We start from the raw sequence: 230,686 nt of genomic DNA on the forward strand, positions 1-230,686 counted from the left end.
TCTTAAAGTCTATGCCGGTATGGAGCCCGACCTATTACTTGCTGTGAAACAACTCGGTTATGATGGGCTCGTCCTTGAAGTTCTTGGTCAAGGGAATGTACCACCAAGCATCGTGGATGCCATCGCTGAATTGATTACCGTCATGCCGATCGTCATCGTCAGCCGTTGCTTCAACGGAATCGTTCAAGATGTATATGGATATACGGGTGGCGGACAACAATTAAAAGAACTCGGCGTCATTTTCTCGAATGGACTGAATTCACAAAAAGCGCGGCTTAAACTGATGGTCGAACTTGAAATCGATGCCTCACAACTAGAACTCGAAGAATCATTCCGCGTTGAATAAATGAAAAAACCTCTTGATCCGGAAATTTATCTTCCAAATCAAGAGGTTTTGTTTAGGCTTGTACCGATGCACCACGTAAGCGTTCAACGAGATGGTTGGCAATGCTTGCACCGTGAAAACGTCCGTTTTCAATGAATATTTTATTGGCGTCATATCCTGCTGCGACGACACCTGCGATATAGATGCCCGGGACATTCGATTCCATCGTCTCTTCGTCATGACTTGGAATGCCTGTTTTACGATCAATCGTAATACCTGTGTCAGCGAACAATCCGACATCGGGTGTGTAACCTGTCATCGCAAAAACAAAATCAGCACGGACAGTCTGTTTATCTCCATCTATTTGATAAATCACCTCTTGCTCCGTAATTTCTTCGATTGACGCTCCAAAAATCATCTTGACCTTTTCCGAACGAACGAGAGATTCAAAGTTCGGCAACACCCAAGGTTTGATGGATGGACTATACTCCGGTCCACGGTAAAGGACAGTCACACGCGCTCCCGCTTTTTCAAGTTCAATCGCTGCATCGACGCTCGAGTTTTTCCCACCGATCACGACGACATCTTGATCAAAATACGGATGTCCTTCCGTAAAGTAGTGCGAGACATGAGGTAATTCCTCTCCAGGAACATCCATCCGGTTCGGTAAACCATAATAACCTGTCGCAAGCACGACGGAGCGAGCTTCTCGGCTTCTTTTTTCCCCGGAACGCTCCGAGTGGATGATAAAATGATCTGCTTGACGTTCAATCCGCTCGACGGTCTCAAACGGACGAATCGTCAACTGTTTTCGTTTGACGACTTCTCGATAATAGACGAGAGCGTCGAGACGTCGCGGTTTTAATTCTTTATTGATGAACGGTACACCACCAATTTCTAACTTCTCACTACTTGAAAAGAACGTTTGATGCGTCGGATAACGATAGATCGCTTCGACGATATTTCCCTTTTCGAGCACTTCGACGTCTAGTCCCCGATCTTGCATTTCGATCGCTGCCGATAACCCACACGGTCCTGCACCGATTACGATACAATCTAACATTCGAATATCTCCTCTTCCGGTTGCTTTTTTTATATCTTAGCAAATCTCTACCATAGACGAAAGAAATTGCAATGCAAAACGCCCGCTCTTCGCAAAGAAGAAGCGGACGTTCATTATCATATTAGACCCAACCACGGAAACGAGATGCTTCCGCCATCTTCCGGACACCGACCATATAGGCGGCAAGTCGCATGTCGACATTTCGCGTCTGCGCTGTCTGATAGACTTGGTTGAACGAGTTCACGAGTACTTTTTCAAGTTTCTCGTGTACTTCCTCTTCCGTCCAGTAATACCCTTGGTTGTTCTGTACCCATTCGAAGTAAGAGACCGTTACGCCACCACTCGAAGCAAGAACATCCGGAACGATCAGGATGTCACGTTCAGCGAGAATTTTCGTCGCCTCGTTCGTCGTCGGACCGTTAGCCGCTTCAACGACGATCGCTGCTTTGATATCGTGCGCATTGTCTTCTGTGATTTGATTCTCGATTGCTGCCGGAACAAGAATATCACATTCAAGTTCAAGCAATTCTTTATTCGAGATCGTATTTTTGAACAATGTCGTCACGGTACCGAACGAGTCACGACGGTCGAGTAGGTATGGAATATCGAGACCGTTTGGATCATGGAGTGCTCCGTACGCATCACTGATCGCGATGACTTTTGCACCTAAATCATACATGAATTTCGATAAGAAACTTCCGGCGTTGCCGAATCCTTGAACGACGACACGTGCGCCTTCGAGCGAGATACTCTTTTTAGCAGCCGCTTCCCGAATCATGATTGCGACACCTTTCGCCGTCGCTGTCTCACGACCGTGTGAGCCACCGAGGACGAGCGGTTTCCCTGTAATGAAACCAGGTGAGTTGAATTCATCGATTCGACTGTATTCGTCCATCATCCATGCCATGATTTGCGAGTTCGTGAAGACGTCAGGTGCTGGAATATCCTTCGTCGGTCCAACGATTTGACTGATAGCACGGACATATCCACGGCTGAGACGTTCGATTTCACGGAAGCTCATCTCACGTGGATCACAGATGATTCCGCCTTTACCGCCGCCGTATGGTAAGTCAACGATACCTGCCTTCAGACTCATCCAGACGGATAATGCTTTGACTTCGACTTCCGTCACGTTCGGGTGGAAACGAATTCCACCTTTCGTTGGTCCAACGGCATCGTTATGTTGCGCACGATATCCTGTGAAGATTTTCGTCGAACCATCATCCATCCGTACCGGAATCCGGACTGTCAACATCCGGAGTGGTTCTTTAAGTAATTCGTACATCTCGTCTGGATAACCAAGTTTCCCTAGTGCCTCCTTGACGATTTCTTGTGTCGCTTCCAGTACGTTCTTGCGGTGATTCGCATGTTGTTGGTCAGTGATCATTCCAACGTTCCTCCCCATAAGTGGCATCCCCTATGCCGTTTCCTTGTTCGGATAAAGTATACTCTTTTCTCGAACGTAATGAAAGGGGTTACGCCTATATTTGTAAGCGCTTTCTCACTTCTTTTCCTAGGATATCATTGATTTGGTTGTTTTGTTTGACGATGTCGTTCGATCGCCAGTTCCATGAAATATTCGACCAATTCCGGATATTCGATTCCCACTGCTCGTGCACCGTCCGGGAATAAACTGGTCGAAGTCATACCAGGAAGTGTATTCGTCTCCAAGATGACTGGATTTCCGGATTCCGGTACTAGGAAATCAGATCGCGAGTATCCTGCACAGCCAAGGACTTGGTGCGCTTTAACAGCCCATTCTTGAAGTTTTTCTGTCGTTGTCTCATCCAACTCAGCAGGACAAATATGCTCCGAACCTCCGATGGCATACTTTGATTCATAGTCATAAAAGGCGTTCTTCGGAATGATCTCGATGACCGGCAGTGCTTTTTCTGCACCTTTATGACCGACGACAGGGACTGTCACTTCACGCCCTTTTATGAACTGTTCGACAAGCACTGCATCGTCCGCTTCAAAGGCTTTAGCGATTCCTTCACGTAACATCGTCTCATCTTGAGCAATCGTCAATCCGTTTGATGAGCCTTCTTGTGCTGGTTTGACGACACAAGGAAATTGACCATTCCACTCTGCGATTTTTGCTTCGATATCATCTCCACGCTCTAACAGCACATCACGGGCGATCGTAATGCCTGCTTTATCAAAGTGAACTTTCGAACGTGCCTTATCCATCGCTAGCGCTGACGCTAACACACCTGAACCTGTATATGGAATGTCTGCCAGTTCAAGCAATGCTTGTACGCGTCCATCTTCACCAATTTTCCCGTGAAGAGCGATGACAGCCACATCTACATCCAGCTGGAAGAGTTCATGCGCTTGATCAGGGTGGAAATCAACAGCCGTGACCTCATGCCCTTTACTGTTTAATGCTTCCATGATCGACTTTCCACTGTTTAATGAAACCTCCCGTTCTCCTGAAGTCCCACCGTATAATACTGCCACTTTCATCCTACTTCACTCCTTCTTCTTACGTTCAATGATTATCATACCATCCTTCTGACGATGAAAAAATACAAAATGGTGCCACTTCCAGCAGAAGACAAAAAGGTGCGGCATCCCCCTATGAGGGAATGGCGCACCTGATGTTTTACATATTAAACTGTTCGGCTATCGTTGCGACAGCATGTTCCGCCTGAATCGTTTTCCCATACTCCGCCATGACGAGTGGACTTTTCGGGCTCGGTTCACCGTATTCAGATAAAATCGTCGTCACCGTTCGCTCGAGCGCCTCATTCATTCGTTCTTGGAAATAGAGATAATAGCTTCCCTCGAAGAAGTAGAGGCTACCCCCTGTCTCTGTACGAGGCATATGTCGCAATAATCCATGACTCGCTTGAATGACGTCTTCTAGCGATTGTAGAGCATATAAGACGTGATGGACGATATCAACTGTCATACGGATTTCGACTTGATCGAACTCCTCGTTCATCTCTTCTGGCAAATCGCCTTCACGACGTACATCAACGAGCATCCCGTCATTCGGAAAGAATGTGACGAAAAATTCGAGTGTTCCTGCTGCTTGAAAACCAAAATTCGATTCGGCTTCTTCTAATAGATTACGCAATAAAGCTTGTCCCTTCCCGACAGCCAACGTTTCTGGTCGAACGTCGTGAAGCGATAACTCCTGCTTTGTGATGAAGACACGAAGGTGTCCTTGTTTCATTTGTTCAAACCTCATATAGACTCCTCCAGTCAAAACCGGAAACCTGATGTCTCCGTTCGCTATGAATCATACTATACACCAGTTGTCGGAGTGAGTCGACTTAACCAACTTTTCCAAGATTGATCGTCTGCACCAAGTAAATGTGGACCATACCGTTCCGGGAGCTGATCGACCGCATAACCTCCAAGACCAATCTCAAGATCCGGAAAATCAGCCATCAAACGTGCCAACGCTTCATCGAGCAACGGTAAATGATCCGATAACGTGCAGGAAAGAATAACGGCTTTCGGTTGCAGCTGGTGTGTGACCGTCACTAAGTCCTGAACCGGTATACCGGAACCGAGGAAAATGACATCAAATCCAGATTGTCGTAAATAAAGTGTAAAGAAAAGTAGTCCGAGTTCGTGTTCTTCTTCCGGCGCACAGACACAGACGATTCGTGGTAAGAACGGATTGATCGGCATCTGTAACGACAATGTCGAAAGGCGAGCTCTCAGAAATGCCGTCGCAAAATGCTCGTGGGCAATCGTTATCTCACCCGACTCCCACTTCACTCCGATCTCATGCAAAAGTGGACCGACGATGTCCTGAATGACTTTATCGAAGCTAAACATCGAGAATGCTTTATTCATGATGTCATGCGCATGTCGTTCTTCAAAGTTCGTCAATGCCTGAAATAACTGATCTCGCAGTTCGACTCCGTAATCGTGCGGTACTTCAGCCCGATTAACAGGCATCTCATACAACTGGATTGCTTTAGAGACAGATAACCCCTCTTTTTGTTTATCGACGATCCAGCGTAATTTCGCGACGTCGTTATCACTATAGATGCGATGTCCGGATTCACTTCGATCCGGATCAAGCACCTGATATCTCCGCTCCCAAGCACGAATGGTCGTCGGGTTGAGTCCCACTAACGCAGCGACTGCTTTGATATTATATTTCCCACGATCCATGCATCGTGCCTCCTTCCCCTTCCTTTCTAGTATACGCTGAAAGGAAAAAAATCTCCGTTCACAATGTGCCCTTACATCATGAAACCGATGGAGACGAAGGCGATGATGATCGTGATCATGAGCACCGTCAACGTGATTGCTAACGGATTTTTTCGAAATGGTTGTTTTAATCGCTCGTTTCGAACGTGTTCGATACGCGAAGAACGCGGTGGAAGTGACTGCCCCTCTTCGTTCTGATGCAACCGTCTCTGATCTTGTTTACTCAATGTTCATCACCTTTTCTTAAAAAATATAAGGATATTGTCTAGTTTACACCGAATCTGGTGATGAAAAAAAGACTTGTTCTAAACGCAATTTCCAATCTACCGGTTGATGCGTCCTTCTCTGCACTGGACTTTCCCACTCAATCGTTCCACATATATCACAACAACGTGGTTGTACGATTGCCTGCTCATCAAAATGATGCAACAACATCGAACGGCGACATTCGTTCCGGTGAACGTAGTCCATCATCTGTTTGATCTCTTGTCGTTTCAATTGTTTACGTTCTATTTGCCACTGGATGATGCGTTCCTTCGACCACCCATTCTCGAGTTGTGATTTAAGTAAGCGGTATGCCGGATCTTCCGGATTAAAACGAAAACGACTTTCCATCTTGGCATAGGATTCGCCTTGATTCATTCCTTGTTGCAATTGATCGATCCACAAGACGGGCGCATATTGCGTGTCGATCAAGTACGTTTGTAGTTGTTCATCTTGAGTAGCGTAGAGTAAGATCGCAGTCGCCTCTTTACCGTCACGTCCGGCACGTCCGACTTCCTGCATGTAAGCTTCGATCGTCGCAGGCATCGTATAGTGAATGACCGTACGGACGTTACCTTTATCGACACCCATTCCGAACGCACTCGTACACACGAGACAATCAATCTCATCATGAAGAAACTGTTGTTGAACAAGCTGGCGATCTTCTATCGTCAACCCAGCATGATAATAGGTCGCGCCGTCAATGATTTCAGCAATTCGTTCCGCTTCTTTACGGGTTGTCGTATAGATGACGCATGGGCGAACGATGCGTTCCATCCACCGATTGACTGCCGCATCCTTTTCTTCTCGATCAACGCGATCGACAACATATTGGATTTCTGGTCGGTTGACAGAACGACGGATGATTTGTGGCTCATGCATACGCAGTTGTGTTTGAATATCTTGCTCAACAGCACGCGTCGCTGTTGCCGTTAAGGCAAGACATGGTGGAAGGCCAAGTTCTTGTCGAATGTGACCAAGTCTTGCATACTCCGGTCGAAATTCGTGTCCCCATTGGGAGATACAATGCGCCTCATCGACGACGAAGAGCGCGATATTGATCTGTTTTAGCCGAGCCCGAATCTGTGGCAGCGCGAGTTGTTCCGGTGATAAGTAAAGATATCGTAGATGTTCGAGTACAGATAAGATCTGCTCCTTCTCTTCTCGTGTCTCGACAGAAGTTAATTTAGCGACAGATCGCTCCCCTCTGCGCTTGATTTGCATGACCTGGTCTTCAATCAACGAGAGTAACGGAGACAAAATCAACGTCAGTCCTTCATTTTGTACATAAGACGGAAATTGATAACAGACAGACTTTCCTCCACCAGTCGGCAAAATTGCTAGTGTATCTGTTCCGTTTAGGATGGAATCGATGATTTGGCGTTGTCCAGGTCGAAATGCTTCGTAGCCAAAATGACGATGCAATAACGCTTCCATTAAATCCCCTCCCATTTGCTACGTGCTAATACCAATCGAATCTGAAAATAAGATATCTCGGATTGCATCTCACTCTTGATTCGCTTTAGCGCGTAAGTTCCGAGTCGCTGTGCAATCTGTCGAACCTCTTCTTGCTGAGATAACGTAACAAAATGATCCAGCGGAAACGAAGGAGCATACATTGCAATCTCAACGAGATGATCTTCCATCGTACTATTTTTTAATCGTCTTCGGATCGCAACCGCTTCAACGGTTAATCCCTGTTGTAATAATTCCCATGTCGTTTGCGCAGACTGGGTCATTTTTGACGTGTGTAGATCAACACCTATTTGCTTTAGAAATGGTGTTTTTTCTAAGTCATCGATGCACTTTCGCCAAGCGATCGTAAATTCGTATTGAACACTCTCCACATCCGTTTTCATCATTTGAGCTAATTGCGGATAAGACCATCCTGCCTGCACGCCAGACAAGCGGTAACTGATTAATGTCGCTTCTCGCTCTGGTAAGCGCTCAAGGAGAAATATCAACTCTTGGTGCATATGATGTAACCATTCTGCTCGATTCGAGATGGTCGGAAGAACACTTTTTACCCATTCACGGATGATGGTTTCCTGTTGCACAGGAATAAACGGCTGTTTCGCTTTCAAACAAACCATCGTTTGAACCAAAAGGCTGAGTCGTTTCCACATCATCTCAGCATAACCACGAAGTTCACCACCTAGTTGATCAATGATCGCACGATCCGTTTGCTCTACTAGTCGCGCGCCTTCGTACGTCAGTCGCAGTGTCTCTTGCCGCTCAATCCAATTCTTCTGCGCAAGTTCAGCCAAGATTGTTTCGAATCGCTGTTTACTGACTAATACAGTACCGAATACCGACTCTAAATCATAAAAATGAGCATCTTGCAGAGAAGTCGCTGATTTCTTTCCTTGAAAAACATGATAAAGACTGCGGTCAGATCGTTCATTTCGAAGGCGCTGGATCGATTCCAGAAAAATACGCTCGAGTAAAGAAACTTCCATATGTCACGCTCCCTCCTGTTGTATGTCGTTTCCAAATCAAAGATGCTCTGCTATTCCTGTTTCATCGTTACGTTTTAGAGAGACCGTTTGCGGGCATGTGATGATATATACATTTTCTGCTGTCACTTGTGCTTCGTCATTGAAATGCAACGATGAGTCCGATACAATGACATATAGATGAGAACAGCGTGTTTCAATAATGTTTTCGTATAGAGAGGAGACCGTTCAATGGCTAAATTTACGATTGTCGACAAAGATACTTGCATCGCTTGTGGTGCTTGTGGAGCAGCGGCACCAGATATCTATGATTATGATGATGAGGGTTTGGCGTATGTCATTCTTGATGATAACAATGGTACTGCCGAAATTCCAGAAGCATTATTCGACGATATGATTGATGCATTCGAAGGTTGCCCGACGGATTCAATCAAAGTAGCAGATGAATCGTTCGAAGGCGATGCGTTAAAATTCGAATAAGCGAATTAAAAAAGATGTTTCCTCGCGAAGCATCTTTTTTTATTGGACTTTTTCTCATTCAATCTATCGATCATCTAAAAAAACCGGATGTCACCAATTGGCAACATCCGGTCTATGATTAGTAAAAATTTAGCGTTTACCTTTGATATACGGTACACCGACAGCTTTTGGTGCATCCGCACGACCAACGACACCAGCAAGTGCTAAGATCGTCAATAAATACGGCGCAATCAACAGATACACTTGTGGAATTTGATCGAGTAACGGCAATTGCTGACCGATGATCGAAATCGCTTGAGCGAACCCGAAGAAGAGGGCTGCCCCCATGGCACCGAGTGGGTTCCATTTTCCGAAGATCATCGCCGCAATCGCGAGGAAGCCTTGACCGAGAATCGTCGTCACACTGAAGTTCAATGAAATCGACGTCGCGTAGACAGCACCAGCAAGACCGCCGAAACCACCAGAGATCATAACGCCGATGAAACGCATCTTCGTGACGTTGATTCCCATCGTGTCCGCTGCCATCGGGTGTTCCCCGACAGAACGTAAACGAAGACCAAATGGTGTCTTGAAGATGATGTACCATGCGACGAACGCGAGAACGATCGCGATATACGATGTGTAGTAGACGTTCGCGAAGAACATCTTCAAGACTGGAATATCAGACAAGAATGGTACATTTTCTTTCGAAATCCGGTTTGGAATCGAATCTGTCTGTCCTTTACTGTAAAGTGCACGGACAAGGAAGATCGCAAGACCAACCGCAAGCAAGTTGATCGCTACTCCAAGAACCGTTTGGTCTGCTCGGAATAAGATTGCTGGAATCGCAAGGAACAGTGAGAAGACCGCTCCGACGACGATCGCGATGAGCATCGCAAGCCAAGGACTCGCAGCACCTAAGCCCATTTTCGATAAAGTCAATGCCGTGACGACACCTGTGAAGGCACCCATGACCATTAATCCTTCTAACGCGATGTTGACGACGCCAGAACGCTCACTGAAAATGCCGCCAAGTGCTGCAATGATCAACGGAGCCGAATAGGCGAGTGCGATTGGCACGATGATATAAAGTACTTCAAGAAAGCCCATTATTGACCGGCTCCTTTCGCTTTTTTAGATTCTTTCTTAACCGTAAACTTCTCGATGACGAGACGAATCGCGTATCCAGAAGCAACGAAGATGATGATGAATGCGATGATGATTTTGATCAGTTCCGGTGGAATACCAATCTGTTGCATAGACAGACCACCGATGTTAAGTCCCGCAAACAGTAACGCCGCGAGAACGACACCGATCGGGTTATTCGCACCTAACAAGGCAACCGCAATTCCGTCGAATCCTACCCCAGTGAAGGATGCATTCAATGTCATGTTTTGGAACGTCCCAAGACCTTCCATCGCTCCAGCGAGACCTGCAAAGACACCAGAGATAACGAACGATAGGATGATGTTCCGGTTAACGCCCATACCTGCATACTCTGCAGCATTCTTGTTGAATCCAACTGCTCGGAGTTCATAACCAAGCGTTGTTTTCCACAAAATGAACCAGAAGACGAGGGCAGCAACGACTGCGATGAAAATCCCGTTATGCAAACGTGAAAAATCCGTGATCTCTTGTAAGAACGGTGACGCAAGGGATGCTGATTCCTTGACTGACTCCGTTCGCTCGTTCGTAATACCGATGACGTGACGTAAAATATCATTCGTCACATACAACGCGATATAGTTCATCATGATTGACGTGATGACTTCATGCACGTGGAACTTCGCTTTTAAGATACCAGGAATCGATGCCCAAAGTGCACCTGCTAAACCTGCTCCAATTAGAGCAAGCGGTAAATGAATCGCCATCGGTAGATCAAACTCAATCCCGATCCAAACTGCGACCATCCACCCGACGAGAACCTGACCTTCAACCCCGATGTTAAAGAGCCCCGTTCGGAAAGCAAACGCGACAGCAAGACCAGCAAAGATCAACGGAGCTGCTGCTCGCAATGTTTCACCGATGCTGTATGGTTCGCCAAAAATACCATAGAATAACTGATCAAAACCGGCAATCGGATCATACCCGCCGATGACCATGACGATCGCCCCGACGACCATTCCAAGGATGATGGAAAGAATCGGAATGAGGATGCCGTAAAAACGCTCTAACTTCATGAATGACCTACCTCCTCTTTCTTACCGCCGGCCATCAAGAAGCCAAGCTCGATCTCATTCGTTTCTTTTGGATCCAAGAAGGCAACTGTTTTTCCTTCATAAAGAACGGCAATCCGATCTGATACTTGAAGTATTTCTTCGAGTTCGAATGAAATCAACAAGACAGCGCGACCTTTTTCGCGTTCAAGAACCAACTGTTCATGAATGAACTCGATTGCTCCGACATCAAGACCACGTGTCGGTTGTGCTGCAATCAATAGGTCTGGTGAACGATCCACTTCACGCGCAATAATCGCTTTTTGCTGGTTACCACCTGACAAGGCACGAGCAAACGTCTCTGGACTTGGAGTTCGGACGTCGAACTTCTCGATGAGCGTTTTTGCTTTTTCCATGACTTGTTTATAGTTCATGATGCCTGCTTTTGAATACGGTTGTTTGTAATACGTTTGTAAGACCATGTTATGTCCGATTGAATAATCGAGGACAAGTCCATGTTTATGACGGTCTTGCGGAATGTGACCGACACCTGATTCCGTCACTTTACGTGGCTTCAAGTTTTTGATCGATTTATTGTTGAGGAAGATTTCCCCACTATCCGCTTTACGAAGACCAGTGATGGCTTCAATCAATTCCGTCTGCCCGTTTCCGTCGATTCCGGCAATTCCGACGATCTCTCCAGCACGAATGTCGAGATTTAATCCATCGACGGCTTTGATGCCACGACTGTCCTTGACGACTAAGTCCTTGATGTCGAGAACGAGTTCTTGTGGAGTTGCCTTGGAATACTCCGCATTAAAGTTGACTTCACGACCTACCATCATTTCAGCAAGACGCGACTGTGTCATCGTCTCGTCGATATCGACCGTTCCGATATACTTACCACGGCGAATCGTCGTACAGCGATCAGCTACTTCCATGATTTCTTTCAGTTTATGCGTGATGAGGATGATCGACTTTCCTTCTGCGATCAAACGATTCATGATCTGAATCAATTCCTTGATCTCTTGTGGTGTCAAGACAGCAGATGGTTCATCGAAGATCAAGATGTCTGCACCACGGTACAACGTCTTTAAAATTTCAACACGCTGTTGCATTCCGACTGAGATATCCTCGATTTTTGCATCAGGATCAACAGCAAGACCATACTGTTCAGAAATCTGGCGTACCTTCTCACGTGCAGTTGCACGGTCGATCTTAATTCCGGCACGTGGCTCTGCACCTAAAATGATGTTTTCAGTAACAGTGAAATTTTGAACGAGCATGAAGTGTTGGTGCACCATACCGATTCCAAGATCGTTCGCGACGTTCGGACTCGTAATATTGACTTTTTCACCACGTACACGAATTTCTCCAGCCTCAGGCTGATACAAACCAAATAAGACGTTCATCAGCGTCGATTTTCCGGCACCGTTTTCACCAAGTAAAGCGTGAATCTCACCTTTCCGAAGCTGGAGCGTGATGTTATCATTTGCGACGAAACTGCCAAACTCTTTTCTGATGTTTAGCATCTCAATGACGTATTCCAAGAAAATCCACTCCCATGTTTAGTTTAAAAGGGGGAGCCGCAATGCTAGCGACCCCCGCTTTCATTATTATTTCAGTGACGCTTCGTATTCTTTGTACTCGTCGTCTGTCGCTGGGACTTTGATGTCACCATCGATGATTTGTTTTTTGTACTCTTCAACTTTGTCGAGCGCTTCTTTCGAAACGTTGTCTTTTGAAGGTGCGATATCAACACCGCCGTCTTTCAGACCGAACTCAACGACTTTACCTGCTGGGAAGTTGCCGTCTTTCGTATCTTTCGCGACTTGTTCAACTGCTGTATCAACGCGTTTGACCATCGATGTCAATGTGACGTTCTCTGGCATACCTTCTTCGACTTGGTCACGGTCTACACCGATAACCCAAACATCTTCACCGTTTTTCTTACGGTTTTTCGCTTCTGTGAATACCCCTTGTCCTGTACCACCAGCTGCATGATAGATGACGTCGACTTTTTTACCGTACATACCTGAAGCGATCGCTTGTCCTTTTTCAGCAGCGTTGAAGTCTTCTGCATATTGAACTTCGATGTCAGCGTCTGGGTTGACTGCTTTAACACCTGCTTTGAATCCACTTTCGAACTTCTTGATCAAGTCAGAGTTAACGCCGCCGACGAATCCGACTTTATCTGATTTCGTCGTCAAACCAGCAACGACACCAACGAGGAACGATCCTTCGTTTTCTTTGAAGACGATTGACGCGACGTTTGGCTTGTCAACGACCATATCGACGAGTGCGAAGTTACTCTTTTTGAACTGATCCGCTACTTTACCGATATCTTCTCCCATCAAGAATCCGATACCGAGGATCAAGTCGTATTTAGCACGAGCTAATTGCTGAAGGTTTGGTTGGTAATCCGATTGTTTTGCAGATTGAAGATATTTGTAGCCAGTACCTTCTTTTAGGTCGTTGTCTTTTCCAAACTTCTGGATACCTTCCCAAGCAGATTGGTTGAATGATTTATCATCCACGCCGCCTGTATCTGTAACCATACCTACTTTAAAGTCTTCTGATTTGCTGCCGCTACCTGAATCTTTTGAATCGTCGTTGCCACCACATGCTGCAAGGACCGAACTCATTGCTAAACCTGTTGCTGCTAATGCGAGAAGTGACTTCTTTTTCATCTGGAAAATCCCCTTTCGAATATGGTCATACAAAGTTCAAGACTACGTCTAGCACCCGAGGCTGGCGATGAGGAGCGTTACGTAGGTTATGACGGAAAGCGCTTTCAGTATTCATCCTAAAACAATGGCTCACACACGTTTACGGATGACGTGGAAATCAAACTTATCTGCTCGGAAATAGTTCGCTGAAAAAAGAACGGAACGGTCGAGCTCATCATAATGCGTTTGACGCAAAGCGAGCAGAGGTTGGTCCGTATGTAATTGTTCAGCGATTTTCGGATCAATACGTGGCTCGATGTGCGTCACGGCATGCGTGACACGTCGTCCAAGTTCTTTTTCTAAAGCATCAAATAATGATGTCGAAGAGGTGAACTGCTCTTCATTTTTAATATAATGGCTTGGAATCTTATCGATACAATAGACGACAGGAACATCCCCTGCGAGTCGGATTCGTTCGATTCGATAAACCAATTCATCCGGACCAAGTTGAAAACGCTCTCGGTCGCGCTCAGTCGGTTGGACCATCTCGGATGATAACACTTCTGATGTCGGAACCATACCTGCGCGCGCAATCATTTCTGTTACGCTGTACAATTCTTCGATTCCAGAAGTAAACGGTGGTCTTGCATTGATAAACGTACCGACACCGTGTTTACGGATGACGATGTTCTCATCTTCAAGAATTCGTAAAGCCTCTCGAAGAGTAGCTCGACTGACGCCAAGTTGCTTTGAAAGTTCAAACTCTGAAGGGAGCTTCTCGCCTTCCTTGTAAACGCCGTCATCGATGTCAGACTTGATCTTTTCAATCACACGTAAATAAAGCAAACGATGATCTAATTTAATCGACATGACGCATCTCCATCCTCTATCTAGTTGTAACCAGTGCTCAGACTTCTGACGTATGAGAACTCCAGCCAAGATAAGTATATGACGCCCAACACAATCCTGCAATCATTTTGTAACAGGTTAGAAGTCTGACTTCTGGCGCTTTTGTAACCCTTTTCATAACGCAATCAATAATGGAAGAAAATAGGGCATTCTACCTAAGAATGCCCCTTCTTTTTTCAACGCTTATTGCTCAGGTACTGCGATTTTTCCAGAAACGACATCTGTTTTTGCTTTCTCAAGCGCAGTCAACGTCTTCTTCGAAATCTTTTCAGATGGTACGATATCAACGCCATCTTCTTTCAGACCATAACGAATCGTTTTGCCGCCCTCGAGTTTACCGTCCTTCGCTGCGTTTGCTGTATCTTCGACTGCACGGTCGACACGTTTGATGACAGAAGTTAATGTAACATCTTCCGGCATACCCTCTTCTTTTTGGTCTCGGTCGACACCGATGACTGAGACGTTTTCACCGTTTTTCTTACGGTTCTTCGCCTCTGTGAAGACACCGTTTCCTGTACCACCTGCTGCTGGGAAGATGATATCTGCGCCTTTACCATACATTCCAGCTGCGATCGCTTGACCTTTTTCTGGAGCTGCGAAGTCTTCCGCATATTGGACATCGATTTTAATCTTCGGATTGACGGATTTGGCACCTGCTTCGAAACCGGCACGGAAACGCTCGATGACGTCCATCTTCATCCCACCAACGAAACCGATGTGATCTTTTTTCGTCTCCATTGCAGCAACGATCCCTGCAAGATACGCTCCTTCATTTTCCTTGAATGTGATCGACGTGACGTTTTTTCCTTCAACGACGTTATCGATGATTGCGAATTGTGTGTCTTTGAATTGATCAGCAACTGTTTTGATATCCTCATTGAACGTGTTCCCGATTCCGAAAACTAAATCTTCTCCCCCACGAGCAAGACGTGATAGATTCGGCTGATAATCTTGTTGCGATTTAGATTGTAGATAAGAGAACCCTTCATTCTTTTGAAGTTTGTTGTCTTTACCGTATGCTTGCAGACCTTCCCAAGCGGATTGGTTGAACGATTTATCATCGATCCCACCCTTATCGGCTACCATCGCTACAGAGAATTGATCTTTTTGATCGGCTTTCTCACCTGAACCACCACAAGCAGCAAGACCAACCGTCGCTACTGACATCATCGATACGATTACCTGTTTCTTCTTCATTTCATCCATCTCCTCTGCAATTATGAGAGCGCTTTCATTATCTATTTGTGAAAAAGCCGCTCCCAGCCCTCGTGTTGAAGGTCGGTCACTCATATGACTGAGTATGCCAAAAACACTACTGAAAATCAACAGACGTCTGACAACTATTTTCATGAAAACGATTTTATTTTTGATGCATTTATGAGTTTTTCCAGTCATTTCTATTTATACAAAATCATCATGTCTTTTTTTCATGTGTCTTTTCTTTTTTTCGAGACACCGGTTCTTATCTATACATTTTTTTAGAAAAGAAAAGAAGCCTTGGAATATTCCACGACTTCCTTTCTACTCGATTAACGTCCCATGACGCGACGTGGTTTAGATCCTTCAGATGGACCAATCAGACCGTTTTCCTCTAACGCATCAATAAGACGGGCAGCTCGGTTGTAACCGATGCGGTACTTTCTTTGAATCATCGACGTAGATGCCGTCTCTTGTGTCAGAATGAACTGGACGACCTCATCGTAAAGTGGATCGTCAACCTCTGTTTCGCCCTCTGGCACATCTTTTGGAATCATCGCTTCAACATACTGTGCCTTTTGCTGACTGATGACATGATTAACGACCTTCTCGACTTCTTCGTCCGATAAAAAGGCTCCTTGTACACGGACCGGTTTGTTCATGCCGTTACCAAGTAACAACATATCTCCTCGTCCGAGCAATTTATCAGCACCTCCCGTATCAAGAATCGTCCGCGAGTCGGTTGCGCTCGATACACTGAATGCGATCCGCGACGGGATATTCGCCTTGATGACACCAGTGATGATATCAACACTCGGACGCTGAGTCGCGATGACCATATGAATTCCTGCTGCTCGTGCCATTTGTGCAAGTCGCATGATCGCATCTTCGACTTCGTTTGACGCGACCATCATCAAGTCGGCTAACTCATCGACGATGACGACGATGTACGGTAATCGTTGATGCACTTTTTCCTCAGCATTCATCTTATCGATCAATGCATTATAGCCTTCGATGTTACGCGCTCCGTTTTGACTGAAGATCTCATAACGACGTTCCATTTCTGAGACGACCTGTTTTAACGCCTGCGCTGCTTTTTTCGGATCGGTGACGACCGGCGCTAAGAGATGCGGAATCCCGTTGTAGACGTTCAATTCGACCATTTTCGGGTCAATCATCATCAAACGGACTTCATCTGGTCGTGCCCGCATCAATATCGAGACGATCATCCCATTGATACAGACCGATTTACCGGAACCGGTCGAGCCGGCAACTAAGACGTGTGGCATCTTATTCAACTTCGCTGTCACCGTCTCACCAGAAATGCTTCGTCCGAGTGCAACGAGCAAACGATCGCTGTCGGATTGGACGCTCTCCGCTCCTAGTACTTCTCGAAGTGATACCATGGCGACTTCACGGTTCGGCACCTCGATTCCAACAGCCGCTTTACCCGGAATCGGTGCTTCGATCCGGATATCTTTTGCGGCTAATGCTAGCGCTAAGTCATCGGCGAGTCCCGTGATTCGACTAAGCTTGATTCCTTGTTTTGGTTCAATCTCGTACTTCGTGACACTAGGTCCGAGGTGAATCTTTAAGACTTTTGCTCCGATCCCGAATGACTTTAAGGTCGCAATCAATTTCGTCGCATTGTCCTTCAATCGTTTGTTCTCACCGGACAAGTCTTTCGATGTTGGTTCTGCTAACAAATCAAGCGACGGCAATTGATAACCGTCGGGTGTCTCTGTCATCGTCAACGGTCCTTGTGTCTCCGCTGCTTGCGGTTCAACGTGATCCGTGAAACCAATGATCGGAACGTCTTGAATGTTGACGGAAGGATCTTCTGCTTCTTGTTCCGTTTCGATCGGTTCCTCGACAGTTGCTGGTCGCAACGTCTTCGGTTTTTTCTCACGAACCGGTTTCGATTTCAACTCTTTTTCGACACGAGGACGTGGTGTTCGTTCACGATTGCGAAACTCTTCTGCGCGTTCCCGAAGCCCAAGCCACAGCTCACCATAAAACGATGGGCGTAGGATATGAACGGCCGTTCCGATGAAGAACAGACCAATCAAGAAGGCACCCGCGCTCGAAATATAATAAGCTGCGTTTTGATAGAGCCATCCATTGAGAATGCCACGCGGTGCTCCGAGCAATAGATCAATCCAGACGACTGAACCCATCAGTAACATCGACCATGCCCATTTCTGAGCACGTGACGCATTCGAGAGTAGTAAAAGTAGCACAGCACCGATTCCACCATATAATAAGGAGCCGAACTGACCAATTAACCGTTCTCCTCCATCAGCTAGCATCAGTCCGACTTTACCGAACTCCCCAAATGCGAGAACGAAGGCAAGTAGTGAGACGATTGCGATGATGGTCGCATATGTACGATACGCAATCGGCTGACGCTGTTTCTTCGCTGCCGGTCGTTTCCGTGGCGGCGTTTTTTTTCGTACGGGTTTTCGTTTTGTCGTCGCCATACGTCATCCCTCCTGATAAAAAAACGGCTCAGTGGACCAGGTATTGGTCAATCTGAGCCGCTCGTTTGTTAAATCTCCATGATGATCGGAAGAATCATCGGGCGGCGTTTCGTCTGTTCATAGAGATAAGCACTCAGTTTATCTCGAATCAACGACTTCATCTCCGTCCAATCCAATTCTCCGTTTAATTTACCTTGTAGTTGTTTCGCAACGATTCGGTTCGCTTCATTGATCATATCCTCTGATTCACGCATGTAGACGAATCCGCGAGAGATGATTTCCGGTCCCGAGACAATCGTTTTGTTTTTCCGGCTAATCGTAATGACACAAAGGACGACACCGTCTTGCGATAACAAACGACGATCACGAAGGACGATGTTTCCGACATCACCCACACCGATTCCGTCGATCAAGACGTTTCCGGCGTTCACTTTGCGCGACATCCGTGCTTTGCGCTTCTCGAACTCAACGACATCCCCATTCTCGATGATGAAGATGTTGTTCGCATTGACGCCAACCGTCTGTGCGAGACGACTATGTGCCTTTTGCATCCGGAATTCTCCGTGAATCGGTAGGAAGAATTTCGGTTTGATCAAGTTGAGCATCAGCTTCAGATCTTCCGCATGACCGTGACCGGACACGTGTACTTTCCGTTGGTTGTAAATGACATTCGCACCAGCACGGAATAAGAGATCGATCGTTTTCGAAACCGACTTTTCGTTACCTGGAATCGGCGAAGCCGCAACGACGACCGTATCGTTCAAGCGAATATTGACTTGCTTATGTGCGTTACGCGCCATTCGTGTCAAGGCTGCCATCGGCTCACCTTGCGATCCTGTCGTCAAGATGACGACTTGGTTATCGTCGAGGCGGTTGATGTCAGATAGATCAATCAATGTTTTCTGTTTGAAGCGTAAGTAATTCAAACGCTGTGCCACTTCGACGTTATTGACCATGCTACGACCGACGACCGCTACTTTTCGATTGTTCGCTTCTGCTGCCGCAAACACTTGTTGTAGACGATGAATGTTCGAAGCGAATGAAGCGACGATGACACGACCTGGTGCCTCATAGATGACGTCGTTCAGTTCAGAACCGACGATCGATTCTGATCCAGACATCCCTGGCCGCTCTGCATTTGTTGAGTCAGACAGTAAGCAAAGCACTCCCCGTTGACCAATTGCTGCAATCTTCCCGAAATCCGCCTGTTTTCCATCAACTGGTGTGTAATCGAACTTGAAATCCCCTGTATGGACGATTGCACCTTGAGATGTTTGAATACATACCCCGACTGCATCCGGAATCGAGTGGTTGACCCGGAAGAACGTAATAAAATGACCTGCAACGGTTAATTTCGTCTTGGCATCAATTGGACGAAGATCTGCCTTTTTCAATAAACCGGCTTCTTTTAATTTGTGTTCAATCAAACCGAGCGTCAAACGTGTTCCGTAAACCGGTACTTTTAAGTCACGCAAGACGTAACTGAGTGCTCCGATATGATCCTCGTGACCATGGGTAATGAAAATCCCTTGAATCCGCTCTTTGTTTTCTTTTAAATAACTGATGTCTGGAATGACTTTATCGATTCCAAGCATCTCGTCTCCTGGGAACATTAATCCGGCATCGATGACGAAGATGTCCTCGTCGAGTTCGACGACGTACATGTTCTTCCCGATCTCACCGGCGCCACCAAGAGCAAAGACGCTTACTTTTTCCGTCTTCTTCTTTGACACAACATGACCTCCTATAATTCATATTCACTTTTCGTGAGCCGTCCACTTATCACTATCACTATTCTAGCCGAATTTTCACAATCTGCCAACAATCGGACTAGGAAATCTAAAAAAAAACGTCATTCCTGCCACATTACTCCAGGAATGACGTTGATCACGTATTCAACAAATCTTCGACCTCTTCCGTTCGTTTCGCTTTTTCCGAACGGCTTGGACGTTCACCAGCCTTCAGTTCGTCGAGCGAATACCCGAACGTCATCTCGAAATGAGGATAGTCGACGAATCGTTTCCAATCGCCTCCCCATTCGAAACCGAGCGCTTTTCCGATATCCGCGACTTCACGCCAATCACTTTTCCCTGACCGATTCCCATCATACTCAAGATCATATGAAATCTCTCCATTCACGAGCTGAACGAAATCGACAGCGAGTCCATAATTATGCATCGATTCACCACCACGTGCATTCGTGACGACTTCACCTGCCTTAGAACGTCCTTGTTCATAAAGCGCGTTCTGTTGCTGAATCGAGCGGTATCCTTGCGTAATCTTGATATCGATATTGTAGCACGAATGCGCCACACGGATCAGATCCTTTGCCCCTGCTTCGACAGCAGGGTGGAGACGCTTCAGGTTCGTCTCGCTTGCATTAATCAAACGATTTTCTCCCGCTACGTCCCGTGGACAACTATCAATCCCGAGCTCCGGTTGATCCATTAAAATCGTCGGCATCCGATTCATGGATGCCGCAAGAAACAATCCAATCGCAAACATCGTCAATAAAAATACGATCCAACCGAAGATTGTTCCCCGTTTCATCAGCGGCGAAGCTTCTTCCGAAGTTTTTGTAGAATCGGTAACCCAGTCTCTAGCAACAGATAGAGCGGACGATTGAGTACATAATCGAACTCACCGATTTTTTCAATCATCCGGCTGCCCCAACCAGATTTAAAGGCGTAGAGTCCTGCGTAATGATCATCCGGGTCTGTCGAACCACTGACTCCACCGAAGTCATAAGAGAGCGCGCCATGTTCTTTCGCATATTGCATCATCGTCCATTGCATCAAGTGGTTCGGCATGAACTCCCGATATTCGTTCGATGAAGCGCCATATAAGTAATACGAGCGACGACCAGCAAGCGTCAAAAGACCACCAGACAGGATGACACCGTTTGGATGTTTAGCAGCAATCGTCATCAGTTCTGTCTTCGACTTCTCTGCTTTTTCGATTTGTGCTGTCGTCTGCTCCAAGCGATTGTTTAAGCTTTTTAGCTTCTTCTCGGCCGTCTCTTTCTCGAGCTGACGATGAATTTTCGAGAGTTCCTTGTCAGCTTGAAGTAATAAGGCTTCTGTATTCTCAAGCGCACGAACGACATCGAGTTTCGTCAAAAACAAGACCGCATCCCCTTTTGGGTGAAGATGATCGTACAGATTTTCGAAATAATCCAGACCACGGATCGAAAAACCATCCCGTTCGCCCGTCTCGACCATCAGCTTTGCGAATGTCTTTAGCCCTTCGCGATCCGCTTGTTCGCATACGATCCCTTTACGTTCAGCAAGGCGGACGTTGTAGCGGAACTTCGAATGGAAACCGTCGAAGATCTCTTTTTCTGTCCCTACAAGACTCGTCTCCATCGTAAAGCGTGGTTGCGCATAGTCAAAACCGCCACCGAAGCCGTTATGTTTGAATCCGAGTCCTTGCATCTCCTGCAACAGACCAGGATATTCTTCCCGCTCGACGTTTGGATCAAATTTAATCGCAATTGCCTTCTGTTGTTTTGCGACACGAATCGCTTCGTCACGAAGGGCGCGAAGTGCGTCCGTATCCGTATAATCGACGACGAAACCGCGCGGTGCATAACAAAGCGTGAACGGTAGCTTCGGTACTTTCTTGAACAAAAGAAGACCAACTCCGGCAATCTCACCGGAAGCCGTTCCGACCGCGATCCGTTCATGTGTCCATCCTGTCGCGCTTTTGACTTCTCCCCATGCTGGAAGCTGGAGTAAGTCGCCTTTGGGATGTGTTTTTACGAATGTTTCAAATTGATCTATGGTTACAACGATTGGTTGATAAGTCACTTCTGTTCCTCCATTTGCCGTATCATCTCTTTGACGATGATTTCCTCATCGAGCGGGAATTTCTCATCCCCAATGATTTGATATTTTTCATGGCCCTTACCGGCTAAGATGACGATATTGTCTGGTCGTGCGAGTCGCGCTGCGTAACGCACGGCCTCTTCCCGATCACCGATTTCAACGAACTGATCGTGAGTCATCCCTTTGGCGATGCCGGATGTAATCGACTCATATGCTTCATATCGTGGATCATCCGTCGTGATGACGACGGTTCCTGCGTACGTCGAAGCGAGTTCGCCCATTTTTGGTCGTTTCGTCACATCGCGATTTCCACCTGTCCCGATCAGGAAGACGATCTTTTCCTTCGGTACGTCAACGAGTGCTTTCAGACACTGTTCGATGCCGTCAGGCGTGTGCGCATAGTCGACATACACGTTATATCCTTCAATCGGCAAGCGTTGCATCCGACCTTTTGCCGGACGGATTGCTGAAATCGCGCCTGCGATCGTCGCTAGATCATATCCGCAAGACAAGAGGATCCCTGTCGCAAGCAACAGATTGTAGACGTTGAAGCGACCGATGAAATTCGCCGTGACATCGACTTGTTCTTCCTTGTACAGCATCGTAAACGTCGTTTGTTGAAGCGACTGTTCAATCGCTGTTGCTCGTAGGTCAGCTGCGTTGTCGATGCCGTATGTCATGACACGAGCACCTGTCATCATCTCATACAGCTCACTCGTCGGATCATCCGCATTCAAGACCGCAACTTTCTCTGTCGACAGCCGTTGACCGAGTTGTGCGAACAACAATCCTTTGGCACGCGCATAGTTTTCAAATGTTTTGTGGAAATCAAGGTGATCATGCGTCAGATTCGTAAATCCCGCAACGTCGTAATCGACACCCGTTACCCGACCAAGCTCTAATCCATGTGAAGAAACTTCCATGATGACATCTTGGACATCTTCTTCATGCATCTGATGCAGAAATGCTTGTAACTCGGAGCTTTGTGGTGTCGTATTGCGACTTGGCACGACGCGGTCACCAATCTTGACTTCAACCGTACCGATGATGCCCGTCTTCCGACCAAGGTGCGCTAATATATCACGGACGATCGTCGTCGTCGTCGTTTTCCCATTCGTTCCCGTAATACCAATCATCCGCATCTTTTCAGAAGGATAATCATAGAATTTGCCAGCCAACTCGGCAATGGCACGTGATGTACTACGAACAAGAATGACAGGAATCGACACGTCGACCGGTTGTTCCGCGACGATTGCGACCGCTCCTTGTGCTTCCGCCTGTTTAGCATAGTCGTGTCCATCAACAGTATATCCTTTGATGGCGACGAACAATGTTCCCGGTTTAACATCCCGTGAATCGGTCGTAATGGACGTAACGTCCACTTCTACCATTCGTTCGATTTTTTGCGTCTGTATGACTTGAATCAATTCAGCTAAATTCAACGGTATTCCTTCTTTCTCGACATCGTCATTTCATATGTTTCATCTATTCCGTTCTGCTATCATGCTTCCTCTTCTTCGTCTGCCGGAAGAATATAGGCCTTTGCCGGTTCCTCCGAAAAGATGTGCTCAATCAGCCCCTCGATATCCGTTGGACGAATCCGTTCGACATCCGCTAACACTTCTTCAAGTGATGGGTGACGATGCAGATGCAACTCATTTCGGGCGTTTCGATTCATGTGACTCGATGTGCCTTCGTTCCCTAGAATCAGAGAACCTTTCAGCTGTTCAATCCCATCTTCGAGTTCCTTCGTCGATAATCCATCCTTTTTCAAGCGATCGATTTCAGCAGCAAGGACCTGTTCGACCTCTTCGACTGATTCCGGAGACGTGCCGACATAGATCGTGAACGTTCCATGATCGTCAAACGTCGTGTAATAGGAAAAGACTGAATAGGCAAGACCGCGTTCCTCTCGGATGGATTGGAACAAGCGACTCGACATCGTCGCACCGAATGCATTATTGAGTAAGGCGAGGGCAGGCAAACGTGGGTCAGCAGAAGGAATCGCACGGAAATTATAACAAATATGAGCCTGCTCCGTATCCTTTTCCTTACGAATCACACCATTTTGTAACCTTGGCTCTGTCGTCTCGCGTGTCTTCGATCGTGATTCGAGAATCGACATCCGCTCTTGAATCTGCGCAATCAACTCGTCTGAGACGTTTCCGGCAACGGAAATGACGATTTGATCCGGAGCATACGCTTCTTCGAGATATCGTCCGATCATCGCACGATCAATCCGAAGCACACTCTCTTCCGTTCCAAGAATCGGTCGAGCCATGACATCTTCTCCGTAAGCCGCAACAGCTAATAACTCATGGACGAGATCATCCGGTGTGTCATCGTACATCTTGATCTCTTCAATGACGACCTTTTTCTCTTTTTCCAGTTCATCCGCGTCAAACGTCGATTCAAGGAACATGTCCGCCAATACGTGAAAGGCTTCTCCTGCATGTTCATCTAGTGTCTTGACGTAATAACACGTTTGATCCTTACTCGTGAACGCATTAATATTTCCACCAAGTCGGTCAAAGTAAACCGCAATCTCTTTTGCCGTATGGCGTTTTGTTCCTTTAAACATCATATGCTCGATGAGATGACTGATCCCATGCTCCTCGATCTGTTCCGTCCGGCTTCCTGCTTGAATGAAGATTCCGGTCGCGACGCTGCGTGCTTCCGGCATTCGTTCAACGATCAGTCGAACTCCGTTTTCTAATTGTATCCGTTCGATCATAGTAATTCCTCCAAATATAGGAAACAAGGTGGCTCTCGTTGCATTCTCTGCACCGTCGAGCCACCTTGGATTCATTAGTTACGACGTGGTGGACGTTGTCCGTCACGTGGTGGGCGTGAACCCTGATCCCGGCGTGGCGGGCGGTTCTCACGCTCTGTCTTTTTCTTTTCTTCATACGCTGCACGATCTTCTTCGCTTAAGCCTTCGACGAGCAGGACTTTGTGCGAAGCGTTGACGCGTCCCTTGTCATCGATTTCTGTGACACGGACTTTTAGCTTATCTCCAAGTTTGACGACATCTTCCGTTTGACCGACACGGTTAAGTGCGAGTTCCGAAATGTGGACGAGTGCGTCTTTTCCTTTGAACAATTCGACGAATGCACCGAATTTCTCAACACGACGAACTGTTCCATCGAACTCTTCTCCGACGACGACTTCACGGACGATATCTTCGACCAATTGACGGGCACGATCGATGCCAGCTTGATCCGTCGATGCGATGAAGACGGTTCCGTCTTGATCGATGTCGATCTTGACGCCTGTCTCATCGATGATACCGTTGATGACTTTACCACCAGGTCCGATGACATCACGAATTTTATCTGGATTGATTTTGAGTGTGACGATTTTTGGTGCGTATTGTGACAATTCGACACGTGGTTCAGCGATGACCGTTTGCATATGCTCAAGAATGTGCAAACGACCAAGACGTGCTTGTTCGAGTGCTTCTTCGAGGATTTGACGCGTGATCCCGCCAATTTTCATATCCATTTGCAGAGCTGTGACACCTTCGTGAGTTCCAGCGACTTTGAAGTCCATATCTCCGAGATGATCTTCCATCCCTTGGATATCTGTCAAGATCGAGTAATTGTCGCCTTCCATGATCAAGCCCATCGCAATACCAGCGACAGGTGCTTTGAGTGGAACACCCGCATCCATCATGGCAAGGATCGAACCACAGATTGAAGCCTGTGATGAAGAACCGTTCGACTCAAGGACTTCCGACACGAGACGAATCGTGTACGGGAAATCGACTTCATTCGGAAGAACTGGTAAGAGTGCGCGTTCTCCAAGTGCCCCGTGACCAATTTCACGACGACCTGGTGCACGCATCGGACGTGCTTCTCCGACTGAGAATGGCGGGAAGTTATAGTGGTGCATGAAGCGTTTCTCTTCCTTCAGACCAAGGCCATCGATGATTTGAGCGTCACCCGCAACACCGAGTGTCGCAACAGACAAGACTTGCGTCTGACCGCGAGTGAACAAACCTGAACCGTGTGCACGTGGTAAGAGACCGACTTCTGAATCGAGTGGACGGATCTCAGCAAGACCACGACCATCTGGACGAACTTTGTCTTCCGTGATGAGACGACGGACTTCGTCTTTGACGAACTTGTTGAGAACGCCTGATACTTCTGCCAGTTGCTCTGCTGTGACTGACTCGTCAGCTGCATACAACTCGATGTATTTTGCGATGACTTCGTTGATGGCAACGTCACGTGCTTGTTTTTCTTCGACTTGAACTGCTTGTGTGACTTCTGCCAATGCTTCTGCTTTCAGGCGATTGACGATTGTCTCATCGAAGCTTGATACCGTATAGTCGAACTTCTCTTTACCGACTTGTGCGACGATCTCCTCTTGGAAAGCGATCATTTCCTTGATGACATCGTGTCCAAGCAAGATCGCTTCAAGCATTGCTTGTTCCGATACTTCCTTCGCACCTGCTTCGACCATGTTGACGGCATGTTTTGTTCCGGCAACTTGAAGGTCGATATCGCTAACTTCCATTTGCGCTGAAGTCGGGTTCACGACGAACTCTCCGTCGACGCGACCGATCGTCACGCCTGCGATTGGACCATCGAATGGAATATCCGAGATCGAAAGGGCAATCGAAGCCCCGATCATCGCAGCGACTTCTGATGAATTATCAGCATCTGACGAAAGGACCGTCGTCGCCACTTGTACGTCGTGACGGAAACCGTCCGGGAATAATGGACGGATCGGACGGTCGATCAGACGCGAAGTCAAGATCGCACTCTCTCCAGGGCGTCCTTCACGTTTGAGGAATCCACCTGGGATTTTCCCTGCCGCATATAATTTTTCTTCATAGTTCACTGTTAATGGGAAGAAATCTAAGTCCTTCGGTTGTTTTGATGCAACGACCGTAGCAAGAACGGCTGTATCGCCGTAGCGAATCAATGCTGCTCCGTTCGCTTGTTTTGCTAATTGACCGATTTCAATCGTTAATGGACGTCCACCGAGTTCGGTCGAAAACGTCTGTTTTGTTTGTGACATGCACAAATCTCCTCTCACTGCTATCCGTTTTTTCATTCAAATCTAATTATGTAGGTTCTTGCGCAAAAAGTCCATGAATCGGCAAAAAAAAGAAACAGGAGACGATGCTCCTGCTTCCCTACCTCGTTCTCGTCGGGATTAGCGACGAAGACCAAGACGCTCGATCAACGAACGGTAACGTGCAACATCCTTGTTACGAAGGTATGTGAGCAAGTTACGGCGACGACCGACCATTTTCAAGAGACCACGACGTGAGTGGTGATCCTTTTTGTGTGTACGTAAGTGATCGTTCAAAGTTGTGATCTGTTCAGTTAAAACAGCAACTTGTACTTCCGGCGAACCAGTATCGCCTTGTTTCGTAGCATATGCTTCGATGATTTCGTTTTTACGTTCTTTTGTGAGTGCCATTGTCACTCCACCTCCATCTTATGAATGACCGTATTCCCGAGCATCGGATGGTGAGACCAGATGCCAAGCGAATCGGCTGTACGTGATCGTACTGACCTATCATAACGAACCCTGTCCGTACTGTCAAACGCTTAATCGTTCATTTGCCTCTTCACGGTCCCGCGCCAGTTGTTCTTTCAATTGATCGATACCATTGAAGGCTTTTTCATCGCGTAAGTAAGCGATCCATTCAAGCGTCAATTCTTGACCATAAAGATCCTCATCAAAGTCAAGAAGATGTGTCTCAATACTGACGTCTCCCGTCTCATAAAACGTCGGGCGTCTTCCGACGTTCGTCATCGCTTTGAATCGACGACCGTCCGCTAAGCGAACGAATGTCGCATATACACCGAGTTTCGGAATGACGTAAGAAAATTCCGGACGCATGTTAGCTGTCGGGAAGCCAATTTGTCGACCGCGTGCGTCACCGTGAATGATTGTACCTTTGATTTGGTAGGGTTCTCCAAGCAAACGTGCAGCCGGTTCGACTTCTCCTGCAGCAAGTAAACGACGAATCCGGGTTGAGCTGATTTTTTCTGCTTCTTCTTGGAACTCTGCTACAACGGTGTGTGTGAACGTGCCCCGACTATGAAAATCAAGCGTCGTCATTTTGCCAGCTCCGAAGCGACCGTAGGAATAATCAAATCCAGCGACGACATGCTCTGCACCGGACGCAATCAGATATTCATCGACGAAAGCTTGCGGTGACAATTCCGAGAAAGGAATCGTGAACTCAATTACATAAACACGATCGACACCAAGGCGTTCGATTTTCTCTAATTTACGTTCAAGCGGCGTGATGTAGCGGACCGGTTCATCCCCTTTACCAAGTACTTGTTTCGGATGTGGATCAAAGGTCATGACAGCCAAAGGCAGGCGACGAGCCTCCGCTTCTTTCCGTGCTGCTGCGATGACTTGCTGATGTCCGAGATGTACACCGTCAAAAAAGCCAAGTGCGATGACAGCAGGGGCTTTTTGAGGCTGTTCCGGATATGTCAAATGTATGATGTCCATGATGCTCTCTCCGATCTTAATCGATTTGTAGCATGACCTCGACGCGTGCTACCTGTTCTTCTGGAAGACGTCGATATAGCGCTAAAGGTACGTCCTCTTCATTATAGACAGTAAACAGCTCGAATTCGACTGGAATGCTTGTCAGCTTTGCTCCGTTCAAGACACGTTGCGCTGTTGCTGCATCAACCGTCAATCGTGGCCATTTTTGGATGACGTGTTCGATCGGTAGGACGTGCTGCATCCGTTCTTCGACCGTCTCATACGATTCGAGTGTTTCGAGTGTGACGGTATCCGTCTCAGCAATCGCACCAGATCCTGTCCGGCGTAAGTCGCTCATGTGTGCCGCATAACCAAGTCGTTCTCCGATCTCGACTGCTAGCGTCCGGATATACGTCCCTTTCCCGCACGCGATATCGAGGCGGAATCGGCAGAGACCATCTTCGAACACAAGGTCCGATGTCCGTTCTAATCGATCGATGCGAACGATCCGGGTCGGTCGCTCGACTTCAATCCCTTTTCGTGCATATTCGTATAACTTCTTCCCGTTCACTTTGACTGCTGAATAATACGGTGGTGTCTGCTCGATCTCCCCTGTCAATGCGCTCAGGATATCAGCGATCGCCTCTTCAGTAATACTTCCGGGTTCGACCAGCGTTTCACGAACCGTCTCTCCGTGTGCATCTTCTGTCGTCGTTGCGAAGCCGATCGTCACTTCCGCCGCGTAACGTTTTCCTTCATCCGTGATGAAGCGGGCAAGCTTCGTCGCTCGACCGAGACAAATCGGTAAGACACCTGTTACTTCCGGGTCAAGCGTTCCTGTGTGTCCAACCTTTTTCGTCTGAAACAAACGACGTAGACGAAAGACACAATCATGACTCGTCATGCCGGCTGGTTTATCTAGTGGTAATACTCCGATGGGTTCCACGTGATGTCCTCCTTGAAAAAAGGCAACCACACGCGTGGTTGCCTTAGGTGTTAATCTTTGTTCAAATTCCGAAGCAACTCATCAATGCGTGATCCGTATTCGACAGAAGAATCGACCTCGAACAATAGTTCAGGTGTTTTCCGTAGACGAATCCGCGATCCGATTTCCTTACGCATGAAGCCTTTCGATTTTTCAAGACCGACGCGCGCATCCTCACGTGCTTTTTCGTCACCGAGGACCGAGTAGAAGATCGTCGCTTGTTGCAAGTCTCCTGTCACTTCGACACCTGTGACGGTAATCGGCTTGACGCGTGGATCCTTGACATCTTTGATGAGCAGTTGCGTAATTTCCTTACGCACCTGTTCGGCGACACGATTCGAGCGTAAACTCATGTTTGTTCCCTCCAGTTCGGAAGAATGGATTCCGTTCTGTTACTTCCGTTTGACTTCTTCCATGATGAACGCTTCGATGACATCATCAACTTTTATGTCATCATAACGTTCGATCTTAATTCCACACTCGTAACCAGCAGCGACTTCTTTGACATCATCTTTAAAGCGGCGAAGTGTATCGAGTTTTCCTTCGTAGATGACGATACTATCACGAACGACACGGACACCTGCATCACGCGTCAACTTACCTTCTGTGACATATCCACCTGCAATCGTACCGACTTTCGATACTTTGATGACATCGCGGACTTCAGCTTGACCGATGATTTTCTCGACGAACTCAGGATCAAGGAGACCTTTCATCGCTTGCTCGATTTCTTCAATCGCATTGTAGATGATCCGGTGAAGACGAATTTCGACTTTCTCCTGATCTGCCATTGATTTCGCGTTACCATCCGGACGAACGTTGAATCCGATGATGATCGCATTTGCTGCTGAGGCGAGGATGACATCACCTTCCGTGATTGCACCAACACCTGAGTGTACGATGTTAATTTTAACACCTTCGACATCAATTTTCTTCAATGAACCGGCTAAGGCTTCAACTGAACCTTGGACATCACCTTTGATGATGATGTTGAGGTCCTTGACTTCGCCTTCTTTAATGCGGTCAAAGAGATCTTCTAAGCTAACTTTCGCTGAATCGCGACGTTGTGCTTCGATTTCACGTTGGTAACGTGCTTCACCGATTTGGCGTGCTTTTTTCTCATCTTCGAATGCGAAGAATTGATCGCCCGCTTTCGGGACATCGTTTAAACCTGTGATTTCGATTGGCGTCGATGGACCGACTTCTTTGACACGACGACCGATATCGTTGACCATTGCCCGGATACGACCGAACGTGTGACCGACGACGATCGGGTCACCGACACGAAGTGTTCCGTGTTGGACGAGAAGGGTAGCGACAGGACCGCGTCCTTTATCGAGTTTCGCCTCGATGACTGTTCCGCGACCGTTCATGTCTGGTGTTGATTTGTATTCTTGAACTTCTGAAACGAGAAGGATCATCTCGAGCAATTCGTCGATACCGTCTCCTTTAAGAGCTGAAACGGGTACGAAGATCGTATCGCCACCCCAGTCTTCTGCAACGAGTTCGAACTCTGTCAATTCTTGTTTGACACGGTCAGGGTTTGCGCCTTCTTTATCCATCTTGTTGACCGCGACGATGATTGGAACGCCAGCTGCTTTCGCGTGGCTGATCGCTTCTTCCGTCTGCGGCATGACACCGTCATCTGCTGCAACGACGATGATCGCGATATCCGTGACATCTGCTCCACGTGCACGCATCGTTGTGAACGCCGCGTGACCTGGTGTATCGAGGAACGTGATCTTCTTGCCGTCGATCTCAACTTGGTAAGCACCGATGTGCTGCGTGATCCCGCCGGCTTCGCCTGCAGTGACCTTCGTGTTGCGGATCGAGTCGAGCAATGTCGTTTTACCGTGGTCGACGTGTCCCATGATCGTAACGACCGGTGGACGCTCAGACAATTCGTACTGGTCAAGGTTCAATTCGTATTGATCAAAGTCCGTCTCATCGACTTGGACTGTCTTTTCGACTTCAAAACCAAACTCTGTCGCGAGCAGTTCGACTGTTTCGTCATCAAGATCTTGGTTGATCGTCGCCATGACACCGAGACCCATCAATTTCATGATCAATTCATTCGGTTTTTTCGCCATTTTTTCAGCGAGTTCTCCGACTGTCAAGTTATCAGAGTATTGAACGACGTTTGCCATCGCCTCTTCTTGAGCCCGGCGAGCTGCTTTCCGTTGACTCGACTTCGAGTTCGGATCCGCTACTTCGAGTTTACGCGGTTCTGCTTTCTTTTGGTTCGGACGACGTTTGCCGCCACGGTTGTTACGGTTGCCGAATTCTGGGCGTCCGCCTTTGCTGTTACGTGATTGGTTACCTGCTGGTTTGTTTGTACTTCCTGGTCGGTTCGGTTTATTATCTGATTTCACTTGTTTTGGAGCCTCCGTCTTTTGAGCCCGATATTTCTCGGGATTAAATACTTGATCGAGTTGCTGTACTGTCTGTTCATCTAATACTGCCATATGATTCTTGACTGGTTTCTCCAGCTTTTCGAGCTGGGTGATGACCTGCTTACTTGTTACGTTTTGTTCCTTGGCGAATTCGTATACACGTTTACCCAAAGGATCCACCTCCAATTAGTCGTTCGAGAGGAGTTCAGTTAGCTTTTTCGCAAATCCGGCTTCATTGACTGACACGACAACACGCGCATCCTTTCCTAATGCTTGACCGAGAATCGTCCGGTCGGCGACTTCTAGGTAAGGAACCTGATAACTCGTACATTTATCTGTGACTTTCTTACGCGTGGCAGCCCCCGCATCTGCTGCTAAAAGAACAAGCTTCGCTTGTCCTCCTCGTACTTCTTTCAGTACGAGTTCTTCTCCCGTCGTCACTTTTCTAGCTCGATTCGCGAGACCGAGAAGGGATTCCCATTTACTCATTTGTACCTCCCGCGATTTCAAGCAATTCATCGTATAAGGCATCTGTCGTCTTGACCTTCAAATGATGATCAAGCGTCCGTTTTTTCTTCGCCGTCGCAATGACTGCCGCATCTTTCGATAAATAGGCACCTCGCCCATTCATCTTACCATTTAAATCGATGACGACCTCTTGTTCAGGTGTCCGGACGACACGAATTAATTCTTTTTTCGGTTTCATTTCTTGTGTGATGACACACTTACGTAATGGTACCTTTTTTTGCACAAATTATTCCTCGCCTTCGACTTGGACCGCTTCTACTGCCGGCTCTTCCGTCGCGAAGACATCTTCGAGATCCATTGCTTCCGCTTCAGACTCGCTCTTGATGTCGATTTTCCATCCTGTCAATTTCGCTGCGAGACGCGCGTTTTGACCACGTTTCCCGATTGCAAGCGACAATTGGAAATCCGGAACGACGACGATTGTCGCTTTCGCTGGTTCGTTGACATAGACCGCAACGACTTGAGCTGGGCTGAGTGCGTTCGCGACATATTCTTTCGGATCATCCGAGTAACGGACGATATCGATTTTTTCCCCGTTCAAATCATTGACGATGCGTTGAACACGCGCCCCTTTTTGTCCGACACATGCACCGACTGGATCGATGTCGTCCGCTGCGACTGCGATTTTCGAACGGTCGCCCGCTTCACGCGCCACAGACTTGACTTCGACTTCGCCACTTGAAATCTCTGGTACTTCGATTTCAAAGAGACGTTTTAAGAGACCTGGATGTGTCCGTGATACGAGAATCGATGCCCCTGATCCCTTGACCATCGGATCAACCTTCGTGACGTACACCTTGATGCGATCACGAATCCCGAAACGCTCGTTCGGCATTTGCTCGTGTGTCGTCAAGACAGCTTCGATACCTTCTAGGTTGACGTACAAGTTGCGTGCATCTTGACGCTCGACGATACCTGTCATGATCTCGTCTTCACGATCCGCGAAGTGATTGTAGATGCGTTCGCGTTCTGCTTCACGCATTTTTTGTGTGACGATCTGTTTCGCCGTTTGTGCTGCAACACGACCGAAGTCGCCTGGCGTCACTTCGACTTTATGGAAATCGCCGAGTTCATATGTCGGATCGATCTCGTGCGCTTCTTCAAGCGAAAGTTGCTCTTCTGGTTGTGTCAATCGTTCGACGACTTCCTTAAGCGCGAAGACACGGATGTCTCCTGTCTGCTGGTCGAATTCGACTTTTACAGCCTCCGATTCTTTTCCGAAGTTGCGTCGGTACGCTGAAATCAATGCCTGTTCGAGCGCATCGATGATGATGTTCTTGTCAATTTCCTTCTCTTTCGCGATTTGATTGATCGCCTCGAGTAACTGTGGTCCCATCGTTCTCTTCCTTTCCGTCAGAACATTACCGCAAGTCGCGCAAGTGAAATCTTGTCGACCGGTATCTCAATTTTCAATTTTCTTGTTTTGACACGCACTTCGATTTCAAGCATCTCAGGTGTGTACGCGAGCAACGTTCCTTCGAATTCAACCGCATTCTTTACTGGATCGTGCGTTTTGATGTACACATGTTTCCCAATCGCCTTTTCGAAGTCCTCGTCTTTCTTCAGTGGACGTTCCGCTCCTGGACTAGCGACGTCGAGGTAATACGGCTCGTCGATCGGATCATTGTCATTCAATGCTTCCGATAACTGTTCATTGATTTTGACGCAGTCTTCAAGATCTACGCCACCCTCTTTGTCGATGGAGACACGTAGGAACCAATCCGCCCCTTCTTTGACGAATTCAACGTCGACTAGCTCCATCCCCTCTCGTTCGACGATTGGTTTTGCGAGCGCTTCGACCTTTTCCGTTACGTTCGTCATCTTCATCCTCCTTCAAAAAACAAACAAGAAAGGAGCAGGTCCCCCTACTCCTTCCAAGTCGTAGTATAAAAAACATTTCCTCACTCAATATAGCATAGGAAAGCGCTCAAAGCAAGTGTTCCTAAGGGCTTACAAGTCGAACAAGGAGAGCTGATTCTCGTCCGGTAACCCTTCGAGACAGCCTAGGTTATCGAGCGTCTCAATGATCGATTTCGATAACTTAGCGCGTTTTTGGAGGTCTTCCTTCGAGAGGAATTCGCCGCCTTTACGTGCTTCGACGATCTGCTTCGCTGCATTCGTCCCGAGACCTGTCACGGCATTAAACGGTGGTAACAACGTATCTCCGTCAATGAGGAATTCCGTTGCACTTGAGCGGTAGAGATCGACCTTTTGGAACGTAAAGCCACGTTCGATCATCTCAAGCGCGATTTCAAGAACCGTATACAGCCCTTTATCCTTCGCCGTCGCTTCAAATCCTTTATCCTTGATGTCTTGCAAGACTTTGCGAACGGCAGCAGAGCCTTTATTCATCGCACCGATATCAAAGTCACCCGCACGAACCGTAAAGTACGAAGCGTAGTAATACATCGGATGATGGACTTTATAGTAGGCGATCCGGACGGCCATCAAGACGTAGGCGGCAGCGTGGGCTTTTGGGAACATGTACTTGATTTTTTTACAAGAATCGATATACCAAAGCGGTACGTCATTCTCGATCATCGCCTCTTCCATGTCAATCGAGAGTCCTTTCCCTTTTCGGACCGACTCCATGATTTTAAAGGCAAGCGACGGTTCAAGACCGGCGTAGATCAAGTAGACCATGATGTCATCTCGACAACCGATGACGTCTTTTAGTTCACATGTTCCGTTGTAAATCAATTCGCTGGCGTTTCCGAGCCAGACATCCGTTCCGTGCGAGAGTCCTGAAATCTGGACGAGCTCCGAGAACGTCGTCGGTTTCGTCTCTTCTAACATTTGGCGAACGAACTTCGTCCCAAACTCCGGAATACCAAGCGTTCCCGTTTTCGAATCAATCTGCTCCGGCGTTACGCCGATCGATTCCGTCGAACTGAAGATTTTCATGACTTCCGGGTCATCGACCGGAATTGTCTTCGGATCACGTCCTGATAAATCCTGTAGCATCCGGATCATCGTCGGGTCATCGTGACCGAGGATATCGAGTTTGAGTAAGTTATCGTGAATCGAGTGGAAGTCAAAGTGTGTCGTCTTCCATTCAGAACCCATATCGTCTGCCGGATACTGAATCGGACTGATATCGTAAATATCCATATAGTCTGGTACGACGATGATCCCACCCGGGTGTTGCCCAGTCGTCCGTTTGACACCGGTGACACCACTGACGAGACGATCGACTTCCGCATTCCGATACGTCAGCTCATTCTCCGACTGATACCCTTTGACGTAGCCATACGCCGTCTTCTCGGCGATTGTTCCGATTGTTCCGGCACGGTAGACGTAATCGTCACCGAACAGGACTTTCGTATAGGCATGTGCTTGCGGCTGATATTCTCCACTGAAGTTCAAATCGATATCCGGTACTTTATCCCCTTTAAATCCAAGGAACGTCTCGAACGGAATATCATGACCATCCTTAAACAATGGGATATCACATTTCGAACAAGACTTATCCGGTAAATCGAATCCCGAACCAACGGAACCGTCATCGAAGAACTCCGATTCCTTACAATTCGGACAGACATAATGCGGTGGTAATGGATTAACTTCCGTGATCTCGGTCATCGTCGCAACGAGACTTGATCCGACCGATCCCCGTGAACCAACTAAATAGCCGTCGTCGAGCGACTTTTTAACGAGTTTATGGGAAATCAGATAGATGACGGCGAATCCGTGACCGATGATCGACTTCAACTCTTTTTCGAGTCGGGCTTCGACGATCTCTGGTAACGTGTCACCGTAAATCCGGTGCGCCATATCGTACGACAAGTTTCGGACTTCTTCATCTGCCCCTTCGATCTTCGGTGTATAGAGGTCTTTTGGAATGATGTCGATGTTCTCGAACTGTTCCGCGACGGCTTGACTGTTCGTGATGACGAGACGTTCCGACACATCCGGTCCGAGGAACTTGAAGTCGTCCATCATTTCCTTCGTTGTCCGGAAGTGCGCCGGCGGCAATTGTTTTCGCATGTTCAGCATGTTCGCTCCACCTTGCGTCCGGATCAAAATCTCCCGGTACGTGGCATCATGTTGATCGAGGTAATGCACATTCCCTGTCGCGACTGGTAAAATATCATGTTCTTCCGCAACGCGGATGATCTTTTTAATCAGTTCGCGCAGTTCGAGTTCATTCTGAACGATTTCCCGTTCGATCAAATGTCCATACATCGCGGGTGGCTGAATCTCGATGAAATCATAGAACTGCATCACTTTCGCTAAATCTTCGTCCGACTTGTTCAAGGCGGCATCAAACACTTCGCCATTATCGCAAGCTGATCCAATGATCAATCCATCCCGGTGCGCGACGAGTTGCGAGCGCGGTGTGCGGACGACACGGTGCACGTGTTTCGTGTGAGCAATCGAAATCAATTGGTACAGATTCTTCAAGCCTGTCCGGTTCTTCGCATAGACCGTCGCGTGGTATGGTCGTGCCCGCGAGATATCTTTCCCCATCTCCCGGTTGAGCGAGGCGTGTGTCTTCATGTCGAACATCTCATCTGCCATTTGAAGCAATTTGACCATCAAATAGCCTGTCGCTTCCGCGTCATAGATGGCGCGGTGATGCTGTGTCAATTCGATGTCAAATCGTTTCGCGAGTGTGTTCAATCGGTGGTTTTTTAGCGTCGGCATCAAGACACGGGCTAGCTCAAGCGTATCAATGACCGGCAAGACCGATTCATCGTGTCCACCGGATCGTAGCGTCGCATTCAAGAATCCGATATCAAACGAAGCATTATGGGCAACGAGAATCGAGTCGCCGACCCAGTCCATGAATTCCTTGACGACTTGTTCCGGATCTGGTTTTCCCCGGACCATATCATCGGTGATCCCTGTCAAATCAATCGTTGTCGCCGACAACAGATGCTTCGGATCCGCGAATGCTTCGAACTTATCGATGATATCACCGTCGTGGATTTTGACGGCTGCAAGTTCGATGATCTTGTTGTACATCGCGGATAAACCAGTCGTCTCGACGTCAAAGACGACGAATGTCGCGTCATCTAAGTTACGTTCCACCGGATGATAGGCGACTTGCACCCCATCATCGACGACGTTCGCTTCGATTCCGTACAATACTTTGATATCGTTTTTCTTTCCGGCATAGTAGGCATCCGGGAAACTTTGTGCACCCGCGTGATCCGTGATCGCAACAGCAGGATGACCCCATTTCGCCGCGCGTTCAACGTATTTCGTCACGTTCATGACGGCGTCCATTTGACTCATTTGCGAGTGCGCATGTAACTCGACACGCTTCTCGCCTGCCCAAGGGTCAGCAGGGGCTTCCATCTTCACCTCTGACAGTTGGGCAATCATCATACAAAGATCGCGCAGGAACGTATCGAACTCAACGCGACCTGCCGCCTGAATCCACATGCCTTTTTTGATGGCTGAGAGGATCTTGACGTCTGTTTCGTCACGCGCGAACATCTTGACGACGAGGGAGTCCGTATAATCCGTCATCTTAAACGTAAAGATCGTCTTTCCACTTCGTAGTTCACGACTCTCTGCCGAGAAGACGAGACCACGGATCGCAATCCGTCGTTCCTCATCTTGGATCGTCTTAATCGGGACAATCTCATCTTGAATTGGTTTCCCGATCCGGATCTCAACCGGTCCTTCATCGTCATCCCGCGATTGTTCCCGCTTGAATTGCAACTCGAGCATCCGTTTTGCTTCTTCCATGTCTTCCTGTTTCACCTGATTGCGCAACGCTTCTTGTTTCGATTCGTTGATTTGAACAATCGGTTCACAGTTGAATTTCGGAAATCCGTAAGCACTGTAAAGTAACTGCAACTCTCCACATAAGCTACTTTTTAAGAATCCTGCTTCCGGTTCACTCCGGACCGGAATGAATAATTTCTGTTCTTTGAACTCCGGTAAGACCCGTCCAAGTTGTGTCCGCATCGCCGATGAGACATCTGCGAGATCCTGCACGACGTATGGCCAGTAATCATGATACAGGCGTTCGTCTGGTCGACCATCCGCGTATAGGATGACCTTGACTTCGGCGAATTGCTGATACCGACTTATCAAGCGACTCGTAAAGAGTTGATAGACGTTTTGTGGCAAAACCTGTGGCAAGCGGATCTCAAATGTCCAGGTTGCTTTTGCTTTATTGACGCGAAGCTTCTCAAGAACTGCTTCGTTAAAGTATTCTTCAATGATACCGTTCGGTAATTCCAAGTCACTCAGCAACAGTGACATGCGTTGTTGTGTATCCACTCGCAATTGTGCTGTCTGATCGCTTCACACCGTGACAGCAACTCCTCCTCCTCTTGCGGATTGCCCAAGGGGCGAATGGGTGTGAGACAAGAAAACAGTCACTTTATGAAAAGTGACCGTCTCCATTCTTTATTCTAAACCTTCATAGAGTGAACGAACAGCCTCAACGACTTGTTCTTGTCCAATTTCTTCTGCATCGCCACCACGACGGGCTTTTAATTCGACGATTCCTTCTGCCGCTTTTTTGCCGACGTTCAAGCGAACCGGTAGACCGATCAAATCCGCATCGGCGAATTTGACGCCTGCTCGTTCTTTCCGGTCGTCAAGTAGGACGCTAAAACCTGCAGCTGTCAACTCACGGTATAGTGTTTCTCCGAGTTCAAGCTGTTCCGCATTTTTACCATTGACGACGATCAAATGGACATCGTATGGTGCGATCGCTTTTGGCCAATGATCCCACGCTCATCATAATGCTGTTCGACGACTGCCGACAATGTCCGCGAGACACCGATGCCGTAACATCCCATGATGAGTGGTTGTGCTTTACCGCCTTCATCGAGGAAGGTCGCTCCCATTCCTTCAGAGTAACGTGTTCCGAGTTTGAAGACTTGACCGACTTCGATGCCACGTGCGAATTTAACGTTTCCGTTGCCGTCTGGTGACGCGTCACCTTCTTCAACGAAGCGCAAGTCTGTATATTCTGCTTCGAAATCACGACTTGGGTCGACATGGATATAATGCGTTTCCGCTTTGTTTGCACCACAGACAGCGTTCGTCAAGGCACGAATCGCGTAATCGGCGACGATCTTCATGTCTGCCCCGATTGGTCCGAGTGTTCCAGGCGTTGAGTGAAGCGCTGCTTCAATCTCTTCGTCGCTCGCCATCGTGATGTCGAGTGCTCCCAGATAGTTTTTCAACTTGATATCGTTGACTTCGTGATCGCCCCGGACGAGTGCCATGACAAGCCCTTGCTCCGTCTTGAAGATGACGGTCTTGATTGATTCGTTTGCTGGTAAATTCAGATGTGCGCTGACCGCTTCGATCGTCTTCGCATCTGCCGTATGCACTTCTTCAAGTGCTTCTGGTGCTTTGTCTTGCTTCGGATAGGCATCGATGGACTCTGCCATCTCTAAGTTCGCTGCATAATCCGATTGGTCCGAGTAGACGATCGTATCTTCACCGATTGCTGCTAACGCATGGAACTCATGTGTTCCACTACCACCAATCGCACCTGAGTCAGCGACGACTGGACGGAACTCAAGACCAACACGTGAGAAAATCCGCGAATACGTATCAAACATGTTTTGATACTCTTCGTCTAAGCTCTCTTGTGAAGAATGGAACGAATAAGCGTCCTTCATGATGAACTCACGACCACGTAATAAACCGAAACGTGGGCGACGTTCGTCACGGTACTTCATTTGAATCTGGAAGAGATTGACCGGTAACTTTTTGTACGAGTTCAATTCATCACGAACGATTGAAGTGATCAATTCCTCGTGCGTCGCTCCGAGCGCGAACCGGCGATCATGACGATCCGTCAAGCGCATTAATTCAGGTCCATAGATATCCCAGCGTCCTGTTTCTTCCCATAGTTCAGCTGGTTGAATCGCTGGCATCAGTAATTCTTGCGCACCCGCCGCTTCTAATTCCTCGCGAATGATCGTCTCGATGTTTGCGAGTACTCGTTTTGCGAGTGGTAGATACGAATAGATCCCAGCGGCATTTTGACGCATGAATCCTGCACGAAGCAAGAGTTGGTGACTGATGGCTTCTGCATCAGATGGTACTTCACGCAACGTTGGCATGAATAGTTTTGATTGTTTCATAATGAGTCACGAACTCCTTTGACTGAGTGATTAATTAAAAGAATTTTTGAATGTCGTTCCAAGTGACGACGAGCATGAGTAGCATCAAAAGCGCAAAACCGACGAAGTGAACCAATCCTTCTTTTTGAGGATCAACTGGTTTACCGCGTAAGGCTTCAAGGAAGAGGAACAACAATCGTCCTCCGTCAAGTGCTGGAAGTGGCAATAAGTTGAAGACTGCTAAGTTGACGGACAACAATGCTGTCCATGTCAATAGCATCGAGAACCCACTATCTGCGACCTGATCGGTCATTTTGACGATCCCGACTGGTCCTGATAATTGATCGACGCCAACGACACCCGTTACGAGATCTCCAACAGCTCCGACGATAAGCGTCGACATCCGCCATGTTTCTGAAACGCCCGTTTGTAGTGCTGTTCCGAATGATTTTTCTGTCTCATTCGTGACACCGATGATGCCAACCTTCTGTTCCCCTTGCTGTTGCACTTTTGGCGTGATCTCAGTTGTCGTCTCTTTTCCATCACGCTCATATTTTACTTCTGTCGCTTTCCCAGCACGATCTTGGAATCCAGCACGTAAATCCGTCCATTTTGCTGTATCCTGTCCGTTGACCGAGATAATCCGGTCACCTTCAACAAGTCCTGCTTGATCGGCAGGTGAACCTTTTTGTACTGTTCCGATGACGCTTTCCCCTGTCGGAGAACCATTATATAAGGCAAGACCGAATAAAATGACGAACGCAAGGACAAAGTTCATGAACGGTCCTGCAGCAATCGCAAGGACGCGTTTCCATACGGATTTCGAACCAAATGTGCGGTCATATGGCGCAATTTGTGTCCGTGTCTGACCTTCGACAAGAAATGCTGTCGGTGAGACAGGATAGCGAACCGATGTCTCGTCTTGTAATCCAACGAGTTCGAGTTGACGCAACAAGTCAATCCGCTCGACAGTAACGACTTGATCGACTTGTGGCTGATCCGCATCGAAATAAATCGTCTCGATGACGCCGTCCTTTAACTGTAATCCAACGGTTTGACCTGATTTGATCTCTACGAGTTCAGGTTCTTCACCCGCCATCTTGACGTAACCGCCAATCGGCAACAGGCGTACCGTATACAACGTCTCATTCTTAAACACTGAAAAGATCTTCGGTCCAAATCCAATCGCGAATTCCCGACAGAGAATACCTGCCCGCTTCGCCATTACGAGATGACCCCATTCATGGACGGCGACGAGTACACCGAACATCAGCACGATTGAAATAAAGGTCGTCATTACTTATCCCATCCTTAGTTAGCGAATGTAAGAGACGATACGAACTCACGCGCCCATCGATCAGCTTCAAGGATTTGATCCAAGGAAGGTTCGTCGATAAGCTCATGAGCTTGAAGCGCCGCCTCGACGCTCGCTTCGATTTCTAAAAAGCGAATGTCCCCTTTTAAGAAACGGTCCACCGCTTGTTCGTTCGCAGCATTGAGTACTGATGGCATCGATCCACCGGCTTGACCCGCTTCAAAAGCAAGTCGTAACAACGGATAACGATCAAATGATGCATCAGCAAAGTGTAAGCGTCCGATTTCCTTTAAGTTTAACCGTTCTCCCCCTTGGATTTCAAGGCGGGACGGATATGTAAGAGCGTACTGAATCGGTTCTCGCATGTCGGGCATACCAAGCTGAGCCATGACAGCTCCATCATTGAATTCGACCATCGAGTGGATGATGGATTCACGGTGAATGACGACATCGATATCCGCATAGTCGACATCAAATAACCAGTGCGCTTCAATGACTTCGAACCCTTTGTTCATCATCGTCGCCGAATCAATCGTGATTTTTGCTCCCATCGACCAGTTCGGATGCGCGAGTGCTTGTTCGACCGTCACGTCTGCCAGTTCTTCACGTGATTGATCACGGAAGCTTCCGCCTGACGCTGTCAAGATGATTTGACGCACATCTTCTCGCCGCTCCCCGTTCAAGCATTGGAAAATGGCCGCATGCTCACTATCGACTGGTAAAATCGTCACGTTTTTTTCGCGCGCGAGCTTCATGACAAGGTGCCCTGCCGTGACGAGTGTTTCTTTGTTCGCAAGACCAATCGTCTTACCCGCCTCGATCGCGGCAAGCGTTGGACGTAAGCCAACAGCTCCTACGACCGCTGTAATGACCGTATCGACTTCAGGATGCGTCACGACATCAAGCAACCCTTCTTCACCGATGACGATCGTCGGCTGATAGGTCAACTGTTGCTCGAGTTCTTGACGTGTTGCCTCATCTTGGACTCCGACAAGCATCGGTTGCAAACGATTCAACCACGGTACGGCGACCGTCGTGTTGCGACCAAATGCAAAACTCGTCAATTCAAAAAGATCTGGATTAGCCGCAATGACATCAAGCGTTTGCGTACCAATCGATCCCGTTCCACCGATGATACTGATTTTCTTCATAATGAAGCGCCTCCTCAAGCAAAGATATCGAGTACGACGAGGACCGTAAAGACGATCATCATGCTGTCGAACCGATCTAGAATACCACCATGACCCGGTAGCAACGTTCCAGAATCCTTCACACCATAATGGCGTTTGTAAGCGGACTGGACCAAGTCACCAAGTTGCCCAACGACGGCAACGATGATGGCAAGGACAATGACTTTCCCAAAACCGACTGTCGGTTCGATACTTTCGAACACGACACCGAGTAAGATGGCAAGTAATACGCCACCGACTGCCCCTTCAACGTCTTGTTCGGGCTGATTGACGGCCACAGTTTATTCTTACCAAATCGCTTCCCGACGAAGTACGCCCCTGAATCCGTAAACCAGATCAAGAGAATGATCAAGAGCGACCACGTTAATCCATGTTCGAGTAAGCGGATGTAGGCGAACGATGCAAAACCGACACCGACATAAACCGCAGTCAGCAGTAAAAAGGCGACATCATCGAACGTAAAGACATTTTTCGAAAACACGTTCCAAAAGAGACCGATCAATAAAATGATCATTGCCCAAGCGATTGGTGAAAGTCCGATTGGGAGTGTCCGATCGACTGCCTCTTCATAGATACCGACGAATGGTAATAATGTGCCGATCCCGAATAAAATCCGTGGAATGCGCGAGCCGCTCCATTGTCGCATCCGGACGAGCTCGGTATAACCGAGAATCGTTAGTACTGCCATAAACGCTAAAAAGGGAAGTCCACCGATGTACAAAAGCGCCAAAAAGATGGCGCCTGCCCATATCCCTGTGATAATCCGAGTTTTCATAAGCTAGTTCCTCATTTAATCAGACGCCGCCAAATCGGCGTGTCCGTTGATTGTAATCTTCAATTGCTGCCAAGAAAGCATCCCGACGAAACTCTGGCCACAAGACATCTGTAAAATAAAACTCTGCGTACGCCGCTTGCCAAAGTAAGAAGTTCGATAACCGTTGTTCGCCACTCGTTCGAATCACGAAATCGACATCGGTTACGGATCCTGTCATTAGCTCGCGCTCGATCGTCTCCGGTGTAATCGCATCCGGTGACAATGTTCCTGCCTGAACCTGTGCGCCCAGTTTTTGCATGACTTGTACGAGCTCATCGCGTCCTCCATAATTCAGAGCGAAAATCAGACGAAGTCCTGTATTGTGTTGCGTATCCAGTTTCGCTTGTTCCACTGCCTCACGTGTGAAATGAGGGAGGCGTGACACTTCTCCTGCTACCTCGACTTTGACATTTTGCGCGTCTAACTCTTTTAAATCCGACTCTAAAAATTGTGCCGGTAGCTTCATGAGAAAACTCACTTCTTCTTCCGGACGCGTCCAATTCTCCGTCGAGAAGGCGTATAATGTCAGACTCTTAACGCCGAGTTCATTTGCAACCCGAACGACCTCACGAATCGATTTCATGCCTTCGCGATGTCCCATGATACGCGGAAGTCCGCGTTTTTGTGCCCATCTACCGTTTCCATCCATGATGATAGCGACGTGCTCAGGCACCCGGTCATAGGTTTCGGTTTCTTTCGTCTGATTCAACCATTGAAACATCCGCACTTCCTCCTCTCTCAATTATGAAGAAAGGGACTCTTCGTGTGACAAAGAGTCCCCCCCATGACGATCCGTCGCGTCATACTTCCATGATTTCTTGTTCTTTTTCCGTTGCTGTCTGATCAAGTTGTTTAACGAACTTGTCTGTCAACGTCTGAACATCTTCTGTGTATCCACGCAAATCATCTTCTGTCAATGCACCATCTTTTTCTTGTTTCTTTAACTGCTCGTTCGTATCACGACGAATGTTACGGAGGGCAACCTTACCTTCTTCCGTATACTTCTTGACGAGTTTGACGAGTTCCTTCCGGCGCTCTTCCGTTAGTGGTGGAATCGCAAGACGGATGACCGTACCATCAGATGATGGCGCAAGACCAAGATCAGCACGTTGAATCGCTTTTTCAATCTCGCTGACCATTGATTTATCCCATGGAGTGATCAAGATCAGACGTGCTTCTGGTGTGTTGACGTTCGCTACTTGATTGAGCGGTGTCGGTGCACCGTAGTATTCGACTTGAACGGGATCTAAAATCGCAACGTTCGCACGACCGGCGCGGAGTGTCGCAAGTTCTTTCTTAAGTGAAAGATGTGCTTTTTCCATCCGTTCTTCGGCTTGTTTTAAGATTTCTTTTGACATATTATTTCCCCCTTACGATTGTCCCGATTTCGTCACCGATGACGACACGTTTGATGTTACCTTCTTCCATCAACGAGAAGACGATGAGCGGGATGTCATTGTCCATACAAAGTGAAGTTGCTGTAGAATCCATGACTTGAAGTCCATCCTTTAAGACATCCAAGTAAGAGAGCGTTTCGAATTTCTTCGCTTCTGGATCAACATTCGGGTCAGCTGAGTAGACACCATCGACGTTGTTTTTCGCCATCAAGATGACCTCTGCTTCAATTTCAGCTGCACGAAGAGCAGCTGTCGTATCTGTTGAGAAGTACGGGTTCCCTGTACCTGCTGCAAAGATGACGACACGTCCTTTTTCGAGGTGACGCATCGCACGGCGACGAATGTACGGTTCTGCTACTTGGCGCATCTCGATTGATGTTTGAACACGTGTTTCAACACCTACATCTTCTAAGCTGTCTTGAAGCGCAAGCGAGTTCATGACTGTCGCTAACATCCCCATATAATCGGCGTTGGCCCGGTCCATCCCAAGTTCTGCACCTGTTTTGCCACGCCAAATGTTTCCAGCTCCGACGACGACCGCTACTTCAACGTTCAATTCAACTAATTCGCGAATCTGTTCCGAGATAGATTTGACGATGACAGGATTGATCCCAAACCCTTGATCTCCTGCGAGCGCTTCTCCGCTCAATTTTAACACAATCCGGTTATATTTCGGTTGCATGACTATGTCCCCCTTGCTAAATTCCGTAAAAAAGGAACACGAACCACTTCCACACGAAAGTGGATTGAAGCATACGTGTTCCTTCTCTTGTCATCAGGATGATCCCGATTCTTATTTTTTAAGTTGGTTCATAACTTCTTCAGCGAAGTTCTCTTCGCGTTTTTCCATACCTTCTCCAACTTCGAAGCGTACGAATGACACGACTTTACCGCCTTTAGATTCTACATATTTACCAACTTTGAAGTCTGGATCCTTGACGAACGTTTGATCGACGAGGCAGATTTCCTCGAAGAACTTGTTCATACGACCAACGATCATTTTTTCAACGATGTTAGCTGGTTTTCCTTCGTTCAATGCTTGCTCAGTGAGGACTTTTTCTTCACGTGCTTTTTCTTCTTCTGTGACAGAAGTACGGTCAACGTAAAGTGGACGTGCTGCTGCAATGTGCATTGCAACGTCTTTTGCAACTGTTTCGTCTGTCGTACCTTCGATGACGACGACTGAACCGATGCGTCCACCCATGTGGAGGTAAGAACCGAAGACTGCATCATCTGCTTTTGTGAAGAGCGCTACGCGACGGAGTGAGATTTTCTCTCCGATTGTTGAAGCTTCTTCTGAGATGTATGTGTCGATTGTTTTACCTGCTTCGTATTCAGAAGCAAGAGCAGCTTCTGCTGTCTCAGAACCGTTACGGAGAACAGCGTCTGCGATGTTTTGAACGAGTGTTTGGAAACGTTCGTTTTTCGCAACGAAGTCTGTTTCTGAGTTGATTTCGACGAGTGCCGCTTTGTTGCCGTCAACTGCAACTGCAGTCAACCCTTCAGCTGCAATACGATCGCCTTTTGCTGCTGCTTTAGCGATCCCTTTTTCACGCAAGAAATCTACTGCTGCGTTCATGTCACCGTCAGTTTCAACGAGTGCTTTTTTGCAGTCGAGCATCCCTGCACCTGTTTTTTCACGAAGTTCTTTAACCATTGCTGCTGTAATAGCCATTCGATATTCCTCCTTATAACATCCTTAGTTTCAAAAAAAAGGTGATAAAAGGTCGATTCCCTTTATCACCTGGCATCACGAATTACTCAGCGTCTGCTACTACTTCTTCAGTAGTTTCAGGTGCTACGTTATCTTCGCCTTGTTTAACTTCGAGGATTGCGTCAGCCATTTTACCAGTGAGCAATTTGACTGCACGGATCGCATCGTCGTTCGCTGGGATGACGTAGTCGATTTCGTCTGGATCACAGTTAGTATCAACAATCGCAACGATTGGGATGTTGAGTTTGTGTGCTTCTGCAATCGCGATACGCTCTTTGCGTGGGTCAACGATGAAGAGTGCATCCGGAACGCCTGGCATATCTTTGATACCGCCGAGGAATTTCTCAAGACGAGTCATTTCTTTTTTAAGAATGATGACTTCTTTTTTAGGAAGAACTTCGAATGTACCGTTCTCTTCCATTTTTTCGAGTTGTTTCAAACGGTTGATACGTTTTTTGATTGTAGAGAAGTTCGTGAGAGTTCCACCCAACCAACGTTCGTTGATGAAGTATTGACCTGCACGGATCGCTTCTTCTTTCACAGTGTCTTGAGCTTGTTTTTTCGTACCAACGAAAAGAACGTTTCCGCCTTCAGACGCTACTTCACGGATGAAGTTGTATGCTTCGTCTACTTTTTTGACCGTTTTTTGAAGGTCGATGATGTAGATTCCGTTCCGTTCTGTGAAGATGTATTTTGCCATTTTTGGGTTCCAACGGCGTGTTTGGTGACCGAAGTGTACACCAGCTTCTAACAATTGTTTCATCGAAATTACTGCCATGATGAATTCCTCCTTTTGGGTTTTGGATGTCCTCCGCGATGATCGTCTGTCCAGCTAACCTATTAAAGGCACCGCAGCTGGCGATACATGCGTGCGTAATTAACACCGTAGACTAATATAGCATAAAGATTACCGAGGGGCAACCTTCGTTTGATGAGAAAGTTTAGCAATCAAAGCAACCTCGCCCGTCCCCCGATTCAAAGACCGTGCAAGCGTCTCAAGATCCGCTCCTTCTCGTAGCGCCTGCTTGACATCTGTTAACGGTGGTTCTTGTGAAATGGATTGTTCAATTTCGACGGTTTCCGATTTCTCGTAAGTAGCCGCCTCCACCATTTGTGGAGACGCATCCGGTACTTGATCAACCTGTTCGTTCGCTACATTTACGGATGTCTCCGTCATGGCGTTGACGTTCTCCATGAAATGAAGCAACACTTGTTCCGTCTCATTCTTTTCACGTTCCAACCGTGTAATTCGGTTTTTGAGCGCTGCCTGCTGGCGAAACAACACCAGCAGCGCATAACAGACTAAAGCAGCTAATAAAATATAAACGACAGTCATAATTCTTCCTTTCACATGGCGACACGATCTGCTAAGTAGGCACTTCCGAGCGCATTCTTCAACTTACGAAGCGCTTTTGAATGGATTTGTGAAATACGGGAAGTCGAGAGCCCGAGGACTTCACCAATTTCCGTAAGCGTCAATTCTTCATAATAGAACAACGAGACGACAAGTTGTTCTTTTTCGGATAGTCCTTCGACTTCCTCTGCCAGTTTAGCGATCAACTCCCGCATTAATAACATATCTTCCGGTGTAGCAGTATCTGGATCTAAATAGGAGACGGTCATCGCCTTCCCCTCATCCTGTAGCGTGACTGCTTCATCGATCGATAATACATTCGCAAAATAGCTTTCTGCTAAAGCACCCTTGACCTCGTCCGGTGTCATGTCGACGATGGAAGAGACTTCGTCTAATGTCGGCGTCCGTTGCAAAGATTGTTCAAGGATCTCGACGGCTGCCTCGACCCGTTTTGCTTTTTCCCGTAAGGAACGTGGTAACCAATCGATTTTACGAAGCCCATCTAAAATAGCTCCTCGAATCCGAAAGGCGGCATACGTGTCGAATTTATTATTATGATTTTGATCGAATTTTTGAAGCGCATCGTACAATCCCATCATCCCTAAACTTTTCAACTCGTCTCGATCGACACTTTTAGGCAACGTCGCACTTAAACGCTGAACGTGGTATTGAACAAGTGGTTCATAATTGTGAAGTAACAGGTCTGCCACCGCAATATCGCGTGTGGTCAGCCATCGATCCCAAAGTTGTTGTAATTCCTCACGCATGACCATTCCTCCTCTAGATTTCCAGCGTCCCGACATTCACCGTCCGGATGACGAGACGCCCTGATTGTGAGTGGAACTCGATCGTTCGTCCATTCGTGCCGCCAACATCTTCGGCAACGAGTGGAATTTTGACTTGTTGAAGCATTGCTTTGACCGCAGCGATGTTTCGCTCACCAATCCGCATTGATTCATGTTCATACTTAAATTGAAACATCTGAGCCCCTCCCGCAATCTTCGCACGTAATCGGATGGCTCCACTTGCTCGTAATTCGCGGGCTACCTCTAGAATTGCCGTATCCGCGAACTTTCCGACTTCAAGCTCCCGATTCCGACTGATCGCTGAATCAGGCAACATGACATGCGCCATACTCGATAACCCTCGTTCCTGGTCATAGATGACAACGCCTACGCACGATCCAAGACCCGCTGTCCGTAAAATGACGGGGCGTTTACTGATGGCGTACTCCGCAATCCCAATCCGTACGATTTCATCCATTCAAGTCCACACCCAATCGTTCGAAGACCGTCTGAAAGGCGTTCGCTTCAGGCAACAAAAGTAAATGTCCGGTCAAATCGTTTCCTGCACTAGACAAGTGCGTGTCGATATAGACAGCCATATTGCCTGGAGTCGTAGATTCAAGTAAGGCTACTTCAAGTAACGCACCAACCATATCAAACGCTGATGCAGGAACACTGACATGTAACGATAAATCAAGCCAATCGGAGATAGCCCGAGCATATGCTCCTATTAAAATATTCCCAATTTCTTCCCAAGCAGAAACCCCCATTTCGTGGGAATCGGAAAAAAGTGGAATTCCGTCTGCATCAATTGGCTCACGAGCTTCTCTGCATCACGAAGTGGCATCAAAAAAAGTAACGTCGCTTGAATATCGCCAGAAAAACGTAACAATGCACCAGCGGTATACGTTTCCGCTCCTCCACTTCGCTCGATGATCGTCGTGAAATCCTCAAGTTCAGCGGAAGGTACCTCGATCTCAATCGGTTGTCCAAGTAAGGTCGAAAGTGCTGTCGCTGCGTGACCAGCTCCAATGTTGCCGACTTCCCGTAAAATGTCCCGTTCGTTTGGATTAAGCATGAACGATGTCCTCAAATAAGCGATTCGGTTCAATCAACGAAAATAATTGCTGATCGCCTTTTGCGACTGCAGTCAAATACGAGGCATCCTCCTGCTTTTGTTCACTGAGCGGTTCAATCCGAACATCCGTTGATTCGACGACTTCGTTTGCCCGGTCGACGATGAATCCAGCGTCCCCATGCTCCAAAGTGGCGATGATGATACGTGTTTCTTCCGTTTCTTCCATTAATTCGAATCCAAGACGGGCACGCAGGTCAATCACGGGGGTGACGACACCTCGCAAATTGATGACTCCTTTGACATAAGATGCAGCGTTCGGAATCCGTGTGATCGGGATGAGCCGTTCGATTGAACGAACAGACTGTACATCAATACCGTATGCATTATCTTCTAATTGAAAAACAACCCATTTTTGTTCCATCTTCGTTCCCCTCACTTCCGTAATAGTGCATTGCTGTCAATGATCAATGCGACCTGTCCGTCTCCAAGAATCGTCGCGCCAGAAATGGCACGGATGCCTTCTAGATAACTACCGAGTGGCTTCATGACGATCTCCTGTTGACCGATCAATTCGGATACGATCAACCCTGCTAATTTTTCGCCACTCCGGACGACGACGACCGAATAGGCTTCTGCCTCATGTTGTGGCAATCCGTAAACTTCATTCAGCGAAATAAGTGGAACCAATTGTCCACGGAAATCAAATACTTTTTCCCGGTGCGCTTGCAGGATCGCCGATTTACGTAAAGATGTCGTCTCGATGATGGCAGTCAGTGGAATTGCATACGTTTCTTGTCCGAGCTCAACGAGCATGGCCGAGATGATCGAGAGCGTCAATGGTAAACTGATACGGAAAATCGTTCCTTCTCCGCGGCGTGTCTCAACGAACACTTCTCCACCCAATGATTCGATCTTCGATTTGACGACGTCGAGACCAACACCACGACCAGACAAGTCCGTGACTTCTTCTGCTGTCGAGAAACCAGGTGCGAATAACAGCATCGAAGCCTCTTCGATCGTTAATTGCATCGCTTCTTCTTCTGTGATCAATCCTTTTTCAATCGCAATCCGTGTGACACGTTCGTGATTGATACCTGCTCCATCATCTTCAATCTCGATGAAGACTCGGTTTCCTGAATGGTAGGCACGAAGCGAAAGATTTCCTTCGACCGGCTTATTCGCTAAAATCCGTTCCGCTTTGTTTTCAATTCCATGATCGATCGCATTACGGATCAAGTGGACAAGTGGATCACCAATCTCATCGATGACTGTGCGATCAAGTTCCGTCTCAGCACCCGTAATGTGTAGTTTGATATGTTTTCCGACATCCTTCGAAACGGAACGCACCATTCGTGGGAAGCGGTTGAATACTTGTTCGATCGGCATCATTCGTAACGTTAAAACGAGTGATTGCAATTCGTTCGTGCCCCGTTTGATCCGTTCGACCGTATCTGTCAATTCCGGTGAGCTGACTTCTGCTGCAATACGCTCCAAACGTCCGCGGTCGATGATGAACTCTTCGAACAGATTCATCAAACGATCAATCCGCTCGAGATTGACACGAATCGTTTTCGAAGCGACAGGCACAGATAGATCTGTCTGTTCTGGTGAATCCGGTGAAGCTATTGGTGCAGGTACTGATGTCGCAACCGGCACTTCCTGTGGAAGGGTGGATGTCGCCACCTCTGCTTCTGGTGTTGCTTCGAACACGTCCATCGTTACTGTTGCGACTTCAGAAACCGAGGCAACCGCCTCTTGAATGACCGATTGCTCTTGTTGTGTCACGAATAAAACAGAGAATGACGTCTCAAAATGTTCTTGCTCCAGTTCATCAGATGTCGGATTCGACAAAATGACATCTCCGAGCTGTTGTAAACGATCAAAGACCATGTAGACACGTGCCGCTTTTAAGATGACGTCTGCTGAAAGTTCGACTTGGACGATATAGGCTTGATAACCGGACGCAATCGATTGTTTGACGACCGCTTCCGAATAGACATCACATTCGAATGTTGATTGTGCAGTTGATGGCGTAACCGAAATGATCTCTTCTTGTTCGGGACGAATGAACTGCTGTAATCGTCTCACTGTTTCCGTAACGTCAAGTTTCCCTTTTCCACCGCGACTGATGTCTTCTACCATCGTTTCCAGTTGCTCAGCAGCAACGAATAGGACATCGATCAACTCAGCTGTAGCGGGTTGTTTCTTTGATCTGACTAAATCAAGGGCGCTCTCCATCTCATGCGTCAAATCAGCGATCGCATCATATCCCATCGTTCCTGCCATCCCTTTTAGCGTATGGGCAGAACGGAAAATTTGATCGATGACCGCTTCATCGTCTAATCGTTCTTCAAAAACCAATAAGCTTGTGTTAATAGCTTGTAAATGCTCCATCGACTCATCGAGGAACAACCCCACATATTCATTTAAGTCCATGACTGATACCCTCCTTTAATCTTAACGGACATGATCTTTTCGTTTTTTCAGACGATGTAACAATCGATCTAAAAACTTCCGTTCTTTGACTTGTACACCTGTTAGAGACGTCGTGATATGATCGAGTCGCCAACTGACGTCACTCGTTCGATCCATCAAGTAAAATGGCATCTGTGCCTTGACTGCTTTGACGACTGTTGGATCTTCCGGCAAAAAACCGGTAAAGCGCAGTGGCTTTTGTAAAAATTGTTGGCTGACGAGCGCTAGTCGATCAAACGTTTCAAGTGCTTCTCCACCATTCGTCGCCCGATTGACGACTACGGAAATCGGAAGATCCGTCGCATGATGGTGTGCCAGTTTGACGAACGCATAACCGTCCATGATTGAAGTCGGCTCTGGCGTGACGATCAACCAGGCTTCGTCTGCACTACTGATAAAATCGAACGTCTGATGATTGGCGCCGGCTCCTAAATCGAGCAACACAAAATCATACTCATAGAAAAATTGGAATTCCCGCAGTAGGAACACGACATCCTCCTTCGTCAGATTCGTCAGTTCCGCAAATCCACTCCCGCCATGAATGAAATGAAGGGATGGCGACTGTTCAACGATTGCGTGCTGGAGTGATTCTCGTCGTTTGACGCATTCCATCAAGGATGACTTCGATGATTTACCGAATAGAATACCAATGTTCGCCATCCCGATATCAAGATCAATCAAGAGTACTCGTTTTTCTTGTAACGATAATGCCACGCCAAGATTCACCGCGACATTCGTTTTTCCGACGCCACCTTTTCCACTCACGATGGCAATCGTCTTCGTTTCCTTGACGGTCACTTTTGATCGTAAGACACGTGCTTGATCTTCTCGCATCATCTCATCCCTCTCTCGACGATCATTCGGGATAACTCATCCGCCGTAGCGAACGTGATGTCTTCTGGCACTTCTTGACCCGTTGTCACGCAATAGATTGGTAACTCCGTCTCTGTCATAAGTCCAAACATCGACCACAGTTCACTTGTTTCATCTGCTTTCGAAAATACGATCCCTGATAAGGGAATCTTGCTGAAACGATCGTGGATCTGTAATAAATCTCGATATTTCGATGTCAAACTAAGAACTAAGAATACATCCGTATCCTCAAAGTCATGACGACTTCGTAATTGCTCTACATATGCTTCGTCAAGGAAATTCCGTCCCGCTGTATCGACAAGTACGATATCGCATGAAGCTAGCGCCTGCTTCGCTCGTTCGAAATCTTCCAGGTCGTATGCAACATGAATCGGAATACCTAATATGTCGGCATATGTCTTCAGTTGTTCAATCGCTGAGATCCGGTATGTATCGGTTGTGATGAGACCGACTCGTTGATTTTTGATGAGCGTATGGTGTGCAGCGAGTTTAGCGATGGTCGTCGTCTTACCGACACCAGTTGGTCCCGTCAGCATGACATAACGTGCAGTCGACGGCGTCACGCGCAATGCCGACTTCACTTCTTCCGTCAAGAGATCGGTTAATTCCGTTTGCTGCGTTTGATAGTACGCAGTCAGTAATCGCTCATGCAATCGGTCAGACACCTGTTGTAACGCTGGTTCTGCCAACAGCGGCGCATAATGTCGCAATTCTTTTGGCAATGGTCGTTCGCCTATCGTAACGATCGTTGGACGCATGGGGATCGGTTGGATGGTTTCCACAATGTCCTTCCGACTCGTTGTTTGCTTCGAGACGATCGGTTCGTTCGACACATGTTCATCCACCGATGCAACCAGTTCCACTTTTTTCTTCGCAAATAAGCCAAAGAATCCGCCCACTTTGATATGGCGAGTATTTAATATGATGGCATCGTTACCGAGTTCGCGTTTGATGCGTTCCATGGCTTCGCTAACGGAATCCGCCGTGACTTTTTTGACTATCATCGCTTAAATCACCCCAATACTCTTAACTTCAATCGTCGGCATTAATTCGTTATAAGACAAAATCGGAACATCTGGAAAATACCGTTCTGTCAATTGACGGACGAACATCCGGATACTTGGAGACGTCAGGATGATCGGATGCGCCCCGTACCGTTCGAATTCCGCTGCCCTCTCTTGCAATGTCTCGATGAAACGTGTCGCTTTTTCGGGATCAAGCGCTAAATAATTTCCGAACTCCGTCTTTTGGATGGCCGACTGGATATCCAGTTCCATCTCACTCGAGACCGTCACGACATGCAAGACATCTCCTTGCATGACCTGTTCCGTAATTTGCCGCGATAAGGATTGACGGACATATTCAGCAAGCAGTTCGCTGTCTTTCGTCACAGCTGCATAGTCCGCGAGCGTTTCGAAAATCAATGGTAGATTTCGAATCGAGACTTTTTCTTTTAATAATTGAACGAATACTTTTTGAAGTTCCCCGATTGATAACAGTTGTGGTGTTACTTCCTCGACCAAAATCGGATGCGATTCCTTCAAATGATCAACCAACTGTTTCGTCTCTTCTCGTCCGAGTAATTCAGCGGCATGTTTCTTCAAGAGCTCCGTTAAATGTGTCGCAACAACGGATGGTGGATCAACGACCGTATAGCCTGACATCTCTGCTCGACTACGTGTCTGTTCATCAATCCAGAGTGCCGGCATACCGAATGCCGGTTCGACCGTCTCGATGCCTCGAATTTCCGGATCATCGACACCCGGGCTCATCGCTAAATAATGATCCAGTAGTAGCTCACCACTTGCCATCTCACTTCCGCGAATCTTGATTCGATACTGGTTCGGTGATAACTGCAGGTGATCACGAATCCGAACGGTCGGTAGAACGAATCCAAGTTCGAGTGCTAGCTGCCGACGAATCATGACGACACGATCGAGTAGATCGCCACCTTGCGCTTCATCAGCGAGTGGAATCAAACCGTAACCGAATTCAAATTCAATCGTATCGACATTCAATAAGGAAATGACCGATTCACTCGAACGCAAGTTTTCGCTCGGCGCTTCCTCAACGGCGACCTCTTCTTGCATCGTCTTCGTCGTCTGTTTCATTCGCCAAGCGAAGAAGCCGAACAACGCTGCAATCGGCATCGTGACGTAATCAGGAATCGCTGTGAATAGTCCGAGTAAGAAGATTGCTCCAGCCGCGATTCCGACAAGTAATGGTGTGCGTGTCAATTGACCGATGACATCTTCACCAAGATTTCCGTCGGATGTCGAGCGCGTGACGATGATTCCGGTCGCAACCGAAATCAACAGTGCTGGAATCTGACTGACGAGACCGTCCCCAACTGTTAACAACGTATACAATTTGACTGACTCCGCCATCGGTAAGCCTTGCTGAACGACACCGATGATCATTCCGAAGATCAAGTTAATGATGACGATGATGATACCAGCAATCGCATCTCCTTTAACGAACTTCGAGGCCCCGTCCATCGCCCCATAAAAGTCTGCTTCCGATTGGATTTTTTGACGACGAGTCCGGGCTTGTAATTCGTCAATCATACCGGAGTTCAGGTCGGCGTCGATTGCCATCTGTTTTCCGGGCATCGCATCAAGCGTAAAACGTGCCGACACTTCCGAGACTCGTTCTGACCCCTTCGTAATGACGAGGAACTGGATCAAGACGAGAATCAAGAAGACGACGAAACCGACGAGCGCCTTACCGCCGACGACAAAATTTCCAAAAGCCTCGATAACTTCGCCACCATTTCCGTTTGATAGGATCGCCCGTGTCGTCGAGACGTTAAGTGCCAGACGAAACAAAGTGACGATCAATAACAACGTCGGAAAGACAGAAAACTCAAGTGCCTCTTTGGCATTCATCGCAACGAGTAATACCATCAAAGCAATTAAGATATTGATGATGATTAAAAAATCGAGCATGATAGCAGGCAGTGGGATGACGAGCATGAAGACGATCATGATGACGCCTAGCAGAACCGTTAAATCTCGTGTTGATATACTCATGATGCTTCATCCTTTCATTTTGCTTGTTTCAGTTGATAGACAAAGGCGAGTGTTTCAGCGAGCGCCTGATAGAACGTTTCATCCACTGCCATACCAATCTCTGTTTGAGCGAACAACGCCCGCGCCAGCGGACGATTTTCAACAATCGGGACATCAGCTGCTGTCGCCTTCTCCCGAATCCGGAACGCGACAGCATCTACGCCTTTTGCAACGACAATCGGTGCCATATGTTTTCCGTCATCGTATTGGATCGCTACCGCATAATGGGTCGGGTTCGTGATGACGACATCGGCATTCGGTATTTCTTGCATCATCCGCCGCATCGCCATCTCCCGTTGTTGTTGTTTAATCTTTCCTTTGATTTGAGGGTCACCTTCCGTGTTCTTATGCTCATCCTTTAAATCCTGTTTACTCATTCGAATCGACTTTTCGAAATCAAATTTTTGATAAGCGAAGTCTAGAATGGCTAACGCGATCAAGGCGATACTGACCGACAAACCGAGTAAAAATGTTAAATGACCAATGATAGCTAACGCATCGCCGATTGGTTCCGAGGTCAACCTCGAAATCTCGACTTTGTTGTTCCAAAGAACCGTGCCACTCGTGACACCGATGACTAACAGTTTAAAAACGGATTTCAAAAACTCGACGAGTGCTTTAACGCTAACGATCCGTTTGACGCCTTGAAGCGGATTGATCCGGTCCAGCTTCGGCTGAATCGCCTCACCACTTAAGAGCACACCAATCTGAACGAAATTGCCAAGGATTCCGATGACGACCGCTGTTAAAAAGAACGGTGCGACTAAAATCCCCATTTGAATCAGCATCTCGACTAAAATCTGTTCAATTCGTCCCTCTTCAACAGCTTGCAGAACTTGACTTGCACTGAGACCATCTTGTAGGACGAGTACGAATCGCCGTCCTAGAAATGGACCGAAAAAATAGAGAACAAGAAACATCGCGAATAACATAAAACTACTCGTTAAATCTGCTGATTTTGCGACCTGTCCCTTTTTACGCGAGTCATCCCGCTTTCGAGGTGTCGCTTTTTCCGTCTTCTCACCAGCGAAGTACTGAAGATCAAGGCGTAATCGATATGAATGCATGTCCTTAACCTCCTAGTAATCGAATGGCGTCTGCAAGTACATCTTGCAACAATGGAACGAATCGACCGATTCCTGTGATCGTCGCTCCTGCTAATAAAAACAGAATCGCGTATCCCATTAACAGTTTGACGGAAAAACCAATCGCAAAAATGTTGAACTGGGGTGCCGTTTTCGCTAAGAAACCAAGTGCGAGATCCACTAAAAAGAGTGAAACAACAAGTGGCATCGCCATTTGTAAGGCAGTCAACATCGCAAGTCCGACGACACGGATGACCAAACTCATTCCTGCGTCGCCTGATACCGCAATCAGACTGCCCGGCGGAAAGATCTGAAAGCTCGTATAGATGCCGTCCAGTAAAATGAGATGCATATCAGAAGCGAGCAGGACGAGTAACGTCAGCATGTAATAAAATCGTCCGACGATTGGTGACTGTCCGCCAAACATCGGATCATAGGCGGAAGCCATCGCAAGACCCATCTGTAAATCAATGATCGAACCCGCAATTTGTGGGGCGTATAATAAAAAACTGGCAAGTAAGCCAAGAGCTAGACCCACTAAGACTTCCGTTCCCATCCGAAAGAAAAAATCGAAGTCTTCTACACGAACGTCCGTCTTCACAGCGTAACTCGCAAAGTAAGCAAGACCCGCCGCAAGTGCTAATTTATGTTGCGCTGGTAATTGTCTTGATGAAAACAAAGGCGCCGCAACGAGAAAACCGACGATCCGTCCAAAGACGAGCAGAAAAACACTCAGGAAAGAAAGTAATGTCATTTTCGGGAAACCTCAGCGATTTGTTTGAATAGATCAATCGTAAAGGTCTGTAACTCCTGCATAATCCAAGGTCCAAAGAAGACGAGTGCTAAAAATACGGCAACAATCTTTGGAACAAACGATAACGTCTGTTCCTGAATCTGCGTCGTCGCCTGCAAAATACTGACGAGCAGACCGACGACGAGCGAGACTAGTAACAAGGGGGCCGATACTTTGAGTAATGTCCAGACAGCAGAACTCGCCAACTGAATAATCATTTCTTGAGTCATCTTTTCTCCCCCTAACGCATACTGACGAGCAGTGATTCAACAATCAGGTGCCAGCCATCGACTAAAATAAATAACAGCAATTTAAACGGTAACGCAATCATGACTGGCGGTAACATCATCATTCCCATCGACATCAAAACACTCGAGACGACCATGTCGATGACAAGGAAAGGAATGAAGATCATGAAGCCGATTTGGAAGGCTGTCTTCAATTCACTAATCGCATATGCTGGAACGAGTGCGACGAGTGGAATATCTTCAATCTTTTCCGGTTTTTCATAATTACCGTATTTTAAGAATAGTTCTAAATCATTCGTTCGCGTGTGCTTCGACATGAAGCGTTTCATCGTATCTCCTGCTTTATCAAACGCTTCATCTTGACTGATTTTATCAGCCATATATGGTTTTAGAGCCGTCGTGTTTAATTCCGATATGACGGGCGACATGACGAAAAGCGTAATGAACAGCGCCAGTCCGACGAGTAGCTGGTTCGGCGGCGTCTGTTGTGTTCCGAGAGCCGAACGGACGAACGACAACACGACGACGACACGCGTGAAACAAGTCATTAAAATTAGTAACGAGGGCGCCAGTGATAACAACGTCAGTAATACGAGCAGTTTAATCGATGTTGCTGTTCCTGACGGAGTATCGAGTGAGATCAGGTTTTCAATCGTATTCATGAGCGCCCTCGATTCTTCTGCAGTTGCTCGAGTTGTTGTTTGAACGTCTCAAGAAATGGTGAAGGTGCTGATTTCGAAGATGCCTCTTCAAGATCCGTCGGTTCGTATCCCTCTAAATCGTCCAGCGTGTCTAAGAGTTGCACGTTCTCACCAACACCGACGACATAAATCTTATCCTGCACTTTCACTAACTGAACCGATCGATCCTTACCAAGTGGTACACCACCTAGATGGGTCAATCGTCCGGAATGTCTGACGCCTCGCGTCCGCTCGTGAATAAAACGTGTCACGAGGATGAATCCGCCGATCAAGACGACGAGAACGACGACTCCTTTAAAGATGGTCAATGCCATGGAAGGACTCTCATCGACTTGCTGAGTCGTCGGTGCATCGTTCTTGGTTGGATTTAATTTTTCTTCGACCGTTTCAGCCTGTACAGGAAGTGTCAGCAGAAACAGAAGACAAATCAGCAAAGTCACTTTTTTCATGACGAGACAGTTTTCGAGACCGCTTCAAGCACACGATCCGCTTGGAACGGTTTGACGATGAAATCTTTTGCACCTGCTTGAATCGCGTCGATGACCATCGACTGTTGCCCCATCGCTGAACACATGATGACTTTAGCGGCAGGATTGAATGCTTTGATTTCTTTAAGCGCAGAGATTCCGTCCATCTCAGGCATCGTAATGTCTAGCGTGACGAGGTCCGGTGTCAATTCCTTATACTTTGAGACCGCTTCGCGTCCGTTTTCTGCTTCACCGACGACATCATAGCCGTTCTTCGATAGGATTTCCTTGATCATCATCCGCATGAAAGCGGCGTCGTCTACGATTAATACTTTTGCACTCATAATAGTTCCTCCTTAGAACATCCGAAGACGTTCTTTTGTATTTACGATTTCCGTAATGCGTACACCGAAGTTCTCTTCGATGACGACCACTTCACCCGTTGCGATCAATGTATTGTTGACAAGAACGTCAACTGGTTCCCCTGCCAGTTTATCCAGCTCGATGACAGAACCTTGTGTTAATTCCAATATGTCACGAACGGAGCGGCGTGTCCTTCCTAACTCAACCGTGACGTTCAACGGAACATCATATAACATTCCGATATTTCCTGGCGTGCCCTCTACTTCCATCTCACCTAACTGACTAAATTGAACTGGACTGACACCGACTGGCGTTGCTTTCGGTTCAGGTGGTGGGACGACCGTTCTTTGTTCCATCGCTGGTGCCGGTGTTGGTTGCGCTTGTGGTTGTGGTTGTTCTGATTGCGCTTGTGCCGTTGCTTGTGGTGCAGGTTCTGCTTGTTGGGTCGTACTCGCGCTAAAGAGTTTTTGAATCAATTGTTTCGAGAAATCCAGTGGTGCTAATTGAACGATTTTTGAATCAATCATCGTGCCAATCTTCAGATCAAACTCGATGATGACCATGTTCTCCCAAAGAGAAAAGCTATCGACGATACTCTTATCTTGTGAAAAATCAAAAATTTCAACAGCAGGTGGTGAGATATCGATTCGCATGGAGAACACGGTCGACATCGATGTCGCAGCAGCTCCCATCATCTGATTCATCGCTTCCTGCACAGCAGATAGAGCAATCGGCTCCATCTCCAGCGACTCGTCGATGACGCCGTCGCCTCCCATCATCAGGTTCGCGATGACGGAAGCATCTCGCTGTGTCAGGATCAGGACATTTTCTCCTTTAAATCCTTCTGTATAGCCGACACGCAACGCGACGTGCGGAATCGGATAACGACTTCGTAATTCTTCCATCGAAATCATCCGAACATGTGGTGTCGTGATTTCTACTTTTTGATTCAACAATGCCGATAAGGCCGTTGCTGAATTCCCAAGTGAGATGTTTCCGACTTCCCCTAGCGCATCGATTTCCATATCATCTAATATTTCCTCTGCGTCCGAATCTTGCGGTTCATCGATTGATGGTGTTCCGCGTAGCAACGCATCGATTTCATCTTGCGAAAGCATATCGCTCATGTTATTCCTCCTCAATTCGTTGTAAGACTTGCAAAGCGAGGTGTTTCCCATTTAGTCCCGGTCGGGCTTTGAACATCTTCCGGTCATCGACGAATACATCGACGGCATCCGAGGCTCGCGTCTTCAGGGATAAACAATCGCCTACTTCGAGGTGTAACAATTCACCAAACGATAGCTCTGTTTGGCCGAGCACTGCTTTTAAATCGACGACGGAACTCATCAACTGCGTTTGCATGTGTTCAGACTCTTGATTATCTGCTGTCGTTCGCTTTTCTTGTTGCATCCAATAATGACTTGATAATTTCGGAAGAACGGATTCAAGGGTCACGAATGGCAAACAGACATTCAACGTACCGCTCACTTCTCCAACCGTTACGTAAATCGATACGAGGATGACCGTCTCATTCGGAGAAACGAGCTGTAGAAACTGCGGATTGATTTCTAAATCGTCGTACTCCGCCTCGACTTCCGTCACCGATTCCCAAGCGGCGCCATATTGGACGAAGGCACGTTTGAACAATTGTGTCAGAATACGCGTCTCGATCTCCGTCAAATTTTCAATCTTGTTCATCCCTTCACCCGGTCCTCCAAGTAATCGATCGAGCATCGCATAAGCAATGTTCGGATTGACTTCGAACAAGACTTTTCCATCAAGCGGATGAAGGTTCACAAGATTGATCAATGTCATGTTCGGAATAGAATGAATGAATTCATCGTACGGGAGTTGCTCGACTGTATTGACCGTGAACTGGACGTACGTCCGAAGTTGTGCAGAAAAATGCGTCGTCAACACTCGGGCGAACTGTTCATGGATACGCGTCAAATTCCGTAATTGATCTTTTGAGAAGCGAAGCGCTCGTTTAAAGTCATAGACTTTGACACGGCGCTGCTCCTCTTGGCTTCGGATTTCCTCGACTTCCATATCTCCGCTTGAAATGGCTGATAGCAAGGCATCGATTTCATGTTGGGATAATACTTCGCTCATGCTGCCACCTCACTGGATGATTTTTTTCGTCGTATAGACACGCTGGACATCACCTTCTTGGATGAGCTTCTTGAACTGCATCCGTAACCGTTCTTCGAGCTTCTCCATATCCGCTTTTGAGTCTAAGTCCGACTTTTTCATCGCAGATAAATCACCTAAGATGATGTTATTGATTTGAAACTTTCGTAATTCTAAATCATCACGCGTTGCTTGATCGTCCGTAACGATCGTGAATTGGACATTCAAGAACCGTTCGTCTGCGATGTTCGTCGTCAAGTCGTCTGTCTGAAGACTTCGTGCATCAAGTTCTTCACCCGTTGGCTGTTCGACTTTCGCTTCTGTCGTATCATTAGCTAAAAAGTAATTCATGATCATATAACCTGCCCCAACCATCAGTGCTGCGACAATGATCATGATTAAAGGGATTTTTAGTTTACTCTTCTTCTTTTCTTCGGCCATCTTCGAGCCTCCTCATACTGTTCAAGCCCGCTAATCCGATTTGTTGATAAAAAGCGATTGCGATTGCTTTAACTTCTTCCATTGATTCTTTTACGACATAAATCTGTCCGCCGACTAATTGAATCGTCGTATCCGGCGTGGCACGCACCGATTCAATTAATATCGCGTTCAGTACAAGAGGGGCGTTACGTAACGTCGTAAGCGTAATCATCGTTTCAGGTTGACCAATTCCTCAAGTACTTGGTCAGACGTCGTAATGATTCGCGTATTCGCTTGGAAACCACGTTGAGCGATGATCATCTCCGTGAACTCTTCTGATAAATCGACGTTTGACATTTCGAGCGTTCCAGATGTCAATTGCCCCATCCCATTCAAACTTGGTGTTCCAAGTACTGGCTCACCTGAGTTTTGCGACGCTGCGAACACGTTGACACCTGATTTTTCTAGACCACCTGGGTTAGCAAAGTTCGCAATCGTGATGTATCCGACGTTTTGTAATGCACCTGTCGTATCCACATAAGTGACAAGACCGTCTTTCCCGATCGATAGGTTACGTGCATCCGTCGGTACTTTTAGTTTTTGGAATCCTGCGCCACCTGCTTCCGGAAGCGGTACCGGTGGTGTCTCGCCATCTGCGATTGCTTGAGAGTCACTACCAATCAAATAGTTTCCGTCGCCGGTAACCAAGTTTCCTTCAAGATCGGTATAGAAGTTACCAGAGCGTGTATAACGAATCCCTTCTGCCGTGACAACTTGGAAGAATCCTTCCCCAGAAATCCCGACATCGAGGACGCGACCCGTATTTTGAAGCGCACCTTGGTTATACACGTTATCAACTGTTGACATCGATGCTCCGAGACCGACCTGTTTCGGGTTCGTCCCACCGACATTACCACCAGCACCTGATGATGAACCGACCGATTGACTGACGAGATCCTTAAACGTCACCCGTCCTTTTTTATAACCAAACGTATTGACGTTGGCGATGTTATTCCCGACGACATCAAGTTTCGTCTGAAAGTTCTTGAGCCCACTGATTCCTGAATACATTGAACGTAACATTATTTTTCCTCCTTCGATTGAATCTGCGTCAACTCATACACACTGATTTGTTTTCCGTTCGATAGCTCTGCCACGACATCCAGTCCATCTCGCTTTACGCTGACGACACTGGCTGTCTCTTCGACGGTCGTCGTCTGCTCTGCTCCTGAAGCATCAGTCGTCTTCGACTCCGCTTCATAACTGACGTTCTTACCAATCAGATTGCTGTAGGATAATAACGCCGTCGCATGTTGGTTCAAGACCATCGTGTCCATCGTCTTCCCGATTGATTGCATCTGTTCCAGTGAAGAAAACTGCGCCATCTGAGCGATGAAATCCTTATCTTCCATCGGTGCCGTCGGGTCTTGATTCGAGAGCTGGGCAATCAGAATCTTCATGAACATATCTTTATCCATCGCTTTATTCGTCGGTACTTGTGACTTTTCAGGAAGCTGGTATGAAGTACCATCTGTTTTGATTGCATCAGTCATCGTCTTCCTCCTCTTCTTCCTCTACTGGAGCGGGTGTTTCTTGATAAGGGGACTCATGCTCCTGCTGATCACGTGTGAAGGACTGTTGAAACTCCCGTGCACTAGATGCGATCATCCCCGTCTCGATCTTCACGACCGGCGTCTGCTGGTGTAAAGCTGTCTGCAATTTTCCAAGTTGTTGCTCGATCGATTGTTTCGCTTGTTCAGTACTCGCAAACAGTTTGATGGTCAATGCCCCCTCCTTACGATCGAGTTGAACGACGACCTCTCCAAGCTGCTCTGGATAAAGACGAATCGACAATCGAGTTGACCCGTCAGCACCTTTTAAGAACGGTGCCTGTTGAAGTGCAGCTTCAATCCGCTGTTGAATCTGTTCTGGTACGGGTAGCGGCACTGGACGAATCGTTTGCAACGGGGTACCCTTGTAAATCGGAATGCTCATTGGAGTCAGCGCGGCTTTTCCTTCTGGATCAACGGGTATGGTCGCTTTTCGCATGAGTGAAGCGAATACCAACGGAAGCGGTGTCTTTCCTTTGGCCTGCTCAGCTACAGCTACAGTGTCCGACTTGAGCGTTTCGACAATAGGACCAGTTTGCGGGAGCGTCTGTTTCACAGGCAACGCGGAAATGTCTCCTTCAATCGTAGTAAGTAATGGTTGTTTTAAGTTGTTCGTATGATGATCTTTCATTTTGATCGTATCGTTTGTTACTGTCTGCAAGACGACTTGCTGAAGCAATGGTGGCAATTGATCGAACTGATTTTTCGCCTGCTCGACATTTCCCTCAAGCAATTGTTTGACGAACGCTAGTAGTTGTTCCATTTTCTTCGGTTCTTGTTTTAACGCCTCCACTTCCGGTTGTTTCAGTAAAGAGAGAAGCTCGTCCGGTTGATCTACGAGTTCTTGTATCCAATCCGGTAATAGTGGTGTCTCCACTTTCGTCTCGAGTGCTGTCAAATCAGCTGAGACCGGTGACGATGACGTTGTTGGTAACTTTGTCAGATAATCCAGTAACGAAGCAAATTGACCACCAACCGTGGTCATCTCTCCTTTTTTCCCTGTTCCAGTATTCAAGTTCGGGGAGGATGATTGTATTACTTCCGTCATGTTCATCTGGCTTCCCTCCTTACTTCGTCGCGAGTAGCTGTGTTAAGGCCGCCGCTTTTTTAGCATCCATCTTGGCAATGATCGCCGCCTGTTGTTCCGCATCGATGTCCTCGATGATCGGTACGACTTCTGTCGGACTGAGTTCGTTTAAGATGAGCGCAGCATCCTTTGGTGCCATTTCAGCATAGACATCAGTCACAGATGCTGCTTTTTTCTTCGTCGTCTTCGTTTGATCCGTCGTCGCGGGCGTCGGTGTTTGTTTTAAACGATCTCGTTCTGCAATCAAACGTTCGACTTCCTGTTCTTTCGCTTTTAAAGTATCCGATTGTTCCTTGCTTTGATTGCGTAGTTTCTTGATTTCTTGATTCGCTACTTTCAGACGACGTTCGAGTTCTGCTGACGGATTTGCTTGATTCGTAGTCGTTTTTTCCGTTGCGAACGGTAAGGATAGCAGTGGGCGTCCATTCGCATAATTTAATACGAAATAAGCTGTCAGCAAGATTAAAATCAAAGGGATGATCAATAAAGGTAAGATCCATCCTTTTGACGTTTTATTTTCACTCATATCATCCGTCCTCTTCCAAACTGTAACAATGCCAGTTCATCTAATTGATTTTGTTCCGTCAATGCCTCGATTCGTTTTGTTTCAACGGTATGATTCTCTTGCAGACGACTAAACTTCTTCTCCTCGATCAACGCTCGTTCGAGTGCTTCCTGTGCGCGTTCATAGCGATTTTTCGATTGTGTCACGTACAGTTGTTGCCGTTCGATTTCTTGCTTCACGACATCTCGAGCCCGCTCTCGATATTGCGAAGACGTTAATTCGACGATGCCAATCTCATCTTGCGCTTTCAGAAAGGATTCATAACGGACGAGCAGATGGTATAGTTTTTCGACTTCGATCTCATATTGCTTTTTATGAAGGCTCAATTCTTTTGCGACGCGATCTTTCTCTGCTTCAGCCAAGGGAATGATTCGTTCATAAATCGTCTTCATCTTCCGTCCTCCTTACTGAATCGTAGCCATGAGTTGCTGACAAGCTTTCTCGAAGTCACTGTCTTCATGGATTTGTTGTTTTAAAAAACGGATCAGCTCCGGATATTTATCAACGGCACGATCAATTTCTGGGTTCGTCCCTTTTTTGTAGGCGCCGATATTGATTAAGTCTTCCGAATCAAGATACGTCGATAACAGCTGTCGAAATGCGACGGCAGCTGTCTTTTGTTCAGCAGTCGTGATTTGATTCATGACACGACTGATGGATCGTAAGACATGAATCGCCGGAAACTGTCCTTTGTTCGCAAGGTTACGATCAAGAACGAAATGACCATCTAAGATCCCTCGTACAGCGTCTGCAATCGGTTCATTCATGTCGTCTCCATCGACGAGCACCGTATAAAAAGCCGTAATCGAGCCATCTTGCGTTTTCCCGCTACGTTCGAGTAACTGAGGAAGAAGAGCAAAAACGCTTGGTGTATACCCTTTTGACGCAGGCGGTTCACCTGTCGCAAGACCAATTTCTCGTTGTGCCATCGCAAAACGTGTGACAGAGTCCATCATCAAGACCACATTCTTACCTTGATCCCGAAAATGTTCAGCGATGGCTGTTGCCGTATAGGCGCCTTTTAAACGAACAAGTGGCGGTTGATCACTTGTCGCTACGACCAAGATGGAGCGTTTCATTCCTTCTTCACCGAGTTCTGCCTCCACGAATTCCTTGACTTCGCGTCCCCGTTCACCAATCAAGGCAATGACGTTGATGTCTGCTGTCGATCGTTTTGCAATCATACCGAGTAATGTCGACTTCCCGACTCCTGATCCTGCAAACAAACCAACGCGTTGCCCTTGACCGACTGTTAATAGCCCATCGATGGCACGGATGCCCGTCGAGAGAACATCACTGATACGAGGTCGCTCCAATGGACTAGGTGGTTTACGAACAATTGATGTCGTACGTAAATTTTCTAATGACTCCCCGTCCAGTGGTCTCCCTAGACCATCGAGCACCTTACCGATCAGTTCATCCCCTACAGGGACGTGGAGTGGTTTTCCTGTCGCAAGAACAATCGAGCCTGGAGCAATCGATGTCGTTTCACCATACGGCATGAGTAGGACGTGACCTTCTCTAAAACCAACGACTTCCGCTTCAATCGTCTGCCGTTGTTGAATTTGGATCAAACAACGCTCGCCGATTGCGACAGCCGTTGGTCCACGTGATTCAATCATCAATCCAATCACTTGTACGACCTTTCCGGAATGCTGAACGAGTTCTTCCGGACGAATTTCTCGAACTGCGGCTTGAATCGCATTTACGTTAAACATGATGTAAAACCTCTTTGATTTTGGTTTGTAGGGCTTCAAAGCCACTTGTCAAACCACCTGTGATTGCTCCATTCTCCGAGTCGATCCGATAATCGCGTGCTTTAAGCGCTGGATCAAATCGTAATTGAATCGTCGCATTAGCACCTAGAACACCTTGGAGCTGCTCTTCAAGCAGAACGACCCGTTCAAAATCCGCTGGTGAAGCGTAGATAATGATCTTTTCACGATCTCGGAACTGAATGATCAACTGATGTAATAATTGGTATAATGCCTCTTCTTCTTCATCATGTAACTGCTCTAGAAACTGATGCGTCACCTGGAGTCCAAGCACACATAATTCATGTTCCAATCGCATCAATCGCTCTTGATTTTGCTCTTCGATTCGTGCAGTAAACGTATTTGTCGTTGCGATTTGCTCTTCGAACGTTGCTTGTCCTTCCGCACGTCCTGTTTCAAATCCAGCCTGGTGTCCTTCTTCATATCCTCGTTGACGTGCTTCCTCTAATGCCTGAAGACGTTCTTGTTCAAACTCACGCTGACGCTGTTCAAACTCTAGAACCATCACCTGGCGAAGACGTTCTAGTTCAGCGTGACCTTCTGCCATCCGCTCTTCATAGAACGTATCTGGAACGATTATCGATTCTTCCTGAGCATTTCGGACTTGAACGAGTGTTCGTTCCTGTCGTTCAATCACAGCTTGTCTTTTGATGACGTTAGACAACAATATCATCTCCTCCACCACGAGCCACGACGATCTCACCCATGTCTTCTAAGCGGCGGATGATTCCGACGATTCGACTTTGTGCTTCTTCGACGTCTCGGAGACGAACAGGACCCATGAATTCCATATCCTCTTTGAACGATTCGACCATCCGTTGTGACATGTTGCGGTAGACCATATCCTTGACGTCGTCTGACGATACTTTGAGTGCCAACAGTAGATCTTCGTTCGATACTTCGCGAATGATGCGCTGAATCGCCCGTGCATCGAGCGTGACGATATCTTCGAAGACGAACATCCGTTTTTTGATCTCTTCTGCGAGTTCTGGATCCTGAATCTCGAGCGTATCGAGAATCGTTCGTTCCGTTGTCCGGTCGACCCCGTTCAATACTTGAACGACCGCCTCGATACCGCCAGACTGCGCAAAATCTTGCATGCCTGCTTGTGACAAATTCCGTTCGAGAATTTGCTCTACTTCGCTAATGATCTCCGGGTTCATTCTGTCCATCGTCGCAATCCGCCGTGCTACATCGGATTGTGCTTCTGCCGGTAGCTCCGAGAGAATCTGTCCTGATTTGGCAGGATCAAGATGGGCAAGAACAAGCGCGATTGTTTGCGGATGTTCATTTTGAATGAAGTTCAATAGCTGTTTTGGGTCTGCCTTTCGTGCAAACTCAAACGGTCGGACTTGTAACGTCGATGTCAGGCGATAGATGAGTTCCATCGCCTTTTCTTCACCAAGCGCCTTCTCAAGAACCGATTTAGCAAACCCAATTCCACCTTGAGTGATGTAGTTTTGCGCCATCGCTAGTTCATGAAACTCATCGAGAACGACTAACTTATCTTCTGGATCGACTCGTTTCATACTTGAGATTTGAAGGGTCAACCATTCCATCTCTTCTTCCGATAAATGTTTATATACACTGGCAGCGACTTCAGGACCTAACGAAATCATGAGAATCGCAGCCTTTTCCCGACTGTTCATTTCTAGCTTCTTCATCTCATCAATCCTCCGCTAACCAAGTACGTAATAATTTCGCAAACTCATCCGGATTGGATTCAGCGAGTTTTTCAAGCTGTTTGCGTTTGACTGCACCATCGCTCGTATCTTCTGTTGATAATTCCGGAATTTCCGTCTCAATCGGTGTCCATTCCTCAAGTTCTTCGATTTCATTCGCTCTCCGTCGACGCATGAGGAGGATGACTGCTCCAATGACGAGGATTGCCGCTCCACCAAGGGCGAACCAAACCCACATCGGTGTTGCCGTCGTCGTTTTCGTCGCTGCCGTCGTTTCCGCGAATGGTCGAGACATGACAACGACCTTATTGGCAAGTTCTGCATCCGTCAGCGTTGCTTTCGCATCTGTCTTCGTTAATGACGTCCGGATGATCGAGTACATCATCGTCTGTAAGTCCGTTTGTAGTTGTGGATCGATTTGATTCTGACCTTTTGGTGGCTCGACGATGATTTGAATTCCTAAATCACGAATCTCGTAAGGAGCTCCTGTGATTTGTTTTGTGATTCGATTGACTTCATAGTTGATGATATCGTGTGTTTTCTCACTCGTATCACCCGTCGTTCCAGTACCCGCCGGGAAATTCGTCGTCTCATTTTGCCCCGTACCTGCTGTACCAGCATTTGCAGAGCCTGTGTACGCTTCTGCTACTTTTTCAGCAGACGTGACGATCCCTTCGATTTTATCGGGATCTACTGGCTCAACAAGCTTTTGTTCTTCCTGACGTTTCGTGACATCGACATCTGCCGTAACGGATACGAGTGCTTTTTGTGGACCGAGAACGACAGATAGCATCTGCTGAATCTGCTTGCGTAAATCGTTTTCCGTCGTTTTCTTCAGCGCCATCGGATCGGTTCCACTTGCCGTTTGCGTAGCAGATCCTGGCTCGTAATACGTAAAATACTGATCCATGATCGTAATGTTTTCTTCTTTAAGGTTCGGAATACTCTTTGCAATCAAATGATACAACCCTTGAACCGTCTGATTGTTAAGATTACTACCCGCGCTAGAAGTCAAGACGACAGAAACCGTTGAAGATTCCTTTTCATCAGATAGAAAAACACTCTTCTCCGGGAGAGTGATCATGACTTTTGCTGACTCGATCCCATTAACTTGTGTGATCAAGTTTTCAAGTTCCGTCTGCATCGTATCGCGTTCGAGAATGTTCATCTCTTTATCCGTCGTTCCGAATCCAGCGTTTTCACTGAAGAAGGAATAGTCGATTTGACCGGATTTTGGTATACCAGCCGTCGCTAATTCGACTTTTAAGTTTTCAACGTTTGCTTCTGGAACAAGTATCGTCACGCCATTTGCTTCAGTGACGACTTCTGATGCGATTCCATCTTCATTTAGCTTTTCCGTCACTTGCCCCGCCTCTTGAGGGGATAACTTCGAATAAAGAGGCGTCATTGTTGGTTTAGATAACCAGATGATCGCAACAATCAACGCCGCTAAAACGACGACGATGATTCCTAAAATCGTCGCCTTCTTCGCAAGTGACCATTCTTTCCATGTCGTATTCATAGCTCCTAATCGAGCTTTTAAACGTTCGTTCATTCAACATCTCCCACGCTTTCCTTAACAGTCACAGTTGCATACGCATCATTTCTTGGTATGCTTCGATGCCTTTGTTACGGACTTCAAGGGCGAGTTGCATAGAAAGCGATGCCTCTTCTGTTTTAATCATGATGTTATGTAGATCCGTCGTCTTTCCTGTCGCGAGATCGACGCGCGCTTGAGATGAGGCATGTTGCGTTGCATTCAGTCCGTTCATCGCTTCGCTGAGCACCTCACTAAAATCACTTGGTGTCGTCTTAGCGACTGTCTGCGTGGGTAGTACCATCTGCATGTTTTGAATTGGTTGAATTGCCATCTCGTCATCTCCTCTACTTATTTACCAATCTCCATCGCTTTGACGAGCATCGCTTTTGTCGCGTTCAAAGCCGTTACGTTCGCTTCGTAAGAGCGTGTCGCGCCCATCATGTCGACCATTTCTTTTAAGATATCGACATTAGGCATCTTGACGTACCCGAGTTCATCCGCATCTGGATGCGTCGGATTATATTCTAATTTGAATGGTTCAGGATCCTTCTTCAATTCACTGACCGTGACACCATTGGCGGTCTCTTTCAACACAGCGAGTTTTCTCGCATACGGTTGCCACTGTCCATTGACGAGCTCACCTCTTGTCGTTTGAGCATTCGCGATGTTTGCCGAGACTGTATCGAGCCGCAAACGCTGGGCAGTTAACCCGGATGCAGACGTATGAAATCCGTTGAACATACTCATTGATTACTTTCCTCCTCGGATAACAGACTGAATGCCAGAGAATTTGCGATTCAACTGTTCGACCAACGCCTCGTACTCAATTTGATTGCGTGATAATTCAGACATCTCAAGATCGATATCGACACCATTTCCATCGTTACGCATCGTATTTGGTCGATCGACGATGCTACCAGAAGTTCCGATTGTTGCATGTCGCTTTAAACTCATTTTCATCTCTGAATCGAGCACATCTCCAAACGTGACACGCTTTGCCTTATACCCAGGCGTATCGACATTCGAGATGTTCTTAGCGATGACTTCCTGTGCCATAACCGTTCGATTGACAGCTTGTGTCATTACGTTATAGTCAGACCCTAACCAATTCATCTTCTTTCCTCCACTCATGGAAACTATATTTAAATTCACGACAAAAAGTAAGTCGTTAGTAACATATCTGAAATAATTGAAACAAATAGGTCAATGTTTGAAAAGAAGTTTTTTGAAAAATAGGGTAATGAGATGTTAATATTCTGTTTTTTATTCCCTTTTCTTATAAAAATGATAAATAATACCTAGTCAAACAAAAAAGACCTAGTGCTTAACTAGGTCTTCTCTCTATAAGCAGCAATTCCATTTTTAGTTCGATTTAATTCGTTCTAATTCATATAGGAAATTATCGTTTAAGATTTTGATGTATGTTCCCTTCATCCCGAGCGAACGTGACTCGATGACTCCTGCACTTTCGAGCTTACGAAGCGCATTGACGATGACGGAACGAGTAATACCGACACGATCCGCAATCTTTGAAGCGACGAGTAACCCTTCATTTCCTTCAAGCTCTTCGAAGATATGCTCAATCGCTTCGAGTTCCGAATAAGACAGTGAATTGATCGCCATCTGAACGACAGCTTTCTTCCGTGCTTTATCTTCCGCCTCATGAGCCTTTTCACGAAGGATCTCCATCCCGACGACTGTCGCACCATACTCTGCCAGCACGAGGTCTTCTTCGTTGAAGTCTTCAACCATACGACCGAGGACAAGCGTACCAAGGCGTTCTCCACCACCGATGATTGGTACGATCGTCGTTTTCGACGTTTCGAACGTGTCACGGTTATCGACCGGGAATGCCGTATGTTCGCTATCGATGGCAATGTTTGCCGTCGTTTCCGTGACGTTAAATAATTTTTTCGTGTAATCTTCCGGGAATTGACGTTCTTCTAAGAAACCACGGACCCGGTCATTTTCGATTTGTTGCTTGATTGCGATACCCAGTAACTTACCGCGCCGACTTACGATGAATGTGTTTGATTCCATGACTTCACTGAGACGGTCAGCCATGACCTTGAAATCAACATGTGTGCTCGCTTCCTGTTGTAACATCGTATTCAGCTTCCGCGTTTTCGCCAATAAATTCATTTTTTCTTCCTCCACTTTATAAGATGAACTGACTTAAGTCACGATCATCTGCTACTTTTCCAACTCGATCCGTCACGTATTGTGGCGTGATCGTCACATCCGTTTCCGGCATATCTGCTGCTTCGAAAGATAATTCCTCGAGCACGCGCTCCATGATCGTATACAAGCGCCGCGCTCCGATATTATCCGTCTCATCGTTCACTTGTGCAGCAATCCGTGCGATTTCACGAATGGCTTCTTCTGTAAAGGTGACATGAACATGCTCTGCACCTAATAATGCTTTATATTGTTTGAGTAATGCTTGATTCGGTTCAGTCAAAATTTTGACAAAGTCATCTTCTGTCAAACTATCGAGTTCGACACGGATCGGAAAACGACCTTGGAGTTCAGGAATCAGATCAGATGGTTTCGCCATATGGAACGCACCTGCAGCAATGAACAAGATATGATCCGTCTTGACTGGACCATATTTCGTAACGATCGTTGATCCTTCAACGATCGGTAAGATGTCCCGCTGAACACCCTCTCGTGAAACACCTGCTGAATCATGTCCTTTTGTCGCAATCTTATCGATCTCATCGACGAAGATGATCCCCATTTGTTCTGCGCGACGGACCGCTTCGTCATGGACTTCGTTCAAGTCAAGCAACCGTTCCGCTTCTTCAGCTGTCAAGATCGGTCGCGCTTCTTTGACTGTGAGTTGACGCTTCTTCGTTTTCTTCGGCATGACTTGTCCGAGCATATCCTGAAGATTCGCAAGCCCCTCCATACCTTGTTGCCCAGAGAATAAATCCACTTGACGTTCTTCGACATCGACCTCAATCATTCGATCCTCGAGTTGCCCCGTCAGTAATTGCTGACGAAGTAACGAACGGTCGGCTGTCGCTTCCGATGTATCCGGCTCTTGTTGCTTTTGGTTCCCGCCGAACAACATCTCAAATGGATTCGTTCCACCACCGAGACCAGATGACGCTTTTTTCCCAGACAACGCATCAACGATTCGTTCATTCGCCACTGCTTCCGCTCGATCCTTGAGCGCTTCTTTTTTCTCATCTTTGACAAGACGCAGAGACGCTTCCACGAGATCCCGCACCATTGACTCCACATCACGACCGACGTACCCTACTTCCGTGAACTTCGTTGCTTCAATCTTGACGAACGGCGCCCGAACGAGTTTCGCGAGGCGTCGCGCAATTTCCGTCTTTCCGACACCGGTAGGTCCGATCATCAGAATGTTCTTCGGTGTGACTTCGTCCCGCATCGATGCATCGAGTAACTGTCGACGATAACGATTTCGTAAAGCAATCGCCACCGCACGTTTAGCATCTGCTTGTCCGATGACATGTTCATTCAACTTCTCGACGATTTGTCTTGGCGTCAATTCATGCATGGTCATTGCCTCCGATCGTTTCTAGGATGATTTGATCGTTCGTAAAGACACAGAGTTCACCAGCCGTCTCAAGAGCTGCGCGGGCGATTTCCTCTGCCGTGAGATGACTTGCGTGTCGAGCTAACGCGCGACCTGCTGCAAGCGCATAATTACCACCTGAACCGATTGCGAGAATGCCATCATCCGGTTCAATGACTTCCCCGTTTCCGGATACAAGTAAGAGATGTGTTCCATCCATGACGAGTAAGAGTGCTTCTAGTTGACGCAGCATCTTATCGCCTCGCCATTCCTTCGCTAGCTCAACTGCTGCCCGTTGTAAGTTCCCGTTATACATTTCAAGCTTCGCTTCGAATTTTTCAAAGAGTGTAAACGCGTCCGCGACACTTCCAGCAAATCCGGCAATGACTTTTCCACCATAGAGGCGCCGTACTTTTTTCGCACTTTTCTTCATGATGACTTGGTTTCCGAAAGTCACCTGTCCGTCTCCGCTCATCGCGGATTGTCCGTTATGTTGAATCGCAAAAATCGTCGTTGCATGAAACATCAATGTTTCCTCCCTTAGGCACGAGGATGTGCTTGTTGATAAACATGTCGTAATCGTTCCGTCGTTACGTGTGTGTACTGACCGGTCGTCGACAGCGATGCGTGTCCAAGTAACTCTTGGACTGCTCGCAAATCGGCGCCTCTTTCCAGTAAATCTGTCGCGAAACTATGACGAAGCGCATGTGGTGTCACATGTTTCCCAACAAGTTGTTCCCCTTTTTTCATGATTTTCCGAATCGCATCCGTCGTCAATCGACGCCCAGAATGAGACAAGAATAACGCTTGCTCATGACCTGCGACTGGATCTCGTGATGGTAAGTACAGTTCTAATGCATCTTTAGCAAAGGTTCCTATTGGTGCGATGCGTTCCTTCCCACCTTTTCCATACACATGGACGTAGGAGTGATCAGTCGCGAGATCACGAAGATCCAGTTGAACGACCTCGCTGACCCGCATACCCGTCGCATATAAAAGTTCTACTAACGCCACATTCCGGTTGCCAAGCGTATCACTCGATCGAAAGGCATCGAGGAAACGTTCATATTCCGTTGGGACGAGGAATGTCGGAAGTCCTTGTTGTCGTTTTGGTGCTTTTAATCCATCGAATGGATTGGGCTCATCGGTGTCACGTGTCAAAAAACGACCAAATTGTTTGAGGCAGGAAACTTTTTGTGCAATCGTCGCCCGCGCCAGCTCCTGATCGTAAAGAGCATACAAATAACGCCGTGCACTTGCCAATTCAATCGATCGTAACTGATGATCGCGGCAAAAAGCGGCGTATTGTCGAAGTGTTTGATCATAAGAGCGACCAGTATTCGGAGATAATTGACGTTCAATATGAACATACCGCATGAAATCTTCTAGCAGTCGCTCAAAAGCAGTGTCTATCCCCATGAATGCGCCCCCTTCTGACCATTTCATTCTCGAATCGCCCTTAGCATAGCACAGACCAAGTAGTCTGACAATAGACCAAAAACCGAAAAATTAACGAAATTATCGCGCTTTTATGACAAATTAAGAAATGGGGAGAAAGAGCGCTGAATCACGCCTTTCTCCCCATCAAAAATCACATATCCGTGAAATCTTTGATTGCTTCAAGTGCTCGCTCTGCGTAGAGCGCATACTTCTCAGGTTTTTTCATCCGAACCGGATGACCAACGAGTGCTGGTACCAATCCGAAGTTGGCATTCATTGGCTGGAAGTTCTTCCCTTCCGTCGTCGTGATATAGTGCGACATCGCACCCATCATCGTTTCCTGCGGGAACGTAACCGGTTCCGCCTCATTGACGAGACGTGCCGCGTTAATTCCTGCCGTTAAGCCGGACGCTGCTGACTCGACGTACCCTTCGACACCTGTCATTTGACCAGCAAAGAACAAGTCGTCACGTGTACGTGTCTGATACGTTGGCTTTAACAAATTCGGTGAGTTGACGAACGTGTTACGGTGCATGACACCATAACGGACGATTTCTGCATTCTCAAGACCAGGAATCAAGCGAATGATCCGCTTTTGTTCGCCCCATTTCAAATGTGTCTGGAAGCCGACGAGGTTGAACAATGTTCCAGCTGAGTTATCTTGACGCAATTGAACGACAGCATATGGTCGTTTGCCTGTCTTCGGATCTTCAAGTCCGACTGGCTTCATTGGTCCGAACAAGAGTGTTTTCGGTCCGCGAGAAGCGAGAACTTCAAATGGCATACAGCCCTCGAAGTAAATCTCTTTTTCAAATTCCTTCAGTGGAACAACTTCCGCATTGATCAGCTCATCATAGAAGAGCTGGAATTCTTCTTCCGTCATTGGACAATTCAAGTAGGCAGCTTCGCCTTTATCATATCGTGATTTCAGATAAACCTTCTCACGATCGATTGTGTCTCCATCGAGAATCGGTGCCGCTGCATCGAAGAAGTATAGATAATCTTCACCTGTGAATTGTTTAAGTGATTCCGATAATGCCGCACTCGTCAACGGACCCGTCGCGACGATCGTCGGACCATCTGGAATCGCTTCGATTTCTTCATGATGGACTGTAACGTTCGGATGGTTTTTCAACGTTTCCGTCACATATCCTGCGAAGTCGTGCCGATCGACAGCAAGTGCTCCACCTGCTGGAACGCTCGCTAAGTCTGCTGCTTTCATGATCAAGGAATCGAGCTGACGCATCTCTTCCTTTAAAACACCGACTGCGTTCGTTAACTGGTTCGCTCGAAGTGAGTTCGAACAGACGAGTTCAGCGAATTGGTCTGTATGGTGCGCGGGTGTCTGCTTGACAGGCCGCATTTCATATAAGTCTACTTGTACGCCGCGTTTTGCAAGTTGCCATGCTGCTTCAGAACCTGCAAGTCCCGCGCCGATTACCGTTACACGTTTCAACGGTCATTCCTCCTCTTGCTCCTGATCGATGCGTGTTTCATGATGTCCACAAGATGTACATTCTACTTTCACACCGTTCTTGATTTTCTTTTGTACCATCATACTGCTACATACCGGACATGGTTCTTCGACCGGTTTATCCCATGAGACGAACTCACATTCTGGATAGTTCGAACAACCGTAGAACAAACGTCCTTTTTTACTACGACGTTCGACGATGTCGCCCGTTCCACATGTCGGACACTTCACACCGATCTCGACTTGGATCGGTTTTGTATTACGACACTCTGGGAAGTTCGAGCACGCCATGAACTTCCCATAACGTCCCATCTTGATGACCATCGGATGACCACAGACTTCACAATCTTCTCCAGCCGGTTCATCTTTGATTTCAATCTTCTCGATTTCTGCTTCTGCTCGTGTCAGACGCTTTGCAAAGGACTTATAGATTGGATCGACGACTTCCGTCCACTGCATGTCACCTTTTTCGATCGCATCGAGTAAAGCTTCCATGTCTGCCGTGAACTGGACAGTGATGAACTCTTGGAAATAGTCGCTGATCATATCGATGACGAGTTCACCAAGTTCCGTTGGTAAGAATTTCTTCTCTTCAAGCGTCACGTAACCCCGTTTTTGAATCGTATCGAGTGTCGGCGCATACGTCGACGGACGACCGATGCCGAGCTCTTCCATCGCCCGGACGAGACGTGCTTCCGTATAGCGTGGCGGTGGTTGTGTGAAGTGTTGTTTCGGTTCGATTGCTGATTGTTTCAACTCTTCCCCTTCAGCGAGTGGAGGAAGTAGTCCTTCCTTGACGTCTGAAACCGCCTCATCGTCCGTATCTTCGATGTAGACCTTCATGAAGCCCGGGAATTTAACGGTCGACCCGTTCGCACGGAACGTGACGTCGTTCGAGACGAGATCGATTTTGACAGTATCGAGAATCGCTGGCGCCATCTGGCTTGCGACGAACCGTTCCCAAATTAGTTTATATAAGCGGAACTGATCACGCGATAAATACGATTTGACGAGTTGTGGCTCGCGCATCGTCGAAGTCGGACGAACCGCTTCGTGTGCATCTTGTGAGTTCGCTGATTTCTTTTCTTTACGTTTCTCGCTTGCGATGTATTCTTTTCCATACGCCTGCTCAATGAACCCGTGTGCTTCGAGGTTCGCCGAATCTGACGTCCGTGTCGAATCGGTACGCATATACGTGATCAAACCGACTGTACCTTCTTTTCCAATTTCGATTCCTTCGTATAGCTGTTGTGCGATCATCATCGTCTTCTTCGCTCGGAAGTTCAGCTTACGTGCTGCTTCCTGTTGCAAAGAACTCGTCGTAAACGGTAACGCCGGATTCCGTTTCCGCTCTTTTTTCGTGACGGAATCAACTGTAAAGTCTTCTGAGAGTTGATTCAAGATTTGATCGACTTCTTCTTGCGAATGAAGTTCACGCTTCTTGCCATCGACTCCGTAGAAGTTCGCTTCGAGCTTTTCACCGTTTGCATCGAGTTCGAGTTTGATCGTCCAGTATTCTTCAGGCATGAACGCATTGATTTCTTGTTCACGATCGATGATCATCTTGACGGCAACGGATTGAACGCGTCCCGCAGATAACCCTTTTTTAATCTTCTTCCATAATAACGGACTCATGCTGTAACCAACAAGGCGGTCCAAGATACGACGGGCTTGCTGCGCATCGACAAGATCATAGTTGAGCTTGCGTGGTCGCTTGAACGAATCCTTGATGGCATCTTTCGTGATTTCATTGAAGACGACGCGGCACTCCGTTGATTCATCAACGCCTAATGCTTTAGCTAAATGCCATGCGATCGCTTCCCCTTCACGGTCGGGGTCGGCTGCGAGATAGATTTTTTGTGCTTTTTTCGCAGCTGTCTTGAGTTCTTTTAAGACCGGACCTTTACCACGAATCGTGATATATTTCGGTTCATAGTCATGTTCGACGTCGACTCCCATTTGGCTTTTCGGCAAGTCAATGACGTGCCCCATCGACGCTTTCACGGTATAGTTGGATCCGAGATAACGTTTAATGGTTTTTGCCTTAGCGGGTGACTCGACGATTACTAGATATTTTGCCATTGCAATCGCTCCCTATTAGAGGCGTACTCGTATTTTAATCTCACTTATCATAGTAGTCTCGATTCCCATTTGTCAACGTTCAGCCGAATACTTTTTGAAACTTCTTCCGGATCAAGGAGAGGAATCGCTCCTTCTGCAATCAATTGATTCGTTCCGGTAAAGAACGATTCCGTGGGGCAACCCGGCAAACAATAGACATCTTTTCCTTGGTCAAGCGCATGACTGGCAGTATTCATCGTACCGCTTCGTTTCGCCGCTTCGACGATGATCAATGATGAAGATAATCCAGCAATGATCCGGTTCCGTTCTAGAAATTGAAATTTTTGAATAGGAGTTCCGGGTGGATATTCAGAGAGAAGAAGACCGTTCGAGAGGATGCGTTCAAAAAGAGAAGCATGGGAAGTAGGATATAGACGATCAAGTCCTCCTGCGAGAACCGCAATCGTTGTCTGCTGATGTTTTAAGGACAAGCGATGGACGAGGGCATCGATACCATAGGCACCTCCGGAAACGGTGGCGAGATCTGGATGAAAGAAGGGTTGCAAGAAACGCATGCGGGAAAGATGGTGCGGTGAGGGGGTTCGACTACCGATGATACTGACGCGTGGAAGTGTTAGGCGGGACGGATCACCGCGGTAAAAGAGGGCATAGACCGGTTGAGGGATCGTCAGTAACACAGTCGGAAACAGTGGATCTCCTTTGACTAGAATCGACTCTTCGATCCAATCAAGCTGTAATGCTTGTTCATACCGTTTTCGAAGACGCGTCGAAACGGGTAATTCATGACTTGGAACGATTCCAAATTGCTCAATCAATCGGACGATCGTGTAGGGTACCTGACACATGGCGAAGCGGACATACAGTTCACGTTTCATGAGATCAGCGCTCCTTATTTAAGCTTCTTATTTATATAGAAGAAAGCCGTCCTGATTTGATCAGGACAGCTTCTTTTTTTGATTTATTTGACTGTGCTGTTCGTCACGCACTCGTCATAGATCCCTGCTTCTTTGATGACACGGATTAACGTCTCACCAATGACAGCTGGTGTTTCTGCCACTTCGATTCCGTTTGCACGGAGTGTCTTGATTTTTTCAGCAGCTGTTCCTTTACCGCCAGAGATGATCGCACCTGCGTGACCCATCCGTTTGCCGGCAGGAGCTGTTTGACCACCAATGAAACCAATGACCGGTTTCGTCATGTTTGCTTTGACCCACTCAGCCGCTTCTTCTTCAGCTGTTCCACCGATTTCCCCTAACATGATGACGGCTTTTGTTTCTGGATCTTCGTTGAATGCTTTGAGCGTATCAATGAAGTCCGTTCCATTGACCGGGTCGCCCCCGATACCAACAGCTGTCGATTGACCGATACCAGCAGTCGTCAATTGATGGACAGCTTCATATGTCAAAGTCCCAGAACGTGAGACGATACCGACATGACCTGGTGTATGGATATATCCTGGCATGATACCAAGTTTCGCGACACCTGGAGTGATGACGCCCGGGCAGTTCGGTCCGATGAGACGAACTGGTTTGCCTTCGAGGTAACGTTTTACTTTGACCATATCAAGAACTGGAATACCTTCCGTGATACAGATGATCAGCGCGATGTTCGCATCTGCTGCTTCCATGATTGCATCCGCTGCGAATGCTGGTGGAACGTAGATGATCGATGCGTTCGCTCCCGTTTTTTCGACCGCTTGTGCGACCGTATCAAAGACAGGAACACCACCGAGTACTTCCGTACCGCCTTTTCCTGGTGTGACACCGCCTACGAGGTTTGTGCCGTAGTCGATCATCTGTTCACCGTGGAACATCCCTTGGTTACCAGTAATCCCTTGAATAATGACTTTCGTCGATTCGTTCACCCAAATACTCATCTTTAGCTCCCCCTTACTTCACGAGCGCAGCGATTTTTTCTGCGCCGTCTGCCATTGATGTAGCTGCTGTAATCGCTAGACCTGAATCTTTGAGAATTTGTTTCCCTGCATCAACGTTCGTCCCTTCAAGACGAACGACGAGTGGCAATTCGAGACCGACTTCTTTTGTCGCCGCAACGATACCTTCTGCGATGACGTCACATTTCATGATTCCACCGAAGATGTTGACGAAAATCCCTTTGACGTTCTCATCCGACAAGATCAGTTTAAAGGCTTCTGTAACTTTCTCTTTTGTCGCACCACCACCGACATCGAGGAAGTTCGCAGGATCACCACTGAAGTGTTTGATGATATCCATCGTTGCCATGGCAAGACCAGCACCATTGACGAGGCAACCGATGTTTCCATCGAGCGCGATGTAGTTCAAATCACTCTTTGATGCTTCGACTTCGCGTGGATCTTCTTCTGTTTCATCACGTAACGCCACGATGTCCGCATGACGATACAATGCATTTGAGTCGAAGTTCAACTTCGCATCGAGTGCGAGGACTTCGCCATCTTTCGTCGTAACGAGTGGGTTGATTTCTGCGATCGAACAATCCTTGTCGACGAAGAAGTTGTAGAGTTTCGTGACCATACCGACGAACTTGTTGACGAGCTTCACAGGAACACCCATTGCGAACGCAAGTTTACGCGCTTGGAATCCTTGAAGACCAACTGCAGGATCGACGACTTCCTTGATGATTTTTTCTGGTGTCGCTTCCGCCACCTCTTCGATGTCCATACCACCTTCGCTTGATCCCATGATGACGACACGGCCTGTCACACGATCAAGTACGATTCCAAGATAGTATTCTTTGTCAATCGCACACCCTTCTTCGACGAGAAGACGTTGAACGACTTTTCCTTCTGGACCTGTTTGGTGCGTGACGAGCGTTTTGCCGAGTAACTCCGTCGCATATTCCTTCACTTCTTCTTGCGATTTCGCAAGCTTGACGCCACCTGCTTTACCGCGTCCCCCCGCGTGAATTTGAGCTTTGACGACTTTAATCGGACCTGACAATTGTTCTGATGCATCGACCGCCTCTTCGACGGTGAAGGCTGCGATTCCGTTTGGTACGGGTACACCGTACGAACGAAGTAATTCTTTTGCCTGATACTCATGTACATTCATGAAAAAATCCCCCTTAACCCCTTTAGTTTCGGCTCTTTCATTGTAGTTAAAATTGGAAGCGCTGTCTATCGTTATCGACCGAAAGCTTTATTTTTTCAGAATTTCATCTTGATCGAGACGATATAAAAAGGCGAATAACTCAGCGATGACACCGTATAATTCTTCTGGAATCTGTTCTGATACTTGAACAGCATCTAGTAGCGTCATCAACGTTTCGTCCTGCCGGATCGGAATATCATGTTTTAATGCCTCTTCTAAAATCCGTTCTGCGATGTGTTCCGATCCCTTAGCAACGACCTTTGGGGCATACATCTGTTCTTCGTATGATAGAGCTATTGCTTTTTCATATATGAAGATCCACCCTTCCGTTACGCGTTGAGATATCATGCGGTACGCGCTCTTTCGTCTGTTCGACCCAATCGAATCGCATCAATGCATAGCCTTGTTTCTCAAGACGAGTCTGGATTTGCGGTGTGTAGGCTTGCATGAACGTATCGACGTGCGCATTTGGATGAAATACAGAAATCGAGACGTTTCGGTCTGCGATCAAGACGTCAACAGCGACCTCACCGAGCGTCGGTAAGTGAAGATACAAGACGACGCGAGCATGATTCGGATCAAACGTCCGTTCGAACGGCGCTTCCATCATGAGATCAACATCTTCGAACGGTCCAAACTGGGGTAATTGAAATAAATAAACTCCTTTACCGGCTTCGTTCGTTGCTTGAACGAGTTGTTGTGCTAAAATTTGATCGCTTGTCTTTCGATCAAGCGTTCGACCTGTCTCGTCACCCTTTGCCAATTGAACGAGTTCCGTAAGAGCGTGCTTTAACTGCTTCGCTTCTCCTTCCGTCACTGGTTGACCGATTTGCCTCAGTAGTTCTCGTGTTTCTGCAGTCGGTACAGTCTGACGTTGTAAAAAGGAGTCAAGTAGCTGCGGTAAAGCCGACTTTTGCGGAACAGACTCGGTCGAGATGATTTTTAAGACCGGTTGCCCCTCTGCTGAAACGACTTGAAAGCGATACATGTTGCCTTCTTTTAGTTCAGCCGTCGTTCCTGCCGTCAAGACGCGTTGACCGACTTGGAGTTCCATCAATCCGTCCGGCAACAGCTTTAATACTTTACCGACGATGTTTGCGCCTTCCCGTAACGGTAGGTTCGCATGATCGATGATTTTAAATGGAAGTAAGGCGCGATGTTCGATTTGCATGCTCGATTCCTCCTAAAGACGTTCTTTGACAGGACGGAATGTTTTCCGGTGAATCGGTGTGACGCCCAGTGTATCGAGCGCTTGTAAATGTATCGGTGTTCCGTAACCTGCATGTGTTTCAAATCCATATCCCGGATACTCGATCGCATATTGTTCCATCATCGCATCTCGTGTCTCTTTCGCAACGACACTTGCAGCAGCAATGGAGACACTCCGCGCATCTCCTTTGATTAAAGAGAGTTGTGGTGTATCGTCGTCGAGTGTCATCGCATCGACAAGTAAGGCATCCGGTCGTAATTGGTGTACTGCGTCTTGCATCGCCCGTTTCGACGCCTGATAGATATTGATTTCGTCGATTTCAGCCGGTTCGATGATGCCGATCGCAATCTCAGCAACTTCTTGCAGATGCTTAAGTGCCGCTTGCCGCTGTACTTTACTCATCTGTTTGGAATCCGTTAGTCCTGGATGATAAAAACCGTCTGGTAAGATGACAGCTGCTGCGACGACAGGACCAGCTAGTGGACCTCGTCCGACTTCGTCCACTCCCGCAATTCGAACGTACCCTTGCTGACGATACTCGTCTTCAAATGCGAGTCGCTCCTTGAAATCGATCCGTTGCTGCTCTTCGAGTGCAAATCGTCGTTCTGTCTGACGAAACAGCGTATGCACCCCTTTTCGCGTATCTGAAGCCAGTTCCTGCTTCAATTGAATAAATTCTTCTAGTGTCGCTTTTTGCAATCGTTCTTTTACTTCTGCTATCTTCATACATCCTGCTCCTTTGAAAAAAACTTGGACATCAAAGGATGTCCAAGTCCGTTATGCATGCGTTTCCCATTCTTCGACTGTTTCAAGCGTCACCCGACCGAGCTTTTCCGTTCGTAGTTCATGCAGGAGCATTTCGCTCGTCCGCTCGAAATCGACATAGCCACCTGAGACGAAACCACGTTTTTTACCGATTGCTTCGAGTACATCAACCGCTTCTCCCGATACTTCGTCGAGACGATAGCGCTCACGCAACTGCTCCGGATACCGTGTCTTTAGCTCACGAAGGGCAAATAGCGCGATATCGTCGATGTTTAAGATATCATCCTTGATCGCTCCTGTCGCTGCTAAACGATACCCGACGACTTGATCGTCGAACTTCGGCCAGAGGATACCTGGTGTATCAAGTAATTCCATCTCACCTGTCTTCATCTTGATCCACTGCTGGCGTTTCGTCACACCTGGACGGTCACCGGTGATGGCAATATTTCGGCCAGCAAGTCGATTGATGAGCGTCGATTTCCCGACGTTCGGAATGCCGATGATCAAGGCACGGATTGCACTCGGGTTCCGCCCCTTCTCCCGCATCCGTGCATGTTTTTCTTTCATTAGTCGTAAAGCGCCCTCATGGATTTGATTCAATCCTTTATTGTGCTTCGCATCAACCGCGACGACATCAACACCATCTGCTCGTAATGCCTGCATCCATTGCTCCGTCACTCGTTTGTCCGCCATATCCGCCTTGTTGAGGACGATCAATCGTGGCTTACCTGCTGTGATCTGCTCGACCATCGGATTACGGCTCGACATCGGAAGACGTGCATCGACGAGTTCGATCACCACATCGATCAACTTTAATTTTTCTGTGACTTCCCGACGTGCTTTGGCCATGTGACCGGGGAACCATTGAATCGTCATATCCTTCACCTCGTTCATATATTCCTGGACTTCTTACTAATCATACGATACATGAAAAAACATCCACTCCTTAGTATACGCAACTTCAGACAAGAAAAGAAGATGAGCTGCTTACTTTTCACAGCAAGCGTCTCATCTTCTTTCGTTTTAATCGACAGAGCGTACATCATTGAATGGATAGAAGACGAAGTTCGTCGTTCCGACGATTTGTTCTTCATCCACGAAACCGATATCACGACTATCTTTTGAATTTTGACGATTGTCTCCCATGACGAATACTTTCCCTTTTGGAACAGTCGTCTCTCCTGTTCGCTCTTCAAGCGTGAAGTCTTCTGTCAATGGCACACCACTCATCTGGGCTTTGTATTCTTTCAGATACGGTTCGGCGACTTTCTTATCGTTGACATACAACGTATCGTCTTTGTAATACATCGTATCTCCCGGAACAGCGATGACCCGTTTGATGTAGTCTCGCGTTTCCGTTGCATGGAAGACAACGATATCGCCTCTTTCTGGTTCATTAAAATAGTATGGGACCTTATTGACAATCATTCGATCCGCATTGTGTAAGGTCGGCATCATCGATTCCCCATCAACGATGACGGGTACGAACAGGAACGTTCGAATGATGAACGCGATGACGAGCGCTACGACGAGCGCCTTTACCCAACTGAATAACTCCTTCACGAATTCCACTCCCTTGATTAACGCAATTTCTTCCTAAGGACTAGTATACGCATAAACTGCAAAAAAAAGAAGCTTGTCCGGAGACAAGCCACTTTTTCACATGATTAACGACGAATTTCTTTAATACGCGCCGCTTTACCACGAAGGTTACGGAGGTAGTAAAGTTTCGCACGACGGACTTTACCGTAGCGAACGACTTCGATTTGTGCAACACGTGGTGAGTGGAGCGGGAAAGCACGCTCAACGCCAACTCCGTAAGAAATTTTACGGACTGTGAATGTTTCACTGATGCCGCCACCGTGACGTTTGATGACTACGCCTTCGAAGAGCTGAATACGCTCACGCGTACCCTCGACGACTTTAACGTGTACACGGACTGTATCCCCAGGACGGAACGCAGGGACGTCTGACTTGATTTGTTCTTGTGTAAGTTCACGGAACAATTGTTGTGTGTTCATGAATGATTTCTCCTTTTTTCACCAATGTTCTTATCTTCATTTGCTTCAAGCATCCGACAGCGGAACATCGTTAATGGGTGGCTTTTGCCACATGTTTTAACTTATCATAGATTCAGTCGTTTGACAATCCTGAAATCGAGTCTAAATAACGTTGATCTTCATCCGTTAACGATGCATCCACGAGAAGATCAGGGCGTCGCTCATATGTCCGCTTCAGCGACTGTTCCCGTCGCCATTTTTCAATCCGGGCATGGTTGCCTGATAACAAGACATCGGGTACTCGATACCCTTTATATTCTGCCGGACGTGTATAGTGCGGGTATTCGAGAAGTCCTGTTGAGAAGGAATCATCTTCGTGACTCGCAGAAGCACCGAGGACGTCCGGTAAGAGGCGAACGACGGCGTCGATCATCGTCATCGCAGCGAGTTCTCCTCCCGTCAAGACGAAGTCTCCGAGCGAGACCTCATCCGTCACCAACTGATCATGGATTCGCTGATCAAACCCCTCATAGTGACCACATAAGAAGACAAGTTCTTCTTCGTTTGCCCATTCTTCCGCCATTCGTTGCGAAAACCGTTTACCGGTCGGAGTCATGACGATGATTCGTCGTTTTCGTTCCGGTAGACTTGCCATCGCATCGAAGACGGGTTGAGGTGTCAACAGCATGCCGGCTCCTCCACCATACGGATAATCATCGACCTTACCATGTCGATTCGTTGAAAAGTCTCGAAAATTGATGGTTTCGAGTATGACGTGTTGATCGTCTTGCGCTCGCTTGACGATCGAATGATCAAGCGCTGAAAACATCTCTGGAAACAGCGTCAATACACGGATGTTCATTCCTCGATCAGTCCCGGAAGCGGCGTGATCTGAATGCGTTTCTGTTCGACGTCGACGGAAGCGACGACTTGCTCGATATACGGAATCAGGACATCTTTTTTTCCGTCGCGTTTGATCGTCCAGACGTCATTTGCGCCCGTTTCGAGAATGTCGGATACGACTCCGATTTTCGTCTCACCGTCATAAACCGTACAACCGATGATTTCATGATAGTAAAATTCATGCTCGTCTAAGTCCTGCAAGTCTTCTGCGTGGACGTAGAGTTTCAATCCTTTATACTTCTCGACGTCATTGATATGATGCATCCCTTTGAACGTCACCATGATGAATTGTTTATGTTTTCGGTAGCTACTGATCGTCACTGGTGTATACGTGCCTTCAGAGCCGAGAAAGACTTCCTTCCCGACCTTAAAGCGTTCTTCCGGGAAATCCGTGCTTGCAAGTAACTTCAATTCCCCTTTTAGACCGTGCGTATTAGCGATTTTCGCAATTTCCAACCATTCCATTCGTTTCACTTCCTTTCTTGAATTAAAAAAAGGAGGTAAGCTTTCGCTCACCTCCTAATGTCTTACTTCGCGAGTTTCGCGTTGTGGAATTTCTCCATGATACCAGCTTGTGAGAAGAGGTTACGAACTGTGTCCGAAGGTTTAGCACCTTCAGAGAGCCATTTAAGAGCTAGCTCTTCGTTGATTTTAACTTCTGCTTCTGGTTTAGCAACTGGATTGTAGTATCCGATTTGCTCGATGAAACGACCATCACGTGGTGCACGTGAGTCTGCTACTACCACACGGTAGAAAGGTGATTTTTTTGCGCCCATGCGCTTAAGACGAATTTTAACTGCCATTCGTAAGTCCCTCCAAATAATAAATGATTTTTTCGTTTAGTCAAATTGACAACTTCATTAGTATACAACGTTACAGCAAAAGAGAAAAGACTTTTAAAAGAATGGAAGGCCAAAGCCTTTCTTTTTCCCTTTGCCCATCTGTCCGGAAAATTGTTTCATCATTTTCCGCATGTCTTCGAACTGTTTAATGAGGCGGTTGACTTCTTGGATACTGCGTCCGCTACCACGGGCAATCCGCTTCCGACGGCTCGCATTCAAGATTTCAGGTTCAGTCCGCTCTCGTTTCGTCATCGATTGGATGATCGCTTCGACATACACGAGTTGCTTCTCATCGATTTGGGCGTTTTTCAACCCCTTCATCTTCCCTTTACCTGCCCCAGGGATCATTCCCAACAGTTCGTCGAGTGGACCCATCTGTTTCACTTGCTGCAACTGCTCGATGAAATCATCGAATGTAAACGATGCATCGCGCATTTTGCTTTCTAACTCTTTGGCACGCGTAGCGTCCATTTGTGACTCTGCTTTTTCAATCAGTGTCAGCATGTCTCCCATGCCTAGAATCCGAGACGCCATCCGCTCGGGATAGAATGGTTCGATGGCATCGAGCTTCTCTCCAAGACCGACGAACTTAATCGGTGCTCCGGTGACTGCCTTGATGGAGAGTGCTGCACCACCTCGCGTATCTCCGTCGAGCTTCGTCAGAACGACTCCCGTTACGCCAAGCTTCTCGTTGAAGCTCTCTGCGACGTTGACGGCATCCTGACCCGTCATCGAATCGACGACTAGGAAGATTTCATGCGGTTTGGCGATTTCCTTCACATCAACGAGTTCCTGCATCAGTTCCTCATCGACGTGTAAGCGACCTGCCGTATCGATCAACACGATATCGTGATGATGCTCTTTTGCATAATCGAGTGCACCGGTAACGATTTCTTGTGGACTAACCTGATCTCCCATCGAGAAGACCGGTAACTCCAATTGTTTTCCGAGTGTCTCTAATTGTTTGATTGCTGCCGGACGATAAATATCCGCCGCAACAAGCAAAGGACTACGATTATGTTTTTTACGTAAATGATTGGCAAGTTTACCCGTTGTCGTTGTTTTACCTGCCCCTTGCAGACCCGTCATCATGATGACGGTCGGAGGACGGTTCGCAAGCGTCAATGGTGACACTTCTGCACCCATCAGATTCGTCAATTCATCGTGGACGATTTTGACGACTTGTTGTCCTGGCGTCAAAGACGTCATGACATCCTGTCCGACGGCGCGTTCCTTTACATCATTTACGAATTGTTTGACGACCTTGAAGTTGACGTCGGCTTCGAGTAGCGCTAAGCGAACTTCGCGCATCATCTCTTTGACGTCTGCTTCAGAAATCTTACCTTTACCTCGCATTTTAGCGAGACTGGCTTGAAGCCGTTCCGATAATCCTTCGAATGCCATTAAGAATGCCTCCTACTCTAATTGCTCCAATGTCTCAATGATCACTAGGGCTTCACCCGGAAGGTCGCATTGCTTCAGCTGATCGAGTAACTGCTTTCGCCGTTCGTGTTTCTTGAACAGCGATAGTCGTTCTTCATACTGCTCGAGCATGGCTTCCGTGCGTTTTATGTTGTCGTAGACTGCTTGTCGGCTGACTTCAAACTCATCGGCGATCTCACCTAAGGAAAAGTCATCTAAGTAATAGAGTGACATGTAATTCCGTTGTTTTGGCGTCAAAAGCTCCTGATAAAAGTCAATCAGATAATTCATCCGGTTCGTTTTATCAAGTGTCATTCGAGCACCTCCGCAATGTTAAGTGAAATTCCTTTACAGATAGTATAGTACAGCCCTCACAGTGTGTTGTCAAGTTTTTTTCTTTACATGAAACGTCGCTTATTCCGCGCTTTCTTCCGTGTCGACGTTTTCTTTTTCTTCAAAGACATCGCCGAACAGTCCATATACGAATTGTTCTGCGTCAAATGGTTGTAAATCATCGATTTTTTCACCGAGACCCACGAACTTCACCGGTAGATTCAGCTCGTTCTTGATCGCAAGAACAATCCCACCTTTCGCTGTGCCGTCAAGTTTCGTTAAAACGATTCCGCTAACGTTCGTCGCTTGTTTAAAGGCTTTTGCCTGCACCATCGCGTTTTGCCCTGTTGTTGCGTCAAGTGCTAGTAACACTTCATGGGGTGCGCCTGGAATTTCACGTTCAATGACGCGTTTAACCTTTTCAAGTTCGTTCATCAAATTGACCTTGTTTTGTAGGCGTCCTGCCGTATCACAAATCAGGACGTCGACCTTACGTGCTTTCGCTGCTTGGACGGCGTCATAAACGACAGCAGCCGGATCGGAGCCTTCGCCTTGACGGATGACCGGTACGCCTGAGCGTTCGCCCCAGACTTGCAGTTGATCGATCGCACCAGCCCGGAACGTATCTCCCGCTGCTAACATGACGCTCTTACCTTCTTGTTTTAATCGGTTCGCAAGTTTCCCAATCGTTGTCGTCTTACCGACCCCGTTGACACCAACAAAGAGAATGACATTCAGCTCATGATCAAGATCAAGTGCCGTCTCTTCCTCTTCGACTAACATCTTCGCGACGACTTCTACAAGGACGTCTCGGACTTGTTTTGGATCCTTGACGTTACGGCGTTTGACTTCTGTCTTTAGTTCCTCGACCAAATCCATCGTCGTCGTCACACCGACGTCGGCTTGGATCAATACTTCTTCTAACTCTTCGAAAAAGTCTTCATCGACTTCACGGAAGCGGTAGACGAGATCATTGACGGCACTCGCTAATCCGTCGCGTGTCTTCGTCAAGCCTTCCGTAAATTTAGTCGTGACTTCTTGTGTCGAAGTCGTCAAGCGGTCTTTCAGTTTTTTAAAGAAACTCATCGTTTAATCTCCTTTGGTTCTTCACTTAATGTACGTCGTGCCTCTTCTAGTTTAACGGATAACACTTCAGATATCCCGTTTTGCTGCATCGTGACGCCGTAAAGGACATCTGCCGCCTCCATCGTTCCTTTCCGATGGGTGATGATGACGAACTGTGTCTCGCGTGCTAGCTGATGGACGAACTCGCCGAATCGCGCGACGTTCGCTTCGTCAAGCGCCGCCTCGACCTCATCGAGGACACAGAATGGGACAGGACGTGTCTTTAGAATCGCAAATAATAAGGCGATGGCTGTCAAGGCACGCTCTCCACCGGACAAGAGCGACAAATTCTGCAACTTCTTACCAGGCGGTTTGGCAACGATATCAATTCCACTCGTCAACAGATCACTCGGGTCAACGAGGACTAGATCGGCTTCACCGCCCCCGAATAGCTCGCGGAATGTTTCCCGGAAGTGTTCTCGGACAGCATCATACGTTTGACGGAACAACCGAATGACTTCTCGGTCCATCTCTTCGATGACGCCATAGAGATCCGTTTTAGCAGCGACGAGATCATCCCGTTGCGCGGATAGGAACGTAAACCGTTCATCGACCTCTGCGAATTCCTCAATCGCACCGATGTTGACGATGCCGATTTCTTCGAGTTGGCGTTTGAGCAGATGAATTTCCTCTTTTGCCTCTTCATACGATAGATCAAGTGGTGCAATCAGTTCGAGCAGTAATCCTATCTCTTCCAGCATTTCTTGTCTTGTCTCAAGACGCGTGCTCGTTTTCCCTTGCGAGAGTCGTAGCTGCTCGAGTGCCTGTTTCGTCGTTTGTTGATCGTCCTTCGTCTTCGCTTCGCGGATCCGGATCAAGCGCAGGGATTCTGCTTGTACTTGAATCCGTTGCCCGATCGCGACGAGTTCGGTCTCGACCCGTTGTTGTTCCTGTTCCTGTTCGCGCTGTTCCGCGTGCAAGGCATCGATTTTCGCTTCGTCGAATCCTTCGAGGACATGACGCAAGTCACGGCGTTTATGACCACGTTCAAGCTTCGCGTGACTGACCTGTTCCGTCAGGCGTTCGATCTCTTGCGAAAGTTGCGCTTGTTTCATTTGAATCGTCCGCTCTTCGAGAACTGCTTCTGCTTGTTCCTTCTTCAGTTCGTCCATCGTGACGGCACCACGGGCTTGCGCATCCTTGAGACGATCTAAGGCTTGTCTAAGCTCTGTTTGACGCTCCGTCCATTTTGCGATCTCGACTTCCGACGTCTCGATGATCTGACGTGCTTCCTGTTCTTGTTCGAGTACACGTGCCATCTGTCGATCTTCAACCGACAATTCAGACGTCATGACAGCAAGATGACGGTTCGCATCTGCTAACGTATCGCGCGATTGTTCGAGTTGCCCTTGTAATGTTTGAATCGTTTCTGTCCGTGTCCGAGCCGTAGCATCAAGAGTCTGGATCGCCGCTCTCAGATCTTCCAAGCGGCGCATCTGCTCCCGAATGACCGCTTGTCCGCGCGTCAGTCCCTCTTTTAACTCGTCAAGTTCGCGCGATTGACTAAACAGTGGTGTACCTTTTTTCCGACTTCCGCCGGTCATCGTACCGCCGACGTTGACGACATCTCCTTCGAGCGTGACGAGACGATAGCGATGTCCTGTCGAACGGGCGATTTGGTTCGCCTGTTCAAGTGACTCTACGACGAGTGTCGTACCGAGCAAGTTCATCTTTAATTTCGTCAACGTCTCGTCTGTCGTCACGAGATCACTTGCGATCCCGACGAACCCAGACATTCCACCGACTTGTTCTCGTACTGAACGATTGACTTCGCGTGCTTGGAGTGAGGCGAGCGGCATGAACGTCGCTCGACCGGCATTTAACCGCCGAAGCTCTTGGATCAGACGACGTCCTGTCGCATCGGTATCAACGACGATGTTTTGCATTGCCCCACCAAGCGCTGTCTCGATTGCCGCTTCAAACCGCGCCGGAACCGAAATCAACTCCGCGACCGCTCCGTAAATACCTGGGTGCTGATCTCGTTGTTTTAAAATCGTCTTCACGGCACCGAAATAACCGCTATAGTCGGCTTTGACGGATTCAAGGAATTCAATCCGGTCTTCCGTCTTATGCCGACGTCGCTCTAAATCCGCAACGGACTGTTCGACTTGTCGTAACGCATGTTGTTGTTCATTTCGTGCTGCAAGTGCCGTCGTCTCTTCTTTCGTTGCTTGGTCCAACTTCGTCCGGATCGAAGCGACATCCGCCTCTAGTCGAGCGACGTCTTCCTCGAGTTGACGACGCGTCGATTGTTTCGTACCGCTGTCCGCCGTAAATGAACGTTTTTGTTCTTCTGCCTGCATGAGATCTTGCTTCGCCCGATTATAGGCATTATTCGTCGCAGCTAATCGACTCGCCACTTCAAAGGCTTCCGAACGTAATACTTCGGCTTCCTTATCAAAATCACGATCGGTTTGTGTCAGCGCTTGATCGGCTCGTTCCCGTTCAGCTGTGATCCGCTTTGCTTCCTGATCGACTTCTGCTTGGCGTTCCTGTAAAGCGGTCAGTTCGAGCTCCAGTTCCTTGACGCGTTCTTCGACGACGGCAACCTCTTGTTCGAGTCGCTCTTTCGTCTCGGTCCCGTGTTTTTCACGCTCTTTCGCTAGGTTAAGGGCACCTTGGATTTCAACAAGTCGCGTCGAGACATGTCGAAGTTGCTCCTGCAACGCGTTTTCTTGTTGTCGTTCTTCTTCGAGCATCGATTCTTGATTTTCTCGGGACACGACGGTCTCTTCGTAAGTCGTCTTTTGAGACGCAAGGCGTTCTTCACATTGTGCGATGTCACGCGCTAGTGTTTCGAGCTCCGTCTGATACGTCGTGATTTCATGCGCCAAGATACCACGCTCGAGGACATCATGCCGTTCTCGAGCGACGAGATACTCTTTCGCGAGCGCCGCTTGTTCACGTAACGGCTCGATTCGTCCGCCAAGTTCATATAAAATATCATCGACACGCGATAGATTCGCTTCCGTATCACTTAATTTCCGCTCGGCTTGCTTCTTGCGATGACGATACTTCAAGACGCCTGCTGCTTCCTCGATGACAGCACGGCGTTCTTCCGGTTTACCGGAGATGACTTGTTCGACCCGACCCTGTCCGATGATTGCAAAAGCATCACGCGACAAGCCTGTGTCCATGAACAGATCAAGGACATCCTTCAGGCGACATGGTTTTTTATTTAAAAAATAATCGCTGTCTCCGTTGCGGCTGACACGCCGCGTGACACTGATTTCCTGATACGGCAACGCAACCGTTCCTGACTCGTTGTCTAAGACGAGCGTCACCTCGGCAAATTGTTTCCGGTGTTCAGACAGACTGCCGGCAAAAATGACGTCTTCCATCTTCGCCCCGCGCAGTGACTTCGCAGATTGTTCTCCGAGCACCCAACGGACAGCGTCCGATATATTTGATTTCCCACTTCCGTTCGGTCCGACGACTGCCGTGACACCCGGAAGGAATTCTAATTCAGTTCGACTGGCAAATGATTTGAAGCCATTGATTTCAATTCGTTTTAAGTACATCTTGATCACCCGTATGTTTAAATTTCTTTTGAATTTCTTTCAGTTTACCATAGCCGAAACGCTAGCAACATGATAGGTTTTAAGGTAGTATCACGCGAAACAAGAAGAAGAGGAGCGAATAACACGATGACGATTGAACAAATGATTGAAGCAATCTTAGATAAATTGAACATCATCAACAAAGGGGTCATTAAAGCAGAACAGTTCGATGGCTCAAAAAACGAGGACTTAAAAGAGATTTATGAGTTCGTCATGATGCGCGACTCGTTATCACTTGCAGAGGTCGATGCGATCGTCGACGAACTGAAATCCCTCAAGACTGTCTAATCAAGCGAACTTCACACGATAAAGGCCGATCATCTCTCACGCATTCGAGAGATGGTCGGCCTTTTGTTGCTTAAAACTGTTTCTTTAATTCAAGTAAGGCTTGTTTTGCCGCCTGTTGTTCTGCCTCTTTTTTCGAACGGCCAGTCCCGATCCCTTCAAGCTCATCCGCGACTTGGACACGCGAGATGAATTCCCGACTATGCGCCGGACCGCGCTCCTCGATGATTTCATACTCGATGACACCTAAGCCGACACGTTGAATCGCTTCCTGTAATTGACTCTTGAAATCTGTCTGTTCTTCAAAAAAGCCTGTCGCCACTTTCGGAAAAACCGCTTCGGCGAGGAATCGTTCGGCTGCTTCGATGCCTTGGTCAAGATACAAGGCGCCAATGAAGGATTCGAAGACATCCGCAAGTAAGGCTGGACGATTCCGACCACCGGTCAGTTCTTCCCCCTTACCTAACAGAATCATATCGGAAAACTGATAGTGATTCGCAAATTGGACGAGTGACGGTTCACAGACGATTGCCGCTCGCAATTTCGTTAATTCCCCCTCGGAACGTTCCGGGTAGTGTTCGAATAGATAGCGTGACACCGTCAACTCTAAGACCGCGTCCCCTAAAAATTCTAGGCGTTCGTTATCCCCTTCAGACTCGCGTTGTTCATTGACGAACGAAGAATGCGTGAAGGCTTGTTTTAATAGCTCGACATTAGAAAACGTGATATTCAGGCGCTCTTGTAACGCTTCGAATTTCTGCTCGATTTGAGCGAGCGTCCGAGCATCCTTGCGTCGTTTTACATAGGGTCCTTTTCGGACACGACGTCCTTTTTGATTCGTCATAGTTCCTCCTAAACAGCTAAAGCCCACCGCAAATTGCGGTGGGTCAGCTTCAATGATCAGACTTGTGTTTCGATGTAGTTGACGACATCGCCGACAGTCTTCAAGTTTTCTGCTTGCTCATCTTCGATCGTGATTTCGAACTTGTCTTCTAAGTCCATGACGAGTTCCATGACTTCGAGAGAGTCAGCACCGAGGTCGTCTTTGAACGATTTATCAAGTGTGATTTCACTTTGTTCTTTTCCTAATTTTTCTGCGATTGCTTCTTGTACGTCTACTAAGATTTGTTCTTTTGTCATTTTAAAATCCCTCCATGAGTTGAGTATATAAGATGATTGCCGATTTGGCAAAGTACTACCGTTAGTTGTGTTACATCGTCATGCCGCCATCGACGGCAAGAGTTTGTCCTGTGATGTATCGCGCTTCATCTGAAGCGATGAAACTGACGAGTGAAGCAATATCGTCGGTTTGACCGAAGCGTTTCAACGGAATTTGCCCGAGTGACAGGTTCCGCTGTTCTTCTGTCAATTCGTCCGTCATGTCCGTTTCGATGAATCCTGGACAGATGGCATTGACTGTGACGCCTTTACTAGCGAGTTCACGTGCGACGGATTTCGTCAGCCCGATCAGACCCGCTTTCGCTGCGACATAGTTCGCTTGCCCTGGATTTCCGGAAATACCGACGACTGATGCGATGTTGATGATACGACCGCTTGTTTTTAACAACGGACGTGTCGCGGCTTGTGTGACGAGAAACGCCCCTTTCAGGTTCGTATCGATGACAGCATCGAAATCCGCTTCCTTCATGCGCATCAGCAAACCATCACGCGTGATGCCGGCATTATTGACGACACAATCCAGTTGACCGAATGTGTCGATCGTCTGTTTGATCATCTGTTTGACAGCATCTGCTTCAGCGACATTCGCTTGAATCGCGAGTGCCTCTCCGCCTGCTTCCTTGATTTCACGGACGACAGCTTCCGCCTTGTCCGTGCTTCCTGCATAGTTGACGACGACACGGAAACCATCTGTTGCCAATCGCTTCGCGATGGCAGCTCCGATGCCGCGTGACGCGCCAGTGACGAGTGCTACTTTACTCAACGAATTCCCTCCGCTTCCAATTGCTCAAGTGTCGTGATGCTGATGATCTTCGCATCTTTTTTGATTCGTTTCACGAGACCGCTCAACGGAGATGATGGACCGAACTCGATGAATGTATCCGCACCTTCTTCGATCAGACGCTCGACGCATGATTCGAATCGAACCGGTGAGTAGAGCTGCTGAACGAGCAAACGAATCAATTCGTCTGGTTGATCGTGGAACGCACTGTCGACGTTCGAGATGAATTTCGTCTTCGCCGCTTCAAACGGTGACGAAACGAGAATGTCTTCGAATCGTGGTGCGAATGGTGTCATGAGTGACGAATGGAACGCACCTGAGACATCAAGCGGTAAGACACGTTTTGCTCCGAGCTCTTTTAACTTCGCTGTAGCGGATTCGACCGCTGCGATTTGTCCGGAGATGACGAATTGCCCAGGACAGTTGTAGTTGGCGATCTGGACGATCTCTCCCGTTGCCGCAATCGATTCGACCGCGTGATGGGCTGCCTCGACATCATTCATGCCGATGACCGCCGCCATCGTTCCACCCGTGACTTGATTCATGAGTTTTCCGCGTTCTCGGACGAGATAGACGGCTTCAGACGGTGTGATGACAGAAGCTGCGACGAGCGCACTATATTCTCCAACACTGTGTCCGAGTACGAAATCAGGTGTATGTCCTTGTGCTGCGTACTGCTGTGCGAGTAATGCACTGTGTGCGACGATGGCTGGTTGAGCGATGTCCGTCGCTTTCAATTCATCCTTCGTCCCTGTCGTCATCAGCGTCGTCAGATCCAGACCAATTCGCGTTCCAAGGTCAGCGAGTGCTTGGCGTGTCTCGTCTTGCGTGATGAGCGTCTGTCCCATTCCAGGGGTTTGTGACCCTTGTCCCGGAAACATCCAAACTGTTTTCCCCATCTCGTCTCACTCCTTCTTAACGTGCTTCTGTTGCCTTCGCTTGAACGATTTTAGCAACGACTTCTTGTTCGACCATCTTCTCAGCTTGAACGAGCGCTCGGCTGAAGGCGTAGGCATTACTTGAACCATGCGCCTTAATGACCGGAGCCGCTATGCCGAATAGTCCGGCACCGCCATATTCTTCATAAGCTAGCAACTGCTTCATTTTTTTCAACTTCGGTTTTAGTACGAGAGCGGCTAGCTTTGATGTCCAAGAGCTCATGAATTGTTCTTTCATGACACCCATGATCATACTGGCAGCCCCTTCTGTACTCTTAAGTAACGTATTGCCGGCAAAACCTTCCGTGACGATGACATCGACGTCACCGCTCATCGCTTCTCTCGCCTCGACGTTCCCAACGAAATGAATCGGTGCTGTCTCAAGTAGCGGATACGTTTCCTTCGTCAGTGCATTCCCTTTACCGGCTTCTGATCCGATATTCAGGAGTCCGACTTTTGGACGTGTGATGCCGCGAACTTGTTCTGCGTAGACAGACCCCATGATGGCATAATCGAGCAAATGCTCTGCCTTCGCATCCGGGTTGGCGCCAACATCTAAGATGACGACACCTTTCCCATTACGTGTCGGGAAAGTCGGGGCCAGTGCAGGACGGTCAACTCCTTCGATTCGACCGATGACGAACAATCCGGCAGTCATGAGCGCTCCCGTGTTGCCTGCTGAAATCAAGGCATCTGCCTCTCTTGATTTCACCAGGTTTGCAGCCACAACGAGTGAGCTATCTTTCTTGCGGCGAATCGCACGTACCGGTTCATCTTCTCCGGTGATGACGGATGCCGCGTGGACGATCGTCACGCGCGGATCCTCGATTGTGTATGAGCGTAATTTCAACTCATCTCCGACTAGTCGGATATCGATGTTTTCGTTTGGACGTTCTGCCAAATAGGCAACGACCCCTTCTACGATGGCACGGGGTGCGTGGTCGCCCCCCATAGCGTCAACTGCTAAAATCATTTCGATTCCTCCTTACTACTTCGATACACCGTGAACTCACCGATGAAGACACATTCTTCACCGACATAACTCTCCACCGTGATGTCAGAACGACCATCTTGACGATGGGAACTGACGAATGCCTTCGCAACGACGCGTTCTCCGACGTGAACGGAGCGTGTGAACTGAACGTTCGCACGTGTCGTCAACGCGAGTTCATCGTCGATGAGCGCAATCGCAAGCGAGTTTGCCTGCGCGAACAAAATATGTCCGCGGGCGATCGCATTCCGACTAAACGCATGTTCCGGCAAAATCTCAAGGATCGAGATCGCAGATGTATCGAGTTTCAGGTCAATCATATCACCAATGACTTCATTTTCAGTCAACGTACGCACATCATCCAGCCGTTCGGTCGCGACGTGTTTAATTCGCTCCCGTAATTCCGGAATCTTTAATTCCATCCGGTCGAGACGAATCGTCTGGATACTGACACGGAATCGTGTCGCCAGCGCTTCATCCGTGATGAACGGATTTTGCTCGATCGTCTGTAATAATTCTTGTTGTCTCTCTTTTTTAGGTACCCGCATGTATGTTCCTCCCACAAGAAGGATGACCACTATTATTACCTGGTACTAACAGTAGTATATATCCCTTGTTGTTCACTTTCAAGTATTATTCGATTCTTTCTCCTTCAAGTAGCCCTTGTCGTTCGATATAGTCACGCAAGACATCGTATTCCGGCGCTTGCCAAAAGGCGTCCGATCGCAGTAAGCGGACTGCATCTTGTCGCGCAGTTTCCATGACTTGTATATCGAGCGCAGGATCAGTCAAAACGAAGCGCGGTAATCCACTTTGTTCGGTACCGAAGAAATTTCCGGCTCCGCGCAGTTTTAAATCCTTTTCCGCTAGCTTGAAGCCATCGTTCGTCTCCGTCATCGTCTTGATCCGTTCTTTTCCCGTATCGGAAGAGGGATCGGCGATTAGAATACAGTAAGACTGGGCATCGCCTCGACCGACGCGCCCTCTTAATTGGTGTAACTGCGCAAGACCAAAGCGTTCTGCATCATGAATGACGATGATCGACGCGTTCGGAACGTTCACGCCGACCTCGACGACCGTCGTCGAAACAAGGATTTGAACAGTATTCTCCTTAAACGCCTGCATGACCTCGTCTTTTTCAGAAGAAGTCAAGCGCCCATGCATCAAACCGACATGATAGGGCTTGAACCGCTCGGTCAATGTCGCATGTAATTCGATCGCATTTTGAACTTCGAGTGATTCGGATTCCTCGATCAATGGCGTGATGACGTAGGCTTGTCGACCTTGCGACAATTCTTTCTCGACGAACCCGAAAACGCGTTCCATCTGTTGCGGTTTCGCCCAGTAGGTCTCGATTTCCTTTCGTCCCGCCGGCATCTCATCGATGATCGAAACATCCATATCTCCAAAGACCGATATCGCAAGCGTACGCGGAATCGGTGTCGCTGTCATATATAATACATCTGCCTGTTCAGCTTTCGCGCGCAATCGTTTCCGTTGTTCGACACCGAAGCGATGTTGTTCATCGGTGATGACGAGGTGTAATGCCTTGAACTGGACGGTGTCTTGAATCAGCGCATGTGTTCCGACCAAGACGTCGATCTCTCCTGTTACAAGAGCTTCGAGCAAGTGTGCACGCGCTTTCCCTTTAACGGAACTCGTCAGTAAACCGACCCGAATCCCAAGTGGTTCAAGCAATGGGGCGAGCGACGCTGCATGCTGTTCCGCTAAAATTTCGGTCGGCACCATCAAGGCGCCTTGTTTTCCGGCACGAACCGTCGCGAACAAGGCGATGGCAGCGATGACGGTCTTCCCGCTTCCGACATCCCCTTGCAACAACCGATTCATTCGTTCGCCGCTACCGATGTCGTCTAGGATCTCTTTTGTCACACGTTGCTGGGCACCTGTCAGCGGAAACGGCAGGCTCTTGATGAAATTGGCAATATCCGTTTCATGAAGGGGAAGAGCAATCCCTTGACCTTTCCGTCGTCCAAGACGTAACGCCTGTAATTTCAGTTGGAAATAGAGGCACTCCTCGTAGACATAACTGCGACGAGCAGCCGTTAACTCTTGTCGATTCGTTGGGAAATGAAGCGACTTTAACATCGTCATCCGGTCTTGTAACCGGTATGTCTTCCGGATACTATCCGGGATCCGTTCAGCTAATGCCTCAGTCTCCTTGAACGCCAAGTCGACGACGCGTCGGAATGTCTTCATCCGCATGTCACCCCGTAGCGAGTAGACCGGTGTCAATTCGCCTTCGATTGCTCCAAATTGCAATTCCGTCGCAGAGATCGTCATCCGGTGTAAGTCCCACTTGCCACTGACCGTCACTTCTGCCCCAAGTTGCAATTGGTCTTTGTAGAATGCTCGGTTGAACATCGTTACGGTCACACTATACCGTTCTTCGACGAGCAAACGGAACGTCAAACGGTTCTTTCCTTTTCCGTAATAGCGCACAAGTGGTTCAGATTGGACTTGACCCGTGAACTTGACTTTATCCTCATGGATTGCTTCCGTTAGACTTCCCGTCACGAAGTCGTCATAACGAAACGGGACGTGCTCGAGCACGTCCGCAACGGTGAGAATATTCATCTCTTCTAGTTTTTTCGCCAAATCCCGTCCGACACCTTTTAATGTCTTGACGTCACGTGATGGATTCATTCGATAACTCTCCGAAGATTTTTGCTTCGAGCCAGCGACCCGTCGGCGTATTCGCGAGTCCACCTTTTGCTGTCTCGCGAAGCGCAGACGGCATCATCTGACCAATCTCATGCATGGCTGAGATGACTTCATCACATGGAATCCGTGACGTGATTCCAGCGAGTGCCATGTCGGCAGCTACAACAGCATTCGCCCCACCCATCGCATTGCGTTTCACGCATGGCACTTCGACGAGTCCTGCAACAGGATCACAGACGAGTCCGAGCATGTTCTTCAGCGCGATCGCAAAAGCATGCGCTGACTGATCCGGTGTTCCGCCCGCCATCTCAACGATGGCAGCAGCTGCCATCGCTGTTGCTGAACCGACTTCTGCTTGACAGCCACCAGCCGCTCCGGAAATCGACGCATTGTTCGCGACGACGAAACCAAACGCACCGGATGTGAACAAGAAGCGTAACATCTGCTCACGCGTTGGGTTTAACCGATCTTTGACAGCAAATAGTGTACCTGGTACGACGCCGGCACTCCCTGCCGTTGGTGTCGCACAAATTTTTCCCATCGCAGCATTGACTTCATTCGTTCCGATTGCCTTACTAACGGCGTCCAATAATAAATCACCGGATAATCCTTTACCTGAAGCACGGTACCGTTGAAGCAAGACAGCATCCCCACCGGTCAGTCCTGTCACCGACTGGACACCGTCACCATCAAGTGAACGAGCGACTGCTTCTTCCATCACTTGTAGGTTTCGTTCCATCATCGCATAGACTTCATCTCGCTCTAAATGACGAACCGTCATCTCTTGCTCGATCATGACTTCCGAAATCGGAATATTTCGTTCCGTCGCGATGGCGACGAGTTCTTTTACGGATTTAAACATGTCTTCACTCTCCCATCATGACGGCACGCTCGACTTGAGGTAACCGATCGATTTCTTCCAACACTTCTGCCGTTATCCGGTCATCAATCTCAATTGCCATAAGTGCTTGTTTTCCTTTTCATGCCTTGACACTTCCATATGCCCGATATTGATTTCGTAATCAGCCAAAATGCTCGTCACGGCTGCGATCGCACCAAAGCGGTCATGATGCAAGACGACGAGTGCCGGTCCCCCACCGGACAAACGAAGCGGTACACCATTTAATTCTGTGATTTCAATCGTTCCCCCACCAATTGAAATACCAACCAATTCAAACTCTTCTACTCCATTCGTCAAATGGACACGAGCCGTATTCGGATGATCCGTCAACGCTTCACTCGTCTCGAAATGAATCTCAATCCCTTTTGACTTCGCGATATCGATCGATTGTGGAATCCGGTCGTCAAACGTATCGTATCCGAGAACACCGCCGATGATGGCGACATCCGTTCCATGTCCACGATACGTATCCGCGAATGAACCGTAAAACGTGATGTGGATGACAGTAGGTGTTTCCCCGAATAATTTACCTGCCATCAATCCAATCCGTGCAGCTCCCGCTGTATGCGAGCTTGATGGACCAACCATGACTGGTCCGATGATGTCAAAGACGCTACGATATTTCATCTCTTTTCCCCTCTCTATGAAACAAACGAAATCCCACCTCTATTATCGCAGATGGTGGGATTCGTGAAAAGGCTAGTCGCCCTTTTTCAGTATGATGGTTTTATTCGACGCTTAAAATGTACGAATAAAGTGGTTGTTTGCCGTCGTGGACTTCCACTTCAGCATCCGGATTGACCGATTCGATGTACGCGACGAGTGCGTCAACTTCTTCTGTTGAGACGCCTTCACCGTAAAGAACCGTGATGATTTCGTCGTCCTCAGTGACGAGTGTATCGACGAGTTTCTTGACTGCACCAAGACTTGAAGCGTCCGTAGCGACGATTTGTTTTTCAGCAATCGCCATATGGTCGTCCTTCTTGATTTCTACACCATCGATGTTCGTATCACGTACGGCATATGTGACTTGTCCCGACTTAACGGCTGCAATCGCATCTGCCATGTGCGCTTCGTTCTCTTCGACAGTCGCTTCTGGATTATAGACGATTGTTGCTGCTAAACCTTGTGGAACTGTTTTTGATTTCACGACCGTCACACCACAATTCGCAACAGATGCTGCTTGTTCAGCGGCCATGATGATGTTTGAGTTGTTTGGATAGACATAAACGTGTTCAGCGTGTGCATCCTCGATCGCCTTAACGATATCTTCAGTCGACGGGTTCATCGTTTGTCCGCCTTCGATGACGACACTGACACCGAGTGATTTAAAGAGTTCGCTGATTCCTTCACCCATTGCGACTGTCACGAGGGCTGCTTTCGCTTTTGCCTTCGGTGCAGCGACTGGAGTGACTTGGTTCGCACCTTCTTCTTCAAGGATCGTCGAGTGTTGTTGACGCATGTTTTCAATCTTAACAGCGACGAGTTCACCGAAACGTTGTCCTTTTGTGATGACTTCTCCTGGTGTTTCAACGTGGACGTGAACTTTAAGGAGTTCTTCATCCGCTACGACGAGCAATGAATCACCGAATTCCGCTAATTCGTTACGGAAGTCTTCTTCGCTGAATGGTGCATTCGCAAGCTTGTCATCTTGGAAACGAACCATGATTTCCGTACAGTAACCGTAATGGATTTCTTCTGTCGACATGAAGCTTTGAGCCGTTTTATGATGCTCTGCTTCGACGAGTGCTTCCATGACAGGCGCATGCGGTTTGTCGAGTTCTTTTCCTTCGAGTGTTGCGAGGAATCCTTCATAGATACAGACGAGACCTTGACCACCAGAGTCAACGACGCCGACTTCTTTTAATACCGGAAGAAGTTCTGGTGTACCGTCGAGCGATACTTTCGAAGCTTCGACGAGTTGACGCATCAACTCTAAGAAATCCGTCGTCGTCTCAGATTGTGCGATAGCAGCGACAGCTGTTTCACGGGCAACCGTCAAGATTGTTCCTTCAACCGGTTTCATGACTGCTTTGTATGCTGTATCGACACCTTTTTGTAACGCATCTGCGAATTCCTTCGTATCAATCGTTGTTTTGCCTTCGATTGATTTCGAGAATCCACGGAACAATTGACTTAAGATGACGCCAGAGTTTCCGCGCGCCCCCATCAATAATCCACGTGCGAAGACGTTCGCGACTTCCGATACAGAATCCGAAGTTGATTTACCTGCTTCTTTTGCACCTGAAGTCATCGTCAAATTCATGTTCGTTCCCGTATCACCATCTGGCACAGGGAAGACGTTCAATGAATCGACGAAATCTGCATTTTGATAGAGATTCGCCGCGCCATTTTGAATCATCTTGACTAACTGCGCTCCTGTTAAACGATCTACACTCACTAAAGTTTCCTCCTCTATTCCCGCCTTAGACATTCGTCAAGCGGACTCCTTGGACAAAGATGTTCACAGATGTCACGTCAAGACCTAGTGCCTGACTGAGCGTGTATTTCACGCGACTCTGTACGTTGTTCGCCACCTCTGAGATTTTCGTTCCATAGCTTACGATGATATGCATATCGATATGGACCTGCTCTGAAGCCTGTCGAACGATGACACCGCGTGCAAAGTTCTCACGTTTTAAGAGTTCAGCAAGACCATCCTTGATTTGAGACTGGGATGCCATACCAACGACACCAAAACATTCCATTGCTGCGCCGCCCGCAAGTTGCGCGACGACATCATTATCTACATCAATCTTTCCATAGGTCGTTTTCATCTCGATCGCCACCTGAGTAGCCCCCTTTGAATATTGTATTCTTCTCATAATTCTACTATAAGGACCTACTATTGAAAAGTCGCCGTACTGACTATACAATGAATAAGTGAAAAATAGTAGCGGTCAAATGAACTTTTACCATCATCCTCATCCATTATTTTAAATTTCGAGGTTGTCTGTCAAGTTTTTTTCTTGTCAGCTACTTTTTTTATGTTGCAACCGCCCTGACACCATGCTAAGATAGCAAAGTGTCTATTAGGACGAACGCAAAACAACATAAAAGGAGGCGGAACGCATGGCACGTAAATGCTACGTTACTGGGAAATCGCCAAAGTCGGGTAACAACCGTTCACACGCATTGAACAAAACAAAACGTACTTGGGGAGTCAACGTACAAAAAGTACGTATCCTCGTCGACGGTAAGCCGAAAAAGGTTTGGGTTTCAGCTCGAGCTCTTAAATCAGGTAAAGTCGAACGCGTATAAGGCGCAACCACCGGATGGGAATCTTCCCTTCCGGTTTTTTTATGCCCTCATTTATTTTTCTCATAAACTAATTGTCGCTTTTATTGAAAACGCTTACAATAGGAACGTACTTTATTTTGTCAGAATTGGGGGAAGTCATCATGCAACTCAAACGAGAGATGACGAGTCGACACCTGTTCATGATTTCACTCGGCGGAATCATCGGAACAGGCTTATTTTTAGGGTCAGGATTAACGATTTCACAAGCAGGACCTCTCGGGGCGGTCCTCAGTTACATCGTGGGTGGGACCATCATGTATCTGACGATGTTATGTTTAGGAGAATTAGCGGTCTATCTGCCGGTCTCGGGGTCATTTCAGACCTATACGACCCGATTCATCGGACCAGGGGTCGGCTTTGCCGTCGGTTGGATTTATTGGCTCGGCTGGGCCGTGACGGTGGCACTCGAAATTACAGCTGCCGGCAGTTTGATGGACCGCTGGTTTCCGAACGTACCGGTCGTCGTCTGGTGTACCGTCTTTACGGTCTTGCTGTTCGGTCTGAATGCCGTCTCCGCCAAAGCATTCGGTGAAGCTGAATTCTGGTTCTCGAGTTTGAAGGTCCTCGCGATCCTGTTCTTCATCATTCTAGGTGGCGCTGCTTGGTTCGGCTGGTTACCGATGGAAGCAGATCGTCCGACATCGTTATTTGCGAACTTTACGGCAAGCGGTTGGTTTCCAAACGGGATTCTCGGTGTCTTGACGACGATGATTGCCGTCAACTTCGCCTTCCAAGGAACGGAATTGATCGGTGTTGCGGCTGGGGAGTCCGACACGCCCGAAAAATCGATTCCAAAAGCCATCCGCAATACAGTCTGGCGGACGTTCATCTTCTTCGTCTTATCGATTACGATCGTTGGTGCATTAATTCCGTATGAAACAGCTGGCGGAGTCAGCAGTCCGTTCATCATGGTCTTTGATGCGATCGGTATTCCGTACGCTGCTGATTTGATGAACATCGTCGTCTTGACAGCGTTATTGTCCGTCGGAAACTCCGGATTATATGCGGCGACTCGGATGTTATGGGCAATGGCGCAAGAAGGGATGATTTCAAAGAAATTATCTTACGTCAATGCACGTGGTGTGCCGATGCGGGCGTTGCTCTTTACGATGATGTTCGCGATGTTATCGCTTCTGACCGCATTTTTCGCAGAAGATACCGTCTTCATTTGGCTCTTGTCCTTAGCCGGACTCGGGGCTCAAGTCGGCTGGATTTCAATCTCTGCTTCGCAGCTTGCATTTCGTCGTCAGTTCGTCCGAAACGGACACGATGTATCCGAACTGAAATTCAAGACACCACTCTATCCGGTGTTACCACTGATTTCGTTGACACTTAACGTCGTCGTCCTCGTCAGTCTTGCGTTTCAAGCGGATCAACGAATCGCTCTATACATCGGTGTTCCTTTCTTCCTTGTCATGTGGGGAAGTTATCATCTCTTCGTCAAAGGAAAACATCTATCCGCTCAAAGCGACATCCGTGTCGCCCCTTCTCAACTCGAAGAATAATTTCATCTAAAAAGAGGCCGCGGAGTCATCCACGGCCTCTTTCCTATGATTGTGCTATTCCTTAAGCGTCCGCATCATCAATAGTTCTCCTTGATGGAGCTCTACCTTCGCTTCTGACGCACACCATTCATTACTGACGGTCAATGAACCTCCGACCGGTACTGGATGTGCATCAAGTGGATATTTGACTCCGGATAAGCTTAAAGTCGATGGTACGAGTGGAATGAACGAAAGATAATGATAGCTCCCTGCTTCGACTGCATACGTTCCCTCAGCCAAGTATCGTACCTCTTCTCGTTTCGTCACGAGTCGTGCCTCTGGGTATCGCTTTAATAGATATACATTTTGGACGGTCATGTCGAGCCGCCCACCTGTCGCCCCGATAATGAAGGTATCCTCAAACTGTTTCTTCTCTGAGACTGTACGAAGTGCCAGTTCGAGATCCGTTTCATCTTTCTCGGCCGGATGAACGATTGCCCCTTCTGGTACATAACCAAGAGAATCAAAATCACCAATCGTCAGGTCGCATGTCAGCCCAAACGATTCAATCGTCTGAACACCACCGTCGACACCGACGATAAAGTCACCTGGCTGACAAAACGTCCGTAAATCCGGCGCTTCTTCTCGCGGACCGGCACAGACGAGAATCGCCCGCATCTCAGACGCCTCGTGCCGAATAACGGAGTAAGCGTGGCGCAGTCGTGAATAAAAGACCCGCAACGACACCACAAAGAACGTAAGACGGTACCATGTATGTCGCGTTATAAATCAATGAATACGGTACGACTGGACCTTCGGCATACTCGGCAAAAAAGACGATTCCACTGATGACATGACAGATATAACGGAGTCCTGCGCCTAATAACGTCGCCAGGAGAACGAACGCCATCAAGCTTTTCTTTTGTCCATTGCGCGCGGCTAGTCTGACTTGACGCGCGAACAGACCACTTAATCCGACGACACCATACGCAATCGTATAGTCAAGCATCGGTTGAACGATCGTCAAGACTTGTGGAGCGAACATCAATTGAATCGTACCGACAAGCGCTCCCGTGACGACCCCTCCGACGACACCGTGGCGAAATGCCATGACGAAGATCGGTAACATCGCTAAGCTGATTGAGCCTCCTTGTGGCATTTTGAATGGAATCAGTAAATCAAAGACGACTCCGAGACTGGCGAAGATGGCAATTTCCATCATCATTTGTAACCGTTTCATGCTATTTTCCTCCTTCATTGTACGAGAGGACGCAAAAAGGCAGTACGACGAACGCCGTACTGCCTGCGTGCGCCACATCCCTACGTCCGTTTGAACGGAACAGGTTCGAAGGGTTAAAGTCTAAAAGACTCCTCTCAGCCGCTTTTCAAGCGACACCCCTTGCGGTCATCATATTTCGTTTTCTCGTTCTTATTATACGGCAGCCCCTTGACGAATGCTAGTGATCGCTTCCGCATAATCTGGTGCATTGTAGATTGCTGATCCTGCGACGAGAACGTTCGCACCGTTATCGATGCAAAGCTTTGCCGTTTCCGGATTGACGCCACCGTCAATCTCGATTTCAAATGTCAGACCACGCTCTGCTTTCATTTGCGCAAGTGCTGCGAGTTTCGGCATGACACGCTCGATGAAGGCTTGTCCACCGAAGCCCGGATTGACCGTCATCAATAAAACCATATCGACATCCTCAAGGACATGTTCAATCGTTGATAATGGCGTATGGGGATTCAAGACGACTCCTGCCTTTGCGCCCGCTGCTTTGATTTGTTGCAAGACACGATGGACATGATTCGTCGCTTCGACGTGGAACGTCACGATGTCCGCCCCTGCTTTGACGAAATCCTCGACGAAACGTTCTGGCTGGTCGATCATCAAATGGACATCGAGAATCATATCCGTCTTTTGACGTAAGCTGCTAAGCACAGGTAATCCAAATGAGATGTTCGGTACGAACTGACCGTCCATGACATCAAAATGGATATAGTCCGCGCCTGCTGCTTCGACTGCTTTAACATCGCGTTCGAGATTCGCAAAATCTGCTGATAAGATAGATGGTGCAATTTTAATCATCTTCAATACCTCCGGGCTCGATTCTTGATTTCGTCTATAAACATACCATAGTTCTCATAACGAGAGGACATGATTTCTTGGGCTTCGACGGCTTCCTTGACGGCACAACCGGGTTCATTCAAATGCAAGCAACCTCGGTATTTGCAATCATCTTGTACAGCCACGAATTCAGGGAAACTCCACCGTACATCCTCGATTTCCATATCATACGGAAAATCGAGGTTCGAGAAACCTGGCGTATCGGCAATCAATCCTTCGGCAAGCGGCATCAATGTGACGTGGCGCGTCGTATGACGTCCGCGTCCGAGTGATTTCGAGATCGCACTTGTTTCTAAATCAAGAGAGGGCTCCAGTGCATTGAGCAATGAACTTTTCCCGACACCGGATTGTCCGGCGAGAACGCTCGTTTTTCCAGCAAGTAACGGACGGACTTGCTCAATACCTGCTAACGTCTCACTTGATGTCTCGATGACCGTATACCCAATCTTCCGGTAAGCGGCAATCGCCTCTCGGACAGCCGGTCCTTTAACATCGTCCAGCAAATCCATCTTCGTCAACAGGATGACGGGTTGAATTTCCTTCGCTTCGATCAAAACGAGAAATCGGTCGAGCAAGTGCGCTGAAAAATCAGGTTCTGCCGCCGAGACGACGAGCAATGCCTGGTCGATATTCGCGACTGGAGGGCGTACTAAAAAGTTGTCCCGCTCCTTCACTTCGAGAATATATCCCGTCTCACTTTCGATATGAAGAACGACCTCGTCTCCGACAACTGGACTGATGCCGCGTTTTCGGAAATTCCCTCTTGCCCGTGAACGGACCTCTCCTTCTGGTGTCATGACATCATAAAAGCCACCCTGCAGACGTATGATCGTTCCTTCTCGATTCTCTTCGATGCGTTGTTCCGTCATCCTATGCACTCCTTTTTCATCACATTCATTGTGCGTCTTTTGCTTGATTGTACGTGATGGTTTTTGAACGATACACCGTATCGTCTTTATAGATCGTAATTTTTCCTTCTTCTCCTGGATCAATCGTCACCGGCACGTCGAATGTCTCATCTTGATCAATCGATTCCTCGATGACGGTCCGCTTCCCTTTCGCATCTTCCGTCTCAATCCGGATGACTTGTTTCGGTGGTTCCTCGTCCTCGTTCTCGCTGACCGCATCATAGACGACCTTTTCAGGGAACGTCGCTGTCACCGTTTTTTCTTCCTCACCTTTTGAGATGAAGACCGTCACGGAGTCGTTCGGTTCGACTTGTGCTCCTGCTTGCGGGAATTGACGGATGACTTGATCGAGCTTGACATCACTTGAGAATTCTTGTTCAAACGTACCGTCGAGACCCATTTCATCGAGATACGCTTTCGCTTCATCACTCGATAAGTTCGTCAAGTCTTTCAATTCAAAGGACGACGTTCCTTCTGAGACAGTGATCGTAATCGTCTGTTCTTTTGCGATCACTTCCGTCCCAGCAGAGATCGATTGCCGGATCACATTACCTCGCGCGATTTCATCCGACTTTTCGCGTTCGACCTCGACTTTAGCGAATCCAGCCTCTTTTAACGTCGCAATCGCTTCTTTTTCAGCGTCATCTGTCACATCCGGTACTTCGACCGGAGCACTTCCAGTAGAGACGACCAAGTTGACTGTCGAGCCCTTCTTAACCTGTGCGTTTTCACGCGGTGTCTGACTGATGACGTCTCCCTCATCGACTGTATCGCTATTTCGTTCTGTCGTCTCGACAACGAATCCAAGTTTCTCAAGCTTCGTTTCCGCTTCGTCTCCATCCGTCTTGACGACAGATGGTACGGTGACCGTTGGATCTGGCCACATCGCAAACGTCGTAGCTGCACCACCTAGCAATATGAGCAATAAGAGGACGATCCACCAGCGTTTTTTCTTTTTCTTTTCCGGTGTTTTCGGTTGAACGGTCGTGACAGCGGGTGATTCTGGTTCCGCTTTTGATTCTTCTGGCACTTGGACAGGCGATAAGACCATCGTCTTTTCCATCTCATCCTCTTCTGCACCTCGGATGCCTTCATTTGCTCGTTCGTCAGACAACGCCGTCACCATATCTGCCTTAAAGGCTGCGACGGACTGTTGGCGGTCATGCGGTGCTTTTGCGAGCGCCTGCATAATACAGTTCTCAAGCGCTTGTGGCACTTTCGGATTCAAGACGGATGGACGACGCGGTGTATCTTGCAGATGCTTCAAAGCAATCGCAACCGGTGAATCACCCTCGAACGGGACTTGTCCTGTCACAAGTTCGTATAAGACAGCACCCAGTGAATAGATATCCGACTTCTCATCCGCAAATTTACCTTTTGCTTGTTCCGGTGAAAAGTAATGGACAGACCCAAGGACGGACATCGTATGCGTCAGCGTCGCATTCGACATCGCCACAGCGATTCCGAAATCCGTTACTTTGACGGTACCATCCTCTCGAATCAACATGTTTTGCGGTTTGATATCGCGATGGATGATCCGGTGTGCATGGGCATGATCGATCGCATCACAAATTTGAGCGATGATATCGACGGCCTGCGGCACAGGTAATGCTTGATTTTCACAAAATGTCTTTAATGTCATACCATCGATATACTCCATGACGATGTAATAGATGGCATCTTCTTCGCCTACATCATAGACGGCAACGATGTTTGGATGATTCAAGCTGGTAGCAGCATGCGCTTCACGTTCGAATCGACGAATGAACTGTTCGTCATGCGAAAATTCAGTCCGTAAAATCTTAATGGCAACATGACGCTTTAAAATCTCATCATAGGCTTGATAGACATTCGCCATCCCGCCACTTCCAACTAGCCGTTCTATGCGGTAGCGGTCATTTAATCGATCTCCGTATCGCATATTCAGACCCTCTTTCTTTCTTTGAACCGGATGGCGGCAATCGTAATATTATCCGCGCCTCCTCGAGCATTCGCTTCTTTCACCAATCGTCCGACGATCTCATCAAGCGGCTCATCCTGTAAGATGATCTGTTCGATGACATCATCTGGCACTTCATCGGTCAACCCGTCACTACAGACGAGGACGAGGTCATAGTCTGGAGCATCTCTGACTTGAATGTCGACTTCGACCGTTTCGTTCGAGCCGACCGACCGTGTGATGACATTCTTACGTGGATGATTTTCGACTTCCTCATCCGAAAGTTCCCCCAATTGTCGTAACATGTTGACGTAAGAATGATCATCCGTCAATTGTTTTAACACCGTACCTTCAAGGGCATAGACCCTACTATCTCCAACATGACCGATGACGAGCAAATCCTCGACCCAGCATACGCAGGCAATGGTCGTTCCGACGATTGCAAGTTGCTCGTCTTTTGAAAACTGAAGAATCCGGGCATTTGCCTCGGCAACACGTTGTTCTATCCATTCAGACAATTCCATCGGACGATTTGGCATGAGTGAAAAGGATGCTTCAAATACCTCGCGAACGATCGCACTTGCGATATCGCCAGCAGCATGACCTCCCATACCGTCCGCAACGACGGCAAGACCACGTTCAGCGTTCCCGACGAGTAATACCGTATCCTCATTTTTAGTCCTGACTTTCCCAGTAGTCGAAAGGTGAGCTAACTCCATGACAGTCCTCCGTTCGTGTCAATCTTCTCGTTTTTTAAACGCGGCAATATAGAAGCCGTCCGTTCCAACTGTCGTCGGTAACAACTTGAGTTCTGCTCGATCCCCGATCAGATGTCGCACGGATTCCGGCATGCGTGCCGCGAAGGATGTATCAAATTCAAATCCTTGATCGAGAATGAACGCTGTCTGATCCTCGTTCTCGATCGGATCAATCGTACAAGTCGAATAGACGAAGGTTCCACCCTTTTTAACGAGTGGTAAGACAGATGTCAGAATATCTCGTTGAATTTTCGGGAGTTGCTCGAGTTGTTCCGGGCGTTTCGTCCATTTGATATCTGGTTTTCTTCGAATGACACCGAGTCCTGAACAAGGTGCGTCGACAAGAATCCGATCAAACGATTCTACTTCAAAGCGGTCTCCTGCTTTACGGGCATCTAACGCTTCTGCTTGAACAGTCGTAAGACCTAATCGTGTCGCTTGCTGTTCAATCAATTTAATCTTATGTGGATGAAGATCAAGTGCCTGTAGTGTTCCCGTCGTCAAACCTTCAGCAATATGCATCGCTTTCCCACCAGGTGCGGCACAGCTGTCAAGTACATGATCAGATGTTTCTGCACCGAGTGCACGGGCGACGAGCATTGAGCTCTCATCCTGCAGAGAAAGATACCCACGGTCAATCAGATCCGTTTTTTGAACGCTTCCTCGTTCGATTTCGAGACCGTCTGGCGCGACCGTAGATGGTTTTGCCGTCACACCTTGATCGAGTAGAAGCTCGATCGCTTCCTCTCGCGTCGTCTTCGTCCGATTGATGCGAACCGTGACCGGTGCAGGTGTGTTATTCAATTGACAGATTTGAAGTGTTTCTTCTGGACCAAACAGTTCAATCCAGCGTTCGACGAGCCACTGCGGGTGACTCGTTTCGATGCTGATTCGTTTTGCAACAGGCTCGATTTCAGCGAAATGAGGCATTCCCGCCCGTAATACATTCCGGAGCACTCCGTTGACGACTTTCGAGACGTGGACTTTTCCACGTTTTTTAGCAATCTCGACAGCTTCATGGATGACGGCATGATCCGGTACACGATCAAGATAAAACAATTGATACACACTCATCCGTAACAACGGACGCATGAACGGATCAAGTTTTTTCTGTTTCGCTAGATACGGCTCCAAAATATAATCCAGTGTCAATTCACGACTGAGCGTCCCGTAGACGAGTTCCGTGAACAAGCCGACATCTGTTGCTGAGATAGCACGCTTTTCAAGCATTTGATGGACGGTGATTGTCGAGAAGGCACCACCTTGACCAATTTTCATCAGTGTCGTTACTGCTGCGTCACGTACATTCATGCGTTCTCACCTACTTGTTGTCCGAGTTCAAGCGATTGACCGATCCCGCGCATGAACGTGGCACCATCCATCCGTTTTTTTCCGGACGGCTGCAAGTCGATCAGCTTCAACGCTGTCTCCGAACCTGTCGCGATGACGGGACCATCCGCTTCTAAAGCGATGATTTCGCCTGGTCGTCCCGTTCCTTTGACTTTCGTCGCGAAAAAGACTTTCAATCGGTCATCACCAAGCATCGTGTACGTACTTGGGAAAGGATTCATTCCTCGGATTTGATCATAGAGTGTCTCACCCGGTAACGTAAAATCAAGTCGTTCCCGCTCGCGTGAGATGTTCGGCGCAAACGTCGCTTCTGCCTCATCTTGCGCTTCCGGTGTCAATTCACCTGCGAACAGACGCGGTAAGGTCTCAAGCAATAGTCGCGCTCCTGCGTCCGCTAACTTTTCAAACATCGTTCCGACTGTATCGGTCTCTTCGATCGGAACAATGATTTTTGACAACATATCACCCGCGTCAAGTCGATCGACCATGTACATGATCGTCACGCCTGTCTCTTTTTCTCCATCGATGATTGCTTGATGAATCGGTGCACCGCCACGATATTTCGGTAGGAGTGACGCATGGACGTTGATCGCTCCAAAACGTGGTGCTTCCAAAATCGCTGTCGGTACAATCTGACCGTAAGCTGCCGTGATGATGAGATCTGGTTTTAAATCGAGAACATCTTGATAATCCTCGCGAATCCGTTTCGGTTGCAACACAGGAATATCGTGTTCCATCGCGACGAGTTTCACTGGTGTCGGTTTGACTTCCCGTTTTCGTCCGACCGGCTTATCGGGTTGTGAGACGACACCGACGACGTCATATCCGGCATCGATCACTTCACGCAGTGTTCCTGCCGCAAACTCAGGCGTCCCCATGAAGACGACGCGCGGTTTTTCTTGCTCGACAAGTTTATCCGTAAACAGGACACCGTCTAAATGATCCATCTCATGCTGGATCGCACGTGCAAAAAAGCCGTTTGCTTTGATTTTGACCGTCCGTCCGAGACGATCCTGCGACTTGACGACGATGCGGTCGAAGCGGTCGACAGGACCAAAGATGCCTGGCATGCTGAGGCAACCTTCGTCATCGATCTGTGAACCATCGGCTTCGATGATTTCCGGATTGATCAGCTCGATCGGTCCTGTCTCATCATCCGTATGGACGACAGCTACACGGATCGGTTGATTGATTTGCGGTGCCGCTAAGCCGACACCATCATATTCGTACATCGTATCGAACATCCGGTCGATCATCTTACCGAGTTTTTTATCGAACTTCGTGACAGGTTCACATACCTGTCGTAATACATCATTTGGTACTTCTACTACTTTATACATACAGACACCTCACATGAATACAAATGGATTCAAGTCGATCGCGACTTGTGTTTTTGATTTTTGACGACGGGCTAAGATATCACGGAGATGTGTCCGGACATCTTCCTGCCCTTTATGTTTAATTAAGACCTGTTGTCGGTACATATTCTTCAGTCGAGCAAGTGGCGCATCGAACGGTCCATTGACGACTAAATCCTCCGATTCGAAAGCCCGCAGCTCGGAAGCAATCTGTTGCGCTTCTGCTTGTGCTTCGAGTGGATGTGTCGCTGAGACCGTGATCAAGCCAAGGAACCAAAATGGAGGGTGTCCCCCGAGTTTGCGCAACTGCATCTCCCGCTTATAGAACGTTTCGTAATCATGCTGTTTTGCCGTCTGAATGACGTAGTGCTCAGGATTATAGGTCTGGATGATCGACTGTCCGGCGAGTTGCCCCCGCCCGGCACGACCCGACACTTGCGTGATCAACTGGAACGTTCGCTCACTTGCCCGAAAATCCGGAATACCGAGCGTCGCATCAGCAGCGAGCACCCCTACGAGCGTGACATTTGGAAAGTCGAGACCTTTTGCGATCATCTGTGTCCCGAGAAGAATGTTCCCTTCCTTACGCTCGAAGGCATCGAGTAGCTTCTCGTGTGCGCCTTTACGAGACGTCGTATCCTGATCCATCCGGATAATGCGCGCTTCCGGAATCAAATGCGCCAACTCTTCCTCGATCTTTTGTGTCCCCGTTCCGAACTGACGGATCTTCGTCGATTCACAGGACGGACAAGTTTTCGGCATCGCCGCCTCGAATCCACAATAGTGGCACTTTAAGCGATCTTCATGTTGATGATACGTTAAATTGACGGCACAATGCGGACATTGAAGCGTCTCCCCGCAATCCCGACATAAGACGAATGTCGTGTACCCACGACGGTTCAAAAGTAATACCGTCTGTTCCCCACGCTCGATTCGTTCTTTGATGCCTTCGACGAGCGCGAGGCTGAACGGAGTACGATTGCCCCGTTCAAGTTCCTTACGCATATCAACGATGTCGACCGGAGGCAGTTCCCCACCGAATCGTTCGCGAAGCGGTAAGTAACGATAGACCCCTTTTTGTGCCCGCGCATACGTCTCAAGTAATGGAGTTGCACTTCCGAGCACGACGGGACAACGATGATAGGCCGCTCGCCATTTTGCAACATCACGCGTATGATAGCGCGGATTCTCTTCTTGTTTATAGGTTGTTTCATGTTCTTCATCGAGAATGATGATTCCGATATTCGTCAGCGGCGCAAACACGGCGGACCGAGCACCGACGACGACATCGACCTCGCCTTGAGCGATTTTGCGCCACTCATCATACTTTTCTCCGAGCGATAGACCGCTATGCAGGACAGCGACCCGTTCTCCGAAACGACGTTTGAACCGTTTGACCATCATCGGTGTCAGACTGATTTCTGGAACGAGCAAGATCGCTTGTCTACCGCGTTCGAGTTGTGCATGAATCGATTCAAGATAGACTTCCGTCTTACCGCTTCCTGTTACGCCATGTAACAAAAACGTTCCGGTCTCAGCTTCAGCCGTAATCGCCGAGACAGCTTCCTGTTGCTTTTCCGTCAAAGAGGACGGCACAAAGATGTCTTGGACGAGATGTTCGTAAGGATTTCGCCGTACATCAATCGTCTCGACTTCAATGAGGCTTTTTTTCTCGAGGGCGTTCAATGTTGCGCTCGTTGCGCCCGTCGCCTGCTTGATTTCACTCCAAAGCGCATTCGGAAATTCTTGGATATACGCATACAGTGCCGCTTGTTGACTCGCTTGTTTCGTAAAAGTTGCCTGTTCCTTTAGGAGACGAATCCGTTTATCCGTCTTTGACGTCTTTTTCTCGCGAATGACCGGTTGAAGCGTCACGTCAGCTTGTTTCGCCGCTGTTAAGATGATTTGTTGGACTTCCGTTGGTAATTGACCCATTTTCTTACCATGATATGCCCGAAGTGGGCCCGACTCGACTATGACCAGTTTATCATAACTCACCTTCAACGCAGCCGGCAGCATCGCAAGCAGTGCCGTCGCCTGAAAACACAATGTCGTTTCTGATAGATAAGCCGACAGCTCGAGTAATTCTTGCGTATAGGTCGGCGTCTCATCTAAGACACGAACGATCGATTTGACGTTCGTCAGATCAGAGGTAGCTTTCGTTCCGACGACGATCCCAAGCAACGCACGTGGACCGAACGGAACCTCTACGCGCATCCCGGGAACGATCAGCTCCTGCCATAGTTCCGGCACGGCATAATCAAACGGACGATCGACGGTTGCTGCTGCGACATCGACGATGACTTCGGCTATCATGCCAATGCCTCCGCGAATTGGCGCATGAGCGCTTTAGCGAGCGTCGATTTCAATTGTTGATCGTATCGCGTGACAGAATCATTCTTCCCGAAGACGACGACCTCGTTTTCGTCGCTGACAAATCCGATGTCAGAACGAGAGACATCATTCGCGACGATGAAATCCGCTTTCTTTCGGGCGAGTTTCTGTTTTGCGAACGTCTCGACGTCCGTCGTCTCCGCTGCAAATCCAACTAATAGCTGATGTTGTTTCTGCTCACCGAGCGTCTTCAGGATATCCGTCGTCTCCTCGAGTTCAATCCGTAATGGTCCATGAATTTTCTTTTGCTTTTGCTCGTATTGGACAGACGGTCGATAGTCAGCTACAGCAGCGGACATGATGACGATGTCTTGCGTCTCATAGTCACGTAACATGGCTTCAAGCATTTCTTCTCCCGACTCGACGGCAATCGTCGCTATCCCGGTCGGTAATCCGATCCGAAGGGGACCATGGACGAGTGTGACATCGGCTCCTGCATCTCGTGCCGCCTCTGCGAGCGCAATTCCAGTTTTCCCGGAAGAATCATTTGTCAAATAACGGACCGGATCAATCCGTTCTACTGTGGGTCCTGCACTGATCAAGACTTTTCGCCCGGCTAGATACTTATCTTCAAAGAAGGTTGAGAGTGTTGCGACTAAGTCTTCCGGTTCGGGTAAACGACCTTTTCCGACCCAACCACATGCGAGATTTCCGACTCCCGGTGCAATCACCTGGACACCGTCCTGCTTGAGTTGTTCAATATTGCGAACTGTCGCCGGATGTTCGAGCATGTTGACATTCATCGCCGGTGCGACGATGACGGGACACGTTGCTGCAAGGATCGTCGTCGTAATGAAGTCATCTGCGATCCCGTGCGCGAGTTTTGCAATCAAGTTCGCGGTCGCTGGTGCGACGACGATTAAGTCCGCTTCGTCCGCTAAATCGATATGGGCGATTTTTGACGGATCATGCTCGATGAAGACATTGTCATAGACCGCTTTTCGCGTCAGTGCTTCAAACGTCGTCTTACCGACGAATTGTTGCGCATTACGCGTCATCGCGACTTGAACGTGTGCGCCTGCTTGAACGAGTTTTGAAGCGAGTGCTGCTGATTTATAGGAAGCGATTCCACCGCCGACACACAGTAGAATGTTTCGGTTGGTTAACATGTAGGTGTCCTCCTTATTGAAAAAAACAGCCACGATGACAAGTGGCTGCTTCAAAATTAGTCTTGCGGTTGGTTCGTGACGGATACTTCTTCGAAATAAAGCTCTTCTAAAGCTTTCCCGACCGGTTTATGCGATTTTGGGTTCGTGACTCTCACGCGTTTCCCGTCTTGGATTTGACGCGCACGCTTAGCGGCAACTGTAACGATCGTATATTTCGATGGCACTTTCTTTTGAAGCTTATCAACTGATGGATATAACATATCACTTAACCTCCATGGCTTTTTTATATAGGGACGCGACACGTTCCCGACTGCAATGTTCCGCTGTGACGATTGCTTGAATTCGATCACAGGCTTTATGAATTTCGTCGTTCGTCACGACATAGTCATACGCATCCATCATCTCAATCTCTTCTTTAGCGACGAGAAGACGTTGCTTGATGACTTCCTCTGATTCCGTTCCACGCCCTACGAGGCGGTTCCGTAATTCTTGGAGGCTTGGAGGTGCAAGGAATAAGAAGACAGCTTCTGGAAAATGTTCTTTGACCTGCATGGCCCCTTGAACTTCGATTTCGAGAATGACGTCTTTTCCTTCATCTAGGATCTGGTTCACCCATTCGACAGGTGTTCCATAATAATTCCCTACGAATTCAGCATATTCCAAGAGTTGATTGTTCGCAATCATCTCTTCGAATTCTTCACGCGATTTAAAGAAATAGTGAACACCATCTATTTCTCCTTCGCGCGGTTGGCGCGTCGTACAGGATACCGAGTAATGCAGATCATTATCCTGATCTTCGCGCAAAGCACGACAGACCGTTCCCTTTCCGACACCACTTGGACCAGATAATACGAGTAATAAGCCACGCTCTTTGAAAATCACTTCAAAACCCCTCCATCTCACAAACTTCACATTGTTTCATATTAGCAGTAGAGACGGGAAGTTCGCAAGTCATCTTTTTTAGCTCGACTGCTTTATCATACCATAACGATGCCATTTCTGTTACCTTTAGAAAGTGAGAACGAAATCAAGAAAGAAGGTAATCGTATGGCTTTTGACGGATTGATGACGACACGCGTCGTCGAAGAACTCCAACCGCTCGTCGGAGGACGGATCAATAAGGTATACCAACCGTATACATTGGATTTAGTATTCCAGGTCCGGGCTGAGCGAAAAAACGTATTGTTGCTCGCCTCTGCGAATGCCATGTATGCACGGATGCACATTACGTCGGAAGCGGTCAGCAACCCGAGTGAACCCCCACTCTTCTGTATGATGCTCCGCAAACATGTCGAAGGTGGGTTCATCGAATCAATCGAACAACTCGAACGTGACCGAATCATCGTCTTACGCGTCCGGTCCCGGAACGAACTCGGTGATGAGGAAGCGAAAAAAATCTATGTCGAGTTGATGGGACGTCACTCGAACATCATTTTGACCGATGGACAAGATAAGATCCTCGATGCGATCAAACACTTGCCACTCAGTCAAAATACCTTCCGGACGATCATGCCAGGGATGACATACCAGCTTCCGCCGGCGCAGGATAAAGTGGATCCGCTTACGGGAGATATCGAAAAGACCCTTCACCGAATCGACTGGAACGCTGGGAAACTCGATCGACAGTTACTTGGTCTCTTCAGTGGTCTGTCCCCGCAAATCGCAAAAGAAATCGTCTCGCGGGCAGGTCTTGCCAACCGGACGAATCTTGCATCTGCCTTTCAAGATGTCCTGAAGGAACTCGATGGTCCTTATGTCTTACAACGGATGGAAGGTGGTAAGGAACGCTTCGCGCCGGTCCGGCTAACGGAAGGATCCATCATCGACGAGAAGACGTTCGAGACGAGTGGTCAAGTCCTCGACGCCTTCTTCCATCAAAAAGCAAACCGCGATCGCGTCAAACAACAAGCAGCCGATCTCGAACGGTTCATCAAGAGCGAGTACGATAAGAATATCTTAAAGCGCTCAAAACTCGAAAAAGATTTAGAAGCGACGTTACGGATGGATGAGTGGAAACATAAAGGGGAACTGCTGACGACCTATCTTTATCAGCTCGAACGCGGGATGAAGGAAGCGACCGTCGTCGATTACTATGACCCAGATGGTGCTGAAATCACGATCACGCTTGATCCTCGTTTCTCGCCGAATGAGAACGCGCAACGTTATTACAAACGGTATAACAAATTAAAAACCGCCAAAGTCGAAGTCGCGCGTCAGCTCGAGAAGAACCAAGCTGAGATTGCGTACTTCGAAGGCTTACTTGCGCAACTCGATGTCGCATCCCCGGAAGACATCCGGGAAATGCGCGAGGAACTCGTCGAAGAAGGTTATCTGCGCGAACGACAAAAGAAGAAAAAGAAACCGCAGCTCCCACAACTCGAAGCATACCGTTCTTCGACTGGTCTTCCATTCTTCGTCGGAAAGAACAATAAACAAAATGATTACGCGACGTTCAAGTTCGGCCGCAGGTCCGATACGTGGTTACACACGAAGGATATCCCGGGATCGCACGTCATCATTCAAAGTGATGCACCGGACGAGACGACGTTGAAGGAAGCAGCGATCGTCGCGGCTTATTTCTCGAAGGCACGTGAGTCGAGCCAAGTCCCGGTCGACTTCACGGAACTACGTTATGTCAAAAAACCGAGTGGTGCAAAGCCCGGATTCGTCATCTACACGGATCAAACGACTCTTTACGTCACACCTGATCCAGATGTCGTCCAATCCTTACGTCAATGACGCTACACAAAAAAGCGCTGTTTTTCCTAAGTGTTACTTAGGAGAAACAGCGCTTTTTCATCTTCACTTCATTTTTTCTAACTGTTCCCGGTAATCGAGCAAATGCCCATGAATGATATCCTTCGCCTCGCTTAATTCTTGATCGAATGAGAACATCGCCTGTTTTCGTTCGTGGGAGAAGATGACATCGTAATGATGGCTGAGTAAGAAATCAATTTCCTGACCGAGCGTCTTTTCCTGTTCTTCTGTCATCGGGATATCCCGATGACTGGCAATGCTTTCAAGCAAGACGAGCAACTTGTCTTCAAGATCGACAAGCTCCTTCAGTCGAATGAACGCTTCACTTTGACCGCTCGCCACTAGTGGATATTTTTGATCTTCTTGGAGCATCAACATCATTTCCTCATGTTTGAGGATTTGTTTACGGACGGCAAGCAAGCGTCCATCATCTTGCACAAGGCTTCGCCAATCTTCCATCAACTGTTGCGTCGTTTTTTTGACGAGCAAGAGTAAGCGGTCTTCATAATGTGGTGGGAAGACGATGTAATTGACGAGGACGGCAGATAACACACCGACGACGGTCAGCAACGATCGTGATAAGGCATAGTGGACATAGTCGGCGGTCGGGCTCTCGAACATCAAGACAATCGCAAAGGCAGCGAACGTCGACATATCCGTTCGTCCAATCATCGAATTGAGGACGAGCGAGACGACGACGGCAAGTCCGATCGTCAGTGGATTGGCGCCAAGCGTCGCAACAATCGCGAGTCCACACATCAGTCCGAGTACCGTTCCGAAAATCCGATTGAAGACGATTTTAAATGAACGATGGATCGTCGGTTGCATCGCAACGATGGCTGCGACAGCCCCCATTCCTGAATAAATATCAAAGACATACCAAGAGATGCTGAGTGCAAGAGCTACCGCGATGCCGGTCTTGATCGTCCGAAGTCCAATCCGAAACTTTAATTTCACTCGAGCGTCACCTGCCCGACTTCACTATTGACTGTCACTTCCGGTTTTTCTTGTTTCGACAGTTCATAAATCGTCTCATCCTTATTCTTTTGTTTCGTATATCGGTCAGAGGCTTTAATATCGCCTCCCGTATCAATCGTGATCGTACCGGCTGCTTTATTTGGTTTTAGCTTCGTCGCGCCGTCAATCGTCGTAACGTCAAGACTCAATTTCGCCATATAGTCTGCCAACGAGACACTCTCGCCTGTCACCTGCGCATGGACGGCGTCCATTTCCTTGACGGAAATCGCACGTGTTGCATTCAGTGTAATCTCATCACCTTTTACTTTATCGAGACTCATCGCTTCTCCGTCCATCTCGATCGTTTTTGCGTAGATACCGATTCCTTTCAGTGTACCGGCATCGACATCGACACGGTTCATATAACTTGGTAGTCCCACTTGAATCGTGTAGTCTGCTGTTTTTTCGCTCGGACGATTGCCAAGTCGAGACAGCCAACCATCTCGTCCTGTCACCGTCACCGTATTCGTCGATGTACTGATTTTCAGTCGTTTGCCACTCGACGCACTATCGACGAGCTTGATTTGGACGTTTCCATCTGTGCTTCGAACGAATTGTACCGTTGCGTGCGGCGCCTCGATGGCGAGAGATTTATAGCGATTCGTCGTTTTGAATGTTTCGCCTCGTGATAACAATTCCGTTGAGACGAGCAATGTGATCGAATAGATGACGACAAGTCCGAGAATGACACCACCGTATAAATAGAGCGGTCGCTTCACTGGTCCTTTTTCTCCAATCCGGTTCAACCGTGCATCCATCTTTTGTTTTTGTTTATTTTTTAAGCGTGTGAACGACGATTGTTTTCGTTTCCGCACACTCCTACTATTATGCTCTTCCATGTCAGCCCCTCCATCTCATGTCTACCATTATTCCGAATATCTGAATCGGCTGTCAACAGCCCCCTTCTTATCATAGAAGAAGTTCACCGTTTCGCCATCGGGCGGAAGAAGGAAGCGTCATCGGATGAACCGCTGACATTCCAGAAGAATAATCGACAAAAAGGAGAGGAACATTGACGTTTCCTCTCCTGTGATTAAGAACGGATTATAATTCGAGTGACTCGCCGATCGCGAGCGGTTGACCCGTTTGACCTTGTGCTTCAATCTTTTCACAGAATGCGTTCGCATCTTGTTTGATTAAATCAAATGTATCGTAGTGGATTGGTACGACGGCTTTCGCTTGCAACATATCTGCAGCGATCAACGCATCATCCGGACCCATCGTGAAGTTATCACCGATCGGTAAGAAGGCTAAATCGATTTCGTGATGAGCGCCATAAAGGGCTAAATCCCCGAACAGTGCCGTATCGCCTGCATGATAGATTTCCTTTCCTTCGATCGTCAGCAAGAATCCAGCTGGCATCCCCATATACGTAATCGTTTGTTTCTCTTCATCGATGATACTTGATGAATGGAATGCCTGTGTCATCTTCACTTTACCAAATGGGAATTCAAATTGTCCGCCGAGGTTCATCGGGTGAACGTTGAGTCCTTTGAAACTCAGATACGTCGCCAACTCATGCGTAGCAATGATTGTCGCTCCCGTCGCTTTCGCGATTCGCTCTGCATCAAGCATATGATCGGCATGCGCATGCGTTAAAAGAATGAAATCCGCTTTGACGTCATCGGGATTCGTCGTCGCTTTGTCGTTACCGCTAAAGAATGGATCGATGACGAGATGATGCCCGTTCGTCTCGATTGTTACTGTCGATTGTCCGTGATAAGTCAATTTCATGAATGTCACTGCCTCTCGTTTAGGATTCGGATAATTGATTCCCTTCCCCCCATGCACATAAACCTTTCATGGCAGGTTGCAGTGTAAAGGCCGCTTCTGTCAATTTGTATTCGACATGTAAGACGGCTTCATCATACTCAATCCGCTCGATCATTCCGAGACGTTCGAGTTCTTTTAATTGATCCGTCAAGACTTTCCGAGAAATCCCGGGAATGGCACGTTGTAACTCTAAAAAACGTTTCGGACCGTTCTCTAACGTGCAATATAATTGTGGACGCCATTTTCCGCCGATGATGGCGAGCGCCCGATTGACCGGAAATTGTTCTGTCGACATGTTGTTCTCTCCTCCAGAGTAGTTACTTCAAAGTGCGTACTATGCAATCGAGTGTAGCGTAAGTTAGAGTATGCGTAAATCATTTTGCAAAAGGAGTGTTAAGCATGACGTATCCACGTAATTTTTCACACATCGGTCTTTCCGTACCGAATCTTGACGAAGCCGTCCGTTTTTATCAAGAGGTGATGGGTTGGTATATCATCATGGAACCATCTGATGTCCTCGAAGATGACTCTGCCATTGGCGTTATGTGTACGGATGTCTTTGGTGCAGGATGGAACAAGTTCCGGATTGCCCACATGGCGACGGGTGACCGCATCGGCATCGAGTTGTTCGAGTTCCCGAACAATGAACAGCCCGAGAACAACTTCGAATTCTGGAAAACAGGTATCTTCCATTATGCGATCCAAGATCCAGACGTCGAAGGTCTCGTCGAAAAAATCGTTGCCCACGGTGGCAAACAACGGATGCCAATCCGCGAATACTATCCGGGAGACAAGCCGTATCGAATGGTCTACTGTGAGGATCCATTCGGTAACCTCGTCGAAATCTACTCTCACTCGTATGAACTCACGTATTCGGAAGGAGCGTATTAAACATGAAAGCATGGTTAAATCACTCAGGTACAGCCATTGATCAATGGACATTCGAAGAAGTCGCAACGCCGACGCCAGGAGAAGGTCAAGCCTTGATTCGCGTCAAGACTGTCGCGCTGAATCCCGTCGACTATAAGGCGACCAACAATCCAGCTTGGACGTTCCCGCATATTCCAGGCGTCGATCTAGCTGGTGTCGTCGAACAAATCGGACCCGGCGCAGAAGTAAAAATCGGCGATCGTGTAGCGATTCATACGAATCTGCAACGCGATGGTGCTTTTGCTGAATATGCACTCGTCGATACACGTGCCCTCGCCCTGATTCCGGAAGACGTCTCATTCGCTGAAGCCGCTGCGATTCTTTGCGCAGGAATGACTGCCTATGAAGCCATCGTTCAGAAGATGAACACGACAGGGAAAGAAACGATCCTTATCCATGCTGGTGCAGGTGGTGTCGGTGGCATCGGCATTCAACTCGCAAAACGCCTTGGTCTTAAGGTCGCGACGACTGCTTCGACAGAAAACCATGAGTGGGTCAAGCGACTCGGTGCCGATCTTGCCATCGACTACAAAAAAGAAAATGTCACGGATGTCATCCGCGATTGGACGAATGGTCGCGGTGCTGACTTGATTTTCAATACGGTCGGTCGAGATGAAGCAACAGCGGATCTCGGACGTCTTGCCTTCTCGGGGCAACTCGCTTTCATCGCTGGTGGTCCCGATCAGTCGGTCGTCAAGCCGTTCACTCTCTCCCCTTCGATCCATGAAGTGGCACTCGCGGCTGCTTATGCCAGCGAAGATGACCGTGCGATCCGAAACCTCGGTCATATGGCAAGCGAGTTATTAAAACTCGTCGCAGCGAAAGAACTCGATCCACTCGTTACAGAACAGATTCCAGCAGCTGACATCGTCAAAGGATTGCAACGTTTATCTGAACGCCACGTCCGTGGTAAAATCATCGCTACATTCAATTGATTTCTCAGTTTGACATGAAACAGCCGATCGTCCTTAGATAACAGGATGATCGGCTGTTGTTGTGCATATCAATGTCTAGACATCGAAACAAGAAACTCGATACTTACCGGTAGCGGTCTTGTTTCTTGATATGTAAGGATCGTCCGACTAACTCGAAACCGACATGCTGATAGATCTTATTCGCTGTTTGATTCGACCAATCAGTGTAGAGCGTCACGACCGGATAAGACTGTAGTAGATGTTCAGATAGTTTGGCGACAAGATAAGAGGCATACCCATTTCCACGCAGTTCTTTTGGCGTATAGACGTAAGAAATCGTAATCCCCGTTTGCGTCGGACGTGTCGCTGCCGCCATCGCGACAAGCGTATCTCCACGAAACAGTCCGAACAAGCTTCCTTGGTGGATGTGTCGCGTCATCGACTGATGGAGTTGCGTAAGCTGTCGCTCAGAAGGTCGCGTTTCAACTTCATATAAAAATCCGGACGCAAATGCTAAGGCTTGTTGTCTTTCATCGTCCGAAATCGGTCGGAAGACGACATTTTTCGGAACCTGCGGCATCTCGACCTTCGTCAATGCATACATCCCCTGTTCCATATGTACCTCATACATGGAATGTGGGAGTAACAGCGGCGCTAAGATAGCCTGTTCTCCGACGAATCCTGGACTATCCAAAATTCTGGCAAGCTTTCGGATTCCTTCTTGCGAGAACACATCCCCTGCGACGATGGCTTGCTCCGGTATCGTTTGCAATATGACGAGACGATGATCGCCTTCTTGTGCCGTTGCCATCAAGAGCGGTTCATCCCCACGTTCTAATATGCCAAGAATCAACTGATGGGTATCCGGACGTTCAAGCAAAAACGGGAGGACGACCTTTTTGAACTGTTCATAATCACGATAATGCGTCACCATAGTCGACGACCTCCTTTATTTTTCTAGTGTACCAAAACATTCACTAGAAATCGTAGGGCGTCCGACGGAATCTATCGATTTTAGACGTTCGCTGTAAAACGTTCGCTCCAAGCGACTGGATCTTTCGACCAATCCGCCAACTGTTTTTGCTCTTCTATAGTAATATCGCCTTGTTGTTGTGCGGTTTCGAGTAACGCTTCGAACGTCAGTAATGCATCCGCTTCGATCTTTGCGTCGCGGAGATTGTTTGACAAGCGCTCCATCCCGTACGAGAAGATCGCTTGAATGCGAATGACATTTGCTCCCTTCGCTTGCAGAGCTTCCGCCGCTTCGATTGCTGACATCCCCGTCGATAATAAGTCTTCGATGACGACGACACGTTGTCCAGGTTGAATGACACCTTCGATTTGATTCCCTTTACCGTGTTTCTTGTTGCCACTACGTACGTAGACCATCGGTAATCCTAGTCGTTCCGCGACGAATGCTGCGTGTGGAATACCTGCCGTCGCAGTTCCAGCAATCACATCGACTGCAAGTCCCTTCACTTTCTCAGCGAGTGCATCTGCAATCAAGGAACGAACTTCTGGGTACGAGAGCGTCAAACGATTATCACAATAAATCGGAGAACGAAGTCCACTTGCCCATGTGTATGGATCGTTTGGCGATAAGGTGACGGCTTCAATACGGAGTAACGCACTAGCGATTGGATTTACCATGAGAATTGCCCCTTCCATTGTTCAAGTAACATCAGATAGATCTGTTCTGGATGTTCTGCACGCGTAATCGGACGACCGATCACTAAATCCGACGCTCCATTTTGACGAGCGTCAAGAACGGTCGCGACCGCTTTTGATCATCCGCTTGACTGTTCGTCGGACGAATGCCGGGTGTGACGAACCGAAAATCTGTCCGACAAGCTGAAACTAGTTCCGGAAGATCGAGTGCTGAACAGACGATACCATCTAGTCCTGCTGCTTCTGCGAGTTGCGCATATTCACGAACGACTGCCGGCATCGCTCCTTCAATCTTTAAATCGCGTAACATCGCTTCATCCGTCGATGTCAACTGAGTCACGCCAATCAGTTGTGTCTCGGCGTTCGTCTCACGCAGTCCTTCTCGCGCCGCGATCATCATCTCTTTTCCACCAGCAACATGGACGTTCGTCAGTTCGACGCCTAATTGTCCGATGATGCGCATCGTCCGGCGTGCCGTTTCTGGAATGTCGTGGACTTTGACATCGAGGAATACCGCGTGTCCACGCTCGACGAGTTTTCGGACGAACGTTCCGCCTGCTGCATAAAACAATTCCATCCCGATTTTCACGGCAGGTCGTGTCTCTTCGAACCGTTCGAGAAACGAAAAGACTTCTGCTTCGGTCGGAAAATCAAGCGCGATGTAAAGTTGATTCATATGCTTTCCCCCTGATGTCTAAAATATGATCGATGCCAAGTTCGTCCATCCGTTCTGGTAACTGCTGAATCAATTCTTGACAGATGTATGGATTGACGAAGTTTGCGGTACCAACGGCAACAGCCGAAGCCCCGGCGTAAATCATTTCGAGGACGTCATCGACCTCCATCACGCCACCCATACCGATGATCGGGATCGAAACGACTTGCGCGACATCATGAATCATCCGAATCGCGACTGGTTTGATTGACGGACCCGATAATCCACCGATACGGTTCGCAAGGATTGGTTGCCCCGTCCGGACATCGATTCGCATCCCGACGAGTGTATTGATCATCGTCAGACCGTCTGCACCAGCTGCTTCGACGGCACGCGCCATCTCGACGATCGAAGTGACGTTCGGTGATAGTTTGACGTAGACCGGTTTAGTCGAGACCCGTTTCACACGTCGTGTCAACTCAGCGGCAAGCAACGGATCCGTTCCGAATTGAATCCCCCCCGATTTGACGTTCGGACAGGAAATGTTTAATTCCAGTGCATGAATGCCTGGATGCTGACTCATTTTCTCCGCGACGAGCTCATATTCTTCCGGTGTCGAACCTGCGACATTGGCAATGATCGCCGTATCGAACGTCTCGAGGAAAGGCAATTTATTCATTAAGATGCCATCGACACCCGGATTTTGGAGACCGATTGCATTCAACATCCCCATCCCACTCTCTGCGACACGTGGCGTCGGGTTTCCGTAGCGTTCTTCACCCGTCGCTGCTTTAATCATGATCGCCCCAAGCTCTGATAAATCATATAACTTCGCATATTCCTCACCGAATCCAAAACATCCGGATGCTGGCATGATCGGATTTTTTAAAGAGAGTCCCGGCAACTCGACACGCAATCGTTCTGTCATAATACGACCTCCTCTGCCCGAAAGACTGGACCATCGGAACATGTCTTAACGTACCCGTCCGTAGGTGTTTTACAGACACAGGCAAAGCATGCTCCGATACCGCACCCCATTCGGTTTTCGATCGACAGATACTTATGTTCGATCGGTTGTTGCTGTAACGTTCGCAACATCGGTTCCGGTCCGCAGGCGAGTAGGACGTCGTAGCTTTCTGGACGTAAGGCTGCCGTGACGAATCCTGCTATACCATGCGTCCCATCGACGGTCGTGACCGTCGTCTTACCGAGTGCTTGAAATTCCGCTTCGTAAAAAACGCTTGTTGCCGTATCGAATCCTAGAATCGCTTCACATGTCACACCCCGGGCGACAAGTTGGCGCATCGTCTCATACAGCGGTGGGACACCGATTCCCCCACCAACGAGGACGACGCATTGAGTTGGATGGATAGCGGCAATCGGAAACCCGTTTCCAAGCGGTCCGAGGGCATCGATCGTATCATCCGGACGCAAAGAAGCCAGTTCTGCTGTTCCTTGTCCGATTTCTTTAAAGAGAAACGTGATCAGATCATGATCGACCCGGGCAATCGAGATCGGTCGGCGTAAGAGTGGACCGACGCGAAGATGCATGAATCGCCCTGGCGCGATGTCCTGAGGTTGCTCGAGGCGACAGACGAGTTCTGTCGCACCTTGAGCTACCGTTCGTCGAGAGACGACCGTCAAGAGTTGCTTCATTGGATCACCACTTTCTTTTCGTGTGTGAAGGCTTGGATCGCACTGGCTTCAAACGAGCGACTTTCGATGACACGAAGAATTGCTTCCGCCGTATCGAGTGATGTCAGACAGACGACTTGATTCTCGGCTGCTGCCCGACGAATGATGAAGCCATCTTTCGTGACTTGCGAGTCCCGACTCATCGTATTGATGACGTATTCAATCTCCCCTTTTTCAATCACGTCGAGCATCGATTCGGAAGACGAGTCGATTTTGCCGACCGTCTGGACCGGTAATCCTTGCTCCGTCAAGTAGGCTGCCGTTCCTTCCGTTGCAAGTAACGTGAATCCAAGTGAGGCAAAGCGTCGTGCGAGATCCGTCATTTCTGCTTTATCTGGATCTGCGACTGTCAAGAGGACACGACCGTGCTCTGGAATCGCCATCCCTGATGCGAGCAACCCTTTATAGAGCGCTTTTTCGAGCGTCCGGTCCGTTCCAATGACTTCACCAGTTGATTTCATTTCCGGTCCGAGTGTCGGATCAACTTCTTTAAGCTTCGCAAATGAGAAGACTGGTACTTTGACCGAGACGAGTGGTTCTTCCGGTAGAACACCACTTGTTAACCCATAAGAAGCAAGTGTCTCACCGAGAATGATGTCCGTTGCGAGCCGTGCGACCGGAAGTCCCGTCACTTTCGAGATGAATGGCACCGTCCGGCTAGCACGCGGATTGACTTCAAGGACATAGAGGGCGCCGTCCGCGTAGACGAACTGGATGTTGAGTAATCCTTTGATGCCGAATGCTTTCGCAATCCGTGTCGTGTAGTCGACGATCCGGTCCTTGATGTCTTGGGAGACCCGTTGTGGCGGATAGACACCAATCGAGTCACCCGAGTGAACACCGGCACGTTCGATATGCTCCATGATTCCTGGAATGACGACATCCGTTCCGTCGCAGATCGCGTCGACTTCGAGTTCGATTCCTGTCAGGTAGCGGTCTACGAGGACTGGTCGTTCCGGTGAGGCGATGACCGCGTGTTTCATGTAATGTTCCAGTTCTTCTTGAGCATAAACGATTTCCATTGCCCGACCGCCGAGAACATACGATGGACGAACGAGGACCGGGTAACCGAGTGACGCTGCTGCCGTGACCGCTTCTTCAACCGTCACGGCCGTTTTACCTGGTGGCTGTGGAATGTCGAGCGCCGTCAACGCTGCTTCGAACTGTTTCCGGTCCTCAGCCCGGTCGAGATCCTCAAGCGATGTCCCGAGGATTTTCACACCTTCTGCTGCTAATGACTCGGCTAAGTTGATCGCTGTCTGTCCACCGAACTGGACGATGACACCGAGCGGACGTTCATTTCGGATGACTTCAAGGACATCCTCCGTCGTCAATGGTTCAAAGTAGAGCCGATCAGAAATCGAGAAGTCGGTCGACACGGTTTCCGGATTGTTGTTGACGATGATTGCTTCGTATCCGGCTTGTCGAATCGCTTGAATCGAATGGACTGTCGCATAATCGAACTCGACTCCTTGACCAATCCGGATCGGACCTGATCCTAAGACGAGAATCGAAGAACGGTTCGTCGCGATGGCTTCATTTTCACGTTCGTATGTTCCGTAGTAGTATGGCGTATCGGACGCGAACTCTGCCGCACACGTATCGACCATCTTATAGACCGGATGAATCGCTTGTGCTTCACGCATCCGGCGAATTTCCGTTTCCGTTTGTCCTGTGATTCGGGCGAGCATCGGGTCACTGAATCCATACCGCTTCACATGCAGGAGTAGTTCAGGTGTCAAACCAGTTGCGACTGATTGCTCGAGCTGCCAAATATGGTGCAACTTTTCAAGGAACAGGCGATCAATCGCCGTCCAGTCATGAATCTGTTCGACGCTGTAACCGCGGACGAAGCCTGCGTACAAGGCGAAGAGTCGATCGTCGGTCGCTTGGCAAATCGCTTGTTGTAAGGCATCATCTGCCAGTTCGATGAAGCGTGGCATATACAAATCAGCTGTACCAATCTCGAGTGAACGAACGGCTTTCAGTAATGCCTCTTCCATCGTCCGTCCCATCGCCATGACCTCACCAGTTGCTTTCATCTGTGTTCCGAGTGTCCGGTCTGCCGTTTCGAATTTATCGAACGGCCACCGCGGAATCTTGGCGACGACATAATCGAGTGCCGGTTCGAAGGAAGCAAAACTTGTCTCGGTGATCGGGTTCTTTAATTCGGATAAGGCGTACCCGACGGCAATCTTCGCAGCCAGTTTTGCGATTGGGTAACCCGTCGCTTTTGACGCGAGTGCGGACGAACGCGAGACACGTGGATTGACCTCGATGACATAGTAGTCGAAGCTCGTCGGATCCAGTGCGAACTGGATGTTACATCCACCTTCAATCCCGAGTGCACGAATGATATCGAGCGAGACGTTTCGTAGCAATTGATAATCGCGATCCGATAGCGTTTGTGTCGGAGCGAAGACGATCGAGTCTCCGGTATGAACACCGACGGGATCGAAGTTTTCCATCGCACAGACGATGATTGCTTGGTTCGTCGCATCGCGCATGACTTCGAACTCGACTTCCTTCATCCCGGCAATTGATTTTTCTAGAAGTACTTGTGTTGCCGGACTTGCCTTGAGTCCTCCTTCGACGATTCGCGTGAACTCTTCTGGTGTGTTGGCGATTCCGCCGCCCGTTCCTCCAAGCGTATACGCTGGACGGATGATGATCGGTAGACCAATCTGTTGCCGGAATTGTTGTGCCTCTTCGAGCGTATGCACGATTTCACTGTCCGGCACACCATGACCGCGTTTAAACATCAGTTGACGGAACAAATCACGATCTTCTGCCTCTTCGATTGCTGACAATTTCGTACCGAGTAACTCGACACCATACTCAGCAAGGACACCGAGACGATCCAGTTCGACAGCTAAGTTCAGACCCGTTTGACCCCCGAGTGTTGCAAGCAAGGCATCCGGACGTTCCTTGCGGATGATCCGTGAGACGAACTCTGCTTGGAGGGGCTCGATGTAGACACGATCAGCGACCGTTGGATCCGTCATGATCGTTGCTGGGTTCGAGTTGACGAGGATGACTTCATATCCTTCTTCCTTCAAGGCTTGACACGCTTGTGTTCCGGCGTAGTCGAATTCAGCTGCTTGTCCGATCACGATAGGACCGGACCCGATAACGAGAATTTTCTGGATATCTTGACGTTTAGGCATGAGAGACCTCCTGTTGTTTCGTGATTTCTTCTAAAAACTGTTGGAATAGACCGTTCGCATCCATCGGACCAGGTGATGCTTCCGGATGGTACTGGACCGAGAAGACTGCTGCTGTCGTATGACGGATTCCTTCGACCGTTCCGTCGTTGATCGCAAGATGCGTCACTTCAAGCACGGTATCGCGTAATGACTGTTCGTCGACGGCATACCCGTGGTTTTGCGACGTGATATCGACGCGACCTGTCCGGATATCTTGGACTGGATGGTTCGCCCCTCGGTGACCGAATGGGAGTTTGAACGTATCCGCGCCATGCGCTAGTGCGATCAACTGATGACCGAGACAGATGCCGAAGATGACGACTTTTCCCGTCAATTCTTGAATCATCGGAATCGCCGTTGGGACATCCTTTGGATTCCCTGGTCCGTTCGATAGCATTACACCGTCCGGACGATAGCGTAAGACTTCCGTTGCACTGACGTCGTAGGGCACGACGACGACTTCACAGCCGCGTTTGACGAGTTCGCGGACGATTCCGAGTTTTGCACCGAAGTCGACGAGGACAATGCGCGGTCCAGCTCCCGGAATGATATACGCTCGTTCCGTCGAGGCCCGCTTGACTTGATCCGTCTCGATTGGCGCGTTTTGAAGATGAACCAGTTCTGCTGCTAAATCGAACTCACCGTCAACGAGTCGACCACGCATGACGCCTTTCGAACGGATATGTCGTGTCAGTTGACGCGTATCGATTCCACTTAATCCTGGAATATCAAGATCTTGAAGTGCCGCATCGAGTGACATCTCACTCCGGAAATTCGACGGCGTCTGACAATGTTCACGGACGATCAGTGCTTTAGCGAGCGGACGCGTCGTCTCATAATCTTCTCGGTTAATCCCGTAGTTTCCGATTAACGGGTTCGTCAACACGATCATCTGATCGCAGTAAGATGGATCCGATAACATTTCCTGATACCCTGTCATTCCGGTCTGGAAGACGACCTCTCCTGTTGTTGTCGTATCTGAGCCAAACGCCGTTCCTTCAAACGTCATCCCATCTTCTAGTATCAGTGTCCGTTTACGCATGTGCTGTGTCCTCCTTGAATACGATTTCTCCCTTGACGAGCGTCATGACCGGGAATCCTTTTAACCGTTCTCCTGCGAACGGTGTGTTCTTACCTTTTGAGCGGAATCGTTCCGGTGATACGGTACGCTCCGTTTCTAGATCAAGTAAAACCAGATCTGCTTCCGCCCCCACTTCGAGTTTCCCGTAAGGAAGTTCAAAGATGGCTGCTGCCTTATCCGTTAAATTCCGAATCAGTGTCTCAAGTGTCATCTCTCCTTCAGCAACAAGCTTCGTATAGAGGAGTGGGAAGGCCGTCTCGAACCCTGTGATGCCGAACGGGGCGCGTTCGATACCGAGTGCCTTCTCTTCTGCCGCATGGGGAGCGTGATCGGTCGCGATGCAATCAATCGTTCCGTCCGCTAACCCCTCGAGCAATGCTTGGCGATCTGCTTCACTTCGTAAGGGAGGATTCATTTTAAAGTTCGGGTCCTGATTCGGTATGTCTTCATCGATCAATACCAGATGGTGCGGTGTGACTTCTGCCGTCACCCGGATCCCTGCTCGTTTCGCGTCACGGATGACACGGACCGATTCCTTCGTCGAGACATGACAGACGTGATAATGACAGCCGGTTTCTTCTGCAATCAGGACATCACGTGCGATGTGGATGCTCTCAGCAAGCGACGGAATACCTTGTAGTCCTTCCCGTCGACTGTAGTTCCCCTCGTGCACACATCCTGCTTTTAACGAATCATCTTCACAGTGGGCAACGATCGTTTTCCCGAGGCGTGCCGCTTGTTGCATCGCTGTCCGCATGACTGCTGCCGTCTGGACGCCGACACCGTCATCCGTGAACGCGACGGCATCTGTTAATTGGTCGAACGCGACGAGTTCTTGTCCGAGTTGATTTTTTGAAATCGCCGCGTAAGGCAAAACCCGGACGGACGCCGTCTCTTCAATCTTTTGGAACAACGCATCGAGTGTTTGACGATCGTCTGGTACGGGGCGCGTGTTCGGCATCGGACAAATCGTCGTGAATCCACCCGCTGCCGCCGCTGCCGTGCCGGTCGCAATCGTCTCCTTATGTTCGCCACCCGGTTCCCGCAGGTGGACATGGATGTCGACGAATCCTGGTGCGACGAATAAGCCGGACGCATCAATGACCGTTTCATTCGCTTGCGGTGTTGCTGCTAAATCCGTGATTTTCCCGGCTTCAATCCGAATATCTCCAGTTCGAACTTGTCCCGCCTCGTACCATCTCGCATTCTCAATTCGTGTTGTCATCTGCATCGTCTCCTTTGATTGATTTCGTTGAAAAGCACCATTCCAGAATCGCCATCCGTGCAAAGACACCATTTTTCATCTGTTCAAAGATCCGCGATCGCGGATGTTCGACCAGTTCGTCGGCAATCTCGACTCCCCGATTGACCGGTGCCGGATGAAGCACGATCGCGGAATGCTTCAGACGGTTCATCCGCTCATGTGTCAATCCGTGCGTTGTGTGGTAGACTGCTGGATCAAATCGTGTCGTCCCGTCATGCCGTTCGTGCTGGACACGCAGTAACATCAAGATGTCGCACTGCTCGACTGCTTCATCCATCGGAAGATACGGTATGCCCATCGCAGGGTCGTACCACTCAATAGGTCCTGATCCATAAACGATGGCACCGAGTCGCTTTAAGATGTCCGCGTTCGATCGGGCGACACGACTATGTTGTAAGTCCCCACAGATGACGACGACTTTTCCTTCGACCGTTCCGTACGTTTCGACCATCGTCATCAAATCGAGTAAGGACTGGGACGGATGTTGACCGCTCCCGTCTCCCGCATTGATGATCGGAATATCGAGTGTCTGCATCAGTTCTTCGTAATATCCGGTTGCTCCGTGGCGAATGACCAAAGCATCTGCGCCGATTGCTTCGAGTGTCTTGCATGTATCGCGTAACGTTTCTCCTTTTTGCACGGAGGAAGTCGCCGTTTCGAACGGCAGTAGATGCATGTTCAGACGATGCTCTGCCATCTCAAAGGAAGAGCGTGTCCGAGTCGAGTTTTCAAAGAACAGATTGACAAGCGTCTTATCGGAAAAATCTGGCGCTGGCTCGCCTCGTTTAAAAGCGAGACTGCGTTCAATCAAAGAATTAATTTCTGTCGTGGATAAACTTTCTAGGTTGACGAAATGCCGGTTTTTTAGGATCGTCTTCATATCATTCACTCCTCTTCAGGTCATGAAAAAGGCGCACCTTCTAAGTGAAGGTGCGCCGAAAGAAGGCAGAGTGATTCCCTGCATCTTTTCATGGCCTTCACTTTATCGTTCTCTCGGAACGTCTTAAAAGTTGTTAGCTACCGATTGAGTTGTAGAGGTTTCCGTTGTTTCTTCGACCTGCTCTGTCGTTTTCGGAAGGACTAGATTCAGGATGATTCCAAGAATCGTCGCTAGTGCCATTCCTTCGAGAGAGAAGTTGCCGATTTTAAGCGCTGCGCCTCCGATACCCGTGACGAGAATGACGGCTGTGATCGTCAAGTTCCGTTTATCAGCAAGGTCGATCTTACTTTCCGTCAGCGTCCGGAGACCGTTCGACGCGATGACTCCGAACAAGAGGATACTGATTCCACCCATGACCGGTGTCGGAATCGTCTTGATGAACCCTTCGACATATCCGAGGAATCCGAAGCTGATCGCAAGAACCGCCGCGCCACCGAGGACATAGACACTGTAGACACGTGTGATTGACATGACACCGTTGTTCTCACCATACGTCGTAACCGGTGGTCCGCCAAGCATCGACGCGACTGTCTTCGCAATCCCGTCACCCAGTACGGTCCGGTGCATCCCTGGATCGAGGAGCGTCTCGCGCCCGATGATCCGTGATGTCACTTTTTGTTCGCCGATGTGCTCCGTCAGTGTGACGAGCGTCACGGGAACGATCAGAAGCAAGGCGGCTGTATTCCACGATGGTGTGTAATTCAAGAACGGAATCGTGAAGTCCGGCACGTGGAACAACGTGGCTTGTTGAAGTGGTGTGAAGTCAATGATTCCAACTGAGGCCGCAACGAGATAACCAACCGTGATCCCGAACAGGATCGGAATCGTGCTCCACATTCCTTTTAAGTACGTCATCGCAAGGAGTGTGACGCCGAGCGTGACCATCGCAACGAGGAAGTACAGTCCGTTGTACTTACCGTCCGCTCCGTTCATCGCCATGTTGACAGCGGTCGGGGCGAGCGATAGACCGATGACCATGATAACCGGTCCGATGACGACCGGTGGGAGTAAGCGAAGCAACCAAGCAGCTCCCGTGTAGCGGATGAGGAGTGAGACAAGTCCGTAGACGAGTCCAGCGACCATTCCGCCGATTAAGGCATCCTCGACACCCCACCGTTCACTGACGGCAATGATCGGGGCGATGTAGGCAAAACTTGAACCAAGATATGTGGGTACTTTGAAGCGGGTGACGGCGAGGAAAATCAGTGTGCCGACTCCGCTTGCGACGAGCGCGACCGATGTGTTGAGTCCCGTTAAGAGCGGGACGAGCACGGTCGCACCAAACATCGCGAAGACGTGTTGCAGGCTGAGCATCAGCCAATTTAGAGGGTGAGTAGGTACTTCTTGTACATCAAGTACTGCGGCATGTTTTGCCATATGGATGACTCCCTTTCTGGTCTCTCTGGACCACCTTAAAGGTTTTGAATTTTAGCGTTTAATGAATACTTGATCGGCTTCATCGACTTCGGCGAGTGCGACGACGACTTGTTCCTCACGGGATGTCGGGACGTTCTTACCGATGAAATCTGGTCGAATCGGTAACTCCCGATGTCCTCTGTCGACGAGGACAGCGAGTTGAATCATACTCGGTCTTCCGTGGTCGACGAGCGCGTCCATCGCGGCGCGAACAGTGCGTCCTGTGTAGAGGACGTCGTCAACGAGGACGACGATTTTCCCGGTGATGTCTTCCGGCAAATCAGAACCTTTGATTTCTGGTTCTAAACTTCGTTTCGACAAGTCATCCCGGTACATCGAGATGTCGACGACACCGAGTAAGACCGGTTTTCCTTCGATTTGTTCGATGCGCTTCGCAAGTCGGCGAGCGAGTGTCTCGCCTCGCGTCTTGATTCCGACGATCATCAAATCATGAATTCCTTTGTTACGTTCGATGATTTCATGGGCGATCCGTGTCAGTGCACGTCCGATCGCAGCTTCATCTAAGATGACGGCTGGTTTCATGGTTTCTCCTTTCATACAAAAGACCTTCTGCGGAAATCCGCAGAAGGTCATCGAAGACAGAATCATGGCATACGTGTTGTATGCATGCCTACGCACGATCGTGGTAGGTTCTCCCTTTCGCAGCCTCTCCGGACTCGATTAAAGGTGATACTAGTTAGGTAGGATCGTCACTCGGACGACCGAAGTGTTAGTAGAGGATGTCTCGCATCGCTCTCTAGGTGATACTCTACCGTTTTATTAGAAAAACGTCAAGACTCTAATTCAAGTTTTTTCAATTGACCGATTTCAAATGTCATCTCTTCTGGGAGCGGTGCTTCAAAGCGCATCCACTCACCTGTGCGTGGATGTTCGAAACCGAGAACCGCAGCATGCAAGGCTTGACCGTTCATTTTCATCGTCTTACGTGGACCATATTTCGGGTCACCCGCAAGCGGGAAACCGATATAACGCATATGGACACGGATTTGGTGCGTCCGTCCTGTTTCAAGTTTACATTCAACGACCGTAAAGCCTTCGTACCGATCGAGAACACGGAAATGGGTCACGGCAGACTTTGAATTCTTATCCGTTACCGTCATCCGTTGACGGTCGTTCTTATCGCGTCCGATTGGGGCTTCGATCGTTCCGAGTTCGTGCGGGATTTCACCGTGCACGAGCGCAATGTAGAGACGTTCCGTCGTCTTCTCTTTCAATTGATGCGCAAGTGATTCATGCGCTAAGTCGTTCTTAGCGACCATCAACAGACCTGACGTATCCTTATCGATTCGGTGAACGATCCCTGGACGTTTGACGCCATTGATGCCTGAGAGATCTTGACAGTGGTGTAATAAGGCGTTAACGAGCGTTCCTGAGACATGACCTGCCGCCGGGTGGACGACCATCCCTTTTGGTTTGTTGACGACGATGACGTCCGAGTCCTCATACACGACTTCAAGTGGGATGTCTTCCGGTAAGATCTCGAGCTCCACCGCTTCCGGGATATGAACGACAATCGATTCCGTTCCCGATAATTTATAGTTCGGTTTGACGACACGACCGTCGACTTCGACACGTCCCGCTTTCAACCATTCCTGTACTTGCGAACGCGACCAATCGTTTTGTTCTGCGAGCCATTTATCAATGCGCCCTGTCGCTCCATCCGCTTGTACGGACCATGTTTCTACTTCATTCATTTATCCATCGTTCCTTTCTTAGTCAACCGTTCTTCAAACATGACGCTGATCAGCATCGTGATGACACCAAACGTCAAACAGACGTCTGCGACATTAAAGATCGGAAAATTATAGCCGAACGGGAAGAAGTGGAAGAAATCAACGACTTCTCCTCGTGCCATTCGATCAATGAAATTTCCGATCGCACCACTGAGCAATAACGCGATGCTCCAAGCAAATACCTTATTTTTCGTGCCTTCCTTGTAGAGGAAGTAAATCAATCCAATGACGACGACGACTGTAACGATGAAGAAAAAGCCGAATTTACCTTCGAGCATTCCCCACGCAGCGCCCCGATTCCGATACGAGTTGAGATAAAAGAAATCCGGAATGACCGTGATCGCTTGACCGATCGTCATGTTTTGAACGACAATCCATTTCGTCAACTGGTCGATTCCAACGAGTAAAGCAGCAATCCCTAAGTAAAGCCACATCCTATTGTCCTCCGCATCCAAAAATAATGAGGGACGTCCTGCGAAGTCGCAGTCGCCCCTCCCTTTGTATCATTATAAAGAATTGACGACTTCAGTACAACGTGGGCAAAGCGTCGGATGAGCCGGATCTTGTCCGAGTTCCGTCGAATATGTCCAACAACGTTCACATTTTTCACCGTCAGCTTTTTGAACCGTGATGCCGGTCGTCTCATACATCTTATCCGCTGTTTCCACGAATTCGAGTTGTGAGACTTGGAGTAACTGCTCAAGATGATCGATTGTTCCGAGCAAAGCTTTTGTTTCTTCCTTCGGCGCAAGCAAGAGTTTCGCTTCAAGTGTCTTACCGACGAGTTTCTCAACGCGTGCTTCCTCAAGTGCTTTTAAGACATCATCGCGGAACGTCAGGAACGCGTTCCATTTCTCGATGAGGGCAAGTCCTTCTTCTGAGACTTCGACCGTTTCCGGAAGGTCTGTCAGGAAGATACTCTTCGTCTCAACAGCTGGTACGAATTCCCATGCTTCGTCTGCTGTGTGAGGCAAGACCGGTGCCATCAATTGCAACAATGCGACGACTGTATCATACATGACCGTCTGAACCGCACGACGCGATGTCGCGTCTGCTTTTTCGATATACAGGATATCTTTCGTGTAATCGAGGTAGAACGATGACAAATCAAGGACACAGAAGTTGTGGAGCAATTGATAGACCGACATGAAGTCGTACGCATCATATGCCGCTTTTACTTTTCCAACAAGTTGGTCCAATTTCGTCCGCATGAAACGATCTGACTCTGGTAAGTCTTCGAATGCGACACGATGCGCCGCAGGATCAAATTGATCCAAGTTTCCGAGAAGGAAACGAACCGTGTTGCGGATTTTCCGGTATGACTCTGAGACTTGTTTGAAGTTATCCATCGATGCCCGGACATCAGCTTGATAATCGACAGATGCCACCCACAAGCGAAGAATCTCAGCTCCGAATTGTTGCATGACTTGGATTGGTGCAATCGTGTTACCGATCGATTTCGACATCTTGCGACCTTGACCATCCAGAACGAATCCGTGACTGACGACCGCTTTGTATGGTGCTTTTCCTGTCGTTGCGACGGCTGTCGATAGCGACGAGTTGAACCAACCACGATATTGGTCAGATCCTTCAAGATAGAGATCCGCTGGACGTGTCAATTCAGGACGTGTCGCAAGGACACCGGCATGTGATGAACCAGAATCGAACCAGACATCCATGATGTCCGTTTCTTTTTTGAAGATACCGTTCGGGCTTGCTGGATGTGTGAACCCTTCAGGAAGCAAGTCGACTGCTTCGCGCTCATACCAGACATTTGATCCGTGAGCTGCAAATAGATTCGCGATATGATCAATCGTTTCTGGTGTGACGATTTCCGTTCCATCTTCAGCGTAGAAGATTGGAAGTGGAACGCCCCAAGCACGTTGACGTGAGATGACCCAGTCGCCGCGGTCTTTGAACATGTTGTGGAGACGTGTTTCCCCCCACTCTGGTACCCACTGGACGCCTTTGATCTCATCAAGGATTTCCGCACGGAAGTCTTTGATTGAAGCGAACCACTGTGGTGTTGCCCGGAAAATGACCGGTTTTTTCGTCCGCCAGTCATGTGGATACGAGTGTTTGATGAACGATAGTTTCAAGAGTGCACCGGCTTCTTCGAGGGCAAGACCGATTTCTTTATTCGCATCTTCATAGAACATGCCTTCGAATCCAGGTGCTTCTGCTGTCATGATCCCTTTATCGTCGACTGGGCAAAGGACGTCTAGACCGTAAGCTTGACCGATGCGGAAGTCATCTTCCCCGTGACCTGGAGCCGTATGAACGACACCTGTCGCTTCCGCTGTAACGTGATCGCCAAGCATGACGAGTGATTCACGGTCGTACAGTGGATGTTTTGCTTTCATGTATTCGAAGTCCGCACCATTAAAGACACGTCCGACTGTTGCATCTTCCCATCCGAGTGCTTCGATGACTTCAGGAACAAGTGTTTCCGCTACGATATAGCCTTTTCCTTGATACTCGATCCGCGCATACGTCAATTCCGCACTGACAGAGATTCCGAGGTTCGCTGGAATCGTCCATGGTGTCGTCGTCCAGATGACGAAATGATCCGTCGGCTCTAGGATGTTTTTTCCGTCCATGACTTGGAACGCGACATAGATGGCCGCTGACCGTTTATCTTGATATTCGATTTCTGCTTCAGCTAGTGCCGATTCAGAAGACGGTGACCAATAGACCGGTTTCTTCCCTTTGTAGATATAGCCTTTGTTCGCCATATCCCCGAATAAACGAATTTGAGCTGCTTCAAATTCTGGTTGAAGAGTGATGTATGGGTTGTCATAGTCCCCGAGAACGCCGAGGCGTTTGAATTGTTCGCGTTGGTGATCGACTTGTTCCAGCGCATATTTCGCACATAATTCACGGAATTCTGCGACCGTCATCGATTTACGATCAACACCGGCTTTTTGAAGCGCGGTCTCGATCGGTAATCCGTGTGTGTCCCAACCAGGCACGTACGGAGACTGGAAGCCATTCATCGATTTGTAGCGGACGATGATGTCTTTTAAGACTTTGTTTAATCCGTGACCCATGTGGATGTCACCATTCGCATACGGAGGACCATCGTGGAGGATAAACGTTGGCTTTCCAGCATTCTTTTCCTGGACCGCAGCGTAGAGATTCATCTCTTCCCATCGTGCTTGCATATCTGGTTCACGTTTTGGCAAGTTGCCTCGCATTAAAAACTCCGTTTTCATCATCAATAAGGTTTCTTTATAATCCATCTGACCATCTCTCACCTTTCGCTTTAAAAGTACAAAAAAAGCCAAGCTCATCCCTGAGATAGGGACGAGCTTGGCTGAACTCGCGGTACCACCCTACTAATCCTGCTCGCCATTTTGACGACGCAGGACCGCTTAAGAACTCGATAACGGGAGTGAGCCGGCATGACTTACTGTTCAGCGAACGTTCAGTCATACACTCCAAGGGGATACCTCATCTTTTTCGTTGCTCGGGCTTCCACCATTCCCCCGATTCGCTGTCAACCGTCCAAGATGCGACGTGTCCTTGTCATTGATTTTATTTATACGACATCGTCGTCATTATACGCAACTGCTGGAACATCGTCAAGCGCTCCACGAGAAGAGAAGTCAAACGCATCCCAGTCATGGCTCGTCAATAATTCCATCTGCGCATCGATCAATACTTTGAATCGATTACGATAAAGTTCGATTTTTTTGCGCATTTGCTCTACTTCGAAGTCTGTCCGTTGTGCCCGACGTTGCGCTGCATCTTGCAACTGCTCTGCTTCACGTTCTGCTTGCTTTAGGATCAAGCTCGCTTCTTTTGAAGCATTGGCTTTGACTTCTTCAGCTGCTTCCTGTGCGACGATGATCGATTTATTCAATGTTTCTTCCATCGAACTGAAGTAATCAACACGTGCTTGCATGTTTTGGATGACTTCCTGTTGTTGACGATTCTCACGTAACAACAATTCAAAATCCTTGATGACTTGATCTAGGAATTCGTTCACTTCATCTTCGTCATAGCCGCGAAACTTTCGTGTGAACTCCTTATTATGAATATCGAGTGGCGTTAATGGCATGATGAATTCCTCCTCCGCATTTATCTTATCCTTTTAAAATACCGTATTGTAGCTTGATCCGGTCACGTTTCGTTGATCCGAGGATTGCAATCAACTTGACGCGTCCTGTTCCACGCAAGGAAAGCAAGTCGCCTTCTTCTAGCATGAAGCTCGAATCATCCACTACTTTGTAATTGACCTTACTTTCACCTTGTTTAATGAGCGTCTGTGCTTTTTGACGTGAGAAGCCTAAAATTTCACTCACGACCGTATCGAACCGAAGTGAACTGACGAACCCAAGTGTCTCTTCCCACTCTTGATCCTTCACTTTCAAACGGTCTTCCGCCTCAACACGCGAAAGACGAATCTTCGTCTTCCCTGCTCGTTCGACGTTTGCTTCGATATAGGTCGCGACTTCGTCCGCGACGGCAAACTGTACTTGATCCTGAATGATGACGTCGCCGAATTTTGCTCGTTTCAATCCGACGTTCAATAATGTACCGGTGACTTGACGATGAGAAAGTTCAACGAATTTAGTAGGATAATGAATGCGATAGATGGAAATGTCAAAGTCATCCGCGTTGTATTCATAATAATCTGGTGCGAGGATTGCCCGTTTACGTTCAGCGCCTTCGAAACCGCCCTCAAAAAAGAGGGCGCATTTCGAACCGACGAGTTCTTGTGTGATTTGTTGTTCACGTGGATCTAGGAAATCCGTTAATTTGAACGTATAGGTCGCTTCCACATGATCGATCCAGTTCAAGACTGAATCGACGAATTCCCGCTCGCTTCCACGATAATGATCGTATACGCTCATACTAAAAAGATTGCTCGGATACCCGATTGAGCCAAGTTCAAGACGAGGAAGGCTACAATCGGCGAGATATCCAGCATGCCCCCGATAGGCGGGATGATACGACGGAAGGGCGCTAGGAATGGCTCGACTAACATCGCGAGCACTTGTCCGAATTTAGAATCACGGGCATTCGGGAACCACGAAAGCAGGATATAAACGATCATGACGTAACTGTAATACTGTAATAACGTACTTAATGTACGACCAATCGCGTACATCACTTGAGAATCCATACTTACCACCCCTTATGATTAATATCATCTTCTCCAAGAAGATTCGAGATGCTACCAGCCAACTCGACGTTGTTCGGAACACAGAGGAGGGTATTCTGACTGATCGTCGTAATCGTTCCATCGAGAGCGAAGACGACACCAGATAAGAAATTGATCATCTGTCGTGATTGATCTTTTGACATACGCTGCATATTGACGATGACAGCACGGTTCTGACGAAGATGTTCCCCGATTTCCTGGGCTTCATTGAAGACACGTGGTTCACTCAAGATGACTTGCGATTTCGTTTTTTTCGTCGCATGAAGCGGCACGATATTCGATTGTCTCACGCTGTCCTCCTTTTGAGTAACACTTGGGGTAGATTCCTCGTAATACTCTTCGTACTCTTGTTGTGAAGCACCTCTACCTTTATTTATTGTAGCATCATTTTCATATTCAAGTTCATCTAAATCGTCGCTGTTGCCGAGAAATAGATTTTGCATTTTTGATTTAAAACCCATATCCATTCTCCCTTCTTCTCGTTTAGGTATGAACGAGCGTTGTCCCGATTCGGACGAACGTCGCCCCTTCTTCGATGGCGATCTCAAAATCCGATGACATTCCCATAGATAACTCCGTACATGGAGCATACGACAATTTTTTCGCCTTGACCTCTTCTTGCAATGTTTTTAATGACCGGAATACCTCACGGATACGCGTCGTATCTTCCGTTAACGGTGCCATCGTCATCAGTCCGATGACACGAATCGCTGGATACTGACCGATTTCATGTAAGAACGACGGTACATCCTCAGGCGCGATGCCTTGCTTCGATTCTTCTCCCGAAACGTTGACTTGAATGAAACAATTAATGATTCGGTCCGTTCGTTTATTGATCTCTTCCGCCAAATGAAGACGGTCAAGGGAATGCAGCACGTCAATGGCATCGATGATTTGACGAACTTTACGCGTTTGTAGCGTACCGATGAAGTGCCATGTACAGGCGGTTCGTCCGAGCTCTGCCTGTTTTTCGAGCAATCCGTCCGGGCGATTTTCACCGAGATGGGTCACACCTGCTGCTAATAATTCAGAAGCAACTTGACTTGAGACTGATTTCGTCACGCCAATCAACTGTACCTGCTTTTCAGAAGAACTCTTTTCACTTGCTTGTTCCATTCGTTTCGTAACCTCTTGTACATTATCAAGAATTGACATCCAATGACTCCTTTACGATCAAACTTGCAAAGCGACCACCGTGGTCGCCGTGGCGATAAGAGAAGTAATCTTCCGCCTGACAGTGTGTACATAGACCTGTGTCAAGGACATCACCGACTCCACAACGCTCAGCTAGCGCAGCGTTCGTTTTTTGTAGCGATAACATCGCTTTTCCATCTTCCTTGCGTATGTAAGGAGACTCATCGAGTTCAAGCGAATCGATTGCATCGATGACGGGTTGATCGACTTCGTAACAACAATCACGGATCGATGGACCAATGACCATTTGAATCGATGAACGACTCGCACCCACACGTTCCATTTGCTTGACTGTTTCCTCGACGATATTGCCGACAGTTCCGCGCCAGCCGGCGTGCGTATTCGCGATGATTCCTGTCGTCGGATCACAGAAGACAAGCGGCACACAGTCAGCGAACAGCATCATCAATAAGACATTTGAATCGGTCGTCACCAATCCATCTGTACCCGGAATCGCTGTTTCGTAATCCAAAGCACCGCGCCCAGAGTCAAGTGTCGTCACCTGTTCGACGTGATTTCCGTGAACTTGCTGTGCCCAAATCGAGTTCTCGAGGGAGAGATCAAGCTGACGTGCGATGACTTGTCGGTTCTGGATGACACCGTCGCGATCATCGTTGACATGTAATCCTAAATTTCCGTTCTCATGAGGGGCTGCGAACTTCGTCGTAAAGGCGGCACGTACGGTACCCGTCGGTGTATCCCATTTGATCCATTGTCCAAACATGTTCATGCCTCCTTTGATTTTAAAAAAAGAGGCGCCGCTTTCGCGACACCTCATCGTTTAGCAGTCGTGTCACTGGAACATCGATCAACGATTATTCCGGCGAAGGAATGATGGGATGTCCATCGTTTCTTCGACATCTGGCGCTTTAGCCGGTTCAGGATTCGAGCTGACAGGTGTCTCTTCGACTTGTGGTTTAGACTCCTCAGTTGGTGGTGGAGTCGCTTGTTTTTTCTTCAAGAGGTTTTTCATCATCTCTTGTGCCGATGGAATTTCGAAATCGAGTGGTTCGTTTTCGAATTCCGTCGCGATGACTGTGACGATGATTTCATCTTCTAGGTTATCGTTGATGACAGAACCGAAGATCAAGTTGACTTCCTCATCGGCTGCACTCTGGACGATTTGTGCGGCTTCCGTCACTTCGTACAAGCTGAGGTTCGCACTACCCGTGATGTTCATCAGAACACCTTTTGCGCCTTCGATCGATGTCTCAAGCAACGGACTCGAAATCGCTTTTTTCGCTGCTTCCGTCGCGCGGTGCTCGCCTGTCGCGACACCTACACCCATCAAAGCAGAACCTTTCTCAGTCATGATCGTCTTCACATCGGCGAAGTCAAGGTTGATCAGACCAGGTACGGCGATCAAGTCAGTGATACCCTGTACACCTTGACGCAAGACGTTATCCGCTTCTTTAAACGCTTCAAGCATTGGTGTATTCCGATCGACGATTTCAAGTAACTTGTCGTTCGGAATGACGATTAACGTATCGACTTTTTCTTTGAAGTTCTGGACACCTGAAACAGCATGTTGCATCCGTTTACGTCCTTCGAACATGAATGGTTTTGTGACGACACCGACTGTCAATGCGCCGATCTCTTTTGAAATCTCCGCGATGACAGGAGCTGCTCCTGTACCCGTTCCGCCACCCATTCCTGCTGTGACGAAGACCATGTCAGCACCAGAAAGGATTTCTGTTAATTGCTCACGGCTCTCTTCCGCCGCTTTTTTACCGATTTCCGGATTGGCACCCGCACCGAGACCGCGTGTCAATTTAGCACCGAGTTGTAGTTTTACGTCAGCTTGTGACATGTTCAATGCCTGCGCATCCGTGTTTACTGCGATGAATTCTACGCCTTGGACACCGTGTTCAATCATTCGGTTGACGGCGTTCGAACCGCCACCACCTACACCGATGACCTTGATTTTTGCTACTTGGTCCATCATTTCATCAAAATGCAACATAAAAAGGGCCCCCTAATATTTTTTACTCATTGGATTTTTTGTAGGCATTAACCAAAGAATTTCTCAAAGAAACTGCTGAATGACTTTTTCTCTTTTGGAGGCTGTTCACGTGTCGACCGTTCTTCTCGAACAGGTGTCGCTTGTTCGTTCATGAGCAGTGCATCCTGTTCACGTCCGTGTGCTACGACTTCCTTCTCTTCCGCGCGGTCGAAACCTGATTTCGATACGGCGCTTCGTGAAAGTACATAACGTAACATACCAGCTGCGACGGCATACTTCGGATGACGAATACCAAGACTAGCAGGTTGATAGACATTGACGCTCTGCTTGAAGATTCGTTTTCCAAGCTGGTCGATTCCCGGCAGTGAAGAACTTCCGCCACACAAGATTAAACCGCTGTTCATATGAGCGTATCCGGCTTGAGTCATTCGTTTTTGAATCATCTCGAAGATTTCCTCAAGTCGTGCTTCTAATACGAAACCGATTTCTGATTGTGGCTCGAAACGATGTTCCCCGTTGATCGTGACGTAAGAAACTTTCTCTTCCGGATCACCGAGTGCTTCAAGTGCAACACCGTACTCTTCTTTTGCGAGCTTCGCATCTTGATATTTACAATTCATCTTATACGTCAAATCACGTGTCAGATGATCGCCACCGTATGGCAACGTCGTCGAGTAGACGAGATCATTCTTTTCATAGATGGAAAGTGTCGTCGTCTCATGTCCGATGTCGATGATTCCGACACCGAGTTCGAGTTCATCAATCGATGCTGCGATTCTAGATACCGCTAAACTCTCCAGCACATATCCAGCAAGCTCTAAACCAGCCCGTTCAATGGAACGTTTAATGCTATGTAGGATCGTCTTTGCTCCGATGATGAGCTTCCCTGTTACTTCGAGACGATAACCAATCATTCCTCTAGGATCAGTGATCTCCGTTTGCTGATCGACCGTAAACGTCTTTGGCAGAACATCGACAACACTGAGTTCGTTTGGAATTCGCATGACCATCGCAGAATGCAGAACATCTTTCACGTCATCATCCGTGATTTCATTGTCCTCACCTTTGATTGATGTCATCCCCTGGCAATCCTTCACTTGAATGTGTTCGCCAGAGATAGCAACATATACTTCACCAATTGGTTCACCAAGTGTACGTTCCACTTCCGTGACCGCTTGTTTAATGGCATGTACCGTTTGATCGATGTCAACGATGACACCTCGTTTAACACCCGCGGATGGTGCAGAACCTTCAGCAAGAACGTTCAGCGTTCCACCAAGTAGTTCACCGACGATGAGTTTCACCTCCGATGTCCCTATGTCGAGTGCGGCAATCGTACCTTTCGTTTCCATGGGAGTGACACCTCCACTTTCATAATACTAATCCTTTTTATTCCTAATTATATTCTAGGAACAGGACAGGCTTCTTCTCGTTTAAGTCTACACTATATAAATACTTACGAAAAGAAGTTATTGCCCGTCTTAGCGTTCGAATAGATTACGATTTGATGACGATTCGAACAACGGTCAACGAATGAAAACACACGTTTGTTTTTTTGTTCGTCAACCCTTTACGAATCTTCTATTTTTTCCCTTTATATGGCTTGAAATAGATACCGCCATCAATTGTAATTGTTCCCGTCTTTCCTTTCGGTAAGGCAGAAATGACCTTCACGTATTCATTCAAGGAATTTGAAAAGGCAGACGTACTGAGTAATACCGTATTCCCATCCGTCATGAATAACTTCAGACCGCCTTTGTCCGTCTTATCGTTTGCGACGATTTCTGAGATTCGGCTCCGTACTTTCGGCTCGATTTTAACAAGTTCCTTCGTCAATCGATTTAATGACTGATCCGTGAATCCTGTCAAGATTGGAGCATCGAATAGTTCTTCCTTCGACTTTCCAGGAATGATCGTTCCGTCCGCAAGCACAATCCGGTCTCCCGGTTTATCCTTCGCGTAAGCAATCTCTTTCTCTTCCGTCACCGTCACGCGATATTGATGCAAAAACTGTTTTTGCATCGTCGCTTCTTGAATACCCGGAACCTTTTCGATTCGCTCAAGAACGTCTTCCTCCGATACATTAAAGGCGTGTGTTTCCTTCACCTTAATCCCCGACGCTTGCAAGATATCAGCAGACTTCACATTGACGTTACCCTCGATATCAAATCGAGCAACCCGAGAATAACTCGATTGTAGATAAAAGACGACACCGACCAATAGACCAATCAGAATCAGGACATAAATGAGTCTTCGGTTGGCTTTTTTGCGACGTTGTTCACGGATATAAGGTATCTTATCCTCGAGACTACGGACGTTCTCGTCCTCTTGTGGTCGTCCGACCGCTCTCCGTTCCCTCACGTCTCATTCCCCCTCCATACGTAACAGTTCATTTCCCTATCGGTCTTTTCCTGCAATAGTTTAGTTTTTTTGTGCCGTCAATCGTAACAATTCATCAACTAAGTCCCGTGAAGCGTTCGGCATACCGAGCGCAAGCGCCGCTTCAGACATCATTTTTTGTTGTGCTAACGCTTTTTCACATGCCTCAAACAACCGATCACCTGTCAGTTCCTGTTCACGAATCAATAGACTCGCACCTGTCTCGACGAGCGATGAGGCATTGACCTCTTGATGATTTTCCGTCACGTAAGGACTCGGGATGAGCACGCTCGGTAAGCCGAGTGTCGTCAGCTCTGCAAGCGTACTTGCTCCCGAACGCGAAATGACGAGTTGACTGGCTTTTAAGATGTTCGGTAAATCATATACGAATGGGCGAAGTTGAATGCGTTCTGGCACGGAACCAACGCGTGACACGATCGTATCGTAATGAATTTGACCCGTAACGAAGAGGAGCGACCAGCCTGCTTGCTCGACCTTTGGCATCATATCGACGACTGCTTCGTTGATTGCAGGTGCGCCACGACTACCGCCATAGATGACGATGAGAGGGCGTCCTTCCTCAAAACCGAAACGTTGTCGCTCTTCAAGCGGATTGATGTTGAGCTCTGCCACTTCAGAAGCACGCGGATTTCCAATTAAAACCGTCTTCGCTTCATTCTTACCGAAGTGATGTCCAGACCCTTTAAAAGAGAGTGCAACTCGATCCACATATCGAGCTAAGAATTTATTCGTGATACCAGGTAAACTGTTTTGTTCATGAACGAGTGTCTTGAAACCCATTTTTGCAGCCGTATACAATACCGGTCCACAAACGAATCCACCTGTACCGACGACGATATCCGGTTGGAACTGACGCAGTAGTCGACGAACACGCCGGACGCTCTTGACGAACCGGATACCGGTCTTGACGTTTTCGAACGACAAGGAACGACGGATACCAGAAATCTCAATCGATTCAAATGGAATTCCCGCGCGACGGACGATATCCGCTTCGAGACCATTTTCTGTTCCGATATAGAGGACCTCACACGGCATGCGTTGTTCGAGCTCCCGGATCATAGCGAGTGCCGGATAAATGTGACCGCCTGTACCGCCTCCAGAGACGACGATTTTCATACTGTTGTTCCTCCTACTTCATGTACGGCACGAACGAAATGATCGCCGCGCTCTTCATATGTCTTGTATTGATCCCAACTTGCAGATGCTGGTGACAGAAGAATGATGTCGCCGGGTTGTGACACTTCAAACGCCACTTTCACCGCTTCATCCATCGCCTCAACAACGGTCGACGCATAGCCATTTTCTGACGCAAGCGTTCCGAATCGATGACCTGTCTCACCAAGTCCGATGACGTGTTTGACGTGCTTCATTGAATCGAGTAACGGTGTCAAATCCGCTCCACGCTCGAGTCCGCCACATAACCAGATGATAGGTGCCGTAAATCCAGACAACGCCGCTTCTGTTGCAACATTATTCGTTGCTTTTGAGTCGTTGTAAACTTTTCGACCAGCAATTTCACCAACGAACTGTGTCCGGTGCTCCACACCACCAAACGTCCGTAGAACGTGTTGAACGTCAGATAATGCTAAGTTAAACGGTTCGACGAGTGTTAAGGCTGCGAGAACGTTCTCGACATTATGCCCACCACCGAGAGCCAGTTCATCAACAGGTAAGATACTCGTCCCATTGATTGTCAACGTATCGTTCATGACTTCTGCGTATGCCGATTGACGACGAGAGAACAAGAGTGGCGTTACTTCAGCAGTCTTTCCGAGCGCATTGACGGACGCATCATCGGCATTCAAGACAAGACGATCCGTTTCTTTCATGTTCTTAAAGATCCGGGCTTTCGCTTCGCCATACGATTCAAAATCACCATGATAATCCAAATGTGCCGGTGATAAATTCAAAAACGCTGCCGTGTATGGTCGGAATTGCTCGATCCCCATCAATTGAAAACTTGATAATTCAATGACGATGATATCGTCCTGTTTCGCCTGACATGCGATTTCAATTGCCGGGAATCCAATGTTTCCTGCCAAATGTACACGCCGCGTACCGGTTTTCAACAATTCATGGACAAGCGTCGTCGTCGTCGTTTTCCCGTTCGATCCCGTGATGGCAATCCACGTCGCATCTGTTGCTTGATACGCCAGTTCTACTTCTGTCCAAACCGGAATGTCGCGTCGCAAAGCTTCTTGTAGCAGATCGATGTGATACGGAATCCCTGGATTCTTGACGATCAAATCGATATCGTCGAGTAGTGTGAGCGGGTGCTCACCATAGACCGTCTTAACATCGAGTGATGCAAGCGTCGCTTGATCACTCTCGGACGGCGTTTTCCCGTCATTGACCGTTACCTCTGCACCAACACTCGCTAAATATCGAGCTGCTGCGATTCCACTTTTCGCCGTTCCGAGAACGAGCACTTTTTGATCATTCCATTGTCGTTGTTCCATTGTTGAATCGCTCACTTTCTCTCTTCTTTTTTATTACACGAATAGATAGGCGATGAATGCCATCAAACAGCTGATTCCTGCGAATGTACCGACGATCCGCCATTCGCTCCAACCGACCATTTCGAAGTGGTGGTGAATCGGGCTCATTTTGAAAATCCGTTTTCCTGTCGTCTTAAAGGAGATGACTTGTAGAATGACGGATAATGTCTCGACAACGAACACGATACCGATTAAGACGAGTAGTAATTCCAGTTTTAAGACAATCGATAGACCTGCTAGTGCAGCTCCAAGTGCAAGTGACCCTGTATCTCCCATGAAGATCTTCGCTGGGTGCGCATTGAATAATAGGAATCCGATCAAGGCACCGACCGCTGAGAAAGCAAAACAAGCAGCGCCTACTTCATCCGCGATAAACCAACTGTATAATCCGAAGAACAAGAATGTTGGAATCGCTGTGAACGACACGAGACCATCTAGACCATCCGTCAAGTTGACTGCATTTGAGAAGCCAACTAACCAGAACAAGGCAACAAACGGGTAGACGATACCGAAATCAAGCTCAAAATCTGTAAATGGAATCGATAGATACGTCGCATCACTCGTGAATCCACCGCTCAACCAGACGAATAACAATCCGACGACGATTTGTCCAATTAATTTTTGTTTCGAATTCAGACCAAGGTTACGTTTCTTGACGACTTTGATGTAATCATCAATGAAGCCGATAACGCCATAAGCAAGTGTTAAAAACAGTAACGATAATTGTGTCGTCGATAGATCGCCCATGACGACTGCACCGAGAACGCTGACGATCATCGCAACAAGAATGACGATTCCACCCATCGTCGGTGTTCCTGATTTGACCTGATGCCATTGCGGTCCTTCTTCCCTAATTTCCTGACCGAATTTCAATTGGTGTAGAAACGGAATCGCCTTTGGCATAACGAGTAGTACAACAAGAAATGCAAGAATAAGACTGATGAATAATGTGATCATAGCAGACACCCTTTTTTCAAAAATTAGTTTTCGTTCAGATATGTTAATATCCGTTCAAGCGCCATCCCACGTGACGCTTTCAATAAGACGATTGTTCGTTCTCCGAGCAGCGGACGCAATCGTTTTGCAGCATCCTCGACAGTTGCTGCGAATTGGATTTGAACAGACGGATCGCTGATTCCTTCCGCAATCCACGCGCCTTTCTCCCCTACTAGGATAGCATGCGAGACGGGTAACGCAATCCGCTTTCCGACCGAGGCATGTAATAAGCGTTCTTGGTCCCCTAATTCATACATATCTCCGAGGACGAGAACTCGTGTCGTATACCCTTCCAGCGCAGTAACCGTCTCAATCGCTGCATTCATCGATGTCGGACTCGCGTTATACGCATCATTGATGACCGCAGTCTCTTCAAAGAGTAATCGTTCCATCCGCATCGGTGTCAATTCAACCGCATCGAACCCTTCTTGAATCCGAGCGTCCGTCACGCCAAGTGCACGTGCTGTCGCAATCGCGTATGCTGCATTTCGGACTTGATGTTTCCCTAGCACTGGTAGGTGAAAAGCGGTGCCATCGTAAGTAAAGGCCGTCCCAAAGAGCGTTGCTTCCCTAGTTTCGATCCGGTACGTATTTCCGATCTGATAGCCAATCTTCTCTGCTTGAACTTCTGCGAGAAGTGGTTCGTCACCATCAACGAATAAATGACCACCTGGCTTGAGTCCGGATTGAATCTCGAGCTTCGCTTTGGCGATGCCACTGCGTCCACCGACTTGCTCCGCATGCGATTCGCCGATGTTCGTGACGAGCGCGATATCTGGCTCAGCTAGATTCGATAAGAATTCAATATCGCCAAATCCATTCATTCCCATCTCAAGTACAGCGACTTCCGTATCAGCCGGCATCATGAGAATCGTTAACGGCATTCCGATATCCGAATTGAAGTTTCCTTGAGTCTTATGTGTCTTGAACGTCGTCTTGAGTACGCTTTCGACCATGTCCTTCGTCGACGTCTTCCCATTTGATCCAGTGATGGCGACGACTTTTGGCGCAATCTGCATTAAGTATCGTTTTGCGATTTGTTGCAGGGCAACCAATGGTTCATCGACTTCCAAGAAAACGATATCGATGTCTGGTCGATCAATGCCTTTCTTCCATAAGGTGACGATCGATCCTTGGTTTTTTGCACCTTCAAGGAATCGATGACCATCGACGCGTGCTCCCTGAATCGGAACATAGAGACCGTCTTCTAGTTGTGCGCGTGAATCCGTTGCAAAATGACGAACGATACGATCATCTTTCACATCGAGATGCAACCATTCAGCGAGTTGCGTAATTGTTAACATGATATATACCTCCATTCGATGACAGCAAAAGAGGACGAATGCAAAAGTCAACGAATGACTCCTGTTCGTCCTCGTCTTCCTGTAGAAATCAGGAAACTTGCTCTACCGTTACTCTTTAGGTTCAGCTAGTTCGACCGTCAACTTTCCATTTTCCTTCACTAGTGTACCAGTTCGAGCCGATTGTTTGGTTACAAAACCTTTACCGATGACGTCGAGCTTCAAATCATATAAGCTGACAAGCTTTTTGACGTCTCGTTGCGACCAACCGGTCAAATCTGGCATCTTGAACGTATTTGATGTTTTCAGCAAGACACGTTCTCCGCTGACGAATTCCTGTCCACGGGATGGAATCTGCGAAACGACTTCAGCACCATCGCCTAGGATGACCGCAACTGCCTCTTGTTCTTTTGCTAGATCAGTCGCTTGTCGAGCACTCTTCTTGATATAACTCGGCGTGATCTTCGCTTTGACATCCACCGAATCCTTTTGCGTTTCCGGTTGGATGCTACGATACTGTAGTGCCGTATTCATGACACTCTTGAACACAGGACTCATGATGAGTGGACCAGAGACGGATGATTCGTTTTTCGATGGACGATCGACCGCGATGTACATGATCAATTCCGGATCATCTTTTGGGGCCATACCGATGAACGAGTGAATGAATTGTCCTTGAATATACTTTCCATTCTCAGAAATCTGAGCCGTACCGGTCTTCCCAATGACACGGTAATCTTTCAACTTATACATTTGACCTGTACCAAGCTTACTGTTGACGACACCGTCGAGTGCTTCGCGTGTTGCTTTTGCCGCTTCAGCAGAAATCGGTTTACCGACGACTTCTGTTTTCGCTCGGTAGGGTGCCTTATCCGTATGATCCGCTTTTTGGATGATATGCGGTTTGACCATCTCGCCGTCTCCAGCGATTGCTGTCGCTCCTTGAAGCAATTGCATCGGCGTGACCGCAGTCGATTGCCCCCATGAGGTGATGAGCGCATTCAACGGTTTAGACAAGTCGGATTGACTATTTACTTCTCCCGAGATGTCTATACCCGTTCGTTGGTCAAAATGAAACTTCTTAAAGTAATCTTTATACCGTTCGATCCCAAGTTTTTCTGCTGTCAACTTCGAGAACATGACGTTTGAAGAGTGATAGACCCCTTCAATCATCGGAATGGTTCCCCAACCGACATCGTTATAATCCTTGATGACCGTCCCTTTATAGTTATAACTACCCGATTTATACATCTCATTCGGACGGAAGACTCCCGCATCAATCGCCGCTGCGAGCGTAAAGATTTTCATCGTCGAACCTGGTTCGAATCGTGACGAGACGGCGAAATTCGTGAAATCTTTCATATCACGTAAATTCGGGTTGAACGATGGGCGATCCGCCATGGCGAGGATTTCACCGGTCTTCGCATCCATGACGATCCCCGTCGCATTTTTCGGTTTGTACGTGTTGTACATTTTTTGCATTTCTTTTTCAAGCGATTGTTGGATTCGATGATCGATCGTCAAATAGAGATTCGATCCATCCTTCGGTTCGTTCGAAACACGCGACGCACCTTGAATCAACGGATTACCGCTACGATCCTTTTCAAAGACACGGGCTCCGTAGGATTCACTTAAAGCATTATCATACTGCTTCTCGATTCCCATCTGACCTTGTAAAGCGACTCGACCATTTTCCTCGGTTATCTTTTGAACGAATCCAAGTGTATCGGACAGGAAGATGCCGTTCGGATAGTATCGTTTCGGCTCTTCAATCATCCGGATTCCGGGAAGTTTCAACTTGTCGATCTTCTCTTTTTGATCGAGCGTCAAATCATTTCCTTTTTTTCCGAACTCAATTTGAGAACGGTCTTTGTTTTCAATCAGATAGGTCTCCAGTTCCTTCGTCGTCATCCCAAGAATCGGCGCAAGACCTTCAGCCGTCTTTTTAAAGTCGACGATCGTCTCATCTGGATCTTTGACACCACCAAGTCGATAAACGCCAATCAGATGATAGGATGGAATATTGATCGCAATCGGGGAACCGAGACGGTCGAAAATCTCGCCACGTTCTGCTCCAAGCGTTTCTTGAGACTCCCATCGTTTCTTTTCCGCGTATGCAATCATATCTTCACCGTGGAACTGTTTTGTCGTTGCTAAATACAAAAATCGGCCAATGAACACAAAAAAGAGAGTAGCAAATATCACCATGATAAAGGCTACTCTCCAACGGGATTTTTTCAGTGGATTCATTTAGGAATCACCTTGATGTTCCCTTTACGCATATCAAGACCCTGTTCTTTTGCAATCTTATAAATCCGTTCCGGAGAGCTTAAGTTCGTGACCTCTAGTTGTAAACGTTCGTTCTCTTTTTTGAGTGATTGTGTGACTTGGTTCTCTTTCGCTAAATCACGGCTCACATTATACGCTTCGTTATGCGTACTGATCGTCAAACTCCCAAATAACACAAGACCACCAATCATCGCGCTGTATAAGAATTTTTCAAATGGATACAAGCGATACTTCGGACGGACGGCGACGCGACGCGCGATATCTTCCGTCTTTCGTGGTTCCTGAACAGGTTGTTGACGAACGGGTTGAACCGTTTGGACCGATTTACGAAGTGGTTCTGCCATTGGAATGCTCCTCTCAAGTTTCTTTCATTTTTTCAGCAACTCGTAATTTTGCCGATCGGGCGCGACGGTTATCATCGAGCTCTTCAACACCAGCCGTAATCGGTTTACGTGTGACGAGTCGGAGTTCCGGCTCCATTTCGACGGGAATCATCGGTAACCCCGGCGGAAGCTCGGGTAGTGATGATTTTTCTTTGATTGCTTGTTTACACATGCGATCTTCAAGTGAATGGAACGTAATGACACATAGACGTCCACCGACCCGTAATACATCAATGGCTTGGTGTACCGCACGGTCAAAGACATTCAGTTCATCATTGACAGCGATCCGGATTGCTTGGAAAGTCCGTTTCGCAGGGTGACCACCTTTACGTCGTGCTGGTGCTGGAATCGCATCCTTGATCAATTCGACGAGTTCGAACGTCGTCTCAATCGGTCGCTCTTCCCGCGCTTTTTCGATTTTGCGCGCAATCTGTTTCGAGAATTTCTCTTCCCCGTATGTAAAGAAGATACGTACGAGATCATTGTACGACCACTCATTGACGACTTCGTAAGCAGAAAGTGGAGAAGATTGATCCATGCGCATGTCGAGACGTGCGTCGTGATTATAACTAAATCCCCGTTCCCCTTCGTCTAATTGTGGTGAAGAGACACCGAGATCGAATAAGATGCCGTCCACTTTCTCGACGCCATGTGCTGCCAACTGCTCTTTCAGATAAGCAAAATTACTCTTTATTAAAGTAAAGCGACCTTCATACGCCGCGAGACGTTCTGCTGCATGAGCGAGAGCGACATCATCCTGATCAAATGCGTATAGATGACCTGTCGTCAATTGCTTGACGATTTCTTCGCTGTGTCCTGCTCCACCTAATGTACAATCGACGTAAATACCGTCGGGTTTAATCGCGAGTCCTTCGATCGACTCCCATTTCAATACTGTTTCATGCTCAAACATGTCCTGCCTCACCTTTCACTGTCCTTGAAGGACGTTACTCTTTTTCAATGTATCACATTCTCTCGTGAAAACGTTACGAAAATGAGACAGTTTCCTTGATTTATTTAACTTTTGTGTAATTTTCGCTAAAAAAACGAAAAAACCTGCTAGTTTCAGCAGGTTTAGAGGAAAATCTTCAGTTGGTCACTCGTATTCGCTTCATAGGCTGTTCTTAAGTCCCGCACAAAATTAAGACCATGATGATTTAACCACGGTAGGACAGAATGAATCCGCTCTTGTGGCGCTCCATCAGGAAAGAGATGGTAAGCCGTCTCTTTATATTGCCGTGTCTGTCGGTCAAACTGACGTCGATCTTCTGCCAGTAGACTAGCGACTGCTTGATCGAGCTGTCTCTTGATCTTCTCACTCTTACTCGATGTCCGCAGTAAACCCTGTTCGAGCGAGAGAAATTCGGAGACGAAACTGTCTTTTAGCATCGCTGCCGCCTGCATATGTCCTGTCACCTTCTCTTCTGAATAAACCGGAATCGGAACGCCTGACCGGACGATTTCTTCGAGCGACACCTCGAGTTTAGCAAGACGTTTTTCATCGCTACGACGCACGAGTAACCCACCCATGCGGGGAATCAATAACGGCATCGTCCAATTCAGATGATGAAAGAGCGGTCGTAAGCGTGTCCAGTATGCTAACTCTCCCGGACCACCGATATAGGCAAGCGTCGGGAACAGGTAATCCTGCATTAATGGACGCGTCACGACACTGTTGGAGAAGCGTTCCGGACTGGCGTACAGCAACGCGATCAATTCAAGCTCCGTATACTGCTTTCCTTGTTTCGTCTCGAATCCGTCTGCTGTCGGATAAAGCAACTGACGACCGTGATCATCGACGAAAAGATGCGCCGCTTCCTCGTTCAAGAATGTATCCGGTAACTCTTGCGTCTGCGAAATACCATCCTTCAATGCTCGTCTAAATTCCGCATTGTCTTGAATCAACCGTTCAAAGAACGGAATCTCGAGTTCACGGACAGATTGTGTATCCGCATCAAAGAAGACGACATCAAAATCGATCAATTCACCGATCAATTGCGAGAAAAACATCCCATACGATGTACACTCTTCAACGAGTTGCTTCAGACGCGTAACTAATCGTTTCGTATGAACCGTTTCTGGCATTGCTCGGAATGCCTCTTCGATGATTTCAAGAAGTGCTGCTTGATCAAAAGAGATTCGACTGACCGAGCGGGCAATCGATTCTGAAGGTGTGACAGCGATTTTACGCGTTTGATAATCCGCTGTCGGAACGTAAACATGGTTAATCTCATCAAAATCGTGATCTTCGGTCGCGAGCCAAAAAATCGGAACGACAGGTCTCCCAAGTGTCGTCTCCGCCTGCTGCGCGACCTTCAGACAGGTCAACAATTTATAGATGGCATATAATGGTCCGCCAAAGATACCCGTTTGTTGCCCTGTAATGACAACTTGAGCTTCACCCGTACGAAGCTTCGCGACACGTTCCCGCAAACGCTCCGTCATGTTCGGATTTTGACGTTCGATTTCGTCTGTCAGTGCATCAAGATGCGGATAGTGACGTTCTTCAAGCAAACGGCTCCTCGACGCTAAACCACTCTCTCCAAGGTGGTCGACATATGTTAAGAATTCTTCTCGTGAAGCACGATGCATCAACGAGTTTTCATCGTATAAGGCTTCAAATGGTTGTACCTTCAAACAAAATCCCTTCTTTCTTACCTAACTGGTCAGCTGATGAACAGTTGACGAATACCGAGTACGAACAGTATGAAATGGACGGGTAATGCCAGCAAGATGATGATCCGCCAACTGTGGCGAATCATTTGTCTCAAATCAACATCAAGCTGACGAATTCGTTGCCAGAGCGCATTCAACGCAAACACCAACAACACGACGATGACGATCCACCCTAAGTAATTTGTTCCGGTCAAGGCAATCAATGCAACATGAATCGCATACAGCACGATGAATGTTCCAAAGTCGAGTGCAAATCGAACGGCCTTCCCATGTTTCCGAAATAGAAGTAGAAAGACGAGATACAACGCAATCAGGCTGAATAAAGGAAAAATGATGAAGACTGTCACTGCGGACCCTCCCTCTGTTTGATCTGTTCATAATAAAAAGATAAACGTGGCGTCGCAGTCGTCGCCTGACGTAATGCGTATCCAAGTATCGGCTCTACTTCCGTTCGTCGTCCGTACTCAAGATCTCGTAACATGGAAGAACGGTTTTTGCTCGTATTCTTCATGATCCGCTCGATCTCGGAATAAGTAATGTCATGGTGCGGGAAGATCATCCGCATTTCGTCAAATAATTGACGGGCTTCTTCTCGATAAGGCATCTCTAATAAGGATCCATTCTCAACACCGTAATAAGCCGTCACTGGATTGATGACGACGTTGATGAACAGCTTCGTCAATAAGACAGTTTCCATATCTGACTCGAATTCAAAGCATAGCTGCTTTGACGACAAGTTCGCTACCTCTTGATTCCCGTAGCGGATGCGTCCTTTTCCAGTATGCTGGACTTCAAACGGTGCAGTACGCATGGCACCATGTTCGACGACACCAAATAAGACATGCGGCAATTGCTCTTTCCATTTCAAATGATCCATTCCATTTTGCAGGAACATGACGGGACACGTCAGCCGTTTAAGGAATGGAATCACACTTTTTATATCATACGACTTTGTCGCGACAAACACCAAGTCTTCTGACTCGAGCCGATCAATCTTCCGGATCCGTACGAGACGACTCGCTTGTCCATCGTGAATGATTGGTCGTTCCTCTTCTTGTTCTTGTCGCACATAAAGCGTGACTGCATGCTCTTCCGATAAATAAGAGGCAAGCAACAATCCGATGGCACCCGCGCCAATGATTCCAACATTCATCTATTCATGTCCCCTTTCATGAAAAAAGCGACCTTAAAACCGATTTCTCGATTCGAAGGTCGCTTTTATACCGATCAATCAGCTTATTTGCTGACGATTTCTTTACCTTTGTACGAGCCACATGCTTTACAAACGCGGTGTGAAAGTTTCATTTCACCACAGTTTGGGCACTCGACCATACCTGGTACACGGAGTTTGAAATGAGTACGGCGAAGACGTTTGCGTGTTTTCGACGTTCTGCGGAATGGTACTGCCATCGTTGTCCACCTCCTTGAAAAAATACACTCGCCTTTACTTCAGAAATCAGGAATCCTGATCTTTTTTAAAGAACTGAGCGAGACCCGCGAGTCGCGGATCGATTTTTGGTTCGGTTTCCTCTGGATCTTCTTCAGAAAGAATCGTCCAGCCTTCCCCCTCAACCAACTGATTCTCTTCATCATCCCCATGCACTTGCACTGGCACATGAAGTAAAATCAATTCTTGCACGAGCGGTCGAAGATCGACCGTATTCCCGATCGGCACGTTGATGTCATCTGCTTCGTTCGAAACAGCATCGACCTCGAGCAGGAATGGCTCGATGGATTCAATCTCGAATGGATAAGCGACGTCATTTAGCGTCCGGGCATCCGGAAGCGTCATTTCGCCGGTAATCCGAAGATTGAATATTAATTGATTCGATGTAAACGATGCATTTGCACGAACGTGCACAGGTTGCACCGCCCGGATATCCGGATGGAGGGCGACTAGCTCATTGAGCTCGATCGTCTCGTTAACCTGAAGTTGACCCAGATTGCGCAATTTATTCAATTGCATCAGGGACCATTTCATCCGAATCACCTCAATTGCAACAATATGAATTATAGAGAGGACATCTTGTTTTGTCAATGTTTTTTCTTTACACTGAAATCGCTAGAGAACGAACACTTTTGGACGTCTTTATCCATATTACCGCACTTAATTCGGTTTGCAAAGGAGAAAGTTTTCATGAGGATGACAGCTATCATTTCAGAGTACAATCCGTTTCATAACGGACACTATTATCAAGCGACGACAGCACGACGGGAAACGGATGCCGACGTCATCGTCGCCATCATGAGCGGGACGTTCATGCAGCGTGGTGAACCCGCCTTTACGGATAAATGGACACGTGCTCAGGCAGCCGTCGCGAGCGGTGCCATCGATCTCGTTCTTGAACTTCCTTTCTATTTTGCTGTCCAGCGTGCTGATCGTTTTGCACTCGGTGGTGTAACGATTGCCGAGACAATCGGCTGTCAGTCGCTTTCGTTTGGAAGCGAGTGCGGAGATATCGAACCTTTTCTCCATGCAGCAGCGGAACAGATCGAAGAGACACCTGCATACAAGCAAGCGTTACACGATGGATTATCAGCGGGCCTCTCTTCTGCTCACGCCGCCAGTCAAGCATTCAGGAGCGTCTCACAGACGCTTGATTTGACACAACCGAACAATACGCTTGGCTATTATTACGCTCGCGCCGCAAATACCCTATCGCTTCACACGACGAAACGGATTGGAAGTGGCTACCACGACTTATCCACCGGGGACATCATGAGCGCCACCGCGATACGCGCCCATCATCAGACACACGGTCAGCTGCTCGCACTTCCTGAACAGACCGAAGACGTCTTAGCAAGTGCCTCTTTCGCCAACTTCTCGCATTATTATCCGTGGATTCGACAACGTCTACTAACGACTCCAGTACTCGAGTTGATGCGAATCGCTGGGATTGACGCTTCGTTAGCACCTCGACTCATCGAAGGGGCTAAACAAGCAACGACGTTCGATACCTTTCTGAATCACGTCAAAACACGCCGTTATACGCGGACGAGCCTGCAACGTGCCCTGATCTATCTGTTGACCTCAACGACAGCAGAGGAGGTCGCACGGATTGATTACGACCATATTGATTTCGTTCGTCCCCTCGCCTTTTCAGAACGAGGACGACAGGCACTCAAAACCATCAAAACGCGGACTACCGTCTTCAGTACCTTCACGAGTCATCCTTGGCTAACGAAAGAAAGCCAAGTGACAGCTGCATACGCACTGCCCTTGGCTCGCTATGACGCGTTGCTCGAACACCGTCGTTTTCCTTATTTCGCTGGAAGTTTTTCTAAATAATCAATCGCATCTTCGACTGTCTTGATCGGAACGAGCTTCATGTTCGTTCCGAGTTTTTGATGGATGGTTTTGCTTCTTTGTAGTTCTCTCCTGCTGGCACGAACATGATTTCTGCTCCTGCCTCGTCAGCAGCGACGACCTTTTGCCATGCTCCGCCAATCGGTCCCACCTTGCCGCCTTCTTCAATCGTTCCCGTGCCGGCGATTTTATGCCCTTTCGCCAAATCCCCCGGCGTCAATTGATCATAAATTTCAAGGGTGAACATCATTCCAGCAGATGGTCCACCGACACCTTCGACCTGAAACGCAATATCAGGATCCGTCGTCACGTTTGAGATCGGAAGCGGTTCGTAAATACCTAGTCCGACTCGCTTGACCTCTTTAGATAACTGATCCACTCGAATCGTCGTCTTCTTGTCTTCCGATTTACGCGTGAACTGAATCGGAACAGCTGTTTTGGCTTTTTTCGCTTGAATCGTCTTCATGAAACCTTCAAATGACGTAATCGGTTTTCCGTCAACACTTGTAATCCGATCCCCTGCCTTCAGTTTCCCCTCGGCTGGACCACCGGGAATGACGCCGGAGACGTAGACCCCTTCGAAATCGACATCGACCTTTTGATCCGCCAATTCATACGCTTCGATCGTTGCGTTATGTTGCGCTTCTTCCATATACAGCTTCTGACGCGTTTCATACTGCGCGTCCGACTCTCCGTCGTACAGATAATCACTTACACTCGATGTTTCGGAGAACGGTAGGAATAAGCTTTCAATGAGAAAGTAAGGCGTGGCCCGGCGTTGTGCGATCGTCAGCATCATCAAATCTCCCGGTTCCTTGTCGCCTCCAGACACATCGATCAAATCTTCCGTCGACGTCGCGTCACCCGGATAGGAGATGAAATAGGGAAGCGGTACGAAAAATACGATCAAGGCAGCGATGATTGCTGCTAAGGCAGGTTTCCAAGCTTTCATCACAGTTCTCCTTTCGTATATTTCTGACGTAGCGCTTCTTCGACAGAAGGCGGTACGAGATCGGCAACGGAAGCACCATATTTGGCAGCTTCCTTAACGATCGAAGAACTCAAGAAGGAATACTGATTATTCGTCATCATGAATAGTGTCTCGATTTGATCATTCATCTTCTTGTTGATGGAAGCGACTTGCATTTCGTATTCAAAATCCGAAACTGCTCGTAGACCGCGTACAATCGCGGTTGCTCCGACTTCCGCCGCATAATCGACCAGTAGACCATTAAAGGAATCCACCTTGATTTGAGGTAAGTGCGATGTCACATCGGCAATTAACTCCATCCGTTCCTGGACAGAAAAGAGTGGTTGCTTCGAAGAATTATTCAGTACGGCAACGATGATCTCATCAAAAATCGGAACGGCACGCTCGATGATGTCTAAATGTCCGTTTGTGATCGGATCAAAGCTACCTGGGCAAATGGCGATTCGTTTCATTCGTGGTCTTCCTCCGCTTCCATGAATTCGTACAATGTAATCGAGATGACAGCGGAATAACGAAGTCGGCGCACGACTTCTAGTCGTCCGATCTGGTCCGGTAATTCAACCGCTGAGTCATGTTCACAGACGATGACACCATTGTCCGTCAACATATTGTGTTGCTCTATGTACGTGACATGTTCCGTCAATCGCTCTTTTGCATAGGGAGGGTCTAGATAAATCAACTTAAACGGCTCTTCAGATGCGAGTTCCGTTAAAGCGATCGCTACATCTTTTTTTAAAACACGTGCTTGGTTCGTATAGCGCGTCGTTCGTAAATTATCTTGGATCGTTTGGATCGCTTTATGGTGTTGGTCGACGAACACTGCCTCATCGCATCCTCTTGAAAGAGATTCAATCCCAAGACCACCGCTCCCCGCAAACAGATCCAGTGCTCGTCCTCCGTTGAAATAAGGACCGATGACGTTGAATAAGGATTCTTTTACCTTATCCGTCGTCGGTCGTGTTTGATCCCCTGGCACTGCTTTTAATCGTGTACCTTTCCGTTCCCCTGAAATGACTCGCATTTCCTTCATTCCTTTCAACAAAGAAGCGACGAGGATGTCCTCATCGCTCCATGGATTATGCTTCTTCTGGCATTTTACCTTTTTTGTTCGCGAACGTCTCCGTGATGAACGGTCGTTCTGAACGTTTGATCGATTCGACGAACGGGAGAGTCGAAATGACTTCCATCACCTGTTCATGCTGATCTAAATCGACATACAGATGAACGTATCGTTCACGTTTAGACGTAAAGTAGACGTTCCCGTAACGGCGTAATTGACGGGATGCTTTCATCGCATTGACATAGACGATGAGTCCCACTCGTTCCTTGATCACGCCAGCCTCCCCCCTTCACCTTCGTTATCCGCTACAGCTACAGCTGCCACCGGTCGAACATCCTCCAGCGCATCCTTGATCGAAGAAAGGATTTCCCGTCGGTACTTTAATTTGCGGTGATACTTCTCCAGCGAGCTTCAGACTGATTTGTCCGAGTAACGTCTCGAGTTGTTTTTCCGCCTTTTTAAACTGCGCGACTTCCTCTTGTAAATCAAGTCGCCGTTTAACTTCATGGACCTTTTTCGTGATCGTCTGATAGTCAGGATGATACCGTCCGAATCGCTGTACGAGTTCGTAGTCCTCCTTGACTTGATGAAAATCGCGAATGACAGCCTGTGCCTCTGTTGACTCTTGCTGTGCTTGTTTCGCACATCTATATGCTTGCCCCGTTTCACTTTGAGCGAGAGATCGAATGAGGTCTTCCGCTGCGTTGATGAGGTCAATCGTCTTATCGGTATATATCACAACGAATCTCCTCCTTAACTTTACCATCTTATCATAACATTTCTCTCCCTCCTAGCCTGTTGAATTGTGTATAATTTGTTCAGAAGGAAGGAATGAACTTTATGCAACTGCTCTCTTTTAATATGTTCCGGACGATTGGAATCAAGACGGAACATGCCAAATCAGATTATCACTTTGATTCTTTAAAAAAAATCGAACAGGCGGATGTCGTCCTGTTCCCGGAATACTGGCAAATCCACTCAATCATCTACGGAATGAAAAAACCGATTTTCCCGTCGGCTGCTACGTTCCACTTAGGTCATGACAAGATCGAGATGACGCGGATTTTTCAAACCGTCATTCCGGATAACATCCCTCGGACCGGCATCTATGGAAAAAATGAATTCACCGTCGAACGTGTCTTACGTGAATTCTCGTTTCCGTTCGTTGCGAAGACAGTCCGTAGCTCCATGGGACAAGGTGTCCATCTCATCAAAAATGAAACAGACTGGAAGAAATACACGGATACACACGAGACGTTCTACATTCAGGAGTACATTCCGAATGAGAAGGACTTACGTGTCGTCGTCGTCGGCGATAAAGTCCTTGCTGCGTACTGGCGCGTCGGTGGTGCTCAGTTCTTAAATAACGTCGCTCAAGGTGGTGTCCTTGATTTTGATGATGTGCCACAAGGAGCAATCGACTTCGTGCTCGCTCTCGCGAAACAGCTCGATATCGATCACGCCGGTTTTGATCTCATCATCCGTGACGGACAGTGGTACGTTCTTGAGTTCAATGTCTTCTTCGGTGGAGAAGGACTGAATCACCTTGGTATCCACGCACCGGATACGATTCTTGAATATGTCGAACGAAAATATGGAAGTTCATGAATTCTTCAAAATGACTTCACATCTTTTACGTCATCGTTTCATTCATTATGGTATGATAGTTTGGAAAGACTAGTATCTACTAGCAAACTGGGGTATAGGGGGATTCAAACATGAAGTTTGAACAATATGGTATTGAAGGCAAGGAACTGAAGTTCGGTCTTCTCGAAACAATCATGGAACATCACCGCTTCGTTCGTGAAGGACAATGGGATTACGAACGCGCGATGTACGACATGAAGTATGAAAAACAATCAACAGGTGAAGTATTCTACCTGCGTGTTCCTGTCTATGCGATCCAAGGTGAGATTGAAGACCGCCATGCTGTCGTTCGTATGATGACACCACTTCTCGGTAAACACTACTATCCACACGGTGTCGAGTATGATGAGACGTTCCCTCCGGAAATCGTCAAAGACTGCGAACGTCGTTTAGCAGCATTGCTAGAAACACTCGAAAAATAAGATCCACACGTAGAGGTTCCAATTAAGGAGCCTCTATTTTTGTTTTTCATTCCAAACAAAAAAGCTAACGACCTCGCATCATCTACGAAGTCATTAGCTGTTCTGTCCACCTGATTGTTATTCCTTAAAATACACGAAACAGCTATTAACGCGCGACGAATTGTACATAAGATACGACATCGTCTCCAAGCTGAATCCCAAGCTGCTCGCGTACATGAAGATAAAGTGCGTGAAGTGACGTTGCCGGTGCACTGACCTTTACGCTAAATGCAATCTCTTCCCGGTCCATCCGTTTGATCCGGGAGTGATGGATTCCATAATCCTCGATCGCACAAGCAAGTAATTCCTCGATGGCTTGAATAGAGACGGTAACATCTCCTTGCATGTACTCTTCATAAGTCATCTACCTTCACTCCTTTGCTAATTGTGTGACCGAAGACATGACCTCTTCTAAGTCGACCGGTTCATCCGGTGTCTTCGCCATAGATGAAATCGCCCGTACTTTATTATCACGGTCCAAAATGAACATTTGTGTTCCGTGTGTCACTAAGCCGCTCTCAGCCTTCGAGTAATAGAAATTCAACTGACGTGTCAAACGATCGATGACGACTGGATCTCCCGTCAATACTTTCCAGCCCTTAGCATCTGCTTCAAAGTTCGAAGCATACTTTTTCAAGACTTTCGGTGTATCCACTTTTGGATCAACCGTCACTGCGACGAGTTCGACGTCACTTCCGTACAATTCTTCGCTCCGAAGCTTTTTCTCAAGCTTACGGTAATCATTTAACGTCAACGGACAAATATCAGGACAGTTCGAGTAGAAGAACGTCAACACTTTGACTTTTCCGTCTTCCGAATTGAATGATTTTCCGTCTACGGCATTCGTTAATTCAAATGGTGTCGGTTCAGCGATGACAGGTAACTTTTCTTTCATGAAGAAATAATAATATCCCCCGGCTGCCGCAACTAAGATAAGGACGACGGCAGCGACCGTCAAGTAACTATTCTTTTTCAAGTTGGCTCCCCCTTAATGACTCCAGATCGCCCGGAATACGTTCGTCGTCTCACCCGGATCGTAGACGACATATAGTAAGCAATACACGATCACACCGGTAATGGCTGTCAAAAACCAAACGATTGAGGCAACCGGTCCGATTTTACGGTGACGTGCAAAGTTCTTCTTATACGCGTGATAGAGTGCCATCAAACCGAGCACCCCACCAGATGTCGCAAGAAGGATGTGGAAGATCAAGAATCCTGTGTAGTAGGCTTTGACGGACTCTGGACCGCCAAAGGCTGTGTTACCGAGCAGAATCGTCCGCAAGGCATACATGATGAAGAATAATAAAGCGAGTGCAGCTGCAATCGTCATCACGGTTTGGTGAGCTTTCATGTTACGACGCGTTTGGGCGATCAAAAACCAGCCAATCGCTACGAAAATCGCACTGATGACAATCAGCGACACACAAATCAACGGCAAATAACTCATGTTCCAACTTCCTCCAATTTAATCCGCTTTTGGTGTGAAGGACATCCCTTCATCCACGGCAGTACTTTTTGAACGGCGCACCCATGTAAAGAAGGTCAGTCCGAAGAATAGACCATACACAAGTTCTTGACCGAGTTTCATGAGGACACCACCAAAGCGTTGGTCCTCTAATAAGTCATCTGTCGTTCCGAGCAATCGTTCCAGGTTCAATCCGCTTAAATCATTGTTCGGCATACAGTAAGCGAGTACTTTCGCGAACGTCGCCGGATCCTGATACGCTTGATACTGAAAACTTTGACTGAAGATCATGAAGGCACAGGCTGGTGTCAACAACACACCATTTGCCACGATATAGACCATCTTCTTCAGGTCAGAAAGGCTGTCCGCCTCATTGACCGGTGCAATGATCGGATACCACATCGTCATACTCAAGAAAATCAATGTTCCGTGGAACAGACGGTGAACGGTATAGTTCGTCAAGACATAATCAAAAATAAATGGCATGTGATAGAACGTAAACAAGGCATTAAAGACGACAAGTGCGATCAGCGGCTTGATGAAGAAACGAAGAATCCTCCCAAGGTACGGTGTATCGAACAAGCGCTTATAAAGCCACTCTGGTATCGCAATCAACAAGAGCGGCGGTGCGACCATATAGACGAATACCATCTGCAGCATGTGTGCTGAGAACGTGATATGTGCTAGCAGGTCTAATGGACTTCCAAAACCGATGTAAAAAACGATCAATGCCGCGAGCATCGAAAACTTTTGCCCAAGCGTTGTTTCCGGCTCATCCGGACGACGCAACTTTTCTGTCACGACAGCATATAGGATATACAATCCAACGAGTATCAACGCATAATACGGACTCCATAAGACAGTCCATTCGAATTGCGAAAGTGCTCCCCTTAAATTGCCTAACATATTTTTTCACCCCGTTCCTTTCTCTTACAAACTAAGATTACCGTTCCCCTATTTCATTGTAAAGGTTTCTCATAAAACGATTCCAAAATAAAAGACCATCCTGCTAAACGTTAGCAGAATGGTCACATTTCTTACCAGATCAATAGACGAAGCGTCGCAACAATCGTCAAGGCGACGAATACACCGAGACCCATCATGACTTTGATCCATGTGTTGCCTTTATTGTTCATGTGCATGAACATATAAAGTTGAAGATAAACTTGAACGATGGCCATGATGATCAAGAAACCACCAGCTGCCCAGTGCGGCATGAGCTCAGCCATGACAGCACCGAACGCGATGAGTGTCAAGACGATCATGAGCGCGAAACTGATGAGTTGCAGTTGTGTCTCGCGACTACGTTCCGCTTTCATCTCGAGTTCGATTTGATTACGCGTAAGTTGTGGTTCGTGTTTTTCCATCTTATTTCACCATCCCCATGAGGTAGACGACTGAGAAGATAAAGACCCAGACGACGTCAATGAAGTGCCAGTAAAGACTTGAAACATAGTACTTCGGCGCGTTCACGACCGTGATGCCACGGTTCCAGTTCCGGATGAGAAGCGTCGAGATCCAGAGAAGACCGAACAAGACGTGCGCACCGTGGAATCCGACGAGTGTATAGAAGGCAGAACCAAATGCACTCGATGTGAACGTGTGACCAATGTGGTAGTAGTGATTGAACTCATAAATCTCACCACTTAAGAATCCAAGACCGAGAAGTAATGTGATGATGAGCCAAAGCTTCATCTTTTTCACATCATTACGTTTCATTGCCATCATGGCAAGAACGCTTGTTAATGAACTCGTCAAGAGAAGCATCGTCATGATGAAGACGAGACCCATTTCGAAGATGTCATAACTGCGTAGACCTTCTTTTGCACCGGAGTTATGAAGTCCGATGTATGTTCCGAAGAGAGAGGCGAACAAAGTCGTCTCTCCTCCAAGGAAGAACCAGAAGGCTACATATTTATTCTTACCCTCAAGTGTTGCTTTTTCAACATGATCCGGAATACCCGTGATCGGGTTATTCGGTACTGAATGATGACCCATCTTACTTCGCCTCCTTTTCTGCTTCAAGGCGTAGATCTTCTTCGACGACTGATTTCGGGATGTAGTATCCTTCATCATCGATCCAAGAACGGAAGAACATCGCGATCAATGTCATCGCAAGACCAATCAAGGCAACAACAAGACCAACAGTTCCATAGTCTAGGCGAAGAATGAATCCGAGACCTGCGAGGAATAGACCGACTGACATGACGAATGGCAAGATCGTGTTGTTCGGCATGTGGATATCACCGACTTCTTCCGATACAGAAACTGTTTTGTTTCCTGCCATTTTTTCGAGCCAATACGTATCCAAACCTTTGACGAGTGGGATTTGAGCGAAGTTATACTCTGGAGTTGGAACTGGAAGTGTCCACTCAAGTGTACGTCCATCTCCCCAGACGTCGCGTTTTACATATTCTTTTGACATCAATGCTGCTGCAATCGAAATGACGAGAACGATCGTCGACACACCCATGAAGGCTGCACCGATTGATGAAAGTAAGTTCATTGTTTCCCAGCCTTGGTTTGGCAAGTACGTGAAGACACGACGTGGCATACCTGTAAGACCAAGAATATGTTGCGGGAAGAACGTCAAGTGGAAGCCGATGAAGAACAACCAGAATTGAATTTTCCCCCAGAATTCGTTGAGCTGTTTCCCGAACATGAGTGGGAACCAGTAGTAAAGACCTGCGAAGAGACCGAAGACAACCCCACCAACGATAACGTAGTGGAAGTGAGCTACTACGAAGTAACTGTCATGGTACTGGTAATCGGCAGGTGCAACAGAAAGCATGACCCCTGTCATACCACCAACAAGGAATGATGGAATGAACGCGACCGAGTAAAGCATTGCGACTGGGAACGTCAACTTACCGCCCCATAGCGTAAAGAGCCAGTTGAAGATTTTGACCCCTGTCGGTACAGCAATCGCCATCGTTGCTACGGCGAAGATCGCGTTTGCGACCGGACCAAGACCAACTGTGAACATGTGGTGGACCCATACCATGAATCCGAGGAAACCGATCAACATCGTCGCAAAGACCATCGTCGTGTAACCGAAGAGACGCTTACGAGCAAATGTAGGAATGATTTCAGAGAAAATACCGAATGCCGGTAAGATCAAGATATAAACTTCCGGGTGACCGAAGATCCAGAAGAGGTGTTCCCAGATGACGATATTCCCGCCCGCTGCCGGGTCGAAGAAGTGCGCTCCGAAGAGTCGCTCGAACGTCAAGAGGAACAATCCAACCGTAAGTGGTGGGAATGCGAAAACGATCAAGGCAGAAGCAACGAATGCTGTCCATGTGAAGAGCGGCATCCGCATCAGTTTCATACCTGGTGCACGCATGTTCAAAATCGTAACGAGGAAGTTAATCCCCCCCATAAGTGTACCGAAACCAGAAATCTGAAGACCTAACGCGTAGAAGTCTACACCGAGAGACTCAGGTACCGTCGAGAGTGGTGCGTATGCAGTCCACCCTGCGTTCGGTGCAGCGCCGAAGAACCAAGAAAGGTTCAACAAGACTCCACCAAAGAAGAACAACCAGAAACCAAGTGCATTCAAGAATGGGAACGCAACGTCACGTGCCCCGATTTGAAGCGGTACTGCTGCGTTCATGTATCCGATCAACATCGGCATCGCTGCCAAGAAGATCATCGTCGTACCGTGCATCGTGATCAATTGGTTAAAGAGTTCACCGCTGACAAAATCGTTCATCGGTTTAATCAATTGAAAACGAATCATTAGGGCTTCTACGCCACCGACTAGAAGGAAGAACAATCCAGACATGATGTAGAGAATCCCGATTTTCTTATGGTCGACTGTCGTTAGCCAGTCCATGATGCCGCTTTTTTTCTGCGGCATACCCATAGTATGTGTCCCCACTATGATTCCCCCTTAAAAAATTATTGGAGCTTTTTGTCCAATAGATAATCTGCCAATTCGCTCAATTCTTCATCGCTGATCTGATCTTCAGAGAATCCAGGCATTTTTGTACCTTGTTTCTCTTTTTGAGGATCGCGAATCCATTTTTCGAGGTTTTCTTTATCATGGTCGAGGTAACCCGCGATACGTTGACGATCACCGAAGTTCGTCAAGCTAGGTGCGACTTTCCCGCCACCATGACAGCTGAGACAGTTCTGGGCATAGACTTTCTCGCCAGTCGTCCAGTTCTTTTCATTCTTTTTATCAAGCTGCTTCGTCTCTGCTTCTTTCGCAGCTTTCATATCTTTCAACCAGTTGTCGTAGTCCTCTTGTTCAAGTGCAACGACTTTGAAGTCCATCAATGCGTGAGAAGGACCACACAACTCGGCACATTTACCGTAGTAAGTGCCTGCTTCTTTTGCTTGTAACCACATTTCGTTCTCAAGACCTGGGTTCGTATCTGTTTTACCAGAAAGAGCTGGTACCCAGAATGAGTGAATGACGTCTTTAGACGTCAAGTTAACAGCAACACGTTTACCGACTGGGATGACAAGTTCTTGTCCTGTCGAAACACCTTTGTCTGGGTATTCGAACTCCCACCAGTAGAGGTTTGCTGTAACGTTGATTTGTTCGTTTTTCTTCGCTTCTTTTGCATCTGCGAGTTCAACCGTTGTTTTGATCGTAGGAATTGCAAGCACGATCAAAAGAAGAATCGGAATGACTGTCCAGATGATTTCAAGCGTATGGTTCCCTTCGACTTGCTTCGGAACCGTGTTATCACCTGATTTACGACGGAATTTCATAAGTACGTAAATATAAATGACGGCTACGATCGCAAGGACGAACAACATGACCCACAAGCTAAGCTTGATGATCTCAAGTTGCATCTCAGCGCCTTCTCCGCGAGGCTGTAGCGCAGACAATTCCGGAATTCCACAACCTGATAACATGAGTGCCATCAAGCCGATTGGAAGAAGCCGGAAGAGCATTTTTACTGATTTTTTCACAACCATCCCCACTTTCTTTGTCCCCAATTTTGTCTTTCGTAATGGTGTACGTGAATTATGTCAAATCGTTTTAGAGAGAAACGAGTACGACCGTCACGATCCAAGCCGTGAAATAAAACAGTGAGAAGAAGAACATCTTCGACGCCCATTTGATTTCGGCTTGTTCATCTTGGATCTTCAGACCTTTCAGTCCCATATAGAGCCAATATCCACCGAGCAATGCCATGACGATCATGTAGATGATGCCATAGTGTGCTAAGAGGAGTGATGATGGAATGAGTACTGCAATCCACCATACAATTTGTCGTTTCGTGATCGCGAATCCGTTTACGACAGGTAACATCGGGATACCTGCTGCCCGATACTCCTCTGTCCGTCGCATCGCGAGTGCAAGGAAATGTGGTGGTTGCCACACGAACATGATGAGGAATAAAATCCACGCATCAATGTGAAGCGTCGGAGTGACTGCCGCAAATCCAATGATTGGTGGCACAGCTCCTGATATACCACCTACGACTGTATTGATCGTGTGCGTCCGCTTTAACCACATCGTATAAATCACGACGTAAACGAATGATCCGATCAATCCGAATACTGCCGCCACATGGTTGACGATCAACAACAATACCGTACCGGTCGCAAGAATACCGAGTCCTAGTGCGAGTATCCGCTGTCCATCCATCTTCCCAGTAACGCTTGGTCTTCCCATCGTCCGTTCCATCTTGTAATCGATGTCCCGGTCAATGTAGTTATTGAGGTAGCAACTTCCGGCAATGACCAATCCACTCCCGAGAAGCGTCCACAGTAACATCCACTTGGTTTGCCACAGATACAACAGGACATCATCCGTTATGTATGATGCTGCTACGACATACCCCGCGAAGACCGTAATCAGATTGGCACGGACAATCCCCATTTTTGCTAGGGTAATATAGTCCTTGAATGTCGGCTGATCCGCTTGCTCGATCGCCATATCCAGTGCCTCTCCAGTAACTTTCGCCATGCTGTTCCCTCCTTTTCACCGTCTGCTTCCGTTTAGCACCTAGGCTTCACGTAATTTCTTCACAGAAATAACACAGACATGCCACGAAACGTCCTTTTCTCTATAAAAGATACCACATATCGAGGACCGTGACGTATGAAAATACTTTCGACATAATGAACAAAATGTGAAATCTATGTGATTTTCATCACAGTTCACCATATTTACCTAATACTAGAATAGCGTTGTTCTAAAAGATTGCAACCCTTTCAGTACTTTTTATGCGATACTAGACCTATGGAAATCCATGTATTTCGTATTTTTTTAGAAAGGTGGTGTCCAAATCTTGAATCGAAAACTTTCGATGTTTTCAGCCTTCGTCACGTTTACGATGATGATCGTCTTACTGATGGGTGGGACAGTCACAAAAACGGATTCGGGAGATGGTTGCGGAACGGATTGGCCACTCTGTCACGGGGAACTCATTCCGACGAACCCAAGTGTTGAAACGATGATTGAATATAGTCACCGCGCTGTGACTGGAGTCGTTGGACTCTTAATCATCGCCTTATGTCTCTGGACGCTCGTTGCCTTCAAGGATCGATTAGATACGAAGATCTTTGCGTTTCTTGCTTTCATCTTCATGTTGATTCAATCGATCGTCGGTGCTGGAGCAGTCGTTTGGCAACAATCAGACCTCGTCATGGCGTTACATTTCGGGATCTCTTTGATCTCCTTTGCTTCGCTATTGATTTTGACATTGTTGATCATGGAGCGTCCGGGTCAGGAATTCAGGGAATCTGTCCCAGCATTCTTACGGAAGCTCTTGTACGGTCTACTCATCTATACGCTGATCGTCGTTTATACGGGTGCTTACGTACGCCACGTCGGGGCTACATATGCTTGCGTTGGTTGGCCTGTCTGTTCTCAACCTTCCATGACGTTCGAAGCGTGGGTGCAGATGATTCACCGGATCATGGCAGGATTACTGTTCCTGTTCACCTTATTCGTCCATGTCGTTGCGATTCGCTTAAAGCATCGGACGACAACGATTGGTATGGCGTTCGCGACGTTCTTCATCTCGTGCCAAGTCGCCACTGGGGCTTGGATCGTTCTTGGTGGACATGCAACGTATGTGCCGTTACTCCACGCCTTCTTGATCACATGTTACTTCGGGGTCTTATCTTACTTGACGTACCATGCATTCCGAACGCGTAAGGCAAATAGTCGTCTTCAATAAGGTCGTAAAAAAAGGATGTTCCTCAAGCGAGGAACATCCTTTTTTCATTATTTGAATCGAGCAATCGCACGCTTTCGCGCTTCGTCATGTGCGACGATTGGTTCTGGATAGCCATAATCCTTGCGTTGCTCAGCAGTCGGTTCATGAATATACTGCTTTGATAAATCCTTGATTTCCGTGACATACTTTCGAATGAAATCTCCATCCTTATCGAACTTCTTCGATTGAGTCGTCGGATTGAAGACGCGGAAGTACGGGACGGCATCCGTTCCGACCGATGCTGCCCATTGCCAACCCCCGATGTTTGATGCCGCTTCATAATCAACGAGTTTCTTCTGGAAATATTGTTCGCCTTTCTGCCAATCGACCAACAAGTCTTTTGTCAGGAAAGAAGCGACGATCATCCGTAGACGATTATGCATCCACCCCGTTTGATTCAATTGCCGCATCGCTGCATCAACGATCGGATAGCCCGTCTTGCCTTCACACCACGCCTTGAAGCCCTCTTCATCTTTCTCCCATTCGATTTCCCGATATTGTGTATTGACGGCTTGTCGTTTTGATTCCGGGAAATGCATTAAAATCATGTAATAGAATTCACGCCAGATGAGTTCGGTGATGAAGGTCTGTTTCCCTTTTGATTCTTTTGCCTCCTGAACAGCCGCATAGACGGTCCGAATGCCGACTTCTCCAGTCCGTAAATAGCGAGAAAGTAAACTCGTACCGTCGACAGCAGGAAAATCACGATTCTCTTCGTAATCTTCAAGCGATTGTTCGATGAATTTCTTCAAGCGTTGTTTCGCCTGCTTTTCACCAGGATGGAAGACGGCTTCCGATTCTGCCTTTTTAAAATAAGCGTTGATGAAACTATTATCGTGCTGACGCTTTTGATAATGATCCCGCAGCGTTTGCCATTTCACTTCATATGGTGCAGGAATGTCTTTTTTCATGAATGCATTCTTATATGGCGTGAATACTTTATAGAACTTTCCATCTTGCTTTTTAATGTCATGTGGGTGAAGAAGATGCCGGTCTAGTAGTCGCTCCGTCTGAAGATCTTTACGCTTTTTCATGATTTTTTCATCTCGCGTCTTGAATGGTTCGACATATTCCGCATTAAATAACAAAACGTCCGCATCAACAGTTGCGTCTAAGAAAGCCTGTTCATCGCCTTCGATGAAACGGATTGGCATCTCTTTCTCTTTGCAGGCATCAGAAAACATCTCGAGCGCTTGGAAGAAATATTGTTGCCGTGCTTCATATTCACCGATGTAATCCGGATTGAGCCAAAAGACGAACTCGACCGTCGCCTTCGGATTTTCATTTAGTAATTCAACAGCACGTGCCAACATGTGGTTATCTTGTAATCGAAAATCACTTCGTACCCAACAAATAATGTTCAATCGTATCCTCTCCCACTACGTATTGAATGAAAAACAGGCAGCCCGCCGAGCGTGCGCCTGTTTTTCGTTGTGACCTTATACGAATTCAATCAGTAAGTCTTGACTCGCGATAGCTTCGCCTTCTTTGACGTGGACGGCTTTGATTTCACCGTCTTCCGGTGCTTGGATCGTCGTTTCCATCTTCATCGCTTCCGTGACGAGGAGTTGCTCTCCTTTACGGACACGTGTACCCGTCTCGACGAGTACCTTCAGCACGCTACCCGGCATGGAGGCACCGATTTGTTTCGCATTGCTTCGATCTGCTTTTGGACGACTTGATGAACTTTCCTTAATACTGATGTCTTTGACTTCGACTTCACGAGGAACACCGTTCATCTCATAATAGATCGTCCGCATACCATGATCGTCTGGCTGACCGATTTGAATCAACTTGAGGTAGAGTGTCTTGCCTCGTTCGATTTCAACCTCGATCGTCTCACCTAGACGCATTCCATGGAAGAACGTATTCGTATCAAGAACAGAGATATCGCCATATCGCGCGACATACGAACTGTAGTCCATGAAGACTTTTGGATAGAGCGCGTAAGCGAGTGCATCAAATTCTGTAACGGGACGTTCAAGTTTTTCGAACAACTCATGTTTGATCGCATCAAAATTGAGTGGTTCCATCATCTTACCTGGACGTTCTGTCAGCGGAGCAGCTCCCTTGAGAATAGCCTGTTGAACGTCTTGCGGGAAACCATCCGGTGGTGTTCCGAGCTCCCCTTTCATCAGTTCGACGACTGAATCCGGGAAATCAAGTCCACTTGCACGGTGCAAGACATCCTCTTCTGTCAGATGATGTTGAACCATGAAGAGTGCCATGTCTCCGACGACTTTTGACGATGGTGTGACTTTGACGATATCGCCAAACAGCATATTGACACGCGCATACATCTCTTTGACTTCAGACCAACGATCCGCAAGTCCAACCGCTTTTGCTTGTTGCTGTAAGTTCGAATACTGTCCGCCCGGCATCTCATGGTCGTAGACCGTTGGATTCGGTGCGATCATATCGAGTTCGAATGCTTGATACAGATGACGCACGTCCTGCCAATAATCCGAAATCTGTTCAAACTTCTGTGCTGATACGAGCGGTTGACGTGGATGACCACTTAAGGCATGAATCAAGCTACCACCCGCTGGCTGACTCGTCAGTCCCGACATGCTTGATGCCGCGACGTCTACGACGTCGACACCTGCATCAATCGCACGCGCATACGTATAAATCCCGTTCCCACTCGCATCGTGTGTGTGGAGATGGATCGGTAGCGATACCGCATCTTTAAGTGCTGATACGAGTGCGTAGGCTGCCTCCGGTTTCAAGAGACCCGCCATATCCTTGATGGCAATGATATGAGCGCCGCTTTCTTCCAGTTGTTTCGCCAGATTGACGTAATACGGCAGGTGATATTTCGGTCGATTCGCATCGAATAAATCCCCTGTGTAACAGACAGCTGCTTCCGCGATTTTACCTGTCGGCAAGACCGCATCGATGGCAAGTTGAATCGACTCCGGGTTATTCAAGCTATCGAAGATTCGGAAGACGTCGACTCCTGCCTGCGCCGCTTCCTTGACGAACGTGTGAATGACGTTGTCCGGATAGTTTTTGTAACCAACGCCGTTCGCACCACGAAGCAACATTTGAATGAGGACGTTCGGCATCTTTTCACGTAATTTCATCAGACGAACCCATGGATCCTCCGACAAGAATCGATACGCGACATCAAACGTCGCGCCTCCCCATGCTTCGACCGAAAACAGTTCAGGGAGCAGTTTCGCTTCCGCCTCTGCAATCGCAACGAGATCCTTCGTCCGCATCCGCGTCGCAAGGAGCGACTGATGGGCATCACGGAATGTCGTATCTGTCAACAAAACGTTCTCCTGAGCTGCCAACCATTTTGCGACGGCTTCTGGACCTTCCGCATCGAGAATCGCTTTTGCACCTGGTGTATAGTCTGTCGGGAGATTTTTCGGAATCCGGACGTCACGCGCAAGCGGCTTGTCCAATTTTCCGATTCCCGGGAATCCATTGACGGAAACCTCTCCGATGTACGTCAAAAGTTTCGTTCCCCGGTCTTGACGTTTCGGGAAGATGAATAATTCTTGTGTATCATCAATGAACGATGTATTGTAATCCCCGCTCACGAACGCATGGTGCTTCAAGACGTTGCTTAAGAATGGGATATTCGTCTTGATCCCACGGATTCGGAATTCACTTAAGTTTCGACGCATCTTCGCAACGGCTTGATCGTATGTCAAACCATGCGTCGAGATTTTAACGAGCAGTGAGTCATAATATGGTGAGATTTCCGCTCCAACATAAGCATTCCCACCATCGAGACGTACACCAAAACCGCCTGGTGAACGATAGGCTTTAATTTTCCCTGTATCCGGTAAGAAACCGTTTTCCGGATCTTCTGACGTGATTCGGCTTTGGATCGCAAAACCAAGCATCTTAATGTCTTCTTGTTGCGGAATACCAACGAGGTCGCTATGTAACGATTCGCCTTCAGCAACACGGATCTGTGTCTGGACGATATCAACGCCTGTAATCATCTCCGTAATCGTGTGCTCGACTTGAACACGTGGGTTGACCTCGATGAAATAGAACGATTCATCTTGTGTCACGAGAAATTCGACCGTACCCGCATTTTCGTATCCGACATGCTTCATCAATGTGACGGCTGCGTCACAAATCTTTTGTCGACCTTCGTCTGAAAGCGTCACACAAGGTGCCACTTCGACGACTTTTTGGTGACGACGCTGTACGGAACAATCACGTTCAAACAAATGAATGATGTTCCCATGGGCGTCACCGATGATTTGAACTTCAATATGTTTTGGTCGTTCGATTAATTTTTCGACGTAAATCTCATCCGAACCAAATGCTTTCAAGGCTTCAGATTTCGCACGTTCGATCATGTCTGGAAGCTCTTCTTCTGTCCGGACGACACGCATACCACGTCCACCGCCACCAAGCGATGCTTTGACCATGAGTGGATAGCCTGCTTCCTTTGCGAACGCATACGCTTCATCAATGGATGAGATCGGACCATCCGTTCCCGGAATGACAGGAAGACCGGCTTCAATCGCTGTCGTCCGTGCCCGTACTTTATCCCCGAACTTATACAGATGCTCTTCTTGCGGTCCGATGAAGATGATTCCCTCTTCACGGCAACGTTTGGCTAGCTCAATATTCTCAGAGAGGAATCCATAACCAGGATGGATCGCATCACATTCGGCTTTTTTCGCTGTTGCAATGATATCTTCAATATCGAGATAAGCTTCGATCGGTTTTTTCCCTTCTCCGATCCGGTACGCTTCATCGGCTTTATAGCGATGAAGAGAACCCATATCCTCTCGCGAATAAATGGCAACGGTACGAATACCGAGTTCTGTCGCTGCACGGAAAACGCGAATCGCGATCTCCCCGCGGTTTGCTACGAGAATCTTCTGGATTTTAGTCAACTGATGCTCCCCCTTTAGTTAATGAGCTCGTGGCACTCATCGAACGTGCAGTCCGCACTTCTTTCTGATAAGCCACTCGATATTTGTTTTGCATGGAAATGTTTGCCATTACACCAAGCATCGTACTCATGACGAGTAACGATGACCCACCGTAACTGATGAATGGCAAGGTAACACCTGTACCTGGAAACAGACCGGACATGGCCGCGATATTGATACATGTCTGGATGAAGATGATACCGGATATCCCGAGAGCGAGCATGCTCGAGTAAAGCGAGACACACCGATTAGCGATGACCGCCCCTTGAATCATCAGATAGAACAATAGACCGAGTACGACAAGAACCCCGATGAACCCGAGTTCCTCCGAGATGATCGACATGATGTAGTCGGTTTCAGGCTCTGGTAGATAGCCATACTTTTGAAAACTATTCCCGAGACCTACTCCGAATAATCCCCCGTGGGCAATCGATATGACGGAGTTGATGAGCTGATACCCCTTCCCTTCTGCGTCAAGGAAGGGATTCAAACTTGCTTGAATCCGTTGCATCTGATTATCCGAAAAATTATTCCATGCGTACAAGAAGATGATTGGTACGGTGACGACACATAACATGATGTAACCACTCGGTAATCCAACTGCGAATAAAATCATCGCCGTGATGAGTAACAGAATGAACAATCCGCCGTCATCTGGTTGCATGCGAATGATGATCGCGTAAGGTGCAAGTAATACAACCATCGGAATCAAGATCCAGTCCGAGAAACTAAGTAAAATCCGTCTTCCTGGAGACGTCGCTGGAATTTGACGATGGATGAAGTGATGGACGATCCCAATCACGCCGTCCATTTTCCCTTTGTGCTTTTGATCAAAATAACTCGCAAGTCCGACGACGAGCACGAATTTACAAAGCTCGATTGGTTGAATCAAGAAGATACCGAAGTTCAACCATGCGCGAGCCCCGTTTAGTGGTGCCGAAAACAGCGTCGCCATCAACATCAACCATGTAATCGCGTACAAGAGTAAACGAATCACTGGTCCACGGAACACCTCATGATTGATTTGTGAAACGAAAAGGAACAGCACGATCGCCATCGCATCAAACATCAACTGCTTCTCAAAGAAGGACGTATTCGCATAATCTCCACCGTTCCACACGCTCGCACTATAGACCATGACCGTACTGATCGCCATGAGGATGAGCATCGTAAAGAAGAGACCATAGTCAAAAAATGCTCGTTTTTCTTTAAACTTCGCTAACATATGTACACGTCCTTTTTTCATTTTCTAAAAAAAAATACCCAAACGCCGCATTTCACGTTTGAGTAGAAAATCAGCACGTCTCCGCATCATGTAAATCAGATAATTGCTGTTCAAGTGATTCGAGTAATTGTTTCCCCTCACCCGCATCAATCAGTTCAAGACGTACCGCAAAATCAATTTGACGGGATAATCCGAACATTTGTGTATCCAATACTTCCTCGTAAAGAGGACATTGTGGCATCGTTAAATTCGCAAGCTGGACCTCGATCAACCGGCGGATTTTTTGTGCATCCGCTTCTAGTAGCTCAAGAGCGCGCTGGCGATGAACTGTCTCGATTTCAGTTGACAATCCAATCCCTCCTCATCAAATGACGCGTTCCTGTTATAGCTAAACTTTACCTTACTTTCGCCAACAATTCAACGTTTCGGTATAATGGATTTGTTGGACTTACACATTTAGGGGGTAGAACAAATGATTTTTCCGATTAACGGTAAAGTACGGCATCAGTTAACGATTGATCCGACAGTCTGGATCTTTGATGAACGAAAGGTAGCAATCGAGAAAATCGGGCAACCAGCCGACACAAGTGAACAAGAAGCGTACTACGCGAAAATGGGGGCTGCGTGGGATAAAGGCATCATGGAAGGCAGTCGTACGGATCACAATCGTCCGATGACACGTGCTGAAAAAGAAGCCGCGCTTCAAGGGTCATTCGCAATGGCGCTTGCACCGTTCATCCGGAATGCCGAGCTTTTACCGGATGCGATCGCCATTCGTTTCGAAGGCGAAGAAACGGTCGAACTTCCACTTGAGCAACTCGACGAAGTGTATCTGCAGTTCTCACAAGACGGCAAAGTGTTAGCAGATGGACCCGTTCATCTGTTACACGGACAACAGATCGTCAAATCCGTTCATACGGTTACCGTCATATAAGGAAAACGTGGTGCGCCTGAATAGACGCACCACGTTTTTTCATAGTAAATCGGCTGCGAGGCGTGCCAAGTTCGAGCGCTCCCCTTTGACGAGTTTGACGTGTCCCGTCATCTTCTCATTTTTGAGTCGTTCTACGGCGTAAGATAGACCATTGGAATACTCATCTAGATACGGATGATCAATCTGCTGTGGATCCCCGACTAACACGATTTTCGAGTTTTCACCGACACGTGTCAAAATCGTCTTGACTTCATGTTTCGTCAAATTCTGCGCTTCATCGATGATGATGAACTGCCCCGGCATACTACGTCCCCGGATGTACGTTAATGCTTCCAGTTGAATCGTCTTCATTCCGGCGAGAATGTTACCTAGTTCGTCTCCCGATCCCGTATTGAAAAGGTGTTCGAGGTTATCGTAGATAGGTTGCATCCACGGACGAAGCTTCTCTTCCATTTCACCCGGCAAGTAACCGATATCGTTTCCCATCGGTACGACAGGACGAGCAACGACCAGTTTTTTATATTTATGCTCGTCTTCCACTTGCAGGAGACCCGCAGCGAGTGCAAGTAACGTTTTTCCGGTACCTGCCTTACCAACGAGTGTCACAAGTGGTACATCGTCACGTAATAATAACTCAAATGCCATCCGTTGTTGAACGTTTCGTGGAATGACGCCCCAGACTTGGTCGACATCGATCGAAAGCGCCCGAATGATTGGCAGGTTCTGATCAACGACGGCGATGGCTGAAGCTTTCGACATGTTACTTTTTAAGATGACGAACTCATTCGGTTGCACTTTTTCTGGCAAGACATCCACTGAAAGCCGTTTGTCCTGATAGAAGGCATCAATATATTCCTGATCGACGGTCACTTCGATGAATCCTGTATAAAGACCGGTCAAATCAGCGATGTGATCCGTCATATAGTCTTCAGCGACTAATCCATACGCATCCGCTTTGACGCGGACTAAGATATCTTTTGAGACGAGAATGACATCTCGTGGGGTCGCTTCGGTTTGTTGTTCCTGATGAATCGACCACGCCAGTTCAATGATCTTATTATCGTTTGATTCATGCGTAAACGGCGAACCTTCATGAATGGAGTCCCCGATATCGACGCGAAGAATACCGCCGTTTCCGAGTGGCACTCCCGCATGAAGCTGACCCGTTTCTCGTAATTGGTCTAAAATGCGAGCTGTTTCTCGTGCATTACGTCCAACCTCATCCATGTTGCGTTTTTTTCCATCTAGTTCTTCTAGTACGATCGCTGGTATGACGACGTCGTGCTCCTGGAATTGGAATAGAGAAAGTGGATCGTGAAGCATGACATTAGTATCAAGTACGTATATTTTTTTCATTCCATCGTTCGCCCCTTTAGAGTCGAGTTTGTGATGAATGTTACGCTTTTAGGATGCGATGAACGAGTTGATCCAACCGTTCGGCTGCCTGTTCATCGTATGTTTTTTCGATAATTGGTCGTTGTGTGACAGCTGCTCCGTAAAACAAGATGTCACGCACCTCCTCAACGCGTCCCTCATAAAAAGCGAGTGGCAACGGAAGGTCTTCTTGCGGCGTAAACGCCTTGACGTCCGTACACGTTAAGCTGTACGTCGACTGATCTGCAAAAAAGATCAATGTGAAGACCGGATGTTCTCGTAATGTTTTAACGAGATGAGAATCTGCTTCGATTGTAAATCGAACCGTTTGCGAATCCGTCGCATGTACCCAACTGATTGCATGTGTGATGGGCCAATGTTTGGATTGATCATGCGTAATCAAAAAAACGAGTGGTAATTGCGATAGTGCTTCTAGTTGACCTGAGTTGAGCTGTTGTTCAACTTTATTTGCCATGACATCACCCCCTCTACGACTTAGTGATGATATTTCGATATATACTTCTCGTTTCCCTTTTTTACATCTGAATAATCTTCTAATATGATATACTAAGAAAAAAAGGGAGGACCTGGCATGCGAGTGAAATGTACGATTTGCGATAAGCGTGAAACGATTGATGATTGGTCCTTCACGGCGAAGCGATTACGCAATAAACCTGTTCGTGTCCACATTTGTGATGAGTGTCGATCACGCGTAGAAGAACGGACACTTGAACGCCACGCTTCTGGACAATTTCATTTATACCCGACTTGGGAAACGAAACGAAAACACTGGTAAACAAAAGGTCTGCGGGGAAATTCCCTGACAGACCTTTTGTTGTTCATCGATTGATTCGAACGAGTCGATCATCATCTGCCGATGGATTCCCTCTTCCGTCCGTATTATTTGTAATATAGTAAATTGATGTCTCGTCAATCCAGACATCTCGAATCCGACCTTGGTTTTCGACGATCGTCTTGACTTGCTTCGTCTCTAGATCGATGGTTTGTAATCGTTGTCCGACAAGTGTTGCAAAATAAAGTGTATTCTCTGCCGTTGCAACTCCACTTGGTGCAACAGATTGTTCTCCTACTTCATACCACGGCGTCACCAGTCCATCTGCTTGTTCTTTCCCTTCAATCGTCGGCCATCCATAATTCTTTTGTTCGATTCGGTTGATTTCATCGTGCCCACTTTGCCCATGTTCACTTGCATACAGTTGATCATCGACGAAAACAAGTCCTTGTGGATTCCGGTGACCGAGACTGTAGACGTATCCCTTTTGATTCCCCTCGAACGGTTCCCCTTCCGGTGTGATACGTAAAATCTTTCCTGCCAACGAATCAATGTCTTGTGCCAGTTCGGGATTCGCTGCGTCTCCTGCTGTGACGTAGAGTGCGCCCTCAGGTCCCCACTCCAGTCGTCCCCCGTTATGAATCGTCGCTCCGGGAATATCATCGAGTAAGACACGTTCTTCCGTCCACTGATCACCCTCTTCTTTTATCGCGATGACGCGATTCGTCGCTTGCCCTTGTTTAGCGTACGTATGGTAGACGTATGCCGTCTGATTGTCCTTAAAATCAGGATCAAGTACCATCCCAAGCAATCCACCTTCTCCTTCAGCGAGAACATCCTCTTTCAGCTGAAGGCGCATCCGTTCATAGTCACCTTGTTTTCCTTTGACAATCGTTCCTTCTCGTTCCGTGATGTAAAATACCTCTCCTTCTCGGACAATATTCCACGGAGCGTTTAGCTCTTTAAATACGACGTCTTCTTGCGCTTGAGATGATTGCGTTGCTTCTTGATCACTTGAATCCTGTTGGTTGTTTTCTTGTGTCGTCTGATTCGTTTCCTCTGTTGACGATTCTTCTGATGTTTGTGTACAGCCCATCAGAACACCCGCTAACAGGAGGGGTGATATGACATACTTGATCTTCAATGTTTTCTCCCCCTTTTAGTATTCTAGTTCCCGCTACGCTTTAAATCATGCATCTGAATTGGCTCAAAAAAAAAGAACGAACCTCCGAAGAGATTCGTTCTTTTGATTCATGACATGCTTCCGTCAAGAAGCTGTCCGTTCACGTTCACGCTTGACCATCCACATCCGGAAGCGATAAATACCAAGTACGAAGACCATCGCAAGGAGTACTTCAGGAATCGGCCATGTCCAGAAGACAAGCGTCAATGCTGCCGAGAAGACGGCGAGCAAGAGATAGACGATCAGTGATTTCCACCATGCTAGTTCCTTAGCAAATCCTAACTTAAAGACGACAAGCGTCAAGATGACGACGGTAATCATTAAAGGATAAAATCCCGCTTCGATGTTATTAGGATCACTTCCAATACCGAGAAGTTTCGCGATGAACGGAATATCGTATTTCGAGAAATCAGAAGCAACGGCAGCTTGTGCATTCATTGCCAGTCCCCCTATTCGTTCAAGACTTAATCTTTACCTAGACGACGACGTTTTTCTTGCTTTTCACGTTCGTTTTTGTTCAAGACTTGTTTACGGAGACGAACCGATTGTGGTGTGATTTCACAGTACTCATCTTCGTTCAAGAATGTCAACGACTCTTCAAGTGAGAAGACACGTGGACGTTTAAGAACGTTTGTTGAGTCTTTTGCAGATGCACGCATGTTCGTTAATTGTTTTGCTTTAACGACGTTGACAGCGAGATCGACATCACGGTTACATTCGCCGATGATCATACCTTCGTATACTTCGATACCAGGCTCGATGAAGATCGTTCCGCGGTCTTCAAGAGCTGAGATTGCGTAAGCAGTTGCTTTACCTGTTTCGATTGAGACCATAACACCACTACGACGTCCACCGATATCCGCTTGGATGAACGGACGGTATTCTTCGAATGTGTGGTTCATGATTCCGTATCCGCGTGTAGCAGAAAGGAATTCGTTACGGTAACCGATCAAACCACGTGAAGGAACGATGAATTCCATCTTTGTTTGACCGTTGTCCATTGTTTGCATGTTCGTCAATTCACCTTTACGGAGACCGATCGATTCCATGACAGAACCTGTGTACTCTTCTGGTGTATCGATGACGACGCGTTCGAATGGCTCGACTTTGACGCCTTCTTCTTCTTTGATGATTACTTGCGGTTTCGATACTTGAATTTCGTATCCTTCACGGCGCATGTTTTCGATCAAAATCCCGAGGTGAAGTTCCCCACGACCAGAAACGATCCAGCGGTCCGGTGAGTCCGTGTTTTCGATGCGAAGTGAAACGTCTGTTTCGAGTTCTTTTTCAAGACGCTCTTCGATTTTACGTGAAGTAACGAGATCTCCTTCACGACCAGCGAATGGCGAGTTGTTGACGATGAATGTCATTTGAAGCGTTGGCTCATCGATACGTAATAATGGGAGTGGATCAACGTGTGAAGTCGGGCAAACCGTCTCACCGACGTTGATATCTTCCATACCAGCGATCGCAATCAAATCTCCAGCTTTTGCTGTTTCGATTTCGACACGTTTTAGACCGAAGTAACCGAACAACTTCGTAACACGGAAGTTCTTCGTTGAACCATCAAGTTTTGAAAGCGAAACGCTATCACCAACTTTGATTTCTCCACGGAAGACACGACCGACACCGATCCGTCCGAGGTAGTTATCATAGTCAAGCATCGTAACTTGGAACTGAAGCGGCTCCATTGTGTTATCGACAGGCGCTGGTGTGTGCTCAAGAATTAAATCAAGAACGTTTGTGATTGTATCTTCTTGTTTCTCTAATTCAGGTTCAAATGAACTTGAGCCGTTGACTGCCGATGCATAAACGACTGGGAATTCGAGTTGATCTTCGTCAGCTCCGAGGTCGATCAAGAGATCAACGACTTCGTCGACGACTTCAAGAGGACGGACCATCGGTTTGTCGATTTTATTGACGACGACGATTGGTTGAAGTCCTTGCTCGAGTGCTTTTTTCAAAACGAAACGTGTTTGTGGCATACAGCCTTCACGTGCATCGACGACGAGGATGACGCCATCAACCATACGCATGATCCGCTCAACTTCTCCACCGAAATCGGCGTGTCCTGGCGTATCAACGATGTTGATGCGTGTGTTCTTGTAGTCAATTGCAGTGTTTTTCGCAAGAATCGTGATTCCACGTTCCCGCTCGATGTCATTTGAGTCCATTGCGCGTTCTTCGACTTGTTCGTTCGTACGGAACGTACCAGACTGTTTTAAAAGCTCATCGACTAATGTTGTTTTACCATGGTCAACGTGGGCGATGATCGCAACGTTGCGTAAATCATTTCGTACTAATGTTGTCATAGGTGTGTACCTCTTTCTATTCATTTAAATAAATCTTATCATACTTTCGGTCAACTTTAAGAGTATAGCACAGGTAGAGTCCTAATTGGCAATGACTAAGATTCGACATCACTCCGAAAGCCTTTTCATTATCCTTCATTCACGCTACACTGTTAACGTACTCACGGGTAGAGGGGGAAAAGAACATGCGCCTGCTATTTTTATTACTCGCCATGCTTGCCGTAGGATCCATGGCAGCCATCGGCATCTTCATCGCGGAACAAAACGTCCCGATGACGATCGCCTCTGTCATCTTGATGATTGTTGCGATGGGTGCTGGGTTCGTCTTAAAGGCACGTTTACGAAAACAAGCATGAGCAAAAAGGTTCCTTTCGTTCAAGACGAAAGAAACCTTTTTTCAATCCTCTTGTGTTTGTACGAATGTCAAAACATCTTCAACGAACGTCTGGCTCCCTGCTAGCACACTCGTTTGTTCGAGAAATGACATCGATTCACCTGTGATCGTTCCGACACGCCCACCGACCTCTTCAATCAATAACTGACCGGCTGCGTAATCCCAAGGCATATTACGCATCGTGATATACCCATCAACGCGTCCTGCAGCTGTCCATGCGAGTTCAAGTGATGCTGCACCAATTGCTCGTACACCTACCGCGTGTCGCACGAGCGGAGCAAGGCGATCCGTATTGATCCGGCGATTCGGTGTCACCCAGGTCGCATTCATACAGATGATTGCTTCTTTAACACTCCGCTCCTCGATTTGTGGTAGTCGTATGCCGTTTTGATAAGCACCATGCCCCTTGATGACATGGAACAACTCGTCCGCCATGACATCGTAGACGAAACCATAGCGTAACTCACCATCTATCATGATCGCGATGAGATGGCAAACATTCGTTTTTGACGAATGAAGTTCATCGTTCCATCGATCGGATCAACGAACCAGATCGTGCCTTCGAGTGTATCAGGTCGAGCGATTCGTCCCTCTTCCCCATAAATATGATGATTCGGATAGCGATCTAAAATACCTTGGATCAATAAATCCTCGACGGCTTGATCAATCTCTGTCACTAAATCGCTTTTTCCGGTTTTTTGTTCGACGTGATACGAACCATCAATTTTTTCACGAATGTACTTTCCCGCTCGTTTGATCAAATCTATCGCATCCAACTCAATCTGCATTTGAGTTCACTCCTTCATCGTTGTTTCCAGCTTCTTCTATAGTAACAAAAAAAAGAAAACCAGCGAACAGTTCGCTGGTTGAAGAGTTGATATTTTATTATAAGGTAGAGATCGGAACGTTGAAATCAAGCTTCAAGACGTACCATCTCTTGACGATATTTTTCGAGGCGCTCTTTACTTGCGCCAACAGCTTCTGCGTCACTTGCCACCATCGCATCGTGTAATGTAGCAAGCTCATAATCGATTTCGAGACGCAATACAGGAATGCGTTTTTCTGCATCTTTTCTCTTGTATGCTTCTATCACTTGTTTCACAGTAACCACACTCCTTCGCGGGATAAACAGAGGTTTAATTTGTCAGACAATTGCGACTTATTAGTGGATTGAATCTATAATAGTACGATTCAACTTAGATGTAAAGCATCTAATTTTAAAAAATACAGTTTCACATATTTGTAAGACCAACGTCTTGTATGTAGTATATAGCCGCTTCCTTTCCACTTTAAACAAATGTTGATCATTTCCCGCACATTTCCAGTCGGATTAAAAGATAAGACTCCTACGCGATCGCATAGGAGTCTTATCTTCATGATCCAATTATTTCTTCATACGAACAATCGGTTCTTCCTGACGTTTCGCTTGTTGCATCGTCCGATAACTCGAGCAACCGGTCTCTTCCATATAAAACTGATCCCACTGTTTTTCCTCGGATTTCGAGGTGACGATTTGCTTGAATTCACGATACGCTTCAAGCAACCGTTGTCGTTCAACACCTGTCTCATACGCTTGCTCGACTAAATTAAAGAAGTCGATGACTTTCACGATTTCTTCAGTCGACCAATCGGAATTGAGCGGATAATTCAATGCCATCATTCCCACTTCCTTTCTGCACTTTTCTATTTTACACGGAAAAGAAGCATAAAACAGTTGCAACCGTCCGAAAACTTGTTATAGTTAGCTTGTTTGATTGTATTTTTATTCGGTTTTAAGGGGGGAAATCTGGTGCAAACAAAAAGCTTAACACAGCTCGATACACCTTTATTCGATGCGCTACTCGCGCATGCGAAACGTCAACCAATTCAATTTCATATTCCCGGTCATAAAAATGGTCAAGGAATGGATCCAGCCTTTCGATCGTTCATCGGTCAGAATGCGCTCGATATCGATTTAATCAATATCGCTCCCCTTGATGATCTCCATCATCCCAAGGCAATCATTAAGGAAGCTCATCAATTGGCAGCTCAAGCCTTCCATGCCGACGAAACGTTCTTTTCCGTACAAGGAACGTCAACGGCCATCATGGCGATGATCATGAGTGTCGTCGGTCCTGATGATAAAATTCTCGTTCCTCGGAACGTGCATAAATCGGTGATGTCAGCTATCGTTCTTTCTGGTGCGCACCCGATTTTCATTCACCCTGAATTCGATGAGACATTCGGAATCGCACACGGTATCACACCAAGCGCGGTAGAACGTGCCCTTGCACTTCATCCCGATACAAAAGCAGTTCTCGTCATCAACCCGACCTATTTCGGCGTTGCTGGTGACTTAGAGAGCATCGTCAAGCTTTCCCATAGTAAAGGTATTCCGGTACTCGTCGACGAAGCACACGGCGTCCATATCGCCTTCCACGAAGATATGCCGCTGTCAGCGATGCAAGCAGGAGCTGATCTTGCCGCAACCAGCGTGCATAAACTCGGTGGCTCACTTACAGGAAGCTCTGTCCTGAACGTTCGTCGCGGACTTGTCTCCCCAGATAAAGTTCAAGCAGTGCTCTCGATGTTGACGACAACATCGACATCTTACCTGTTGCTCGCTTCTCTTGACTGCGCTCGGCGTCATCTTGCGATCAACGGTGAAGCAATGAATCGTCGGGCACTTGAACTTGCGACACGGATGCGCTTTGGATTAGCAAAGCTTCCTTATCTCGCTGTTTTCGGTGAATCCGATCTTCATTCGAGTGCGACGTTCGCCTTTGATCCAACGAAAGTGCTTGTTTCCGTCAAAGGGCTTGGCATTTCTGGTCACCTCGTCGAAGAGTTCTTACGTGAAGAACATCGGATTGAAGTTGAACTTTCTGATCTGAACAACATTCTCGTCATCATCACGTCTGGCGACTCAGAAGAGACGATTGATGCCTTTCTACATGCGATGTCGTTACTTGTCGCACGTTATCAAAATAATGGCGCCGAGACGACTGATCATTCGATTGTTCTTCCAGACATCCCAGCGCTCGCTCTCAGTCCTCGTGATGCATTCTATGAAGAGACAGAGACGATTCCGTTGGTCGATGCGGTCGGGCGGATTTCGGCTGAATTCATGATGGTATATCCACCTGGTATTCCTATCTTCATCCCAGGCGAAATGATCACGGCAGACAACCTTGCCTATATTAAAGAAAACATCGAAGCCGGTCTTCCGGTTCAAGGTCTTGAAGATCATTCACTTGAGACGATCAAAGTCATTCAACAATCGAATGCGATTCGGTAAAAACAAGACAAAGCAGTAATCCTTATTCAATGAGGATTACTGCTTTTTTTGTCATTTCATTCTGCGTATTCATCGTTTGGTGAACAAGGAATGAATGCTGCGAGTGCTTCACCGATTACTTCGACATCCTCTCGTTCAATCGCAAATGTACGAATTAAGACATCTCCATTCAACACATCCTGTTGATCGAGTAACGCTGACTGACCACCGGTTAAACTAACGACAAGTACTTTCCCGAAGAATTGTCCCGTACAGACGACAGCAAAATCATAGCGGGCGAGTGCAGTCGTCCAGCCGACAAAACGAACCTTATCCATTTCCGATACGTAATACAGCTCCTCTAAGGTAGTCACGGATTCCATGTGCGTCCACCCTCTCCGATTTTTACTTTTTCTTTTCCTTTTTTGTATCAAGACCAAACAAAAAAACACCTCATACACGGTCGGCTCCCCGTGTATGAGGTGTTTCGAAATTATTTAATGATGTGGATTGGGCTACCGATTGCAACTTCAGCAGTTTCCATTGCGATTTCACCGAGTGATGGGTGTGCATGGATTGTGAGTGCGATATCTTCAGCTGTCATACCAGACTCGATTGCGAGTCCCATTTCAGCGATCATATCAGATGCGCCTGTACCAGCGATTTGCGCGCCGATCAAGAGACCATCTGATTTACGAGTGATCATTTTCAAGAAGCCGTCTGGCTCGTTGAGTGCAAGTGCACGACCATTCGCAGCGTAAGGGAATTTAGACGCGATATAATCGAGTCCTTCTTCTTTCGCTTGTGCTTCCGTGTAACCGACTGTAGCGAGTTCTGGATCTGTGAAGACGACCGCTGGAATCGCGCTGTAGTCGAGGTATGCAGGGTGTCCTGCAGCTGCTTCAGCAGCGATTTTAGCTTCGAATGAAGCTTTGTGTGCAAGTGGTGGTCCTGGAACGATATCACCGATTGCGTAGATGTTTTCGTTTGAAGTACGGCACTGATCGTCGATTTCGACAAGACCACGGTCGCTGACTTTGACTTCTGCCATTTCAAGACCAAGATCACCAGTGTTCGGACGACGACCGACAGTGACGAGGACGTAGTCCGCTTCAACTGTTTGTGCTTCACCGTTGACTTCGAATGTTACTTTAACGCCATCTTCCGACTCTTCCACACTTTGAGCAAGTGCTTCGTTGTGGATTGTGATGTTACCTTTTTGTTTGAGCTTTTTCTTAACGACTTGCGTCATAGCAGGCTCGAAACCAGAAAGGATGTCTTTTGTACCTTCAAGAATGACGACTTCTGTATCGAAGTTCGCATACGCTGTACCAAGCTCCATCCCGATGTATCCGCCACCGATGACGATGAGTTTTTTCGGGATTTCAGGAAGGTTCAATGCGCCTGTTGAAGAAAGAACGCGTTTTGACCATTTGAAAGCTGGAAGTTCGATTGGAGTCGAACCTGTCGCGATGATACATTTCTTGAATTTGTAAGGAGTCGAAGAATCTTCGTTGATGATACGGACTGTATCTTCTGATTGGAAGTAAGCTTCCCCAACGACAGTCTCGACTTTGTTCCCTTTAAGAAGACCACTAACGCCGCCAGTTAATTTGTTGACGACAGATTGTTTCCAAGATTGAACTTTCGAGAAATCGACAGTTGCATTCTCAGAAGTGATCCCCATATCGCTTGCACCTTTAGCATGCTGGAAGTTATGTCCTGCAGTGATCAAGGCTTTTGATGGGATACATCCAACGTTTAAGCAAACACCGCCGACGTTTTCACGTTCAACGATTGTTACTTTCATACCGAGTTGCGCGCCGCGGATTGCAGCAACGTAACCACCAGGGCCAGCCCCGATTACGAGTAAATCTGTTTCTTGTGCGAATTCACCTACTACCATTGCTTATCCCTCCATGATGAGAAGTTGTGGGTCGTTCAATAGGCGTTTAACTAAGTTAAGCGCGTTTTGTGCAGTTGCACCATCGATGAGACGGTGGTCGAAGCTGAATGAAAGTGCAAGAACTGGTGCAGCAACGATTTCGCCGTTTTTAACGACTGCTTTTTCAGCGATACGGCCGATACCGAGGATTGCAACTTCTGGGTGGTTGATGACTGGTGTGAACCACTGACCGCCAGCAGAACCGATGTTAGTGATCGTGATTGATCCGCCTTTCATCTCTTCGCCAGAAAGTTTACCTTCGCGTGCTTTACCAGCAAGGTCGTTGATGTCGTCAGCGAGTGAGAAGATCGATTTACGATCTGCATCTTTAACGACTGGTACGACAAGACCGTTGTCTGTATCTGCAGCGATACCGATGTTGAAGTAGTTTTTGTAGACGATTTCTTCGTTTACATCGTCGATTGATGCGTTGATTGCTGGGTATTTTTTAGCAGCAGCAGTCAATGCTTTTACGACGAACGGAAGGTAAGTCAATTTCGTACCTTGAGCAGCCGCAACTTCTTTGAAGTTTTTACGGAGTGCTACGAGGTTCGTAACATCGACTTCGTCCATGAGTGTTACGTGTGGAGCTGTATGTTTCGAGTTAACCATTGCTTTCGAAATCGCTTTACGGATTCCTTTGATTTTCTCGCGTGTTTCAAGTTCAGGTTGAGCAGCAACGTATGGCTTAACTTCTGTTTTTGGTGCAGAAGCAGCTGCAGCTGGTGCTTTTTCTTCTGTTGCTGGTGCTTCAGAAGTTTGACCACCGTTTGCGAATGCATCGATGTCTTCTTTGACGACACGACCGTTGTCTCCAGAACCCTGGACTTCACGGATGTCGACACCTTTTTCACGTGCATATTTACGGACAGATGGCATCGCGATGACGCGTTCTGATTTATGGATTTGAACCTCGTTTGGTTTGTCTTCCACTTTTTGATCCGTATCTTGAACGTCTTTTGCGTTGTCTTCAGCTTTTGGTTGCTCTGCTTCTTCAGAAGGAGCAGAACCTTCGCCTTCGACTTCGAAAGTGATGAGGACGTCGCCAACGACAGCTACGACACCTTCGTCAACTTTTACTTCTTTAACAGTACCATCAACTGGTGATGGGATTTCAACGACTGCTTTATCGTTTTGTACTTCAAGAAGAACGTCGTCTTCCTTGACAGTGTCGCCCGCTTTTACGAACCACTTTACGATTTCACCTTCATGAATACCCTCACCGATATCCGGCAATTTGAATTCAAATAAACCCATTTGAATATGCCTCCTTTTAGTTCACTCTTCTAGTCGATTGTTATCTGTAAAAACGGAAGCAAGGAGAGAATGAACCCCTCTCCTTATTTTCCGAAATGCTCTTAGAAATTGTAGACAGTTTTGACTTTCTCAACGATATCTTTGTGATCTGGGATCCAGACGTCTTCACCTTGTGCGAATGGGAAGATTGTATCTGGAGCAGCAACACGAAGAATCGGCGCTTCGAGGTCAAGGATTGCACGTTCTTGGATTTCAGTTGCAACCATTGCAGCGATACCCGCTTGTTTTTGTGCTTCTTGAACGACGACGACACGGTTTGTTTTCTTGACAGAAGCAAGAATCGTATCGATGTCGATTGGGCTGATTGTCATCAAGTCGATGATTTCGACGCTGATGTTTTCTTTTTCGAGCTCTTCAGCTGCTTTAAGTGAAGCGTGTACCATCGCACCGTAAGTGACGATTGTTACGTCTGTACCTTCACGTTTAACATCAGCTTTTCCGAGTTCGATCGTGTAATCGCCCTCTGGCACTTCACCGCGGAATGAACGGTAGAGTTTCATGTGCTCGAGGAATACGACTGGGTCGTTGTCGCGGATTGACGCGATCAAAAGACCTTTAGCATCGTAAGGTGTTGAAGGAATGACAACTTTAAGTCCTGGTGACTGAGCCATGAGTCCTTCGAGGTTATCTGCGTGAAGTTCCGGTGTTTTAACACCGCCACCGAATGGTGAACGGATTGTAACAGGTGCATTGTATGTGCCGCCTGAACGGTAACGGAGACGCGCAAGTTGTGCTGCGACTGAATCGAATACTTCGAATACGAATCCGAAGAATTGGATTTCCATGATTGGACGGAATCCTGTCAGACTGAATCCGACAGCAAGACCACCAATACCTGATTCCGCAAGTGGTGTATCGAAGACGCGGTCTTCGCCGAGCTCATCTTGAAGACCTTCTGTCGCACGGAATACCCCACCGTTTTTACCGACGTCTTCACCGAACAAGAGAACTTGTTCGTCGCGTTTCATCTCGACGCGCATTGCGTCAGTGATCGCTTGGATCATCGTCATTTGTGCCATGGGTTATTTCGACTCCTTTGCTGTATACTCATCAAGCTGCTCTTGCAGGTTTTGTGGAAGCTTCTCAGCCATCACGTTGATGAAATCTGTAACTTTTTGTTTTGGTTCTTTGTCAGCTTGTGCAAGTGCTTCCTTAACGTCAGCTTTAGCTTGCTCGATGACTTCGTTCTCTTTATCTTCATTCCAAAGACCTTTTGCTTCCATGAAAGCACGGAAACGGATGAGTGGATCTTGTGCTTGATACTCATCATCCATGTCTTTTGTACGGTAACGTGTTGGATCATCACCAGCGAGTGTGTGTGGTCCATAACGGTAAGTCAATGTTTCGATCAATGTCGGAACACCGTTGAGTGCTTCAACACGCGCTTGTTTCGTAGCTGCGTATACAGCAAGAACGTCCATACCGTCGACTTGGATACCATTGATACCAGCAGCGACAGCTTTTTGAGCGATTGTTTTCGCCATAGATTGTTTTTCGACAGGTGTCGAGATTGCGAAACGGTTGTTTTGAACGACGAAGATTGCAGGTGCTTTGAAAGCTCCAGCGAAGTTCATACCTTCATAGAAGTCACCTTGTGAAGAACCACCATCACCTGTGTAAGTGATTGCGACTTGTTCTTTACCGCTTTTCTTAAGACCGAGAGCAACACCAGCCGCTTGAACGATCTGCGCACCGATGATGATTTGTGGCATTAAGACGTTAACACCTTCAGGGATCTTACCACCTGTGATGTGACCGCGTGAGAACAAGAATGCTTTGTAAAGTGGGAAGCCATGGAAGACCATTTGTGGAATATCACGGTATCCAGGAAGAATCCAGTCATCTTTATCCAAAGCGAATTGCGTACCAATCATTGACGCTTCTTGTCCAGCTACTGGAGCATAGAAACCAAGGCGTCCTTGACGGTTAAGTGAGATTGCACGTTGGTCCCAGATACGTGTGTATACGAGACGGCGCATTAATTCCGTAAGCTCTTCATCCGAGAGGTCTGGCATAGCGTCTTTATTGACGACTTCACCTTTCTCGTCAAGAATGCGGAACGTTTCAAAGTTTTCTTCCACGTTTTTAAACATGTTTACGTTCATCTTTTCACCTCATCCTTCACTGCGTTCAGCGAAATATTCCTCTGACTGATTTGCCCACATGACAATAGTGTCCAAAAAACGAAGTCCCGTGTGACTATCCTTGAACATGTGTCTGTGTACCTATTCAGTTGAGTAAACTGTATTATCATGAATCGACACGTTATAGTGTCTTGTTCATTACGTTACAAGTATAAATCTGTAACACCTTAAAATCAAAGGAAATGTTTTATTTTTTTCGCGTTTCACATTGTGAATTCAATCACAAAACTAGAATATTCCATCTTCTGTATCATTCGATATTTTCCTACTGTGTTAGTTGTCATCATTCCCCACTTTCCTATGCTATACTTTTTGTAGACGAAAGGAGTGTTGTTCATGATCACCATGAATGAAATCGTACGCGAAGACGTTCCTGCTCTTCACGAACGGTCAGTAGAAGTGACCTTCCCTCTCAGCGATGAGGATAAGGAAACGATGCGACTCATGCGCGAGTTCCTCGCCAACAGTCAAGATGATGAAATTGCGAAGAAATACGATTTACGAAGCGGCATTGGACTTGCAGCACCACAAATCGGTGTCAACAAGCGCATGTTCGCGATCCGCTTACCGGATGGTGATGATTTGCTGGAATTTGGTATCTATAATCCAAAAATCATCAGTCATTCCGTCGAGCAGACCTATTTAACGGGCGGCGAAGGATGTCTGTCCGTCGATCGTGAAGTCGAAGGACATGTACCGCGCTATATGCGTATTACCCTAACTGGCATCGATCATAACGGAAATCCTGTAAAATTACGTTTAAAAGGGATGAAAGCAATCGTCTGCCAGCATGAATACGACCATCTAGATGGCGTCATGTTCTATGATCGGATTGATAAAAAAGAACCGTTCAAGGAATACGGTCCTGCCACGTAATACAAAAATCCTCGTTTCCGTTTTCGGAGACGAGGATTTTTTGAATCAGACTTCCATGATGATCGGCATGACCATTGGATGACGTTGTGTTTTTTCTGTTAAATACGGTGTGAGCGTATCATTGATGACTTGTTTGATGTCCGTCCATTTCGTATTACGGTTCGCGAGCGATTGATCAAGTGAACGCTTGAGAAGACGTTCAGCATCTTTAATCAAATTACCCGACTCACGCATGTAGACGAAACCACGCGAAATGATGTCCGGTCCAGAGACGAGACGATTCGTCTTCGAGTCAAGCGTCACGACGACGACGACGAGTCCCTCTTCTGAGAGAATACGGCGATCGCGTAAGACGATGTTTCCGATGTCTCCGATTCCTTTTCCATCGACATAAACCGCATTCGCTTGAATCTTTCCAGTGATAGCGGCTGCATTCGCATCTAATGCCAGTACTTCACCGTTATCCATGACGAAGCAGTTCTCTTCCGGTACGCCAGCATCCATCGCAAGCGACATATGCTTCTTCAGCATCCGGTATTCCCCGTGAATCGGCATGAAATATTTCGGATTCAATAGACGTAACATGAGCAACTGCTCTTGTTGACTACCGTGACCTGATGTATGGATATCATTTAGTTTACCGTACATGACATCTGCGCCAGCTTTATATAGCTGATTGATCGTCTTTCCGACAGAAACGACGTTTCCTGGGATTGGTGACGAAGAGAAGATGACGAGATCATCCGGAATGATCGAGATTTGACGGTGTGTTCCGTTTGCGATACGGCTAAGTGCAGCCATCGGTTCTCCTTGTGAACCCGTACAAAGGATCGTCAACTCATTTGATTTATAACGTTTCATCTCGTTCGGCTCGATGATCGTACCCTTCGGCGCTTTGATGAAATCAAGTTCTTGACCAATCATCATGACCTTGTCCATGCTACGTCCGAAGACGACGATTTTCCGTCCTGCTTCTACAGAAGCATTGACGACTTGTTGCAGACGATAGATGTTCGACGCAAACGTCGCGAAGATGATCCGTCCTTCCGCTTTACGGAAGATGTCTGAGATCGTTTCCCCAACGACACGTTCACTCATCGTAAACCCTTCCACTTCTGCGTTCGTTGAGTCCGATAGAAGACACAATACGCCTTCTTTACCGAGTTCAGCCATTTTCGCTAAATCAGCCGGCTCTCCGACTGGCGTGAAATCGAACTTGAAGTCCCCTGTATGCACGATGTTCCCTTGTGGTGTTTTGACGACGACACCGAACGAATTCGGAATCGAGTGTGTCGTACGGAAGAACGAGATGCTTGTCTTCCGGAACTTGATGACCGAATCTTCATCGATCTCATGCAGTTCCGCGTTGCGAAGCAAACCATGCTCTTCTAACTTCACCTTGATGAGACCCATCGCAATCTTCCCAGCGTAAATCGGTAAGTTCACTTGTTTAAGCAAGAAAGGCAGACCACCAATGTGATCTTCATGACCGTGTGTGATGAAGACGCCTTTGACCTTATCCTTATTCTTGATCAAGTACGTGTAATCTGGAATGACATAGTCGATTCCAAGTAATTCATCTTCTGGGAACATGACACCCGCGTCAATGACGATGATCTCATCTTGGAATTGAACGACATACGTGTTCTTCCCGATTTCCCCGAGTCCACCGAGTGCGAAAACGGCGGCCTGATGGTTTTTGACGAACTTCATTCGAACGTCGCAACCTTGAAATCAGGATGTTGTTGTTCGTATGTCAAAAATTCTCCGCTGACTTCGCGGATGAACTCGATGTTGATATCTTTGAGGTGGTCAATCGTTGATCGCACGTCACGAATGCTTTCCCCTTCTACATACATTGTTTCTGTCCGTTCACGAACAGGTGCTTCCGAACGAAGCGGTTGGTAAAATACTTTAAAAATCATGCCTAGCAACTCCTTATCAGTACATTGTTTTTTGTCCTTAGTACAGTATACACGATACATGGACTATTTTTCATCCTTATTCGGCATGTTCCCTTCCGGCAACACGCTTTTGGTTATGCTATACTTTCACATGAACAGGTCATTTCGACCAATTAAAAAGAGAAGGTGAAACCATGGCAAATCAGAAAGTCGTCTTTTTCGATATCGACGGAACCTTATTGCATGATGGTCATTTTGTTCCGGAATCAACAAAACAGGCAATTCGTAAGCTTCAAGAAAATGGTGTCTATGTAGCCCTTGCAACTGGACGCGGACCTGCGATGTTGTCTGGAATCCGTGAACTACTCAACATCGATACGATTATCGGCTATAACGGGCAAATCGTCGTTCATCAAAATGAAATCATCTACAAACGTCCACAACCTAAGACGGATTTAACGCATTTAACGCAACAAGCGAAAGAAAACGGGCATACACTCGTTTATCTTGGCGAAACAAAAGGCTTCACGACGAAATCAAATGACACGCATGTAGTAGATTCGCTCGGCGAACTCGACATGCCATTACCGATTCACGATGAAGAAGCTTTCTTATCGCATGATGTTTTCCAAACGCTCGTCTACTGTACGGCCGAAGAAGAAGCGGATTATGTTAAACGGTATGACGCATTCGATTTCATTCGTTGGCACCCACACGCAATGGATGTCATCAATGTCGGTTCCTCGAAAGCAGAAGGGATCAAACAATTCCTGAAATTGACGAATATTCGCCGCGAAGATACCTTTGCATTCGGTGATGCTTTAAACGATTTAGAGATGCTCCGCTACGTTGGAACGGGTATTGCAATGGGCAACGGGCTTCCAGAAACGAAAGCTGCCGCTGACTATGTCACGAAACCAATCCTTGAGGACGGTATCGCACACGGATTAAAAGAATTCCAACTCATTTAATTAAGTAAATGTAAAGCTGAGGCGCGCCTCAGCTTTTTTAGTTCTTCACTTTATGAATCGCACGCTCTAGACGGTCGAGATCCTCATTTTCACCAATGACGACGAGATAGTCCCCTTTTTCAATCATTTCATCAGCTTGTAGAGAAATCAGAACGTTTTCTCCACGTTTAATGGCGACGACGTTCGCTCCGTATTTGCTTCGTAGATCAAGGTCGATCAATGTTTGTTTTGCCATCCGGTCACTGACTTTAATTTCAACAATCGAAAATTCTTGAGATAAGTCGAGATAGTCAAGAATATTTGAACTCATTAAACCATTTGCAATCCGGACTCCCATATCCCGTTCGGGGTGAACGATGAAGTCTGCTCCGATTTTTCGTAATACCTTTTCGTGGTAATCGTTCGTCGCTTTAACGGTGATCGATTGTACCCCGAGCTCTTTTAAGATCAATGTCGTCAAGATGGATGCTTGAATATTTTCCCCGATGGCAACGATGACATGATCGAAGTTTCGGATTCCTAGACTTTTTAAGACATTCTCATCCGTTGTGTCCGCGATGACGGAATGCGTCGCAATTCCCATGAATTCATTGACGCGCTCCTCGTCGGAGTCAATCGCTAAGACATCGTAGCCATTTTTCGATAATTCGCGGACAATCGAGCCACCAAAGCGCCCTAGTCCAATTACTGCAAACTCTCCATTCATTTTCACAACTCTCCTTCACAATCGCTCTTCCTTAGTAGTGTACCCGATTCATTTTAAAATTACTATAAACGCCCCTGCGATTCGCAGAGGCGTTTATTCATCCATTATTTTGAGGATTTCCCACGTACATAATCGTTATCGAACAAGAAGAGTCGTAAAATCAAGTACAACGCCGGAATCAAGAGTAAGAGTCCGAAGATGAAGACAACGACGAGTGCGGAAGCCATTGTTTCGTTAACGACCGCTTTGTTGATATCGATATATGGATACAAGATATATGGTAAGTGCGTATAACCGTAACCGAACCATGCCACTCCATACTGTAGCATGACCGCGACGAAAGCAATTCCGTAATTCTTCTTCATGTAGACGAGTGTCACCGCAACAAGGAAGAAGATGAAACTAGCAGCGAACCACCACCAGTTCCCGTTTAAGATGTTCTCATAGTGCCATGCCGCTTGATTTTTCAATCCAAAGAAGACGAGTGCACAGACAAGAATCGTTGGACCACTCCAGAAGAGTGCCCATTTACGAATCAATGGCGTAGCTCCTTCATCCTTCGCTTTATCTGCGTAGAACAAGAGGAACATCGCACTGATATAGAGGACGGATACGATAGCGAGTGCGACGACCGACCAAGAGTAAAAGTTCGTAAATAATTTTGTTCCTAAAAACTCGACTGTTTCATTCGTTTTACGAATGAATCCACCTTGACTGATCGTCAAAGTCGTTGACATCGCCGCCGGAATCAATAGACCAGTTGCTCCATATAAGAACGTATAGAACATGCTGTCGTTTGATCCATAATTGGCAAATGCATAGAAGCTACCACGAATCGCAATCAATACGAGAACGATCGAGGCTGGCACAAGCAGTGCCGTACCGAAATAATAAGCGGTATCCGGGAAGAACCCGACTAGTCCGACGAAGAAGAATACGAAGAAGACGTTCGTTACCTCCCACACTGGTGAGAGATAACGAAGAATCAATCGATTCGTTAAATGATCCCGCTTCGTATATTTTGAATAAAAGGCGTAAAATCCAGCACCGAAGTCAATTGAGGCAACGATGAGATATCCGTACAGGAAAGTCCAAAGGACCGTAATTCCTAGTGTTTGAACGTCCAAATCGTTCCCTCCTTACTTATTATCATCCACGAACATAGCTTCCCCACGCGCGTGGTGGTTTTCAGCAAGTTCTTGAAGTTCTTTTCCAACCGGGTTTTTCTTGAACATCCGTAATAATACGACTGTACAAATCGTACCGAGCATCAAGTACAAGGCACTGAATAGAATCAACATCGGACCGACGGCAGTTGATGTCGTCGCCGCATCTGCTGTCCGCATGATGCCGTAAAGTGTCCAAGGTTGGCGACCAATTTCAGCATACATCCAACCTGCTTCAATGGAAATCATCGCCAGAGGTCCACCGATGAAGACACCTCTTAAAATCCATTTGTTATAAGGATTTAATTTTTTCAAACGGAATGCCAAGATGAACAAGGCAGAGATGGCAGCCAAATACATACCAATCGAAACCATGATATCGAAGAAATAGTGAACGATCAGCGGTGCTTGATCTTCTTTTGCGAACTCATTTAGACCAATGACTTCTGTATCTGGAGCTCCACCCGCAAGGATCGAGAGTGCATATGGGATTTTGACGGCTCCCTTGATTTCATAACTGCCGTCTTCTTGCTGATCAAGTATCCCACCAAAGATCAATTCTGCTTCACTTGTCGTTTCAAAATGCCATTCAGCAGCCGCGAGTTTCTCTGGCTGATATTTCGCCAAGTATTTCCCTGAGAAGTCCCCGACAAGTGCCGTCGAGAAGGCAAAAATCAATCCAGCCATAACCGTTAAGCGAAGTGCTTTTTTGTGATACGCTGTTTCCGCTGCTGAGAGTGTTTTTTTGCGGAGTAAGTGGAACGCCGCGATTGCCGCCAAGATGAAGGCGACTGTCAAATAAGCCGATACGATGACGTGTGTTGCTTTTGTAGGTGTTGCTGTATTGAACATTGCTTTTAATGGTTCAATTTGCGTTAGCGTTCCATTGACGATCTTAAATCCTTCTGGTGAGTTCATGAAGGAGTTGACCGTCGTAATGAAGAATGCTGATGCTGTCGCACCGATGACGACTGGAATCCCGATCAACCAGTGTAACCATGGGTTTTTGAATCGATCCCATGTATACAGGTAAATACCGAGGAAAATCGCTTCAAAGAAGAATGCGAATGTTTCCATGAACAGTGGTAATGCGATCGTTTGACCAGCCACTTGCATGAGTGACGGCCAAAGTAGTGATAATTGCAATCCGATGGCCGTCCCTGTCACGACACCGACTGCGACGGTAACGACGTATCCACGCGTCCACCGTCTTGCTAATAAAATATAATCCGGATCTTTGCGTTTCAGACCGATGAATTCAGCAGCGAGTACCATGAGTGGTACCCCGACGCCAATCGTCGCGAATATAATATGAAACGCTAATGTGAGCCCTGTCAACAATCGACTGAGCAATACGGGATCATTGAACATGTATATAGCCCCCTCTTCCTAAAACATACTTCTCTATATGGTCTATAACCGTATCATAGAGAACATAACCCTTTATGTCTGTTTATAATGTTTGATGTAACAAATTGTTCACATGTGCACGTGATTTTTTTCACAAAATGTTCGAAAACTCCTATTCTTACATATATAAAAAGCTCTCCCATTCTTGATTTCGAAAGGGAAAGCTTAATGTCCTTCATTATTTCATAAAACTTTTTAAACATATTCTCGGAAATAATGATCGAGTAAATCAATCACAAATGGAATCGCGGATTCATCCGGATTCAAGGTTGGTTGGTGAAGTCCAGATGTCGGATTGTCGACTCCGAGCCAAAACATCATCCCTGGAATTTCCTTCAACATGAATCCGAAGTCTTCTCCTGTCATTGCTGCATCACATTCAATATAGTTCGCATTCATCTTAACGAATGATGAAAATTTATCAACGATGTGTCGGTCATTGACGACCTCGTAATAACGATTTCCGAATTGTAGATCAATCTTGACGCCAAAGGAAGCTTCGATTCCCCGGATGATGTCACGAACACGTCGTTCCAGTTTTTCCATGTCTTCCCCGTTGAGTGCGCGCATCGTACCGTCAAGAACAGCTCTACCGGCGATGACGTTTTCTCGAATCCCGGCATCGACCTTTCCGATCGTGATGACGCTACAGTTCATCGGATTGATGGATCGGCTGACGATTGTTTGCAATTGCATGATCAAGGCTGCTTGCGCAACGACCGTATCAATCGTCAAATGAGGAAATGCCGCGTGACCACTTTGACCATAGATCGTGATATGGACTTCTCGAGCACTCGCGAACAAGACGCCTGGACGGCTTGCAATCGTACCGACTGGATACTCCGGTGCGACGTGAAGACCATACATCTCACTTGGACGATATTTTTCAAACAACGGACTTTTAATCATCGGTTCTGCCCCGCCCGGACCTTCTTCCGCTGGTTGGAATAAAAAGACGACATCATCCATGACCGGCAATTCAATGATTCGTTTCATCAATCCCAACGCAATCGACGTGTGCATATCGTGACCACAGGCATGCATGAAGCCTGGATGTTCCGAACAAAATGGAAGACCTGTCGCTTCTTCGATTGGTAACCCATCAATGTCTGCCCGGTATCCAATCGTCCGATTTCCAGTCAATCCTTTCACTCGAACGAAAACACCCGTTTCAAACGTGTCATACGTGACACGATCTGGTGGATAAGCACGAATTTGTTCCAATATAAAAGCTTGCGTCTTAAATTCCTTGAACCCTGGTTCTGGTATTTTATGAAGCGCGCGCCGCATTTCAATGGCGTATTCCATCTGACTGACTTCCTCCTTCTTCTTTTACGATATCCCAAAATGCTTGAACTTGTTTTAGTTCAAGCATCGATTCCGTAGACAAAATCCATGTATCTCGCTTTAATATCTTTCCAGATGATGTTTTTAACGGAAGCTGCATGACTTCATTTGATTGTTGGATCGTCGATTCGGGTAAAATCGCAAATCCAATTCCATGTAGAGCCATCTGCTTACATGTCTCGATTTGATCGACGACCAGCGTCCGAGATGGCGGACTTGCGAACCGATCTTGCCACCATTCTAAAATTTCTTGATAGTACGTTGAATCACTCTTGAACTGGATGAATGGTCGATCCGTCAAGCGTAACTGTTCGATTGACGTCAACTCACTATCGACTAAATAGAGCGGATCCGAGAAAAGACGTTCTTTGACACCTTTCCAGTCCGGGTTTCCACGAATGATTCCGATATGAAAATGTTCCTCTAACATATGACGCATCATCTCACTGGACCATCCCGTGACAAGCTGAACACGGACATGCGGATAACGCTCTACGAATCGTTTCAAGACACGCGGGAGCCAGTATTGCCCCATGATGGAAGCAACGGCAATTCGAAGCGTTCCATAAACAGCACCCTCTTCTGCCGTCAATTCACTTTTTAACTCAAGTTCCTTCCGATTCATCTCTTTTGCGAGACCGATTACTTTTTCTCCCTGTGGTGTGATGCTTAACCCACGCGATGAACGAATGAATAACTTTGTTCCCCAGCGTCTTTCAATCGCAACGAGACGTTGACTAAGTGCAGGTTGCGAGACGAATAATCGTTCAGCAGCGCGCCTCATATTCAATTCTTCCGATAAAGTGATCAACATTTCCATTTCCGACACTTGCAATGTGAGATTCGACTCCTCATGATATAAGATGGCATTAGTTTAACACGTTAGAAAGGACGATACATATGACACGCTATCATTTTATGTTCATCATCTCAACGATTGCAACGCTTGGCAGTCTCTATTTCAGTGAAATTCGTGGATTCATCCCCTGCCCTCTCTGTTGGTGGCAACGACTATTCATGTATACGACTGCCTTTTATTTGCTCATCTCGCTATTCCGTTCGAAAACGATTGATCCACTCTTCGTCCGCCTGTATGTGCTTGCCGGCTTTGGTGTCGCCTTGTACCACGTCATCCTTGAGCGCTTACCCGATGGCGAAGCGTTATGTACAAGCGGCTGTCTCGTCAAGTGGGTCAACTATTTTGGTTTCTTGACGATCCCGATGATGAGTCTCATTGCCTTCACTTTACTCTTGATTCTAGCGTTCTATCCAGCACGTTCGAACAATGAAGCATAAGATGGGCTGACTCAAAAGTCAGTCTCTACAAAGATAAGGATGGCAGAATGATGATCTGCCATCCTTATCTCGTAACAAAAAGAATGACGCGTCACACGCCACTCCTACAGGAACAAGCGTATTTATGCGCTGTCAGAGACGAACAAGACCAGCTTTCCTGCTTCAACGAAGTAGGAAAGCTGGCTTGTGTCTCGCCTGAGGAAAGGGCGTGAAAAGACGCGTCATTCTTTTTTTGAGTCAGCCCCCGTTTGACATCACGTCCAGCGATTGAAGACGCTCACGGCACTTGAGAACGCAAGCTCCGAGAGTTGTCCCGTACCTTCACACCAGTCCCCGACGAAAGCGACACCTGCATGATCCGGAATATGAGTCGCAAGCGGCGCTTGCCCCATTTTCCATTTGATTTCTTGTACGACTGCTCGTTTGATCGTTCGTTCTGCGACGATACGTTGTCGCCAATCTGCAAAATGAACGTCAAGCATCTGTTCGATTCCTGTTCGGACATGTCCAATATAATCAGGATCCTCAAGTCGATCGTGTTCAAGGTAGGCGATTGCTTGAAGGACTTGACCATCCTTCGGTGCGAGACTTGCATCATAATGCGATAAATCCGTAATGAACGCTCGATGCGAACGGTCGTAGATGTATGAATACGGTGTTTGGATATACGGATGAAGTCCAAGATCATATACGAATACTTCTACCGGTTCATGACTTGCATATGGTGTAACAAATCGCTGAATGGCAGTGGGGGTCGCCATTTTTAAGATTTCACGCGGTGGTACGGCAAAGATGATCCGTTCGACGTTCCATTCTTGTTTCTTTCGATCACGTACTAAGAATCCTGTCGTAGTCGATTCGACTGCTGTTATTTTTGTTTTTTTCAGGATTTCTCCGTGGTTCTCTAGGATGATCCGTTCCAACTCCTGTACTAACCCTTGCCATCCACCTTCGATGTATGAGACAGGCTTGCGCGTCCGAAAAAGTTTTTGATAGTACTCGAAATAGACGTCTGACGGAATTTTTTCGGGTTCTGCCGTAAAAAAGTTCGTTGATGCCAAATCAAGCATCAACTGTGCCACTTGTTCATCGACTCGTTCTGTCTTTAACCATTGCCCGATCGATTGTTGCGGATCCCCTCGTTCGACTCGTAAAATCGTTTTAATGATTTCCCATGTGAAACGTACTTTGTTCGTTCCTTCGATGACTTCTGTTTTCAATAATCCCCAGGCATTCGCAGGAACTGCCGTCAAATGACCTGAAAACTCATATTTCGCACGACTCGCTGAGAAATCCAGCCACGTCACTTCGATACCGAGCTGTTTCGTTAGTTTGCGAAGAATCGATTGATCGCGTCCATAAATCGCATGAGCACCGTAATTAAACGTAAATCCTTTTACGGTTTGAGAGGTGGCACGTCCTCCAAGTAATCCCGCATCCCAAAGCGTGACCGGTGTTCCTTGTTTTGCGAATAATGCAGCTGCCGTCAAGCCGGATAACCCTCCACCTATAATCCCAATCGTCATACTCTCGCCTCCTCAATCATCGTTTCTCTTCTTTTCCCATAACAATTGAAGAAGAATCGAAGAACATGAAAAAAGACGTGATTTCACGATTGAAATCACGTCTCCTTATTTTGGATTAGGCTTTCCACCATTCATCGAGTGGTGAGACCGGCATATGATGCTTGTGTCCAACACGTTTATACTGCGTCTCTAACTTTTCTTGACTTGCTTCTGAAATCGTCTTTCCTTCCAAGTAGTCATCGATTTCTTCATATGTCATACCAAGTGCCACTTCGTCTGGTAGTGCCGGACGATTTTCCTCAAGGTCTGCTGTCGGAACTTTTTCAATCAAGACTTCTGGTGCGTTCAAGTAACGTAAGAGTTGTTTCCCTTGCCGTTTATTCAGTCCTGTCAATGGCGTCAAATCACATGCACCATCACCGTGTTTCGTGTAGAATCCCGTCACGAATTCAGCTGCATGATCCGTCCCAACGACTAAACAGCCATAATGAGCGGCTAAATCATATTGGCTTTTCATTCGCTCCCGCGCTTTCGTATTTCCTTTACTAAAGTCGGAAAGTTCTGCACCTGTCGCTTCTTTGAACGCCTGCATCGATGCTTCGACTGCTGGTTTAATGTTCACACGAAGCGAATGATCCGGTTGAATGAACGTCAAGGCTGTCTGTGCGTCTGCTTCATCTTGTTGTTCCCCGTAAGGCAAGCGGACCGCATAAAACGCGACATCTTTCCCCTCTTCTTTTCGCAACTCTTCAACAGCCAGTTGGCACAGACGACCGGCGAGCGAAGAATCTTGTCCGCCAGAGATGCCTAATACGAATCCTTTTGCTCCTGTATGCTTGAGATACGCCTTCAAGAAGGCTACCCGCTCGTTTACTTCTTGTGCTGGGTCAATGACAGGTTTTACGCCTGTTACTTGGATGATTTCTTGCTGCATGAATCGCTTCACTCCTTCATGTTGTGTTAATCGTCATTTTGAATCAATCATTTGCTGATCCGTCGTTTGTTTCGCACTTGCTCCTTTAAACTGACGGATTGTCGATACGCGTACTTCCGTACTATCACCTAAAGAGGAGATTGGTAATTCAACCGTATACTGTTTCGTTTCGCGTTTCGTGAACGTATCTTTTTCAATCGCTTGCGTGAATACTTGCTCTTTCTCAAAATCATACGTTACGTGTTGTTTCGCATCAATCAATTGAGCCTGAAAACGTTGTGAGGAAGGATACGTCACGTTCACACTGTGATCATTTGGATTCGTTAAAGAAATGTCTAATTGCATCATGTCGTCCTGCTTTGTCGTTTTGACTGCGATCTGAATCGGTTCGTTCGTGGTTGTTGTTGCCTGTTGTTTCTTTTCTTGGCAACCTGCTAAACAAACAGAAAGCAGTAGCAGAATGAAAACGAGACGTTTCATCTCATCCCTCCTTTTATCTCTAATAATTTTATCACAAAAAAAGCGAGAGAGGATTCTCCTCTCTCGCACGTTTATCCACTTATGCCACAGGTAAAGTCGATGGATTCATCTTGAATGAAAACAATTGCTCTAATCCTGTCGCAAACAGTTCGTCACAAATATCCTCTGCTGCGTTTGCTGGCGCGACTAATGTAATCGTACGACTGTCGATTGTTTCGATCGTTACATATACCCCTGTTTTTGTCCGTTCCTTGTATCCTACTGCTAAATCTGTTTCAGCGAAAAGTAACATATCCCCGATTCTCCCCTTTTCTCATTCATAATGCCCAGCCAAGAAATGACCTACATGATTCGAATTCGTTATTGTAGATTAACTGTACCAAAGGGCAGGAAAAAGAAGAAAATTGTCATTCGACATTTCATTTCGAAACAATATTTCAATTTCATCAGGGATATTTTGGAATGCTTGATTTAGTTGTTAGATGCAAGCGTTTTAATAAGCATTTCCAACACATTTCATTTCGATTTCAAAAAGATGACAACATAATTTTGATTATTTTACCAGCGTTTTTAGACAACAGGGAAAATATACCTAGACAATTGGTGACTCATTTTGTCGAATGATTCTCTTAAGCAATTATTTTTTAAGTTCTTATGAACTTTCATCTATCATTCGATTCATTTGCTGCCAAACCGTTCCTAGTGCTTCTTCCCCACTTTCGATCCGAGTTAATGCGAGTTCGGCTTGTAGAGCCACTTCATATTCCCGGTCTCGAATGGCTTCACGCAATCTTGGAATTGATTGTTCCGTTCCGACATCAAACAGGAAGCGAGCAGCTCGCCAGCGTACTAATTTATTTTTATCCGCTAGCGCTTCCATCATCATTGGTTCAGCTTCCGGCATCGCCCAATCTGAAATCGTATCGCCTGCTGTCCGGCGAACGATCCCTGACGGATCATGCAGTGCACTCGTCAAATACTCTAACAGTTCTTCACGGTGATCTTCGAACATCCCAAGCTTTACGATCGCTTGACGTCGAATTTGCATCTTCTCATCCTGTAACAGGCGAGCATAAGCTGGAACCCATTCCATCTCAACAGGTAGTTCATCGAGCGCCGCGAATCGTTCTTTCCAATCGGATGATTGAATCGCTTGACCGCTAAACGTAATATCTTCTCCTGCTGCGAGCGACTTGAGACGTTCGAGACGTTCGACTGGATAGGCAATCTCAATCTCATTCGCTACTTCACGCAAGCTTTCGTCAAGGTCACCGTATCGAGGTGCTTGTTCTACCCAGCGTCGATCGCTAATGACATTTTGAACGAATGGTTGGACGAATAGCGCTGCTTCCCGGAAACGTTCCGACAGCCCTTCTCGTTTTTCTTCTAATCCTTTCACACCTTTGATTTGCATCGGTACGCCTAAAATGAACTGCACGAATAGATGGACAGGCTCATACTCAGCATCTGTCTTGTGTTGTTCAACGTCATTCAACGTTTCACCGAACGCACGTCGTATATCGATGACAAGCGAGCGCCAATCATATTTCGGATAACGCTCGATCGATAAAAAGTCACTGACCTGATAAACGAACTTAACGCCAGGTATTTCAAGTAATCGCTGAATGTGTTCCGGTGCGCCAAAGGCATGCTCGAATGTCTGCCCCTTTTCCGAAAAGACCTCATCAACGATGACTTTCATGTTATTTGGACTTGGTGTTGGTTCAATCGCTACGATTTTCATGTGTATCCCCTCCACTCCTATCATTTCAGATATCTCATCTGAAATGCAAAGCAAATGCCCTACAGACATGACCGTAGGGCAAAAACTTACTTGAATGCTTCTTCGATGATTGCAACGAAAGCATCCGGTGTCTCAAGCATCCCCATGTGTCCACTGTCTGTTGACCGATGTATGAGATGATCATTCTTTGGTGCAAATGCGCTTTCCTCTGAAATCAGTTGATCTTTCGTGCCGTGAATGATGACACCCTTCACGCTTGCTTTCGTCAAGACCTTCGTCATATCTCGCCGATCTCGCATCGCAGAGAGCGCACGGATAGCTCCTTCGACCGTCATCATGTACCCGATCTCAAGTGCTTCAGCGACAGCGAACTCATCTGCCCCTTCAGCGAATAAGGATGGAACAAGACCATTGACGAATTCTCTAACACCGACTTCTTCAACGCGCGTGATGTTTTGATTTCGTTTTTGTTTCGCTTGTTCATCATCTGCTTTAGCTGTCGAGTACACCAGTCCGTATCCACTGATTTGATCCGCATACCCTTCTACGATTGCAGCTGTGATGTATCCACCAAATGAATGCCCGATGATGATCGGCTTTTCGATACCACGTCGATCAAGTTCATGCATGACCCATTCGGCAAAGCCTTCAATCGTATCCGGACCAACATCAAGTCCCTCATGCCCCGGTAAACTTAGTGGTAATACATCAAAGGAATGTCGTAAATTTGCCTCTACCCGATTAAAATAATCTGTTCCTCCTGTAAATCCATGCAGGAGTACGAGTGTTTGTTTTTCCATTGACTACCTCATCCCTTCCATTCAGATGCGAGCATACGGTACATCGTCAAATCCATGAAACGACCATGACTGTATGCATAATCTTCTAGTAATCCTTCTGCTTTGAATCCTAATTTTTGAACCAATGCGTTAGAAGCGAGGTTTTCAGGTGCGACGAGGGCGCTGATCCGATGGAGAGCAAATTCTTCAAAGCCATATGTCAGAACAGCTCTTGCCGCTTCCGAAGCGACACCACGTTGCCAATAATCTTGACTAACTTCAAAACCAATTTCAGCCCGATGGTATTGAGACAACCAGTTATGAAAACCGATCGTACCGATCAATTGATTCGTTTGTGCATCAGCAATTGCCCAGCGAATCGCTTTACCTTGCGTGAACTGTTCTTTAAAGTAACTGATGACATTTTTAGCTTCATAGACCGTCACGAGCGGATCTGATCCGTAATAGTACATGACTTTATCGTCCGATAGGATTTTAAACAATTCGCGTGCGTCACGGTTTTCGAGCTCACGTAATATGAAGCGCTCGGTCCGCAATTCCGGGAAAGGCTTTCGCAAGCCCCACATGCTCCATCACCTCTCTTTATGCTTCTCTATGTAGTATGCCCGTTTTCAGAAGTAAATATCCTTTCAGGCAATTCGAAGTTTTGCTACTATTAAATTATGAAGTAGTTAGTCATGGAAAGGAAGCGAAGTGGTATGTCGAGTGCGTTACTTTACTTATATGAGGACGAGGAAAATCAACGATTAACGATGTCAGGAGTACATTTCTCTGATTTCGCTGCAGCCGTGGATTTGAAACGTCCTTTACTCATTTCAGGAAGTGATTTCAAACAGACGAAACAATCGTTTCGAACGATGCTTCATTACATCGAATCGCATGAGATCGAACAGTTTTCACAATCAACGGATGTCCAGCGTCATCCTTTGACTGCTATTGATATTCGATCTTCCCATTCGCTCGATGTATTGACGGATGTCGAAATCGCGGAATTATTATTTTTAATGCATATGAAACGAGGGACACCGCTTCCTTTCCTTGACTCGATCGAGAATGAACTGGTCTATTTTAGCGAACACGATGGGCTTCATGCTTCTGTTTACTTGAAGGATTGGTCAAGGGTAGAACAACTTATCTCCGATCTCGTACAACGGAAATTTCGTCAGCACGCACGATCCGTTGCTTCGATCGCCTTAACGGCTGAAATCATGATTCATATCCGTCATCTCCTCAAAGAAGGAGTATTGATTGATTTTGAAAGTGCAAAACGGTCTGTTTTCTCAAGAAATATCACGATTCCTGTATATGTAGCAGGACGCTACGAAGATATGAGCGTATTACATGAAGATTTTGAAGCGGAGAAAGAATCGATCCTTCGACGAGGAACGCTTGTTTGTCGCAAAAAAAAATGGAGTTTTGAGTTAGATTGACCTTTAGCATCTTTTTCTTTTAGAGAAGGATGCTTTTGTTCTATTTGAATTTCACATGATGATTCCCTCTTAACAGGTATTCCTATCCATATGACAATATTGTTAAAAAATTTTTCGAATTTTCACACAAAATAAGACTAGCATCTGGTGAAGACTTCGCTATAATGAGTATAACCTTTTCAAGATAGAAGTTAGACCCGGTTTTTTATAGGGACAGTACTGGAATCAACAGAAGGAGGAATTCAATATGGATCAGTTAAAAGTGAACGGAATTGGCTCATTCACGAAATTTGCGACAAATGGAAACATCCTGAAATTAAAGGATGCGACACTCGGTGAAGTAAAATTGTCGCTGAATGAAGCGAGTTCAATGACCATCGCCCCTGTCGATGAAGAAAATGGACTTTTCATCATTAAAGGGCAACAGCAGGAATCGCTTGTTGAACTGACGTTACCACGTCAATCCTGTGAGGTCGTTCACGCTTGGCTCCTCCATAAATTGAAACGCCACAAAAAAACGCGCTCGATTGCAACGAGCTGATGTGTAACGTAAAACGTCTTGAGTAGAGACCCTCATCTCTCTTCAAGACGTTATTTGTTTTCAAAAATTCGGCGGTGAATTTTCAGAAAATATTGTTTTATTAATTTCTTCATGTTATCCTTAGAAAAATTCAAACAGGAGGTTTTAAACATGACACACGCAACGCTCATCCAAGAACGACTGATTGTGATTAAGAGTAGGGACTGAAGATTCATTTCTCGTTTGAGAAAATGAAGATCCAGGCCCTTTTCGTCATTTCGACAAGGCGTCTGAGCAAACGACGCCTATCCACAAATTTAGTGGATGAGGCTTTTTTTATGAAATTAGGATGAATGGAGGACAACACATGTTTAAGACAAAAGATACATTTGCTCTAGGATTTATGATTTTTGCTTTATTTTTCGGTGCGGGTAACCTGATCTTCCCACCGGAACTCGGTGCGCTTGCGGGTTCACAGTTCCTTCCTGCCATCCTTGGTTTTATCGTAACGGGTGTCGGTCTTCCTTTGCTCGGCTTACTTGCAGTTGCCTCTATCGGAGGTGGCATCAAAACACTTGCTGCACCACTCCCTCGTTTTGTAGGTGCTGCCTTGACGTTCGCACTCTATGTTGCGATCGGTCCCTTTTTCGGGATTCCGCGAACATCGGTTGTCACGTATGAGCTCGGAGTCGTACCATTCCTTGGTGCACCCTCACAAATGACGTTGATCATCTCATCGAGTCTCTTTTTCCTTGCTACACTTTATCTTGTACTACGACCAGGAAGATTACTTGAGATCATCGGGCGTTTCATCACACCATTATTACTGATTGCTCTTGCAGCATTAAGCATCAGTAGTATCATTTCGCCACTTTCGAGTGTCGCTTCACCAAACGAAGCGTATGAGACGACTGGACAGGCATTCATTCAAGGTTTCCTTCAAGGATACTTAACACTTGATGCACTCGGTGCCTTGGTATTTGGTGTCGTCGTACTGCATACATTGAAAAGCCGAGGCGTTCATGAACGAAAAGCACAATTTAAAGTCGTCACTCGTGCCGGAATCATCGCTGCCACTGCTTTGACTCTCGTCTATGTCGGACTTGGAATGATCGGACGTAACACATTTGCCGCCATCGGAAAAGTTGATGGTCCAGCACTTCTTCAGCATTATGCAAATACTGCCTTCGGCTCAATCGGTTTAGCTGTACTTGGTCTTGCAATTCTGCTTGCATGTTTGACGACATCAGTTGGTCTCGTCACCGCATTTGTAGAATATATGATGACGATTTCCAACCGTGTATCTTTAAAAGCGGCAAGTATCTTCACGACTGCTCTTGGTCTTACGGTATCGATCGTCGGATTGCAGACATTGTTATCTATCGCTGTTCCGGTATTGATGTTCCTTTATCCAATCGTCATCGTCTTGATCGCATTGACATTCATGCGTCACCTGTTCCGTCGTAAGTCGGTTGTTTATCAATCAACTCTTGGTGTAACGATTTTCTTTTCATTCTGTAGTGCGTTGAATCAACTTTCGCTTTTCCCGGGAAATCTCAAAACGTTCTATCAATCCTTACCTTTAGTGGATCAAAGTTTAGAATGGTTATTCCCAGCACTCATCGCCTTCGGTATCAGTTCATGGTTTGGACACGTTTCCAGTGCTTCTATTACACAAAAACGCGCTAGCTAGTGATTCCGCTTTCATCGCTATGGTATGATGAACAAAATGGTTCTATTAATGGAGGCGTCATATACATGGATAAGATTGCTTGGATTACCGACAGCATGGCTTTTTTTGAGCCAGGAGAGGCTGAAAAATCGGAGTCCATGTGATACCGACTTTACTCATCTTAAACGGGGAGTCTTACCGGGAGTATGTCGATATCTCGATTGAACAGCTTGATCAAAAAATGCGAGAAGATTCTCACGCTTCACCGACGACTTCTCAACCATCATTCGGTGACTTCGTGACCTTGTATGAACAATTGCTTGAAGATGGCTATGATTACGGGTATGCGATTCATATCACGAGTGGACTGAGCGGCACATATTCGAGTTCCGTCGCTGCAGCTGAAGCCGTTGGTTTCCCCTTATACGCGATTGATTCGTATACAGGTGCTGCGAATCAGCAAGAACTTGTCCGGATCGCACAACGACTCGTTGCTGCTGGTAAAGGTCCCGATGAAGTCATGTCTACGCTTGAGACATTCAAGCACAAATCGCATTTTTATCTGATCATCGGAAATATGGAGACGATGCGACGGAGCGGACGTGTCTCTGGAAGTCAGTTTTTATTAGCAAACATGCTCAATATTAAACCAATCGCTCAATTTAATGAGGAAGGACGGCTTGTCCCATTTAAAAAGGTCCGTTCCATCAAAAAAGCTTTTAAAGAAATGGTCAGTGAAATTTCATCAAAAGTCAGTGCTCATGGTGTATATGATCGGACGCTTTATGTCAGTCACACGCTCGCTCATGCCGCTGCTGAAGAATTACGGCGCTTGATTTCTACAGAACATCCGGAGCTTCAAGTACGCATTACCCAATTTGGTCCTTCCATCTTGGCACATGCTGGTGCTGAGACGGTCGGTGTGTACTGGTTCGATGAGATTCCTTTACCAACAACTTGATATCTTGCACGAAACGATGAAAACCGGACGGTCTGCTTGAGACCGTCCGGTTTTTTCATGTCGTTTCATACTTACGAAATAGTTCTTCTAATAATACGGCTTCGTCCGTCGTCCGTTGAATCGGCTCATGTGGAAGCGTGATTACTCTGGATAACGTCTCAGAAGGATATACATCAATCGAAACTTGTTCCATTTCGATGAGATACTCAAGGATGGAATCAAGTGATGTCTCCTTATTGAATTGACGAAGCCAATTTTCATATCGACGATCCACTTTTCCTTCTTTAAGCAAAATCTTTCCACCGTCAATGATCGCCCACTTCGGTGGCGCATCGATTTGAAAGAGTTCCAACTGCTGGTACTCTTCCATCGTTCGTTTCGTCACCGGAACAACACCGTTAATTGACACTAACCGTTTTAATCTAAGATGCGCTCGCATCGTCATAAAACGAGGTCGCCCAGCGACTCGCTCGACAAGCAACGTCGGCTTGTCGATGGAGCGCATCGTCTCTTCATCAAATAATAAACTATGATCAACATCTAACAGTAACATCAAGCCACTCCTTTTTTTCTACGAGAGACGATGAATGCATAGGAGCTACATAAAAGAATCGCGGCAAAACAATATCCACCGATGACATCTGAGAAATAGTGAACGTTTAAAATGATTCGAGAAGCTCCCATGGCGAGGAATAATCCAATCGTCACGATCGATACAAGTACCTTCCCACCTGTTTTCAAATGACGAAACGCAACGACGAGAAATCCGGCATAGACGGCAAAAGCCATCGCTGAGTGACCACTCGGAAAACTGTATCCTACACCACCAACCAGTTCATTTAATGAGGGGCGCTCTCGGACAAAGGCGAATTTAACGACTTGATTCAATCCACCTACTGATACTGCCATGAACACATACCAAATACTTGCAATGCGATCTCGCCACAAAACATAACTCAGTATTCCAAGTAAGACCGTCATCGTCATCGCCCCTGGACCTGATCCGAGTTGAGTGAACCAAGAAACGTAATCCCCTGGGACGTGTTGCGACATATATGACGATAATTGAGCATCAAATAAAAAATAGCCTGTTGTCCGAATGGAGACAGCGATGATCACGAATAAGACGACAGCAATGGATGCACCTATCCACGCCGCTCTTGCACCCCGCATCAGTATGTTCCCTTACGTTCTTCTAATTCTTCTGCTGAATAGTCTTCCTTATCTCGCAAACGATGCGCTAGTCGTCCGGATGCATTTGCTGCGATGGCCGCGACGATATCATCCATGAACGTGTTGACTTTTCCGTCCCCAAGCTTCGTATCGAGTTCTTTGATAATACCGACCTTTGCTTTATCCAAATAGCCGAACGTCGTAACCGCAATCGAACCATACGTGTTGACGGCACCAATCGCAATCGTCTCATCTACGCCAAATAGCCCTTCATCGCTTTGGATGATGGACAGGAGGGGTTCTGATAATAACCCTTTTTCCGCCAAGATGTCTAGTTCTGCTCCGACGAGAATCGCATGTTGTAATTCACGTTTTTCAAGAACACGTTCTACTGAACTGACACATGTTTCAATTGTCAAATCCACCGTGTAGGGGGCCTGCATTTGGTAAACGATCTCAGCGATTGCATGAATCGTCACCCCTCGTTCATGTAACTTATCGATAGCTGCCTGTTTGACCTCTTTTGAATGTGTTTTCTTCATGACTATATCCACCTCTCCAACAAAGTACTTCATTAGTATACACGGATTCTGAAGCTCCTCTCAAACTTCTTTGACATCGACGCCAGAATCCGTCATGATTATTTTGTAAAGCGTTATCATTTCAGGGGAAAGTAGGGGATTTTCGATGAACATCGGGGTTGTATTGTTTCCATCGAAACGCGTTCAAGATTTTGCAAATTCATACCGAAAGAGATATGACTCGAAGTATGCACTGATCACACCTCATATCACGCTACGGGAGCGGATGGAAGTCGATGAGACAGAACTAGACCACATCGTGACGGAGTTGAATCGAATCGCGTCCGAAACGAAGCCTGTCAATTTGCACATCCAAGGAGCTCGTTCGTTCCATCCGACGAACAATGTCTTGTTCCTTAAAGTAATGCCGACGGATGAGTTAGAACAATTACATCGCGCTTTGCATACAGGACCACTCGAACATAAGCCGAAATACGATTTCTTGCCACACATCACAATCGGTCAAGAACTGTCGGATGTCGAACTGTTCGATGTACTAGAACGTCTCAAGATGGAAGATATCCGTTTCCAAGAGGACGTAACGAAAATGGCTTTATTGTATGAACTGGAGAACGGTGCTTGGAGTGTCTATGAGACATTCCGCTTCACAGGTCAATGAATGATTAAACTTCCCGGTCGAAGCTTGACCGGGAAGTTTTAGTTCTGGTAATACACCGTATGCATTTGCCTGTTCTTCTAAAAAGTCGTCCGCTTCGTGTTCGCGGTAAGGGTCGACTGGACGTATCGGTTGAACTCGAGCGACTGGTTCAGTCTTTAGCTGTGGATCGACACGTACTTGACGATTGACATATTGTACGACTGTAAAATCGATTGCGTTCATCCTCTGCACTTCCTCTCTCCTTCAACATGTTCATATTTGACACTTCCCCGATCCAGCACAAAAAAAACCAAGCCCCCTTCTCAGGAAAGCTTGGTTCAATCTGTTATCTATTAAAGAATGTGGAATCCACTATCGACGTGAAGGATTTCTCCTGTCACCCCACTCGACATTTGTGAAAGCAAGAACAGTCCACTTTGACCAATTTGTTCTGTCGTCACGTTACGATGAAGTGGCGCACGTTCTTCGATGCTATCAAGAATCGAATTGAAATCGCCGACACCTTTTGCGGATACTGTCCGAATTGGACCAGCTGAGATCGCATTGACACGAACGCCTTGCTGACCGTATTCAGCAGCGAGATAACGAACGCTTGCATCTAATGCGGCTTTCGCAACACCCATGACGTTGTAGTTCGGAACCATCTTCTCACCACCGAGGTACGTCAACGTGATGACGGATGCATCTTCCGTAAAGAAATCTTTCGCCGCTTTGACGACTGCTGTTAAGCTGTAGGCAGAGATATCAAGTGCTTGCGCGAACTGTTCACGCGTTACCCCAGAAAATTCACCACGAAGCGCTTCTTTATCCGCGAATGCGATCGAGTGAGCAATCCCTGAAATCTTCCCGTGGTCCGCATGAATCGTTTGGAAGACCTGTTCGATCTCTTCATCACTCGTGACATCACACGTATAATAAGAAGCTGGACGTGATAATTCTTGTCCTAATTTTTCAAGTGGTGCCTTAAAACGCTCCCCGACATATGTAAATGCCAGGCTTGCTCCAGCAGCGTCGAGCGCACGTGCGATACCCCATGCAATCGAACGTTGGTTGATGACGCCCATGACGACGTACGTCTTGCCTTCGAGTGAAGGATAAATATTCATGATAAAGTCCCCCTTGAATTAGTACCTGGTAATAAAACCTATCTTCAGGTTACAAAAACGTAACGCTTCTGTCAACCATCGCTCTTGATATTGCGGATTTGATAAATTACGGTAATATAGAAAGTGATAGAAAGTAGGGATGAAATGAATCGATTCAAATCATTTACACAACGTTATGATCATACGTTGCTTTTTTACTCGCCTGTCTGATGGTCATCAGTATCATCGCCATCTATACAGCACAACCTTCGCTTAAAGGTGCGATCAGTGCCATCAACTTCTCTGCCAAACAAATTCAATGGTATGTCATCGGCTTCATGGCGTTATCGGTCGTCATTTTCATCGATTATGAACAGTTGAAGCGATTCCACTGGTTTTTATATGGAGCAGGTATCGTATCGTTAATCGGTCTTGTCATTTTCCGTGGTACACCAATCGTCACTGAAATCAAAGGGGCATACGGTTGGTATCAATTCCCAGTTATCGGTACGGTTCAGCCGGCTGAGTTCATGAAGTTCTTTTTGATCGTGACACTCGCTGCCGTCATTACCGAGCACAATGCGCGTTATGTTCAACATGAAAGAGATCTCTTGTTACTTATCAAGTTAGTCGCGGTTACAGCCTTGCCGCTCGGTCTTATCATCATTCAGCCCGATTTAGGGATCGGTTTGATTCTATGCGTCATCTTAGCATGTGCGATGTTGTTATCCGGACTAAACTGGAAATGGCTTTTGACGATGTTCGGTCTGTTCGCAGGAGCCGTCATCATCTTCTTTTACCTGTTCTTTTTCCAAAATGATTTACTCGCAACCTTTTTCCCAGGTCACGCGATGAACCGGATCATGGCTTGGTTGCAACCGTTCGAATATGCGGATGATCTGTCGTACCAGCTCGTCCAAGCAATCAACGCTACAGGTTCAGGGCAAATGTTCGGCGTTGGATACGGGAAACTGCAAGTGTTCGTTCCGGAATTGCATACAGACTTCATCTTTACGACGATTGCCTCTCACTACGGTTTCATCGGGGCTGCCATCGTCTTGATCGTCTTGTTCCTGTTCGTCTATCGCTTGATTCAGATTGCTCTCGAGACAGCTGACCCATTTGGTACCTATATCGTGACAGGATACGTCGCGATGTTTACGTTCCAAATTTTCCAAAACATCGGGATGACGATTGGTGTCTTACCGATCACAGGTCTTCCCCTACCGTTCATCAGTTATGGTGGATCAACGATGATCGTAAACCTCGTCGGTCTAGGATTGATCATGGCAATCGCCTCTCAATCTCGGATTTCCATGTTTGATGAAGACTAAACACAAATAAAAGGCAGTGGACCAAGTCCATTGCCTTTTATTTGTGTACTTTATCATTCCAGTCGGAGATCCTCAGGAAGTGGTGCTTCAAAACGAACCTGTTCTCCCGTCGCAGGATGAAGGAACGTTGCTGACGCACTATGAAGCGCCTGACGCGGAAGTAACGGGTTCCCTTGATACATCGTATCGCCAATCAAAGGATGCCCAAGAAAAGCAAGATGGACACGAATTTGGTGTGTCCGACCTGTCTCAAGTCGGATATCGAGTAATGAGATTTCTTGGTCAAAGGCTCGAACTAGACGGCTATTTAAGATATGCGTAATGGCTCGTTGACCATCTGGTCGTACCATTCGTTCCATGAAGGAATGATCGGTTTGACCAATCGGTTGATCAATTGTTTGTACCGGTACGTTTCCCGGTGCATACGCTAAATAATGTCGTTCTAATTCATTGGATCGTTGCATGAGACTCATCCGGTGATGGGCAAGCCCATGTTTCGCGAACAAGACAAGACCACTCGTATCACGATCGAGCCGATTAACGATATGGATTGCATACGGAATTCCTTGTTTTCGGTAATAACCAAGGACATAGTTCGATAATGAGCGTTCCGGATGCAGTCGAGACGGAATCGATGCCATGCCCGGCGGTTTATTGACGACGAGCAACCAATCATCTTCAAACAAAATATCAAGTTCCCCTTCTGTCGCCACCATATCCGGTGCTGGTGTCTCTTCCGGGAAGAAGACATGGACATGATCACCCGCGTGTAAGACGTCGTGGACGTTAACATGCTGACCATTACGCGTGATATCCCCATGATTTTTAATCGATACTAACATTTTTCGCGAAATCCCTAAGCGGGTCGTACAAAAATGACTGACACGCCAGCCATCCTCGATGTCAGTCACCATCTGTTGTAGCTGAAATCCATTCATGTTTCCATTTCCTTTACTTTAACGTCTTTCGTCTGCCAGGAAAGATTCCCGCACCCGTTGCCAGAACGGGAAAGAACGAAAACGAGCAAATTTCACTTTTTTATCAGAGACCCGGCATCGAATCGATGTCACGTTTTGATGAATGATTGAAGCATAGTGGTCATAGGTCATCTGAAAATCAATCGGATTAACGGGACGAATTTCGACATCATGATGTTTCGGTAGCAACATCGGTGAGCCGATCGTCCGGTAAACACGATTGTTGATGGAAGCCATCTCTGTAATTTGAATTGCTTCGAGCGCCGGGTGAACGATCGCTCCGCCGAGTGCCTTATTGTAAGCTGTCGAACCAGACGGTGTTGATACACACAACCCGTCCCCTCGGAATGTTTCGAAGTAGTCACCTCGAATCGATAAATCGCAAACGAGTGTCTGATTAAAACTTTTAATCGTACATTCATTCAAGGCAAGCAGTTGGTTGTGTGAACCGTCCGCATAATCAATCGAGAGTTCAAGCAATGGGTATTGAACCGTCGCTAAATCCTGCTTCGCGATATGATCAATCAGTTCATCCATTTCTTCAGGGCGCCAATCCGCATAAAAACCAAGATGCCCCGTATGAATCCCAACAAGCGTAATTGTCTCTACTTGATCGAGATACGAATGAAACGCCTGTAACATCGTTCCGTCTCCACCAATCGAGACGACGATTTCCGGCTGGCCGGCATCAAGAATACATCCCCGATCCGTCAATGCCTGCTCGAGTTGCTGTTTCAGCGCATGAGATCGCTCATCATCACGAGCCGTGATTGCAAAACGCATGGTCATCCCCCTACTCTTTTAATCGTTCAGACGCCTTAGCGTCGCGTTGAAAGACGAGTTGTGCATCTTGGATTTCTACTTTCAGCTGGCTCATCTCCGCATCAAGCAAAAACGCTGCCTCTGCTGCACGACGCAGACGCTCACGCGTCTCTTCCGGAATATTTCCTTGGTACTTATAATTCAACGAGTGTTCAATCGTTGCCCAGAAGTTCATCGCAAGCGTTCGAATTTGAATCTCGACTAACGTCGGAACTTCACCTTCGATCGTCTGTACCGGATAGGCAATGATGACGTGATACGATCGATAGCCACTATCCTTTTTTTGTGTAATGTAGTTCCGTTCTTCGACGATTTTAAAATCTCCGCGCGAGCGCAGCAGCTCAAGGACATGAATGATATCATCGACGAATTGACACATGATACGTAATCCGGCGATATCCTGCATGTCTTGTTCTAATGACTCACGCGCAATTGCTTTTCGTTCCGCTTTTTGAAGAATGCTCTTTACAGGTTTGACCCGTCCTGTGACAAATTCAATCGGTGAATGTTCTCCCCGTTGCTGAAATTGTTTACGAATCGCTTTTAGCTTAACTTTCAACTCATCGACCGCGATTTGATACGGTGCAAGAAATAAATCCCAATTTTCTTTTGTCATCTGATTTGTCACCACTTTTAATCGAATAGTATTGGTTCACTGCCTGTTCCTACCTCATTCATGTTATCATATTTTCAGACATTCAACTAGAAAGGCGTGATTCCGATTAGACAAGAATTGGAAATCGAATTCAAGAACTTATTGTCTGAACAAGAATATCTATCGTTATTTACCCATTATGCGTCAGCTAAACAACCCATTTGGCAAGCAAATGATTATTTTGATACGCCTGATTTTGAACTTCGAAAAAAAGGTGCTGCTTTACGGATTCGTGAGAAAAAACAAGGGCTCGTACTGACTTTAAAACAACCCCATGAGGAGGGGTTGCTTGAAACGCATGTCACGTTATCATCAACTGAAGCAGAAGATCTATTCAAATACGGTCTAATTCATTCCGAAGAGATGAACGAACAGCTAAAGCCATTTGATTTACAGGGATCTTTGGAGCATTTAGGTCGATTAGAGACAGAACGAATCGAAACCGTGCTCCCGGAAGGATTGCTTGTCCTTGATAAAAGTCGCTATCTCGGACATACCGATTATGAGTTAGAGTTTGAGGTCAGCAACTTCGAACAAGGGCAAAAGGATTTCGAGCGAATTCTTTCAGAACACGACATTCCACAGCGCAAAACAAAAAATAAAATCGTTCGCTTCATGGAACGTAAAGCGCTTTCTTGATTTTTCGTGTAAGAATGAACAAGCAAAACCTTTGCTCTTTCTTTTTTTTCGTTGCTAAAATAGGGTAACGATAACAACAGGAAGGGGTGAACGGATGGAACACGCACAATGTAACGGATCTTATTGTTCATTGGACGAACCATCGATTCAACAACCGACGAAACCTCTGGAAATCTATCATTTTCTAGATGTGACACAAACGGATGGTTTACGGTTGATACCCGTCCTCAAGAAGCTAGAGCTAGAATATGGTCATCTGTTCCGTCTTCGGACGATTGCAACGATTCCATGTGCTCCATCACGATCCGCATGCGACATGTCACCACTCGTCATTCTAAAAGCAATTGAGCTTCAAGGAAAAACGTTTGGTATGCGATTCATGCGACGCCTTCGAATGCTTCATAACGTCGAAGGAGAAAGTGCTTATAGTCGGCCATCATTGATGCGGCTAGCAGAAGCATTAACGGAGTATGGTTTGGATTTAGATGAGTTCCATCGTGATGTCTCGTCGGATACGATTCAGCAAATGCTCGAGAAAGAAACTGAACTAGTCACCGAATGGGATGTTCGGATTCTTCCAACACTCGCTTTCGTCGGAGACGAAGAAGCGATCAAAGCAGAAGGACCTTATGAGTATTTGGTGTATGTCTCGATCTTAAGTGAATTGCTAGATCATACGATCGAAAAACAACCGAAGCCACCACTCGAACAATTCTTGAGACGGTATGAAACAGCAACAACGGCTGAAATCGCCTTTATTTATGACGCTCCTGAATCCCAGATTGAACACGAATTAAAAAAACTGGTCTTGCAACAAAAATGTGCTTCTCTATCGTACTGTGATGGAAAAGTATGGCGTCACTTAAAAGATTCGGCACACGCATGATAAAAACAATAAAAAGGACAGTTCAGCGTGCTGAACTGTCCTTTTTGTGTTCAATCATAGACAAAAGAAAAAGTCCCTCCTGACGAGAAGGACTTTTTCTTTTGACCACTGGATGGGGGAAAAAGAGAATCGACTGGGGAATGTGACCCTCTTCACAATATAAGTATATCGTGGACTTCGCCTCTTTTCCACTCTTTGTTCACTTTGTCACAAAGATGTCACTCTGCTAACAAAGCTTCAAATTCATCTAGGACACGTTCAAATTGACGCAATGCTGCTTCAACTGGCGCTTTTGTTGTCATATCGACACCCGCAGCTTTTAAAACTTCGATTGGATAATCACTTGATCCCGCTTTTAAGAAATTGTTGATGTATCGCTCTACAGCAGGTTGTCCTTCTTCTAGAATCTGATCCGTCAAAGCAGCGGCAGCAGAAATGCCCGTTGCATACTGATAGACATAATAATTGTAATAGAAGTGTGGAATCCTAGCCCATTCTAGACCGATTTCTTCATCTAATACAATTTCGTCTCCGAAGTATTTTTGATTCAACGCATAATACGTTGACGTTAAGAATTCCGGTGTCAGCGCTTGTCCAAGACGAGCCGCATCATGAATTGCATGTTCGAACTCGGCGAACATCGTTTGTCGGAACAATGTTCCGCGGAAGGTTTCGAGTTGATTGTTTAATAGATAGAGTTTTTCTTTACGATCCGTTACTTTCTTCAATAAATAGTCGTTCAACAATGCTTCATTCGTCGTTGAGGCGACTTCTGCGACGAAGATGGAATAATCACCATATGGATACGGTTGAGATTTCCGCGTGTAATAACTATGGACGGAATGTCCGAATTCATGTGCGAGTGTAAAGAGGTTGTTGATGTTGTCTTGCCAGTTCATCAAAATGAACGGCTGTGTATCATAAGCACCAGAAGAGTAGGCTCCACTCCGTTTACCACGCGTCTCCCGGACATCAACCCAACGTTCAGACAATCCTTCTTCAAGGATGTGCTTATACTCTGCTCCGAGCGGCGCGAGCCCTTCGACCATCAATTGTTTCGCTTCCTCGTAAGAGACTTTCATCTCCACCTCAGAAACGAGCGGTGTGTACATATCATACACGTGTAGTTCATCGAGTCCGAGCACTCGCTTACGTAGAGCGACGTAACGATGGAGCAATGGTAAATGCTCATGTACCGCTTCAACTAATCCATCATAGACGGACTCAGGAATCGCATTACCGTGTAAAGCTGCTGCGCGTGCAGATGGGAACTTCCGGACATCCGCATAGAAGTTGTCTTTCTTAACTGACCCAGCAAGTGTCGAAGCGAGCGTATTCGTGTATTTTGCATATGTTCCATACATCGCTTTAAATGCGGCTTCACGGACCGAACGATCAGATGATTCCAGGAATGTGATGAAGCGACCATGTGTCAACTCTGTCTCTTCTCCGTCTTCCCCTTTGATTTTCGGGAATGTCAGATCTGCATTGTTCAACATACCGAACGTCGTACCGGATTGACCGAGTACTTCTCCTGCCTTTGCAAGAATCGCTTCTTCCGCTTCCGTCAGGACGTGTTCACGCTCTTGATTCAATTCATCAAATGCATGACGATACATTGCAAGATCTGGATTCTCATTAAGATACGTCTCAATCGTTGACTCAGGTACAGCTAACAATTCTGGTGTCATGAAAGCAAGCGTTGCCCCGATTTGCGACGCGAGCGTTCGAGCACGGTCGTTCATGGCTTGGTAGAAGCTGTCTGCTGTATTTTCGTCATAACGCATGTGCGCGTATGTATAAAGCTTATAAAGGCGTCTTGAGACTTCGTCACGTAACTGTAACCCTTCATAGAGTGTTTCTGCACTCTGTCCAAGACGACCCTTATACTCGACGAGTAATGGAAGCATCGCTTTCACCGATTCGAATTCTTCTTCCCACGCTTCGTTCGTTGCGTAAATCGACTCTAGATTCCATGTTTCTGTAACGTCAACATCTTGACGTGTTAATACTTCTGCCATTTCCCTCACTCCTTTAATTCAGTTATACCTGTTTTCTTTTCGACAAACAATCGAAGTGCTCCTGCTAAAACAGCTTATTCGCCTCCTCAATCCGCTCCATCCATTCCCTGACGAGAGCACCAATCAAATCTCTTTCAATCGATAGATTCAATTTGTGAAGCAGTTGATTTATGACATATTCCAGACGGCTCAAAGTGTACCGCCCTTTTATCTCTAAAAAGACGACGATTTGAAATTCAAAGGGATGGACGGGTAGAAATAATAGACGTGTGATGGGGAGAAAGGCAAAAGAGGGAAGATTTTGTAGATGGAAACCTGATTGATACAGTGGGATCTTGAGGATGCGTGGAGGTAATGAAGGATAAAAAGGACGTCGACGATAGCGATGAACGATTCCTTGCCATCGAGCGATTGAAAATTTCCGAGGAAATGATGAAGGTTCTTCGAAAGAAAATCAGATAATGAGAGCGGTTGAACCGTACAATAGACATGATGTTTTGCAAAAGGAACCGGATGTCGAAATCTCCGGATTTGATTCTCGACGATCAGATCCAAGTAATCATGTTGTAAAAATGCTTGTCGCATCCAACCTTGCAATCGCAACGTGACACCATGTGAAGGATGAAATCCGATCCACCGAACCGTTTGTTCTTGTTTCGCATCAAGTCTGGCTCGTCTGATCCATTCCTCTGCTGACATCGGAGAACGTTGAATTTCAATCCCGATTTTCTTTTCTGGTATCCACAGATCAAAACGTCTCTCCCCAGTCATCCATTCAATTTCGACTTGGATACCTGCGTTTATTAAAGAATCCGCAATCCGCTTTTTCCAAGACATATGCACGTTGCTTTCTCCTGAACAAGCTGAGATATGTGAAAAGTGTGGTCGTCGTCCTTGCCTGACGCGCAATGGCTTCAGGCAATACGGACAACGTAAGGACATCGTTTTTAATTCATGGATGGGAAATCTGTGAATCATGATGCGTTTACCAGAAGCATCAATGGCTTCAAACATCTGAATCGTCCCCTTTTACTAGAGTAACGGTGAGAATAAACGTGAAATCGATTCAATTAATCGACGGC

The 230,686-nt window shown here is 47.3% G+C and carries 235 protein-coding genes, 4 pseudogenes and 1 riboswitch (2 of these 240 running past the window's edge); of the genes and pseudogenes, 27 read left to right on the forward strand and 212 right to left on the reverse strand.

Features of this window, described 5'->3' with window-relative positions; all coding sequences use genetic code 11:
• A protein-coding gene (locus AC3B4V_RS04840) for an asparaginase (protein ID WP_195864806.1) crosses the window boundary here: on the forward strand, positions 1 to 346 show its final stretch. It extends 623 nt beyond the left edge of the window; the window shows 346 of its 969 coding nt (coding positions 624-969); its start codon lies beyond the left edge, outside the window; it ends in the stop codon at positions 344 to 346.
• 52 nt (positions 347 to 398) lie between these two features.
• Here AC3B4V_RS04840 and AC3B4V_RS04845 read toward each other — a convergent pair whose 3' ends face one another.
• The 8 genes from AC3B4V_RS04845 to AC3B4V_RS04880 form a co-directional block, all read right to left on the reverse strand.
• Entirely contained in the window at positions 399 to 1,388 is a 990-nt protein-coding gene (locus tag AC3B4V_RS04845) for a YpdA family putative bacillithiol disulfide reductase (protein WP_214859818.1), read from the reverse strand.
• Positions 1,389 to 1,509: 121 nt separating this feature from the next.
• The gene (locus AC3B4V_RS04850; protein ID WP_488377917.1) at positions 1,510 to 2,775 is read right to left on the reverse strand and encodes a Glu/Leu/Phe/Val family dehydrogenase; all 1,266 of its coding nucleotides are present in this window, start codon (positions 2,773 to 2,775) and stop codon (positions 1,510 to 1,512) included.
• A gap of 134 nt (positions 2,776 to 2,909) precedes the next feature.
• The gene (locus AC3B4V_RS04855) at positions 2,910 to 3,854 is read right to left on the reverse strand and encodes a D-alanine--D-alanine ligase (RefSeq protein ID WP_214857989.1); all 945 of its coding nucleotides are present in this window, start codon (positions 3,852 to 3,854) and stop codon (positions 2,910 to 2,912) included.
• 139 nt (positions 3,855 to 3,993) lie between these two features.
• A complete protein-coding gene (locus tag AC3B4V_RS04860) occupies positions 3,994 to 4,584 on the reverse strand; it encodes an adaptor protein MecA (RefSeq protein ID WP_406747596.1) in 591 nt (196 codons plus the stop codon).
• Positions 4,585 to 4,640: 56 nt separating this feature from the next.
• Complete coding sequence (locus AC3B4V_RS04865) at positions 4,641 to 5,525, reverse strand: MerR family transcriptional regulator (protein ID WP_195864802.1); 885 nt, start codon at positions 5,523 to 5,525, stop codon at positions 4,641 to 4,643.
• 71 nt (positions 5,526 to 5,596) lie between these two features.
• The gene (locus tag AC3B4V_RS04870) at positions 5,597 to 5,791 is read right to left on the reverse strand and encodes a hypothetical protein (protein WP_152995552.1); all 195 of its coding nucleotides are present in this window, start codon (positions 5,789 to 5,791) and stop codon (positions 5,597 to 5,599) included.
• Positions 5,792 to 5,834: 43 nt separating this feature from the next.
• Positions 5,835 to 7,265, reverse strand: coding sequence for a RecQ family ATP-dependent DNA helicase (locus AC3B4V_RS04875; RefSeq protein WP_488377918.1), 1,431 nt, complete (start codon positions 7,263 to 7,265; stop codon positions 5,835 to 5,837).
• Positions 7,265 to 8,287, reverse strand: coding sequence for a YpbB family protein (locus tag AC3B4V_RS04880; protein ID WP_488377919.1), 1,023 nt, complete (start codon positions 8,285 to 8,287; stop codon positions 7,265 to 7,267). Before AC3B4V_RS04880 ends, AC3B4V_RS04875 begins: the two co-directional genes overlap by 1 nt.
• Before the next feature lie 228 nt (positions 8,288 to 8,515).
• On the opposite strand from AC3B4V_RS04880, the gene AC3B4V_RS04885 reads away from it, so the two are divergent.
• Positions 8,516 to 8,764: a ferredoxin gene (locus tag AC3B4V_RS04885; RefSeq protein ID WP_029342027.1), complete on the forward strand. Its 249-nt coding sequence runs from the start codon at positions 8,516 to 8,518 to the stop codon at positions 8,762 to 8,764.
• A 129-nt stretch (positions 8,765 to 8,893) separates the two neighbouring features.
• Here AC3B4V_RS04885 and AC3B4V_RS04890 read toward each other — a convergent pair whose 3' ends face one another.
• The 86 genes and pseudogenes from AC3B4V_RS04890 to smc form a co-directional block, all read right to left on the reverse strand.
• Complete coding sequence (locus AC3B4V_RS04890; RefSeq protein ID WP_023468662.1) at positions 8,894 to 9,853, reverse strand: ABC transporter permease; 960 nt, start codon at positions 9,851 to 9,853, stop codon at positions 8,894 to 8,896.
• Positions 9,853 to 10,923, reverse strand: coding sequence for an ABC transporter permease (locus AC3B4V_RS04895; protein WP_214857995.1), 1,071 nt, complete (start codon positions 10,921 to 10,923; stop codon positions 9,853 to 9,855). Before AC3B4V_RS04895 ends, AC3B4V_RS04890 begins: the two co-directional genes overlap by 1 nt.
• The gene (locus AC3B4V_RS04900) at positions 10,920 to 12,449 is read right to left on the reverse strand and encodes an ABC transporter ATP-binding protein (RefSeq protein ID WP_023468664.1); all 1,530 of its coding nucleotides are present in this window, start codon (positions 12,447 to 12,449) and stop codon (positions 10,920 to 10,922) included. Before AC3B4V_RS04900 ends, AC3B4V_RS04895 begins: the two co-directional genes overlap by 4 nt.
• 66 nt (positions 12,450 to 12,515) lie before the next feature.
• On the reverse strand, positions 12,516 to 13,589 hold the full coding sequence (locus tag AC3B4V_RS04905) for a BMP family lipoprotein (protein WP_050677451.1): 1,074 nt from the start codon (positions 13,587 to 13,589) through the stop codon (positions 12,516 to 12,518).
• 129 nt (positions 13,590 to 13,718) lie between these two features.
• Entirely contained in the window at positions 13,719 to 14,438 is a 720-nt protein-coding gene (locus AC3B4V_RS04910; protein WP_023468666.1) for a GntR family transcriptional regulator, read from the reverse strand.
• 222 nt (positions 14,439 to 14,660) lie between these two features.
• The gene (locus AC3B4V_RS04915) at positions 14,661 to 15,674 is read right to left on the reverse strand and encodes a BMP family lipoprotein (protein WP_488377920.1); all 1,014 of its coding nucleotides are present in this window, start codon (positions 15,672 to 15,674) and stop codon (positions 14,661 to 14,663) included.
• A gap of 332 nt (positions 15,675 to 16,006) precedes the next feature.
• Complete coding sequence (locus tag AC3B4V_RS04920; RefSeq protein ID WP_488377921.1) at positions 16,007 to 18,154, reverse strand: DNA translocase FtsK; 2,148 nt, start codon at positions 18,152 to 18,154, stop codon at positions 16,007 to 16,009.
• Positions 18,155 to 18,222: 68 nt separating this feature from the next.
• A complete protein-coding gene (locus AC3B4V_RS04925; protein ID WP_023468670.1) occupies positions 18,223 to 19,887 on the reverse strand; it encodes a ribonuclease J in 1,665 nt (554 codons plus the stop codon).
• Positions 19,888 to 20,041: 154 nt separating this feature from the next.
• Positions 20,042 to 20,704, reverse strand: a complete 663-nt coding sequence (locus tag AC3B4V_RS04930; RefSeq protein ID WP_488377922.1) for a M15 family metallopeptidase — start codon at positions 20,702 to 20,704, stop codon at positions 20,042 to 20,044.
• Positions 20,704 to 21,963, reverse strand: coding sequence for a lipid II:glycine glycyltransferase FemX (locus tag AC3B4V_RS04935; RefSeq protein ID WP_029342035.1), 1,260 nt, complete (start codon positions 21,961 to 21,963; stop codon positions 20,704 to 20,706). Before AC3B4V_RS04935 ends, AC3B4V_RS04930 begins: the two co-directional genes overlap by 1 nt.
• The gene (locus AC3B4V_RS04940) at positions 21,960 to 23,423 is read right to left on the reverse strand and encodes a UDP-N-acetylmuramoyl-L-alanyl-D-glutamate--2,6-diaminopimelate ligase (RefSeq protein WP_075642534.1); all 1,464 of its coding nucleotides are present in this window, start codon (positions 23,421 to 23,423) and stop codon (positions 21,960 to 21,962) included. Before AC3B4V_RS04940 ends, AC3B4V_RS04935 begins: the two co-directional genes overlap by 4 nt.
• A gap of 59 nt (positions 23,424 to 23,482) precedes the next feature.
• Positions 23,483 to 24,715 carry a M16 family metallopeptidase gene (locus AC3B4V_RS04945; RefSeq protein WP_488377923.1) on the reverse strand — a complete coding sequence of 411 codons (1,233 nt, stop codon included), beginning with the start codon at positions 24,713 to 24,715 and terminating at the stop codon, positions 23,483 to 23,485.
• A 74-nt stretch (positions 24,716 to 24,789) separates the two neighbouring features.
• Positions 24,790 to 27,009 (reverse strand): polyribonucleotide nucleotidyltransferase, encoded by a 2,220-nt coding sequence (pnp, locus tag AC3B4V_RS04950; protein WP_488377924.1) that lies wholly within the window; start codon positions 27,007 to 27,009, stop codon positions 24,790 to 24,792.
• Between the two features lie 138 nt (positions 27,010 to 27,147).
• Positions 27,148 to 27,417 (reverse strand): 30S ribosomal protein S15, encoded by a 270-nt coding sequence (rpsO, locus tag AC3B4V_RS04955; protein WP_023468676.1) that lies wholly within the window; start codon positions 27,415 to 27,417, stop codon positions 27,148 to 27,150.
• 123 nt (positions 27,418 to 27,540) lie between these two features.
• Positions 27,541 to 28,470 carry a bifunctional riboflavin kinase/FAD synthetase gene (locus AC3B4V_RS04960; RefSeq protein WP_488377925.1) on the reverse strand — a complete coding sequence of 310 codons (930 nt, stop codon included), beginning with the start codon at positions 28,468 to 28,470 and terminating at the stop codon, positions 27,541 to 27,543.
• Positions 28,471 to 28,486: 16 nt separating this feature from the next.
• Complete coding sequence (gene truB, locus AC3B4V_RS04965; RefSeq protein WP_133207494.1) at positions 28,487 to 29,395, reverse strand: tRNA pseudouridine(55) synthase TruB; 909 nt, start codon at positions 29,393 to 29,395, stop codon at positions 28,487 to 28,489.
• 50 nt (positions 29,396 to 29,445) lie between these two features.
• A complete protein-coding gene (rbfA, locus tag AC3B4V_RS04970; protein WP_488377926.1) occupies positions 29,446 to 29,787 on the reverse strand; it encodes a 30S ribosome-binding factor RbfA in 342 nt (113 codons plus the stop codon).
• Between the two features lie 39 nt (positions 29,788 to 29,826).
• Positions 29,827 to 31,998, reverse strand: coding sequence for a translation initiation factor IF-2 (infB, locus tag AC3B4V_RS04975; RefSeq protein WP_050677459.1), 2,172 nt, complete (start codon positions 31,996 to 31,998; stop codon positions 29,827 to 29,829).
• A gap of 15 nt (positions 31,999 to 32,013) precedes the next feature.
• Complete coding sequence (locus AC3B4V_RS04980; protein ID WP_023468681.1) at positions 32,014 to 32,316, reverse strand: YlxQ family RNA-binding protein; 303 nt, start codon at positions 32,314 to 32,316, stop codon at positions 32,014 to 32,016.
• Positions 32,309 to 32,578, reverse strand: a complete 270-nt coding sequence (rnpM, locus tag AC3B4V_RS04985) for an RNase P modulator RnpM (RefSeq protein WP_023468682.1) — start codon at positions 32,576 to 32,578, stop codon at positions 32,309 to 32,311. Before rnpM ends, AC3B4V_RS04980 begins: the two co-directional genes overlap by 8 nt.
• A 3-nt stretch (positions 32,579 to 32,581) precedes the next feature.
• The gene (gene nusA / locus AC3B4V_RS04990; protein ID WP_023468683.1) at positions 32,582 to 33,691 is read right to left on the reverse strand and encodes a transcription termination factor NusA; all 1,110 of its coding nucleotides are present in this window, start codon (positions 33,689 to 33,691) and stop codon (positions 32,582 to 32,584) included.
• Positions 33,692 to 33,708: 17 nt separating this feature from the next.
• Positions 33,709 to 34,176: a ribosome maturation factor RimP gene (rimP, locus tag AC3B4V_RS04995; protein WP_023468684.1), complete on the reverse strand. Its 468-nt coding sequence runs from the start codon at positions 34,174 to 34,176 to the stop codon at positions 33,709 to 33,711.
• 129 nt (positions 34,177 to 34,305) lie between these two features.
• Positions 34,306 to 38,595 (reverse strand): PolC-type DNA polymerase III, encoded by a 4,290-nt coding sequence (locus AC3B4V_RS05000; protein WP_050677665.1) that lies wholly within the window; start codon positions 38,593 to 38,595, stop codon positions 34,306 to 34,308.
• A 129-nt stretch (positions 38,596 to 38,724) separates the two neighbouring features.
• Positions 38,725 to 40,424, reverse strand: a pseudogene (locus AC3B4V_RS05005) (proline--tRNA ligase).
• A gap of 34 nt (positions 40,425 to 40,458) precedes the next feature.
• A complete protein-coding gene (rseP, locus tag AC3B4V_RS05010; RefSeq protein ID WP_023468687.1) occupies positions 40,459 to 41,700 on the reverse strand; it encodes an RIP metalloprotease RseP in 1,242 nt (413 codons plus the stop codon).
• A 14-nt stretch (positions 41,701 to 41,714) separates the two neighbouring features.
• Entirely contained in the window at positions 41,715 to 42,869 is a 1,155-nt protein-coding gene (locus tag AC3B4V_RS05015) for a 1-deoxy-D-xylulose-5-phosphate reductoisomerase (RefSeq protein WP_058704866.1), read from the reverse strand.
• Positions 42,870 to 42,883: 14 nt separating this feature from the next.
• A pseudogene (locus tag AC3B4V_RS05020) lies at positions 42,884 to 43,683 on the reverse strand (phosphatidate cytidylyltransferase).
• Between the two features lie 19 nt (positions 43,684 to 43,702).
• A complete protein-coding gene (gene uppS, locus AC3B4V_RS05025; protein WP_029342046.1) occupies positions 43,703 to 44,443 on the reverse strand; it encodes an undecaprenyl pyrophosphate synthase in 741 nt (246 codons plus the stop codon).
• Positions 44,444 to 44,522: 79 nt separating this feature from the next.
• The gene (gene frr / locus AC3B4V_RS05030) at positions 44,523 to 45,080 is read right to left on the reverse strand and encodes a ribosome recycling factor (RefSeq protein WP_058704863.1); all 558 of its coding nucleotides are present in this window, start codon (positions 45,078 to 45,080) and stop codon (positions 44,523 to 44,525) included.
• A gap of 1 nt (position 45,081) precedes the next feature.
• Positions 45,082 to 45,801, reverse strand: coding sequence for a UMP kinase (gene pyrH, locus AC3B4V_RS05035; RefSeq protein ID WP_029342047.1), 720 nt, complete (start codon positions 45,799 to 45,801; stop codon positions 45,082 to 45,084).
• A gap of 111 nt (positions 45,802 to 45,912) precedes the next feature.
• The gene (gene tsf / locus AC3B4V_RS05040) at positions 45,913 to 46,794 is read right to left on the reverse strand and encodes a translation elongation factor Ts (RefSeq protein WP_023468693.1); all 882 of its coding nucleotides are present in this window, start codon (positions 46,792 to 46,794) and stop codon (positions 45,913 to 45,915) included.
• 82 nt (positions 46,795 to 46,876) lie between these two features.
• Positions 46,877 to 47,611, reverse strand: coding sequence for a 30S ribosomal protein S2 (gene rpsB / locus AC3B4V_RS05045; RefSeq protein ID WP_012370721.1), 735 nt, complete (start codon positions 47,609 to 47,611; stop codon positions 46,877 to 46,879).
• A gap of 129 nt (positions 47,612 to 47,740) precedes the next feature.
• Complete coding sequence (locus AC3B4V_RS05050) at positions 47,741 to 48,169, reverse strand: hypothetical protein (protein ID WP_326187634.1); 429 nt, start codon at positions 48,167 to 48,169, stop codon at positions 47,741 to 47,743.
• 11 nt (positions 48,170 to 48,180) lie between these two features.
• A complete protein-coding gene (locus tag AC3B4V_RS05055) occupies positions 48,181 to 48,954 on the reverse strand; it encodes a FliA/WhiG family RNA polymerase sigma factor (RefSeq protein WP_047393832.1) in 774 nt (257 codons plus the stop codon).
• A 13-nt stretch (positions 48,955 to 48,967) separates the two neighbouring features.
• Positions 48,968 to 49,450: a chemotaxis protein CheD gene (locus AC3B4V_RS05060; protein WP_029342052.1), complete on the reverse strand. Its 483-nt coding sequence runs from the start codon at positions 49,448 to 49,450 to the stop codon at positions 48,968 to 48,970.
• Entirely contained in the window at positions 49,443 to 49,742 is a 300-nt protein-coding gene (locus AC3B4V_RS05065; protein WP_488377927.1) for a hypothetical protein, read from the reverse strand. Before AC3B4V_RS05065 ends, AC3B4V_RS05060 begins: the two co-directional genes overlap by 8 nt.
• Positions 49,703 to 50,050: a chemotaxis protein CheC gene (locus AC3B4V_RS05070; RefSeq protein WP_488377928.1), complete on the reverse strand. Its 348-nt coding sequence runs from the start codon at positions 50,048 to 50,050 to the stop codon at positions 49,703 to 49,705. Before AC3B4V_RS05070 ends, AC3B4V_RS05065 begins: the two co-directional genes overlap by 40 nt.
• Positions 50,043 to 50,471 carry a chemotaxis protein CheW gene (locus tag AC3B4V_RS05075; protein ID WP_029342054.1) on the reverse strand — a complete coding sequence of 143 codons (429 nt, stop codon included), beginning with the start codon at positions 50,469 to 50,471 and terminating at the stop codon, positions 50,043 to 50,045. Before AC3B4V_RS05075 ends, AC3B4V_RS05070 begins: the two co-directional genes overlap by 8 nt.
• A gap of 11 nt (positions 50,472 to 50,482) precedes the next feature.
• Positions 50,483 to 52,486 carry a chemotaxis protein CheW gene (locus AC3B4V_RS05080; RefSeq protein WP_488377929.1) on the reverse strand — a complete coding sequence of 668 codons (2,004 nt, stop codon included), beginning with the start codon at positions 52,484 to 52,486 and terminating at the stop codon, positions 50,483 to 50,485.
• A 21-nt stretch (positions 52,487 to 52,507) separates the two neighbouring features.
• Positions 52,508 to 53,362, reverse strand: coding sequence for a MinD/ParA family protein (locus AC3B4V_RS05085; protein ID WP_050677468.1), 855 nt, complete (start codon positions 53,360 to 53,362; stop codon positions 52,508 to 52,510).
• Entirely contained in the window at positions 53,359 to 54,402 is a 1,044-nt protein-coding gene (locus AC3B4V_RS05090) for a flagellar biosynthesis protein FlhF (protein WP_488377930.1), read from the reverse strand. Before AC3B4V_RS05090 ends, AC3B4V_RS05085 begins: the two co-directional genes overlap by 4 nt.
• 3 nt (positions 54,403 to 54,405) lie before the next feature.
• Complete coding sequence (gene flhA, locus AC3B4V_RS05095) at positions 54,406 to 56,430, reverse strand: flagellar biosynthesis protein FlhA (RefSeq protein ID WP_488377931.1); 2,025 nt, start codon at positions 56,428 to 56,430, stop codon at positions 54,406 to 54,408.
• A 14-nt stretch (positions 56,431 to 56,444) separates the two neighbouring features.
• Positions 56,445 to 57,536 (reverse strand): flagellar biosynthesis protein FlhB, encoded by a 1,092-nt coding sequence (gene flhB, locus AC3B4V_RS05100; RefSeq protein WP_029342059.1) that lies wholly within the window; start codon positions 57,534 to 57,536, stop codon positions 56,445 to 56,447.
• Between the two features lie 4 nt (positions 57,537 to 57,540).
• Complete coding sequence (gene fliR, locus AC3B4V_RS05105; RefSeq protein ID WP_029342060.1) at positions 57,541 to 58,308, reverse strand: flagellar biosynthetic protein FliR; 768 nt, start codon at positions 58,306 to 58,308, stop codon at positions 57,541 to 57,543.
• Positions 58,305 to 58,577, reverse strand: coding sequence for a flagellar biosynthesis protein FliQ (fliQ, locus tag AC3B4V_RS05110; RefSeq protein WP_023468705.1), 273 nt, complete (start codon positions 58,575 to 58,577; stop codon positions 58,305 to 58,307). The genes fliR and fliQ overlap by 4 nt, the downstream gene beginning before the upstream one ends.
• Before the next feature lie 11 nt (positions 58,578 to 58,588).
• A complete protein-coding gene (gene fliP / locus AC3B4V_RS05115) occupies positions 58,589 to 59,257 on the reverse strand; it encodes a flagellar type III secretion system pore protein FliP (RefSeq protein WP_029342061.1) in 669 nt (222 codons plus the stop codon).
• On the reverse strand, positions 59,254 to 59,745 hold the full coding sequence (locus tag AC3B4V_RS05120; RefSeq protein WP_133207502.1) for a flagellar biosynthetic protein FliO: 492 nt from the start codon (positions 59,743 to 59,745) through the stop codon (positions 59,254 to 59,256). Before AC3B4V_RS05120 ends, fliP begins: the two co-directional genes overlap by 4 nt.
• A complete protein-coding gene (locus AC3B4V_RS05125) occupies positions 59,742 to 60,107 on the reverse strand; it encodes a response regulator (RefSeq protein WP_035407009.1) in 366 nt (121 codons plus the stop codon). Before AC3B4V_RS05125 ends, AC3B4V_RS05120 begins: the two co-directional genes overlap by 4 nt.
• A gap of 12 nt (positions 60,108 to 60,119) precedes the next feature.
• Positions 60,120 to 61,253 (reverse strand): flagellar motor switch phosphatase FliY, encoded by a 1,134-nt coding sequence (gene fliY / locus AC3B4V_RS05130; protein ID WP_488377932.1) that lies wholly within the window; start codon positions 61,251 to 61,253, stop codon positions 60,120 to 60,122.
• Position 61,254: 1 nt separating this feature from the next.
• Complete coding sequence (gene fliM / locus AC3B4V_RS05135) at positions 61,255 to 62,238, reverse strand: flagellar motor switch protein FliM (protein ID WP_029342065.1); 984 nt, start codon at positions 62,236 to 62,238, stop codon at positions 61,255 to 61,257.
• 9 nt (positions 62,239 to 62,247) lie between these two features.
• On the reverse strand, positions 62,248 to 62,652 hold the full coding sequence (locus AC3B4V_RS05140; RefSeq protein WP_231681733.1) for a flagellar basal body-associated FliL family protein: 405 nt from the start codon (positions 62,650 to 62,652) through the stop codon (positions 62,248 to 62,250).
• Between the two features lie 19 nt (positions 62,653 to 62,671).
• Positions 62,672 to 62,908, reverse strand: coding sequence for a flagellar FlbD family protein (locus tag AC3B4V_RS05145; RefSeq protein WP_488377933.1), 237 nt, complete (start codon positions 62,906 to 62,908; stop codon positions 62,672 to 62,674).
• Positions 62,905 to 63,759: a flagellar basal body rod protein FlgG gene (gene flgG, locus AC3B4V_RS05150; RefSeq protein WP_029342068.1), complete on the reverse strand. Its 855-nt coding sequence runs from the start codon at positions 63,757 to 63,759 to the stop codon at positions 62,905 to 62,907. The genes AC3B4V_RS05145 and flgG overlap by 4 nt, the downstream gene beginning before the upstream one ends.
• Entirely contained in the window at positions 63,759 to 64,229 is a 471-nt protein-coding gene (locus tag AC3B4V_RS05155; RefSeq protein WP_488377934.1) for a flagellar hook capping FlgD N-terminal domain-containing protein, read from the reverse strand. The genes flgG and AC3B4V_RS05155 overlap by 1 nt, the downstream gene beginning before the upstream one ends.
• Positions 64,222 to 65,340, reverse strand: a complete 1,119-nt coding sequence (locus AC3B4V_RS05160) for a flagellar hook-length control protein FliK (protein ID WP_488377935.1) — start codon at positions 65,338 to 65,340, stop codon at positions 64,222 to 64,224. The genes AC3B4V_RS05155 and AC3B4V_RS05160 overlap by 8 nt, the downstream gene beginning before the upstream one ends.
• 13 nt (positions 65,341 to 65,353) lie before the next feature.
• Positions 65,354 to 65,899 carry a MotE family protein gene (locus AC3B4V_RS05165; RefSeq protein WP_050677477.1) on the reverse strand — a complete coding sequence of 182 codons (546 nt, stop codon included), beginning with the start codon at positions 65,897 to 65,899 and terminating at the stop codon, positions 65,354 to 65,356.
• Positions 65,896 to 66,330: a flagellar export protein FliJ gene (locus AC3B4V_RS05170; protein WP_029342072.1), complete on the reverse strand. Its 435-nt coding sequence runs from the start codon at positions 66,328 to 66,330 to the stop codon at positions 65,896 to 65,898. The genes AC3B4V_RS05165 and AC3B4V_RS05170 overlap by 4 nt, the downstream gene beginning before the upstream one ends.
• Before the next feature lie 12 nt (positions 66,331 to 66,342).
• Positions 66,343 to 67,656, reverse strand: a complete 1,314-nt coding sequence (gene fliI / locus AC3B4V_RS05175) for a flagellar protein export ATPase FliI (protein WP_029342073.1) — start codon at positions 67,654 to 67,656, stop codon at positions 66,343 to 66,345.
• A complete protein-coding gene (locus AC3B4V_RS05180; protein WP_488377936.1) occupies positions 67,649 to 68,386 on the reverse strand; it encodes a FliH/SctL family protein in 738 nt (245 codons plus the stop codon). Before AC3B4V_RS05180 ends, fliI begins: the two co-directional genes overlap by 8 nt.
• The gene (fliG, locus tag AC3B4V_RS05185) at positions 68,370 to 69,377 is read right to left on the reverse strand and encodes a flagellar motor switch protein FliG (protein WP_050677479.1); all 1,008 of its coding nucleotides are present in this window, start codon (positions 69,375 to 69,377) and stop codon (positions 68,370 to 68,372) included. Before fliG ends, AC3B4V_RS05180 begins: the two co-directional genes overlap by 17 nt.
• 4 nt (positions 69,378 to 69,381) lie before the next feature.
• Complete coding sequence (fliF, locus tag AC3B4V_RS05190; RefSeq protein ID WP_488377937.1) at positions 69,382 to 70,950, reverse strand: flagellar basal-body MS-ring/collar protein FliF; 1,569 nt, start codon at positions 70,948 to 70,950, stop codon at positions 69,382 to 69,384.
• 28 nt (positions 70,951 to 70,978) lie between these two features.
• Positions 70,979 to 71,266, reverse strand: a complete 288-nt coding sequence (fliE, locus tag AC3B4V_RS05195) for a flagellar hook-basal body complex protein FliE (protein ID WP_029342077.1) — start codon at positions 71,264 to 71,266, stop codon at positions 70,979 to 70,981.
• Positions 71,267 to 71,283: 17 nt separating this feature from the next.
• Positions 71,284 to 71,682 (reverse strand): flagellar basal body rod protein FlgC, encoded by a 399-nt coding sequence (gene flgC / locus AC3B4V_RS05200; RefSeq protein ID WP_029342078.1) that lies wholly within the window; start codon positions 71,680 to 71,682, stop codon positions 71,284 to 71,286.
• A gap of 3 nt (positions 71,683 to 71,685) precedes the next feature.
• Positions 71,686 to 72,048 (reverse strand): flagellar basal body rod protein FlgB, encoded by a 363-nt coding sequence (gene flgB, locus AC3B4V_RS05205; RefSeq protein WP_029342079.1) that lies wholly within the window; start codon positions 72,046 to 72,048, stop codon positions 71,686 to 71,688.
• A 249-nt stretch (positions 72,049 to 72,297) separates the two neighbouring features.
• On the reverse strand, positions 72,298 to 73,077 hold the full coding sequence (gene codY, locus AC3B4V_RS05210; RefSeq protein WP_023468725.1) for a GTP-sensing pleiotropic transcriptional regulator CodY: 780 nt from the start codon (positions 73,075 to 73,077) through the stop codon (positions 72,298 to 72,300).
• A gap of 16 nt (positions 73,078 to 73,093) precedes the next feature.
• Positions 73,094 to 74,467: an ATP-dependent protease ATPase subunit HslU gene (gene hslU / locus AC3B4V_RS05215; RefSeq protein WP_035406964.1), complete on the reverse strand. Its 1,374-nt coding sequence runs from the start codon at positions 74,465 to 74,467 to the stop codon at positions 73,094 to 73,096.
• A complete protein-coding gene (hslV, locus tag AC3B4V_RS05220; RefSeq protein WP_023468727.1) occupies positions 74,460 to 75,011 on the reverse strand; it encodes an ATP-dependent protease subunit HslV in 552 nt (183 codons plus the stop codon). Before hslV ends, hslU begins: the two co-directional genes overlap by 8 nt.
• 14 nt (positions 75,012 to 75,025) lie before the next feature.
• Positions 75,026 to 75,904, reverse strand: a complete 879-nt coding sequence (locus AC3B4V_RS05225; protein WP_023468728.1) for a tyrosine recombinase XerC — start codon at positions 75,902 to 75,904, stop codon at positions 75,026 to 75,028.
• A 172-nt stretch (positions 75,905 to 76,076) separates the two neighbouring features.
• Positions 76,077 to 77,381: an FADH(2)-oxidizing methylenetetrahydrofolate--tRNA-(uracil(54)-C(5))-methyltransferase TrmFO gene (gene trmFO / locus AC3B4V_RS05230; protein ID WP_023468729.1), complete on the reverse strand. Its 1,305-nt coding sequence runs from the start codon at positions 77,379 to 77,381 to the stop codon at positions 76,077 to 76,079.
• A gap of 3 nt (positions 77,382 to 77,384) precedes the next feature.
• Positions 77,385 to 79,481 carry a type I DNA topoisomerase gene (topA, locus tag AC3B4V_RS05235; RefSeq protein ID WP_064299647.1) on the reverse strand — a complete coding sequence of 699 codons (2,097 nt, stop codon included), beginning with the start codon at positions 79,479 to 79,481 and terminating at the stop codon, positions 77,385 to 77,387.
• Between the two features lie 47 nt (positions 79,482 to 79,528).
• Positions 79,529 to 80,356, reverse strand: a complete 828-nt coding sequence (gene dprA / locus AC3B4V_RS05240; RefSeq protein ID WP_058264803.1) for a DNA-processing protein DprA — start codon at positions 80,354 to 80,356, stop codon at positions 79,529 to 79,531.
• 83 nt (positions 80,357 to 80,439) lie between these two features.
• Complete coding sequence (sucD, locus tag AC3B4V_RS05245) at positions 80,440 to 81,357, reverse strand: succinate--CoA ligase subunit alpha (RefSeq protein WP_023468731.1); 918 nt, start codon at positions 81,355 to 81,357, stop codon at positions 80,440 to 80,442.
• A 13-nt stretch (positions 81,358 to 81,370) separates the two neighbouring features.
• The gene (gene sucC / locus AC3B4V_RS05250; RefSeq protein WP_023468732.1) at positions 81,371 to 82,531 is read right to left on the reverse strand and encodes an ADP-forming succinate--CoA ligase subunit beta; all 1,161 of its coding nucleotides are present in this window, start codon (positions 82,529 to 82,531) and stop codon (positions 81,371 to 81,373) included.
• Between the two features lie 87 nt (positions 82,532 to 82,618).
• Positions 82,619 to 82,918, reverse strand: coding sequence for an EscU/YscU/HrcU family type III secretion system export apparatus switch protein (locus tag AC3B4V_RS05255; protein WP_488377938.1), 300 nt, complete (start codon positions 82,916 to 82,918; stop codon positions 82,619 to 82,621).
• Positions 82,875 to 83,741, reverse strand: coding sequence for a flagellar hook-length control protein FliK (locus AC3B4V_RS05260; RefSeq protein ID WP_488377939.1), 867 nt, complete (start codon positions 83,739 to 83,741; stop codon positions 82,875 to 82,877). Before AC3B4V_RS05260 ends, AC3B4V_RS05255 begins: the two co-directional genes overlap by 44 nt.
• 12 nt (positions 83,742 to 83,753) lie before the next feature.
• The gene (rnhB, locus tag AC3B4V_RS05265; RefSeq protein WP_488377940.1) at positions 83,754 to 84,506 is read right to left on the reverse strand and encodes a ribonuclease HII; all 753 of its coding nucleotides are present in this window, start codon (positions 84,504 to 84,506) and stop codon (positions 83,754 to 83,756) included.
• Positions 84,507 to 84,557: 51 nt separating this feature from the next.
• Entirely contained in the window at positions 84,558 to 85,421 is an 864-nt protein-coding gene (ylqF, locus tag AC3B4V_RS05270) for a ribosome biogenesis GTPase YlqF (protein ID WP_035396901.1), read from the reverse strand.
• 147 nt (positions 85,422 to 85,568) lie between these two features.
• Entirely contained in the window at positions 85,569 to 86,108 is a 540-nt protein-coding gene (gene lepB, locus AC3B4V_RS05275; protein ID WP_034786034.1) for a signal peptidase I, read from the reverse strand.
• A 104-nt stretch (positions 86,109 to 86,212) separates the two neighbouring features.
• Positions 86,213 to 86,566, reverse strand: coding sequence for a 50S ribosomal protein L19 (rplS, locus tag AC3B4V_RS05280; RefSeq protein ID WP_023468738.1), 354 nt, complete (start codon positions 86,564 to 86,566; stop codon positions 86,213 to 86,215).
• 112 nt (positions 86,567 to 86,678) lie between these two features.
• A complete protein-coding gene (gene trmD / locus AC3B4V_RS05285) occupies positions 86,679 to 87,407 on the reverse strand; it encodes a tRNA (guanosine(37)-N1)-methyltransferase TrmD (RefSeq protein WP_023468739.1) in 729 nt (242 codons plus the stop codon).
• Complete coding sequence (rimM, locus tag AC3B4V_RS05290; RefSeq protein ID WP_488377941.1) at positions 87,404 to 87,913, reverse strand: ribosome maturation factor RimM; 510 nt, start codon at positions 87,911 to 87,913, stop codon at positions 87,404 to 87,406. The genes trmD and rimM overlap by 4 nt, the downstream gene beginning before the upstream one ends.
• 62 nt (positions 87,914 to 87,975) lie before the next feature.
• Complete coding sequence (rpsP, locus tag AC3B4V_RS05295) at positions 87,976 to 88,251, reverse strand: 30S ribosomal protein S16 (RefSeq protein WP_023468741.1); 276 nt, start codon at positions 88,249 to 88,251, stop codon at positions 87,976 to 87,978.
• Between the two features lie 93 nt (positions 88,252 to 88,344).
• On the reverse strand, positions 88,345 to 89,694 hold the full coding sequence (gene ffh / locus AC3B4V_RS05300) for a signal recognition particle protein (RefSeq protein WP_023468742.1): 1,350 nt from the start codon (positions 89,692 to 89,694) through the stop codon (positions 88,345 to 88,347).
• A 12-nt stretch (positions 89,695 to 89,706) separates the two neighbouring features.
• A complete protein-coding gene (locus AC3B4V_RS05305; RefSeq protein ID WP_023468743.1) occupies positions 89,707 to 90,027 on the reverse strand; it encodes a putative DNA-binding protein in 321 nt (106 codons plus the stop codon).
• Positions 90,028 to 90,126: 99 nt separating this feature from the next.
• Positions 90,127 to 91,131 (reverse strand): signal recognition particle-docking protein FtsY, encoded by a 1,005-nt coding sequence (ftsY, locus tag AC3B4V_RS05310; protein WP_029342091.1) that lies wholly within the window; start codon positions 91,129 to 91,131, stop codon positions 90,127 to 90,129.
• On the reverse strand, positions 91,128 to 94,691 hold the full coding sequence (gene smc, locus AC3B4V_RS05315) for a chromosome segregation protein SMC (RefSeq protein ID WP_488377942.1): 3,564 nt from the start codon (positions 94,689 to 94,691) through the stop codon (positions 91,128 to 91,130). The genes ftsY and smc overlap by 4 nt, the downstream gene beginning before the upstream one ends.
• Before the next feature lie 126 nt (positions 94,692 to 94,817).
• Between smc and AC3B4V_RS05320 the strand changes: the two genes are divergently transcribed.
• Entirely contained in the window at positions 94,818 to 95,018 is a 201-nt protein-coding gene (locus AC3B4V_RS05320; protein WP_023468746.1) for a DUF1128 family protein, read from the forward strand.
• A gap of 70 nt (positions 95,019 to 95,088) precedes the next feature.
• Here the strand turns inward: AC3B4V_RS05320 and rnc are convergent, their stop codons facing one another.
• The 11 genes and pseudogenes from rnc to AC3B4V_RS05375 all read right to left on the reverse strand — a co-directional run bounded on the left by rnc (position 95,089) and on the right by AC3B4V_RS05375 (position 105,276).
• A complete protein-coding gene (gene rnc, locus AC3B4V_RS05325; protein WP_023468747.1) occupies positions 95,089 to 95,859 on the reverse strand; it encodes a ribonuclease III in 771 nt (256 codons plus the stop codon).
• Positions 95,860 to 95,915: 56 nt separating this feature from the next.
• Entirely contained in the window at positions 95,916 to 96,155 is a 240-nt protein-coding gene (gene acpP, locus AC3B4V_RS05330) for an acyl carrier protein (RefSeq protein WP_029342095.1), read from the reverse strand.
• Between the two features lie 70 nt (positions 96,156 to 96,225).
• Positions 96,226 to 96,957 carry a 3-oxoacyl-[acyl-carrier-protein] reductase gene (gene fabG, locus AC3B4V_RS05335; RefSeq protein ID WP_035396763.1) on the reverse strand — a complete coding sequence of 244 codons (732 nt, stop codon included), beginning with the start codon at positions 96,955 to 96,957 and terminating at the stop codon, positions 96,226 to 96,228.
• Positions 96,954 to 97,874 carry an ACP S-malonyltransferase gene (fabD, locus tag AC3B4V_RS05340; protein ID WP_035396761.1) on the reverse strand — a complete coding sequence of 307 codons (921 nt, stop codon included), beginning with the start codon at positions 97,872 to 97,874 and terminating at the stop codon, positions 96,954 to 96,956. Before fabD ends, fabG begins: the two co-directional genes overlap by 4 nt.
• A gap of 16 nt (positions 97,875 to 97,890) precedes the next feature.
• Positions 97,891 to 98,886, reverse strand: coding sequence for a phosphate acyltransferase PlsX (plsX, locus tag AC3B4V_RS05345; RefSeq protein WP_488377943.1), 996 nt, complete (start codon positions 98,884 to 98,886; stop codon positions 97,891 to 97,893).
• Entirely contained in the window at positions 98,883 to 99,452 is a 570-nt protein-coding gene (gene fapR / locus AC3B4V_RS05350) for a transcription factor FapR (protein WP_023468752.1), read from the reverse strand. The genes plsX and fapR overlap by 4 nt, the downstream gene beginning before the upstream one ends.
• Before the next feature lie 85 nt (positions 99,453 to 99,537).
• Positions 99,538 to 101,568 carry an ATP-dependent DNA helicase RecG gene (gene recG, locus AC3B4V_RS05355; protein ID WP_488377944.1) on the reverse strand — a complete coding sequence of 677 codons (2,031 nt, stop codon included), beginning with the start codon at positions 101,566 to 101,568 and terminating at the stop codon, positions 99,538 to 99,540.
• Positions 101,552 to 102,448, reverse strand: a complete 897-nt coding sequence (sdaAA, locus tag AC3B4V_RS05360) for an L-serine ammonia-lyase, iron-sulfur-dependent, subunit alpha (protein WP_023468754.1) — start codon at positions 102,446 to 102,448, stop codon at positions 101,552 to 101,554. The genes recG and sdaAA overlap by 17 nt, the downstream gene beginning before the upstream one ends.
• Before the next feature lie 4 nt (positions 102,449 to 102,452).
• Positions 102,453 to 103,114 (reverse strand): annotated as a pseudogene (gene sdaAB, locus AC3B4V_RS05365) (L-serine ammonia-lyase, iron-sulfur-dependent subunit beta).
• 100 nt (positions 103,115 to 103,214) lie between these two features.
• Positions 103,215 to 104,888, reverse strand: a complete 1,674-nt coding sequence (locus tag AC3B4V_RS05370) for a DAK2 domain-containing protein (RefSeq protein ID WP_369815311.1) — start codon at positions 104,886 to 104,888, stop codon at positions 103,215 to 103,217.
• Between the two features lie 25 nt (positions 104,889 to 104,913).
• Positions 104,914 to 105,276 carry an Asp23/Gls24 family envelope stress response protein gene (locus AC3B4V_RS05375; protein WP_023468757.1) on the reverse strand — a complete coding sequence of 121 codons (363 nt, stop codon included), beginning with the start codon at positions 105,274 to 105,276 and terminating at the stop codon, positions 104,914 to 104,916.
• Between the two features lie 283 nt (positions 105,277 to 105,559).
• Between AC3B4V_RS05375 and rpmB the strand changes: the two genes are divergently transcribed.
• Positions 105,560 to 105,748: a 50S ribosomal protein L28 gene (gene rpmB, locus AC3B4V_RS05380; RefSeq protein ID WP_023468758.1), complete on the forward strand. Its 189-nt coding sequence runs from the start codon at positions 105,560 to 105,562 to the stop codon at positions 105,746 to 105,748.
• A gap of 140 nt (positions 105,749 to 105,888) precedes the next feature.
• The gene (locus AC3B4V_RS05385; RefSeq protein WP_064299638.1) at positions 105,889 to 107,292 is read left to right on the forward strand and encodes an amino acid permease; all 1,404 of its coding nucleotides are present in this window, start codon (positions 105,889 to 105,891) and stop codon (positions 107,290 to 107,292) included.
• A gap of 54 nt (positions 107,293 to 107,346) precedes the next feature.
• On the opposite strand, the gene AC3B4V_RS05390 is transcribed toward AC3B4V_RS05385, so the two are convergent.
• From AC3B4V_RS05390 to gmk, 12 genes are all read right to left on the reverse strand, one after another.
• Positions 107,347 to 107,949, reverse strand: coding sequence for a thiamine diphosphokinase (locus AC3B4V_RS05390; RefSeq protein WP_029342104.1), 603 nt, complete (start codon positions 107,947 to 107,949; stop codon positions 107,347 to 107,349).
• Position 107,950: 1 nt separating this feature from the next.
• The gene (gene thiT, locus AC3B4V_RS05395; RefSeq protein ID WP_023468761.1) at positions 107,951 to 108,511 is read right to left on the reverse strand and encodes an energy-coupled thiamine transporter ThiT; all 561 of its coding nucleotides are present in this window, start codon (positions 108,509 to 108,511) and stop codon (positions 107,951 to 107,953) included.
• Between the two features lie 60 nt (positions 108,512 to 108,571).
• Positions 108,572 to 108,681: riboswitch (TPP riboswitch) on the reverse strand.
• 22 nt (positions 108,682 to 108,703) lie between these two features.
• Positions 108,704 to 109,360 (reverse strand): ribulose-phosphate 3-epimerase, encoded by a 657-nt coding sequence (rpe, locus tag AC3B4V_RS05400; protein ID WP_064299636.1) that lies wholly within the window; start codon positions 109,358 to 109,360, stop codon positions 108,704 to 108,706.
• A 2-nt stretch (positions 109,361 to 109,362) separates the two neighbouring features.
• Positions 109,363 to 110,268, reverse strand: coding sequence for a ribosome small subunit-dependent GTPase A (rsgA, locus tag AC3B4V_RS05405; protein WP_029342107.1), 906 nt, complete (start codon positions 110,266 to 110,268; stop codon positions 109,363 to 109,365).
• 25 nt (positions 110,269 to 110,293) lie between these two features.
• Positions 110,294 to 112,228, reverse strand: coding sequence for a Stk1 family PASTA domain-containing Ser/Thr kinase (gene pknB, locus AC3B4V_RS05410; RefSeq protein ID WP_195864755.1), 1,935 nt, complete (start codon positions 112,226 to 112,228; stop codon positions 110,294 to 110,296).
• Between the two features lie 2 nt (positions 112,229 to 112,230).
• Positions 112,231 to 112,965 carry a Stp1/IreP family PP2C-type Ser/Thr phosphatase gene (locus tag AC3B4V_RS05415; RefSeq protein WP_488377945.1) on the reverse strand — a complete coding sequence of 245 codons (735 nt, stop codon included), beginning with the start codon at positions 112,963 to 112,965 and terminating at the stop codon, positions 112,231 to 112,233.
• Positions 112,966 to 112,983: 18 nt separating this feature from the next.
• Positions 112,984 to 114,315: a 16S rRNA (cytosine(967)-C(5))-methyltransferase RsmB gene (rsmB, locus tag AC3B4V_RS05420; protein WP_215083937.1), complete on the reverse strand. Its 1,332-nt coding sequence runs from the start codon at positions 114,313 to 114,315 to the stop codon at positions 112,984 to 112,986.
• Complete coding sequence (gene fmt, locus AC3B4V_RS05425) at positions 114,312 to 115,694, reverse strand: methionyl-tRNA formyltransferase (RefSeq protein WP_488377946.1); 1,383 nt, start codon at positions 115,692 to 115,694, stop codon at positions 114,312 to 114,314. The genes rsmB and fmt overlap by 4 nt, the downstream gene beginning before the upstream one ends.
• Before the next feature lie 9 nt (positions 115,695 to 115,703).
• Entirely contained in the window at positions 115,704 to 118,028 is a 2,325-nt protein-coding gene (priA, locus tag AC3B4V_RS05430) for a primosomal protein N' (RefSeq protein ID WP_488377947.1), read from the reverse strand.
• Positions 118,025 to 119,215, reverse strand: a complete 1,191-nt coding sequence (coaBC, locus tag AC3B4V_RS05435; RefSeq protein WP_488377948.1) for a bifunctional phosphopantothenoylcysteine decarboxylase/phosphopantothenate--cysteine ligase CoaBC — start codon at positions 119,213 to 119,215, stop codon at positions 118,025 to 118,027. Before coaBC ends, priA begins: the two co-directional genes overlap by 4 nt.
• Before the next feature lie 56 nt (positions 119,216 to 119,271).
• A complete protein-coding gene (rpoZ, locus tag AC3B4V_RS05440; protein ID WP_023468770.1) occupies positions 119,272 to 119,475 on the reverse strand; it encodes a DNA-directed RNA polymerase subunit omega in 204 nt (67 codons plus the stop codon).
• Between the two features lies 1 nt (position 119,476).
• On the reverse strand, positions 119,477 to 120,094 hold the full coding sequence (gmk, locus tag AC3B4V_RS05445) for a guanylate kinase (protein WP_197484513.1): 618 nt from the start codon (positions 120,092 to 120,094) through the stop codon (positions 119,477 to 119,479).
• 168 nt (positions 120,095 to 120,262) lie between these two features.
• Between gmk and AC3B4V_RS05450 the strand changes: the two genes are divergently transcribed.
• Positions 120,263 to 121,954 (forward strand): Rqc2 family fibronectin-binding protein, encoded by a 1,692-nt coding sequence (locus AC3B4V_RS05450; RefSeq protein ID WP_488377949.1) that lies wholly within the window; start codon positions 120,263 to 120,265, stop codon positions 121,952 to 121,954.
• Between the two features lie 63 nt (positions 121,955 to 122,017).
• Here AC3B4V_RS05450 and AC3B4V_RS05455 read toward each other — a convergent pair whose 3' ends face one another.
• The 4 genes from AC3B4V_RS05455 to AC3B4V_RS05470 all read right to left on the reverse strand — a co-directional run bounded on the left by AC3B4V_RS05455 (position 122,018) and on the right by AC3B4V_RS05470 (position 125,057).
• Complete coding sequence (locus AC3B4V_RS05455; protein WP_050677514.1) at positions 122,018 to 122,929, reverse strand: FUSC family protein; 912 nt, start codon at positions 122,927 to 122,929, stop codon at positions 122,018 to 122,020.
• Positions 122,926 to 123,828 (reverse strand): DUF4097 family beta strand repeat-containing protein, encoded by a 903-nt coding sequence (locus AC3B4V_RS05460; protein WP_488377950.1) that lies wholly within the window; start codon positions 123,826 to 123,828, stop codon positions 122,926 to 122,928. Before AC3B4V_RS05460 ends, AC3B4V_RS05455 begins: the two co-directional genes overlap by 4 nt.
• A gap of 205 nt (positions 123,829 to 124,033) precedes the next feature.
• Positions 124,034 to 124,723 (reverse strand): metal-dependent hydrolase, encoded by a 690-nt coding sequence (locus tag AC3B4V_RS05465; RefSeq protein WP_488377951.1) that lies wholly within the window; start codon positions 124,721 to 124,723, stop codon positions 124,034 to 124,036.
• Between the two features lie 19 nt (positions 124,724 to 124,742).
• Positions 124,743 to 125,057 (reverse strand): winged helix-turn-helix transcriptional regulator, encoded by a 315-nt coding sequence (locus tag AC3B4V_RS05470; protein ID WP_023468777.1) that lies wholly within the window; start codon positions 125,055 to 125,057, stop codon positions 124,743 to 124,745.
• 104 nt (positions 125,058 to 125,161) lie between these two features.
• Here AC3B4V_RS05470 and AC3B4V_RS05475 point away from each other — a divergent pair, with 104 nt between their 5' ends.
• Together AC3B4V_RS05475 and AC3B4V_RS05480 are read left to right on the forward strand one after the other, a co-directional pair.
• Positions 125,162 to 125,653, forward strand: coding sequence for a lactoylglutathione lyase family protein (locus AC3B4V_RS05475; RefSeq protein WP_023468778.1), 492 nt, complete (start codon positions 125,162 to 125,164; stop codon positions 125,651 to 125,653).
• A gap of 2 nt (positions 125,654 to 125,655) precedes the next feature.
• Positions 125,656 to 126,627, forward strand: a complete 972-nt coding sequence (locus AC3B4V_RS05480; protein WP_488377952.1) for a zinc-binding dehydrogenase — start codon at positions 125,656 to 125,658, stop codon at positions 126,625 to 126,627.
• A 103-nt stretch (positions 126,628 to 126,730) separates the two neighbouring features.
• Here the strand turns inward: AC3B4V_RS05480 and AC3B4V_RS05485 are convergent, their stop codons facing one another.
• From AC3B4V_RS05485 to AC3B4V_RS05655, 35 genes are all read right to left on the reverse strand, one after another.
• On the reverse strand, positions 126,731 to 127,540 hold the full coding sequence (locus tag AC3B4V_RS05485) for a GNAT family N-acetyltransferase (protein WP_214858041.1): 810 nt from the start codon (positions 127,538 to 127,540) through the stop codon (positions 126,731 to 126,733).
• Positions 127,541 to 127,620: 80 nt separating this feature from the next.
• A complete protein-coding gene (pyrE, locus tag AC3B4V_RS05490) occupies positions 127,621 to 128,256 on the reverse strand; it encodes an orotate phosphoribosyltransferase (RefSeq protein WP_214858042.1) in 636 nt (211 codons plus the stop codon).
• A gap of 82 nt (positions 128,257 to 128,338) precedes the next feature.
• On the reverse strand, positions 128,339 to 128,950 hold the full coding sequence (gene pyrF / locus AC3B4V_RS05495; protein WP_488377953.1) for an orotidine-5'-phosphate decarboxylase: 612 nt from the start codon (positions 128,948 to 128,950) through the stop codon (positions 128,339 to 128,341).
• Positions 128,925 to 129,857, reverse strand: coding sequence for a dihydroorotate dehydrogenase (locus AC3B4V_RS05500; protein ID WP_064299624.1), 933 nt, complete (start codon positions 129,855 to 129,857; stop codon positions 128,925 to 128,927). Before AC3B4V_RS05500 ends, pyrF begins: the two co-directional genes overlap by 26 nt.
• Entirely contained in the window at positions 129,854 to 130,585 is a 732-nt protein-coding gene (locus AC3B4V_RS05505; protein ID WP_488377954.1) for an iron-sulfur cluster-binding protein, read from the reverse strand. The genes AC3B4V_RS05500 and AC3B4V_RS05505 overlap by 4 nt, the downstream gene beginning before the upstream one ends.
• On the reverse strand, positions 130,582 to 133,791 hold the full coding sequence (carB, locus tag AC3B4V_RS05510) for a carbamoyl-phosphate synthase large subunit (RefSeq protein ID WP_406747547.1): 3,210 nt from the start codon (positions 133,789 to 133,791) through the stop codon (positions 130,582 to 130,584). The genes AC3B4V_RS05505 and carB overlap by 4 nt, the downstream gene beginning before the upstream one ends.
• Positions 133,784 to 134,872 carry a carbamoyl phosphate synthase small subunit gene (locus AC3B4V_RS05515; protein ID WP_023468786.1) on the reverse strand — a complete coding sequence of 363 codons (1,089 nt, stop codon included), beginning with the start codon at positions 134,870 to 134,872 and terminating at the stop codon, positions 133,784 to 133,786. Before AC3B4V_RS05515 ends, carB begins: the two co-directional genes overlap by 8 nt.
• Positions 134,865 to 136,136 (reverse strand): dihydroorotase, encoded by a 1,272-nt coding sequence (gene pyrC / locus AC3B4V_RS05520; protein WP_023468787.1) that lies wholly within the window; start codon positions 136,134 to 136,136, stop codon positions 134,865 to 134,867. Before pyrC ends, AC3B4V_RS05515 begins: the two co-directional genes overlap by 8 nt.
• Positions 136,120 to 137,055 (reverse strand): aspartate carbamoyltransferase catalytic subunit, encoded by a 936-nt coding sequence (locus AC3B4V_RS05525; RefSeq protein WP_347355244.1) that lies wholly within the window; start codon positions 137,053 to 137,055, stop codon positions 136,120 to 136,122. The genes pyrC and AC3B4V_RS05525 overlap by 17 nt, the downstream gene beginning before the upstream one ends.
• 123 nt (positions 137,056 to 137,178) lie before the next feature.
• Complete coding sequence (locus AC3B4V_RS05530) at positions 137,179 to 138,492, reverse strand: uracil-xanthine permease family protein (protein ID WP_064299618.1); 1,314 nt, start codon at positions 138,490 to 138,492, stop codon at positions 137,179 to 137,181.
• Positions 138,493 to 138,543: 51 nt separating this feature from the next.
• Positions 138,544 to 139,074: a bifunctional pyr operon transcriptional regulator/uracil phosphoribosyltransferase PyrR gene (pyrR, locus tag AC3B4V_RS05535; RefSeq protein WP_035396895.1), complete on the reverse strand. Its 531-nt coding sequence runs from the start codon at positions 139,072 to 139,074 to the stop codon at positions 138,544 to 138,546.
• 248 nt (positions 139,075 to 139,322) lie between these two features.
• The gene (locus AC3B4V_RS05540; RefSeq protein WP_023468791.1) at positions 139,323 to 140,246 is read right to left on the reverse strand and encodes an RluA family pseudouridine synthase; all 924 of its coding nucleotides are present in this window, start codon (positions 140,244 to 140,246) and stop codon (positions 139,323 to 139,325) included.
• On the reverse strand, positions 140,243 to 140,719 hold the full coding sequence (gene lspA / locus AC3B4V_RS05545; RefSeq protein WP_023468792.1) for a signal peptidase II: 477 nt from the start codon (positions 140,717 to 140,719) through the stop codon (positions 140,243 to 140,245). Before lspA ends, AC3B4V_RS05540 begins: the two co-directional genes overlap by 4 nt.
• A 72-nt stretch (positions 140,720 to 140,791) precedes the next feature.
• A complete protein-coding gene (ileS, locus tag AC3B4V_RS05550) occupies positions 140,792 to 143,527 on the reverse strand; it encodes an isoleucine--tRNA ligase (RefSeq protein WP_488377955.1) in 2,736 nt (911 codons plus the stop codon).
• A 299-nt stretch (positions 143,528 to 143,826) separates the two neighbouring features.
• Positions 143,827 to 144,348, reverse strand: a complete 522-nt coding sequence (locus tag AC3B4V_RS05555; protein ID WP_023468794.1) for a DivIVA domain-containing protein — start codon at positions 144,346 to 144,348, stop codon at positions 143,827 to 143,829.
• 25 nt (positions 144,349 to 144,373) lie between these two features.
• Positions 144,374 to 145,144, reverse strand: a complete 771-nt coding sequence (locus tag AC3B4V_RS05560) for a YlmH family RNA-binding protein (protein WP_029342133.1) — start codon at positions 145,142 to 145,144, stop codon at positions 144,374 to 144,376.
• Positions 145,141 to 145,416 (reverse strand): YggT family protein, encoded by a 276-nt coding sequence (locus tag AC3B4V_RS05565; protein WP_023468796.1) that lies wholly within the window; start codon positions 145,414 to 145,416, stop codon positions 145,141 to 145,143. Before AC3B4V_RS05565 ends, AC3B4V_RS05560 begins: the two co-directional genes overlap by 4 nt.
• 2 nt (positions 145,417 to 145,418) lie before the next feature.
• Positions 145,419 to 145,745, reverse strand: a complete 327-nt coding sequence (locus AC3B4V_RS05570; protein WP_231496839.1) for a cell division protein SepF — start codon at positions 145,743 to 145,745, stop codon at positions 145,419 to 145,421.
• 193 nt (positions 145,746 to 145,938) lie between these two features.
• The gene (locus tag AC3B4V_RS05575) at positions 145,939 to 146,610 is read right to left on the reverse strand and encodes a YggS family pyridoxal phosphate-dependent enzyme (protein WP_064299617.1); all 672 of its coding nucleotides are present in this window, start codon (positions 146,608 to 146,610) and stop codon (positions 145,939 to 145,941) included.
• Positions 146,597 to 147,373 (reverse strand): peptidoglycan editing factor PgeF, encoded by a 777-nt coding sequence (pgeF, locus tag AC3B4V_RS05580; RefSeq protein WP_488377956.1) that lies wholly within the window; start codon positions 147,371 to 147,373, stop codon positions 146,597 to 146,599. Before pgeF ends, AC3B4V_RS05575 begins: the two co-directional genes overlap by 14 nt.
• Before the next feature lie 84 nt (positions 147,374 to 147,457).
• The gene (gene ftsZ / locus AC3B4V_RS05585) at positions 147,458 to 148,612 is read right to left on the reverse strand and encodes a cell division protein FtsZ (protein WP_029342137.1); all 1,155 of its coding nucleotides are present in this window, start codon (positions 148,610 to 148,612) and stop codon (positions 147,458 to 147,460) included.
• A 47-nt stretch (positions 148,613 to 148,659) separates the two neighbouring features.
• The gene (gene ftsA / locus AC3B4V_RS05590) at positions 148,660 to 149,964 is read right to left on the reverse strand and encodes a cell division protein FtsA (RefSeq protein ID WP_029342138.1); all 1,305 of its coding nucleotides are present in this window, start codon (positions 149,962 to 149,964) and stop codon (positions 148,660 to 148,662) included.
• 229 nt (positions 149,965 to 150,193) lie between these two features.
• Positions 150,194 to 150,973 (reverse strand): cell division protein FtsQ/DivIB, encoded by a 780-nt coding sequence (locus tag AC3B4V_RS05595; RefSeq protein ID WP_214858048.1) that lies wholly within the window; start codon positions 150,971 to 150,973, stop codon positions 150,194 to 150,196.
• A 60-nt stretch (positions 150,974 to 151,033) separates the two neighbouring features.
• Positions 151,034 to 152,128 (reverse strand): undecaprenyldiphospho-muramoylpentapeptide beta-N-acetylglucosaminyltransferase, encoded by a 1,095-nt coding sequence (murG, locus tag AC3B4V_RS05600; RefSeq protein ID WP_488377957.1) that lies wholly within the window; start codon positions 152,126 to 152,128, stop codon positions 151,034 to 151,036.
• Positions 152,125 to 153,471, reverse strand: a complete 1,347-nt coding sequence (murD, locus tag AC3B4V_RS05605; RefSeq protein ID WP_214859724.1) for a UDP-N-acetylmuramoyl-L-alanine--D-glutamate ligase — start codon at positions 153,469 to 153,471, stop codon at positions 152,125 to 152,127. Before murD ends, murG begins: the two co-directional genes overlap by 4 nt.
• A gap of 33 nt (positions 153,472 to 153,504) precedes the next feature.
• On the reverse strand, positions 153,505 to 154,467 hold the full coding sequence (gene mraY, locus AC3B4V_RS05610) for a phospho-N-acetylmuramoyl-pentapeptide-transferase (protein WP_050677532.1): 963 nt from the start codon (positions 154,465 to 154,467) through the stop codon (positions 153,505 to 153,507).
• Between the two features lie 23 nt (positions 154,468 to 154,490).
• Positions 154,491 to 155,810 (reverse strand): UDP-N-acetylmuramoyl-tripeptide--D-alanyl-D-alanine ligase, encoded by a 1,320-nt coding sequence (locus AC3B4V_RS05615; protein ID WP_251138110.1) that lies wholly within the window; start codon positions 155,808 to 155,810, stop codon positions 154,491 to 154,493.
• Positions 155,811 to 155,918: 108 nt separating this feature from the next.
• On the reverse strand, positions 155,919 to 157,988 hold the full coding sequence (locus AC3B4V_RS05620) for a penicillin-binding protein (RefSeq protein WP_488377958.1): 2,070 nt from the start codon (positions 157,986 to 157,988) through the stop codon (positions 155,919 to 155,921).
• Positions 157,989 to 158,053: 65 nt separating this feature from the next.
• Positions 158,054 to 158,440 carry a cell division protein FtsL gene (ftsL, locus tag AC3B4V_RS05625; RefSeq protein WP_023468808.1) on the reverse strand — a complete coding sequence of 129 codons (387 nt, stop codon included), beginning with the start codon at positions 158,438 to 158,440 and terminating at the stop codon, positions 158,054 to 158,056.
• A 13-nt stretch (positions 158,441 to 158,453) separates the two neighbouring features.
• Entirely contained in the window at positions 158,454 to 159,392 is a 939-nt protein-coding gene (gene rsmH / locus AC3B4V_RS05630; protein ID WP_214859722.1) for a 16S rRNA (cytosine(1402)-N(4))-methyltransferase RsmH, read from the reverse strand.
• Between the two features lie 161 nt (positions 159,393 to 159,553).
• Positions 159,554 to 161,116 carry a bacillithiol biosynthesis cysteine-adding enzyme BshC gene (gene bshC, locus AC3B4V_RS05635; RefSeq protein WP_488377959.1) on the reverse strand — a complete coding sequence of 521 codons (1,563 nt, stop codon included), beginning with the start codon at positions 161,114 to 161,116 and terminating at the stop codon, positions 159,554 to 159,556.
• Between the two features lie 29 nt (positions 161,117 to 161,145).
• Positions 161,146 to 161,502: a DUF3397 domain-containing protein gene (locus AC3B4V_RS05640; protein ID WP_023468811.1), complete on the reverse strand. Its 357-nt coding sequence runs from the start codon at positions 161,500 to 161,502 to the stop codon at positions 161,146 to 161,148.
• A complete protein-coding gene (locus AC3B4V_RS05645; RefSeq protein WP_488377960.1) occupies positions 161,499 to 162,308 on the reverse strand; it encodes a ketopantoate reductase family protein in 810 nt (269 codons plus the stop codon). Before AC3B4V_RS05645 ends, AC3B4V_RS05640 begins: the two co-directional genes overlap by 4 nt.
• A gap of 83 nt (positions 162,309 to 162,391) precedes the next feature.
• The gene (gene rpmF / locus AC3B4V_RS05650; protein WP_012370841.1) at positions 162,392 to 162,565 is read right to left on the reverse strand and encodes a 50S ribosomal protein L32; all 174 of its coding nucleotides are present in this window, start codon (positions 162,563 to 162,565) and stop codon (positions 162,392 to 162,394) included.
• A 46-nt stretch (positions 162,566 to 162,611) separates the two neighbouring features.
• Complete coding sequence (locus tag AC3B4V_RS05655; RefSeq protein ID WP_230088521.1) at positions 162,612 to 163,121, reverse strand: YceD family protein; 510 nt, start codon at positions 163,119 to 163,121, stop codon at positions 162,612 to 162,614.
• Positions 163,122 to 163,292: 171 nt separating this feature from the next.
• Here AC3B4V_RS05655 and AC3B4V_RS05660 point away from each other — a divergent pair, with 171 nt between their 5' ends.
• Entirely contained in the window at positions 163,293 to 164,444 is a 1,152-nt protein-coding gene (locus tag AC3B4V_RS05660) for a tRNA(Met) cytidine acetate ligase (protein ID WP_488377961.1), read from the forward strand.
• Between the two features lie 37 nt (positions 164,445 to 164,481).
• Here the strand turns inward: AC3B4V_RS05660 and AC3B4V_RS05665 are convergent, their stop codons facing one another.
• From AC3B4V_RS05665 to AC3B4V_RS05685, 5 genes are read right to left on the reverse strand one after another with little or no spacing between them, the layout of a single operon-like run.
• Positions 164,482 to 165,414 (reverse strand): SepM family pheromone-processing serine protease, encoded by a 933-nt coding sequence (locus AC3B4V_RS05665; protein WP_488377962.1) that lies wholly within the window; start codon positions 165,412 to 165,414, stop codon positions 164,482 to 164,484.
• Positions 165,414 to 165,905: a pantetheine-phosphate adenylyltransferase gene (coaD, locus tag AC3B4V_RS05670; protein WP_029342153.1), complete on the reverse strand. Its 492-nt coding sequence runs from the start codon at positions 165,903 to 165,905 to the stop codon at positions 165,414 to 165,416. Before coaD ends, AC3B4V_RS05665 begins: the two co-directional genes overlap by 1 nt.
• Positions 165,902 to 166,483: a 16S rRNA (guanine(966)-N(2))-methyltransferase RsmD gene (gene rsmD / locus AC3B4V_RS05675; RefSeq protein ID WP_326187610.1), complete on the reverse strand. Its 582-nt coding sequence runs from the start codon at positions 166,481 to 166,483 to the stop codon at positions 165,902 to 165,904. The genes coaD and rsmD overlap by 4 nt, the downstream gene beginning before the upstream one ends.
• Positions 166,484 to 166,529: 46 nt before the next feature.
• Positions 166,530 to 166,787, reverse strand: coding sequence for a YlbG family protein (locus AC3B4V_RS05680; RefSeq protein WP_023468818.1), 258 nt, complete (start codon positions 166,785 to 166,787; stop codon positions 166,530 to 166,532).
• A 24-nt stretch (positions 166,788 to 166,811) separates the two neighbouring features.
• The gene (locus tag AC3B4V_RS05685; RefSeq protein ID WP_214859713.1) at positions 166,812 to 167,252 is read right to left on the reverse strand and encodes a YlbF/YmcA family competence regulator; all 441 of its coding nucleotides are present in this window, start codon (positions 167,250 to 167,252) and stop codon (positions 166,812 to 166,814) included.
• A gap of 122 nt (positions 167,253 to 167,374) precedes the next feature.
• Here AC3B4V_RS05685 and AC3B4V_RS05690 point away from each other — a divergent pair, with 122 nt between their 5' ends.
• Positions 167,375 to 168,121 carry an ATP-grasp domain-containing protein gene (locus AC3B4V_RS05690; RefSeq protein WP_488377963.1) on the forward strand — a complete coding sequence of 249 codons (747 nt, stop codon included), beginning with the start codon at positions 167,375 to 167,377 and terminating at the stop codon, positions 168,119 to 168,121.
• Positions 168,122 to 168,231: 110 nt separating this feature from the next.
• On the forward strand, positions 168,232 to 168,582 hold the full coding sequence (locus tag AC3B4V_RS05695) for a YugN family protein (RefSeq protein WP_023468821.1): 351 nt from the start codon (positions 168,232 to 168,234) through the stop codon (positions 168,580 to 168,582).
• A 145-nt stretch (positions 168,583 to 168,727) separates the two neighbouring features.
• Here AC3B4V_RS05695 and AC3B4V_RS05700 read toward each other — a convergent pair whose 3' ends face one another.
• From AC3B4V_RS05700 to cyoE, 9 genes are all read right to left on the reverse strand, one after another.
• Positions 168,728 to 168,985 (reverse strand): hypothetical protein, encoded by a 258-nt coding sequence (locus AC3B4V_RS05700; protein WP_064299608.1) that lies wholly within the window; start codon positions 168,983 to 168,985, stop codon positions 168,728 to 168,730.
• A gap of 6 nt (positions 168,986 to 168,991) precedes the next feature.
• Complete coding sequence (locus AC3B4V_RS05705) at positions 168,992 to 169,597, reverse strand: SCO family protein (RefSeq protein WP_064299607.1); 606 nt, start codon at positions 169,595 to 169,597, stop codon at positions 168,992 to 168,994.
• 12 nt (positions 169,598 to 169,609) lie between these two features.
• On the reverse strand, positions 169,610 to 170,071 hold the full coding sequence (locus AC3B4V_RS05710) for a DUF420 domain-containing protein (RefSeq protein WP_023468824.1): 462 nt from the start codon (positions 170,069 to 170,071) through the stop codon (positions 169,610 to 169,612).
• 18 nt (positions 170,072 to 170,089) lie between these two features.
• Positions 170,090 to 170,995 carry a cytochrome c oxidase assembly factor CtaG gene (gene ctaG, locus AC3B4V_RS05715; protein ID WP_023468825.1) on the reverse strand — a complete coding sequence of 302 codons (906 nt, stop codon included), beginning with the start codon at positions 170,993 to 170,995 and terminating at the stop codon, positions 170,090 to 170,092.
• Positions 170,996 to 171,126: 131 nt separating this feature from the next.
• Positions 171,127 to 171,456: a cytochrome C oxidase subunit IV family protein gene (locus AC3B4V_RS05720; RefSeq protein ID WP_064299605.1), complete on the reverse strand. Its 330-nt coding sequence runs from the start codon at positions 171,454 to 171,456 to the stop codon at positions 171,127 to 171,129.
• A 1-nt stretch (position 171,457) separates the two neighbouring features.
• Complete coding sequence (locus AC3B4V_RS05725) at positions 171,458 to 172,087, reverse strand: cytochrome c oxidase subunit 3 (RefSeq protein WP_023468827.1); 630 nt, start codon at positions 172,085 to 172,087, stop codon at positions 171,458 to 171,460.
• Between the two features lies 1 nt (position 172,088).
• Positions 172,089 to 173,957: a cytochrome c oxidase subunit I gene (gene ctaD / locus AC3B4V_RS05730; protein ID WP_029342162.1), complete on the reverse strand. Its 1,869-nt coding sequence runs from the start codon at positions 173,955 to 173,957 to the stop codon at positions 172,089 to 172,091.
• A gap of 35 nt (positions 173,958 to 173,992) precedes the next feature.
• On the reverse strand, positions 173,993 to 175,024 hold the full coding sequence (coxB, locus tag AC3B4V_RS05735; RefSeq protein WP_023468829.1) for a cytochrome c oxidase subunit II: 1,032 nt from the start codon (positions 175,022 to 175,024) through the stop codon (positions 173,993 to 173,995).
• A 64-nt stretch (positions 175,025 to 175,088) separates the two neighbouring features.
• Positions 175,089 to 176,021 carry a heme o synthase gene (gene cyoE, locus AC3B4V_RS05740; protein ID WP_023468830.1) on the reverse strand — a complete coding sequence of 311 codons (933 nt, stop codon included), beginning with the start codon at positions 176,019 to 176,021 and terminating at the stop codon, positions 175,089 to 175,091.
• 325 nt (positions 176,022 to 176,346) lie between these two features.
• Between cyoE and AC3B4V_RS05745 the strand changes: the two genes are divergently transcribed.
• The gene (locus AC3B4V_RS05745) at positions 176,347 to 177,240 is read left to right on the forward strand and encodes a COX15/CtaA family protein (protein WP_023468831.1); all 894 of its coding nucleotides are present in this window, start codon (positions 176,347 to 176,349) and stop codon (positions 177,238 to 177,240) included.
• A gap of 47 nt (positions 177,241 to 177,287) precedes the next feature.
• On the opposite strand, the gene AC3B4V_RS05750 is transcribed toward AC3B4V_RS05745, so the two are convergent.
• The 4 genes from AC3B4V_RS05750 to AC3B4V_RS05765 all read right to left on the reverse strand — a co-directional run bounded on the left by AC3B4V_RS05750 (position 177,288) and on the right by AC3B4V_RS05765 (position 183,766).
• A complete protein-coding gene (locus AC3B4V_RS05750; RefSeq protein ID WP_488377964.1) occupies positions 177,288 to 178,643 on the reverse strand; it encodes a cryptochrome/photolyase family protein in 1,356 nt (451 codons plus the stop codon).
• Positions 178,644 to 178,718: 75 nt separating this feature from the next.
• A complete protein-coding gene (locus AC3B4V_RS05755; protein ID WP_035396703.1) occupies positions 178,719 to 182,153 on the reverse strand; it encodes a pyruvate carboxylase in 3,435 nt (1,144 codons plus the stop codon).
• A complete protein-coding gene (locus AC3B4V_RS05760; RefSeq protein ID WP_223040602.1) occupies positions 182,146 to 183,417 on the reverse strand; it encodes an FtsW/RodA/SpoVE family cell cycle protein in 1,272 nt (423 codons plus the stop codon). Before AC3B4V_RS05760 ends, AC3B4V_RS05755 begins: the two co-directional genes overlap by 8 nt.
• A gap of 70 nt (positions 183,418 to 183,487) precedes the next feature.
• Positions 183,488 to 183,766: an Fpa/YlaN family protein gene (locus tag AC3B4V_RS05765; RefSeq protein WP_023468835.1), complete on the reverse strand. Its 279-nt coding sequence runs from the start codon at positions 183,764 to 183,766 to the stop codon at positions 183,488 to 183,490.
• Positions 183,767 to 183,889: 123 nt separating this feature from the next.
• Here AC3B4V_RS05765 and AC3B4V_RS05770 point away from each other — a divergent pair, with 123 nt between their 5' ends.
• On the forward strand, positions 183,890 to 184,351 hold the full coding sequence (locus tag AC3B4V_RS05770; protein WP_064299602.1) for a hypothetical protein: 462 nt from the start codon (positions 183,890 to 183,892) through the stop codon (positions 184,349 to 184,351).
• Between the two features lie 39 nt (positions 184,352 to 184,390).
• Here the strand turns inward: AC3B4V_RS05770 and AC3B4V_RS05775 are convergent, their stop codons facing one another.
• Together AC3B4V_RS05775 and AC3B4V_RS05780 are read right to left on the reverse strand one after the other, a co-directional pair.
• Positions 184,391 to 185,707, reverse strand: a complete 1,317-nt coding sequence (locus tag AC3B4V_RS05775) for a PhoH family protein (protein ID WP_023468837.1) — start codon at positions 185,705 to 185,707, stop codon at positions 184,391 to 184,393.
• Between the two features lie 40 nt (positions 185,708 to 185,747).
• Positions 185,748 to 186,200, reverse strand: a complete 453-nt coding sequence (locus AC3B4V_RS05780) for a PNPOx family protein (protein WP_195864718.1) — start codon at positions 186,198 to 186,200, stop codon at positions 185,748 to 185,750.
• Positions 186,201 to 186,317: 117 nt separating this feature from the next.
• Here AC3B4V_RS05780 and AC3B4V_RS05785 point away from each other — a divergent pair, with 117 nt between their 5' ends.
• On the forward strand, positions 186,318 to 186,521 hold the full coding sequence (locus AC3B4V_RS05785) for a YlaI family protein (RefSeq protein WP_029342171.1): 204 nt from the start codon (positions 186,318 to 186,320) through the stop codon (positions 186,519 to 186,521).
• 43 nt (positions 186,522 to 186,564) lie between these two features.
• Here AC3B4V_RS05785 and AC3B4V_RS05790 read toward each other — a convergent pair whose 3' ends face one another.
• The 3 genes from AC3B4V_RS05790 to typA form a co-directional block, all read right to left on the reverse strand.
• Positions 186,565 to 187,662: a PQQ-dependent sugar dehydrogenase gene (locus AC3B4V_RS05790; protein ID WP_488377965.1), complete on the reverse strand. Its 1,098-nt coding sequence runs from the start codon at positions 187,660 to 187,662 to the stop codon at positions 186,565 to 186,567.
• A gap of 123 nt (positions 187,663 to 187,785) precedes the next feature.
• Complete coding sequence (locus tag AC3B4V_RS05795; RefSeq protein WP_023468841.1) at positions 187,786 to 188,139, reverse strand: YlaH-like family protein; 354 nt, start codon at positions 188,137 to 188,139, stop codon at positions 187,786 to 187,788.
• A 26-nt stretch (positions 188,140 to 188,165) separates the two neighbouring features.
• Positions 188,166 to 190,013 carry a translational GTPase TypA gene (typA, locus tag AC3B4V_RS05800; protein ID WP_023468842.1) on the reverse strand — a complete coding sequence of 616 codons (1,848 nt, stop codon included), beginning with the start codon at positions 190,011 to 190,013 and terminating at the stop codon, positions 188,166 to 188,168.
• Positions 190,014 to 190,198: 185 nt separating this feature from the next.
• Here typA and AC3B4V_RS05805 point away from each other — a divergent pair, with 185 nt between their 5' ends.
• Positions 190,199 to 190,369 carry a DUF5325 family protein gene (locus AC3B4V_RS05805; protein ID WP_023468843.1) on the forward strand — a complete coding sequence of 57 codons (171 nt, stop codon included), beginning with the start codon at positions 190,199 to 190,201 and terminating at the stop codon, positions 190,367 to 190,369.
• A 41-nt stretch (positions 190,370 to 190,410) separates the two neighbouring features.
• On the opposite strand, the pseudogene AC3B4V_RS05810 reads toward AC3B4V_RS05805, so the two are convergent.
• From AC3B4V_RS05810 to AC3B4V_RS05820, 3 genes and pseudogenes are all read right to left on the reverse strand, one after another.
• Positions 190,411 to 191,195 (reverse strand): annotated as a pseudogene (locus AC3B4V_RS05810) (inositol monophosphatase family protein).
• Positions 191,196 to 191,320: 125 nt separating this feature from the next.
• A complete protein-coding gene (locus AC3B4V_RS05815; RefSeq protein ID WP_023468845.1) occupies positions 191,321 to 191,509 on the reverse strand; it encodes a hypothetical protein in 189 nt (62 codons plus the stop codon).
• A gap of 282 nt (positions 191,510 to 191,791) precedes the next feature.
• Positions 191,792 to 192,064: a UPF0223 family protein gene (locus tag AC3B4V_RS05820; protein WP_023468846.1), complete on the reverse strand. Its 273-nt coding sequence runs from the start codon at positions 192,062 to 192,064 to the stop codon at positions 191,792 to 191,794.
• A gap of 132 nt (positions 192,065 to 192,196) precedes the next feature.
• Here AC3B4V_RS05820 and AC3B4V_RS05825 point away from each other — a divergent pair, with 132 nt between their 5' ends.
• Positions 192,197 to 193,684 (forward strand): aminotransferase class I/II-fold pyridoxal phosphate-dependent enzyme, encoded by a 1,488-nt coding sequence (locus AC3B4V_RS05825; protein WP_035406702.1) that lies wholly within the window; start codon positions 192,197 to 192,199, stop codon positions 193,682 to 193,684.
• 56 nt (positions 193,685 to 193,740) lie between these two features.
• Here the strand turns inward: AC3B4V_RS05825 and AC3B4V_RS05830 are convergent, their stop codons facing one another.
• From AC3B4V_RS05830 to pdhA, 5 genes are all read right to left on the reverse strand, one after another.
• Positions 193,741 to 194,046: an SAV0927 family protein gene (locus AC3B4V_RS05830; RefSeq protein WP_023468848.1), complete on the reverse strand. Its 306-nt coding sequence runs from the start codon at positions 194,044 to 194,046 to the stop codon at positions 193,741 to 193,743.
• Positions 194,047 to 194,156: 110 nt separating this feature from the next.
• Positions 194,157 to 195,569: a dihydrolipoyl dehydrogenase gene (gene lpdA / locus AC3B4V_RS05835; protein ID WP_064299598.1), complete on the reverse strand. Its 1,413-nt coding sequence runs from the start codon at positions 195,567 to 195,569 to the stop codon at positions 194,157 to 194,159.
• Positions 195,570 to 195,572: 3 nt separating this feature from the next.
• A complete protein-coding gene (locus tag AC3B4V_RS05840; RefSeq protein WP_023468850.1) occupies positions 195,573 to 196,865 on the reverse strand; it encodes a dihydrolipoamide acetyltransferase family protein in 1,293 nt (430 codons plus the stop codon).
• Between the two features lie 101 nt (positions 196,866 to 196,966).
• Entirely contained in the window at positions 196,967 to 197,944 is a 978-nt protein-coding gene (locus tag AC3B4V_RS05845; protein WP_035406692.1) for an alpha-ketoacid dehydrogenase subunit beta, read from the reverse strand.
• Positions 197,945 to 197,947: 3 nt separating this feature from the next.
• Complete coding sequence (pdhA, locus tag AC3B4V_RS05850) at positions 197,948 to 199,030, reverse strand: pyruvate dehydrogenase (acetyl-transferring) E1 component subunit alpha (protein ID WP_064299597.1); 1,083 nt, start codon at positions 199,028 to 199,030, stop codon at positions 197,948 to 197,950.
• A gap of 375 nt (positions 199,031 to 199,405) precedes the next feature.
• On the opposite strand from pdhA, the gene def reads away from it, so the two are divergent.
• Positions 199,406 to 199,945, forward strand: coding sequence for a peptide deformylase (gene def / locus AC3B4V_RS05855; protein ID WP_023468853.1), 540 nt, complete (start codon positions 199,406 to 199,408; stop codon positions 199,943 to 199,945).
• Positions 199,946 to 199,990: 45 nt separating this feature from the next.
• Here def and rnjA read toward each other — a convergent pair whose 3' ends face one another.
• Both rnjA and AC3B4V_RS05865 read right to left on the reverse strand, forming a co-directional pair.
• A complete protein-coding gene (gene rnjA / locus AC3B4V_RS05860) occupies positions 199,991 to 201,658 on the reverse strand; it encodes a ribonuclease J1 (RefSeq protein WP_035396693.1) in 1,668 nt (555 codons plus the stop codon).
• The gene (locus AC3B4V_RS05865) at positions 201,655 to 201,870 is read right to left on the reverse strand and encodes a DNA-dependent RNA polymerase subunit epsilon (protein WP_023468855.1); all 216 of its coding nucleotides are present in this window, start codon (positions 201,868 to 201,870) and stop codon (positions 201,655 to 201,657) included. Before AC3B4V_RS05865 ends, rnjA begins: the two co-directional genes overlap by 4 nt.
• A gap of 173 nt (positions 201,871 to 202,043) precedes the next feature.
• On the opposite strand from AC3B4V_RS05865, the gene AC3B4V_RS05870 reads away from it, so the two are divergent.
• Complete coding sequence (locus AC3B4V_RS05870) at positions 202,044 to 202,820, forward strand: Cof-type HAD-IIB family hydrolase (protein ID WP_064299596.1); 777 nt, start codon at positions 202,044 to 202,046, stop codon at positions 202,818 to 202,820.
• A 37-nt stretch (positions 202,821 to 202,857) separates the two neighbouring features.
• Here AC3B4V_RS05870 and AC3B4V_RS05875 read toward each other — a convergent pair whose 3' ends face one another.
• The 5 genes from AC3B4V_RS05875 to ccpC form a co-directional block, all read right to left on the reverse strand.
• A complete protein-coding gene (locus AC3B4V_RS05875; RefSeq protein ID WP_023468857.1) occupies positions 202,858 to 203,526 on the reverse strand; it encodes a potassium channel family protein in 669 nt (222 codons plus the stop codon).
• 104 nt (positions 203,527 to 203,630) lie between these two features.
• Positions 203,631 to 204,653 carry a cytochrome d ubiquinol oxidase subunit II gene (locus AC3B4V_RS05880; RefSeq protein ID WP_023468858.1) on the reverse strand — a complete coding sequence of 341 codons (1,023 nt, stop codon included), beginning with the start codon at positions 204,651 to 204,653 and terminating at the stop codon, positions 203,631 to 203,633.
• A 12-nt stretch (positions 204,654 to 204,665) separates the two neighbouring features.
• Positions 204,666 to 206,063 carry a cytochrome ubiquinol oxidase subunit I gene (locus AC3B4V_RS05885; protein ID WP_023468859.1) on the reverse strand — a complete coding sequence of 466 codons (1,398 nt, stop codon included), beginning with the start codon at positions 206,061 to 206,063 and terminating at the stop codon, positions 204,666 to 204,668.
• A gap of 234 nt (positions 206,064 to 206,297) precedes the next feature.
• A complete protein-coding gene (locus AC3B4V_RS05890; protein WP_023468860.1) occupies positions 206,298 to 207,410 on the reverse strand; it encodes an N-acetyldiaminopimelate deacetylase in 1,113 nt (370 codons plus the stop codon).
• Complete coding sequence (ccpC, locus tag AC3B4V_RS05895; protein ID WP_290778232.1) at positions 207,394 to 208,284, reverse strand: transcriptional regulator CcpC; 891 nt, start codon at positions 208,282 to 208,284, stop codon at positions 207,394 to 207,396. The genes AC3B4V_RS05890 and ccpC overlap by 17 nt, the downstream gene beginning before the upstream one ends.
• A 65-nt stretch (positions 208,285 to 208,349) precedes the next feature.
• Between ccpC and AC3B4V_RS05900 the strand changes: the two genes are divergently transcribed.
• Entirely contained in the window at positions 208,350 to 208,745 is a 396-nt protein-coding gene (locus AC3B4V_RS05900) for a disulfide bond formation protein B (protein ID WP_064299595.1), read from the forward strand.
• A 254-nt stretch (positions 208,746 to 208,999) separates the two neighbouring features.
• Here AC3B4V_RS05900 and AC3B4V_RS05905 read toward each other — a convergent pair whose 3' ends face one another.
• The 7 genes from AC3B4V_RS05905 to AC3B4V_RS05935 all read right to left on the reverse strand — a co-directional run bounded on the left by AC3B4V_RS05905 (position 209,000) and on the right by AC3B4V_RS05935 (position 214,795).
• Positions 209,000 to 210,271: an FAD-dependent oxidoreductase gene (locus tag AC3B4V_RS05905; RefSeq protein ID WP_326187600.1), complete on the reverse strand. Its 1,272-nt coding sequence runs from the start codon at positions 210,269 to 210,271 to the stop codon at positions 209,000 to 209,002.
• Positions 210,272 to 210,386: 115 nt separating this feature from the next.
• Positions 210,387 to 211,205, reverse strand: a complete 819-nt coding sequence (gene nadE, locus AC3B4V_RS05910) for an NAD(+) synthase (RefSeq protein ID WP_215083893.1) — start codon at positions 211,203 to 211,205, stop codon at positions 210,387 to 210,389.
• Between the two features lie 33 nt (positions 211,206 to 211,238).
• Positions 211,239 to 211,685 carry a BsuPI-related putative proteinase inhibitor gene (locus AC3B4V_RS05915; protein ID WP_223040610.1) on the reverse strand — a complete coding sequence of 149 codons (447 nt, stop codon included), beginning with the start codon at positions 211,683 to 211,685 and terminating at the stop codon, positions 211,239 to 211,241.
• A 79-nt stretch (positions 211,686 to 211,764) separates the two neighbouring features.
• A complete protein-coding gene (locus AC3B4V_RS05920; protein ID WP_023468866.1) occupies positions 211,765 to 211,977 on the reverse strand; it encodes a hypothetical protein in 213 nt (70 codons plus the stop codon).
• A 360-nt stretch (positions 211,978 to 212,337) separates the two neighbouring features.
• Positions 212,338 to 213,429, reverse strand: coding sequence for a conserved virulence factor C family protein (locus tag AC3B4V_RS05925; protein ID WP_488377966.1), 1,092 nt, complete (start codon positions 213,427 to 213,429; stop codon positions 212,338 to 212,340).
• 86 nt (positions 213,430 to 213,515) lie between these two features.
• Entirely contained in the window at positions 213,516 to 214,229 is a 714-nt protein-coding gene (locus AC3B4V_RS05930; RefSeq protein WP_214858068.1) for an alpha/beta fold hydrolase, read from the reverse strand.
• A gap of 8 nt (positions 214,230 to 214,237) precedes the next feature.
• Positions 214,238 to 214,795 (reverse strand): GNAT family N-acetyltransferase, encoded by a 558-nt coding sequence (locus tag AC3B4V_RS05935; protein ID WP_023468869.1) that lies wholly within the window; start codon positions 214,793 to 214,795, stop codon positions 214,238 to 214,240.
• 111 nt (positions 214,796 to 214,906) lie between these two features.
• Between AC3B4V_RS05935 and AC3B4V_RS05940 the strand changes: the two genes are divergently transcribed.
• From AC3B4V_RS05940 to AC3B4V_RS05955, 4 genes are all read left to right on the forward strand, one after another.
• On the forward strand, positions 214,907 to 215,659 hold the full coding sequence (locus AC3B4V_RS05940) for a hypothetical protein (protein ID WP_244290046.1): 753 nt from the start codon (positions 214,907 to 214,909) through the stop codon (positions 215,657 to 215,659).
• Positions 215,660 to 215,906: 247 nt separating this feature from the next.
• Positions 215,907 to 216,200 (forward strand): hypothetical protein, encoded by a 294-nt coding sequence (locus AC3B4V_RS05945; protein ID WP_050677561.1) that lies wholly within the window; start codon positions 215,907 to 215,909, stop codon positions 216,198 to 216,200.
• Between the two features lie 346 nt (positions 216,201 to 216,546).
• Entirely contained in the window at positions 216,547 to 217,872 is a 1,326-nt protein-coding gene (brnQ, locus tag AC3B4V_RS05950; RefSeq protein ID WP_488377967.1) for a branched-chain amino acid transport system II carrier protein, read from the forward strand.
• A gap of 139 nt (positions 217,873 to 218,011) precedes the next feature.
• Positions 218,012 to 218,812 carry a DegV family protein gene (locus AC3B4V_RS05955; protein WP_488377968.1) on the forward strand — a complete coding sequence of 267 codons (801 nt, stop codon included), beginning with the start codon at positions 218,012 to 218,014 and terminating at the stop codon, positions 218,810 to 218,812.
• A 55-nt stretch (positions 218,813 to 218,867) separates the two neighbouring features.
• On the opposite strand, the gene AC3B4V_RS05960 is transcribed toward AC3B4V_RS05955, so the two are convergent.
• From AC3B4V_RS05960 to AC3B4V_RS05970, 3 genes are read right to left on the reverse strand one after another with little or no spacing between them, the layout of a single operon-like run.
• Positions 218,868 to 219,365 (reverse strand): hypothetical protein, encoded by a 498-nt coding sequence (locus AC3B4V_RS05960; RefSeq protein WP_214859674.1) that lies wholly within the window; start codon positions 219,363 to 219,365, stop codon positions 218,868 to 218,870.
• A complete protein-coding gene (locus tag AC3B4V_RS05965) occupies positions 219,365 to 219,985 on the reverse strand; it encodes a phosphatase PAP2 family protein (RefSeq protein WP_214859672.1) in 621 nt (206 codons plus the stop codon). Before AC3B4V_RS05965 ends, AC3B4V_RS05960 begins: the two co-directional genes overlap by 1 nt.
• Positions 219,985 to 220,527 (reverse strand): phosphatidylglycerophosphatase A family protein, encoded by a 543-nt coding sequence (locus tag AC3B4V_RS05970; protein ID WP_034786059.1) that lies wholly within the window; start codon positions 220,525 to 220,527, stop codon positions 219,985 to 219,987. The genes AC3B4V_RS05965 and AC3B4V_RS05970 overlap by 1 nt, the downstream gene beginning before the upstream one ends.
• Positions 220,528 to 220,672: 145 nt before the next feature.
• Here AC3B4V_RS05970 and AC3B4V_RS05975 point away from each other — a divergent pair, with 145 nt between their 5' ends.
• A complete protein-coding gene (locus AC3B4V_RS05975) occupies positions 220,673 to 221,185 on the forward strand; it encodes a YjcG family protein (RefSeq protein WP_023468877.1) in 513 nt (170 codons plus the stop codon).
• On the opposite strand, the gene AC3B4V_RS05980 is transcribed toward AC3B4V_RS05975, so the two are convergent.
• Positions 221,120 to 221,407, reverse strand: coding sequence for a hypothetical protein (locus AC3B4V_RS05980; RefSeq protein ID WP_488377969.1), 288 nt, complete (start codon positions 221,405 to 221,407; stop codon positions 221,120 to 221,122). The genes AC3B4V_RS05975 and AC3B4V_RS05980 overlap by 66 nt on opposite strands.
• Positions 221,408 to 221,517: 110 nt before the next feature.
• Positions 221,518 to 222,291 (reverse strand): enoyl-ACP reductase FabI, encoded by a 774-nt coding sequence (gene fabI / locus AC3B4V_RS05985; protein ID WP_029342212.1) that lies wholly within the window; start codon positions 222,289 to 222,291, stop codon positions 221,518 to 221,520.
• A 209-nt stretch (positions 222,292 to 222,500) separates the two neighbouring features.
• On the opposite strand from fabI, the gene AC3B4V_RS05990 reads away from it, so the two are divergent.
• Positions 222,501 to 223,604 (forward strand): FtsW/RodA/SpoVE family cell cycle protein, encoded by a 1,104-nt coding sequence (locus tag AC3B4V_RS05990; protein ID WP_488377970.1) that lies wholly within the window; start codon positions 222,501 to 222,503, stop codon positions 223,602 to 223,604.
• A gap of 53 nt (positions 223,605 to 223,657) precedes the next feature.
• On the opposite strand, the gene AC3B4V_RS05995 is transcribed toward AC3B4V_RS05990, so the two are convergent.
• The 3 genes from AC3B4V_RS05995 to yjbM are packed head-to-tail and all read right to left on the reverse strand — an operon-like array spanning position 223,658 to position 226,019.
• Positions 223,658 to 224,542, reverse strand: coding sequence for an RluA family pseudouridine synthase (locus AC3B4V_RS05995; protein ID WP_214858071.1), 885 nt, complete (start codon positions 224,540 to 224,542; stop codon positions 223,658 to 223,660).
• Between the two features lie 18 nt (positions 224,543 to 224,560).
• Entirely contained in the window at positions 224,561 to 225,364 is an 804-nt protein-coding gene (locus tag AC3B4V_RS06000) for an NAD kinase (RefSeq protein ID WP_488377971.1), read from the reverse strand.
• A gap of 10 nt (positions 225,365 to 225,374) precedes the next feature.
• Entirely contained in the window at positions 225,375 to 226,019 is a 645-nt protein-coding gene (gene yjbM, locus AC3B4V_RS06005; RefSeq protein ID WP_035396676.1) for a GTP diphosphokinase, read from the reverse strand.
• A gap of 96 nt (positions 226,020 to 226,115) precedes the next feature.
• On the opposite strand from yjbM, the gene AC3B4V_RS06010 reads away from it, so the two are divergent.
• Together AC3B4V_RS06010 and AC3B4V_RS06015 are read left to right on the forward strand one after the other, a co-directional pair.
• Complete coding sequence (locus tag AC3B4V_RS06010; RefSeq protein WP_488377972.1) at positions 226,116 to 226,697, forward strand: CYTH domain-containing protein; 582 nt, start codon at positions 226,116 to 226,118, stop codon at positions 226,695 to 226,697.
• 94 nt (positions 226,698 to 226,791) lie between these two features.
• On the forward strand, positions 226,792 to 227,583 hold the full coding sequence (locus AC3B4V_RS06015) for a DsbA family protein (RefSeq protein ID WP_050677567.1): 792 nt from the start codon (positions 226,792 to 226,794) through the stop codon (positions 227,581 to 227,583).
• A 218-nt stretch (positions 227,584 to 227,801) separates the two neighbouring features.
• Here AC3B4V_RS06015 and pepF read toward each other — a convergent pair whose 3' ends face one another.
• From pepF to cls, 3 genes are all read right to left on the reverse strand, one after another.
• Positions 227,802 to 229,604 (reverse strand): oligoendopeptidase F, encoded by a 1,803-nt coding sequence (pepF, locus tag AC3B4V_RS06020; RefSeq protein ID WP_488377973.1) that lies wholly within the window; start codon positions 229,602 to 229,604, stop codon positions 227,802 to 227,804.
• A gap of 213 nt (positions 229,605 to 229,817) precedes the next feature.
• The gene (locus tag AC3B4V_RS06025) at positions 229,818 to 230,618 is read right to left on the reverse strand and encodes a competence protein CoiA family protein (protein WP_488377974.1); all 801 of its coding nucleotides are present in this window, start codon (positions 230,616 to 230,618) and stop codon (positions 229,818 to 229,820) included.
• A gap of 18 nt (positions 230,619 to 230,636) precedes the next feature.
• Positions 230,637 to 230,686, reverse strand: partial view of a cardiolipin synthase gene (cls, locus tag AC3B4V_RS06030; protein ID WP_214858073.1) — the 3' end only. The gene runs 1,462 nt beyond the window's last position; only the last 50 of its 1,512 coding nucleotides appear in the window; its start codon lies beyond the right edge, outside the window; the stop codon is at positions 230,637 to 230,639.

It is taken from the genome of Exiguobacterium sp. E17S, assembly GCF_057772545.1.

Coding starts and splice junctions, on each gene's coding strand:
- pyrR (WP_035396895.1), bottom strand. CDS start 139,074: ATGAAACCAGCCGTCATCTTAGATGAAGCTGCGATCGGACGTGCACTG.
- AC3B4V_RS04865 (WP_195864802.1), bottom strand. CDS start 5,525: ATGGATCGTGGGAAATATAATATCAAAGCAGTCGCTGCGTTAGTGGGA.
- coxB (WP_023468829.1), bottom strand. CDS start 175,024: ATGGTTGTGAAAAAATCAGTAAAAATGCTCTTCCGGCTTCTTCCAATC.
- AC3B4V_RS05485 (WP_214858041.1), bottom strand. CDS start 127,540: ATGGTGACGCATTATCGTGATTATGAACAGTTCAAAAAGGTCGTCCTC.
- AC3B4V_RS05080 (WP_488377929.1), bottom strand. CDS start 52,486: ATGGACTTAAATGAATATGTGGGGTTGTTCCTCGATGAGTCGATGGAG.
- AC3B4V_RS05090 (WP_488377930.1), bottom strand. CDS start 54,402: ATGATAGTCAAAAAAGTCACGGCGGATTCCGTTAGCGAAGCCATGGAA.
- AC3B4V_RS04895 (WP_214857995.1), bottom strand. CDS start 10,923: ATGAAGTTAGAGCGTTTTTACGGCATCCTCATTCCGATTCTTTCCATC.
- rsmB (WP_215083937.1), bottom strand. CDS start 114,315: ATGAATGTACGTGACGCAGCAGTAACGACACTGATGAAAATTGGTCAA.
- AC3B4V_RS05390 (WP_029342104.1), bottom strand. CDS start 107,949: ATGCGGGCGATTCTCGTCTGTGCCGGTCCGCGAGAAGAAGCGCCGGAT.
- AC3B4V_RS05050 (WP_326187634.1), bottom strand. CDS start 48,169: ATGACTGTCGTTTATATTTTATTAGCTGCTTTAGTCTGTTATGCGCTG.
- AC3B4V_RS05870 (WP_064299596.1), top strand. CDS start 202,044: ATGGCAAATCAGAAAGTCGTCTTTTTCGATATCGACGGAACCTTATTG.
- fliY (WP_488377932.1), bottom strand. CDS start 61,253: ATGAGCGATATGCTTTCGCAAGATGAAATCGATGCGTTGCTACGCGGA.
- AC3B4V_RS04910 (WP_023468666.1), bottom strand. CDS start 14,438: ATGTCGATTAAATTAGATCATCGTTTGCTTTATTTACGTGTGATTGAA.
- fliM (WP_029342065.1), bottom strand. CDS start 62,238: ATGAGCGAAGTATTATCCCAACATGAAATCGATGCCTTGCTATCAGCC.
- AC3B4V_RS05140 (WP_231681733.1), bottom strand. CDS start 62,652: ATGATCATTGTCGCAGCACTGATGGTTGGGGCAGGTTATATGATCATG.
- AC3B4V_RS05925 (WP_488377966.1), bottom strand. CDS start 213,429: ATGAAAATCGTAGCGATTGAACCAACACCAAGTCCAAATAACATGAAA.
- ftsL (WP_023468808.1), bottom strand. CDS start 158,440: ATGGCAGAACCACTTCGTAAATCGGTCCAAACGGTTCAACCCGTTCGT.
- AC3B4V_RS05055 (WP_047393832.1), bottom strand. CDS start 48,954: ATGCGTGAGGAATTACAACAACTTTGGGATCGATGGCTGACCACACGC.
- AC3B4V_RS05995 (WP_214858071.1), bottom strand. CDS start 224,542: ATGAATGGATTTCAGCTACAACAGATGGTGACTGACATCGAGGATGGC.
- fliI (WP_029342073.1), bottom strand. CDS start 67,656: ATGTTTAACGTAAATGCGATTCAAGCCGCAGTTCGAGAAATTCGTCCG.
- trmD (WP_023468739.1), bottom strand. CDS start 87,407: ATGAACATCCGTGTATTGACGCTGTTTCCAGAGATGTTTTCAGCGCTT.
- AC3B4V_RS05160 (WP_488377935.1), bottom strand. CDS start 65,340: ATGAACATGACGGAAGTAATACAATCATCCTCCCCGAACTTGAATACT.
- AC3B4V_RS05695 (WP_023468821.1), top strand. CDS start 168,232: ATGAAGTTTGAACAATATGGTATTGAAGGCAAGGAACTGAAGTTCGGT.
- AC3B4V_RS05385 (WP_064299638.1), top strand. CDS start 105,889: ATGCAACTCAAACGAGAGATGACGAGTCGACACCTGTTCATGATTTCA.
- AC3B4V_RS05060 (WP_029342052.1), bottom strand. CDS start 49,450: ATGGATGAAATCGTACGGATTGGGATTGCGGAGTACGCCATCAGTAAA.
- rsgA (WP_029342107.1), bottom strand. CDS start 110,268: ATGACGGAACAACGCATCGAAGAGAATCGAGAAGGAACGATCATACGT.
- murD (WP_214859724.1), bottom strand. CDS start 153,471: ATGGAACAACGACAATGGAATGATCAAAAAGTGCTCGTTCTCGGAACG.
- hslV (WP_023468727.1), bottom strand. CDS start 75,011: ATGTTTCATGCAACGACGATTTTTGCGATTCAACATAACGGACAATCC.
- AC3B4V_RS05530 (WP_064299618.1), bottom strand. CDS start 138,492: ATGGCAAAACATGCCGCAGTACTTGATGTACAAGAAGTACCTACTCAC.
- rbfA (WP_488377926.1), bottom strand. CDS start 29,787: ATGAGTTTACGCTCGAATCGTGTCGCCGAACAGGTGCGTAAGGAAATT.
- AC3B4V_RS05470 (WP_023468777.1), bottom strand. CDS start 125,057: ATGTCGACAGAACAATTTCCGGTCAATCGGGCGCTCGCCATCATCGGC.
- AC3B4V_RS05865 (WP_023468855.1), bottom strand. CDS start 201,870: ATGATTTTTAAAGTATTTTACCAACCGCTTCGTTCGGAAGCACCTGTT.
- AC3B4V_RS05460 (WP_488377950.1), bottom strand. CDS start 123,828: ATGGAAGAGCATAATAGTAGGAGTGTGCGGAAACGAAAACAATCGTCG.
- AC3B4V_RS05970 (WP_034786059.1), bottom strand. CDS start 220,527: ATGAAGAAAACACATTCAAAAGAGGTCAAACAGGCAGCTATCGATAAG.
- murG (WP_488377957.1), bottom strand. CDS start 152,128: ATGAAAATCGTCGTCTCTGGAGGCGGTACAGGCGGTCACATTTATCCG.
- AC3B4V_RS05515 (WP_023468786.1), bottom strand. CDS start 134,872: ATGCGTAAACGGACACTGATACTAGAAGATGGGATGACGTTTGAAGGA.
- rimP (WP_023468684.1), bottom strand. CDS start 34,176: ATGACGAACGTAACGGAAAAGGTCGAAGCGCTCGCAAAACCAATCGTC.
- AC3B4V_RS05505 (WP_488377954.1), bottom strand. CDS start 130,585: ATGAAGCAACTCTTGACGGTCGTCTCTCGACGAACGGTAGCTCAAGGT.
- ctaD (WP_029342162.1), bottom strand. CDS start 173,957: ATGGGTATGCCGCAGAAAAAAAGCGGCATCATGGACTGGCTAACGACA.
- AC3B4V_RS04845 (WP_214859818.1), bottom strand. CDS start 1,388: ATGTTAGATTGTATCGTAATCGGTGCAGGACCGTGTGGGTTATCGGCA.
- AC3B4V_RS05975 (WP_023468877.1), top strand. CDS start 220,673: ATGAACATCGGGGTTGTATTGTTTCCATCGAAACGCGTTCAAGATTTT.
- AC3B4V_RS05415 (WP_488377945.1), bottom strand. CDS start 112,965: ATGGAGTTAGCTCACCTTTCGACTACTGGGAAAGTCAGGACTAAAAAT.
- AC3B4V_RS05795 (WP_023468841.1), bottom strand. CDS start 188,139: ATGAATGCACAAGCTGCCGTTGCTTCTGATTTCTCGAAATACGATATT.
- typA (WP_023468842.1), bottom strand. CDS start 190,013: ATGACAACATTAGTACGAAATGATTTACGCAACGTTGCGATCATCGCC.
- pyrF (WP_488377953.1), bottom strand. CDS start 128,950: ATGAATCAACTTTACATCGCGCTTGATTTTCCGACCGAAGCAGAAGTC.
- nusA (WP_023468683.1), bottom strand. CDS start 33,691: ATGGGACCACAGTTACTCGAGGCGATCAATCAAATCGCGAAAGAGAAG.
- sucC (WP_023468732.1), bottom strand. CDS start 82,531: ATGAATGTACATGAGTATCAGGCAAAAGAATTACTTCGTTCGTACGGT.
- AC3B4V_RS05070 (WP_488377928.1), bottom strand. CDS start 50,050: ATGCTTAATCCAAACGAACGGGACATTTTACGGGAAGTCGGCAACATT.
- rpmF (WP_012370841.1), bottom strand. CDS start 162,565: ATGGCAGTACCATTCCGCAGAACGTCGAAAACACGCAAACGTCTTCGC.
- fapR (WP_023468752.1), bottom strand. CDS start 99,452: ATGCGGGTACCTAAAAAAGAGAGACAACAAGAATTATTACAGACGATC.
- rsmH (WP_214859722.1), bottom strand. CDS start 159,392: ATGTTTGAGCATGAAACAGTATTGAAATGGGAGTCGATCGAAGGACTC.
- AC3B4V_RS05780 (WP_195864718.1), bottom strand. CDS start 186,200: ATGGCAAATAAAGTTGAACAACAGCTCAACTCAGGTCAACTAGAAGCA.
- AC3B4V_RS05500 (WP_064299624.1), bottom strand. CDS start 129,857: ATGACAGAACGATTGCGTGTCGAGTTGCCGGGACTCTCTTTAAAAAAT.
- fliP (WP_029342061.1), bottom strand. CDS start 59,257: ATGAATACGATTGAAAACCTGATCTCACTCGATACTCCGTCAGGAACA.
- rpsP (WP_023468741.1), bottom strand. CDS start 88,251: ATGGCAGTTAAAATTCGTCTTAAGCGCATGGGCGCAAAAAAATCACCT.
- AC3B4V_RS05560 (WP_029342133.1), bottom strand. CDS start 145,144: ATGAGCGTATACGATCATTATCGTGGAAGCGAGCGGGAATTCGTCGAT.
- fmt (WP_488377946.1), bottom strand. CDS start 115,694: ATGTATAAAGTAGTAGAAGTACCAAATGATGTATTACGACAGGTATGT.
- recG (WP_488377944.1), bottom strand. CDS start 101,568: ATGAATCCATCACGTGACGTCAAGACATTAAAAGGTGTCGGACGGGAT.
- rpe (WP_064299636.1), bottom strand. CDS start 109,360: ATGATTAAAATTGCACCATCTATCTTATCAGCAGATTTTGCGAATCTC.
- ftsZ (WP_029342137.1), bottom strand. CDS start 148,612: ATGTTGCATTTTGATGAAATGATGGACCAAGTAGCAAAAATCAAGGTC.
- AC3B4V_RS05450 (WP_488377949.1), top strand. CDS start 120,263: ATGGCTTTTGACGGATTGATGACGACACGCGTCGTCGAAGAACTCCAA.
- AC3B4V_RS05785 (WP_029342171.1), top strand. CDS start 186,318: ATGCGAGTGAAATGTACGATTTGCGATAAGCGTGAAACGATTGATGAT.
- AC3B4V_RS04920 (WP_488377921.1), bottom strand. CDS start 18,154: ATGGCGACGACAAAACGAAAACCCGTACGAAAAAAAACGCCGCCACGG.
- AC3B4V_RS05065 (WP_488377927.1), bottom strand. CDS start 49,742: ATGGGGGTTTCTGCTTGGGAAGAAATTGGGAATATTTTAATAGGAGCA.
- ctaG (WP_023468825.1), bottom strand. CDS start 170,995: ATGTTAGGCAATTTAAGGGGAGCACTTTCGCAATTCGAATGGACTGTC.
- smc (WP_488377942.1), bottom strand. CDS start 94,691: ATGTACTTAAAACGAATTGAAATCAATGGCTTCAAATCATTTGCCAGT.
- fliE (WP_029342077.1), bottom strand. CDS start 71,266: ATGGCAATTCAACCAATTCAAAACATGCAGATGGTACTACCCACGCAG.
- AC3B4V_RS05935 (WP_023468869.1), bottom strand. CDS start 214,795: ATGTGGGGCTTGCGAAAGCCTTTCCCGGAATTGCGGACCGAGCGCTTC.
- AC3B4V_RS04905 (WP_050677451.1), bottom strand. CDS start 13,589: ATGAAAAAGAAGTCACTTCTCGCATTAGCAGCAACAGGTTTAGCAATG.
- AC3B4V_RS04890 (WP_023468662.1), bottom strand. CDS start 9,853: ATGGGCTTTCTTGAAGTACTTTATATCATCGTGCCAATCGCACTCGCC.
- pyrC (WP_023468787.1), bottom strand. CDS start 136,136: ATGACAACACGAATTGAGAATGCGAGATGGTACGAGGCGGGACAAGTT.
- AC3B4V_RS05890 (WP_023468860.1), bottom strand. CDS start 207,410: ATGGAATACGCCATTGAAATGCGGCGCGCGCTTCATAAAATACCAGAA.
- AC3B4V_RS05930 (WP_214858068.1), bottom strand. CDS start 214,229: ATGGAAAAACAAACACTCGTACTCCTGCATGGATTTACAGGAGGAACA.
- AC3B4V_RS05555 (WP_023468794.1), bottom strand. CDS start 144,348: ATGCCATTAACGCCACTCGATATTCATAATAAGGAGTTCACACGAAAG.
- AC3B4V_RS05875 (WP_023468857.1), bottom strand. CDS start 203,526: ATGAATGGAGAGTTTGCAGTAATTGGACTAGGGCGCTTTGGTGGCTCG.
- AC3B4V_RS05940 (WP_244290046.1), top strand. CDS start 214,907: ATGGAAAGGAAGCGAAGTGGTATGTCGAGTGCGTTACTTTACTTATAT.
- priA (WP_488377947.1), bottom strand. CDS start 118,028: ATGATAGCCGAAGTCATCGTCGATGTCGCAGCAGCAACCGTCGATCGT.
- AC3B4V_RS05480 (WP_488377952.1), top strand. CDS start 125,656: ATGAAAGCATGGTTAAATCACTCAGGTACAGCCATTGATCAATGGACA.
- tsf (WP_023468693.1), bottom strand. CDS start 46,794: ATGGCTATTACAGCAGCAATGGTTAAAGAACTTCGTGAAAAAACAGGT.
- flgB (WP_029342079.1), bottom strand. CDS start 72,048: ATGAATTGGTTAGGGTCTGACTATAACGTAATGACACAAGCTGTCAAT.
- hslU (WP_035406964.1), bottom strand. CDS start 74,467: ATGCATGAATTGACGCCAAGACAAATCGTCGAGAAGTTGAATGAACAT.
- AC3B4V_RS05180 (WP_488377936.1), bottom strand. CDS start 68,386: ATGATATTGTTGTCTAACGTCATCAAAAGACAAGCTGTGATTGAACGA.
- AC3B4V_RS05540 (WP_023468791.1), bottom strand. CDS start 140,246: ATGAATGAAGTAGAAACATGGTCCGTACAAGCGGATGGAGCGACAGGG.
- pknB (WP_195864755.1), bottom strand. CDS start 112,228: ATGCGATACGGAGATCGATTAAATGACCGCTACCGCATAGAACGGCTA.
- AC3B4V_RS04980 (WP_023468681.1), bottom strand. CDS start 32,316: ATGAGTAAATGGGAATCCCTTCTCGGTCTCGCGAATCGAGCTAGAAAA.
- flhA (WP_488377931.1), bottom strand. CDS start 56,430: ATGAGTATATCAACACGAGATTTAACGGTTCTGCTAGGCGTCATCATG.
- AC3B4V_RS05255 (WP_488377938.1), bottom strand. CDS start 82,918: ATGATATCTCAACGCGTAACGGAAGGGTGGATCTTCATATATGAAAAA.
- ileS (WP_488377955.1), bottom strand. CDS start 143,527: ATGGATTATAAAGAAACCTTATTGATGATGAAAACGGAGTTTTTAATG.
- AC3B4V_RS05770 (WP_064299602.1), top strand. CDS start 183,890: ATGATTTTTCCGATTAACGGTAAAGTACGGCATCAGTTAACGATTGAT.
- AC3B4V_RS04885 (WP_029342027.1), top strand. CDS start 8,516: ATGGCTAAATTTACGATTGTCGACAAAGATACTTGCATCGCTTGTGGT.
- AC3B4V_RS05155 (WP_488377934.1), bottom strand. CDS start 64,229: ATGACTGATGCAATCAAAACAGATGGTACTTCATACCAGCTTCCTGAA.
- AC3B4V_RS06000 (WP_488377971.1), bottom strand. CDS start 225,364: ATGCGTTTTGCAATCACGGCTCGTGATGATGAGCGATCTCATGCGCTG.
- rnc (WP_023468747.1), bottom strand. CDS start 95,859: ATGACGAATCAAAAAGGACGTCGTGTCCGAAAAGGACCCTATGTAAAA.
- AC3B4V_RS05990 (WP_488377970.1), top strand. CDS start 222,501: ATGGTCATCAGTATCATCGCCATCTATACAGCACAACCTTCGCTTAAA.
- coaBC (WP_488377948.1), bottom strand. CDS start 119,215: ATGTTAACCAACCGAAACATTCTACTGTGTGTCGGCGGTGGAATCGCT.
- pnp (WP_488377924.1), bottom strand. CDS start 27,009: ATGTCACAAACAAAACAGACGTTTTCGACCGAACTCGGTGGACGTCCA.
- AC3B4V_RS05965 (WP_214859672.1), bottom strand. CDS start 219,985: ATGCGGGGTGCAAGAGCGGCGTGGATAGGTGCATCCATTGCTGTCGTC.
- AC3B4V_RS05720 (WP_064299605.1), bottom strand. CDS start 171,456: ATGGAAAAACACGAACCACAACTTACGCGTAATCAAATCGAACTCGAG.
- AC3B4V_RS05845 (WP_035406692.1), bottom strand. CDS start 197,944: ATGGCACAAATGACGATGATCCAAGCGATCACTGACGCAATGCGCGTC.
- rseP (WP_023468687.1), bottom strand. CDS start 41,700: ATGACGACCTTTATTTCAATCGTGCTGATGTTCGGTGTACTCGTCGCC.
- fabI (WP_029342212.1), bottom strand. CDS start 222,291: ATGAATATTTATCCTTCACTCGAAGGCAAGACGTACGTCGTCATGGGC.
- pgeF (WP_488377956.1), bottom strand. CDS start 147,373: ATGTTTGGACAATGGATCAAATGGGATACACCGACGGGTACCGTACGT.
- AC3B4V_RS06015 (WP_050677567.1), top strand. CDS start 226,792: ATGGAACACGCACAATGTAACGGATCTTATTGTTCATTGGACGAACCA.
- fliQ (WP_023468705.1), bottom strand. CDS start 58,577: ATGACTCAAGAAATGATTATTCAGTTGGCGAGTTCTGCTGTCTGGACA.
- coaD (WP_029342153.1), bottom strand. CDS start 165,905: ATGAAACGAATCGCCATTTGCCCAGGTAGCTTTGATCCGATCACAAAC.
- AC3B4V_RS04875 (WP_488377918.1), bottom strand. CDS start 7,265: ATGGAAGCGTTATTGCATCGTCATTTTGGCTACGAAGCATTTCGACCT.
- acpP (WP_029342095.1), bottom strand. CDS start 96,155: ATGACAAAAGAACAAATCTTAGTAGACGTACAAGAAGCAATCGCAGAA.
- ylqF (WP_035396901.1), bottom strand. CDS start 85,421: ATGACGATTCAATGGTTCCCCGGTCACATGGCCAAAGCACGTCGGGAA.
- pdhA (WP_064299597.1), bottom strand. CDS start 199,030: ATGAACGTAAACATGTTTAAAAACGTGGAAGAAAACTTTGAAACGTTC.
- AC3B4V_RS05525 (WP_347355244.1), bottom strand. CDS start 137,055: ATGAAGACGATCCTAAAAAACCGGCATTTCGTCAACCTAGAAAGTTTA.
- AC3B4V_RS05565 (WP_023468796.1), bottom strand. CDS start 145,416: ATGGATTCTCAAGTGATGTACGCGATTGGTCGTACATTAAGTACGTTA.
- frr (WP_058704863.1), bottom strand. CDS start 45,080: ATGTCAAAAGAAATCTTAAAACAAGCCGAAGAACGGATGGAAAAAGCA.
- brnQ (WP_488377967.1), top strand. CDS start 216,547: ATGTTTAAGACAAAAGATACATTTGCTCTAGGATTTATGATTTTTGCT.
- fabD (WP_035396761.1), bottom strand. CDS start 97,874: ATGGGGAAAACAGTTTGGATGTTTCCGGGACAAGGGTCACAAACCCCT.
- codY (WP_023468725.1), bottom strand. CDS start 73,077: ATGAATTTATTGGCGAAAACGCGGAAGCTGAATACGATGTTACAACAG.
- rpoZ (WP_023468770.1), bottom strand. CDS start 119,475: ATGTTATATCCATCAGTTGATAAGCTTCAAAAGAAAGTGCCATCGAAA.
- rsmD (WP_326187610.1), bottom strand. CDS start 166,483: ATGAAGGAAATGCGAGTCATTTCAGGGGAACGGAAAGGTACACGATTA.
- fliF (WP_488377937.1), bottom strand. CDS start 70,950: ATGAACGAACGTTTAAAAGCTCGATTAGGAGCTATGAATACGACATGG.
- AC3B4V_RS05305 (WP_023468743.1), bottom strand. CDS start 90,027: ATGACACTTGATAAAACGAACCGGATGAATTATCTGATTGACTTTTAT.
- AC3B4V_RS05170 (WP_029342072.1), bottom strand. CDS start 66,330: ATGAAGACGATTTATGAACGAATCATTCCCTTGGCTGAAGCAGAGAAA.
- AC3B4V_RS05700 (WP_064299608.1), bottom strand. CDS start 168,985: ATGACTTATGAAGAGTACATGCAAGGAGATGTTACCGTCTCTATTCAA.
- AC3B4V_RS05665 (WP_488377962.1), bottom strand. CDS start 165,414: ATGAAAGCTTGGAAACCTGCCTTAGCAGCAATCATCGCTGCCTTGATC.
- rpmB (WP_023468758.1), top strand. CDS start 105,560: ATGGCACGTAAATGCTACGTTACTGGGAAATCGCCAAAGTCGGGTAAC.
- AC3B4V_RS06025 (WP_488377974.1), bottom strand. CDS start 230,618: ATGTTTGAAGCCATTGATGCTTCTGGTAAACGCATCATGATTCACAGA.
- AC3B4V_RS05225 (WP_023468728.1), bottom strand. CDS start 75,904: ATGGGGATAGACACTGCTTTTGAGCGACTGCTAGAAGATTTCATGCGG.
- AC3B4V_RS05980 (WP_488377969.1), bottom strand. CDS start 221,407: ATGAACGCAATCGATTTTACAGTCGTACAATATGTCAATCGTCAAGTA.
- rpsO (WP_023468676.1), bottom strand. CDS start 27,417: ATGGCACTCACAAAAGAACGTAAAAACGAAATCATCGAAGCATATGCT.
- mraY (WP_050677532.1), bottom strand. CDS start 154,467: ATGATCACATTATTCATCAGTCTTATTCTTGCATTTCTTGTTGTACTA.
- AC3B4V_RS05885 (WP_023468859.1), bottom strand. CDS start 206,063: ATGTTCAATGATCCCGTATTGCTCAGTCGATTGTTGACAGGGCTCACA.
- carB (WP_406747547.1), bottom strand. CDS start 133,791: ATGCCTAAACGTCAAGATATCCAGAAAATTCTCGTTATCGGGTCCGGT.
- rplS (WP_023468738.1), bottom strand. CDS start 86,566: ATGAACACACAACAATTGTTCCGTGAACTTACACAAGAACAAATCAAG.
- AC3B4V_RS05125 (WP_035407009.1), bottom strand. CDS start 60,107: ATGAGTGCAAAAGTATTAATCGTAGACGACGCCGCTTTCATGCGGATG.
- rnhB (WP_488377940.1), bottom strand. CDS start 84,506: ATGAAGATAGCAGAAGTAAAAGAACGATTGCAAAAAGCGACACTAGAA.
- pyrE (WP_214858042.1), bottom strand. CDS start 128,256: ATGGTAAATCCAATCGCTAGTGCGTTACTCCGTATTGAAGCCGTCACC.
- flgC (WP_029342078.1), bottom strand. CDS start 71,682: ATGAGTATGTTCAACGGATTTCATACGTCTGCATCCGGGTTAACTGCC.
- AC3B4V_RS05710 (WP_023468824.1), bottom strand. CDS start 170,071: ATGAGTTATTTGCCGTTGATTTGTGTGTCGCTGATTGTCATCAGTGCG.
- lspA (WP_023468792.1), bottom strand. CDS start 140,719: ATGTGGCTTTACTTAGGGATTGCTGCTTTACTCGTTGGAATCGACCAG.
- AC3B4V_RS05915 (WP_223040610.1), bottom strand. CDS start 211,685: ATGAAACGTCTCGTTTTCATTCTGCTACTGCTTTCTGTTTGTTTAGCA.
- topA (WP_064299647.1), bottom strand. CDS start 79,481: ATGGCAAAATATCTAGTAATCGTCGAGTCACCCGCTAAGGCAAAAACC.
- thiT (WP_023468761.1), bottom strand. CDS start 108,511: ATGAAACGGTTACAAATGATGATGGAAATTGCCATCTTCGCCAGTCTC.
- ftsY (WP_029342091.1), bottom strand. CDS start 91,131: ATGAGTTTCTTTAAAAAACTGAAAGACCGCTTGACGACTTCGACACAA.
- def (WP_023468853.1), top strand. CDS start 199,406: ATGATCACCATGAATGAAATCGTACGCGAAGACGTTCCTGCTCTTCAC.
- AC3B4V_RS04960 (WP_488377925.1), bottom strand. CDS start 28,470: ATGGACATCATACATTTGACATATCCGGAACAGCCTCAAAAAGCCCCT.
- dprA (WP_058264803.1), bottom strand. CDS start 80,356: ATGAAACGTGAACTGTATGTCCGCTTCGCCATGTGTCAGGTACCCTAC.
- AC3B4V_RS05575 (WP_064299617.1), bottom strand. CDS start 146,610: ATGTCAATTCTTGATAATGTACAAGAGGTTACGAAACGAATGGAACAA.
- AC3B4V_RS05120 (WP_133207502.1), bottom strand. CDS start 59,745: ATGAAAAAAGTGACTTTGCTGATTTGTCTTCTGTTTCTGCTGACACTT.
- flgG (WP_029342068.1), bottom strand. CDS start 63,759: ATGTTACGTTCAATGTATTCAGGAATCAGTGGGCTCAAGAACTTTCAG.
- pyrH (WP_029342047.1), bottom strand. CDS start 45,801: ATGCAACCGAAATATAACCGGATTGTGTTAAAATTGAGCGGAGAAGCG.
- uppS (WP_029342046.1), bottom strand. CDS start 44,443: ATGTTTCAATGGTTGAATCAGACGAAAGAAACCGAAACCTATGACCGG.
- AC3B4V_RS05260 (WP_488377939.1), bottom strand. CDS start 83,741: ATGCAAATCGAACATCGCGCCTTACTTCCATTTAAAATCATCGATCAT.
- AC3B4V_RS05075 (WP_029342054.1), bottom strand. CDS start 50,471: ATGGAACAAAAATGGGTTGTTTTTCAATTAGAAGATAATGCATACGGT.
- AC3B4V_RS05805 (WP_023468843.1), top strand. CDS start 190,199: ATGCGCCTGCTATTTTTATTACTCGCCATGCTTGCCGTAGGATCCATG.
- fliG (WP_050677479.1), bottom strand. CDS start 69,377: ATGAAGAAGCTAGAAATGAACAGTCGGGAAAAGGCTGCGATTCTCATG.
- AC3B4V_RS05945 (WP_050677561.1), top strand. CDS start 215,907: ATGGATCAGTTAAAAGTGAACGGAATTGGCTCATTCACGAAATTTGCG.
- AC3B4V_RS05615 (WP_251138110.1), bottom strand. CDS start 155,810: ATGTTAACAATTACGCAACTCGCTGAATGGTTGCATCTCGATGTGAAA.
- fliR (WP_029342060.1), bottom strand. CDS start 58,308: ATGACATTACTTTCTTTCCTGAGTGTTTTTCTGCTCGTCTTTGGACGG.
- AC3B4V_RS05960 (WP_214859674.1), bottom strand. CDS start 219,365: ATGTTACTGTTAGATGTTGATCATAGTTTATTATTTGATGAAGAGACG.
- AC3B4V_RS05830 (WP_023468848.1), bottom strand. CDS start 194,046: ATGGAATCCGTGACTACCTTAGAGGAGCTGTATTACGTATCGGAAATG.
- AC3B4V_RS05465 (WP_488377951.1), bottom strand. CDS start 124,723: ATGAAATTGACTTATCACGGACAATCGACAGTAACAATCGAGACGAAC.
- rnjA (WP_035396693.1), bottom strand. CDS start 201,658: ATGAAGTTCGTCAAAAACCATCAGGCCGCCGTTTTCGCACTCGGTGGA.
- AC3B4V_RS04860 (WP_406747596.1), bottom strand. CDS start 4,584: ATGAGGTTTGAACAAATGAAACAAGGACACCTTCGTGTCTTCATCACA.
- AC3B4V_RS05015 (WP_058704866.1), bottom strand. CDS start 42,869: ATGAAGAAAATCAGTATCATCGGTGGAACGGGATCGATTGGTACGCAA.
- rimM (WP_488377941.1), bottom strand. CDS start 87,913: ATGGAATGGTTGGAAATTGCGAAAATCGCTAATACGCACGGTCTAAAA.
- AC3B4V_RS04945 (WP_488377923.1), bottom strand. CDS start 24,715: ATGATCGAACGGATACAATTAGAAAACGGAGTTCGACTGATCGTTGAA.
- AC3B4V_RS05085 (WP_050677468.1), bottom strand. CDS start 53,362: ATGATGCGAGAAGATCAAGCACGTGTCTTACGATCAAAAGTGACCGTC.
- flhB (WP_029342059.1), bottom strand. CDS start 57,536: ATGCATTCATATCGATTACGCCTTGATCTTCAGTACTTCGCTGGTGAG.
- AC3B4V_RS05725 (WP_023468827.1), bottom strand. CDS start 172,087: ATGGGTCATCATTCAGTACCGAATAACCCGATCACGGGTATTCCGGAT.
- AC3B4V_RS05775 (WP_023468837.1), bottom strand. CDS start 185,707: ATGAAAAAAATATACGTACTTGATACTAATGTCATGCTTCACGATCCA.
- AC3B4V_RS04850 (WP_488377917.1), bottom strand. CDS start 2,775: ATGATCACTGACCAACAACATGCGAATCACCGCAAGAACGTACTGGAA.
- AC3B4V_RS05920 (WP_023468866.1), bottom strand. CDS start 211,977: ATGTTACTTTTCGCTGAAACAGATTTAGCAGTAGGATACAAGGAACGG.
- AC3B4V_RS05645 (WP_488377960.1), bottom strand. CDS start 162,308: ATGAATGTTGGAATCATTGGCGCGGGTGCCATCGGATTGTTGCTTGCC.
- AC3B4V_RS05475 (WP_023468778.1), top strand. CDS start 125,162: ATGACGTATCCACGTAATTTTTCACACATCGGTCTTTCCGTACCGAAT.
- AC3B4V_RS05905 (WP_326187600.1), bottom strand. CDS start 210,271: ATGACGATTGGGATTATAGGTGGAGGGTTATCCGGCTTGACGGCAGCT.
- AC3B4V_RS05900 (WP_064299595.1), top strand. CDS start 208,350: ATGACACGCTATCATTTTATGTTCATCATCTCAACGATTGCAACGCTT.
- yjbM (WP_035396676.1), bottom strand. CDS start 226,019: ATGACAAAAGAAAATTGGGATTTATTTCTTGCACCGTATCAAATCGCG.
- AC3B4V_RS05820 (WP_023468846.1), bottom strand. CDS start 192,064: ATGGCATTGAATTATCCGCTCAATTCCGATTGGTCGACTGAAGAAATC.
- lpdA (WP_064299598.1), bottom strand. CDS start 195,569: ATGGTAGTAGGTGAATTCGCACAAGAAACAGATTTACTCGTAATCGGG.
- AC3B4V_RS05760 (WP_223040602.1), bottom strand. CDS start 183,417: ATGTTAGCGAAGTTTAAAGAAAAACGAGCATTTTTTGACTATGGTCTC.
- nadE (WP_215083893.1), bottom strand. CDS start 211,205: ATGCAGCAAGAAATCATCCAAGTAACAGGCGTAAAACCTGTCATTGAC.
- plsX (WP_488377943.1), bottom strand. CDS start 98,886: ATGATTTTAGCAGTTGACGCTATGGGGGGCGACCACGCACCCCGTGCC.
- AC3B4V_RS05320 (WP_023468746.1), top strand. CDS start 94,818: ATGACGATTGAACAAATGATTGAAGCAATCTTAGATAAATTGAACATC.
- AC3B4V_RS05145 (WP_488377933.1), bottom strand. CDS start 62,908: ATGATTACGCTTACGACGTTACGTAACGCCCCTCTTGTACTGAACGCG.
- ftsA (WP_029342138.1), bottom strand. CDS start 149,964: ATGGAAACGAAAGGTACGATTGCCGCACTCGACATAGGGACATCGGAG.
- AC3B4V_RS05690 (WP_488377963.1), top strand. CDS start 167,375: ATGTTCCGGACGATTGGAATCAAGACGGAACATGCCAAATCAGATTAT.
- AC3B4V_RS04915 (WP_488377920.1), bottom strand. CDS start 15,674: ATGAAGAAGAAACAGGTAATCGTATCGATGATGTCAGTAGCGACGGTT.
- sdaAA (WP_023468754.1), bottom strand. CDS start 102,448: ATGTTTAAATCCGTAAAAGAACTCGTCGCCATCGCGACGGAACGAAAT.
- AC3B4V_RS05840 (WP_023468850.1), bottom strand. CDS start 196,865: ATGGGTTTATTTGAATTCAAATTGCCGGATATCGGTGAGGGTATTCAT.
- sucD (WP_023468731.1), bottom strand. CDS start 81,357: ATGAGTATTTGGGTGAACGAATCGACGAAAGTCATTATTCAAGGGATT.
- AC3B4V_RS05660 (WP_488377961.1), top strand. CDS start 163,293: ATGAGGATGACAGCTATCATTTCAGAGTACAATCCGTTTCATAACGGA.
- rpsB (WP_012370721.1), bottom strand. CDS start 47,611: ATGGCAGTAATTTCGATGAAACAATTGTTAGAAGCTGGTGTACACTTC.
- AC3B4V_RS04880 (WP_488377919.1), bottom strand. CDS start 8,287: ATGGAAGTTTCTTTACTCGAGCGTATTTTTCTGGAATCGATCCAGCGC.
- AC3B4V_RS04930 (WP_488377922.1), bottom strand. CDS start 20,704: ATGAAACGGGGAACAATCTTCGGTTGGATCGTATTTTTATTGACGATG.
- AC3B4V_RS04855 (WP_214857989.1), bottom strand. CDS start 3,854: ATGAAAGTGGCAGTATTATACGGTGGGACTTCAGGAGAACGGGAGGTT.
- AC3B4V_RS05165 (WP_050677477.1), bottom strand. CDS start 65,899: ATGAGTGAAAATAAAACGTCAAAAGGATGGATCTTACCTTTATTGATC.
- ffh (WP_023468742.1), bottom strand. CDS start 89,694: ATGGCATTCGAAGGATTATCGGAACGGCTTCAAGCCAGTCTCGCTAAA.
- pepF (WP_488377973.1), bottom strand. CDS start 229,604: ATGGCAGAAGTATTAACACGTCAAGATGTTGACGTTACAGAAACATGG.
- AC3B4V_RS05655 (WP_230088521.1), bottom strand. CDS start 163,121: ATGCAATTGAATAAATTGCGCAATCTGGGTCAACTTCAGGTTAACGAG.
- cyoE (WP_023468830.1), bottom strand. CDS start 176,021: ATGGCGAAAGTTACTGGAGAGGCACTGGATATGGCGATCGAGCAAGCG.